Here is a 224,129-nt window from a genome sequence, read left to right as displayed (position 1 = left end):
GCGCCCCGCACCTATCATCGCATGGCCGAGCTGATCCCGGACGACCGGCTCGCGACGGCCCTGAATGATCTCAAGGGATCGATCGACCGCGCTGTCGCGGCCTTGCCTGCGCATCAGACCTTTGTGGAGAGCTACTGCCTCGAAGACGCCTGAACCGCCGCATCAGCCCTCGCCGGCTGCCGGACCAGAACCATCAGGACGCCCGCGAGGCCAGTGATGGCCGCAAGAACCAGCATCAGGGGGCGGAAGCCGCCGGCCGTCACAATGGCGAGCGTCAGCCCGGGTCCGAGAACGCTTGGCAACGTATTGGCCAGGTTGAGAAACCCCAGGTCACGCCCCCGATGGAGAGGCGACGGGAGGATTTGCATCGCATAGGCGGTTTGCAGGGCCAGGAACACGCCGCTCGAGCAGGAGAACAGAAGATATCCGGCTGCGGCGAGGCGCCATTGCGGGAAGGCCGCCATCATGGCAAGCCCGATGACCGCCACAAGCGCAGCCCCGAACAACACGGGCCGGCGCGACCCTGTCCGGTCTGACAGCCGGCCGAGGCCGAGGGCAAGCGGGACGGTGAGAACTGCGGCCAGCCCCGGAAGCCAGGCGATGCGACCGGCAAGAGCGCGAGACGTCATCGACGCGTCGTCATGCTGGATGCTCTGGAAGTAGAAGAAGAAGAAGGCGAACAGAATCAGGCTGGCCGTTTGCACCAGCAGGCGCGACATCGAGACCAGGACCAGGTTTCGCAACCTTCCGAGCGGCTGGCCGGGGTGGGCGACGACCGGCCGGTCGCCGGGAGGCCTCAGCAGCAGGAATGGGAGGAAGGCGAGCCCCCCGACGCCCCCGACCAGAGCCAGTTGTACGCCCTCGCTCAGGCCCCCCGGCGCCGTGACCGCGACCGCCGCCAGCGCTCCGAATGGATAGGCCGCGCCGATCAGGCCGCCCAGGAGGCCCTTCTGCGCGTCCGGCACCTCGTCTGCGGCGAGAGCGACCAGCGGGGCCAGCAGAATGTTGAGCACGATCTGGAAGGCGACCACCGCTCCGACCAGCTGGGCCGCAGACTGGCTCACCCAGACGCCGCCTAGGGCCAGGAGGGTCAGGGCGAGCCCTGCCCAGATCCAGGGACGACGGCTGCCGCCCCGTTGCAGGCTGCGGTCGCTGAGATGGCCCGCCACGATGTTGCTGATACTGGCCGCAACGGCGCCAGCGATGGTCGCCAGACCCAGAAGAGCCAGCTTGTCGGCCGGTTGCACCAACTCGGCCTTGAGCGGAAGCAGAAGGGTCAGCAGCGGCACATAGAGAACCGCACCGCCGGCATAGGCCAGGGCGTACCTGGCGAGATAGAGGGGCGATCTTCGCAAGGCCGTCATCGGCCGCGGGGCGGCATCGCCGGGCCTGACCGGCGCCCCCGTTCCGTCCTTCCCGCAAGCGACGGACCTCGCCCAGGCTCAGCCACAAGTTTGATCATCTTCAAAGCCCTCGGCCAACTGCAGCGCGACGGTCCGTCAAGGCGCAGCGCAGGTCAATCGGCGTTGCGAGCATCACGAGAGAATACTCAGACATTTTTAACCGAGACCGGCGTTCTTTGAGGCGTGACTGGCCTTGGGGGGAGAGGATGACTTCTGGAATTGTGGGCGACGTCACCCCTTCACTCTGCAGGTTCGCGTTTCTGGATGGGCACGAGGGCGGTCGACCGCTCTTCTCGGGCTATGATGAGCGTTCCGTCTGCGATTTCGCAACGCCGGTCGACGCCCTGGCCAGCTTCCTGTCCGCGTCCGGTCGTGCGCGGCCAGACTGGCTGAGTCTGGCCGTCGCAGCGCCCGTGGCGTCCGACACGGTCACGATCACCCAGTCGGGATGGCGATTCTCGGGGAGGGATTTCGAGACCGGTCTCGGGTTCAAGGGGGTGCGCCTGATCAATGATTCCGCCGCAGTGGCCCGCAGCGTCACGCGGCTGGACCGCAGCGACACCCTGTCGATCGGCTCTTTTCCCTCACCGGTCCAGGGTCTGCAGCCGGGCCGATATGCGATTGTCAGCCCGGACTTCGGGCTGGGCGTCTCGGCCATCGATATCGACGCGTCCGGCTCGTCCCACGTCATTGACACCGAAGGCGGCCACCTGGCGTTCGCCCCGTCGAATGAGTTCGAGATCGAGCTGCTGAGACGCCTGACGGCGATCTATGGGCGGGTCTCCTACGAACGTCTGGTGTCATGGCCGGGACTGGCCGCGCTGCACTCGTCGATGGTGGAGATTGAGGGCGGGGTCTGTGAGCCGCTCACGCCGCTGGAGGTTCTTCTGCATGCCCGGACGGGATCCGACGCCGCCTGTGCGCGGTCGGTGCATCAGTTCCTGGGGATTCTGGGGGACTTCGCCGGTCAGGCGGCGCTCTCGCTGGGCGTGACCCAGGGTGTGTTTCTGACCGGTCGGTTTGTCCTGGAAGCCCAGGCGATGTTCGAATCCAGCGCGTTCAGATCCCGCTTCGACGCCAAGGGCAGGTTAAGCCCGGTCGCCGCGGGCCTCTCGACCTGGGCCTTGATCAATCCGGCCTGTGCGCTGATTGGCGCGGCGGAACTGCTTGGCTTGTCTGCCGGCCGCGCGCGAGAGCCTGCCCGGCTTTCGACGGTCGCGTCCAGGACCTCGAACCTCCTGGACGCCGACCTCGCCCAAGCCGCGCTGATCGGCGCCGATGTGGGTCTGATGATCGTCGACGAGTCGCTCTGTCTGGTCGGGATGAACGATCGCTTCTGGACAGGACTGGGCCTGCCTTCGGCCTTGCGCCAACCCGGCCTTCCGCTCTCGAAGATCCTGCGTCGCCTTCAGGACCGGGGGTGCTGGGCGCCTGCGGCCCTGGCGGCCTTCGAGAAAGCGATGGCGGCCGGAGAGTCCGCCATCGGGGAATGGCGCACGACGGGGGGGCGAGTGCTGCATCCGGTCGCAACCCGGATTGCCGGGGGGTGGGTGGTGACGGCGCACGATGTTTCGATTGCCGCGCGACGGGCCCGGGAACTGGAAGTCATCGCCGATCGGCTTCGCGCCGCGAAGATCGAGGCCGATGCGGCCAGCAACGCCAAATCCTCATTCCTGGCGATGATGAGCCATGAGATCCGCACTCCCCTGAACGGCGTGCTCGGCATGGCCCAGGCGATGGAACTGGATACTCTGTCGGACGCCCAGCGACACCGTCTTGACGTCGTGCGCCAGTCAGGAGAGGCGCTGCTGGCGATCCTCAACGATATTCTGGACCTGGCCAAGATCGAGTCCGGAAAGCTGGTCCTTGAGGAGATCGAGTTCGATCTGGATGCATTGCTTCGCGGGGCCCATTCGGCCTTCACGGCGCTGGCGAACAGCAAGGGCCTTTCGTTCGCCCTGTTCACCGCGCCGCAGGCCCGGGGAATGTGGCGCGGCGATCCCACGCGTGTCCGGCAGATCGTCTACAACCTGATCTCAAACGCGCTCAAATTCACCGAGGCGGGCGAGGTGCGGGTCGAGGCCGATACGGAAGGCGATCTCCTGTGCCTGACCATTTCGGACACCGGCATCGGGATGACCAAGGACGACGTGACCTGCCTGTTCGAGAAGTTCACCCAGGCCGACGCCTCCACCACCCGGCGCTTTGGCGGCACCGGACTGGGTTTGTCTATCTGCGGGGACCTGGTGGCCCTGATGGGGGGAGAGGTCAGGGTCGAGACGAGGCCGGGACAGGGCAGCGTGTTCACTATCGTCCTGCCCCTCGCGCGGGGCCGTGAGCAGAAGCGCCTGGACCCGAGGGCGGCTTCGGTCGAGCTCCCGCGGCCAGAGGCGGCTTTGAAGGTGCTCGCGGCCGAGGACAATGCGGTCAACCAACTCGTTCTGAAAACCCTTCTGAATCAGCTAGGTGTTGATCTGACGGTCGTGGCCGACGGTCGGGCGGCGGTCGAGGCCTGGGAGGGGCAGGCCTGGGACGTTATCCTCATGGATGTCCAGATGCCGGTGATGGACGGCCCCGCCGCGACCCGCATGATCCGCGAACTGGAGGCCGGTGCGGACAGGCCCCGCACACCCATCATCGGCTTGACGGCCAATGTGATGAGCCACCAGACCGAGTCCTACCGGGCTGCGGGCATGGACGGGTGCGTCGCCAAGCCGCTGCAGATCGCTGTGCTCGTCGAGACTATCCACACCGTCCTCACTGCCGGTCCCGATGTAACGAAGACCGAGACATCCGCCGGCGAGGCGGCGTGATCTGACAACGCTGTCAATTTTGATGCAGTGAGCATTTTTTGGTGATAGCGCTAACGCGATTGGTCCGGCGCTTCAGTCGTCGGGCGGTTTAACAAGCGGCGTCGTGTCGGGCGAGATCCGGCCAAGGCGCCCGAGAAAAGGGACGACGTCATGCGGGCTTTCACCACATTCCTGATGCTGGGCTCGGCGCTCTGCGCCACGGGCGCCGCGTTCGCCGGGACGCCGGCCGGGCCAACTGTGCCGGCCGCCTCGACGGCCCACCCTGCGCTCTGGCCGAAAGCCGCCTCTCCCGATGCGATGAGCGATGCGCAGACCGAGGCGTTTGTCGCCGACCTGCTGGGGCGTATGACGATCGAGGAAAAGGTCGGACAGATGATCCAGGCCGATATCGCCTCGATCACGCCGGCGGACCTGGCCGCCTATCCCCTGGGCTCGATTCTCGCGGGCGGAAACTCCGCACCGGGCGGCGATGACAGGGCGAACGCCCAGGCCTGGGTCGATCTGGCCAGGGCCTTCCGCGAGGCCGCGGCTGCCCGGCCCGGGGCGCGAATTCCGCTGATCTACGGGATCGACGCCGTCCACGGCCATAACAATGTCGTCGGCGCCACGGTGTTTCCGCACAACATCGGCCTGGGCGCCGCGAGAGATCCCGAACTGATCCGGCGTATCGGCGAGGTGACCGCGCTTGAAGTCGCCGTTACCGGCGCCGACTGGACGTTCGGCCCGACGCTGGCGGTTCCCCGCGACGACCGCTGGGGCCGGACCTATGAAGGCTATGGGGAGACGCCCGAGATCCAGCGCGCCTACGCCGGTCCCATGACCCTGGGGCTGCAGGGCGAGCTGTCGGCGGACCATCCGATCGCACCGGGCCATATCGCAGGTTCCGCCAAACACTTCCTCGCCGACGGGGGGACGCTGGAGGGCAAGGACCAGGGCGACTACCAGGGGCCCGAACAGGGCTTGATCGATATCCATCTCGGCGGCTATCCGGCGGCCATTGATGCGGGCGTCCTGTCCGTCATGGCCAGTTTCTCGAGCTGGAACGGGGTCAAACACTCCGGCAATCCGACCCTGTTGCGCGATGTGCTGCACGGGCCGCTCGGCTTCGACGGCTTCGTGGTGTCGGACTGGAATGCGCATGGCCAGCTGCCGGGCTGTTCGAACGAGAGCTGCGCGCTCGCCGTGAATTCGGGCATCGACATGCTGATGGCGCCGGACAGCTGGAAGCCCCTCTATGCGAACACCCTGGCCCAGGCGCGATCGGGCGAAATTTCGATCCAGCGGATTGACGAGGCCGTGACCCGGATCCTGAGGGCCAAGGTCAAGGCGGGGGTCTTCCGGGAAGACCGTCCCGTGGAGGGGCGGCTCGAACTGCTCGGATCGCCCGGGCATCGGGCCCTGGCGCGGCAAGCCGTCCGTCAATCCCTGGTCCTGCTCAAGAATGAGGGATCGGTCCTGCCCATCCGGGCCGGCGCCCGGGTGCTCGTCGCCGGCTCGGCCGACGATATCGGTCAGGCGGCCGGCGGCTGGACCCTGAGCTGGCAGGGCACGGGCAACACCAGGGCCGATTTCCCGAACGGACAGTCGATCTGGGACGGCATCAACGAGGCCGTGACCGCTGCGGGAGGCTCCGCCCGGCTCAGCGTCGACGGCGCCTTCACCGAAAAGCCCGACGTGGCCATCGTGGTCTTCGGCGAGACGCCCTACGCCGAGTTCCAGGGCGACGTCGCCGACCTCGATTTCCACCCCGAGGGTCCGCTCGAGACCCTGAGGCGGCTCAAGGCGGCGGGCGTGCCGACCGTCTCGGTCTTCCTGTCCGGCCGGCCGCTGTGGACCAACCCCGAGATCAATCAATCGGACGCCTTCGTCGCCGCCTGGTTGCCCGGCTCCGAGGGCGGCGGCGTGGCGGATGTCCTGATCGGCGACGCCCGGGGGCGCCCCCGGCACGACTTCACCGGGACCTTGTCCTTCTCCTGGCCGAAGCGGGCGTCCGGCGAACCCCTCAATACGGGCGATCCGGTCTACGATCCCCAGTTCGCCTACGGCTATGGTCTGACCTACGCTGCGGGGCAGTCGGTCCCGCAGTTGTCGGAAATCTCCGGCGTGTCGGCCAGCGCATCCAGCGTGGATCGCTATTTCGTCGACGGCAAACTGGTCGCGCCCTGGTCCTTCGTCCTGACGGACACGGGGGGAAACACGCAGGTCTCCTCCGTCGGAACGGGCGAAAGCCCGAGGCGGCATGTGACCGTCCGCGCCGTGGACGACCTGGCCCAGGAAAGCGCGCGCCAGTTCGCGTTTGAGGGTTCGGGGCAGGGCGCCGTGTCGGTTCAAGGGCCGGCAGTTGATCTCAACCGCCAGACCAACGGGGATATGGCGCTGTCGTTCCGGTACCGCGTGGACGCCCGCCCCTCGGGGCCTGTCACCCTGGCCCTTGGCGAAGGCGGCGTCGATCTGGGTTCCATTCTGGGAACGGCTCCGCTGGGCGAATGGCGGACCATAAAGGTGGGGCTGTCGTGCTTCCGCGCGGCCGGCGCCCAGGTCGGGACTGTCTCGACGCCCTTCGCCCTGCGCGCCTCGGGCGCCGCCAGCCTCTCGATCGCCGAGATCCGCCTGGCGTCGAACGAGAACGACACCGTCTGCCCGACCGCAGTGGCAGGGGCGACACCCGCGACGCAGCCCTGATCGGCGGTCAGACCCGCACCACGGATCGTCCCGGCGTTTGACCGACGCCGGGACCCCGGTTCGCCGGGCGGCCGAGGGCGCGGATTCCGTGGTCAATCGGCCGCCCCGCCTGCCAATTCCGCGGGTGAAACGGCGCGCGAATTGACGTGCAATAGTCGGACAATTGATCGTATATGCCGAAGGGAAATCTGGGGAAAACCGACAGGATGGCTGGCCTGCCGCGACGGATCTGTGGCTTGTTTTCAGGGATCGCGCTCGTCGTCGGCCTGGGCATCGGCATGGCGACGGACGCAAGCGCCCAGCTGCCGGGCGCGACCCTGCCGTCGTATCAGGACGCCTCGAAACCCGCCGCGGATCGCGCTGCGGACCTGGTGGCGCGGATGACGCTTGAGGAGAAGGCGTCGCAGCTCGTCAACGACGCCCCGGCCATCCCCCGTCTCCAGATCCGGGAATACAACTGGTGGAACGAGGGGCTCCACGGCGTGGCGGCGGCGGGATACGCCACGGTCTTCCCCCAGGCGATCGGCCTGGCCGCCACCTTCGATACCCCCCATGTCGGGCGCGTCGCTGATCTGATCGGCGTGGAATTCCGGGCCAAGCATCTGGCCGAGCGGCACCGTTTCGGGGGCTCGGACTGGTTCGCGGGGCTGACGGTCTGGTCGCCCAATATCAACATCTTCCGGGACCCGCGCTGGGGCCGCGGTCAGGAAACCTATGGCGAGGACCCCTATCTGACGTCGCGACTGGGCGTCGCCTTCGTTCAGGGCCTTGAGGGCGACGACCCCCGCTACGACCTCACCGTTGCGACGCCCAAACATTTCGCGGTCCATTCGGGGCCGGAAGCCAGCCGTCACCGGGACGACATCCGCCCCGGGGCGCATGACCTCGAGGATACCTATCTGCCGGCGTTCCGGGCGGCCGTGACCGAGGGCGGGGCAGGCTCGGTGATGTGCGCCTACAACGCCGTCGACGGCGTCCCCGCCTGCGCCAGCCAGTTCCTGCTGACGGATCGTCTGCGGAAATCCTGGGGTTTCGACGGCTATGTGGTGTCCGACTGCGAGGCCGTCGCCGACATCTATCGGGCAGACCATCACGGCTACGCCGCGACGCCAGAAGCGGGGGTGGCGGCGGCGTTCGACGCGGGTATGGATCTCGTCTGCGGCGGGCCGGTCGAGAGCGAGCATATCGTCCGCGCCGTGCGGTCCGGCGCGCTTTCGGAAGCGGTGCTGGATCGCTCCCTGGTTCGGCTGTTCACGGCGCGGATGAGACTGGGTCAGTTCGACGACCCGGCCCGGGTCTTCCCCGCGATCACTTCGGCCGACTACGACACCGCGGCCGGCAGGGCGCTGGCCCAGGAGAGCGCCGAGAAGGCGATCGTCCTGCTCAAGAACGACGGCCTGCTTCCGCTTGATCCAGCCACGCGCCGGATCGCCGTGATCGGGCCGAACGCCGACAGTCTCGCCGCCCTGGTCGGCAACTACAATGGCGAACCCTCCCGGCCGGTCACCATCCTGGAGGGCGTCCGCCGCCGGTTTCCGACGGCAGAGATCACCTATGCCGAGGGCTCGGGTCTGATCGCCCGCGCGCTTGAGCCTGTGCCGGGATCGGCGATCTGCGTCGATCCGGACTGCAGCGCCGGCGGCGTGATGCTCGAGCGTTTCGCGGACCGCACCTATGCCGGCGCCCCGACGCAGACGTCCCGGATCGCCGCCCCTGAGTATCTGTGGTCCGGCGAAATGCAGGCCGGGGCCGTGCGTCTGTCCGGCTATCTCACGGCGCCCGAAGACGGAGACTATGTGTTTCGCTACGACGCGAACGGCGGCTACCGCATCCTTGTTGACGACACCACGGTGGTGGACGCCTGGGCCGTGGACTGGCGCCCGTCGATCGCCACAGGGACGATCCGGCTGACGCGCGGCCAGACCTATCGCATCCGCGTCGAGGCCTTTCAGCGGGCCGCCGAAGGGCGCGAGCGATTGCTGTGGAGCCTCCCGTCGGACCCCGGCGGCGCTGCGGCGGTCAGGGCCGCCCGCAATGCCGACGTCGTCCTGTTCGTCGCCGGCCTGACGTCCCAGCTCGAGGGCGAGGAGATGCTGATCGAGGTCCCCGGTTTCGCCGGCGGCGATCGCACGAGCCTGGATCTGCCCGCCCCGCAACAGACCCTGCTGGAAAAGGTCCAGGCGACGGGAACGCCGGTCGTCCTGGTGCTGGTCAACGGCAGCGCCCTGAGCGTGAACTGGGCGGACCAGCATGTCCCGGCCATCCTGGAAGCCTGGTATCCGGGCGGGCAGGGCGGCGATGCCGTGGCGCGGATCATCGCCGGCGATGTCAATCCGGCGGGGCGCCTGCCGGTCACCTTCTACCGGTCTGCGGACGACCTGCCCGCCTTCACCGACTATGCGATGCAGGGCCGGACCTACCGGTATTTCGACCGCCCGGTGCTCTATCCCTTCGGACACGGCCTGTCCTACACCCGGTTTGCCTATTCCGGGGCGGAGGTGTCGGTGCGCCGCGCGCGCGCGACGGACGCGGTGGAGGCCAGCGTCGTGGTGGCGAACACGGGGGCCCGGGCCGGCGACGAGGTGGTGCAGCTCTACCTGAGCCGGCCCGATGTGGAGGGCGCCCCCTTGCGAACGCTCGCGGGCTTTCAGCGCATCCACCTGGCGCCGGGCGAGCGGCGCCGCGTCTCCTTCATGATCGACAACCGCAGCCTGTCGACGGTGGACGCCTCCGGCGTCCGCCGCGTGCTGCCGGGCCAGACCGAGGTGTGGATGGGCGGCGGACAGCCCGGCCGGCCGGGCGTGCCGGGACAAAGCGCCGCCTTCGCCATCACGGGTTCGGCCACCCTGCCGGAGTGACCCCGTCCCATGTCCAGCGAATTTGAAAGGCCAGACAGATGAAGACCAGGATGACAATGGGGCGGCGCGTCCGCGTCGCTGCGGCGAGCCTCCTGATGGCGGCGGTCGCCTCACAGGCCGGCGCCCAGACCGCCAACAACCAGACCGCGGCGCCGCCCGTGACGGGCGAGGTCGATCTGACGCGGCCCGGCGCGACGATCAACCGGAACATCTTCGGCCAGTTCGCCGAGCATCTGGGCACTGGAATCTATGGCGGGGTCTGGGTCGGCGAGGACTCGCCCATTCCGAACGTCCGGGGCATCCGCACGGATGTCGTGCAGGCGCTGAGAGCCATCAAGGTTCCCAATGTGCGCTGGCCCGGCGGGTGCTTCGCCGACGAATACCACTGGCGCGACGGCGTCGGTCCGGCGTCGGAGCGTCGCCATCGGCTGAACGCCAGCTGGGGCAATGTGATCGAGCCCAACAGTTTCGGCACGCACGAGTTCATGGACTTCGCCGACCAGGTCGGGGCCGAGGTCTTCCTGTCGGTCAATGTCGGCTCGGGCACAGTCCAGGAAGCGGCCGACTGGCTGGAATACCTGACCGCTGATCAGCCCACCGCCCTGGCCCAGGAACGCGCGGCCAACGGCCACCCCGAGCCCTACCGGATCAAATATCTCGGCCTCGGCAACGAGAACTGGGGCTGCGGCGGCGCCATGTCGCCCGAGCACTACGTCGAGAAGATGAAGCAGTTCGCCATCTATTCCCGCAATCTGGATCGGGCGCAGACGGGCGAGAACGCCATGCAGCGCATCGCCGTGGGCTGGGACAGCGGCAATGAGGACTATACCGAAGCCGTGATGCAGGCCTGGAAGGACAAGGTCTGGAGCTGGAACATCGAGGGCGTGTCCCTGCACGGCTACACCATCCCCAACAGCTGGGAGGCCAAGGGCCCCAGCGTCGGCTTCGGCGAGGACGAATACGCCAAGGGGATCCGGGCGACCCTGAAGATGGAGGGCTGGATCACCGCCCAGACCGCCATCATGGACCGCTACGATCCCGAGAAGACACTGGCCCTGTTCGTCGATGAATGGGGGGTGTGGGCCGATCCCATGCCGGGCAGCAACCCCAGCTTCCTGCAGCAGCAGAACACGATGCGCGACGCCGTGATCGCGGCCCTGAACCTGAACATCTTCATGCGTCACGCCGACCGGGTACGCGGCACCAATATCGCCCAGATGGCCAATGTCCTGCAGGCCATGATCCTGACCGACGGCGCGAAGATGGTGCTGACGCCGACCTACCACGTCTACGAACTGTACGTGCCGTTCCAGGATGCGACCTTCGTTCCCCTGACCCTGGACGAAGGCGTCTATCGATATGGCGACATCGAACTGCCCCGCGCTGACGCGGTGGCGGCGCGGGACAAGGACGGCGCCCTGTGGCTGTCGCTGGTCAATGTCGACGCCGCAAGACCGCTGAGCCTCACCCTGCGGCTTCCGGGCGAGTATCAGACCGCCAGCGGCCGGCTGCTGACGGCGCCGGCGGTCGACAGCCACAACAGTTTCGAACGCCCCCACGACGTTGAACCGGTCGCCTATTCCGGGCGCATGGCCAATGGCCAGGTCTCGTTCGAGCTGCCGCCCCGATCGCTGGCGGTGGTCCGGGTCCAGTGAGGGGCCCCGCCGCCCAGGCCTGAGTTCAAAGCCCGTTGCGGCGCGTGTGCCACGCGCCCGCCCTGGAGATTCCGATGCCGCCGCACTCCCCGGGAACACGTCCGTCCCGTTTCCGACTGAAACTGCGCTGGTGGATCATCGGCCTGGTGATGCTCGGCGCGATCATCAACTATCTCTCGCGCAGCACCCTCGGTGTCGCGGCCCCGACCCTGAACACTGAACTGGGCATCACGACCCAGCAGTATTCCTACATCACCAGCGCCTTCCAGCTCGGCATCATGATGCAGCCCGTGTGCGGCTTCGTGCTGGACACCCTGGGTCTCAGGACGGGCTTCGCCCTCTTCGCCACGGCCTGGTCCCTGATCACCATCGCGCATGGACTGGCCAACGGCTGGACCATGCTCGCGGGGCTCCGGGGCCTGCTGGGCCTCGCCGAGGGTTCGGCCAATCCCGCCGGGATGAAGGCGGTCTCCGAGTGGTTTCCGGCGCGCGAACGGGGTCTGGCCGGCGGAGTCTTCAACATGGGCGCATCGGTCGGGTCGATGCTGGCGCCGCCGCTCGTGGCCTGGGCCATCCTGACCTACAACTGGCAGGCCGCCTTCGTTATCACGGGCGTTCTGGGCCTGGTCTGGGTGGTGCTGTGGCTCGGCTTCTATCGCGCGCCCGAGCATCATCCCCGCCTGTCCGATGACGAACGCGCCGAGATTGCGGGCGGGCGCGAACAGCACACCCTCAGCGACGGCCGCCGCCCCTCGATTTTCCGCCTGCTGCGCCAGCGCAATTTCTGGGGCATCGCCCTGCCGCGCTTTCTGGCGGACCCGACCTGGGGCACGCTGGCGTTCTGGGTGCCGCTGTACCTGACGACGGTGCGAGGGTTTGATCTCAAACAGATCGCCCTGTTCGCCTGGCTGCCCTTCGTCGCGGCCGACCTCGGCTGTCTGTTCGGGCCGACCGTGGTCCTGTTCCTCCAGAAGCGCGGCGTTCGCCTGATCGACGCACGACGGTGGGCCTTCACCCTGGGCGCCCTGCTGATGATCGGCGTGGCCTTCGTCGGCATGGTCGACAGCCCCTACCTCGCCATCCTGCTGCTGTGCCTGGGCGGATTCGCGCATCAGACCCTGTCGGTGACCGTGATCACCATGTCGTCCGACCTGTTCCGTCGCAATGAGGTCGCCACCGTCACCGGCATGGCGGGAACCATGGGCAATCTCGGCGTCCTGCTGTTCTCCCTGCTGATCGGCGGACTGGTCATGACGGTGGGATACACGCCCTTCTTCATCGCCCTGGCGGTCCTCGACCTGATCGGCGCCGCCGTTCTGTGGACCCTGGTGCGGGATCCGGGCCGGTCGACGCCGGGGGATCCGGCAAGCTCGAGCCCGGCCCTCGCGGACGCCCGGCCATGATCCGCAATCCGATCCTGCGGGGCTTCAATCCTGACCCGTCGATCGTCCGGGTCGGCGCCGACTACTATATCGCGACCTCGACTTTCGAGTGGTTCCCCGGGGTGCAGATCCACCACTCGACCGATCTGGCGAACTGGCGTCTGGTCGCTCGCCCCCTGCGTCGCCCGTCCCAGCTCAACATGATCGGGGCGCCGGATTCGTGCGGGGTCTGGGCCCCCTGCCTGACCCATGCCGACGGACTGTTCCATCTCGTCTACACGGATGTGAAGCGCTATGGCCGCACCTCCGTGGGCGGGGCATCCGGCGCGTCGCTGCGGGATTTTCACAACTATCTCGTCACCAGCCCGGCCATCGACGCCGACTGGTCCGACCCGGTTCATCTGAACTCGAGCGGCTTCGATCCTTCGCTCTTCCACGACGAGGACGGGCGCAAATATCTGGTCAATATGCTGTGGGATCACCGACCGGGCGCGAACCGTTTCGGCGGGATCCTGCTCCAGGAATACGACCCCCGGGTGAAGCGGCTGGTCGGCGAACGCCGGCTGATCTTCAAGGGAACCGGGCTCGGCCTGACCGAGGCGCCGCATCTCTATCGCCGCGACGGCTGGTACTACCTCCTGACAGCAGAGGGGGGGACGGGGTGGGGCCATGCCGCGACTCTGGCCCGCTCGCGCACCCTCGACGGTCCCTATGACGTTCACCCGGACGGACCGCTCCTGACGGCGCGGGACCGGCCCGACAGTCCGCTGCAGCGCGCCGGCCATGCCGATCTGGTCGAGGACCCGCACGGTCGGACCTGGGCCGTCTATCTATGCGGCCGGCCCCTGAGGAATCGCGGGCGGTGCGTGCTGGGCCGCGAGACGGCCATCCAGCCCATGGTCTGGGGCGAGGACGGCTGGCTGAGAACCGAGGCCGGAGACGCCCTGCCCTGTCTGACGGTGGAGGACGGGGGCGTCGGGGCGCCGGAGCCCGGGTATGTCTCCGAAACGTGTCGCTTCGACCGGGCCGGATTGCCCCTGGCGTTCCAGTGGCTGCGATCGCCCTGGCCGGAAGAGCTGTTCTCCCTGACGGCGCATCCGGGGGCGTTGCGTCTCTTCGGGCGCGAGAGCATCGGCAGCGCCTTCCGCCAGTCGCTGGTGGCCCGCCGGCAGCAGGCCTTCTGCTACACCGCCGCCGCCTCCATGACCTTCGCCCCGGCCCACTACCAGCAGGCTGCAGGCCTTGTCTGCTACTACGGCGCCGCCAAGTTCCACTATCTGCACGTCACCCATGATGAGACCCTGGGGCGCGTGCTCCAGGTCATGTCCTGCCTGCCCGACCAGACCCAGGCCGACGCCTTCACCCAACCGGTCCCGATCGGCGAGGGCAGGATCGAGCTTCGGGTCGATGTCGATGAGGAGCGGCTGCGCTTCGGCTGGCGGCTGGAGGGCGCCGACTGGTCGTGGCTGCCCGGGATATTCGACGCCAGCATCCTGTCGGACGAGGCCGCCCAACCGGGAACAGCCAATTTCACGGGCGCCTTCGTGGGCATGGCCTGCCAGGACACATCCGGCGCCGGCGCCCATGCCGACTTTCATCATTTTGAGTACCACGAACGGCCCTATCGCGCCTGAGCCCCGCCCCTGCGCGGCAAGCGCCGACGCCCCCATGGAGATAAGACGATGACCCTGACATCCAGTCGCCGCGATCTGCTGAAGTTCGGCGCCCTCGCTTCGGGGTTTGGGACGACGCCGGCCCTGGCGTCGCAAGCGACCGGGCGAAAACTGGGCTATGCGATCATGGGTCTAGGGATGTACGCCGACGTCATCCTGCCCCGTTTCGCCGAATGTCGGCATTCGCGGGTGACCGCCCTGGTCAGCGGGTCGATGGACAAGGCGCGTCGCTATGCGGCCCGGTACGGCGTGCCCGAGCGCAGCCTCTACACCTACGACACCTTCGACACGATCCGCGACAATCCGGACGTCGACATCGTCTATGTGATCCTGCCCAACGGGATGCACCATGAGTACACCCTGCGCGCGGCGGCTGCGGGCAAGCACGTCATGTGCGAGAAGCCCATGGCCAATACGGCCGCCCAGGCCGAGGCCATGATCGCCGCGTGTCGCGCCGCCGACCGCAAGCTGATGATCGGCTATCGCAGCCACTTCGAACCCAACAACCGGGAGGCCATGCGCATCGCCCGGTCGGGCGAGCTGGGCCGGTTGCACATCGTGGCGGCCGAGACCGGCTTCAACATCGGCGACCCCTCCCAGTGGCGTCTGAACCGGGCCTTGGCGGGCGGCGGATCGCTGATGGACATCGGCATCTACAGCCTTCAGGCCGCCCGCTATCTCACCGGCGAGGAACCGGTTGCGGTGTCCGCGATGGAATCCACCGATCGCACCGACATCCGGTTCAGGGAGGTCGAGGATACGATCAACTTCATGCTGAAATTTCCGTCGGGCGTCGTGGCTGACTGCGTCTCTTCGTATGGATCAAACCACAACCGTTACCGGGTGGTGGGCAAGGACGGCTGGCTCGACGCCGAGCCCGCGACGGCCTACGCCGGCAATCGCCTTCGCCTTCGCAAGGGCGGCGAGACCGTCGACCATCCGGCCCCGGCGCTGGCGACCAACCAGTTCTCGGGCATGCTCGACCATCTCTCGCAGTGCGTGATGACGAATGCGGAGCCGATCGTTTCCGGCGAAGAAGGCCTGCGCGACATGCGGATCATCGAGGCCATCTATGCATCGGCGCGCGAAGGCCGGACGATCACGCTCTGACGTCCCGGACGGGCGCGCGGGACAGTCGGGGCAGGACGACAAAGACCAGCCCCGCCGCGACGGTCAGGCAGGCCGCAGGAAACAGCATCGGCAGGAGGTCGCTGCCGGTCGCCTGTTTGATCGCCGGCACGACGGTCTGCGCCACGAAGCCGCCCAGGTTGCCGATGGAATTGATCGCCGCGATGCCGGCCGCCGCGCCCGCGCCGCGCAGGAAGGTCGGCGGCAGGCTCCAGAAGACGGGCTGGGCGGCGAAGATCGCCGGGGCGGCGATGCAGAGCAGGGCGAACTTGGCCACCGCTCCAGGCACGACGACGCTGAGCACCAGACAGGCGGCGCCGACAAGCGCCGGCCCGGCGATGTGCCAGGCGCTGTTGCCGACCCGCGCGGCATGACGCGGCAGGATCCACAGGGCGATCCCGACCAGGATCCAGGGAATGACGTTCAGCATGCCGTTGACGGTGTTGGAGACGCCGAACCCCTTTACCACCGTCGGCAGCCAGTAGCTGAGCCCATAGGCGGCCAGGGGAAAGCCGACGTACATCACAGCCAGCAGCAGGACCCGCCGGTCCAGCATGGCGCGCCAGGGCGAGGCGTGATCCGTCGCGGGCGAGGCCTCGGCCTCGGTCCGCAACTCGTCGGAGATCCAGGCCTTCTGCGCCGGCTCCAGCCATGGCGCGGTCTCCGGCCCGTTGGGCAGGCGCCACAGCACATAGGGGGCCAGCAGCACTGCCGGCAGGCCGGTGGCGATGAAGACCCATTGCCACCCCGCCAGCCCGCCCAGTCCGTCGAGGTCCAGCAGGGCGCCGCCGATCAGCGCGCCCACGGCATTGGCCGCCGCGCTGGCGATCATGAAGGCGCCGATCATCCGTCCCCGGTGGGACTGGGGATACCAGAGGGTCAGGACATAGAGGACGCCAGGAAAGAAGCCCGCTTCGGCGGCGCCGAGCAGAAAGCGCAGGAGGTAGAACATGGCCGGGCTGTTGGTGAAGCCCAGCGCCACGGTGATCACCCCCCAGGTGGCCATGATCCGTGTGAACCAGACGCGCGCGCCCACCCTGGCCAGCACGAGGTTGGCGGGCGCCTCGAACAGGAAATAGCCGATGAAGAACAGGGCCGCGCCCAGGCCATAGACCGCCTCGCTCATGCCCAGCGCCTCCGCCATCTGCAGCTTGGCGTAGGAGACGTTCTGACGATCGATATAGGCGATCAGGTACATCAGGCAGAACAGCGGCATCAGCCGGCCGGTGATCCGGCGCAGCGTCGATGCGCCCACCCGGTCGCGCTCTCGGACTTCGGTCATGTCATGCCCCCTGAACCGTTCCATCGTCGCACCGGCCCGTTCCCGGCTTTGCGTCGTCGAACCTTTGGTCTAGGGCTGTTTTGGTAGGATTGACAACGTTGTCTGAAGGGCGGGGCATGCCGGGACGGATCATCTTTGCACTGGCCTGCGCCTGCGCTGTCCTCGCAGGCTCTGCGACCGCGCAATCGTCGGACCAGCCGTCGGCGAGGGTTCGCGATCTGCTGGATCGCATGACGCTGGACGAGAAGATCGGCCAGCTGAACCAGGTGCCGGGCGGGCGCCAGCGCGCGCTGAACTCGCGCCTTGATGCGGCGGCCCTGGACCGGGTGCGGCGCGGCGAGATCGGCTCCTTCCTGCATGTGGCCGGCGCCGCCCAGATCCGTGACCTGCAGAGGGTGGCGGTCGAGGAGTCCCGCCTTGGCATACCGCTGCTGTTCGGCATGGATGTGGTGCATGGATACAGGACGCTGTTTCCTGTGCCCCTCGCCCTGGCGGCGAGCTGGGACCCGGGACTGGTCGAGCAGACCGCGCGCGTGGCGGCGGTCGAGGCGACGGCCGCGGGTCTGAACTGGACGTTTTCTCCCATGGTGGACATCGCCCGTGATGCGCGCTGGGGTCGGGTCGTCGAGGGGGCGGGGGAGGATCCCTACCTCGGCTCCGTTCTGGCTTCGGCCCAGGTGCGAGGCTATCAGGGCGCATCTCTGACCGATTCCGCCTCGATCCTGGCCACCGCCAAACATTTCGTCGGCTACGGCGCGGCCGAGGGCGGACGGGACTACGACAGCGCCGACATTTCCGAACGCACCCTGAACGAGGTCTATCTGCCGCCGTTTCATGCGGCGGCGAGAGCGGGCGCCGGGTCGATGATGACCGCGTTCAATGATATCGGCGGCGTGCCGCTGACGGCGCATCCAGCTCTGGTGCGGGGTCTGCTTCGCGGCGACTGGGGCTATGACGGCCTGATCGTCAGCGACTGGAACGCCATTCCCGAACTGCTCAATCACGGCGTCGCCGGCACGGCCCGGGAGGCCGGCGCCCTGGCCCTGCGCGGCGGGGTCGACATGGACATGGCGGGCAACCTCTACTCGGCCGAGCTGAAGGGGGCTGTCGAGGCGGACCCCGCGCTCCTGCCGATGCTGGACCAGGCCGTCGTAGCCGTGCTGACCGCCAAGGAGCGGCTCGGCCTGTTCGACAGTCCCTACGGCCGCGCCGATCCGGCGCGCGAGGCCGCCGCCATGCTGACGCCCGACCACCGCGCCCTCTCCCGCGAGGCCGCGCGCCGCTCGATCGTCCTGCTGAAGAACGAGGGCGATCTGCTTCCGATCGCAGCGTCGTCGCGCCGGATCGCCGTCATCGGCGCCCTGGCTGAGGACGCCAACTCCTCCCTCGGCAGCTGGCGCGCCCAGGGCAGGGTCGAGGATGTCCGGCCGCTGCTTCCGGCCCTGCGGGACGCCCTGCCGGATGCGGTGATCACCTATGCGCAGGGCTATCGTCCTGAGACGGCCCGGGCCATTGCCGTCACGGCCGCGGGCGAGGGGGCGCAAGGCGTGCTGGAGGTCTCGGACGCCGAGGCCCTGGCCCGGGCCGTCGAGGTCGCCAGGGCGGCGGATATGGTGCTTCTGGTCGTCGGGGAGCATTTCGACCGGTCGGGCGAGGCCCGCAGCTATACCGATATCGGCCTCAGCCCCGCCCAGGACGCCCTGGCCGCCGCTGTCCTTGATACCGGCAAGCCGGTGGTGGTGATCCTGATGAACGGCCGGCCGCTGGCGATCCCGCAAATCGCGGAACGCGCCCCGGCGATCCTCGAGACCTGGTTCCTCGGCGTCGAAAGCGGACCGGCCATCGCCGACATCCTGACCGGCCGGATGTCGCCCGGAGGGCGTCTTCCGATCAGCTTCCCCCGCGCGGACGGCGCCGCCCCGTTGACCTATGCCCACCTTCCGACCGGGCGTCCCGCCTCGGAGGAACTGACGCGCGACACCGCTCGCTATCGCGACCAGCCCGTCACGCCCCTGTTCGCGTTCGGCCATGGGCTGAGTTACGCTCGCTTCGACTACAGCGACCTGCAACTGAGCCGGACTAAGGTCGGCCCCGAGGGGCAGGTCGAGGTCCGTGTGACCGTTCGCAACACCTCGGCCGTCCCCGCCGACGAGGTGGTGCAACTGTATGTCCGTGACCCGGTCGCCGCCGTCTCACGCCCTGTGCAGGAGTTGCGGGGCTTTCGCCGGGTGGCCCTGGGCGCCGGTCAGGCCAAGCGTGTGCGGTTTACCCTGACTCCTGACCAGGTCGCTTTCTGGGACGCCGGGAAATGGCATGTCCAGGCCGGGGAGATCCAGGTCATGGTGGGCGCCTCGTCCGCCGACATCCGGGCCCGAACCGCCTTCACCATCACCTCGAACCGTGTGACCGATGTTCCGGCCGCCGCCATCTCCACCCCCTCCGCCGAGGAGCCTGTGCCTTGAGCCTGTCCCGCCGCCTTGTCATCGCCGGGGCTGCGGCCCTGTCCGCCACCGCCTGCCGGAGCGTCGCCATGCCGGAGGCGGAAGGCGCCTATCCAACCTTGGGACGGATTGTGCGCGACGACCCGGCGCTCGACCGTCTGATCGCGCCGGGCGCCGTGATCGAGAAACTGGCGGACGGCTTCACCTGGTCGGAGGGGCCGGTGTGGATCGCCGACGGCGGCTTTCTGCTGTTCAGCGACGTGCCCCGGAACAGGATCCACCGCTGGTCGCCGGCGGACGGGCTCTCGGTCTTCATGGAGCCGTCAGGGTTCGACGGGACCGATGCATCCGGCTTCCGCGAGCCCGGTTCGAACGGGCTGATCGCCGGGCCGGCGGGGTCGATCCTGATGGCTGACCACGGCAACCGGGCGATCGCCCAGGTCGATCTGGCCACCCGGCGCAAGACCCTGCTGGCCACGCACTACGACGGCAAACGCTTCAACTCGCCCAATGATCTGGTCCGGTCGAGGAACGGTGCGCTCTTCTTCACTGATCCGCCCTATGGCCTTGAGGGGATGAACGCCTCGCCGCTGAAGGAACAGCCTCACAACGGCGTGTACCGGCTCGATCCGGACGGCGCAGTCACCCTGCTGGAGTCCGGCCTGACGTTTCCGAACGGGGTCGCCCTGTCGCCGGATGAGCGCACCCTCTATGTGCCCGTTTCCGATCCCGAGCGTGCGGTGGTGATGGCCTATGATCTGAGCCCGGCCGGCGCCCTGTCCAGGGGCCGGGTGCTGAAGGACTTCACGCCCATGGTCGGCGACGCCCATCCCGGCCTGCCCGACGGTCTGGCCATCGACGCCGCAGGCCATCTGTTCGTGACCGGTCCGGGCGGCGTTCATGTGCTGACGCCCGAAGGCCGTTCCCTGGGTCGCATCGACACGGGGGGAGCGACCGCCAACTGCAAGTTCGGGGGCGACGGCCGGACGTTGTACATCACCGCCGGCGCCAATCTGGCGCGCGTCAGAACTCTGACCCGGGGCGCGCGGTGACCCTGGGAAGGCGTGTTCCGGACGTCGAACGCGCCGTCAGTTTGACCGGGGCGACGCCGCCGGCGCGGTCGTCGCGCCCCTGACAGGCGTCAGGGTGCAACCGCCGCCGATCGGCGCGGCGATGGCGCAGGGTATGACCCGGTCGGTGACCTCGTCCTTGACGTGGAAGATGTAACCGTCCGCCCCGGCGCACCGGGCTTCGTAGAAGGCGCCGTTGGCGTTGGCGCCCATGAAGCGGCCTCCGTCGACGTTACAGTCCGCCGCCGCCGTGCCCGCAAGCCGCGCCTTCATGGTGGCGAACTGTTCGTCCGGCGTCGTGCTGGCGCATCGCGACCCGGCGCTGACGATGATCCAGCATTCGGTCTTTTCCCAGCCGCCTTCGGTTCGCTTGAGCCGATAGCCGTCCTGGCCGGCGCAGCCGATCTCATAGACCGTCTGTCCGTTGGATGCGCCCACCGGTCCGGCGAAATCGACCGGACAGCGGATGCCCGCTTCACGGGCGTAGGCCGCCAGGACATCCGCGCCATTCTGGTTCGCGGGCATCTTGCAGACGAAGGTGGTCTCGGTGGCCGGCCTGGCGACGTCCTGCGCTGCGGAGCGGGCGGCGACAAGACAGTCGACGGCCTGGGGCGGGGTGGAGGCGATCAGAAGATAGCCGGGCCCGGTCTGGCAGGCGGCCTCGTAGATCCTCGCGTCGTCCGCCGTCTTGCCGAGCAGGCGGGCCTCCGAAACCTTGCAGTCTGCCCCCGCGCCGGTGACGGCCGCCTGGGCGTTGGCGAGGCTTTGCGCCGCTGTCTCGCGTTCGGCGCGCGCCGCGGCGTTCATCCGCTGCATGTTGCGAAGGCTCTCGCGCTCGGCCTCCATGATGTAGCCCGCGTTCAGCGCATTGGGCGGAATTCCCTCGACGATCTGGCCCATGACGGGCGCGGCCGACAGGAGGGTCAGCCCCGCCGAGGCGACGACGGCGAGAAATCGGAATCGGGTCATCGGCGTCATCCAGATGGGTGCGCGAAAAGTCAGACATAACCGTGAAACGCACGCCGCATGGAATCAAGCCCGGCGGCGGCGTTTGCGGATCACCTCGTGTATCGATCCGGGCGCCGCGCAGGACTTGAGACGCCGCGAGGCAAGGCGTTCAGAGTGTTCGAACCGGCGACGCTGCCTCTTCGCCCCGGTGCAGGGGATTTCTGAGAGGCAGGGAGAACGGCGCCGCCTCGATCTCGAAAATGTCGCCCACGCGGGTGGCGACGCCGTCGCTGAACGACAGGGTGGCGGCGCCGAAGAAATGCACATGAATGTCGCCGGGCCGACGGAACTGACCGTATTTGAAATGGTGGTGTTCGAGATTGGCCAGGCTGTGGGACATGTTGTCCTCGCCGGACAGGAAGGGCCGTTCCCAGAGCACGTCGCCGTCGCGCCGGATGCGGCTGGTCCCGCGCAGATCCCTCGGAGCCTCCCCGACCAGCAGCTCCGGTCCCAGGGCGGCGGGCCGCAGCTTGGAATGGGCGAGCCACAGATAGTTGTGCCGCTCGGTCACATGGTCGCTGAACTCGTTGGCGAGGCAAAAACCCAGCCTGCACGGCGCGCCGTCCGGTCCGATCAGATAGACGCCCGCCAGCTCTGGCTCCTCGCCGCCGTCCAGGGCGAAGGCGGGCATGGTCAGGGGCTGTTCCGGCCCCACAAGGTTTGCGCCGTCTCCCTTGTAGAACCATTCGGGTTGCTGTCCGACGGCGCCGTGAGCCGGTTTCCCGCCCTCGAGGCCTTCCAGAAACATCCGCATCGAGTCGGTCGGCTTTTCCCCCGCGGACGCCGCGCGATGCATCTGGTCGCGCCCCATGGCCGAGCCCAGATGGGTCAGGCCCGTTCCGGTCAGGGTCAGGTGGGCGGGGTCATGGTGATCGATGGGCGCGACTAGGCGGCCGGCGTCCAGCGCCTCGCCGAGGTCGACCGTCTCCTCGACGCCGAGGCGACCAACCACGTCGGCGAGGCCGGTTCCCGTCGTGATGGCGCGCCAGGCCAGGTCGCGGACCGTTTCGACGGCGCCGACAAACCTGGCCCCGGCGCCCTCGGCGACGATGACCCGCCGCCGGCCGTCGCTGTCCAGGTGCTGGAGAAGACGCATCGCCGCCGCTCAGTCGGCCGCGCCGAGGCGATACACCATCACATGCCGGTACGGCCGGTCCGGATCGACGCGGGCCGAGATGAAGGACGGCGTATTCGGCGCATTCGGGAATTTCTGCGGCTCCAGCGCAAGTCCGTCGCCCATCCGGTAGAGATGCCCGCCCTTGCCGACCAAAGTCCCGTCCAGGAAGTTGCCTGAATAGACCTGGACGCCGGGCTCTGTGGTCAGGACGTCAAGGACCCGGCCGCTGTCGGGGTCTTCCAGGCGGGCGGCGAACTGCGGCTGGTCCGTGAGCCCCTTGTCCAGGGCAAAGTTGTGGTCGTAGCCCCGGCCGAGTCGGATCTGTTCGTCTCGGGCGTCGCGAAGACCGTCGCCGATCACGCGCGGGCTGCGGAAGTCGAACACCGTGCCCTCGACCGCCCGCAGTTCTCCCGTGGGGATCAGGCCGGCGTCCACGGGGGTGTAGCTCGCCGCCGGGATCGTCAGCCGGTGCCGTTCGATCCCGCCGGCGGCGCCTTCGCCCGCCAGGTTGAAAATGGCGTGGTTGGTCATGTTGACGATGGTCGGCGCCGAGGTCGTGGCGGCGAAGGCGATGGTCAGCGCCCCGGCCTCGTCCAGGCTGTAGGTCACGGTCGTCGTCAGCCGGCCGGGATAGCCCGCGTCTCCGTCAGGGCTGACGTGGGACAGGACCACGCGCGCCTCCGGGCCGTTTTCGACGGAGGTGACCCGCCATACGACCTTGTCGAAGCCCTGGCCGCCGCCGTGGAGTGAGTTCAGGGTGTCGTTGAGCGGCAGGGAATAGCTGCGCCCGTCCAGGCTGAAGCGGCCCCCCGCGATGCGGTTCGCGTAACGCCCGACCGTCACGCCGAAAAAATTGGGGTGATCTTCGTAGTCGGCCACATTGTCATAGCCCAGGACGACGTCGGCGATCCGGCCGTCCCGATCGGGTCCGCTCATGGACTGCAGGGTCGCGCCATAGGTCAGGATCCGGGCCGAAACGCCGCGCTCGTTGCTCAGGACGATGGCCTCGACGGCGGTCCCGTCCTTCAGGGCGCCGGCCGCCTCGCGTCGCGCCTCGGCCGCGGATGCGCCGTTCGCTGCGGCCATTCCGAGCCATGCCGCCATGACCAATCCCGCTCGCCGCATCGACCATCCCCCCGCCTTGTTCGCCGCGCTTGACGCCCCGGCCAGACCCGCACAATAGTCGGACAAATGAGGTGAAACAAGCGACCGTGTTTCACCCGGCAGACCAGGGTCGCGGGGGAACAGATCATGGCGGGAACGGCTTCGGACGGCTCAGTGCCGTCTCCACCGGCGACTGCGGGGCCGGGCGCACGGGCTGTGCTCTCGCTGCTGGCGACCCTGTTCTTCATGTGGGGTTTCATCACGGTCATCAACAACACCCTGCTGCCCCATCTCCGCAGCGTGTTCGACCTCGACTACACCCGCACCACCCTGATCGAGTCCGTCTGGTTCATCGCCTACTTCCTGGCCTCGCTCCCCTCGGCCCGGTTGATCGAGCGGGTGGGATACAAGAAGGCGATCGTGATCGGTCTGGTGGTCATGGCCGTCGGCGCCCTGATGATGGTCCCGGCGGCGAGGATGGCCTCCTACGCCCTGGTTCTGACGGCGCTGTTCGTCATCGCCAGCGGCATCACCCTGCTGCAGGTCGCGGCCAACCCCTATGTGGCTGTGATCGGCACGCCGGAAACCGGCTCCTCGCGCCTTAACCTGGTGCAGGCGTTCAACTCGCTGGGCACGACGGTCGCCCCCCTGTTCGCCGGCTATCTGATCCTGGGGCGGTCGACCGGGGGAACCGCACAGGCGGACGTGGCCCTCACCGCCGCCGAACGCTACGCCGATGCCCAGTCGGTCATCCTGCCCTACATCATCGTGGCGGTGGTTCTGGTGGCGCTCGCCGTCGTCATCGCAAGGTTTCCCCTGCCGACGATCCACAGTTCCGGCCGTCGCGCCAGTGCGGCCGAGCGCAAGGGTCTGTCCCTGTGGCGGCACCGCAACCTGGTCTGGGGCGTGCCCGCCATCTTCATCTATCTGATCGCCGAGATCGGCGTGGCGAACCTGTTCATCAACTTCGTGTCCCAGCCCGACATCGCCGCCATCAGCCACGAGCAGGCCTCGCGCTACCTCGCCATCCTGTGGGGCGGGATGATGGTCGGCCGGTTCTTCGGAAGCTGGCTGACGCATCGTTTCCCGGCGGACAAGGTGCTGGCCGTCTTCGCCGTCGGCGCCTTTGCGGTGATGACGGTCGCCACCTTCGCCACCGGCCCCGTCGCGATGTGGGCCCTGATCTCGGTGGGCCTGTTCCACTCGATCATGTTCCCGACGATCTTCACTCTCGGGATCAAGGGACTGGGCCCGCTGACCGAGGAAGGGTCGGGCCTGCTGATCATGGCTATCGCGGGCGGCGCCCTGGTGGTCGTTCAGGGCTGGCTTGCAGACGCCTACGGGCTGCAGCTGTCCTTCCTGCTCACCATGGTTTGCGAGCTCTACATCCTCTTCTACGCCCTGTGGGGTTCCCGACCGACCCACGCCCTGCCGACGCAAGCGCCGTCGGCCTGATGATTGCCTGAGGCCTCAGACATGTTTCGCCCGCTCACCCTCGTCTCGATCATCCTGGCCGCCATGACGGCCGCCGCCCCCGTCTCGGCGCAGCAAGCCCCGATCACCCCGGCGGAGGCGCCTTCGGAGCCGACGGCCATTCCGCTCGGCACCGGGGGCGTCGAGGGATCGACCGCCCCCGAGACCTGGTTTCACCAATGGGGCGACACCTTCGTGCGCAATGTGGCCGTCGCCACCCTGACCCCGGTCCTGCCCGCTGCAGGCACGGGCAATGGCGCCGCCGTGATCGTCGCTCCCGGCGGCGGCTTCCGCTTCCTGTCGATGAGCAATGAGGGATGGGAGGTCGCCCAGGCCCTGGCCGACCGGGGCGTCGCCGCCTTCGTGCTCAAATACCGGACGCGCCCGACACCGGCCGACCTCGGCGAGTTCGAGCGCGGCGTCAACGCCATGTTTGGCGCGGCAGGGGCGCGCCCACCGCGCCCGGTTGCGGCGACCGCCCCTGGCCGCCCCGGCGGCGAGTTCGCCGATCCTGTCGAGGACGCTACGGCTGCCTTCGCCCTGATCCGATCGCGCGCCACCGAATGGGGGGTCGATCCGGACCGGATCGGCATGGTCGGTTTTTCCGCCGGCGCGATGACCACCATGGCGACGACGCTGGCGGCGCCGCAGACCCGTCCCGCCTTCATCGCGCCGATCTACGGCGCCATGGACGCCGTGGATGTGCCGACGGACGCCCCGCCGATGTTCGTGGTCCTGGCGGCCGATGATCCGCTTTTCGCCCATCGCGGCTTCGGGGTGGTCGAGGCCTGGCAGCGCGCCGGACGTCCGGTTGAATTCCATCTCTACCAGAACGGCGGCCATGGCTTTGGTCTGGGCAATCCCGGCAAGACGAGCCTGGGCTGGTTCGACGTCTTCATGCGGTGGATTGAACTGAACGGCTGGCTCCAGCCCGCCGCCTGAAGCCGGCGACAGCACGAAAGGGACGTTGGCCATGGGCGCATTGTATCCGGATCTGGCGGATCGGACCGTCCTTGTCACCGGCGGAGCTGCGGGAATCGGGGAGGCCATCGTCCGGGCGTTCGCGGGTCAGCGCGCTCGCGTGGCCTTCATCGATATCGACCAGATCAGGGGGCGTGCTCTGGAAGCCGATCTGGCCGACAGCGGGCAGGGCGAGGCGGCCTTCTTTCATGGCGACCTGACCGACATCCCGGCCCTGAAAGCGGCGGTGGACGCCGTGCGCGATCGCTTCGGACCGATCGAGGTCCTGATCAACAACGCGGCCCATGATGAGCGGCACGAGACCCTGACGGTCACCGAGGCCTACTGGGATGATCGCATCGCGGTCAATCTCAAGCACCAGTTCTTCGCCGCCCAGGCCGTCCTGCCCGACATGATCGCCAATGGCGGCGGTTCGATCCTTAACCTTGGCTCGACCTCATGGATCGTCGGCCAGGGCGGGATGGCGGCCTATACGGCGTCGAAATCGGCCGTCCTGGGGCTGACGCGATCCCTGGCCCGGGACTTCGGGTCGCACGGTGTGCGGGTTAACGCCCTGGCGCCCGGCTGGATCATGACGGAGCGACAGCTGGAGAAATGGGTGACGCCTGAATCCGAATGCGAAATCTATGAGCGCCAGTGTCTGAAGCGCAGGCTCGTGCCCGACGACATCGCCCGTGTCGCGGTCTTCCTCAGCTCGGTCGAGGCCTCGGCGATCACAAACCAGCAGTACGTTGTGGACGGCGGCTGGACCTGAACCCCGGCAAGCCGAACGACAGCGCATCAGGAAGGGGCTGGCGCCCGGCCAAGGCGACGCCGCTGGTCATCAGGATGGCGGTGGCGAAGCCGGTCGAGGCCCCGGCCGCCCGGGTGTGCCCGCCGGAAAGCAAAAGGGGTTAGCAGCGGAACTGCTAACCCCTTGAAAAATTGGTGGAGCTTAGCGGAGTCGAACCGCTGACCTCTTGCATGCCATGCAAGCGCTCTACCAGCTGAGCTAAAGCCCCGAACCCGGAACGTCTGTCCCTGGTCGGTATCTCCGGGGTTTTGGTGACCCCCGGCGAGGCGGCGGAACCTATGTCAGGGCATTTTCAGGATCAAGCCCGGTTCCGGATTTATTTTCAGGGCCCTGGAAAGTCTCCCGGCGGCCCATCGCGACGCCCCCTCGATTCGCGTAAAAAGCCATGCGGATCAAGGGAGCGCCGAAACACACTCAGTCGTCGTCCTTGCCGCCCTTGACCAGATCCTCGTCGAAGCCGCCGTCTTCCTCATCCTCGATGAAGGGCACGGAATCATCGTCGTCGTCATCGGCCAGGACGTCGTCGTCGCCGTCGGTCGTGCCCATGCCGGCCTCTTCGGACGGATCGGCCACTGTGTCGTCCTCGTCGTCGGGCGTCAGGATGGGTTCGTGGCCCTCCTGATCGATCTCGGGCGTGACGACCTCGTCTTCCTCTTCGTCGTCGGTCTCGACCTTCTTCTCCTCGACCTGATCCTCTGCGTCGTCAGCGGGATAGCCGCCGGGACGGCCGCGACGGCTGCGCAGCTTGATGGCCTCTTCGGGGTCGAATTCGGTATCGCATTTCGGGCAGTGGGCGGGGCGCCGCGTCAGGTCATAGAATTTGGCCTGGCAGTTCGGGCAGACCTGCTTGGCGCCAAGTTGGGGATCAGCCACGTGGGGAGAGCCTTTGAACGGTGGGGGGATTTCGGTCGCGTCCCTTGCCACTGTGGGGGCTCGCTGTCAAAAGCCGTCTTTCACGGCGCCCCCGCGCTGTCTGTTCCCGCACAGTCGAATGGAGCCGCAGCGGATGTCTTCCGCCCCCCAACTGACGGCGCGTCCGGCCAGTCGCCCCCTGACCGGAACGGTGCGGGCGCCCGGCGACAAGTCGATGTCGCACCGGTCCCTGATCCTCGGCGCCATGGCCAAGGGCGTCACCGAGATCGAGGGCCTGCTGGAGGGCGACGACATCCTGGCCACGGCCCGGGCGGTCGAGGCGTTCGGCGCGACAGTCGAAAGGCTCGGCGACGGTCGGTGGCGCGTAACGGGGCAGGGCGGGTTGAAGACGCCCGGGTCTGTGATCGACTGCGGCAATGCCGGGACGGGGGTGCGGCTGCTGATGGGCGCCGCCGCCGGCTATCCGGTTACGGCGACCTTCGACGGCGACGCCTCACTGCGGAAGCGGCCGATGAAGCGTGTCACGGGGCCGCTGACGGAGATGGGGGCGCGCTTCGACTGGCTCGCCGACGAGGACCGGGTGCCGGTGACCGTTCAAGGCGGGGAGCTGACGGGCGTCGACTATCTGCAGACCGTGGCCTCGGCCCAGATCAAGTCCGCCATCCTGCTGGCCGGGCTGAACGCCGAAGGTGATACCGTCGTCACCGAGCCGGAGAGGAGCCGCGACCATACCGAGCGGATGCTGCGGGCGTTTGGCGCGCTGGTCGGGGTGGAGCCGGTCGGCGAGGGCTGGCGCATCACCCTGAGCGGCGGCCAGGCCCTGACCGGAACCACCGTTTCGGTGCCGGGCGATCCGTCCTCTGCAGCCTTTCCGCTGGCGGCCGGGCTGATCGTCCCGGGGTCAGAGGTGACGGTCGAGGGGGTGATGCTGAACCCGCTGCGCACCGGCCTGTTCGACACCTGGATCGAGATGGGCGCTGACCTGACCATCGCCAATGAGCGCGAGAGCGGCGGCGAACGCATCGGCGACGTTACAGCCCGATACTCGGTGCTCAGGGGTATTGTCGTGCCGGAGCATCGAGCCGCCTCGATGATCGACGAATATCCGATCCTCGCCGCTGTCGCCGCCTTTGCGGGAGGCGTCACCGTCATGCGTGGCGTTGGCGAGATGCGGGTCAAGGAGAGCGACCGCATCAGTCTGATGGTCAACGGGCTGCGGGCCTGCGGCGTGGCGGTCGAGGAGGAGGCCGAGGGCTTCATCGTCGCCGGAGGGCCCGTCCCCGGCGGGGCGACCGTCGCCACCGCCCATGACCACCGCATCGCCATGAGTCATCTGGTTCTGGGACTGGCCGCGCAGCTGCCGGTCTCGGTGCTGGACCCCGAGATGATCGCCACCAGCTTCCCGGGCTTCGGGGAGATGATGCTGGGACTGGGCGCGGAGATATCCGGCGCATGACCCCGTCCCTCGTTATCGCCGTCGACGGCCCGGCCGCCTCGGGCAAGGGGACGATCGCCGCGCGGCTGGCGCAGACCTATGGCCTGCCGCATCTGGATACCGGCCTGCTGTACCGGGCTGTGGGCGTCGGAGTTCTGGCGGCGGGCGGGTCGCTGGACGACGAGGCTGCGGCCGAGACGGCGGCCCGCGCCCTGGACGTGGCGGGTCTGTCCGAGGATCTGCGGCTGACGACGGGCGAGGCGGGCGAGGCGGCCAGCCGGGTCGCCGGCTATCCGGGCGTCCGCGCGGCCTTGCTGGAACTGCAGCAGACCTTCGCCCGCCAGCCTGGCGGGGCAGTGCTGGACGGGCGCGACATCGGCACGGTGATTGCGCCGGACGCCTTGGCCAAACTCTATATCACCGCCACCGCCCCGACCCGCGCCGCCCGCCGCTGGAAACAGCTGGCTGCGCGCGGCGACGCCATCGCCTATGACGAGATGCTGGCCGACATCATGCGCCGCGACGAACGGGACGCCGGGCGGGGGGCCGCGCCGATGGTGCAGGCGGACGACGCGGTCTTGCTGGATACGACCGACCTGTCTATAGAGGCGGCCTTCGATGCGGCCCGCCGTATCGTCGAGGCGGCGCGTGTCCGGAACGGTCTCTAGACCCGGCGGACAAATCCAACGCTCCCATCCTCGGCTTCCGCGGGCGTCCGGGCTCCCTGAGCTCCGTGTCCGATGAACGACTTCCTGACTTCTGAACCTTCACCTCGCGCGAGGACCCTCCGGTCACGCGCCACAGCCCTATCGGATTTAATGACCGACACCCTTACCCCTACCCGCGACGATTTCGCGTCCCTGCTCGACGAAACCCTTGGCGGCCGCGACCTCGGCGAAGGCCAGGTCGTCCACGGCCGCGTTGTCGGCGTCGAGAAGGACATCATCATCATCGACGTCGGTCTGAAGACCGAAGGCCGTATCGCCGCCCGTGAGTTCGGCATCGGCGAAGGCGCCGTCATTCCCAAGGTGGGCGACGACGTCGAGGTCTATCTGGAGCGGATCGAAAACGCCCTGGGCGAGGCCGTCATCAGCCGCGACAAGGCGCGCCGCGAGGAAGCCTGGACCCGTCTGGAAGTCGTCTTCGCCGAAGGCGTGCCGGTCAACGGCGCCATTGTCGGTCGCGTCAAGGGCGGCTTCACCGTCGACCTGGGCGGCGCCTCGGCCTTCCTGCCCGGCTCGCAGGTCGACATCCGCCCGGTGCGCGACGTCGGTCCGCTGATGGGCAAGGAACAGCCGTTCGCCATTCTCAAGATGGACCGCCCGCGCGGCAATATCGTCGTCTCGCGTCGCGCCATCCTGGAAGAAGCCCGCGCCGAACAGCGCACCGAACTGGTCGGCCAGCTGCAAGAGGGTGAAGTCCGCGACGGCGTCGTGAAGAACATCACTGACTACGGCGCGTTCGTGGATCTGGGCGGCATCGACGGCCTGCTGCACGTCACCGACATGTCGTGGAAGCGCGTCTCGCACCCGTCGCAGGTTCTCGCCGTCGGCGACACCGTCAAGGTCCAGATCGTCAAGATCAACCCGGACACCCAGCGTATCTCGCTGGGCATGAAGCAGCTGCAGTCGGACCCCTGGGACGGCGTGGAAGCCAAATATCCGGTCGGCGCCAAATACACGGGCCGCATCACCAACATCACCGACTACGGCGCCTTCGTGGAGCTGGAAGCCGGCGTCGAGGGTCTGGTGCACGTCTCGGAAATGTCCTGGACCAAGAAGAACGTTCACCCCGGCAAGATCGTCTCGACCTCCCAGGAAGTCGACGTGGTCGTGCTGGACGTCGACTCGTCCAAGCGCCGCATCTCGCTGGGCCTGAAGCAGGCCCAGGACAATCCGTGGGATGCCTTCGTCGCCAACAACCCGATCGGTTCGACCGTCGAGGGCGAGGTCAAGAACGCCACCGAGTTCGGCCTGTTCATCGGCCTGGACAACGACATCGACGGCATGGTGCACCTGTCCGATCTGGACTGGAACGTGTCCGGTGAAGAAGCCATCCAGCGCTACCGCAAGGGCGAGATGGTCAAGGCCAAGGTTCTGGACGTCGACGTCGAGAAGGAACGCGTGTCGCTGGGCATCAAACAGCTGGGCGGCGATCCGATCGGCGAGGGCGACACCTACAAGAAGGGCCAGACCGTCACCGTGACCGTCACCTCGATCGAGACGGGCGGCATCGAGGTCAAGTTCGGCGAGGACGACGCTCCGGTCACCAGCTTTGTGCGCAAGTCTGACCTGAGCCGCGACCGCAACGAGCAGCGCCCCGAGCGTTATGCCGTCGGCGACCGCGTCGACGCCCAGATCACCTCGGTGGACAAGGCCACGCGCCGCATCTCGGTCTCGATCAAGGCGCTGGAAATGGCCGACGAGAAGGAAGCCATCGAGCAGTTCGGGTCTTCGGACTCGGGCGCCTCGCTGGGCGACATCCTCGGCGCGGCCCTGCGTGAAAAGGCGGGCAAGGAGTAGAGCCTGGCGCTCGACTCCCCCCCCCGGGTCCGATCCCTGATCAGCCCGGGGGAACATGCCAGGCCTCGCGGTTTGAAGCGAGGTTGGCGCCGCACAGACAAGGGGGCGGCCGGAGCGATCCGGCCGCCTTTTTGCCGTCCGACGCGCAGCCGGCCGACGGACGGACCAGCGCGGGCCGGTCTGCGTCGGGGCTGTTGATCCCGAAAACCCTCCGCACAGCCTCGTTTCCGGCTGGAATCCTCTGCCCACGGCGCCGGATTTGGCTTTGAGGGCTTTTTCGCGCGACGCGAGAGCGTTAGGGTGGTCAGGGTCAGGGCCCGCTATCGGAATTTCCGACGGATGGCGCCCATAACCGGGGCTCTGCATGATCAAGTCTGAACTGATCGAAAAGCTCGCTGCCGAAAACACCCACCTCACCCATATGGAGGTCGAGCGTGTGGTCAATATCGTGCTTGGGCGCATGACCGGGGCGCTCGGTGAGGGCGGCCGGGTCGAGTTGCGCGGTTTCGGCGCCTTTTCCGTGCGGTCCCGCCCGGCCCGGGCGGGTCGAAACCCGCGCACCGGAGAGGCGGTGGATGTCCCCGCCAAGTCCGTCCCGTTCTTCAAGAGCGGCAAGGAGCTGCGCGAGCGGCTGAACGCCTCCGGCGACGCCTGACGTCAGGTCTGCGCTACGGCCACATCGGTTTCAGGCCCGGAAACGGGGCCGGAATTGGGGTTGAGGTCGGCGCCTGACTTGATTCATATGCCCGTTGAACGGGAATCGGCGCCCTGCCGCGCCCCGGATCGCAGTCCATGGGGTTTCTGCATGAGCGTGTTTTCGGAATTCCGCGACTTTGCGGTCAAGGGCAATGTCATCGATCTGGCCGTCGGCGTCATTGTCGGCGCCGCTTTCGGCAAGATCGTCACCAGCCTGGTCGATCAGGTCGTCATGCCTCCGATCGGCCTGATCACGGGCGGTATCGACTTTTCGAAGCTGGAGTGGGTGCTCAAGCCGGAGAACCCGGCGACGGAAGCCGTCGAGAAGGTGGCGATCCAGTACGGCGCCTTCCTGAACGTCCTGGTCCAGTTTGTGATTGTGGCGTTTGTCATCTTCCTTGTCGTCAAGGCGATCAACAGCCTGCGCCGCAAGGAGGCCGAGACCCCGGCCGCGCCGCCGGCCCCGACCGCGACCGAGGCCCTGCTGGCTGAAATCCGCGACGCGCTGAAAGCGCGGTCCTGATCGCCTGACGGCTCAGCAGACGGTCGACGCCCCCGGGTCCGGTCTCCCGGTCCTGTTCGCGGACGCCGCGGCGCCGACCGGCCTGGCGAAGGGCGTGGGGCGCTGGCAGACGCCGTAGTCGCCGTCGAAGGGCGTCGGCTGCCAGGTCAGGCTGGAGGGGGCGTCGGGTCGGAAGGCGGCATGGCAATGACCCCAGCCGCCCTCGTGTCGGGCCCTCTCCGCCCATGGTCCGAGACGGCGCACCAGGTCCTCGCCCATGACCTGGAGCCTCAGCTTGGCGGCGCCCAGGCGGCGGGCGCGCCGTGCGAGGGCCTCCATCAGGGCGGGGATGGCGTGGGGCTCATCCTCGCGTGCGATCAGGTCGATAATTTCAAGGCTGGCCGGCTCGATGGGATTGCCCTTGGCCAGAATGGCCATGGCATAGCCCATGACGACGCCGTCGCGATGGAAGGCCAGAAGGACGGGAGGGTCGGTGCGGTCGGGATCGGCCAGCCGCCAGCGTAGTATCGCGGGGCTGCGGTCGGCGATCAGGCGACCTTCGGCCCGCAGCGCCTGCCAGAAGGCCGCATAGGCCGAACCGTCCGACAGGTCGGTCAAAGGCGTGACCGATGCTGATGACATTGGCGCGGAGAACGCCGATGCCGATGACGCGCGCGATTGCGATCCCGAATCGCCGACATCGGTGGTCGGTCTGCGGCGTCGCAACCGCCGGTTCATGAAATGCTCGCGATAGGGATCGGCCAGACGGGGCGCGCGATGGACGACCTCGCGCAGCAGCCGGCCCTGCAGACATTCCAGCGGGTCAATGATCCACGACAGCTTCAGCCCGTGGGTCCGCGGAGGCCAGGCCGCCAGGCCTTGCCGTGGATACAGACGCGCCGCCAGCGGATTGGCATTGAACGTATAGGCGGCGAAGACGTCAGGCTGCTGCATCACCGACCGGATCAGGTTTCGGCTACGGCCCCGCGCCCCGTGCGGCACGATGATCGAGAAGCCGGTCGCGCCGTGCAACTGGCGGTCTCCGTGCCAGAAGCGCTGAACCAGATTGCCGACGAAGGCGATCGGGCGGCCGGCCGCATCCTGGGCCACCCAGCCTGACGGCGCGCCGATCTCCTGTCGCGCCGGATTGGCGTCCAGCCAGGCCCAGCCGGCCTCGGAGCGCTCGGGCCACCAGACCTCGCGGTGCAACCGGTTGACGGCGTCGCGGTCGGCGGGGGTGAAGGGGCGGACGGACATCGGAGTCCCGTGGAGAGACAGGGGGGGCTTGTGGCTCCCGCCGATGCAGGGACCGGACCAATTGCCGCAGGCGGGGTAATTCGACCGTCCCCGGACATCGCGCGACCGCCTCTCTTTCCGTTACGGCTTGTAAACCACGACCGCCGGTGGTCCTATCACCCCTCGCAACAGGGGGCGCGGAAGGTCTCGAGGGGGATCTTACGCCTGCACCGGCCGGCTCGCGAGACACGGGCGGCCAGCATCAAAGGGTAAGCATGAATATCGTCATTCTTCTGGGGGTGATCATCACCCTCGCCACCGGCATTCCGGTGCTTCTGCAGATTCTCAAGACCCATCCGAAGGGCCTGCTGATCTGCTTCTTCGCCGAAATGTGGGAGCGGTTTTCCTTCTATGGCATGCGCGGCCTGCTGATCTTTTACCTGACGCAGCATTTCCTGTTCGATGACGGCTTCGCCTCGGGCCAGTACGGCACCTATGGTTCGCTGGTCTATCTGTTGCCGCTGATCGGCGGCATCGTCGCGGACCGCTACATCGGCACGCGCAAGGCGATCATGTTCGGGGCCGTCCTGCTGGTCATGGGCCACGGGCTGATGGCCTATGAGGGGATGCCGGCGCGGCAGACCCTGACCTATGCCGATCAGGAATATTCGATCCAGATCGAGGGGCGGGGCGATGCGCGCGAGACGCGCCTGATGGTCGATGGCCAACCCTATGCCTATACCTCGGGCGAAACGGGCCTGACCATCGAAGGTCTGGCGCCCGGCGGCGCCCTGCCGACCGTTCTGCCGACCGGCAGCTATGAGCTGACGGCCGAGCGCGACCAGACGGGCGTCAATGCCTTCTACCTGTCCCTGTCGCTGATCATCATGGGCGTGGGCTTCCTCAAGCCGAACATCTCGACCCTGGTCGGCCAGCTCTACCCCCAGGGCGATCCAAGGCGGGATTCCGGCTTCACCCTCTACTATTACGGCATCAACCTCGGGGCCTTCTGGGCGGCCGTGCTGTGCGGCTATCTGGGCCAGAATTTCGGCTGGAACTGGGGCTTCGGCCTCGCCGGCATAGGCATGGCCCTGGGTCTGCTCGTCTTCTGGCTGGGCAAACCCTTGCTGCAGGGCAAGGGCGAGAGCCCCTATCCCGAACTGATCCGGAAACCGATCGCCGGGCCGCTGAATCGCGAGACCCTGATCTATCTGCTCGGTTTCGTGGGGGTGGGCGCCCTGTTCTTCATCGTGCCCAACCACACGCTTGTGGGTCAGGGGCTGCTGCTGTCGACCATCGCCGCCCTCGGGTTCATCGCCTGGTTCATCATCTTCAAGCTCAAGGGCGACAAGGTCGCCCGCGAGCGGATGATGCTGGCCACGGTGCTGATCTTCGGCTCTGCGGTGTTCTTCACCCTGTTTGAACAGGCCGGTTCTTCGCTGAACCTGTTCGCCGACCGCAATGTGGACCTCTCATTGACCAATGCGGCAGGCTCCTTCCTCGGCATCCCTTACGGGACCCCGGCGCAGCTTCAGGCGGCGGGTCTGTCGACGGCGGGCTGGGGCTGGATCGACACCTCGATCACCGCCTCCCAGACCCAGTCGTTCAATGCCGGCTTCATCCTGATCTTCGCCCCGGTGTTTGCGGCGATGTGGGCCTTCCTCGCCTCGCGCAAGATGGACCCCAACCCGGTCATCAAGTTCGGACTGGGCATCATGCAGGTTGGTCTGGGCTTCCTGGTTGTGGTCTGGGGCGCCAACTCGGGCATGGTGGACGACACCTTCCGCACCCCCCTGGTGCTGCTGGGCCTGCTCTACATGCTGCACACGACGGGCGAGCTGTTCCTGTCGCCGGTGGGGCTGTCAGAGATCACCAAGCTTTCGGTCGCCTCGATCGTCAGCTTCATGATGGCGGTGTGGTTCATGGCCTCGGCCATCGCCCACTTCCTGGGCGGCGAGATCGCCAAACTGGCCGGGACCGAGACCGTGGGCGGTCAGGTCACCAACCCCGAGGCCGCGCTCCAGACCTCGCTGCAGACCTTCAACCTCATTGGTCTGTGGGGCGTGGGCATCGGCATCGGATTCATCGTGCTGAGCTTCTTCATCGCCAAATGGTCGAACGGCGTGAACGAGCCGGACAACCACCCCGGTCCGACGCTGACAGACGGCGGGCGTGAGGACGGCAATATCGCCAGACCCGACGCCCTGGTCTGATCGCAACCGGGCGGATATGACGAAGGGGCGGAGCCGTTCAGGCCCCGCCCCTTTTTCTTCGCCCGGCAGGAACCAGCTGCGGGCTCAGAAGGTCTTGCGCAGCCGGATCTGGAAGAAGGTGCGCGGGTCGATGTAGCGGTCCTCGACATAGGCCACCGGGCGGGTGGTGCGGTTGGCGTAGACGGTCCGGCGGGTGGTGAAGTCGTCCCACAGGTTCAGCTGCGCCCGGATCGACAGGGTCGGGGTCGGCTTGTATTCGGCGGCCAGTTCGAAATAGTCCGAGCCGCGCCAGATGAAGGTCTGGTCCGGATCGTAGTTGCCCTGGCCCAGACGCGGCAGCCAGGCGATGCTCCAGTTCAGCTTCAGGCTGGAGATGTCCTGCGACACGCCGACATTGGCCTGGCTGGCGCGAACGCCCGAGATGCGGCGCTCCTCCAGCGTGGTCGGATCGGTGACCCGGGCCACATTCCAGTCGTTGCGGAAGGTGAATTTGCCGCCCCTGAAGCCCACCTTGTCCATCGGCAGGACCAGGTTGACCGAAAGTTGATCCAGGGTCCCGTCGCCGATATTGCCCGTCGCCGACAGGCCGCCCGGCAGGGGCAGGCGGTCGATGACGTCGATGATCTCGTCGTGCCGGTAGCCCACCGACAGGATGCCGTCGCCGAGGAAGCGGCGCTCGTAGGTCAGTTCCGAGATCCAGCGCTGTTCGGGCTCCAGATCGACATTGCCGCCGAACACATTCTCTTCGCTGAGCTCGGCCGAGGCGGCGAAGTCGCCGAAATCCAGCTGGCCCAATTCTCGCTCGAAGCGGAAGCGCAGCTGGTTGGCGGGCATCGGCGTCCAGGTCGCCAGCAGGCGCGGCTTGGCGAAGAAGAAGCTCTTTTCCAGATCGGCGTCGCCCGACTGGCTGATGGTCGAGGCCTCCAGCCGCAGCCCCCCCTCCACCATCAGATTGGGGCGGGCCCGCCATGTGGCCTTGGTGAAGGCCTCGCCGCGCGTTTCCTCGACCTTGACCGAGGCGCTGGGCAGGGGAATGGCCGCACCGCCGACGCTGTAGGCCTGGGTCACGTCCAGCATGTTGTAGGCCATCTCCGCCCCGAACTCGAACGTCAGGGCCGGCGAGCGCTCGTTGCGCACCAGGGCGCGAATGATCGTTTCAGAGTTGTCGCCGCCGGACTCGAACTTCTGTTCCGGGTCGGTCACGCCATTGATGCGGGCGTTGGACAGGGAGACGCTGTCGAACGTGCCGAATTCATGCATCAACCGCGTCTCGAGCGTCCAGCGCGGGTTCAGCGGACGGGTCCAGGTCAGGCCGGCCTCGCCATAGAGGCCGTCCTCGGCATAGTCGCTGCGGCGCAGGGCTGTGGGTGATTCCAGGGTTTGCCAGTTCTGGTAGTCGTTGCTGCCCAGACGGGCGGTGGCGTCGATCTTTCCGCCGAACAGGGGGCCGGCGTAGTTGACGCGGCCGGCCTGGCCTCCGCCCCATCCGTCGTTCGCGAACCGCTCCTCCCGGGTGACGTTCCCGGCGGCGTCGCGGCGGATGTTGGGCCCTGTCCCGTTGGAGTCGCTCATGCCCATGCCGTCGGACAGGGTGACGCCCCAGCTTCTGTCGCCCTCCCGCGCGGTGAACCGGTAGCTGGCGCCCTGGATGTCGCGGCCGCCGTCGAAAAAGACGCCGTCCCATTGCAGGATGGACTGGCGGCTGGATGTCGATTTCAGGATGACGTTGGCGACGACCGCATAGCCCTGCATGTCGATGCCGGGCGCGCCGCCGCGCACCAGTTCGATACGCTCGACCTGACTGGCCGTGGTGCGCGACAGGACGTTCGACCCGGTATCGTTCTTGGACGCCGGCCGGGCCCCGTTGATCAGGATATTGCCGACCGCCCCCTCGAAGCCGCGAGCGCCCGAACCGTCCTCGATAGAGAAGCCGGGCAGGCGGTTGACCATGTCGAGGGCCGTCGCCGGTCGGTAGGTGGTGAAGAAGTCGAGCTGGAAGGCCAGAACGCCCTGCTGTCCGGCATCGCCCGTCGCGGCCGGCGCCGATGTCGGCGCGGTCGGCGTCTGGGCGGCTGCCTGGCTCCCGGCAAACAGCAAGGCCGTGGTGGCCAGAAGTATGGTCTTGGTCATCGCCCGGGAGCTCCCCTCGTTGGTGATGACGGTGTCGCCTCCCGCCGCATGTCAAACCAGTTACAAGCGGGACAGGTGGATTAAATCGACGACAGGATTACAAGAAATTCACGTGTATTTTCCGTAATATACAGGGCATCATTCGACCATGACACGCCATCCCGTGACCGCGATCCGCCTGGCCATGCTGGTGGTCGCCGCTGTCCTGCCGGCGACGGTCGTGCGGGCCGTTGAGGCGCCGGTGCAGGACGCGCCGGTCGATACGGTCGAGGAGGTCATCGTGACCGCCCGCCGCGCCGGGGCGCCGATGTGGACGGTGGAACAGGGCGGTTCGACCGTCATCCTCGTCGGAGCGATCAGCGGCGTGCCGCGCGACTATGGCTGGCGGCCCGAGGCCCTGGAAGCCGCCACGGCGCGGTCGCAGCGCATTCTCTATCCTATTCAGGCCCAGGCCTCGTTCAGCGACATCCTGCGCCTGCTCTGGCGCATGCGCACCATCGCCCGCCTGCCGCAGGGCCAGACCACCGCCGATGTCCTGCCGGTCGGGTTGCAGGCCCGGCTGGAGACGGTCATGGCCGGGGAACGCAGCGACGACTGGCGGACGCAGAGCCTTGTCGGCCTGGGATTCGACCTGCTGGAAAAGGCCGGGCTCGACCGACGAGGACGCGGGGCCAATGACGCCGTCCGTCGCGCCGCGCGGGCGGCCAAAGTTGAGGGAGGACCGGTCGGGTCGGTGCGCGGCGATGACCTGATCGAGAACCTGATCAGCGCCCCGCCCTCGACCTATCTTCCCTGTATCGCGGCGGCGGTGGAGGCGGCCGAGGCCGGGCCGGAGGGGGCGTCGGCCCGGCTCGACGCGTGGCGATCGCTGAAGGTGCCGGCGGTGCTCGCCAATCCACTGGATCGGGCTACCGACCTGTGCTGGCCCTCCGGCGACCCGGATATAGCGCCCCAGCTGCGCAGCCAGTGGGCGGAGGCGACGCGAACGGCCCTGTCACAGCCCGGCGTCACCCTGGCGGTCGCGCCGCTGCGCATTCTCGCTGAACCCGGAGGCGTGCTGGACCAGTTGCAGGCCGGCGGTCTGGATGTGGCGGGACCGGTCTGGAAGCCGGTTCAGTAGAAGGTCGAACCGGCGTCGCCCGTGGGCCGCGAGCGATCGGGGCGGGGTTTGACCGCGCCCCGACGCGCCTCCCGCTCGGCGCCGCTTTCGGGGCGGGGACCGTCGAACCCGAGGCCGAGCCGGTCGCCGCGGCCGTCGACCGTGCCCCAGTCGTCCGCGTCGGGGCGGTCGCGCGGAGCCACAGGCGCCGGGTGCGCAGGCTGTTCATACTCGTCGCCGGCATAGGCGGGTTGCTCGGCGTAATAGTCCCCGGTGTCCGCCACAGCGGCCGCATCGGCCGCTGACTGGAGCGCCGCACTGTCGAACCCGTCGACCAGGGCGCCGACCTCCATGCGCGATCCCGGCTGGATGTCCGGCTCCACCGGGGCGACCACCGCGATATCAAGCGCCGGCCCGGAACCGGCGGGCGGGTTCGCCGCTCCCCCGCCGAGAGAAAAGGCCCCCAGCGTCACCAGGGCGACCGCGCCGATCGCGGCGCCGACGATCAGGCGCGGTCGCTTGCGCCACGCCTCGATCAGTTCATCCCGCATCCTGCTCTCCCGCTTTCGCCCCACGCCCCCGGATTCCGGAACCCTGTGTCCTGATATCGGTTCCGGCCATCCTCCGGCGTCCGGATTCAGACTGCTGTACCGCCGACGGTCAGGCCGCCGATCTTGAGCGAGGGCTGGCCGATGCCGACCGGCACCCCCTGACCGCCCTTGCCACAGACCCCGACGCCCGGATCGAAGGCGAAGTCGTCGCCGACCATCGAGACGTTCAGCAGGGCCGTGGCGCCGTCGCCGATCAGGGTCGCGCCGCGCACGGGGGCGGTGATCTTGCCGTCCTCGATCAGATAGGCCTCGGTGCACTGGAAGACGAATTTGCCGTTGGTGATGTCGACCTGACCGCCCCCGAAGTTCGCCGCATAGAGCCCGCGTTTCGTCGAGGCGATCATGTCGGCCCGCGAATCCCTGCCGCCCTCCATGAAGGTGTTGGTCATGCGCGGCATGGGCATATGGGCGAAGGACTGGCGTCGGCCGTTGCCGGTCGCGGCCTGGCCCATCTGGCGCGCCGACAACCGGTCGTGCATCAGCCCGACCATGATTCCGTCCTCGATCAGGACGGTGCGGGAGGTGGGCGTGCCCTCGTCATCGATCGACAGGGAGCCGCGACGACCGGCGATGGAGCCGTCGTCCACGATCGTCACGCCGGGGGCGGCGACCCGCTTGCCCATCATGCCGGTGAAGACCGAGGATCCCTTGCGGTGGAAGTCGCCCTCGAAGCCGTGACCAATGGCCTCGTGCAGCAGGACGCCCGGCCAGCCGGCTCCGAGCACCACATCCATCTCGCCCGCAGGACAGTCGATGGCGTCGAGGTTGATCAGGGCCTGACGCAGGGCCTCGTCGATCTGGCCCTGCCAGTGATCGGGCGCGATCCAGGTCTCGAAGCCCGCCCGTCCGCCGGCGCCGGCCGAGGCGCTCTCGCGTTTGCCGTCCCGCTCGACCGTGACCGAGACATTGACCCGCACCAGCGGTCGCACGTCACGCAGGGTCCGGCCGTCGGCGCGCAGGATCTCGACCGTGCGGCGTTCGCCGATGATGGCGGCCGAGACCTGGACCACGCGCGGGTCGCGGGCGCGGGCGAAGGCGTCGATCTCGGCCAGCAGATCGATCTTGTCCGAGAAAGTCGGGGAGGCGAGGGGATCGATCTCGCCATAGAGCTGCTGGTTGGTGGCGCGCGGCGCCGCGGCGATCACGGCCGTATGGCCGTGCTTGGCCAGAGACGCCGTCTCGGCCGCGCGGCGAATGGCGGCGATGGAGATTTCGTTGGCATGGGCATAGCCGGCCGTCTCCCCGGCCACGACCCGCAGGCCGAATCCCTCGGTGGCGTCATAGGCGGCGGACTTCAGTCGCCCGTCGTCGAACACCAGACTCTCGCTCTCGGCCCGTTCGAGGAACAGTTCGCCGTCATCGGCGCCGGTCAGGGCGTCCCTCAGGATCGACAGGGCGTCATCGGCGTCGGCGCCGGCCTGATCGAGGATGGGGGGCGTGGCTACGGAAACGGTCATGGCCGATAGATAGGCGAGGCGGGCGCAAGCGGCTATAGGGCCGTGATGACGACTGTTCTTTATGGCCGGCCCCCGCTGGTGTTCGATCCTCCCTCGACGGGCGCCGGGGGCGGCGCAACCCAGACCTCGCCCCTGATCCCCGGTTCGACCGCACTGGAAAGCCTCGACCCCAACTCGGTGGAGGCGGCCATGATCTATGCCCCGCCCGGTGTGCTGGAGCGGCGCTATACCCTGGCCCTGACCCTGCGGGCGCTGAAGCCCGGCGGGCGGCTGACGACCATGGCGCTGAAGGACAAGGGCGGATCGCGGCTGAAGAAGGAGCTGCTGGCGTTTGGCGTGGAGATCGCCGAGGACGCCAAGGCGCATCACCGCCGCTGTGTCGTGATCAGGCCGGAGACGATGACGGGCATTGACGAGGCGATCGAGGCGGGGGCGGCGCGGGTCGTGCCGGGGCTGGAGGCCTGGTCGCAACCCGGTGTTTTCGCCTGGGACCGGATCGACGGCGGCTCTGCCCTGCTGGCCGAGGCCCTGCCGCCGCTGAAGGGCGTGGGCGCCGATCTGGGCTGCGGCTACGGAGCGCTGGCGACCGTGGTGCTGCGCTCGGCGGCCGTATCCGCGCTCAGGCTGGTCGATCTGGACCGGCGCGCGGTCGAGGCGGCGAAACGCAATGTCGAGGACCCGCGCGCCGGTTTCGAATGGGCCGACGCCCGGACGCTTGAGGATACGGCCGATCTGGACTTCGTGGTCATGAACCCGCCGTTCCACGACGGCGGCGCCGAGGACCGGCGGCTGGGTCAGGCCTTTGTGCGCAAGGCGGCCGGCCTGCTGAAAAAGGGCGGAACCCTGTGGCTCGTGGCCAACCGGCACCTGCCCTATGAGGCCGAGCTGAACGCCGCCTTCAAACGCGTCGCGCCGATGGGGGAGGGCGGTCCGTACAAGCTGTTCGAAGCCGTCAAATGAAGACCCCGACCGCCCGCGTCGATAAATTGCTGGGTTCCATGGGCTATGGCTCGCGGTCCGAGATCGCGCGGCTGGGCAAGGTCGGGGGGATTGTGCTGGACGGCGTCGATCTGACGGATGTGTCGAAACGCATCCCGGTGACGCCCGACCTGTCGTCACGCATGGAGATCGACGGCGAGCCGCTGGACCCTGTCGCGGGGATGGTCATGCTGCTGAACAAGCCGCTGGGCATGACCTGTTCGCGCAAGGAGGATGGAGCCCTGGTCTATGACCTGCTGCCCGACCGCTGGAAGCGACGCGACCCGGCCATCTCGACTGTGGGGCGGCTGGACAAACAGACGACGGGCCTGTTGCTGCTGACCGACGATGGCGACCTGCTGCACCGGATCATCAGCCCCAAACGCCACGTCGCCAAGGTCTATCGCGCCGCCCTGGCGCGGCCGCTGGACGGGTCAGAGGGGGCGGTGTTCGCAGCGGGCGGGCTGGTGCTGGAGGGGGAGGCCAAGCCGCTTTCGCCCGCCGTGCTGGAGGTGCTGTCGCCGACCGAGGCGCGACTGACGGTGACCGAAGGCCGCTATCATATGGTCCGCCGGATGTTCGCCGCTGTCGGCAACCACGTTGAGGCCCTGCACCGCGAACGGATGGGGGCTCTGTCTCTGCCCGACGACCTGGCGCCCGGCCAGTGGCGGCTGATGACCCCGGAAGAGATCGACCTGATCTTCGCTTGAAAACGCCCCACTGTGCAGGGGCGAGGAAAATTGCGCTCTCTTCCAAGCATAGGCTGGGGCGTGTCAGATGGACAATGGTCATACAGATGGCTATCTTTTCGAGGTGTCTCACTACTCCGTCGCAGAAGCCCGAAACAATCTGCCCAAGCTCCTCGACCGGATGCTGGCGGGTGAGGCTGTGACCATCACCCGGCGCGGAAAGCCGATCGCAAGGCTTGAGCCCATCGCCGAGACCCGGCCGGGGTCTGGTCAGATCGACGCGGAGTGGCTCCGCAGCGTCCGCGTAAAACCAACGGCGCCGATGAACGCCGTGGACCTCGTGCGCCAGATGCGCGACGAGGACTAGGTGGGCGTCTATCTGGACACCAGCATTCTGGTCTCGGCCTTTGTGGAAGACGACCATTCCGACCGGGTCGCGGTCTTTCTCGGCGGGCGCCGGGATTTTGTTATCAGTAGCTGGGCCGAGGCCGAGTTCAGTTCCGCCCTCGGTTTGCGGTTTCAGTCAGGCTCGCTCGACGCCGGGGCGAGGGCGGAAGCCGAAGAGGTATTCGATGACTGGCTGGCCCGGCAGACCGGCTGTCGTCTTGATGAGCTCGACATTATCCGGTCTCGCACCCTGATCCGCGACGGCGTCCGGTTGCGGACTCCTGACGCCCTGCACCTGGCCATCGTTCTTCGTCACGGCTATCGTCTCGCGACACTGGACCAGGAGCTCGGGCGAGCCGCCAGGACTGCCGGCGTAGAGGTCGCAAGCCTGTGACCCTCGTCAAGATCTGCGGCCTGTCCACGCCTGACGCCCTTGAGGCGGCCCTGACCGCCGGGGCCGACCTGGTCGGCTTCGTCATGGTCCCGGGCAGTTCGCGCTTCGTCGAGCCGGCGGCGGCCGGGCGGCTGGTCGATCAGGCGCGGGGACGGGCGAGGACGGTGTTGTTGTTCGCCGATGCGGCGCGCCAGGCGATGGACCCGCTGGTTCGCGACATCCGGCCCGATATGATCCAGCTGCACGGCCGCGAGACGATCGAGGACATACGGACCCTGAAACAGGACCACGGCCTGCCGGTGATTCGGGCGCTGGGCGTAGGCTCCGCCGATGATCTGACGGGGCTGGACGAGATTGAGGCCGCCGCCGACCATCTGTTGCTGGATGCCCGCCCCCCCAAAGGCGCGGAGGTGACGGGCGGGCACGGGCGGGCCTTTGACTGGTCGCTTCTGGCCGGGCGGACGTTCTCCAAGCCCTGGTTTCTGGCGGGCGGGCTTCATCCCGACAATGTCGCCGATGCGGTGCGCGCGACCGATGCGCCGGGGGTCGACGTCTCCTCTGGCGTCGAAAGCGCGCCGGGTGTTAAGGACGCCGACCGGATCGCGGTCTTCATCGAGGCCGTGCGCCGGACGTAATTCGGACGCCTGACGTCTGTTGACTGCGCCCTAGCCGAACTCCGCGTGAAAGCCCTGCCCGTGAACGCCATCCTCCCCAACGCCTACGCCCAGCCCGACGAGGCCGGCCGGTTCGGTCCCTATGGCGGCCGGTTCGTCGCCGAAACCCTGATGCCGCTGGTGCTGGAATTGAACCAGGCCTATGAGGCGGCCAAGGCCGATCCGTCCTATCAGGCGGAACTGGACGGCTTTCTGACCGACTATGTCGGCCGGCCCAGTCCGCTGTATCTGGCCGAGCGGCTGACCGAGCATTTCGGCCATGCGAATATCTGGTTCAAGCGCGACGAACTGAACCACACCGGCGCCCACAAGGTGAACAACTGCATGGGCCAGATCCTGCTGGCCATGCGGATGGGCAAGAAGCGGATCATCGCCGAGACCGGCGCCGGCCAGCACGGGGTAGCGACGGCCACCGTCTGCGCCCGCTTCGGCCTGCAGTGCGTCGTCTATATGGGCGCCACCGACGTGGAGCGTCAGTCGCCCAACGTCTTCCGCATGAAGCTGCTGGGCGCCGAGGTGGTGCCGGTGACGTCCGGTCGCGGCACGCTGAAGGATGCCATGAACGAGGCGATGCGCGACTGGGTGACCAATGTCGAGGACACCTACTATCTGATCGGCACGGCGGCAGGGCCGCATCCCTATCCGGCCATGGTGCGTGACTTCCAGAGCGTGATCGGCAAGGAAACCCGGGCCCAGATGCTGGCGAAGAAGGGCAAGCTGCCGGACGCCTGTGTCGCCGCCATCGGCGGAGGCTCCAACGCCATCGGCCTGTTCCATCCCTTCATCGATGACGCCGGTGTGCGGTTGATCGGGGTCGAGGCGGCCGGACGCGGGCTGGACGGGCCGGACCATGCGGCCTCGATCCAGGGCGGACGCCCGGGGGTCCTGCATGGCAACCGCACCTATCTGCTTCAGGACGATGACGGGCAGATCCTGGAGGGCCACTCGATCTCGGCCGGGCTCGACTATCCGGGCATCGGCCCCGAGCACGCCTGGCTGAACGACATCGGCCGGGCTGAATATCGCGCGGCGACCGACCGGGAGGCCCTTGAGGCCTTCCAGCTGTGCTCGAAACTGGAAGGGATCATTCCCGCCCTTGAGCCCAGCCACGCCCTGGCCCGCGTCGGGGAGATCGCCGCCGAGGTCGGCAAGGGCGGCGATGTCGTGCTGAACATGTGCGGCCGGGGCGACAAGGACATCTTCGCCGTGGCCAGGCATCTGGGCGTGGAGCTTTGAAGATGAAGATCGTGATGATCGTCGCTGCCGGGATGTTGGCCGCCGGTCCGGTCCTGGCCCAGACGACCCCTTCGCCTGTCCCCACGCCCGTCCTGCCGCCGATCACCACGCCGCCGGCGGATGTGACGGTGCTGGAAGGGGCGACGGTCGCGCCGGATTGCGGCGGGCTCTACAGCCTTCAGGGTCGGGCCTTCTGCGTCTCGACCCTGCTGACCGGGGTCGGCGCCTTGGCCGAGACCTATATCAACGACATCAAGGCGAAGGGCTGGCTGGTCGCGGCGGGCGACGAAAACCGGCTGGTTCTGATCCGTCGCCAGCCGGACGGCAGCTGTGACGGGCTTCAGATGCAGGCCTTCTACGACACCGCTGCGGCCGTGACGCCGACGACACCGGGGTATCTCGCCTTCGGCGTCGTGCCCGGCAATGTCTGCGCGGCCCGGCCGCCTGTCGACCCGGTCGCGCCCGATCCGGCGCCGCCTGCGCAATGATCGCCGTCCTTCCCGCCTCTACGAGCCTGCCCCGATGACCACCTCCCGTATCGATCGCCGTTTCGCCGCGCTCAAGGCCGAGGGCCGGGCCGGGTTCGTGGCCTATGTCATGGCCGGCGACCCCACGCGCGAACAGGCGCTGGAGATCCTGCGCGGCCTGCCTGCCGCCGGCGCCGACATCATCGAGCTGGGTTTTCCTTTCTCGGACCCCATGGCCGAGGGGCCGCCAATCCAGCGGGCGGCCCTGCGCGGCCTCAAGGCGGGGCTGACGCTGAAGGGGACGCTGGACCTGGCCCGCGCCTTCCGCGAGGGCGACGCGGATACGCCGCTGATCCTGATGGGCTATCTCAATCCGATCGAGACCCATGGCTATGAGGCCTTCGCCCGTGATGCGGCGGACGCCGGGGTTGACGGGGTCATCATCGTCGACTGTCCGCCGGAAGAGGCGGACCCCCTGACCGACGCCCTGGACGCGGCGCATGTGTCGCTGATCCGGCTGGCTACGCCGACCTCGGACGATGCGCGGCTGAAGATCGTGGCCCAACGCACATCGGGCTTTGTCTACTACGTCTCCGTCGCCGGGGTGACGGGGGTCAAGGAAGCCCAGGCCCTTTCGGTGGCGCCCGCCGTGGAGCGGGTGCGCGCCGCCTCCGGCCTGCCGGTCGCTGTGGGCTTCGGGGTCAAGACGCCCGAACGCGCCGCCGAGATCGCCCGCGTGGCCGATGCCGTGGTGGCCGGGTCGGTGTTTGTCGACGAAGTCGCCGTCGCCCTGGCCGGTGGAACCGATCCCGTGGCCGGGGTGCTCGACAAGGTGAGGGCCCTGGGCGATGCCGTTCGAGGTGCGCGACAGGTCGAAAAGGTCTAGGGAACGGCCATGCCTGACAAGAACACCCCCGACAAGAACACCTCTGACAGGAACGCCGGCGAAAAACGCGTCGGCTGGCTCAGCCGTATCGCCCCCGGCGTGCGCAAGATCGTCAGCCGCCGCAGCGATACGCCCGACAATCTGTGGGTCAAGGATCCGGATTCGGGTGAGATGCTGTACCGCCCCGATCTGGAGGCCGCCCTGTGGGTGACCCCGACCGGCCGGCATATGCGGATCAATGCCGAACAGCGGCTGAAGGCGACCTTCGACAAGGGGCGCTACATTCCGATCGACACGCCCGACGTGCCCGAGGACCCGCTGAAATTCTCCGACGGCAAGCCCTACAAGGAGCGGCTCAGCGCCGCGCGCAAGGCGGCGGGCCGCAAGGACACGATGGCCATCGGCTGCGGCGACATCCATGGCGTCCCTGCCGTGGTGATCGTCCAGGACTTCAGCTTCATGGGCGGGTCGCTGGGCACGGCGGCGGGCGAGGCCTTCATCTGCGCCGGCCGTGAGGCCGTGAAGCGCGGCGTGCCCCTGGTCTGTTTCACGGCCGCCGGCGGCGCCCGGATGCAGGAGGGCGCGCTCAGCCTGATGCAGATGGCCCGCTCGACCCTGGCCGTGCAGGAGCTCAAGGCGGCGCAACTGCCCTATGTCGTGGTCCTGACCGACCCGACGACAGGAGGCGTAACCGCCAGCTACGCCATGCTCGGCGACATCCATCTGGCCGAGCCGGGGGCCCTGATCGGCTTCGCCGGCGCCCGGGTGATCGAGAGCACCATCCGCGAGAAACTGCCCGAGGGCTTCCAGCGCGCCGAATATCTTCAGGCCAAGGGGATGGTGGACCGGGTCGTCAGTCGCGCCGATCTGCCGACCGTCCTCGGTCAGCTTCTGGGCATGCTGATGGGCGGCCGGCGAAACGCGGCCTGAACCGCATGCCGGTCCGCGTTCGGGTAGGGTGAGCATGGACCCGATTTCCGAGCGCCTGCGCGCCCGCCATCCGCAGAAGATCGACCTGTCGCTGGACCGGATGCGGACGCTGTGCGCCGTTCTGGGCGAGCCACAGCACCGACTGCCGCCGGTGGTCCATGTCGCCGGCACCAATGGCAAGGGATCGACCGCCGCCTTCATCCGGGCCATGGCCGAGGCGGCGGGCCTGCGGGTCCACGCCTATGCCTCGCCCCATCTGGTGCGGTTCAACGAGCGGATCCGGCTGGCGGGAGAATTGATTTCCGATGAGGCGCTGAACGTCGTCCTCGACCGGATCGAGGCGGTGCGGGGCGTCGAGGCGACGGTGTTCGAGAGCACCACGGCCGCCGCCTTCGTCGCCATGGCGGAAACGCCCGCCGATCTGGCCATCATTGAGGTCGGCCTGGGCGGAACTCTGGACGCCACCAATGTCATCGACCGGCCCCTGCTCAGCGTCATCACCCCGGTCGATCTGGACCATGCCGAGTTTCTGGGCACGGATCTGGCGACCATCGCCGGCGAGAAGGCGGGCATCCTCAAGGCCGGAGCGCGCGGCATCGTCGCCCGGCAATCCGAGGCCGCCATGGCCGCCATCGCGGCGTCGGCGGCGCGGGCGACGGCGCCCCTGACGGTCATGGGAACGGATTTCGACGCCTGGGCCGAGCGCGGCGGCATGGTGTTTCAGGATCTGGAGCGGTTTCTCGACCTGCCGGCGCCCGCCCTGTTCGGGCCGCACCAGATCGACAATGCCGGTCTGGCCGTCGCGGCGGCGCTGGAGCTGGACCTGCCGGAAGCGGCCATTGCCCGGGGTCTGACGACGGCGCGCTGGCCGGCGCGGATGCAGCGGCTGACGACCGGCCCCTATGGCGCGACAGCCCGGGCGGGGGAGGCGGAGCTCTGGCTGGACGGGGGACACAATCCCCACGCCGGACGGGCCCTGGCCCTGACCCTGTCGGACCGCCAGCGCGCGGCGCCGCGACCCCTGGCCCTGATCGTCGGCATGCTGGCCAACAAGGACGCGGGGGGCTTCTTCGAGGCGCTGAAGGACAGCGGCGCCCAGGTCTTCACCGTCGGCTTCGAGGGCGCAGCGGCCGAACCCGAAGCGCTGGCGGCGGTGGCGCGCGGACGCGGGCTTGGGGCGCTGGCCGCAGGCTCGGTGGCCGAGGCGCTGGGCCGCGCCCTGGCCTTCGGCGCGGGCCGGGTGGTGATCTGCGGCTCGCTGTATCTCGCCGGCGAGGTGCTCGGCGCGAGCGCCGACACCTGGCCGGACTGAGACGCGTCTAACGGCTGAGCGAAATCTGAGCCGACTTGGACTGCGTCCAAGTCAACCGATTTCGCTCTAGGCGGCGGCCGTGATGCCGGCCTCGGCCAGCCATTCGGCGATCTTGCCCTTGGGCATGGCGCCGACCTTCAGCGAGGCCAGCTGGCCGTCGCGGAACAGCATCATGGTCGGGATGCCCTTCACGCCCAGTTTCGACGGGGTCATGGGGCTGTCATCGATGTTCAGCTTGGCAATGGTCACCTGACCGGCCAGTTCATCCGACAACTGCTCCAGCGCCGGGCCGATCTGTTTGCACGGCCCGCACCATTCGGCCCAGAAATCGACCAGCACAGGCTTGCCCGACTTCAGGACATCGGCGTCGAAGCTTTCGTCGGTGATCTTCACGGTGGCCATTTGAAATCTCTCCTGAGGGCGGCGTCGGCGCGCCCGGCGTCATGTCGGTCGAGATGTGGGGCGATTCCCGGGGAAATCAACGGCGGGGTTTGGAGCAGTTCGGCAGGAAGGCCGACTGTGCGAGGCCGGTCGACGTTCGCTTTCGACTGTTGCAGACCTCAGTTGAGAAGAATCTGGGTCCGCCGTCCATCTGTCGGCAGGCAGAAGACACCGGATTGCGTGGATGATTCCCAATCATAGGCATACCCCCGATTCTTCCGAACCTGGCTGACATGGCAGCGGACCATGTTGCTCGTTCTCTGGGCTTTGCCGACCTTGGCGTCAGGGTATCCAGCGAGTGATAGTTCCCGACGGGCCTGTTCGAGCCGCTCCAGACCCGGTCGATTGAGGAGGGTTACGAGGAATGTCGCGACAACAAGCGCGACAGGGATCGCTATCCAGCGAGGTATTCGGGTCCGGTTCAACCGCCTCACCCCAACCCCGCCAACGCCTCATCCATCAATCCCTGCGGCACCGGCATCAGCCTGGGCCCGTCGGTCCAGACCAGCGCCGCCTCGACGGGCCGGTCCGGATACAGCCTCGCCAGCACCGCCACATAGGCCGCCATCTGGGCGATGTAGCCGGGGTCGGCGTCCTCGATGCGGTCGGGGGCGGGGCGGTTGGTCTTGTAGTCGACGACGAGCACCCGCTGGGGCGTCACCACCAGCCGGTCGATACGGCCGTTGATGACGACGCCGGGACGCAAGGCCCCCGCGCCGCCGGTTAGGGCGACCTCGGCGCGGGAGCCGGGGCCGAAGACAGCGGCGAACCGGTCGTCCTCCAGCACGCGGAAGGCGGCCTCGATCATCTCGGCGCGCTGGCCGTCTTCCAGATCCCGCTCGCGCGCCAGCAGGCGAAGCGCCGCATCGGGGCGTTCGGCCGGATGGATCTCCGGCAGCCGCTCCAGCAGCCGGTGGATCAGGTCGCCGCGCCGGAACCGGCCGAGGCCCCCGGTGGTGGCGAGAGGCGACGGAGCCGCAATCCTCAGGGTCTCGTCCATCCTGGACGGCGAGGCGAACCGGGCCGAGGCGTCGGGCGGGGGCGCGGTCCGGGCCCAGGCGGGGATGTCGGCGATGTCGATCGCGGCCGGGGCGACGCGCGCCTCCATGCCTGGATCGACGCCGAAGCGCAGGACGCCGTCCCCGATGTCGCGCACGGCGCCGGGGTTGCGCTCAGCCAGCCGCCCGACGGTCTCCGCGATGACGCTCCACCAGCTGCCTTCCTCGAAACCGCTTTCCGGCCGCTTCAGGGCCCGACCCATGACCACCAGCCGGTCGCGCGCCCGGGTCAGGGCGACATAGAGCAGGCGCAGGCCTTCGGCGTCGGTGCGGTCGATCCGGGCCTGACGCGCGGCGGCGGAGGCAAGGCAGTCGTCGCCCTTAGCGCCCGGGCACATCAGCCAGCCCTCGCCGTCCTCCGCCTCCTCGCCCAGCGCCACGGGCATCAGGGTCGGGCCCTGCGGTTTCGCCCGGGAGGTGGTGTCAGGCAGGATGACGACGGGCGCCTCCAGCCCCTTGGCGCCATGGACGGTCATGACGCGGACCTCGTTCCTCGCCCCCTCCATCTCGCGCTTGACCTCGACGTCGGCCGCCTCAAGCAGCGACAGACAGGTCTCCAGATCGACGCCGCCGCGCCCCTCGGCCGACAGCACCTGGGCCAGGGTCTCGTCGACCGCCTCCTCGGCCTCGCGGCCCAGCCGGATCAGGATACGGGCCCGGCCCGACAGGCCTGTATCGTCCACCCGGTTCAGCACGCCGGAGAAGAAGGCGAACGGATCGCGCGTCCGGCTGTCGAGCACCGCCTGAAGCCGGTCGCGGGCCCGCCGCCATTCCGGCTGTTCGTCCGCCCGCCGGGTGAGTTCGCTCCACAGCGACCTGCCCTTGCGTTCAGCGGCGTCGGCGAGCGGATACAGGCTGTGCGGATCGCCGAAATCGGTGACATCGCACAGCGGACTGCGCAGCACCTCGGCGAGGCTCAGGTCATCCTCGGGGTAGAGGGCGAAGCGGGCGACGGCGATCAGGTCGTCGAAGACGATATGGCTGGACAGCTTCAGACGGTCCGCGCCCGCCACCGGCACGCCCTCCGTCTTCAGGGCCCGGATAATCTCCTCGAAGGTCGCGTCCCGGCGACGCACGAGAACGAGGAAGTCGCCATAGCGCGCGGCCCTCAGGCACGGGCCGTCCGGGCCGCGATCATGCACGGCCACGCCGGTCTCGACCTGACGCCTGATCTCGCGCGCCAGGGCCGAGGCCAGACGTTTCCGCCCGCTGCGGACGCCTTCCTTGTCCACCGGCGCATTCCAGGCGGGGCGGTCTTCGGCCGAAGGGTCCTCGAACAGGGGCCACAGGTCGACACAGCCGTGCTGGCCGGCGCGGGCGGGGGAATGGACGGTGATGTCGCCGAGGTCGCCGACCAGGGCGCGGGTCCGGTCGGCCCCCTCGAAGGCGGCGTCGACGAAGGTCAGAACCTCTTCCGTCGAGCGGAAAGAGGTCTCCAGCGGAACCTGCCGGAAGGCCTCGGGGCCGAGGGCGTCGGTGACGGCGACGGCATAGGCCTGGGCCTCCTTCAGCAACCGCTCGGGGCGGGCGCCCTGGAAGGAGTAGATCGACTGTTTCTGGTCGCCGACGACGAAGACGCTGCGGTCCGGGGTGTCGGCCCGGACGAGCATGCGGCGTTCGGCCCCCGAGCCGACGAAGAACTCCTCCGTCAGGGCCTTGAAGATTTCCCACTGTTCCGGGGCCGTATCCTGGGCCTCGTCGATCAGGACGTGTTCGATGCCGCCGTCCAGCTTGAACAACACCCAGGCGGCGCTGGCCCGTTTCGTCAGCAGTTCGACCGTCTTCACCACCAGGTCGGAGAAGTCGAGCGCGCCCAGCCGGTGCTTGGCTGCTTCGTAGAGGGCGGCGTGGGTGCGGGCGAGGATCAGGGCCTTGATCGTGTCGCCGGCCACGCGGGCGGCGCGCAGGGCGTCGCGGACCGCCAGATATTTCAGCTGCAGGTCCGTCAGGAAGGCCACGGCGTGCGGCGGGGCGGATTTGGTGCCGAGACTCTTTCGCGGCTCGCCCGCATGGGTCAGGAAGACGGGGGCCATGGTCGCGACGGTCCATGCGCCGGGCGTGACCGCGTCCATGGCCTCGGCGATTTTCTGGTCATTGGCCGAGCCGGTGGCCATGGCCTCAGCGACACCCTCCCATTCGGCGCCGTCGATCCAGTCGAGGAAGTCGCTCTCGATGTCGTCGGGCGTCCGGTCCGGATCGGCGCCGGTCAGGGCGTGCGGACCCGGCGCGGTCCCGGCAGCGACCCGGTCGATATAGTCGCCCAGCTTGCCGCGCTCGGCCTCGATCTTGCCGAGCAGGTCGTGGAAGGCGCCCCAGTCCAGCTCGACGGCGAAATGGGCATAGGCCCGGCCGATGGGGCCGTCCGCGTCCTTCAACGCCTCCCGGGCCAGGTCCTCGCGCGCCTCGTGCGACAGGGCCAGGGCCGCCTCGTTCTCCAGCACGCGGAAGCCGGGCGACACCCCGGCCTCCAGCGGAAACCGTTTCAGCAGCTTCTCGCAGAAGGCGTGGATGGTCTGGATCTTCAGACCCCCCGGCGTCTCCAGCGCCTGGGCGAACAGGCGGCGGGCCTCGGACAGGTCGGCAGGCGTCAGGCGTCCCGGGTCGCGACCATCGAGGGCGGCCAGCTCACGACGCAATCGGGAATCGTCGGCCACGGCCCAGACGCCCAGCTTCTCGAACAGCCGCGCCTGCATCTCGGCGGCGGCGGCCTTGGTATAGGTGACGCACAGAATCTCGCCCGGCCGGACCTTTCGCAGCAGCAGCCGCGCCACCCGGTCGACCAGGGTGGTGGTCTTGCCCGAGCCCGCGTTGGCGGTGACGAAAACCGACAGGTCGGGATCGGCCGCCGTCACCTGATGGGCGCGGGCCTGATCGACAAGGGACAGTCTCATTCGGGCGCCTCGTCCTCGCCGCCGACGACATGCCATTCCCAGACCCGCGCCAGATGGTCGTAGTTGCCGCCGAACGTCCCCATGAACTGCGGCGCCAGCCATGAGGCGTAGGGCGTCGCCTCGTCATCGAAATGGGCCACCCACTGCCGGAAACTCTCGAACTGTTCGGCCGACAGGGCGGCGGCGTTCAGAGGCTGGGCCTTCGACAGTTTCGACGCCTCGACCACGGCGCCCGGGACCTTGCGGCCCGTGACCTTCACATACAGCAGCTCCGTCGCCTCGGTCGGCGGGACGCCGGCGAAGCCTCCGGCGGCCAGGATGGCGGCCGTCAGGGTCAACTGGGGCGAATAGCCCTGGGCCACCTGTTTGACGCTGGGGGTCTGGCCGGTCTTGAAGTCGATGACGGCGGCGCCGTCGGCGTCGAGTTCGATCCGGTCGGCCCGCGCCGTCAGGGTGAACAGGCCGAAGGGGGCGGCGAAGGTCGTCTGGCCGGACTGTTCGATCAACAGGGTCGCGCCCCGGGCCCGACGCTCGCGCTCCCACGCCGCCAGCCAGCGGGCGCAGTTTCGGGCCAGCGGCGCCTCGCGGGCCATGGCGTGGTCCTCGAAGCCCTGATCCTCCATCGCCTCGCGGATGAAATGCTCGATCTCATCCTCGCAGCCGTCGGGCAGAGCGTCGGGCCAGGTCATCACCACTCGTTCGATGGCGGTATGAATCGCATTGCCGCGCGCCATGGCCTCGGCGTCGGCGCCCGGACGGTCGAGCTTTTTCAGCCCCAGGATGCGCTGGGCGTAGACGGCGTAGGGGTCGCGCACCCAGCGCTCAACGCCGGTCACCGGCATCGCGCGCGGGCGACGATGAACCGGCGGCGTGGGCGCCGGGCGGCGGGCGTAGAGGGCCGGGCCGGGCGGGGGGGCGTCCAGCGCCCGGGCGGTCTCGACGAGACCGGCGGGGCGGGACAGGGCGACAGGCGTGTCCGGGGCGTCGGCCCCCCGCACCAGCATGTCCAGCCGCCACAGCCAGCGTGAGCGAACGGCGGGCTGGCCGCCGCGTCGCTCGACATGGACCAGGATCGCCTCTTCAGCGCAGGCGGCCTGGACGAAATCCTGGGCCGACTGGCCCGGTCGACGTTCGGGCGGCGGCAGGCCCAGAGCCTTGCGCATCGGGCGTGACAGGAAGGGATCGGTGGGAGCCGCCTGCGGCCAGACGCCTTCCTCCAGCCCGGCCAGGATCATCCGGTCGGCCCGCACCAGCCGGGCCTCAATGGCGCCGAGAATGCGCAGGCGGGGCTGGTTGGCCCCCCCGGTGCGAACCGTCTCGTCCTTCAGAAGGCCCTGGACCAGTTCGGTCAGATCGCTGCGGCTGACGCGGCCCAGCGACGGCCCGGCCTCGATCAGGCCGGTCAGCAGGGTCGCCGCCGCCTCGCCGTCCGGTCCGGCCCAGAGATCTGGCCCGCACAGGGCCTCGGCCAGCCGGACGAGGTCGGTGACGGCGGCGTCAAGAGGCGCGGTCTGGTCGGTGTCGAACGCGGCGCGGGCCGCGTCCGACAGGGCCTCCAGCCGCTCGAGAAGGAGGCGCGCCCCCGCCAGCCGTTCCAGCCGGGCCGGGGAGGGGGCGTCCTGACCCTCGCGGGGTTCGGCGGCGGCCAGCAGACGTTTGTAGAGATCGCTCCACAGGCGGCGGCGCGGCCCGCGCAAGGCGTAGCGTTCGAGGGTTTCGCCCGCGCGCGTCGTGTTTTCGGCCAGTAGGACCAGCGGATCTTTCAGCAGTCCCAGCAGGGTCTGGGGTTTCAGGGGATCGGCGACGAACCGGGCGCAGAGGTCGATCAGCACCCCCACCGGCATCCTCGACAGGGGGGCGCCGGACGAGCTGTCGGCGGTGATGCCCCAGCGCTCCAGCCGCGCCGCGACGCGACGGCCGAGATCGAGGTCCGGGGTGACGAGGGCGCAGGTCCGGTCCGGCGTTTCCAGCGTCTCGCGCATCATCAGGGCGATGGAGGCGGCGGCGTCCTCCTCGGTGCGCAGGGCGGCGACGGACAGACCCTGCAGCCCCGCCGCAACGGGGTCGACCCCGGTCGAGGGCGCCGCCTCGGCCCGCAGAATGCGGATGCGGTCGCGCCAGTCGGCGGTGGCGTCGGCCGGACGCAGGGCCTCGTTGAGCAGTCTCTGGCGCGCGATGCCGAGATGTTCCGTATACGGATCGAGCGCCGGCCGGAACCAGGGGCGCACGGTCTCGCGCGGCGTGTCGTGCCGGTCCAGCAGCCGCCACAGGGCGCTCTGCGGGTGTTGTTCGTCCTCCGCCACCATCGTCCAGGCGGTGAGGTCCAGATCGAGATCGAGCCCGGGCAGGACGACGCAGCCCTGGGGCGCATGGGCGACGGCCTTCAGCACATCGGCGGCGGCCGGGGCCGTGCCGGTCGAGCCGGCGGCGATCACCGGGCCGGTCGGCGGCCGCTCGCCCCACTGGTCGGCCAGCAGGCGAAGCAGGCGGGCGCGACGCCATGCGGGATCCACAAGCCCCATTTCCCCCAGCCGTCGGGGCCACTCCTCGACGGCGAGGCGCAGGAAACGGACGCTTTCCTGCCAGTGTTCGGACAGGTCGGCCTCCACCAGATCGCCGATCCGGTCGAAGTCGCTGATCTCCTCCAGGGCGCAGCTGTCGAGGAATCCGCCCAGGGCGTCGGCCAGCTCCAGAGCGCGCAGCGGTCGCAGACCGGAGTCAAAGGTCTCCACGATCATCCGCGCCAGCTCGAACCGCCGCGTCAGGGCGGGGATGGCCGGCGGCAGGTCGAGGCCGAGGGCGCCGGGCGAGAAGGGCGGCTCGTCCTCTTCCAGATCGCCCAGAGGCCGGACCTGGGGCAACAGAACCGGCCGGTCCCCGGCGTGCTTCGCCAAAGCCCCGGCGAAGGCGCGGGCGGCGCGGCGGTTGGGCAGGAGGATGACGGCGTCGGACAGGGTCTCGGGCGGCGCCTCGCCCAGCCAGGCCAAAACGCCTGCGGCCAGGTCGTCGAGAAACGGCCGGTGCGCCGCGATGGAGAACCAGCGCGGGCCGGAGCCGGAGAAGGGATCAAAGGCCCCGGTCACCCTGCTCCCGCCAGCCGGGCATCGGCCTCGTCGCGGGCCTGCGGATCGCCGACGTGCATCCAGTCGCCGTCCATGACGCAGCCGAACAGCCGCCCCGCCGCCGCTGATCTCCGCCACAGGCCGCTGAGCGAGAAGGGTCCGTCCGGCCCGCCGTCGGCATAGTCCGGCCGGGTGATATGGACGCCCATATAGGCATAGGGGGCGCTGGCGGCCTCGCCCCGGAAGGCCAGCCGTCCATCCCCGGCGAGGAAGAAATCCCCGTCGCCCTCGAATCCGATCGACCCTTCGCGCCGGGCCAGCAGCAGGGCGGCGTCCATCCGCCCGGGGTCCCACAGACGGATCAGATCATTCAAGGCGTCGCCCCGGTCGATCCAGACGCTGTCGATATTGGCCACGAAGACGGGTTCGTCGCCGAGCAGGGGGCGGGCCTTCTTCAGCCCGCCGCCGGTCTCGAGAAGCGCGGCGCGTTCGTCAGAAACAACGATCTCCGGCCCGCGCGCGCGCGCCGCCAGATGCCCCTCCAGCCGGTCGGCGAACCAGTGGACATTGACCACTGCGGTCCGGACGCCCGCGTCCGCCAGCCGGTCCAGCACATGGTCGATCAGGGCCTGCCCGCCGACTTCGACCAGGGCCTTGGGCCGGTCGTCGGTCAGGGGCCGCATCCGCGTGCCCAGCCCGGCGGCGAGGACCATGGCCGTTCCGGGGGCGGTGGTTGTGGCGGTCATCTCCGCGCCTCCATGGGCACATGGCGGTCGAACCAGTCCGCCACGCCTTCAAGCCCGGGGGTGGAGAGATTGCGGTTCAGATGGGCCCAGACGCGCGGCATGAACTGTCGGTAGCGCGGCTTGCCGTCCCGGGCGATCAACCGGGCGAAGATACCCAGGATGCGCGCCTCGTTGAGGGTCGCCAGCGCCGCATACTGACGCATGAAGCCGGCGCGGTCGTGTTCCGGCCGCAGGGCGAAATAGCGACGCAGGGCCAGGGCCTCCAGTTCAGGCGAGACGTCGCGGCGGGCGTCCTGCAACAGGGAATGCAGATCCCAGGACGGATGGGCGCGCACCGCATCCTGGAAGTCGATCAGGCCGACGCGGGCGGGACCCTCGCGCTCCGGAAGCCAGATCAGGTTCTCGGCGTGATAGTCGCGGTGGGCCATGACCGAGGCGCCCGCCGCGCCCGCCTCCACGACCGGCGCCCAGACCTCGCCCCATCCGGCGACGGCGTCATCGTCAAAGGTCAGACGATCGTCGAGTTTGGGCATCCATTCGACGAACAGGTCGGCCCCGCCCTGCAAAGCCGTCTCGTCATAGGTCAACAACGGCCAGTCGCCGGCCGGTCCGGACAACACGTCCGGCGCCGGCGCCGCGTGAAGTTCGGCCAGGGCCTCGACGGCGGCCAGATACAGCGGCGTCTCATCCTGACCCGCCTCGATCACGCGGGCGAACAGGTCGTCGCCGAAGTCCTCCAGCACCGCGAGCCCTTTTGGCGCATCGAGGGCCGGCAGGGCGGGGGCGGACAGGCCGACCGATCGCAGATGGGCGGCGACGGCGGCGAAGGCCTCGATCCGGCCGGCCGAGAGCCGCGCCGTGGCGTTCCAGCCGCTGGCCAGCCTTTGCTCCGGCGTCCAGGACGGATCGGCTGGCGGGCTCTCGGCCGAGGCGGCCTGATCCATCAGCATCAGGCTCGGGCCGGACGGCGGCGTCAGCCGCTCATACCGGCGCGTCGAGGCGTCGCCGGGCAGGGGATGGCGCACCGCGTCGGCGAGGCCAGCGGCGGCGAGAAAGTCGAGGCGTTCGGTTTCGCGGTCAGTCATTCAGGGTTCCGAGCTTCGCCTCCCACGTCCCTGCGCCGGAAACGGTCGCAAGCCGCGCGGCGCCGTCTTCGGCGAGCGTAATGGTCAGCCGGTCCGGCCCCAGCCAGCGGGCGGGATCGTCGCCCAGCCGCTCCGGCCATTCGATCAGGACGACGCCTTCGTCCAGCGCCTCGTCCAGACCGATCTCGAACGCCTCCTCGGGCCGGGTCAGGCGATAGAGGTCGAAATGGGCGACGGGCGGATCGCCCTCATAGAACTGGACCAGGGTGAAGGTGGGCGACGGCACATCCTCGTCGGGCGAGGTCAGGGCGCGGATCAGGCCCCGCGCCAGCGTTGACTTGCCCATGCCCAGCGGGCCGTACAGCAGCACCGCCTCGCCGGCCTCCAGCCGGGGGGCGATACGGGCGCCAAGGGCGGTCGTGGCCTCGGCGTCAGCCAGGGAGATGACCGGGTCCGTCATGCGATGCCGGCTCCCTGAAAGGCGGCGTCCGGATCAGCGGGAAGGGTGCGTTCGACGAAGATCTTGAGGGCGGCGGTCGCTGTCGCGGCGTCCGGGTCCAGCGCACCGGGCGGGATCGGCCGCCCCACGATCAGGTGGAACGCCTTGCCGCCCTTGTTGAGCAGTTCGTGGAACAGGGTGATGTCTCTCAGCTCGCGCGACACCCGGTCGAACAGGTGGAACAGGGTCGAGGTCGGACCGCTCATATGGATCGGGATGACAGGTGCGCCGAATTTGCGCGCCATGGAGGCGGCCGTCGTGGCCCATTCCGGATCGCTCAGCCGGCCCTGCTCGACCCGAGCCAGGCGCCCGGCCGGAAACATGACCAGACAGCGTTCAGCCTCGAAGGCGGCGCGGGCGGCGTCCAGGGTCCGCCGGGTCTTCTCGCGGGTCCGTTTTTCCGCCACCCATTCGACCGGGATGATGATCTCGTCCAGCCGGGCCGAGACCCGCAACGCATCGGCATTGGCGAAGAAGACGGCGTCGCTTCGTCGAGCATTGATTGCATCATACATGGCGACTCCGTCGGCGATTCCGGTCGGGTGATTGCAGATGACGACACATCTTCCGCGCTCCGGAATTCGCCCGGCATGGTCAACGGCGACGCGGAGCTTCAGCAGGTTCGACAGATGGTCGAAGGCGCCCCGGCCCGACAGGTCGCGCACCGCATCCGCCATGCGCCGCGCCGCGCCGTAGTTCAGAAGTCCATAGAGGGCGGGACGCACCACCGGCCAGACGAACGACCGTGTCAGCCGGGGTGCGCGCTCGGCGATCAGCACATCGCAGATGTGCGGACCGGGCGGTAGTGTCGACAGGGTTGCGGGCGCGGAAGTCATACCGTTCGCTTGTCGCCGGATCGGCGGCGAGGAGCAAGTTACCAGAGGCGGGAGACGCCGAAGGCGTCGAACACCGCCTCGTTGGAGACCAGCACGAGATCGTTGAGCCGCCCCTGGGCGATGAGCAGACGGTCGAAGGGGTCGCGGTGGCGAAGGTCCATGCGGCCAGCCTCCGAGGCTTCACTCGCGGTGATGGGCAGGACAGCAAAGCCCTCGAGCCGCATCTGTTCATCGAAGTCCTCCGCCAGCGGAGCCGCCAGGGGCAGGCGGCCCGTCCCGTGCTTGAGGGCGATTTCATAGGCGGAGACAGCGCTCGCAAAAACCTGGTTCTCGCGGTTGCGGATGGCGTCTTCGGCCGGCCGGCTAAGGCCCGGTCCACCCGCGCTCCACCAGATCAGGGCATGGGTGTCGAGCAGCAGTCTCAATCGCTGCGGCCTTCCCATCGCCGCAGCTCATCTTCCGGCAGGGGCTCGAAAAAGCGGGGATCCATGGCCACCACTCCCTTCAAACGACCCGGCGTTCGTTCAGGCTTTGGCGCGGCGACGTACGGCACGAGGCGCACCGCCGGCTTGTCGCCGCGGGCAATGACCACCTCCTCGCCGCGCTCGGCGGCGGCGATCAGCTTCGAAAGCTGGGTCTTGGCCTGATGCACCGTGACGACGGTCATGATCGACTCCTTAGCTAAGAAAGATAGCTAATCACGCCTCCCGGTGCAACTTTCGTCCACCGGCAACGGGTGCTAGGCCCATGGCGTAGAAATTCACGAGGACTGTTGAGATGCGTCACCGCTCCCTGCTTGCCGGCTGCGCCCTGATGGCGATGGTCGTGGGCCTGCCCGCCCTGGCTCAAAGCCCGACCCCGGCCGCCGCGTTCCCCGCCGGGCCGACGGCCAATGCGCCATGGGCCGGGACCCACGCCCCGGCGACGCCGAACGCCTTCACCTATACGGACATGATCTCGGCCAACCGGCTCGGCGATCCCCAGGTGTCGCCGGACGGCAAGCGGGTTGTCTATTCGGTGACGACGACCGACGTTGCCGCCAACGCGCGCACGTCGGCCCTGTTTGTGCGCGATCTGGACGGCGACGCCGCGCCGCAACGGCTGGCCATCTCCGACGACGGCGCAAACACCGCGCGCTGGGGGACGGACGGACGGCTCTATTATCTGTCCGGCAAGTCGGGGACGAGCCAGGTCTGGTCGGTCGGCCCCGACCTGAGCGCGCCGGTGCAGGTGACCCGCCTTGCCCTGGACGTGAACGCCTACAGGCTCAGCCCCGACGCCTCGAAGCTGGTCGTCTCCCTGTCCGTCTATCCGGATTGCGCCGACATCGCCTGTACCGTCGAGCGGACGAAGGCGCGGGGCGAGCAGAAGACCACGGCCCAGATCTACGACCGGATGTTCGTGCGCCACTGGGACACCTGGGCGGACGGAACCCAGAACCACCTGTTCGTCGTTCCGGTGGCTGGTGGTGAGCCGGTCTGGGTCACCAAGGGGTTCGACGGCGATACGCCCTCCAAACCCTTCGGCGACGAGAGCGAGTTCACCTTCACCCCCGACAACGCCGGCGTCGTCTTTGCCGCGCGGCAGGCGGGCCGCAGCGAGCCGTGGAGCACCAATTTCGACCTCTATCAGGTCTCTGTGGCTGAGCCGGGCAAGCTGACCAACCTGACCGAGGACAATGAGGCCTGGGACACGGGTGCGGTCTTCTCGCCGGACGGCAGGACGATGGCGTGGCGCGCCATGGCCCGGCCCGGGTTCGAGGCGGACAGGTTCGCGATTTTCCTGCGCGACACGTCCACCGGCCAGACGCGCCAGATCGCGGCCAACTGGGATCGGTCGGCCGATGGCCTGCAATGGTCGGCGGACGGTCGCAGCCTCTACACGACCGCGGGCGATGTGGGTCAGACCCGTCTGTTCCAGATCGATGTCACCTCGGGCGGCGTCGTGCCCCTGACCGGTCCCGGACATGTCTCGGCCTTTAGCCAGACCCCCTCGGGCTTCGTCTTCGCCGCAGACAGCCTGACCGCGCCGTCCGACCTGTGGTTCAAGACCTGGCGCGGCCGCGAGATGCCGCGCCGTCTGACCAATGTGAACCCGCAACTGGCCGACAAGGCCTTCGGCGAGGCCGAACAGTTCAGCTTTGCCGGCTGGAACGGCGAGGAGGTCCATGCCTATGTCATCAAGCCGGTCGGCTATGAGGAGGGGAAGAGATATCCCGTCGCCTTCCTGATCCATGGCGGGCCCCAGGGGTCATTCGGCAACAGCTGGTCCTATCGCTGGAACCCCGAGACCTATGCGGGCGCCGGCTATGCCGTGGTGATGGTCGATTTCCATGGCTCCACCGGCTATGGCCAGGCCTTTACCGACTCGATCTCGCAGCACTGGGGCGATCGTCCGCTGGAAGACCTGCAGAAGGGCTGGGCGGCGGCGCAGGAGAAGTACGCCTTCCTCGACGGATCCAACGCCTGTGCGCTGGGCGCCTCCTATGGCGGCTATATGATCAACTGGATCGCCGGCAACTGGCCCGATGCGTTCAAATGCATGGTCAACCACGATGGGGTCTTCGACACCTTCGGCATGGGCTATTCGACCGAGGAACTGTGGTTCACCGAGTGGGAATACGGCGGCACGCCGTGGGACAGGCCGGAGGGCTATCAGGCCTTCAACCCGGCCAACCATGTCCAGAACTGGAAGACGCCCATGCTGGTGGTCCAGGGCGACCGCGACTTCCGCATCCCGACCGCCCAGGGCCTGTCGACCTTCACCGCCCTGCAAAGGCGCGGCATCGACAGCCGGCTGGTGTTCTTCCCGAACGAGAACCACTGGGTGCTGAAGCCGGCCAACAGCGTCCAGTGGCACAACGAGGTGTTCGGCTGGCTCGACAAATACCTCGACGCCCCGAAGTAGGCGGGGGTCTCGCGCGACAGCAAAAAAGCCCCGGTCAGTTCGCCTGACCGGGGCTTTCCTGTTTTCCGGGGTGCAGACTTTAGCGCAGCATCTCGCTCAGCCGGGCGTGTTCGCGATCGGTCATGCAGCGCGGGGCCGACCAGGTCTCTCCGCGATCCCGGGCCTGAAGCGCCTCGTCGGCTGTGACGAAGACCGGAGCCTGGCCGAAACGACGCTCAAACGTGCGGCGCGCGACAGCGCCCGTCTCGCAAGGCATGACGATGCGCAGGGCGCCCGGGGGCGGAGCCTCGACCGACATGGCGCGGTAGACCCGGGCGTCAAATTGCGCGGCCGGGGCGGCGCGTTGCTGGGAAAGCGCGGGGCTGGCCAGGGCGGCCAGGGCGATGGCGACGGCGGCCGTCACACGCAACGAGGATGAAAGCGACATAGGCGAAACCTCCAAAAATCTCCCGAATTCACTCAGGGTTCGGAGGAATAATGCGCCAGAACTCGAGAATGTAAACCTTCTGCGACTGTCACAATACGAAAATGTGAAAATCACACAGCAAACGGATCATAAAGGGACGGTTCCCATGGTCTGCCCGGGGGGTGGGCAGGCTGGGGCCAACTCTTTCCAGCCTCGGGCGTTGATAGGGCTCACAGGAGCAAGCCCCTGACCGCCGCCGCCTCGAAATCTTCGGTCTGGCGCCGCATGCGTCGGCATACGCGTGATCTGGCCGGACGGCTGTTCGTCCATATCACCACGCGTGACCCTGTCTTCCTCGCCTTTCGTCATCCTGGCCCGGTCGAGGCGGGGGCGGGAGGGCTGGTCATGCTCATTGTCGCCGCTGTCTTCAGCGCCCTGCTGTTCCTCGACTGGAACATTTTCCGCGGCCCGATCGGGCGCTGGGCCTCGGCGGCCTACGACCGTGAGATCGTTCTGGGCGGCGATCTGGACGTGCAGATACTCAGCTGGACACCGTCCGTCACTGTGAGGAAACTCAGCATCGGCGGACCTCGCTGGTCGCGTGGGCGCAAAACCGCAGATGTCGACATCCTCCATGCGTCGTTCCGGCTGCGGACGCTGCTGGCCGGCCAGATCGAGGTGCCGCTGCTGGCCTTTACCCGACCCCGGGCCACCCTGATCACCGACCGCGAGGGCCGTCAGAGCTGGGCCCTGAACCCCGACAGAGCCTCGTCCAGCGGCGGGATGAAGCTGCCGGTCATCCAGCAACTGGTCATCGACAGCGGCCATCTCGTCTATGAAGATCAGAGACGCGACCTGACCCTGGACGCTGAGATCTCGGCGCGTGAAAGCGCCCGGGCGGGCGGCGACGCCGGATTCGTGCTCGACGGTCAGGGACGTCTGAACGGGTCGCCGCTGACCCTTCGGGTTGAGGGCGGGCGCTTCGTCGCCGTCCGCCGCAACCGGCCCTATCGTTTCAACGCCGTCCTGACGGGCGCGGGATCGCGACTGAGCGCTGACGGCGCCATCACCCGTCCATTCGACCTTGGACAGTTCGCAGCGACCATGACGCTTGAGGGACGCAGCCTGGCCGATCTGTATCTTCTGACCGGGGTCGCCCTGCCGACCACGCCCCCGTATCGGCTGTCAGGGGCCCTGAAAAGAGACCGGTCAGTCTGGACCTTCACGGATTTCAAGGGTCGGGTCGGGGCCTCGGACCTGTCGGGCGATGTGCGGATCGAGGCGCGCGAGAGGCTGCGTGTCGAGGCCGACCTGACCTCGCAACGTCTGGATCTCGACGACCTGATGGCCGTCGCCGGGGTCCGGACGCAAACGGCGGCGTCGGGCGGCAATACCACTGCGGTCGGTTCAGGCGTTCCCGGCAAGCTGTTGCCGGACGCTCCGCTGCAGACGGCCCGTCTTCGGACCATGGACGGAACGCTGACCTACAGGGCCGCCAGTGTGAGGGCCAACGCCCTGGATGTGCGCCGGGTCACCCTGGGCGCGGACCTGAAGGCGGGGGTGCTCAACCTCGACCCTGTGGCCTTTGTCTTCAATCGCGGCGAGCTGAATGGCGCGGCGCGCATCAACGCGGCGCGCCACGTCCCCTACAGCACGGTCGATTTCCGGTTGGGCGGATACCCTCTGGAGTCCCTCATTCCAGCGCGGGATGGAACATCGCCCCTGACCGGCCGGGTGCTGGGACGGGCCAGACTGGAAGGGGCCGGCGCCTCGATCCACGATTTCGCCGCCGGATCGAAGGGCACGCTCAGCCTTGTCCTGCCGCAAGGGCGGATGCGTGCGGCGTTCGCTGAGTTGCTGGGCGTCAACGCCTCGGCAGGCCTGCTGAAGCTGCTCAGCGGGGACACATCGACCAGTTCCATCCGCTGCGGCGTGGCCGATTTTACCGTGGCCGGCGGAACAGCCACAGCCCGGACCCTGGTGATCGATACCGATGTCGTGCTGGCGACAGGAAAGGGGACCATCGACCTTGGCGCCGAAACCCTCGACCTGCGGATCGACGGCGAGTCCAAGAAGCCGCGTCTGTTGCGGCTATGGACGCCGATCACGGTCAGCGGCCCGTTGACGGCGCCCCGGGTGGGCGTCGACATCGGACAGACGGCGGCCCAGGTCGGGCTGACCGGCGTGCTGTCGGCCCTGGTTGCGCCGGTCGCGGCCCTGTTCGCCTTTGTCGATCCGGGGCTGGCGGACGATGCCGACTGCGGCGCCCTGATCGCCGGCGTCCGCTGAACCAGGTCACCAGCCCCATCCGTCCCCTTGCAAAACGCGTATCGGCGGGGAACCTATCCCTATGACTTCAGGACATGGCATGACACGGAGAGGCATACTGGCGCCGATGGTCGGGGCTATGCTGGCGGGCTGCACCCCGCTCGGCCTGCTCAACCGGCTGGGGCCGCGCGACCGGGGTGCGACCCGGCTGGCGCGCGACATCGCCTATGGGGACGATCCGCGACAGAGGATGGATATCTACGGCCCGCCGCTCGACAGCGCCGATGTCGCGTCGGGCGGGCTGCCGGTGGTGGTCTTCTTCTATGGCGGCGGTTGGGATTCGGGCTCCAGAAGCGACTATGGATGGGCGGCCCAGGCCCTGGCCTCGCGTGGGTTCGTGGTCTTTCTGCCCGACTATCGGCTGGTGCCACAGGTGGTCTTCCCGGCCTTTGTCGAAGACGCTGCACAGGCGACGGCCGGGGCGGCCGGGCTCGCGGCCCAGTATGGCGGCGACCCCACGCGGTTGGCCGTCTCGGGGCATTCGGCGGGCGCCCATCTGGCCCTGATGATCGCACTGGACCGCCGCTATATGCAGGCGGCCGGACGGCCTGACCTGATCCGGGCGGCGGCGGGCCTGGCCGGCCCCTACGAGTTCCTGCCGCTCAATGTCGCGGCCTCGATCAACGCCTTCGGTCGCGTCCCGGACCCGACCCTGACGCAGCCGGTGACCTTCGTGCGCCCCGACGCCCCGCCGCTTTGGCTGGGTCACGGTTCGGCCGACACCGTGGTCCATGCCGAGGACTCCATCATTCTGGACCGGCAGACGCGCGCGGCCGGCGGCCGTTCAGAGCTGAAAATCTATCCGGGGCTGGATCATGCCGACCTGATCGCGACCTTCTCGCCGCTGTTCCGCAAGAAGGCCCCCGTGCTGAACGATGTGTCGGGCTTCCTGCACCGTCAGTTGGGATGAGGACTTCGTCAGGGACAGTCAGTGGCGCGCGGCATCTTCAAGGAACATGGTCGGCCTCTGTCTTGGGGGTGATGCCATGCGTATGACGATTGCGGCGATGATCGTGGCGACCCTCGCCGCCGGACCGGCGTGCAGCCAGGCCACGGGCACGGATCGGCCGGTCCCGACGACCATCCCCGCCGCCCAGGCGGAGGCCGCCCGCCTCAGCCCCCTGCCGCTGGATGTCGCGAGCGATCAGCGCGACTGGCAGGCCAGTCGCTCCGACAATGACGACCGCTGGTATCTGGAGCGTCTCCAGCGCCGCATCGTCCATGACCGTCGGGCGCGCGCGCTTCGGGTCCAGCCCGCCGATCTGGAAAAGGACTGTCTGGAAATCGAGCTGAAGGGCTGCGGCGTCGAGGGCGGCGGCTTCCTGCGCGGTGGCGACGACTTCACCCTCTACTGGCAGACCCAGGACGGCTTCACCGAGGAGGATGGCGTCGGCGGCGGGGTGGTGGTGCTGGAACGGCGGGGGGGAGCCGGCCCGCTGACGCCGCTGGTCTGGACGTCCGAAGGCGCGGCCTATGACGCGCCGCTCCTCACATTCGAGGGCGACGGACAATGGCTTCTGATCCTGCCCGGCGTCTCGCGCGGGACCGGCTCGGGCGACATGCTGCGGATGATGCTGTTCCGCAACGGGGCCTGGCGTCAGGTCGATACGGACTGGCAGTCCCGCGCCGGCGCCCTGCTGCAGGGCCGGGAGGTGCGACACCGGCCGAACTGGAGTTTCCACGACGGCATGCGGGCGATCACTCCCCTGTGGAACGCGTCCGACGCCCAGTGCTGCGGGGAGGCCGGTGTGGCCCTGCTGGAGTTCGGCATCGTCGACGAAAAACTGACGCTACAGGACCTCAACATGCTCGGCGGCGCGCGCTGACCCTCGCAAGCGTCGCCGTCTCGCCAAGGTCATGATCTTCCGCTAGAGGAGGCCATGACAGAACAGATGAACGCATCGGCGGCCCTGGACCGCCTCGAAACCCTCTACACCCAATCGGTCGCCAGTCTGCGCAGCGCAGTGCGAACCTTCATCGACACCGGCGAACGCGTCGACGTCGAGGCGCGTGCCCGGGGGATGTTCGCCTATCCCCAGCTCAAGGTCAGCTGGTTCGGCGACCGCCCCGCCAATCTCGAGGCCCGCGCCTACGCCCGGCTGTCGCGACAGGGCATCTATTCCACGACCATCACCCGGCCGGACCTGTTCCGCCCCTATCTGCTCGAACAGCTCGGCCTGCTGGAACAGGATTATGGGGCGACCTTCGAGGTCGGGCCATCGGAGCAGGAAATTCCCTTCCCCTATGTGCTGGACGGTTCTGATGTGGTGCTGGACCGGTCGATGACCGCCGCCATCGCCCGCTGGTTCCCGACGACGGATCTGGCCCATATCGGCGATGAAATCTCCGACGGCCTGTTCGATCTGGATCAGGATTTCCCCCTGTCCCAGTTCGACGGCCTCCGCACGGACTTCTCGCTTGCCCGGCTGCGGCATTACACGGGAACCCCGGTAGAGGACGTCCAGTCCTATGTGTTGTTCACCAACTACAACCGCTACGTCGACGAGTTCGTGCGCTGGGCGGTCGAACAGGTGCGTGATCCCTTGACGCCCTACCAGACCCTGTCCTGCGCCGGAGGGGTGGTGATCACGCCTGAGACCGCTGATCCCGAGGCCGCCGTCATGGACGCCGCCTGGAAAAAGCACCAGATGCCGGCCTATCACCTGACAGCGCCGGGCCACACGGGAATTACCCTGGTCAACATCGGGGTCGGGCCGTCCAACGCCAAGACCATCTGCGACCACCTGGCCGTCACCCGACCCCACGCCTGGATGATGATCGGTCACTGCGGCGGCCTGCGTCCCACCCAGACCATCGGCGACTATGTCCTGGCCCACGCCTATCTGCGCGATGACCATGTGCTGGACGCGGTTCTGCCGCCGGACATCCCCATCCCCTCGATCGCCGAGGTCCAGCGCGCCCTCTTTGACGCCGCCAAGATCGTTTCCGGCGCCCCGGGCGAGGAGGTCAAACGCCGCCTGCGCACCGGCACGGTGGTGACCACCGACGACCGCAACTGGGAATTGCGCTACTCGAAATCGGCGCTGCGCTTCAACCAGAGCCGCGCCGTCGCCATCGATATGGAAAGCGCCACTATCGCCGCCCAGGGCTATCGCTTCCGCGTGCCTTACGGCACCCTGTTGTGCGTGTCGGACAAGCCGCTGCATGGCGAGATCAAACTGCCGGGTCAGGCCAACCGCTTCTATGAGGGCTCGATCTCCGAACACCTGCAGATCGGCATCAAGGCGGTGGACCTGCTGCGCAGCGAAGGCGCGAAACTGCACTCCCGCAAGCTGCGCGCCTTCGACGAGCCGCCGTTCCGGTAACCAGAACCGGTGATCAGTCCCCGTCATCCTCGATAGCGTGGATCTGGTCGTCGTCGAGGCCGAAATGGTGACCGATCTCGTGGATGAGGACGTGGGCGATCAGTTCGTCCAGACCCACGTCGCCGCGCTCGCACCATTCATCGAGGATCGGCCGGCGATAGAGGAAGATCCGCGACGGCTCGGCGGCGGGGCCGAGCCCGTCGCGGCGGCCGATGTCGACGCCCTGATACAGGCCGGTCAGTTCGAACGGATCGTCCATGCCGAAATGGGTCAGGGTCTCCTCGTCCGGGAAGTCGTCAATGCGGAACACCACCTCGCCGGCCGCCCGACGGAAGACCTCGGGCAGGGCCTGAAAGGCCGCCTCGGCCAGGGCGGCGAAATCGTCGAGCGACGGGGCGGCGCGATCGGTCCAGTCTGAAGGGGCGGGCATTGGACCTCGTGACGAGCGGGGCGAGTGGTGAGAGGCGAGTGTGGGTATCGGGCCTCCCCGCCACAAGGCGGCGAGGCTGCGACTGCGACGATGCGGCCCGTTCTGGTCCGTCGCCCCTCGCCAGTCGCCACATCTCCGCTATGGTGAATCGACGAATCGGCAGGTGAAGGAATGGCGGAAGCCGAAATCGCCTTTGTAGCAGCAGCGGGCGCGGCGGGACTGGCCCTGTCTGTGAGCGCCTGGGCCTGGCGATTGCATCGCCGCGTCGCCGCGCACGAGGCGACGATGGAGCGGCGCGCCGCCGGCCAGGCCTCGGCCCTGTCCGAACAGAACGGCGCCCTTGCGGCCTTCGACGATCTCCGCATCGGACTGACGCCAGACCAGACCTCCGTCCTGGGCGCGCCCTCCGCCATGGCGGCGGCGAGAGCCGCCCTGGCGCCCGGCGAGAATGACGATGACGCCGGGGCTCTGGTCGGCGCCGTGCGTGCGGCTTTCCCGGAAGCGCTCGCGTCCCTGATCGAGACCGGCGCCCCGTTCGACGAGAAACTGGAGACGCCTTCGGGAGTCTGGGTCGTGGAGGGCCGGCCGGCGCCCGGGGCCGCCTGGCTGAGACTGGCGCCGGGGACTGACCGGGGACCTGACGTCGATGTCGGTCTGGGTCTTTTGACCGACGCCTCGCCAGCACCGACCTGGGTGGTGGATCGGGCCGGAGCGCTGGTCTGGGCCAATCGCGCCTGGCTGGCGGAGGTGGGCGGACCGGATCTGGACGAGGCCAGAAGCCGGACCCTGAGCTTCGACCGTGGCGCGGACTCCATCCTGAACGAGGCGCGACGTCTGGGCGTACGTCAGGAAGGGTTCCGCTGGACCACGGGCGGAGATCGCCGCCGCGCCTGGCGGATCGTCGCCGAGCCTCTGGCTGCGGCCGGGGTGGTGCTCGCCTTCGCCGTGGACATGACCGACGCAGAAGAAACGCGCGACACCCTGCGCCGTCACGTCGAGGCGCATGACGAGACCCTGAACCACCTTGCCGACGCGGTGGCCATCTTCGGTCCGTCGAAACGGCTGGCCTTCCACAACACCGCCTTCCAGCAGTTGTTCAACATCGACCCGGCCTGGCTGGACGAACGGCCGACCCACGCCGAACTGTTGGATCGTCTGCGTCAGAAGCGCCAGCTGCCCGAGGTCGTCGACTATGCCGGGTGGAAGGCCAATGAGCTCGACTTCTATGGCGCCGCCGAGGCCGCGCCGGATGACAGCTGGTCGCTGCCGGACGGCCGGACCCTGCGCGTCGTGCGCCAGCCCCATCCCCTGGGCGGCATTCTGCTGCTGTTCTCGGACATTACCGACGAGCTCCAGCTGCGCAGCCGGTACAATGCCCAGATTCAGGTCCAGACGGCGACGCTCGACAAGCTGAACGATGCGGTCGCCGTGTTCGGGTCGGACGGGCGACTGCGGCTGCACAACGACGCCTTTGAGACCTTCTGGGGCCTGTCGTCGGATCAACTGGTCGAGGCCGGCGATTTCGACTCTGTCGCCGCCCTAGCGCGGCGGACCATGCCGGACCCCGCCCTGTGGCTGGGGCTGAAGGCGCGGGTCGCCGATCCCGATCCGGAAAGCCGGGTGCCGATCTCGGGGGAGGGCCGCACCGCCGATGGTCGCGTCGCGGCCTGGCAGACCCGGCCCCTGCCTGACGGGGCCACCCTGGTCGCCTTCTCTGACGTCACCGCCCGCCGTGAGCTGGAACAGGCCCTGGCGGCCAAGGCGGCGGCGCTGGAAGAAAGTCAGGCCCTGAAGCGGGAATTCGTCGGCTCGGTCAGCTACGAACTGCGTACGCCCCTGACCACCATCGTCGGCTATTCGGAGCTGCTGGAGACGATGGGCGACCTGCCCGAGCGCAGCCGCCAGCACGCCGGCGCGATCCGCACCGCCGCCAGCCAGCTGGCCCGGTCCATCGACGACGTGCTGGACATGGCCCAGATCGACGCCGGTGAGATGGAGCTGTCGGTCGCCGAGGTCCGCATTTCTCAGCTTCTGGACGCGGCCGCCGAAACCGTGCGGGCGCGGATCGAGGGCAGGGGGGCGTCGCTGATCGTCGAACACGGCCTTGGGCCGGCGGCGATCCGTGCCGACGCCCGCCGGATCAGCCAGGCGCTGGATCATCTGCTCGACAACGCCGCCCGGGCGGTGTCCGAGGGCGGTCAGGTCCGGCTGTCCGCCGAATATGCAGCGACGGAGGTGCGGCTCCGCGTCGAGGACACCGGACGGGGCATTCCCTACCATCTCCAGGCCCATGTGTTCGACCGCTTCGTCAGGCGCGAGCGCGGCGGCCCCGGCGTCGGTCTGGCCCTGGTCAAGGCCCTGGTCGAGTTGCACGGCGGCTGGGCCGAGGTCGAGAGCGAGCCCGGCAAGGGCGCCGCCTTCATCCTGCACCTGCCGCTGGCGACAGCGTCGGAGCGGGCGTTGGGATGACCCGCTAGGCGCGCGCGCCGTGGCCGATCAGCCAGGCGGCGACCTCGGCGTGACGATTGCGGCGCGCCTGGCTGAGCGGGGAGCGAATTTCAGTGACGCCGGACGTCAGCGTGACCGGCACAGCCAGATTGACGTCAGCGCCGGCGGCGACGAGCCGCTGCACCACGGCCAGATGGCCCTCGCGCGAGGCGTTGATCAGGGGCGTCTCATCATCGGGGACGATCGCGTTCACGTCGGCGCCGAGACCGATGAGATCGTCCGCCATCTCGATACAGCCGTTGGCGGCGGCGGCGATCAGAGGATTGCCGTCGCCCCTCATAGGACGGTCGATCTCTGCGCCCTGGCCGATCAGGAAGCGCGCCATGGTCAGGTCGCCGTTGCGGGCGGCCGCGATCAGGGGCGTGCCGTCGCGAGCGCGGCCCTCGTCAACATCGGCGCCGTGAGCGAGGAAGGCCGTCGCCGCGCCGATGTCGCCGGTGCGGGGGCATCCACGACCCAGCCGCCAGAGGCCGGCGCAGCGGAGGACGTCTGGGCCGACGCCTGGATCGTCGCGCCGCCGAGCACGGTCGCGGTGAGGACGCCAGCGACAATCAGGCTCCGGGCGGAGGGGGACTTCGAGGTCATGGGCGGCTCCGTAGGATCGCCCAGCTATGGCAGAGGCAGGTTCGGTGGCTACTTAAGGATTGGTCATCTACGCATGCGCTGGCGCGCGGATCGGCGGGAGAATAAAGGAACGGGCATGACGAAGCTTCTCAAGACCGCCCTGATCTACGACTTCGACGGGACCTTGGCGCGTGGGAATATGCAGGAGGTCACCTTCATTCCCTCGGTCGGGATGGACATCGGCGACTTCTGGGGCGAGGCGGACCGGCTGACCAAGTCGGCCGATGGCGACAATATCCTTATGTATATGCAGCTTATGCTGCTGCGATCGCGCCAGAACGGACAGACGATCACCAAACAGCTGCTGGCCGGGCACGGCCAGGACGTGAAGCTTTTTGACGGACTGAGGTCCGACCTGACCGGAAAGGGCTGGTTCGAGCGGATCGACGCCATTGGCGCGAAATACGGACTGGAGATCGAGCACTACATCATCTCCGCGGGCCTTGAGGAGATGATCGACGGCTGTCCGATCCGCGATGCCTTCCACCACGTCTTCGCGTCCAAGTTCGCCTATGACGAACACGGGGTGGCGATCTGGCCGGCGGTGGGGGTCAACTACACCACCAAGACCCAGTATCTGTTTCGCATCAACAAGGGCGTCCTGAACCACTGGGACCACGAGCGGATCAACAAGTTCGTCCCCGACGACGACCGCGCCGTGCCGTTCGAGCGGATGATCTTCATCGGCGACGGCGACACCGACGTCCCGACCATGAAGATGATGCATACCAAGGGCGGCTATTCGATCGCCGTCTATGATCCGAGGAACTCCGACAAGGATCAGAAGAAGATCTACAGCCTGATCTCGGAGGACCGGGTCAACTTCGTCGCCGCCGCCGACTATCGCGAGGGCCAGCCGCTGGATCTGATCGTCAAGGGACTGATCGGCCGGATCGCCATCAATGCGGGCACAATGCCCGCCATCGACTGACCGTCACACCAGCCCGGTAACCGCCGGCGCCTCCGCGCCGCTGTCGGGGAAGACCTGGCGGTCCAGCGCGGCACGTTCCACCCCCAGATGGTCGCGCAGCACGCCCTTGAAGACGGCCCTCACGTCCAGCGTCGGAGCGAGGTCGCGGTTCTCGAACAGGGCGGCGTCAGAAAGTCCCGGCCAGTCGCCGATCGGCCCGCCGCGCTTGACCGCCCCGCCGGCCAGCATCAGGGTCGAGGCTGTGCCGTGGTCGGTGCCGAGGGTGCCGTTGATGCGCGCCGTCCGCCCGAACTCGGTGGCGACGACCACCACGGTCCGACCCCACTCGCCGCCCAGCCCCTGACGCAGGCCGATCACCAGCTGGTCCAGCTGGGTCAGTCGCGCCTGAAGCTGGGGTGACTGCCTCGCATGGGTGTCCCAGCCGTCCAGCGACAGGGCGACGACGTCGGCGCCGGTTTCACCCGTCATCAAGCGCGCCACGGCCGAACCGAGGCCGGCGGCGTCACCGCGGCGCGGCGCGCCGTCTGTTCCGCCCGCCATGCTTCGCGCCTGGGCCTCGGTCTCCAGACCGCGCGCCAGGTTGGTCGCCAGCAACCGGTCCTCGGCATAGAGGTCCTGCAACAGGGAGGCGAGGCGGTCATCGCCGCCAATCCGGCCGCCGGGCGCCCAGCTCGAGGTCTCCGCCGGCCCCCGCAGGATCAGCGGCGTCTGTGCGCCGATCGACAGGCCGCGTCCGTTGGTCGCGCCGAGCGCCCGGTTCAGCCAGCCGCTGTCGGACTGGTGCAGCCGTTCGCCGCCGCTTTCCAGCATGTCCTGGGCGTCGAAATGCGATCGGATGCGGGTCGGTATGGCCACGGCCGGCGCAAAGCGCAGCTGACCCTTGCCATAAAGACCATGCAGGTCGGCGAGGGCAGGATGCAGGGCGAATCCCTGCTCCAGCCCGAGCCCGCCATCCGCCCCGCCAGGCGGCTTCATCGCCAGCGGGCCGCGCAGCCGCTGGTAATCGGCATCAGCCCATGGCGCGGTGACGGACAGGCCGTCCATGGCGCCGCGGGCGATGACCACGACCAGTTTGGGCCGCCCGCCCGAGGTCTGGGCCCCCGCCTGTCCGGCAAAGGTGAGGCTGAGACCGCCGAGACCGAGACCGGCCAGCAGGCGGCGGCGGTCGAGGGCGAGGGCGAGGGAAAGCTCGGTGTTGAAAGCAGTATGGGTCATCGGCGCTGGAACTCCGGCGACATGAGAAACAGGGTCAGGGCTTCAGGCCGGCTCTCGGCGCGGGCCACGGCGGTGCGGGTGCGGTCGGACAGGCGCAGGCCGAGCGCCGCCTCGGCGATCACGGCGGGCTCTCTCTGGCCCCGGGCGGCATCCGCGACGACCGAGGCCCACTCCAGCCGTTTGACCAGGGCGTCCGGCCCGGCCCAGTCCGCCGCCGTGTCGGGCCATCCCTCAGGCGAGGGAGGCGAAAAGGCGGGCTGGCCCATCGCGATCAGCGGCTGTTGCAGGCCCTGCGGCCGTTGCGGCTGTGTGCCAAGCGCGCGGTGGGTGGAGACGATGAACTCATACGGCGTCTTTACCTTGGCCGGAGCGGGCGACCAGGCCTCCGGCGCCGCGATCAGGGCGCGGGCGACGACGTCCAGACGGCCGTTCGAGCCGAGCCAGGCCGCTTCCAGCGCCGCGACGAGGGCGGGCGGCGGGTCGTCGGCGACGAAATGAACGGCGATGCGACGCGCGAGACGTTTCGCGGTCTGCGGCCTCGTCGCAAGGTCGCGCAGGATCGTTTCGCCCTGCGATGCTCCGCCTTGGGCATAGCGGCGGCCCATGACGGTCCGCTCTCCGGGCTCATGCACGATCGGACGGAAAGCAAAGCCCCTGTCGCCGGCCTGTTCCGCCACCTGCGCTGTGCGTCGCGCGTTCGGTCGCCGGTTCCGGCCGTCCCTCCCGCCGGCCTGCCCCGCCAGCGACCAGCCGGTCAGGGCGCGGGCGAATTCTGTGACGTCGGTCTGGGTATAGCCGCCGTCGGCGCCCACGGTGTGGAGCTCAAGGATCTCGCGGGCCAGGTTCTCGTTCAGCCCGGCGGACCGGCGTTGGCCGGCGGGGCTGTTGGGCCCGATGGACTGGGCCTGATCGAGATACAGCAGCATGGCGGGGTGTTGTTCGGCCGAGACGAGCAGGTCGGCGAAAGGACCGAACACATACGGTCGGATCGCCTCGCGTTCATACTGGCCGATGAAGACCGCGCTGGTGAACTTCACCGCCGACACGGTCAGGGCGTTGATCCAGAACAGGGCCCATCGCTCCGCGAATCCGTCCGGCGTTGAGGCGCCCAGCCGCGCACGGGCCAGAAATTCCTGGGCCGTATCCTGCGCCAGATTGCGGCGTTCCAGCCGTCGGGCGTCGAACGCCGCCTCGGCTGCGGGATTGGCGGCGACGCCGTTCGCCGCCATGGCCGGCGCCATATCCGGCATCGGCGGGCCGGACGTCGGGGTTTCGCCACGCAGCTGACGCGCAGTCGCGGCGGCGTCCCTGTATTCGACGAATTGCCGGATGCGCTGGCCTGAATCCGGAAAGACCCCGGCGGGCTGCGGCGCGCCTGAGGTCCTGATCTGGTCGTCCAGCCAGGCTCGGGGATCCCGCGCCACAGTGGTGATCTCGCCGGGTCGGGCGCCCAGGCCGAAGCGGGTCAGGGCGATTGAGGCCGCGAGCGTGCTGTCGGGTCGAGCCATGGAAGCCTGCCTTTGTGCGGATCAGCGATAGCCGTCCAACGCACGGCGCCCGGGAATCCGGCGCGACCCGGGGTCAGGCCGTGCGGTGACGCATCCAGGCGTCGCGAGCGGCGGTCAGCCGCCCGGGCACCAGACCCGTCAGAAGCGTAGCCCGGAGCTCGCATTTCAGGCCCAGGTCCTGCCCCTTGACCCAGGCCACCCGGGCCTCGCAGGCCGTTCCCGCCGTCAGGTCCACGACCACGATCACGGGCGCCAGACCCATCGCCCGGTCCAGCCGGATGCGCAGGCCGTTTTCGGACTCGTCCACGATCAGACAGCGCGTCTCCTGACCGTCCGAGAGAATCAGGCCGCGCGAATCCACCAGACGCCGAGGTTCGGCCCGGCGCTCGTCGGATCGGGATGTCCGGTCGAACAGGCTCATCGACAAACCAACGCCCGAAACCGGTCGAGGGGTGCGGTCCGGGCGCTCAGTGCTGGCTTTCCGGCAGGCGCACGATCAACCCGTCCAGGGCGTCCGAGACCCGGATCTGGCAGGACAGGCGGCTGTTCGGCTGCACATTCTCGGCGAAGTCGAGCATCGACTCCTCCATGGCCGAGGGACGCCCCGTTTCTGCGGCAAAGGCCTCGTCGACATAGACGTGGCAGGTGGCGCAGGCGCAGGCGCCGCCGCAGTCGGCGTCGATGCCCGGCACATTGTTGCGGATCGCGCCTTCCATGACGGACAGGCCAGCCTTGACCTCGACCGGATGCTCTCGGCCGTCGTGTTCGATGTAGGTGATCTTCGCCATCAAGGCCTCTTAGCAAACGCGGCATGTCGGTCAAAGCGTGGTGTGAGGCCGTGGTCAGGCCGCGACATAGACCCAGGCCTCGACCCCGAATTCGGTGATCGTCAGGATGCGGCGATAGTCCTCGCCTTCGTAGAGGTCTGCTGCATGCAACTCGTCTTCAGTGATGCGGAACACCACGCCCGGGATCACGTCGTCGCCGGGATTCAGGACCGGATAGCGGGTCTCGCCACTCGTCGCGACGCCCTCCGGGCCCGCGATCTCGAACCAGGACAGGGCGAACCCCGCCAACCTGTCGGCGCGACCTTCCAGCAAACGGCCGAACGTCGCGGTCTGGACCGACGGGTCCTGCAGGGTTCCGTAGGAAAACAGCAGGACGTCGCTCATGGACGGGACGAACCCGCGGGATTCAGGCCGCAGCCTTCTTCCGGCTCGGCGACACCATAAGGGCCTTGGTCTTGGCGATGGCTGCGGCCGGGTTCAGCCCCTTGGGGCAGACCTGGGCGCAGTTCATGATGGTGTGGCAGCGATAAAGCTTGAAGGGATCCTCGAGATCGTCGAGCCGCTTGTCCGTCGCATCGTCGCGGCTGTCGGCGATCCAGCGGTAGGACTGCAGCAGGGCCGCCGGACCCAGGTACTCGGTCTGGTTCCACCAGTAGCTCGGGCAGGAGGTCGAGCAACAGGCGCAGAGGATGCACTCGTACAAACCGTCCAGCTTCAGCCGGTCTTCCGGCGTCTGCAGGCGCTCGGTCTCCGGATCCGGATCATCGGACTGGAGATAGGGCTGGATGGAGTCGTACTGGGCGTAGAACAGGGTCAGGTCCGTCACCAGATCCTTGACCACCGGCTGGTGGGGCAGGGGGGCGATGGCGATGGTCGAGGACGAGCACTCGTCCCAGCCCTTGGTGCAGGCCAAGGTGTTGCGACCGTCAATGTTCATCGAGCAGGAGCCGCAGATGCCCTCGCGGCACGACCGGCGGAAGGCCAGGGTCGGGTCGATCTCGTTCTTGATGTGGATCAGGGCGTCCAGCAGCATCGGGCCGTGATCGTCGGCCGAGACCTCATAGACGTCCCAGCGCGGATCGGCGTCGACCTCGGGGTCGTAGCGATAGACCTTATAGGTCTTGACGTTCCTTGCGCCGGCCGGAGCCTTGTGGACCTTGCCGGTCGTGGGCTTCGAGCCGCGGGGGAGGGTGAGCTGGACCATATCAGTAAACTCGCGCCTTGGGCTCGATGTAGGCCACGTCGTCGGACATCGTGTAGTTGTGCACCGGACGGTAGTCGATCTGGACCGCCTCGCCCGGGCGTTTCCACGACAGGGTGTGCTTCATCCAGTTGGCGTCATCCCTGTCGGGATAGTCCTCGCGGGCGTGGGCGCCGCGCGATTCCGTGCGGTTCAGGGCGCTCTCGATGGTGACGACGGCCTGTGCGATCAGATTGTCGTATTCCATCGTCTCGACCAGATCGGTGTTCCAGATCAGGCCGCGATCCGTGGTCTTGATGTCGGACCCCTGGGCGTCGATGGCGCGCAGCTTGTCGGTGCCCTGCTGCAGGGTCTCGCCCGTACGGAACACGGCGGCGTCGGCCTGCATGGCCTGTTGCATGGCCAGCCGCAGGTGCGAGGTCGGGGTCGAGCCGTTGGCGTGGCGGAACCGGTCCAGCCGGGCCAGATGGCCGTCAGTGGTCGCGGCGGGAGCGTCGGGCACGGCCGAGGCCTTGTCCACCACCTCGCCGACCCGCAGGCCGGCGGCGCGGCCGAACACCACCAGATCGGTCAGGGAGTTGGAGCCCAGACGGTTGGCCCCGTGCACCGAGACGCAGGCCGCCTCGCCCACGGCCATCAGGCCGGGCACCACGCTGTCGGCATTGCCGTCGCGCAGGGTCAGGACCTCGCCATGATAGTTGGTGGGGATGCCGCCCATATTGTAGTGGACGGTCGGGATGACGGGGATCGGCGCCTTGGTGACGTCGACGCCGGCGAAGATCTTGGCGCTTTCGGAAATGCCGGGCAGGCGCTGGTGCAGGATCTTCGGATCCAGATGATCCAGATGCAGGAAGATGTGGTCCTTCTTGGGACCGACGCCGCGGCCTTCGCGGATTTCGATGGTCATGGAACGGCTGACCATGTCGCGCGGGGCCAGGTCCTTCACGGTCGGGGCATAGCGCTCCATGAAGCGCTCGCCTTCCGAGTTGGTCAGGTAACCGCCCTCGCCGCGCGCGCCCTCGGTGATCAGGCAGCCGGCGCCGTAGATGCCGGTCGGGTGGAACTGGACGAACTCCATGTCCTGCAGCGGCAGGCCGGCGCGCAGCACCATGGCGTTGCCGTCGCCGGTGCAGGTGTGGGCCGAGGTCGCCGAGAAATAGGCGCGGCCGTATCCGCCGGTGGCCAGGATGACCATCTTGGCCCGGAAGCGGTGCAGTTGACCGTTGTCGAGTTGCAGCGCCGTCACCCCGGTGCAGACCCCGTCCTGCATGATCAGGTCGAGGCCGAAATACTCGACGAAGAACTTGACCTCGCGGCGGACCGACTGGCCGTACAGGGTGTGCAGGATGGCGTGGCCGGTGCGGTCGGCGGCGGCGCAGGTGCGCTGCACAGGGCCCTCGCCGAAGTTGCGGGTCATGCCGCCGAAGGCGCGCTGGTAGATCTTGCCTTCCTCGGTGCGGGAGAAGGGCACGCCCCAGTGCTCCAGCTCATAGACGGCCTTGGGCGCGTTGCGGACCAGGTATTCGATGGCGTCCTGGTCGCCCAGCCAGTCGGACCCCTTGACGGTGTCGTACATATGCCACTGCCAGCTGTCCTCGCCCATATTGCCCAGCGAGGCCGAGATACCGCCTTGCGCCGCCACGGTGTGGGAGCGGGTCGGGAAGACCTTGGTGACGCAGGCGACCTTCAGCCCCTGCTGGGCGGCGCCGAGGGCGGCGCGAAGGCCGGAGCCCCCGGCCCCGACGACAACGACGTCATAGGCGTGATCGACGAACTCATAGGCGGACATGCGGATCAGACTCCGGCCGGCAGCGGCGCGGAACCCAGCGCCAGCCGCACGATAAGGAAGACGCTGGCGGCGGCCAGCGCGAAGAAGACCAGGTTCAACAGCCAGACCAGCGCCGTCCGCGTTCCGATCTTGTGGATATAGTCCTCGAGGATGACCTTCCAGGCGAGGCTGGCGTATCCGCAGAAGACCAGGATCGTCAGGGCCGCGAGGGCGGCGTTCAGGGGGCTGGCGAACCAGGCCATGACATCCGGATGACCCGCGCCTGTCAGGGTGAAGACGGTCGAGGCGACCCACAGGCACAGAGGCAGAAGGACCAGCAGGGCAGCCTTTTCAGCAGCCCATTCCTTCGCGCCGTGACGCTCGGAAATCTTGACGTTATTGCGGAACTTGGCCCGATTGCTCACAGCGAGACCCTCCCGGTGGCGAACAGGGCGATCCAGATCAGGATCGCGACAACGACCGGCCCCCAGACGGCGACCTGGGACATAAGGTTGGCGGTCTTGACGTCCAGGCCGATGACGAGATCGTTCAGCATGTGACGACCGCCGTTCAGGATGAAGGACAGCAGCACCACGGTCAGGCCGAAGCCGATCAGCAGTCCCAAGGGCGAGGCCGCCACCGCCGCGAACCGGCCGTAGGCCTCGGGGCCAAAGGCCAGGGTCGCCAGCCAGCCGACGACGAAGATCAGGCCGACGCTGCCGGCGATGATCGTCGCGCGGAAGGTGATCGAGGCCAGCATGGTGATGTGCCAGCGCCAGATCTGCATGTGCGGCGACAGGGGCGGGGTGCGGCCGTTGGGTTGAGCGACATAGCGGCCGGTGTGAGCGCTTCCTCCGGCTGGAGTGGCGTCCTGGGGCTGAGTCATGCGAATGGTTCTCAAAAACCCTGATAAATCAGGTGTCCGGATCTCTGGGCTTGGCTTTAGTGACCGGGCGCCTGCGGTGTCAACGCAAGGCTCGCTGCACCGCGGCGTAAAAGTGTCTCACCCGCCGCCCCGATCACTGTTTCGAGTGTGGCGCTCCGGCACTAGCCAGACCTCCGTCCTGCGCGGCAGGGTGACGTCATGATGTTGTTCGCGCTGGCGATCCTCGGAAATGCGGAGCCTCAGGCGCTGCCGTCCGGGGCGACAGGCGTCATCGCGGAGGCCCCGCAGATTTTTCGGCGGCCCGCCGTCCCGCCCTATGAGCCGCCATCCGACTTTGGTCGACAGCGGGCCGAGGGGGACGCCGACGCCCGGCCGCACAGATCGGGCGGGAGAGCGGACGCCGTCATGGACTATCAGCGGGCGGTTGAGGAGCGGCGTCATGCGGCCCAGGCCCTGATGGGCGCGCTGGACGGCCTGTGGCGTGTGGCTGGGGCCAATGGCCGGACCATGCTGGAACTCGCCCTGGTCGATCCAGGCCCGGGAGAACCGATCGAGGGCGCATGGACCCGGAACGGGGCCCATGGCGCGGCCCGTTCGGGCGCAGTTCTATCGGCCTCAAGGGAGGGCGACGCCGTCCGGATCCGGCTGGACCGGGGCGCCCAGCTGAATCTCCGGATCGGACCCGACGGCTGGCGCGGGGTCCTGACCGGGGACGGGAAGCCGCGGGCCGTCCTCTTGATCCCCCGCTGAAGTCCGATCCGGACCTTGGATCCGCGGGCGGGGCGGCCGCCGCGCTTAAGCCGTCGTCAATCCCGGTGCGTTAAGGGTCGGGGCATGACCGTCGTATCGCCCGCCGCCTCGCGCCCAAGCCTCGCCCGTCTGCTGGACGGCGCCGAGCGCGTCATCATCCTGGCCCTCTACAGCCTGCTCGTCTGGCGCTTCGCCCAGGGGATCCAGGACTCGCCGGCCAACATCCTGTTTCTGGTGTCCGAGGGGCTGATCGCCGCCTTCGTCCTGTTCCGGCGTTCGACCGAGGCCATCACCCTGCGCCCCATCGACTGGGCGACCGGCGTGCTGGGCACCGCCCTGCCGATGCTGGTCCAGCCGACCGGCGGCGGCCTGCCCGGCGGGGCGATCATGCTGGTCGTCGGTCTCGCCATCGGCATGGGCGCCAAATTGTCGCTGCGCCGCAGCTTCGGCGTCGTCGCCGCCAACCGGGGCGTCAAGCGCAGCGGCCTCTATGCTGCCGTCCGCCACCCGATGTATCTCGGCTATCTGGTGGCCAACGCCGGGGTGCTGATGGTCAACCCGTCGCTGTGGAACGCCGCCCTTCTGACAGTCTGGTTCGGCTTCATCGTCGCCCGGATTCATGCCGAGGAGCGGGTTCTGGGTCAGGACCCGGCCTATCAGGCCTTCGCCGCCGACGTTCGGTACCGGTTGATTCCCAGGGTCTGGTAGTCAGGCGAGCGCCCGGGCGGCGACGCCGGCCAGTTGCGTCAGCGTCTCCGGGGGCAGGGGTGCGGCCCCCGGCCGACCCCAGACCGGATCGGGCCACAGCGGGTCGTCGCGACGCCGTCCGACCACATGAACATGCAACTGGGCCGTGACATTGCCGAGGGCGGCGGTGTTCAGCTTGTCGACCGGCCGGTCCAGCGCCCGGCCGAGGCGGCGCACGGCCTCGCCCGCCAGAACCATCTCCTGCATCAGTTGCGTCCGCTGTCCGGCGTCGAGGTCGTCCAGTTCGCTTGCGCCCGCCCGGCGCGGGATCAGGACCAGCCATGGAAAGCGGGCCTCATCCATCAGCCGCACGTCGCACAGCCCCAGCGAGGCGACAGGGACGCTGTTGGCCAGCAGGCGCGGATCGGTATCAAAGGCGTCGGTCATCGGGCCATCATGGCGAACCCGACGCCCGCCGTCGCGTCTTAAGCGGACATCAAGCCTGATGCGGCATGAAGGGGGTCATGACCTTGACCGATCTTTACTGGCTGCTGGGACTGGGCGCGGCCTTCATCGCGCTGGAACGGCTGGCGCCCCATGCAGAGGGCCAGAGGCTGCTGCGTGACGGCTGGCTCGCCGACCTGATGCATCTGGTGATCAACGGGCCGGTGATCCGCCTGGCCCTGATCGGTATCGCCGTGGCCGCCAGCGTGATGGGCGCCCATCTGGTTCCGTCCGCCTGGGCCGAGGCGATTCGCGCCCAGCCGGACTGGGTCGAGTATCTCGAGATCCTGCTGATCGCCGAACTGGGCATCTATGGCGCGCATCGGGCGGCCCATGCGGTTCCCGTGCTGTGGCGGCTGCACGCCGTCCATCATTCCAGCACCGAACTGGACTGGGCCGTGACCTATCGCGTCCATCCGCTGGAGCAGTTGCTGTTCGCGGGCCCGGCCCTGGCCGTGGTGATCGCCCTGGGCTTCTCGCCAGAGCCGTTGATCGCCTACGGCCTGATCTACCGGGTGCACGCCATCCTGCTGCACGCCAACGTCGGGTTCGACTTCGGGCCGTTGAAACATCTGATCGGCTCGCCGCGCTTCCATCACTGGCACCATGCCGACCAGCGCGAGGCCTATGACCGGAATTTCGCCGCCCAGCTGTCGCTGCTGGACCACCTCTTCGGCACATTCCGCCTGCCCAGGTCAGGCCATCCGGAGCGTTATGGCGTCAGCGACCCGGTGCCCGACGACTATGCCGGCCAGCTGCTGTATCCGTTCCGGGGCGTGGGCGGGGCCAGTGCGCAACCGGTCGCCCCGGCGTCCGCGCCCGTTCAGTCCAGGCCATAGACCACGCAGGCGCTGTCGGTCAGCACCTGTAGCGGCGGCTGGAGCGCCAGGCGCGCGGCCTCGATCTGGGCCTCTGACGGCGGCTCTCCGGGCGCGGGCGGCGGCGGGGGCGGGGCGGGCACGGCCGACGCCATCATCCCGGTTCTTACGACACGCGATCCGGTCACCACCATCTCGTCGACCGAGGTCTCCTGCCCACCAGGCGACTGGTACGACGGCCAGCCGGCCAGCACATCCGTCTCGCAGGCGCGGCCGGTGGGGTCGATCACCCGCACCCTGCCCAGCGTCGCCCCGGCATGGTTCGCCGCCGCCTCGGCGCGACGTCGCGCATCCTTCATCGCCTCGGCCGCGAGATTGGCCTTCCAACTGTTCTCGGCCTCCAGGCTGAAATACACCGGGCTTATCGTGGTCGGCTGGGTCGCCACCACAGTGGCATAGGCCCGCTCCAGCACCGCAACGTCACGGATGGTCAGCCGCACCGTGGCCTCGGTCTGATAGCGCTGGATCTTGTCGGGACGGACATTGTCCCGCAGGTTCCCGGCCTCGTCGCGATACTGTTCGTACAGCGGCCGGGTGGTCAGGGTCGTCTCGACCCGAACCTTGTCGGTTCCGTAGGCGGCCAGGGCCTGGCTCAGGGCCCGCACCTGATCGGCGGCCTTTCGCGAGGCCTCGGCGGCCGAGCGGTCGATGGACTGGAATGTGGCGTTGAACCCGGCGCGGTTGGCGGCGATCTCGACCCGGACCTGACCGATCGAGGCGATGACCGGATCGCGCATCCACCAGGGCGCAGGCACATACTGCTGGCCGATGGACGCCGGCGGGGTCTGGGCCGCAACGGGCGGCGCGACCGTCGCGGCAAGGGATGACAGGACGAGAGCGGCGGTCAGGATACGCATGCGAAGCCTCCGGTTGGAGCCCACCTTTGCAGCCCCGACCAAGGCCGTAAAGCCGCGCGCTTGCCCCGGTCGACAAGCAGGGCTAGACCGCCGCGCAACGATTTCTTCTCGCACCTGCAAACGGGCCTGATGTCGCGCGAAGGCGCGTCGGGCCAAATCAAGGAGACTTCTTCATGGCTCGCGCAAAAATCGCCCTCATCGGCGCCGGTATGATAGGCGGCACCCTGGCCCATGTGGCCGCGCGCGAAGCCCTGGGCGACGTGATCCTGTTCGACATCGCCGAGGGCACGCCCCAGGGCAAGGCGCTCGACATCGCTGAAGCCACCGCCGTGTTCGGCTCCTCGGTCTCGCTGAAGGGCGCCAACGACTACGCCGCCATCGCAGGCGCCGACGTCTGCATCGTCACCGCCGGCGTGCCCCGCAAGGACGGCATGAGCCGCGACGACCTGGTCTCCATCAACCTGAAGGTCATGAAGGCCGTCGGCGAGGGCATCAAGGCCCACGCCCCCAACGCCTTCGTCATCTGCATCACCAACCCGCTCGACGCCATGGTCTGGGCCCTGCAGAAATTCTCGGGTCTCCCGCACGAGAAGGTTGTCGGCATGGCCGGCGTGCTCGACTCGGCACGCTTCGCCTATTTCCTGTCGGAAAAAACCGGCGTCTCGGTGCAGGACATCCACGCCTGGACCCTCGGCGGCCACGGCGACGACATGGTGCCGATGGTGCGCCATTCGACCGTCGGCGGCCTGCCCCTGCCCGACGCGGTCGCGGCCGGCTTCCTGTCGCAGGCTGACCTTGACGGCATCGTCACGCGCACCCGCAAGGGCGGCGGCGAGATCGTGGCCCTGCTGAAGACCGGCTCGGCCTTCTACGCCCCGGCCGAAAGCGCCATCGCCATGGCGAAGAGCTATCTGCTGGACCAGAAGCGCGTCCTGCCCTGCGCCGTCTGGCTGTCGGGCGAATACGGCCTGTCGGACCTCTATGTCGGCGTGCCGGCCCTGATCGGCGCCGGCGGCGTCGAGAAGATCGTCGAGTTCACGACCAATGACGAGGAGAAGGCGATGTTCGAGAAGTCGGTCGCCTCGGTCCAGGGCCTGCTGCAGGCCTGCAAGGACATCGATTCCTCGCTGGCCTGAGCCCCGCTTGCTGAAACGACAAGAGGCCGCAGCGTCCGCTGCGGCCTTTTTCTATGGGAAGCTTCCGCTCCTCAGCCGCCGGGCGTCGCGACCGGAGCCGTGGTTCGGTCGGTCGTCATGACCCGCACGAACTCCGGCAGCAGGCTGCGCCAGATGGCCAGCTGGTCGGTCAGTTCCTCCGGCCCGCCGGCCGGCACCAGGACGTCGAACTGGGCCACGGCCGAGGCGGGCGCACCGGCTGCGGGGGCTTCGAACACGGCCTTTACGAAGCGACGGTCGCGGTTCCAGGCGTTGACCTTTTCCGCCGTGACCTGGGCATGGGCGAGCCCCGCCGAAAACTGAAGGTCAGAACAGACATCGCCGTCGCAGGACTGGAGGAACAGAATCCACGGCAGGCCGTCGGTGGTCACCCGAATGTAGCGCCGGTCGCCATCCATCTGGACCGGCTGGGTCGTGGCCCCCCGGGTCCCGAGCCAGGCGCCGATCGCTGTGGCGCTGTGGCCGGCGACAGGAACGGGCTGCGCGGCCGCCGCCGCCGGGGCGGCGGGCGCCGTCTGGGCCAGGGCGGATCCGGCGGTGGTGAGCAGAGCAAGGGCGGCGGTCGCGGCAATGTGTTTCATGGAGCTGACACTATCGGCGAATGCGGCGAAGTCGAGACGGGCTCAGGCGGCGGGCGCAGTCTCGAGCCAGGAGGCGCTCGACATTTCCTGAAGCCGCGACACGGTCCGCCCGAATTCGAAGGCCCCGTCACCGGTGGCGTACAGGGCGTCGGGCGACGCCCCGGCCAGCACCACCAGCCGGGTCTTCGCCTCATACAGGGCGTCGATCAGGGTCACGAACCGGCGCGCCTCCTGGCGCCGCTCGGGGCCAAGGGTCTTCACCCCCTCGATGAACAGGGTGTGGAACCGGCCGGCCAGGGCGAGATAGTCCTGCGGCCCCAGCGGCCGGGCGCAGAGGTCGTCGAAAGTCGCGCGGGCCAGTCCTCCGGCGGTCCGCTGCACCGCCACATCCCGGCCCAGCACCTCCAGATGGGTCGGGGCCTCATGCATGCCGCCGCGCAGGTCGGTCCATAGCGCCTCGAAGGCCGAGCGCTCGGCCGCCGTGTCGGTGAACCAGACGGGGGACCCCTTCAACCGGTCCAGCCTCCAGTCGCGCGCCCCGTCGATCTCCACGACCACGCAGCGCTGTTTGAGGTCCTCGATAAAGGGGACGAACAGCTGTCGGTTCAGACCGTTTTTGTAGAGGTCATCCGGCGCCCGGTTGGAGGTGACCGCCAGCACCACCTTGCGTTCGAACAGGGCCTCGAACAGCCGGCCCAGGATCATGGCGTCGGCAATGTCCGTGACCTGCAGCTCGTCGAAACACAGCAGCCGCGCCTCGGAGGCGATCAGCTCGGCCACGGGCTCGATCGGATCGTCGCCCTTGTGCGACCCGAACACGGCCTTGCGCGTCCTGCGATCCCCCTCGCGCCACTGTCGGATCAGATCATGAACCCGGGCCATGAAGGCGTGGAAATGGGCGCGTTCCTTGCGCGGTTCCGGCGTCGTGGCCACGAACAGGTCCATCAGCATGGACTTGCCCCGTCCCGGAGGGCCCCAGATGTAGAGACCCCTGACCTCCGGCTGGGCGCCGAAGAAGCCCTTCCTCGCCAGATCCTCCTCCAGCCGCTCCAGCGCCGCGATCAACGGCGCCTGGGCCGGATCGGGATTGAGTACGCCTTCGTCGACGCGGATGTCATAGGCGGAACGGATGCGGGAGGTCATGGGGAGGGATTAGCTCCCGACCGCGAAAGGGGGAAGCGGGCGGAGCGCCATAAGCACGGCCAATGCCGGTGTGGCGCGAACGTGAGTCGGACTATGCGTGAAAACCGTTGCTTCGCGGCTGCGAAGGGCTAAATCCCCTGCACCCCGCCGAAGACGGCGGCCAAAAGGAATATGATCATGGGCTATCGCGTCGCCATCGTAGGCGCCACCGGCAATGTCGGCCGGGAAATGCTGACCATCCTCGAGGAACTGAACTTCCCCGTCGATAAAATGCATGCGATCGCCTCGCGAAAATCCAAGGGGATGGATGTCGCCTGGGGCGACAAGACCATCAAATGCGAAGACATCGAGAGCTTCGACTTCTCGACCGTCGACATCGTGCTGATGTCGGCCGGCGGCGACGTGTCGCGCGCCTGGTCGGAAAAGATCGGCAAGCTGGGCCCGATCGTGATCGACAACTCCTCGGCCTTCCGCAAGGACCCCGACGTGCCGCTGATCGTGCCCGAGGTGAACCCGGACGCGGTCAAGGACGCCCACAAGAAGAACATCATCGCCAACCCGAACTGCTCCACCGCCCAGCTGGTCGTGGCGCTGAAGCCCCTGCATGACGCGGCGAAGATCAAGCGTGTCGTGGTCGCGACCTACCAGTCGGTCTCCGGCGCGGGCAAGGAGGGGATGGATGAGCTGTGGAACCAGACCAAGGCCATCTATGGTCTGGGCGACGCCCGTCCGAAGAAATTCCCCAAACAGATCGCCTTCAACGTCATCCCCTACATCGGGTCGTTCAACGAGGACGGCTACACCGATGAAGAGGCCAAGATGTGGAACGAGGTCCACAAGATGATGGACCCCGAGATCAAGCTGACGGTCACCTGCGTCCGTGTGCCGGTCTTCGTCGGCCACTCCGAGGCCGTGACGGTGGAGTTCGACCGCCCCATCAGCCCCGACGAGGCGCGCGCCATCCTGCGTGAAGCGCCGGGCGTTCTGGTGGTCGATAAGCACGAGCACGACGGCTACATCACCCCCGTCGACGCGGCGGGCGAACACGCCGTCTATGTCTCGCGGATCCGCAAGGATCACACGGTCGAGAACGGGCTGGTCTTCTGGGTGGTGTCGGACAACCTGCGCAAGGGCGCCGCCCTGAACGCGGTCCAGATCGCCCAGCTGCTGGACGAGACCGGCACGATCAAGTCCTCCACTGGTTATCGCACGATCACGGTCTAAGGTCCCCTCTCCCGGTGGGAGAGGGCTTGAGCGCACGGCGGCGTCAGCCGTCGTTCTGGTGCGAAAGGGTGAGGGTTCGGTGCTCACACTTTGAGACCCGACCCTCATCCGTCTCGCTCCGCGAGCCACCTTCTCCCAATGGGAGAAGGAAGGATGAATATGATGTCCTCCCCCGACGCCCCCGACGGCCGCGCCGTCCTGACGGCTGTGGCCTGCTATTCCCTGTGGGGGCTGATGCCCCTGCTGTTCATGGCCATGGCCCATGCCGGCTTCGGCGCGCCGGAGATACTGGCGCACCGGGCGGTTTGGTCGGTGTTCGCGGCCGGCGCCCTGGTGCTGTTGCTGGGCCAGCGGGGCGCGGCGCGGAAGGTGCTGGGGAACATCCGGACGCTGGGCTGGCTGGCCCTGTCGGCCCTGCTGATCGCCGTCAACTGGGGCGTCTATGTCTGGGCGACGACCCATCAGGCGACGCTGGAGGCCAGCCTCGGCTACTATATCAACCCCCTCTTCAATATCGCCGTGGGCGCCGTGCTGTTCCGCGAGCGGATGGACCGGTGGGGCGGAGCGGCCATCGCCCTGGCGGCGGTGGGGGTGGCGGTGCAGACGGTGGCCCTGGGTCATTTGCCGGTGCTGTCGTTGATCCTGGCGTTCAGCTTCTGCGCCTATGGGGTGATCCGGAAGCGGGTGGCGGCGGAGGCGGCGACGGGGCTGTTCGTGGAATGTCTGGTGCTGCTGCCGTTCGGTCTGGCGCTGCTGGTCTGGCTGGAGACGCACGGGCAGGGCGGGGTGGGTTTCGCCTCGACGACCGGGCTGATCTGGGCCCTGTCCAGCGGTCTGGCGACGGTTCTGCCGCTGGTGCTGTTCTCCTCGGCGGCGCGGCGGCTGCCGCTGTCGACCATCGGTTTCATCCAGTTTCTGGCGCCGACGCTGCAGTTCGGCGTGGGCGTCTGGGCCGGCGAGACCTTCACCGTGCTGAGGGGCGTCAGCTTCGCCTTCATCTGGGCCGGGGCCGGGGTCTTCGCCCTGGGCGCCTGGCGGCGGTCGCGGGTGATCCGCGAGGCGATCAGAGAGAGCGAGCCGGCCTGACTCACAGCGCCGGATACAGGGCGTCGATCAGCCGTTGCGCCCGGGGGTCGCCGATCAGGTGGGACGACTGGCGGGTCATGACATAGGCGGCGGAGACCCGCGCCCCGGCGTCGGCGAAGGCGCAGCTGCCGCCCCAGCCGCAGTGGCCGACGGCGTCCGGATTGGGGCCGAAAATCCCCAGTCCGGCGTTGCGCATCAGCCCCGCCGCCCAGCTGATGTCGAAGGGCAGGACCCGGTCCTGGCCCCGGATGCGTTCGACCGTCGCCTGATCCACCACGTCCGGCGACAGGACGGCCTGACCGTCCAGCACCCCGTCATTGGCGAAGACCCCCATGATCCGCGCCAGATCCAGGGCCGTGCCGTGCAGGTTGGCCGAGGGAATTTCCGCCTCGCGCCAGTCCTTTGACCCGCGTCCGCCCGGCGCCGAGCCCCGGTCGAGGAAGGCGGAGCGTTTGATGTCGTCGATGACGCCGAGGTCGGGGGCGGCCGAGGGCTTCTTCAGCACCGCGACCCGGTCGTGCTCGCTCTCGGGCAGGCCGACCCACAGGTCGAGGCCGAAGCGGTCGCGGAAGTCCTCCTTCAGCGCTGTGCCCAATGTCCGGCCGTCGGCGAGGCGGAACAGTTCGCCGGCCAGATAGCCGATGGTGATCGGGTGATAGCCGCTGGCCGCGCCCGGCGGCCACATCGGGGCCTGGGCCGCCAGCCGGTCCAGCACGCCCTGACGATCGAACCAGATGGAGGGTTCGACCCCCTCGGAAAAGCCGGGCAGGCCGTCCTGATGCGACATCATCTGCGCGACCGTGATGTCCGACTTGCCGGCGGCGCCATAGGCGGGCCAGAGGTCCGAAACGCGCTGGTCGTAGTCCAGCAGGCCGCGCTCGACGCAGCTGGCGATCAGCAGGGCCATCACCGCCTTGCCCGTCGAGAAGACGGGGGTCAGGGTGCGGGCGTCATAGGGGGTTCCGGCCCGCGGATCGGCCTGTCCGCCGATCAGGTCGATGACGGTCTCGCCGCCGATGACGACGGAGAACCGGGCGGCCTGTTCGTTCAGCCCCTCGGGCGCATCGGTGAAATTGGCCGCGAAGGCGTCCTTCACGGCGGCGAAGCGGTCGGGGCAGGGTCCATGAATCTCGGTCATACGCCCGTCCTATCCGAGGCCGCGCGCGCCAGCCAGTCCCGCACGCCGTCGGCCGCCGCGACGCCCGAGGCCAGGGTCGCCTGCAACAGATAGCCGCCCGTTGGCGCCTCCCAGTCCAGCATCTCGCCGGCGACGAAGACGCCGGGCCGGGCGGTCAGCATCAGCCGTTCGTCGACGGCCTCGAACCGCACGCCCCCCGCCGAGGAGATGGCGCGGTCCAGCCCCTGCATCCCGGTCAGGGTCAGGCGCACGGCCTTGATGCGGCGGGCCAGTTTGTCGGCGCCGGTCGGCAGGTCGCCGGGGATGTCGCGCAACACCCCGATGGCGGCGGGCGACAGGCCGGCGGCCTTGCGCAGCCAGTTGGTCGCGCTGTCCTTGCCGCGCGGTTTCGCCAGCCGTTCGGTCAGGGCCTCCAGCGACAGGTCGGGCCGCAGGTCCAGCGTCAGGACGGCGGACCCCTCGGCGGCGATGGCCTCGCGCAGGGGTCGGGACAGGGCATAGACGGCCCCGCCCTCGACGCCATAGCGGGTCAGCATCAACTCGCCCCGCACGGTGGTGTCGCCGAAGCTGAGGGCGACGGGTTTCAGCGGCTGGCCGGCGAACCGCTCGACCAGCACCGGCGACCAGTCGAGATTGAAACCGGCATTGGCGGGCTGGAAGGGGGCGACGGCAACGCCGGTCGCCTGAAGCCATCCGGTCCATTCGCCCTGCGACCCCAGCCGGGGCCAGCTGGCGCCGCCCAGGGCCAGGACGGTGGCGGCGGGGGTTTCCCGCCGTTCGCCGTCGGGCATGTCGAACACCAGCGCTCCGTCGCGCCAGCCGGTCCAGATCGAACGGGTGCGGATCTCGACGCCCAGTTCCGCCAGCCGCGCCAGCCAGGCCCGAACGAGGGGCGAGGCCTTCATCGCCTTGGGAAACACCCGGCCCGAGGAGCCGGTGAAGGTCGTCTGCCCCAGTCCCTCGACCCAGGCGGTCAGGTCGGCGGGGCTGAAGGCCTCCAGCCAGGGGGCGAGGGCAGGCGTCCGGTCGCCATAGCGGCCGAGGAAGGCCTCAGGCCCCTCCGAATGGGTCAGGTTCAACCCGCCCCGCCCGGCCATCAGCAGTTTGCGCGCTGCCGAGGGCATCCGCTCATGGACCACGACCCGATGGCCCGCCGCCGCCAGCCGCTCGGCCGCCATCAACCCGGCGGGGCCGGCGCCGATGATGTGGATGGCGGGGGCAGGGGAGGGGTCGGTCATGCGGGGACTTGTGGGGCAGGGGGCGGGAAGAGGGAAGACGATCTTCTTCTTTCGTCATCCTGCGGCCAGCCGCGCAGCGGCGCAGGCCGGGGGATGACGAAAGGCAGGGCGATCGACCCGGACGCCGAAAACACCGTCCCATCCGTCCCACCCGTCCCATGCGGTCGGACCGTCCCATGCGGTCGGACCGTCCGCCTGCGGAGCGCCCCTTCCGGCGCGCAGGTGCAGGGGCGGGAGAGAGGTCGGGTCGATTGCGCCATGGCGGCCTGTGCCTCCCTCCCGTGCGGCGGCCACGGGCATTATGGACGGTATTGCCGGGGGCGTGGGTTCAGGATGGGCAGATTAGGGAAAGGCGTTGGACATCAAGGGGTGGCAATGGCCTGCCATCTCAGAAACCGGGTGGATAGCCAGTGACCGATCCTCCCCCGTCGGGGGAGGGGGACCGCGAAGCGGTGGAGGGGGCCAGCCCCATGCACCGTGTCTGGATCAGGCCCCCTCCGTCACGGCGCAAGCGCGCCGCGCCACCTCCCCCAACGGGGGAGGATTGTTCGCCATGCTATTGGAGTAAAAAGGCACTACGGACTACTGGAACTTCCGCTTCTTGAACGCCTGAACTTCGAGCGACGACAGTTTGAACCATTCTCCATTTGCGCGCTTTTCCGCGAAACGACGATGCCAGTAGGCCTCAATGCCGACGGGATCATCTGTGCGAATCGAATGGACAAGGGTCGCCTTGTCGGGCAGCGCCACCGCAATCTGCCTCACGCGTCGTTCGAGATCTTCGCTTCGGCCGATCTTGTAGAACTCGCCGGATTTGATGAGGTAGACGAAGCCCTCATTGCTTCGAGAATGGCTTGGAGTGGCAACGGGACCGACTTTGGGCAACAGCGCTGCGATGTCTCCGCCATTCTCATCCCCCTCGACATGTTTGGCCAACGCGGCGATGAGGCCGTCTCTGGTTCCGAAATGGCTGGTGATTGCTTTCGTGCTGGGAAATCCAGCATTGCTGCGTCTGTATAGATTGAGTTCTGCAACAGTGGGAAAACGGCGGTAGTGCCGACAGGCTTGGGCAATTTTACCCAACATCTCATTGCTATCGAACCGATGCTGTATTCTGTTTGGCTCAAGGCCGGCCTCGATGAGAGCATCACTCCATCGTGCCCAAATGCGACCGCTCCATTGATGTTCGGCGATGCCGGTTTCGCGCAGGAAGGTTTTTTTGCCGGGCGGCTGGCCATCGTTTAGGTCGGCAAGCCGTCGAATCTCGCTGAGGATGTGTGCACGCATCAGCAATAGATACGCTTCGGTAACCGGAACGCAAAAGCCCGGGCGACGAGCGGATAGCCGAAGCCGCCCACGCCCAAGATGAACACTCACACGAAAAAGGCCCCGCTGTCGCCAGCGGGGCCTCGTTCATTCAGCAACAGCCCGAAACCCGTCGCAACGGGTGCGGCTGCGGTCGCCCCCTCCGTCACGGCGCGGAAGATCGCGCCGCGCCACCTCCCCATTCGCAAAGGGCGAACGGGGAGGACAGGCGTCGTTTCGTCCTCCCTGTGCGAAGCATGGGGAGGTGGATCCGGGCGGAGCGAGGAGACGGAGGGGGCGACGCCAGCGCCTGATCGAGACGCAAAAGACAAAGGCCCCGCTGTTTCCAGCGGGGCCTCGTTCATTTCAGCAAGGGGGCTGAAACCTAGTCGCGACGGGGGCGGCTGCGGCCGCGGTCGCCGCCGCGGTCACGGTCGCCGCCGCCTTCACGCTTGGGACGGCCGCCGGTGTCGTCGGACAGGGGGGCTTCGCCGCGTTCGGCGCGTTCGGCGTTGATCTTGTCCGTCAGGTCTTCACCCGTGGCCTGATCGACGACCTTCATCGACAGCTTGGTCTTGCCGCGATCGTCCATGCCGAGGAATTTGACGCGGACTTCCTGACCTTCGGAGACGACGTCGGCCGGGTTGGCGACGCGTTCCAGGGCCATCTGCGACACGTGCACGAGACCGTCCTTGGCGCCGAAGAAGTTCACGAAGGCGCCGAAGTCGACGACCTTGACGACCTTGCCGGTGTAGATGGTGCCGACCTCAGGCTCGGACACGATGGACAGGATCCAGGCCTTGGCGGCGTCGATCTTTTCCTGGTCCGAGGCGGCGATCTTGACGGTGCCGTCGTCCTCGATGTTGACCTTGGCGCCGGTCTTTTCGACGATCTCGCGGATCACCTTGCCGCCGGTGCCGATGACTTCGCGGATCTTGTCGACCGGGACCTTGATGGATTCGATCTTGGGCGCGAACTCACCGAGCTCGGTGCGGGCGCCGTCGATGGCCTTGTCCATCTCGTCGAGGATGTGCAGACGGCCGGCCGAGGCCTGGGCGATCGCCTTGCGCATGATCTCTTCGGTGATGCCCGCGACCTTGATGTCCATCTGCAAGGACGTGATGCCCTCGCGCGTGCCGGCCACCTTGAAGTCCATGTCGCCCAGGTGATCTTCATCGCCCAGGATGTCGGACAGGATGGCGAACTCGCCCGACGGCTCGAGGATCAGGCCCATGGCGATGCCCGAGACCGGACGAACCAGGGGCACGCCCGCGTCCATCAGCGCCAGGGACGAACCACAGACCGTGGCCATCGAGGACGAACCGTTGGACTCGGTGATCTCCGACACCAGACGGATGGTGTAGGGGAAGTCTTCCGACGACGGCAGCATGGGACGGATCGCCCGCCAGGCCAGCTTGCCGTGACCGATTTCCCGACGGCCTGCGCCGCCCATCCGGCCGGTTTCACCGACCGAATAGGGAGGGAAGTTGTAGTGGAGAAGGAACTTCTCCTTGTAGGTGCCCGACAGGGCGTCGACGTACTGTTCGTCCTCGCCGGTGCCGAGGGTGGCGACGACGATGGCCTGGGTCTCACCGCGGGTGAACAGGGCCGAGCCGTGGGTGCGCGGGAACAGGCCGACTTCCGAGACGATGTCGCGGACCTTGTCCAGGGCGCGGCCGTCGACGCGGTGGCCGTTGTCGATGATGTCGCGACGCAGGACGTGGGCCTCGCATTCCTTGAAGGCCGTGCCGAACTTGGCGCTGTCGACGCCGTCGGGGTTCTCGTCGGTCTTCACCAGGGCGGCGGCGGCCTTCTTCTTGGCGGCGCCAACGGCCTCATGACGGGCATGCTTGCCGACGTGGGTGTAGGCGGCCTTGATGTCCTCGCCGACCAGCGACTGGATCGAGGTGACGACGTCGGAATGGTCCTCGGCCTGGAAGTCGAAGGGCTCCCTGGCGGCGTGTTCGGCCAGTTCGATGATGGCGTCGATCACCGGCTGCATGCCGCGATGGGCGAACATCAGGGCGTTCAGCATGACCTCTTCCGACAGCTCCTTGGCTTCGGATTCGACCATCATCAGGGCGTCCTGGGTGCCGGCGACGACGAGGTCGAGCTGGCTGTCCGGCAGTTGGTCGAGGGTCGGGTTCAGGACGAACTCGCCATCGATATAGCCGACGCGGGCGGCGCCGATCGGGCCCATGAATGGCACGCCCGAGATGGTCAGGGCGGCCGAGGTGGCGACCATGCCGACGATGTCGGGGTCGTTCTCCATGTCGTGCTGCAGCACGGTGATGACGACCTGGGTCTCGTTCTTGAAGCCCTTGACGAACAGGGGGCGGATCGGACGGTCGATCAGGCGGGAGACGAGCGTCTCCTTCTCGGTCGGACGGCCTTCACGCTTGAAATAGCCGCCCGGAATCTTGCCGGCGGCGAAGGTCTTTTCCTGGTAGTTGACGGTCAGCGGGAAGAAATCCAGGCCCGGCTTGGGCGCGCGGCCGTAAACGACGGTGGCGAGGACGACGGTCTCGCCATAGGTGGCCAGAACGGCGCCGTCGGCCTGACGGGCGATGCGGCCCGTTTCCAGCGTCAGCGGCCGGCCGGCCCAGTCGATCGTCTTGCGTTTGATATCGAACATGTTTCGTCTTTCGTGTTCCGGGCGGCGTATTCCGCGCGGAGTCCCATCAGTGGGTGGAGCGTCGGGCGTTCAGTCCTTCGGTCCATGGACCGCCGCCCCATGGCGATCGGTCCGGGAAGTCATGAGGACCGGTATCAGCCCTCGCGTCAGTACAGGGGACCTGATTCACGCTCCCGGCCAGAGGCCTCGAACGATCAGGTCCTTGCGTCGGTTCGTACCGCGACGCGCGGCTGGTCTTTATCCTTTGAGACCATCCCGGGCGGCCAACCGGTGTCCACTTGGCCTGGACGGTCTCTGTATGCGGAAAGAGGCGCGGACAGGGCCCGCGCCTCGAAAATCTTCCGCGTCTTGTCCCGGCCCTAGCGGCGCAGGCCGAGTTTGGCGATCAGCGCCACATAGCGGGCGTTGTCGGTCTTGGTCAGGTGATCCAGAAGGCGACGACGCTGCGAGACCATCTTGAGCAGGCCGCGGCGCGAGTGGTTGTCCTTCTTGTGGGTCTTGAAGTGTTCGGTGAGGTTGGCGATGCGTTCCGACAGGATCGCGACCTGGACCTCGGCCGAGCCGGTGTCGCCGGCGGAGCGGGCGTTCTCGGCGATGATTTCAGTCTTGCGTTCAGCAGTAACCGACATCGAAGTACTCCTTGTTGCGCCGGCGTCCGGCCTTCGAGGCCTCGCGGTGAGCGCGGTTTGCGCTTCCCTCGGCCGTTTCAGGGGCCTCAGGAAAGATTGAAAACACGGTCGGGTTCGAAGCGACCGGCCCGCAACTGACCGAGAGCGACGAGGGTCTGTCCCTGGAAGGCTGAAACGGTTCTGGAGCCGTCGCGAAGGCGGCTCTTGAGCGTTTCGACCTGTCGGGGGAGCAGAACGATCGGTCGTCCCTGACGAAGCGAGAAGGCGTCCTGTTCCGTCACGGCCAGTTCCGGGATGTCGTCCAGAGCGGTCGCGACGGGAAGCAAGCCTTCCGAGGCGGCGTCCCTATGCACCAGATCGGTCAGGAAATCCAGTGTGACGGCGTTATCGATGGAAAACGGCCCCACCCTCTCGCGCCGCAGGGCCGAGACATGCCCCTCGGCGCCCAGCAGGGCCGCCAGATCGCGGGCCAGGGACCGGACATAGACCCCCTTGCCGGTGCGGATGGTGATTTCCGTATGGTCGGCGTCGGGCATGTCGGTGACAGCGGCCTCGTGGATCGTCACGCGGCGGCTGTCGAGTTCGAACTCCACCCCCTCGCGGGCCAGGTCATAGGCGCGCTGGCCGTCGACCTTGATGGCGCTGAAGCGGGGCGGGGTCTGGTCGATCTCGCCGACAAAGCCGGGCAGGGCGGCCTGAATCGCCTCGAGCGAGGGGCGGACGTCGGACCGGGCGATGATCTCGCCCTCGCGGTCGACGCTGTCGGTCGAGATTCCCCAGTGGACAGTGAAGCGATAGACCTTCTCCGCCTCCATCATGAAGGGGACGGTCTTGGTCGCCTCGCCCAGGGCGATCGGCAGGATGCCCGAGGCCAGGGGGTCCAGCGTGCCCGCATGGCCGGCCTTCTGGGCGTTGAACAGACGGCGGATCTTCGACACGGCGTCGGTCGAGCCCATCTCGAACGGCTTGTCGAGACAGACCCAGCCGTTGACGGGATCGCCCTTCTTGCGGCGGGCCATTACGCCGGGCCTGTGGCGCGTCGCGCTGCTTGAGGCCGAGCCATTACGCCTCGTCGTCCTCGACCGGCGGCGCCACGACATCCGCCCGGACGCGCGGGTCGTCCAGCAGGCGGTTCAGCCGTTCGGCCGCCTCGAAGCTCTCGTCGTGGCGGAAGCGCAGGTCGGGGGTGAAACGCATGTCGATATGCCGGCCCAGGGCGCCGCGCAGGAATTTGGCGTGGGCGTTGAGGGCCTTGACGATCTCGTCGATATGGCCGGCGGTGTCGGAGGTCTGGACCCCGGCGCCGAGGGGTTCGACGAAACAGGTGGCGTGCTTCAGGTCGGGCGACAGCCGCACCTCGGTCACCGTCACCGAGACCCCGATCAGGGCCTCGTCGCGGATCTCGTTCTCGCGCATCACCTCGACGAGGGCGTGGCGGATCATCTCCGACGCGCGCAACTGGCGCTGGCTGACGAGGCCGGCGGAGGATTTCGACTTGGGCTTGCTCATGAGGGGGTCCCTGACGCTCCCCGGGGTTCGGACCCGGCCCGAGGCCAAAACGGAAAGGGGGGCGGTCTAGTCGTCGCGGACGCCGATGTCCAGTTTGGCGCGGTCCCCGCCGGAACGATCCACCGTGGCGCCGACCTCGCCGGACAGGATCGCCCAAACCGGCCGGATGGACAGGCCGCCGGCGTTCAGCACCTCGGCCGCCCAGTGGTTGCACAGGTGCAGGATCGAGAAGGGCTCGACCGAGGCGAAGAAGCGGGCCGGGTCGCCCGGACGGCTGGCGGCGAGGCGCGGGGCGCCGCCCGAGACGTCCAGCGAGGTCTCGATCCGCCGACGCACCCCGTCAAAGGCGGCCGCCGACAGGTGAAGGCGACGCCGGCCCTCGGGGGCGAAGGCGACCTCGGGCGGCTGCGTCTCGGGCCGCAGCATCAGGACCGAGGGGTTGCCGGGGCCGAAGAAGGCGCGGGCGCCGTCGGGCAGGCGATCGGCGATCGGCCTCTGGTCGACATAGAATTTCGCATCGCCCCAGCCGACCAGCACCCAGTCGCCGGGGGCGAGCCCGTCAACAGCGTCCTTCAGCGGCCCTGGGCGGGCGGCGAGGGCCGACCTCGGCATGACGAAGTCGGTGTGGAAGCCGTTGTCGAGGACATGGAGGGCCACGTCCGGGCCGGTGACGCCCTGTGACGCCGGAACGCCGGGCCTGACCCAGGTCGCCAGCCCCAGCACCAGTCCGACCAGTCCGGCGATCAGGGAAAGGCGCATCGGTTGCTCGGCTCGGCAGGATCAGGGACGGCGCTGTTCAGGGACGGGTGGGGACCGGAGAGTCGCCGCCCGTGCGATCGGTGCGCGACGGCAGGGCCCACTCGCCGCGATAGGTATAGGACAGCTGGACGCAGTGGCGAAACCGGCCATCAGGCCAGCGACCCACCGCATGGATGGTCAGGGGGCGCACGGCCCGCACCCGGCCGAGCACGAGGAAGGTCTGGTCCGCCCCGGGGCAGAGGGCCCGCGCCAGCGGACGACCGTCGCCATCGACCGGAAGGGTGTAGATGGCGGTCTCCCCCGCCCCTTCGGGCAGAACCCGGCGCGCCTGATCCGGACCGCCGCGCTCGATCCGCGCCGAGCCGCGCGAGGTGGTGGAGATGATCCGCCTGACCGACACGGCCCCGAACAGTCCGCGTTCGACCTCCAGCGTCAGGCCGCGCGTCAGGGCCGTGGTGATCCGGTCGGTGGCGTCATAGGCCAGATAGCGGGTGTCGGCCGCCGCCGGGGTAGCGAGGGCGAGCAGGGCGAGGATGAGGATCGGACGGCGAAACATGAACCTTCATCCTGCGCCTATGCGGCGGAAGGGTGGCGTTCCCTCTGGCCGCAGTCGTCGGCCCTGCGGGACCTCCCGACCCGACGCGGCCTGGAGTCGTTCCAAATTGAAGCGGAGCCCCGCCGCGCTCAGGCGGCGAGGCTCCGCGAGCCGGGCGTCAGCGCGGGCGCGAAGCGCCCCTCGCCTAAAGCGTGCGCTTGACCTCTTCGACGGTGAAGCACTCGATGTAGTCGCCGACCTGGATGTCCTGGAAGCCTTGGAACTGCATGCCGCATTCCTGACCCGACGGGACCTCGTTGACCTCGTCCTTGAAGCGTTTGAGCGTGTTGAGCGTGCCCAGTTCCAGCACCACCACATCGTTGCGGATGATGCGGACCTTGGCGCCCTTGCGCACCACGCCCTCGGTGACCCGGCAACCGGCGATCCGGCCGATCTTGGAGATGTCGAAGGCCTGAAGCACCTGGGCGTTGCCGAGGAAGGTTTCGCGCTGGAGCGGCGCCAGCATGCCCGAGAGCACGCCTTTGATATCGTCCAGCAGGTCGTAGATGATCGCGTAGTAGCGGATCTCGACCCCTTCGCGCTCGGCCAGGTCGCGCGCCTGTTTGGAGGCGCGGACGTTGAAGCCGAGGATCGGCGCTCCGGCCGACTTGGCCAGGGTGACATCGCTTTCGGTGATGCCGCCGGCGCCGGACATGACGATGCGCGCGCGCACCTCGTCATTGCCCATCTGCTCCAGCGAGGAGGCGATGGCCTCGCCCGAGCCCTGGACGTCGGACTTGATGAGGACCGGCAGTTCCGAGACCTTTCTGGAGCCCAGCCTGGACATCATGTCGACCAGGGAGACCTGGTTGATGCCGCCGGTGGCCTTCTCGCGCTTCTGACGCGCGCGGAACTCGGTCAGTTCGCGGGCCCGGGCCTCGTTCTCCACCGTGGCGAAGACGTCGCCGGGCGAGGGGGTTTCGTCGAGGCCGAGGATCTCGACCGGAACCGACGGACCGGCCTCGGTCAGCTGGGCGTTGCGTTCGTCCAGCAGGGCGCGAACCTTGCCCCAGGACGAGCCGGCCACGACGATGTCGCCGCGCTTCAGGGTGCCGCGCTTGACCAGCACGGTGGCGACCGGGCCGCGGCCCTTGTCCAGCTTGGCCTCGATGACCACGCCTTCGGCCTCGCGCTCGGGGTCGGCCTTGAGGTCCATGACCTCGGCCTGGAGCAGGATGGCGTCCAGCAGTCCGTTCAGGTTGGTGCGGGCCTTGGCCGAGACCTCGATGATCTGGGTCTCGCCGCCGAGAGACTCGGCGATGACTTCGTACTGCAGCAGTTCATTGACCACCTTCAGCGAGTTCGCATCCGGCTTGTCGATCTTGTTGACCGCCACAATGATCGGGGCGCCGGCCGCACGGGCGTGCTGGATGGCCTCGATCGTCTGGGGCATGACGCCGTCGTCGGCGGCCACGACCAGAACCACGATGTCGGTGACATTGGCGCCGCGGGCGCGCATGGCGCTGAAGGCCGCGTGACCCGGGGTGTCGAGGAAGGTGACCTTGTTCCCGTCTTCCAGCCGCACCTGATAGGCGCCGATATGCTGGGTGATGCCGCCGGCCTCGCCTGCCGCCACATCGGTGGTGCGCAGGGCGTCCAGCAGGGAGGTCTTGCCGTGGTCGACGTGGCCCATGATGGCCACGACCGGGGCGCGGGGCGTGGTCGCGTCCTCATCGACGGCGTCGGACAGGAAGCCCGTCTCGACGTCGGACTCCGAGACGCGGCGCACGGTCATGCCGAATTCGTCGGCCACCAGTTCGGCGGTGTCGGTGTCGATGACGTCGTTGATCTTCATCATCAGGCCCTGTTTCATCAGGAATTTGATGATGTCGACGCCGCGGACGGCCATCCGGTTGGACAGCTCCTGCACGGTGATGACGTCAGGGATGACGACCTCGCGCGGACGGTTCGGCGCATCGGTGGAGCCGCCCTTGCGTTTTTCCTTCTCGCGTTCACGGGCGCGGCGGACCGAGGCCAGCGAGCGCATCCGCTCGGCGGTGTCGCCGTCCCCGGCCACGGACTGGATGGTCAGGCGGCCTTCGCGGCGCTTGGGCTCGCCGCGCGTGCGGCTGACGGCCTTGCCGGCGTCGGAGAAGCGCTTGTCGCGATCGTCCTCTGGCTTGGCGGGACGACCGAAGGCGGCGCCCGGCGCGCGGCTGGGCCGCAGGACGTCAGGCGTGGCCGGAGGGGCGTTCGGCGCCGGACGGCCGCCGGGGCCGGTGCGCGCGGCGCCCGGACGGGCCGCGCCCGGGGCGGGACGCGGATTCAGGGCAGAGTAGCGAACGGGTTCGGCCGGCCGGGCGGGCGCCGAGGGGCGCGGCGCGGTGGTCGGACGATCGGAATAGGATTTCTCCCCTCCGCCCATGGCCTCTTCACGGGCCGAGCGACCGCCGAAGGCCGGGCGATCAATCGGGGCGCGGGCCGGATTGGTCGGCTTGGGCACGCGCTGGCCGAAGTTGACGACCGGACGCGCCGGCGGGGCCGGGCGAGCGGGCGCCGGGGCGACAGGCGCAGGCGCCGGCGTCGGTTGCGGCGCGGGTTGCGGCGCGGCGGCGACCGGGGCCGGAGCGACGGGCCTGGGGGCCAGGGGCGCGCGGGCGGCGGGCTTTCCGGGCGGCATCGGCGCCGCAGCGGTCAGTTTGGCGGCCTCGGTACGGGCGGCCTCGGCGGCGGCGCGCGCAGCGGCGGCCTCGGCCTGGGCGGCGGCGGCGGCCTGTTCAGCGGCGGCGGCCTGTTCACGCGCAGCGGCGTCGCGGCGGGCCTGTTCAGCGGCGGCGGCGGCGGCGCGCTCGGCCTGCTGGCGGGTCGCCATCTCGATGGCGCGGCGACGGGCCTCCTGTTCCTCGCCGGACAGGCTTCCGCCGGCGGGTTGGGGGCGGTTCATACCGGCGGCAGGCGCGGCGGGACGCGGCGCGGGGGCCGGGGCCGGGGCGTCAGAACGCGGTCGGGCGACGTCAAAGCCCTGCGGACGCTGCGGTCCGCCCGGCGTCGCGCCGGGGCGACGCTTGGTCTCGACCACCACCGTCTTGGTGCGGCCATGGCTGAAGCTCTGGCGCACGGTGCCGGTCGGGACCGATCCCACGGCGCGGGGCTTCAGGCTGAGCGGCGCACGCGGTCCCGTCGTCGACGGCGTTCCCCCGGCGTTGCCCTGGCCTTCGTTGGTCTTGTCGTTCTCGTCGCTCATCCGGTCGCTTTACTCGTGGGCGGGGAAGTCCGCCGAAATCTCAAATCGTCACGCAAACACAAAAAGCCGTGCGCAGTCCGATCCCGTACAGGAACCAGACCCCGCCCGTCATTCAGCCCGTCAAGGCTCGTCTCCCGGGTCGTTGTCTGACCCGGCCTCGACCCCGCCCGTCGCCTCTTGCGAGGCGCGGACCCGGTCCCAGTCCACCGGCCGCAGCGGTCGAAAGCCCGCCAGCCGGTCCATCTCTGAGGTCCAGCGATCGGCCCGCCCGCCTGCGAGAAGGACGGCATGTATCACATTTTCCAGCCCGAGGGCCAAACTCAAATCATCCACGCCGAATGCGCCGCACACGCGGGCAGTCTGGTGACGGGCCAGGTTGAGGATTTTTCCGCGCCCGTCAGCCGAGCCGTCGTGCGCCTCGATCACCCAGGCGGCGGATCCTGAGCGGATCGCGGCGGCCGCCTTTTCGAAGCCCGAGACAAGCACGCCTTCGCGTCGGGCAAGACCCAGCTGGTCCAGGACGCGCCGCACCAGAAGCCGCTCGACCAGGTCGGGCAGGTCCGCCGCAGGCTTGAGCGGCGCGCGGGCGGACCGGGCGAACAGGTTCTTCTTCACCGCCGCCGCGACCGAGACGCGGTCGGCGGCGACCCACAGGCCGCGCCCGGGCAGTTTCCGGCCCAGGTCCGGGGCGACCGAGCCGTCCGGCCCCGCGACGAAACGGATCAGACGAGATTCATCCATGACCTGGCCGGTGACCAGGTCGCGGCGTTCCCTATCTGCTGCGTTCGCATCGCGGAGAGACATGGACGGTCGGGGCTCCCATCACGCGTCTTGGGGCTGGTCGAGGTCGTCGGCCGAGGCGTCGGCCCCGGCTTCCGGTCCGGCGTCAGCGACAGCGGGGGCCTCGCCGAAGACGGCGTCGGGGTCGTATTCGCCCTCGGCGTACTCGACCTCTTCCTCATACTCCGGCTCGGGCTGGGGCAGTTCGGAGGCGTCGATCCATCCGGCGGCGACACGGGCCTGAAGGATCAGCATTTCGGCGTCCTCCTGGCTCAGGTTGAAGCTTTCCAGCACCCCGGCCAGCTTGACCCGTTCGCCGTTCACGACCTCGTGGCCGCCGCGGATTTCATCCGTGGCCAGATCGGCCAGATCCTCGACGGTCTTGATCCCGCCTTCACCCAGGGCGACGGCGATGGCCAGGGTCACGCCGGGCACGGCCATAACCGCATCCTCGACGCCCAGTTCGGTGCGTTTCGCGTCCAGGACGGCGGCCTGTTTGTCGAGGAATTCACGGGCGCGGGCCTGAAGCTCCTCGGCCGTGTCCTCGTCGAAGCCCTCGATCTCGGCGACTTCATAGGATTCGACGAAGGCCAGATCCTCGACGGTGGCGAAGCCCTCGGTGACCAGCAGCTGGGCGATGACCTCGTCGACGTCCAGGGCTTCCTGGAACAGGAGGGTGCGCTCGCTGAATTCCTTCTGGCGGCGTTCGGAGTCCTGGCTCTCGGTGATGATGTCGATCTGCCAGCCGGTCAGCTGGGAGGCCAGGCGCACGTTCTGGCCGCGACGGCCGATGGCCAGGGACAGCTGTTCGTCGGGCACGACCACTTCCACGCGGCCGGCTTCTTCGTCGAGCACGACCTTGGAGACCTCGGCCGGGGCCAGGGCGTTGACGATGAAGGTCGGCTCGTCCGGGTTCCACTGGATGATGTCGATCTTCTCGCCCTGCAGTTCGGCGACGACCGCCTGAACGCGCGAGCCGCGCATGCCGACGCAGGCGCCGACGGGATCGATGGAGCTGTCGTTCGAAAGCACCGCCATCTTGGCGCGCGAGCCGCTGTCACGGGCCGCGGCGCGGATCTCGATCACGCCGTCGTAGACCTCAGGCACTTCCTGGGCGAACAGCTTGGCCATGAAGCCCGGGTGGGCGCGGCTGAGCATGATCTGCGGGCCCTTGGTCTCGGCCCGGACGTCATAGATGTAGGTGCGGATGCGGTCGCCGATGTTGAACACCTCGCGCGGGATCGACTGGTCGCGGCGCATGATCCCCTCGCCCCGGCCCAGATCGACGATGGTGTTGCCGTATTCGACGCGCTTGACCGTGCCGTTGACGATCTCGCCGACGCGATCCTTGAACTCCTCGAACTGGTTGGCCCGCTCGGCCTCGCGCACCTTTCCGGTGATGACCTGACGGGCCATCTGGGTCTGGACGCGGCCGAATTCGAACGGCGGCAGGTCCTCGACATACTCCTTGCCGACGACGGCCTCGGGATCGCGCTTCGAGGCGTCGGTCAGGCGGACCATGGCCGAGTCGTTGAACTCTTCCAGCTCGTCCTCCGGCATCCAGTCGTCCTCGACGATGGTGACGTGACGGGTCAGGGCCAGTTCGCCGGTCTTCGGATCGATCTTCGCCCGGATGTCGTGATGGGCGCCGTAACGCGACTTGGCGCCCTTCTGGATGGCTTCTTCCAGCGCCTCGATGACGATCTCGCGATCGATATTCTTCTCCTGGGCCACCGCATTGGCGATCTGGAGCAGTTCGAGACGGTTGGCGGAAATACCGGTGACGGCCATCAGGCTTTGTCCTCAGATTGGGTCTTGGTGTTGGTGTTGTTTCCGGGCGCGCCATCCTCGGGAGAATGGTCCGGAAGCTCGTCGTCTTCAGGTTCGCCGCGACGGGCGCGGATTTCGGCGCCGCGCTTCAGCAGGGCGTCGGTCATGACCAGTTTGGCGTCGACCAGCCAGTCGAAGGGGATCAGGGCGGTCTCGTCCTCGCCGTCCAGGTCCATACAGACGTTGTCGCCCTCGGTCCCGGCGACGAGGCCCTTGAATCGCTTGCGGCCCTCGATCATCCGGTCCGTCTCGAGCCGGGCCTCCAGCCCCTCGAACAGGTCGAAGTCCTTGAGCCGGGTCAGGGGGCGGTCGACGCCGGGCGACGACACCTCCAGCAGATATTCGCCGGCGATCGGGTCGGCGGCGTCGAACACCTCCGACACGGCGCGCGACAGACGGGCGCATTCCTCGACCGAGATGTCGTTGTCGGCCGGGCGTTCGGCCATGATCTGCAGCCGTTGACGCAGCGAGCCGCCCATCAGGCGCACGCGCACGATGTCCAGGCCGAGCGACTCCGCAATAGGGTCGATCAGCTCCAGCAGCTGGCGGTCAGGGGCGGTCTTGGCGCGCAACGGGTTCGGGTCTCTGTCTCGGCAACAAAAGCGGGCAACAAAAAAGCGGCTGGCCATCCCGGGCCGCCGCTTGGAACGACGCCGTTGGACGCCGGTCTAACGATGTGGGACGCCATATAGGCGGTTCACGATCGCTTGTCAGCCCTCTTCGTCGTCTTCGCCGTAGAAGCAGTCGTCGTCGCGGCCATGGCGGGGCTCCCGTAGCAGGATATTATCCTGCCACGGTCCGCCGCCGCCGGAAACCCGTCAGGCCGCGCCGAGGTAGTCGCGTTTGCCGATCTCGACCCCGGCTGCGCGGAGCAGGGCGTAGGCCATGGCGACGTGGAAGAAGACGTTGGGCAGGGCGAAGCCGGTCAGATAGGCGCCGCCCTTGAAATGCTGTTCGCCGCCGGGGAATTTCAGAACGACGTCGCGGTCTTCCCCGCCCTCATAGGCGGACCGGTCGACGGAGTTGATAAAGGCGATCGTGGCGTCGAGACGGGCCTTCAGCTCGGCGAAGCTGGCTTCGGTGTCGGCCATCGACGGATTCTCGGTCCCGGTCAGCCGGGCGACGGCCCCCTTGGCCGAGTCCGAGGCCAGCTGGATCTGGGCGGGGAAGGGCCGCATGTCGGGCGCCAGACGCGCCTGCATCAGGGTCGCCTCGTCGAAGCCCTGGGCGAGGGCCTTGTCCATCAGGGCCGACAGGCCGGTCAGGGCGCGTACGAGGACGGGGGCGGAGGCGTCGTAGAGGCCGAAGCTCATGGGGTGGTCCTTGTTGAAGACGGGCGAGGTGACGCCACGCCTTGCAGATGGGCGCCGCAGGCTTGTCGCGGAAGCGGCGCCGTGGTCAGCAGAGGCATGATTTCGCGTCGACATCCGGCCCTGACCGTCGGACTCATCCTGGCCTTCGCCGCCGTGATGGCCCTGGCGGCCCGGGCCAGCGTCCCCATGCTGCCCGTGCCGATGACGATGCAGAGCGCGGCGGTCCTGCTGGCGGGCGCCGTGCTGGGCGCACGCGGCGGCGTTGCGGCGGTTATGGTCTATCTGGCGGCCGCCGCCGCGGGCCTTCCGGTGCTGTCGGACGGTGCGGGCGGTCTGTCGCGTTTCGCGGGTCCGACAGCCGGGTATCTGTTCGCTTTTCCCGTCGCGGCGGGCCTGACCGGGCTGGCGGCGGGTCGAGGCCTGCTGGATCGGCCGGTTGCCGGACTGGCCGTCCTGTTGGCCGCCCATCTGGTCCTGCTGGGTCTCGGCGCGGCCTGGCTGGCGCGGTCCATGGGGCCGGAGGCGGCGCTGGCGGCGGGGTTCACGCCCTTCCTGATCGGGGCGGCGGTCAAGTCGGCGCTGGTGCTGGTGTTGCGCCGGGTCCTGTTCAGGCTCTGGCCCGCCCTCTGGCCCGCCCTCGAAATCAAACCCTGACGAAATCGAGGAAAATCGGGGCGATATCGCCCAGCTTCTTTTCCTCGTAGCGGGTGACGACGTGGTCGTCCGGGGCCGCATGCCGGTCGGACGGGCCGGTCCAGTCGAGGGACGGGTTGGCGTTGAACGTCTCCAGCGCCCAATCGGCGTAATTCTCCCAGTCGGTGACGAAGCGCAGCCGGCCGCCCGGCTTCAGCACCCGGACCAGGGCCGCAACAAACTCATCCTGAACCAGCCGGCGCTTGTTGTGCCGCGCCTTGTGCCAGGGATCGGGGAACAGGATCATGACCCGGTCCAGCGAGGCGGGCCTCAGGGCCTCGACGACCGCGCGGGCGTCGTCGGCGTGGATGCGGACGTTCTTCAGCCCGCCCTCGTCGACATGCCGCAACAGGGAGGCGACGCCGTTCAGGAAGGGCTCGCAGCCGAGGATGACCGTGTCCGGATGTCGCGCCGCCTGGGCCGCCAGATGTTCGCCGCCGCCGAAGCCGATCTCCAGCCAGGCCGAGGTCGCGCCGGGCATCAGGGCCAGCGGGTCGATCGGCCCTGTCGCCGGATCGGGTACGGCGATGGACGGCAGAAGGCTGTCGAACAGGGCCGCCTGTAGCGGCTTGATCGGCCGCGACTTGATGCGGCCGAAGGTGCGCAGGGGGCGGTGGGCGGCAGTTTTGGGGTCGGGATCGGATGTCATGATGTGAGGGGCGAGGTTTCAGGGTCGAGGTTCGAGACAAGGACCGATTGATCCAGGCTTCGGACCCCTACCCTGGAACCTCGAGCCTCGCCCCCTCGAACCTTCAGACCAGAGCCTTCAACTGATCGACCAGATCGGTCTTCTCCCACGAGAAGCCGCCCTCGGCGTCAGGCTCGCGGCCGAAATGGCCATAGGCGGCGGTGCGGGCGTAGATCGGCTTGTTGAGACCCAGATGCTCGCGGATCGCGCGGGGCGTGGCGCCGCCGATCAGGCCGAGGATCTTCTCTTCCAGAACCGATTCCGCGATCTTGCCGGTGCCGTGCAGGTCGACGTGGATCGACTGGGGCTCGGCCACGCCGATGGCATAGGAGATCTGGATGGTGCAGCGGTCGGCGAGACCCGCCGCCACGACGTTCTTGGCCAGGTAGCGGCAGGCATAGGCGGCCGACCGGTCGACCTTGGTCGGGTCCTTGCCCGAGAAGGCCCCGCCGCCGTGCGGGGCGGCCCCGCCGTAGGTATCCACGATGATCTTGCGCCCGGTCAGGCCCGTGTCGCCGTCCGGTCCGCCGATCTCGAAGATGCCGGTCGGATTGATATGCCAGACGGTCTCGTCGGTGATGAAGCCCGTCGGCAGGACGCTCTCGACCACGGGTCTCACGACCTCGGCCACCTCGGCCTGGGTCTTGCCGACGGCGTGCTGGGTCGAGACGACGATCGAGGTTGCGCGGACCGGCTTGCCGTCCTCATAGTGCAGGGTCACCTGGGATTTGGCGTCCGGCTCCAGCAGGCTGCCGCCCGCGTGGCGCAGTTCCGCCAGCTTTTTCAGAATACCGTGGCTGTAGGCCAGGGTTGCCGGCATCAGTTCCGGCGTCTCGTTCGAGGCATAGCCGAACATGATGCCCTGATCGCCCGCGCCCTCATCCTTGTTGTCGTCGGCGTCCACGCCCACGGCGATATCGGCGGACTGGCCGTGCAGGCGGTTGATGAACTCGAAGGTGTTCCAGTGGAACTCGTCCTGCTCATAGCCGATGTCGCGAACGGCGGCGCGGACGGCGGCCTCGATCTCGGCCTCGATGCCAGGCGCCCATTCTCCATCCTTGCCCATGATTCCCTGGCCGCGAATCTCGCCGGCCAGCACCACCAGATTGGTCGTGGTCAGGGTCTCGCAGGCCACGCGGGCATAGGGATCCCTGGACAGGAACAGATCGACCACGGTGTCCGAGATGCGATCCGCGACCTTGTCGGGGTGGCCTTCGGAAACGCTTTCAGAGGTGAAGTAGAACGAGGTGCGGGACAAGACGGGCTCCGGTTGCGCCAGTGTGATTAGGTCAAACGTATAAAGATATCCTTATATGTGCAAGCGTCACGTCGGTTCCACGTCATCTCCGGGAGCGAGGGCAGGCCGGGCGCCTGTCGCGGGAACTGCGGCGCGAAAACGCCCGCCTGAGCGGATCAGGCGGGCGTTGACGGTCCGGCGCTGTGAACCTCGATCAGTGGCGGAAGACGCGCACCCCGGTGAAGGCCATGGCGATGCCCTGTTCGTCGGCGGCGGCGATGACCTCGGCGTCGCGCATCGAGCCGCCGGGCTGGATCACCGCGGTGGCGCCGGCAGCGACCGCTTCCAGCAGGCCGTCGGCGAAGGGGAAGAAGGCTTCCGAGGCGCAGGCGGAGCCCTCGGCGAGGGAATGGGCCAGACCCTTGGCCTCTCCGGCCTCGCGCGCCCGGATGGCGGCGATGCGGGCGCTGTCGCGGCGGTTCATCTGGCCGGCGCCGATGCCGGCGGTCTGGCCGTCCTTCGCATAGACGATGGCGTTGGACTTGACGTGTTTGGCCACGGTGAAGGCGAACAGCATGTCCTGGATCTCGGTCGGGGTCGGCTGGCGCTTCGTCACAATCTTCAGATCCGAAGGCTTGATCTGCGACCGGTCGCGGCTCTGGACCAGGAAGCCGCCGGCGACCGAGCGGAACACCTCGCCCGGTCCGTGCGGATCGGGCAGGCCGTCGGTGATCAGCAGGCGCAGGTTCTTCTTCGAAGCAAAGACCTCCCGGGCCTCGTCGTCCGCGCCGGGGGCGATGACCACCTCGGTGAAGATCTCGGTGATGGCGCGGGCGTCGGCGCCGTTCAGCGGGCGGTTGACGGCGATCACGCCGCCGAAGGCCGAGACGGCGTCGCATTCCAGCGCACGGGCATAGGCTTCCGACAGGGTCGCGCCGACGGCCACGCCACAGGGGTTGGCGTGTTTGACGATGACGCAGGCCGGCGCCTCGAACTCGGCGACCAGCTCATAGGCGGCGTCGGCGTCGGCGATGTTGTTGTAGCCCAGCTCCTTGCCCTGGATCTGGGTCGCATGGGCGACGCCGGGACGGGCTTCTCCGGTGCGATAGAAGGCCCCCGTCTGGTGCGGGTTCTCGCCGTAGCGCAGGGTCTGGGCCAGTGTGCCCGCGATCGACCTGCGGGCCGGGGCGGCGTCCTCCAGCCGGCCGGCGAACCAGCCCGACACGGCGGCGTCATAGGCGGCGGTGCGGGCGAAGGCGCGGGCGGCCAGCTGTTTGCGCAGGGCCAGGGAGGTCGAGCCCGAGGCCTTCAGGGCCTCGACGATCAGGCCGATCGACTCGCCGTCGACGGCGACGGCGACATAGCCATGGTTCTTGGAGCCCGAGCGGATCATGGCCGGGCCGCCGATGTCGATGTTCTCGATCACCGCGTCGAAACCGGCGCCCGAGGCCACGGTCGACTCAAACGGATAGAGGTCGATCCAGACGATATCGATCGGGCCGATGCCGTGCTCGTCCATGGCCGCCCTGTGGTCGGCCGCATCGCGCACGCCCAGCAGGCCGCCGTGGACCACGGGGTGCAGGGTCTTGACCCGGCCGTCCATCATCTCGGGGAAGCCGGTCAGGTCGGCCACGTCCTTCACCGGCAGGCCGAAGCCGGCGATGGCGGCGCGGGTGCCGCCGGTGGAGACCAGCTCCACGCCCGCCTCGTGCATGGCGCGGGCCGCGTCCTCCAAGCCGGCCTTGTCCGACAGGGAGATCAGGGCGCGGACGGGCTTCACCGTGTCGGGAGCAGGCGGAAAGTCTGGGGCGGCGGGCATGGCGAGTCCTTGGGGGGCGAATCCGGGGCGGGGAAGGATGGGCGGGCGTCTAGCATGAGGCGCTGCCGCGTTCACCTCCCCATCGCCCTTCGGCGACAGGGGGTGAACGTCAGCCTTCCGGATCGCCCGCCGCCCCGGCGGGGCTCAGCTTCCAGCGGATCTTTGTTTCGGCATCCGTCCGGGCCGAGCCGCGGACGACGATCTGGAGCGAGCGGCGGGTCAGGCCGTCGTCGATGTGGACGCTGGGCTCGACGGCGACGTCCGGTCCGTCGGTCCGGAACCACCAGCCGCGCCCGGAATGGCCGCGCAGCAGGATGGATCGCTTGTCGCGGGCGAGGGAGGCCTGGACCCCCGGCTCCAGATGGAAGCGGACGGCATAGGGGGCGGCGATGGCGCGGACGATCTCCTCATGGCCGGGCGAGGGATGCAGCCGCTCCTCGGCCCGCAGTTCATCCAGCCTCTGGTCCAGATAGAGGCGGCGCTGGTGCATCAGGCCGAAGGGCACGGCCCAGCCGTCATGCTCGACCTCCAGCCAGACGGCGCCCTCGGCCTGGCGGTGTTCGGCGCCGATATGAACCGGGCGGCCGACCAGCCGCGACCCCAGAAGCTCGCCCTTCCATCCGCCCAGGGGTTCGCCCAGCGACTGTTCGCCCAGGGTCAGGGTCGAATGGCCGGGCGTCAGCCTGAGCCCGGCCCGGTCGGCCGTGCGCGGCGTCCAGCCCGATCCGGTGATCAGCCGGTCCTTGCCGCAGGCGATCTCGATGGCCATCGGCTGGGCGCAGGCCGTCTCGGACCAGGCGCCATGACCGGCGGGCGCCGTATCGACCACCACCGTCAGAAGGGCGCCGTGCAGGCGGCGGTAACCGCCGACCTCGCCCGCCACGGGCGGCCCGTCCTGACCCGCACTGTCGTCATGGGCGCGGGCGGCGGCGACCCGCTCGACATGCGACGGCCCTCCGCCCTGGAAGCTGATCAGCCGCCCGTCCGGCAGGGTCAGCAGACGCATCGCGGCGGTCAGCCGGGCGATGGCGGAGGTCAGGGCCTCGGGCGGCGGCTCGGACAACTGGCCCAGGGCATCGTCCAGCGTCAGCAGGTCGAGCAGCAGACACATGCCCGCCTCGGCGCTGCGTGAGGCATGGCCGCCGTCGGGGCCGACGGTCGTCTTCAGCACGCCGGGCAGGGCGCCCAGGGCGCGACGACGCAGGGCGGCGCCCGGGGCTCCGGCCAGGACGCATCCGGCCAGGGCGGCGGCGGCCAGACGCTCGGCCTTGCCGGCCAGACCGCCCGGCGGACGCAGCAGCTGGCGCGCCTGTCGACCCAGCAGATCGGTCAGTTTCAGCCGCTCGGCCTCGGTGGCGACGGCGCCCATGCGGCGGGCGGCGCAGGCGATGTTGAACACCCGTCGCGAGAGGATTTCAGGGGCCCAGGCGAAGGGCGACCAGCGGGCGAAATGATCGGGCCAGGCCAGGCTCAGACGCAGGGCCTCGCGCGCGCCGCGCTCGCCCTGCGTCATCAGGCCGGGCAGCCAGGCGAAGGCGTGAAGATCAACGGCGAAGGCGCGGCTGGGGCTGGGCCGATCCCACGGGATCTCGTCCGGCTCGATCTCCAGACTGACCCCCGCCAGGCTGAAGCGGCCGCCCAGGATCGCCTTGCCCTGGTTGGCGTCGGCGGGCCGCAGGTCGCGCGGACCGCAGGCCAGGGCGGTGACCTTGCCGCCCTTCAGCGTCAGGGCATAGCCGGGAATGCCGTACAGCTCGATCCACATCTGCCGCGTCAGCAGACGGCCGGCGATGGCGGGCCACAGGGAGGGACCGGTCATCGGACCGCCCGAACGGACCGGCGTCCGCACCGGCGCCCCACGCAGGCCGGGGATGGCTCCCGGCCCGACGCCGGCGGCGTCGGCCTCGGCGGCGCGCCGGGCGAACGGGCCGAGCGGGCTCAAACCGTCGGTCCGGGGGCGGCGCCCTTCAGGGCGGCGATATTGGCCGCATAGCGGTCGGGCCCGTCGCGGAACACGAACGATCCGGCGACCAGGGCGTCGGCGCCGGCGGCGACGCAGGCCCCGGCATTGGCGGCGACCACCCCGCCGTCGACCTGCAGATGCGCGGGCGAGCCGGCGGCGTCCAGAATGGCGCGGGCGCGGCCGATCTTGTTCAGGGCGCTGTCGATGAACTTTTGCCCGCCGAACCCCGGATTGACCGACATGATCAGGACCAGATCGACCAGATCGACGACCTCTTCCAGGATCGTCAGGGGCGTGCCGGGGTTGAACACCACCCCGGCCTTCGCCCCCAGTTCGCGAATACGGCCCAGGGTCCGGTGCAGGTGCGGCCCGCTTTCGGGATGGACGCTCAATATGTCGGCCCCGGCGGCGCGATAGGCCTCCAGCCAGGGATCGACCGGCGCCACCATCAGATGGACGTCGAAGGGCAGGGACGTGTGCGGCCGCAGGGCCTTCATCACATCGGGACCCAGGGTGATGTTGGGCACGAAATGGCCGTCCATCACATCGACATGGATCCAGTCGGCGCCCGCCGCCTCAAGCGCAGCGACCTCCTCGCCCAGACGGGCGAAATCGCTGGCGAGGATCGACGGACAGATCAGGGGCGCGGCCATGGCCGGTGGATAAGGCGGGTCGGCGGCGGGAGCAAGGCGGCTTGGAACCCGCACCGTGTCGTGTTCTACTAATGTTCCTGAATGGAGTCGTCGATGTCGATGGATGATCTCTCAGGCGGCGAGCCGGTGCATGTCTTTGAAGACGAGGGCACGGGGGACCGCTTCCTGATTTACGGCACTGCCAAGGGGGCGCGCGTGGAGCTTCGCTTCGACGGCGAAGCCCTGTGGATGACCCAACCCCAGATCGGTGCGCTCTTCGGCCGCGACGTTTCCGTGATCTCTCGCCACATCAGCAACATCCTCGAGGAAGGTGAACTTGGCGAAGTTCCTGAGTTGCATTTTTTGCAATTCAGAGGCGCGGCCAACCGCTCGGTGACGGCATACAGCCTCGATATGGTGATCTCGGTCGGATACCGGGTCAGTTCGGCTCAAGCGACGCTGTTCCGCCGATGGGCCACGGCGGTGCTTGTTCGATTCGCTTCTCGTGGCTTTGTCGTTGATGTCGAGCGGCTGAAGGCGGGTGGGGATCAGGACCGCATTCGCGAACTTCGTGAGATCGTTCGCGATATTCGCAGCGCGGAAGCTAATGTCTATGCGGAAATCCGCAGCATCTGCGCCCTGTGTCAGGACTACGATCCGAAATCGGAGGCTTGGCGTGAATTCTACCGCAACACTCAGGCCAAGCTTTGTCATGCCGTGACCAGTCTGACGCCGGCGCAGGTCATCGTTTCGCGGGTCGATCCTGCGCAAGACAATCTCGGACTTCAGGCATGGTCGGGCGAACGAGTGCGTTCGGCGGATGTGACGGTCGCCAAGAACTATCTTCGGGAGCCGGAAGTTCGCGAGTTGAATCGCCTGACGGATATCCTGCTCTCAATTTTCGAGGACCAGCTGGAAGTGGGCCGGCTTACGACCATGGCCCAGGCGACCGAGCTTCTGGATCGCCAGCTGCGAAGCCTCGGACGCATTCCGCTTCAGCACGGCGGCGAAGTCTCAAAGGACCATGCGGATCGCGAGGCGAAGCGTCACTACAAGGTGTTCGACGACAATCGCCGCGCCGACGAAAAAAAACGTGTGGACCGCGAGTACGCCGAACTGAGGCAGGCCGCTGAAAGTCTGCCCAAGGCGCGACGACCCACGCCGCGCAAACCTTAGCCCTCGATCCGCTCCAGCCGGGCGATGAAGAAGCCGTCGAGGCCGCCGTGTTCGGCCCACATGGAGGGCAGGATGCGCAGCCAGCCTTCGGGGGTCAGGGCCTCGGGCGGGGCGCCGAGGGCGGTCGGGTCGGCGGGGGTGGTGGCGAAGGCCGGGTTGCGGCGCAGGAAGGCGTTGACCTGGGCCTCGCCCTCCTCGCGTTCCAGCGAACAGACGCAATAGACCATCCGGCCGCCGGGCTTCACCCGGGCCGCGCCCGCGTCCAGCAGCCGGTGCTGGACATCGGCCAGGTTGGCGACGTCGGCGGGTTTGACCGCGCGCAGGGCCTCGGGATTGCGGCGGAAGGTGCCGGTGGCGGTGCAGGGGGCGTCCAGCAGGACGGCGTCGAAGGTGCGCGTGTCCTCCCACTCCTCGCCGGGCGTGACCACGATTTCCGCTTCGAGCGTCGTGCGGTCCAGATTCTGGCGCAGGCGGCGCAGGCGCGGTTCCGACCGGTCCAGAGCGGTGACCGAGGCGCCGGTCGCGGCGATCTGCAGCGTCTTGCCCCCGGGCGCAGCGCACAGGTCCAGCACCGTCTCTCCGGTCTTCGGGGCCAGCAGGCGGACGGGGACGGCGGCGGCGGCGTCCTGGACCCACCAGTCGCCGTCATCGAAACCGGGCCAGCCGGCGATGTCGCCGCGACGGCCGGTGCGGACCGTGCCGCCTGTCAGGACTTCGCCCTCGACGGCGGCGGCCACGGCGGCGGGATCGACGCCCGGCTTGAGACTGAGATCGGTCGCCGGTTCCTCGCGCGCGGCCAGGGCCAGCCCGGTCAGGGCGGCCTCGCCCCACGTTTGTTTCCAGCGGGCGGCGATCCAGTCGGGCAGATTGGCCTCGGCGGTGGTCAGGCCCGGGCCTTCGCGTTCGACGCCGCGCAGCACCGCATTGACCAGGGCCTTGTAGGGACGGGCCTTGGGATCGCGCTCGGCCAGTTTCACGGCGGTCGAGACGGCGGCGAAGGCGGGCGTCTCCAGCACCAGGGTCTGGGCCAGGGAGATCCGCATCAGGGTGCGCACCACCTCGGGCGGGGATTTCTTGAGCCTCTGGTCGAGGATCTGGTCGATCTCGCCGAGCCGCCGCAGGGCCGCCATGGCCACGGCGCGGGCGAAGGCGCGGTCGGGGCCGGGCAGGGCGGCGACGGCCGGCAGGGCCAGGGCCTCGTCCAGACCGCCGCGTCGGGTCAGGGCCGCGTTCAGCAGGACGCCGGCCGCCACACGCGCCTCGACGCCGATGTCGGGGCTGTCGTCGGCGGGATGGACCTCACGGGGTTTGGGCTCGCGTCGGGGGCCGCGCGCCTTGTCGGCCAGACGGCGGCCGCGCGCGCCGGAGTCCCGGCCTTTCGGCGTTCCCCCGCTCAAACCGAAACCGTCATACTGAAACCTGCGCGCCCAGCTCGACCACGCGTCCCGGCGGGATGTGGAAGAAGTCGGTCGGGTTGGCCGCATTGCGCATCAGGAAGATATACAGCTTGTCCTGCCACAGGGGCATGCCCTGGCTGGCCGAGGGCACGACCGAGCGGCGGCCGAGGAAGAAGCTGGTCGACATGATGTCGAACTTCACCCCCTGTTTGCGGCACAGGCTGAGGGCGCGCGGCACGACCGGGCTTTCCATGAAGCCATAGCTGAGCGTGATCTTCTTGAAGTCGTCGTTGATCGGCTCGATCAGGATGCGCTCGCTGTCCGGCACACGCGGCCGGTCTGTGGTGCGCACGGTCAGGATGACGTTCTTCTCGTGCAGCACCTTGTTGTGCTTGAGATTGTGCATCAGGGCGACCGGCGCCACATCCGGATCCGAGGTCAGGAAGATGGCTGTTCCCGGCGCGCGGTGCGGCGGGCGGGCCCGCAGCATCTCGATCAGGTCGGTCAGGGGCAGGCTGTCCTTCTTGGCCTTGACCGCCAGGATCTGGCTGCCCCGCGTCCAGGTCCACATGATCAGCACCAGGCCTGCGCCCAGCACCAGAGGCATCCAGGCCCCGTCCGGAATCTTGAGCAGGTTGGAGGTCAGGAAGACGCTGTCGATGAAGCCGAACGGGATGAGGGTTCCCAGCACGGCCCACATCGGCCATTTCCACTTCTTGGTGATGACCGAATAGGCCATCAGGGTGTTGACCAGCATGGTCCCCGTCACCGCGACGCCATAGGCGGCCGTCAGATTGTGCGAGCTCTGGAACACGAACAGCAGCACCAGCACGCCGATCAGCAGCAGGCTGTTCACCGCCGGCACGAAGATCTGTCCGGCCTGGGTCTCGGAGGTGAAGCGGATGTCGATGCGCGGCAGGAGGCCAAGCTGGACGGCCTGCTGGGTGACCGAGAAGGCGCCGGTGATCACCGCCTGGGAGGCGATGATGGTCGCCAGGGTGGCCAGCAGCAACATGGGCCAGTAGGCGATCTGGGGCACCATGTTCCAGAACGGGTTTTCGGACGCGGCGGGGTTGTCGAGGATCAGGGCGCCCTGACCCAGATAGTTCAGGGTCAGGCAGGGCAGGACGAAGGCCAGCCAGCCCATCCGGATCGGCGCCTTTCCGAAATGGCCCATGTCGGCATACAGGGCCTCGGCTCCGGTCACCGCCAGGAAGACGCTGCCCAGGATGATGAAGCCCAGGAAGCCGTCATTGACCAGCAGCATCACGCCATAGTGGGGCGACAGGGCCCGCAGGATCGAGATGTCGTCGAAGATGTGGAACAGGCCCAGGGCCCCGAGGCTCAGGAACCACAGGGCCGTGATAGGCCCGAAGAATTTCGCCAGACCCTCGGTGCCCTTGGACTGGACCATGAACAGGCCGATCAGGATGGCGGCGCAGATCGGCACGATGAACGGGTCCAGCGCCCCGTTGATGCCGGGCGCGTCCTTGACGCCCTCGACGGCGGACAGGACCGAGATGGCCGGGGTGATGATCCCGTCGCCATAGAAGAGGGCCGCCCCGCAGACGCCCAGAACGAAGATCCAGGCGCTGCGCCGGCCGATGGCGTGCTGGGCCAGGGCCATCAGGGCCAGGGTGCCGCCCTCGCCCTTGTTGTCCGCACGCATCAGGAAGAAGACGTATTTGAACGTCACCACGATCATCAGGGCCCAGAAGGCCAGCGAGACCACGCCGATAACGGCCAGGTCGCCGCCGACCCCGCCGCGCGCATGGTCGATCGCCTCACGCAGGGCGTACAGGGGGCTGGTGCCGATATCGCCGAACACGACGCCGATGGCGCCGATGGTCAGGGCCCAGAATCCGGCCTTGTGCGCGGTCCCGTGTACGGGAGCCGGCGGTCGGGCGTCGTCGTTGGTCGAGGGAGGCGGAGCGGGGGGAGCGCCGTCGCCTCGGGGATTATCCCCGGTCATGAACATCCTCCGGGCGAGGCCGAGCGCGCGCCCATCAAAGCGGAGCGCCAATAGGCGCTTTCCGATCCGGGTTCAATCGCGGGCCGCTGCAATCCGTTTCACGGTGTTCGTCCGGCCACAGGTCAGGCGGGGGGCGATTTGTGAATCCGCCCGGGAAGGCCTACTTTCGGCGCCCGCCCCTGGTGAACCCATGTCCGACAGCCAACGCTTTCCCGTCGCCGCCCATGCCCTGGCCTATATGGCCCACAGGGGCGCGACCGAGGCTGCGCACGCCATACCCAGCGCCATTCTGGCGGCCTCGATCCCCACAAATCCGGTGGTGGTGCGTCGGGTCACCGCCCTGCTGGCCAAGGCGGGATTGATCGCCACCCGTCCCGGCGCCTCCGGCGGGTCATGGCTGCTGCGCGCGCCGGAGGCGGTGACGCTGGATCAGGTGCTGCGGGCCGTGAACGGTTGCGCCCATCTGGGATCGCCGCCCCAGGGCGCCAAGGGCTGTCCGATCAGCGAACACATCCCGCGGCAGGTCGCCCGCGCCCTGACCGCCGCCGACGAGGCCGCCGGCGCCGCCCTGTCGAAGATCACCATCGCCGATCTGCTGGCGGAAAACCCGCCGTCCCTGGCGGCCTTCGCGCCCCATGCCGCCTGTCCGGTCGCGGCCTGACGATCATGAGCGAGGGTCGGCGCACCGCCCTGATCACGGGGGCTTCAGCCGGGATCGGCGCCGCCCTTGCCCGGGAATACGCCCGCAACGGCTGGACCCTGATCCTGACGGCGCGGCGCGAGCCGGCCCTGACCGCGCTGGCGGCGGAACTGACCGCAGCCCATGGCGTGGAGGCCTGGGTCGTTCCTGCGGACCTCGCCGATCCGGCTGCACCGGGCGCTCTTGTCGACGACATCAACCGACGCGGCCTGACGGTCGACGCCCTGGTCAACAATGCGGGTTTTTCCCGCACGACCGGTTTCGTCGACACAGATCCGGCCGATCAGGCGGCCATGCTGCGGGTCATGCTGCTGGCGCCCGTCGAACTGGCCCGCCTGCTGGCGCCCGGGATGGTGGGGCGCGGCTTCGGCCGGATCCTGAACGTGGCCTCTCTGGCCGGACTGATGCCGGCGACCGGGGGGGACACCCTGTACGGGCCGATCAAGAGTTTTCTGATCAAGGCCTCGGCCGGTCTGTGGCTGGAGATGCAGGGGACGGGCGTCCACGTCACCGCCCTGTGCCCCGGCTACACCTACTCCGAGTTCCACGACGTCAACGGCTCGCGCGCCGAGGTTTCGGGCGCCTACCCCGCATGGATGTGGCAGACGGCGGATCATGTGGCCCGGGTCGGTTATGCGGCGGTCGAGGCCAACCGCCCGCGCGTCGTGCCGGGCTGGCGCAACAATGTTCTGGCCGCCATTCCGAAACTGCTGCCGGACGGTCTGGCTCTCAAGGTCATCGGCGGCCATGCGAGGCGGTTGAAGCGGATTTAGGGACTAGGGATCAGGGATTAGGGATTAGGGTCTGGAACCAGATTTAAGGGACTCGAACTCTTGTCGTCATCCGCCCGATGGCCCGCGCACGGGTTCCCTAATCCCTAATCCCCATCCCCTGCTTCCTCACTGCCCGCCCGCCGGATAGGGCGTCGTCACCGAGCCGGCGAACATGCCGGGCAGGGCTTCGGACAGGCCCATCAGGATGAACTGGATGGCGAGGGCGCACAGGATCAGGCCCAGCACCCGCACGATGATCGACAGGCCGACCTCGCCCAGTATCCGGCTGATCGGGCCGGTCAGGGCGAAGGTGACGAAGGAGACCACACAGGCCGCCGCGATGGCGACCAGAGACGCGACCGTCCCCGCCGCCCCGATCTTCTCGGCCTCGCCCGCCTGGATGATGATGGCCGAGATGGCGCCGGGGCCGATCATCAGGGGGATGGCGAAGGGGACCACCAGCCTCTGGAACCGGCGGCGCGCATAGCCGCGCACATCCTTCAGATCCAGGGCGGCATCCTTGTCAGCGAAGCTGGCCAGAAAATCCTCGCGGGCCATGTCGAGGCCGAGCAGCAGCAACAGGATGCCCCCCGCGATGCGGAAGGCCGCCAGCGAAATGCCGAAAAACTGCAACAGCCCCAGGCCGGTGAAGAAGAAGAAGCCGAGAAAGACCGCCGCGAACAGGCAGATCATGGCCGAGACGGAGATGCGCTGGCGCAGGCTGGCGCCGGCGGTCGCCGCCGCGAAGATCGGCACATTGCCGATCGGATCCAGCAAGGCGAACAGGGTCACGAACAGGTTGACCCCCAGATCGAGCGCGTCCATGCCTGCCCCTCAGCCGCAATTGATCCCACAGGCCTGTCGGCCGACGCGCCTCCGGGCGCGCGCGTTCGCCATAGCCGCTTGAGCCGTCACCGTCGATGACCCCTGAACCCTCTGATCCCGTCGCCGTCCCCGCCCAATGGCCGAACCGGGCGCCCGATCCGCGCCTGATCTGCGCCCTGGACACGCCCACGGTGGACGAGGCGCGGCGACTGGTCGACCGGACCCGGGACGCCGTCGGCTTCTACAAGATCGGGCTGCAGCTGTTCGCCACGGACGGCATGGGGCTGGCGCGAGCGCTGAAAGCCGAAAATCTAAGCGTCTTCCTCGACTGGAAACTGCACGACATCGGGGCGACGGTGGAGAAGGCGGCGGCGGCCCTGGCCGGGGCCGGTTGCGACCTGCTGACCGTCCATGCCCGTCCGCAGGTGATGGCGGCCGCCCGGCGCGGGGTCGAGGGTTCGGGCCTGAAGGTGCTGGGCGTCACCGTCCTGACCAGTCTGTCGGCCGGGGACGTCGCGGCTGACGATCACAGCCTGTCGCCGGCCGAACTGGTGGAGCACCGGGTGCGTCAGGCGCTGGACGCTGGGATCGACGGGGTGGTGGCCAGCCCTCAGGAGGCGCAGCGCGTCCGCGCGATCGCCGACGCCGCCGGCCGGACCGACTTCCTGATCGTCACCCCCGGGGTGCGTCCGGTCGGCGCGGCGCTGGACGACCAGAGCCGGGCCGCGACCCCGGAACAGGCCCTGCGCGACGGGGCGACCCATCTGGTGGTCGGTCGTCCGATCACGGCGGCGGCCGATCCGGGCGCGGCCGCCCGGGCCATCGCCGACTCCATCGCCCTGATCTGACCGTCCTGATCTGACCGGCCCGGGCGGGGTTCATGCCATCCCGCCGTCGCCCCGGGACGCAAAAAGGCGGCCGTCGCGAGGACGGCCGCCTTGATGGCGTTCAGTGACCTGACGGTCGGCTGGATCAGCCGCGCTCGCCGGGCTCCTGCGAGTAGCCCGAACCGGCCGGTGCGACGACCGTCGGCGCCGGATAGGACGGGGCCGGATAGGCCGACGTCGAAGCCGGGTAGGAGGCGACCGGCGCGGGGGCCGGCAGCGGGCGGCCGGCGGGCGGCGCGAGGTTCATCGTGGCCGAGGGCGGCGACGCGACATCGCAGCAATGCTCGTCCGGATGATCCGGGCCAGCCGGGGTGAAGTGGATTTCCGGCGGCGCGACGGAGACGTCGGACGGACGGACGTGGACGTCGGGCGCTTCCAGATAGACCTGGGCGGGCGCGACCTGCACCGGCGGGGCGTCGACATAGATCGGCGGGCCCTGGATGTAGATGGCGGGCGACGGCGCGAACACCGGAGCCGACGAGATGCGCATGCCCGGCGCACGAACCCGGATCGGCGGAGCCGGCGGACGCACGGTGTAGAAGGGCACGTTCACGGTCGGGACGTCGCATTCGCAGTCACGGCCGCCCGGACCCCGACCGGACCAGCGGGACGTCTCGAGCGAGACGGCGGTCGCCTGTGCCGGGCCGCTGGCCAGGATGTTGACAGGAGCCGAGGAACCGGCCCCGCTTTCTGCCGCTGCGGCGGAACCCGCGGCGGCCAGTGTGGCGCCCAGCGCCAGGATCAGAACTGATTTCATGTTGATGGTCTCCCCAGTCATCGAAACCTTACTCAAGCATGAACGGTGGCGGTTTGGCTTGCACCCGGGGAGAGGAAAACCAACGATATTTTTCGCGTTGCGGGAGAGTGACACGACGACGCGGGCGAATTCCTTGAGTTTCCACCCCATCGAGACCATCTGAGCCGCCTCGATATAAACCCGAACCCTTCCCGTTCAGGACGTTCAATGACCTTCGCCGACCCGAAAGCCACACCCGAACCGCGCCATCACGAAAACGTGATCGTTGAGGGATCGGATGCCGGATTCATGACCGATGTGATCGAGGCCTCGCGCATCGGTCCGGTTATCGTCGACTTCTGGGCGACATGGTGCGGTCCCTGTCGCCAGCTGACCCCGGCCCTGGAAAAGGCCGTGCGGGCCGCCGGCGGCGCGGTGAAACTGGTCAAGATCGACGTCGACAAGAACCCCGCCTACGCCGGCCAGCTGAGGGTCCAGTCGATCCCGACAGTCTATGCCTTCGTCGACGGCCAGCCAGTGGATGGTTTTCAGGGCGCGGTGCCGGAAAGCCAGATCAAGGCCTTCATCGAGAAACTGACCGGCGGAGAGGGCGTCAACAGCGATGTCGAGCAACTGCTGTCGCTGGGCGAGGAATCCCTGTCTCTGGGCGATCTGGGCGGCGCGGCCCAGGCCTATGCCCACGTCCTGTCGATCGAGCCCGAGAATCTGAAGGCGATCGCCGGCATGGCCGGCGTCTATCTGGCCGAAGGCGATGAGGAGCAGGCGCGCCAGACCCTGGCCATGGCGCCCGCCGACGCCAGCGACCCGGCGATCCAGGCTGTGCGCGCCCGTCTGGCTCTCGCTGAAAACGCCCCCACCGGCGAACTGGCTGCGCTTCAGGCCGCCGTGGCCGCCGCGCCCGACGACCATCAGGCGCGCTACGATCTGTCGCTGGCCCAGGCCTCGGCCGGTGAGCTGAAGGCCGCCGTCGACAGCCTGTTGCACATCGTCGCGGCCGATCGCGAGTGGAACGAACAGGCCGCCCGAAAGCAGCTGCTGGTGGTGTTTGACGCCGCCGGGGTCGGGTCCGAAATCGCCCGCGACGGCCGCCGCCGCCTGTCCTCCCTCCTGTTCGCCTGATCCCCCGATGGCACAGGGCTATGTCCGGGCGTCCGACCTGCCGCAGGTCATTCCGATCTTCCCGCTGGGCGGGGCGATCCTGCTGCCGCGCGGCCAGCTGCCGCTCAATATCTTCGAGCCGCGCTACCTCAATATGGTCGACGACGCCATGGCCGGCGACCGGATCATCGGCCTGATCCAGCCGGCGGGAGGACCGGCGCATCAGCCGGCCCTGACCGGCGTCGGCTGCGCGGGGCGGATCACCAGTTTCGCGGAGACCTCGGACGGGCGCTATCTGGTCACCCTGACCGGCGTTGCGCGGTTCAGGGTCGCGGCGGAACTGTCCAGCCCGACCCCGTATCGCCAGATCCGCGCCGCCTTCGCCGATTTCGAGGCGGACCTGTCGGCGCCCGACGACGGCCCGTTCGACCGGGTCGGCTTCCTTGAGGCGCTGAGACTTTATCTGGAGCGTCGCCAGCTGGAGATCGACTGGGAGACGGCGGGCGCCGCCCCGCGCGAGGCCCTGGTCAACAGCCTGTCGATGGCCCTGCCGTTCGAGCCCGCCGAGAAACAGGCCCTGCTCGAGGCCCACAGCATCGTCGACCGCGCCGAGAGCCTGAAAGCCCTGCTGCGCATCGACGCCGCCGAGCCCGGCGACGGAGACACGCCCGTTTCGATGCAGTGATCGAAGGGATTAGGGATTAGGGATTAGGGATTAGGGATTAGGGGCATGGTGAAGGCCGGAGTGGTCATTGCAGTTCGTCCCGCCCTTACTGATCTCCCCGTCCCCAATCCCTAGTCCCCAATCCCTAGTCCCCAATCCCTAGTCCCCAATCCCTAGTCCCCAATCCCTAGTCCCCAATCCCTAGTCCCCAATCCCTAGTCCCCAATCCCTAGTCCCCAATCCCTAGTCCCCAATCCCTAGTCCCCAATCCCTAGTCCCCAATCCCTAGTCCCCAATCCCTAGTCCCCAATCCCTAGTCCCCAATCCCTAGTCCCCAATCCCTAGTCCCCAATCCCTAGTCCCCAATCCCTAGTCCCCAATCCCTAGTCCCCAATCCCTAGTCCCCAATCCCTAGTCCCCAATCCCTAGTCCCCAATCCCTAGTCCCCAATCCCTAGTCCCCAATCCCTAGTCCCCAATCCCTAGTCCCCAATCCCTAGTCCCTAATCCCTAGTCCCTAGTCCCTAGTCCCTAATCCCTGAACCGCCATGTCCGACGCCTTCCACACCCCCAACACCGTCGATCCGCGCCTTTTGGAGGTGCTGGTCTGTCCCGTCACGCGCGGACCGCTGACCTGGGACCGCGAGGCCAATGAACTGGTCTCGAAGGGGGCGAAGCTGGCCTATCCGATCCGTGAGGGCGTGCCGATCATGCTGGCGGAAGAGGCGCGACAGCTGGACTGACATCTCCACCTTCGCCTGACAGCCTCAAGTCCTGTTCACCGTCATTCCGGGGCCGCGGAGCGGAACCCGGAACCCAGGAGGGCGTGGGCCAGACGCCGGGTTCTGTGGCGGTGAAGCGGTCCTGGGTTCCGGGTTCTTCGCTCCGCTCAGCCCCGGAATGACGGACAAGGAGCAAGCGCGGGTTGGTTATGATCGAGCAGCGACGCCCGGCCGCCTCAAACCGCCTCGCCCCGCAGCAGTCGCGGCAGGTCGCCCGTCGCGCCGCCGGCCTCGCGCATGAAGGTCTGACGCAGGGCCGGGATGCGGTTGACCGCCGCCATGCCCAGATCGCGGGCCAGACGGATCGGGGCGATGTCATTGGAAAACAGCCGCACGAAGGCGTCGAAGCCGGCGGCCAGCACCGTATTGTCGAAACGGCGCCAGCGGACATAGCGGTCCAGCACGATCTCCGAGCCGATGTCCTCGCCCAGCCGCATGGCCTCGATCAGGACCTCGGCCAGGGCGGCGGCGTCCTTCAGCCCCATGTTCAGCCCCTGACCGGCGACCGGGTGTACGCCATGGGCGGCGTCGCCGATCAGGGCGATGCGCGGCGCCGTCAGCCGCTCGGCCAGTTCCAGCGACAGGGGGTAGACGAAGCGCGGCCCCTCGGGCGCAGCGCCGTCGAGGAAGTCGCCGAACCGCCGCATCAGGTGCGACCGGAAGGCTGGGTCCGACGCATCGCGAAGCGCCTCGGCCCGTTTCGTCGGCTCGGTCCAGACCAGGCTGGCGCGCTGGTCGGTCAGGGGCAGGATGGCGAACGGTCCGCCGGGCAGGAAATATTCGTGGGCGACATTGCCGTGGTCGCGGCCGAGGCGGACCGTGGCGACCACGCCGGACTGGTCGTATTTCCAGCCGATGGCGCCGATGCCGGCCGCCCGACGCACGACCGATCCCCGGCCCTCGGCGCCGACGACCAGGGGGGCGGACAGGATCGCCCCGTCGTCCAGACTGACCTGCGCCGCGCCCGCGTCCGCCGCGACGGACGCGACCCGGGCGGGGGCCAGAACCTCGATATCGGACCGGCCGACCGCCTCGGCCAGGGCCACGCGAATGCGGCGGTTCTCGACCATATAGCCGAGGGGTTCGCCGCCGTTGCCGTCGCCGATCTCGTCGGCGTCAAATCGCAGGTATGCGGGGGACGCGGATTTCGACGCCGCGCCCGGTCGCCGTCCGTCGGTCACCAGAATATGGTCCATACGACAGGCGTGGGGTCTCAGGCTCTCGCCCAGGCCCAGCGTATCCAGCATGCGGAAGGTCGACCAGGCGATGGCCGTGGACCGTCCGTCATAGGTCGGGGCCAGCTGGGCCGCGAAGGGCTGGGGGTCGATCATGGCGACCTTCAGCTGTCCCTGGGCCGCAGCGAGGGCGAAACTGGCGCCCGCCAGTCCTCCGCCGGCGATGATGACGTCGTGGGTGTGCACCTGGCTCATGAAGCGGGTCTAGCGCCGCAATGGACCGCGCGCCATGCGGCAGGGCGATGTTACCGGTGTCATAGGCCGCGCCCGACCGTCGCATGGTTGTCGCGGCGGAAGGCGGGCTCTAGGAGATGGTCACCCGCGCCTGTGACGCACCCCGTGGATCCCCGATGCCCGACCTGACCGACAAACAGACCTTTTCCGATCAGGACGCGCTGGATTTTCACCGCATTCCTACGCCCGGCAAGATCTCGATGGCGCCGACCAAGCCCATGGCCACCCAGCGCGACCTGTCGCTGGCCTATTCGCCCGGCGTGGCGATCCCGGTCCTGGCCATCGCGGCCGATGCGGACAAGGCCTATGACTATACGGCCAAGGGCAATCTGGTCGCGGTGATCTCGAACGGCACCGCCATCCTCGGCCTCGGCAACCTCGGCCACATGGCCTCCAAACCGGTGATGGAGGGCAAGTCCGTCCTGTTCAAACGGTTCGCCGACGTCGACAGCTTCGACGTCGAGGTCAAGACCACCGATCCGGACGAGTTCATCACCGTCGTCAAGAACATCGGCGACACCTGGGGCGGGATCAATCTGGAGGACATCAAGTCCCCGGAATGTTTCGTCATCGAAAGCGAGCTTCAGGACCTTCTGGACATCCCCGTCTTCCATGACGACCAGCACGGCACGGCCATCATCTCCACCGCCGGCCTGATCAATGCCTGCCACGTCACGGGCAAGCGGCTGGAGGACATCAAGGTGGTGCTGGCCGGCGCCGGGGCGGCGGGGCTGTCGTCCATCGCCCTGATGAAAGCCGCAGGCGTCAGGGCCGAGAACACCGTCATCTGCGACCGCGACGGCGTGGTCTATCAGGGCCGGCCCGAGGGCATGGACCAGTGGAAGGCCGCCCACGCCACCGACACCCCCTTGCGCACCCTGGCCGAGGCCATGGTCGGGGCCGACGTCGTGCTGGGCCTGTCGGCCAAGGGGGCGATCACCAAGGAGATGGTGGCCTCGATGGCCCCCAATCCGATCATCTTCGCCATGGCCAATCCGGACCCGGAGATCACGCCGGAAGACGTGCTGTCGGTCCGGTCCGACGCCATCATCGCCACCGGCCGGTCGGACTATGTGAACCAGGTCAACAACGTCCTGGCCTTCCCCTATCTGTTCCGGGGCGCGCTGGACGTCCGCGCCCGCCGGGTGAACCACGAGATGAAGGTCGCGTGCGCCCAGGCCCTGGCGGCCCTGGCCCGCGAGGATGTGCCCGATGAGGTGGCCGCCGCCTATTCGGGCCGCAAGCTGAAGTTCGGGCCGGACTACATCATTCCCACGCCGTTCGATCCCCGGCTGATCTGGTTCATCCCGCCCTTCGTCGCCCAGGCGGCGATGGACTCGGGCGTGGCCAGAAAGCCCATTCCCGACATGGAGGCCTATCGCAGCTCCCTGCGCGGCCGGATCGACCCGACCGCCGCCCTGATGCAGAAAATATCGTCGGCGGTGCGGGCCGCCCCTGACAAGCGGGTGGTCTTCGCCGAAGGCGAGGAGACCGCCGTCATCCGCGCCGCCTGGGCCTTCAAACAGGACGACCTCGGCACGCCGATCCTGCTGGGCCGCGAGGAGCTGATCCGCCAGAACGCCACCGAGGCGGGGCTGAATTTCGACGAGCTGGGCATCGAGATCGTCAACGCCCGGGTCTCGGACAAGAATGTCGAATACACCGACTGGCTGTATGAAAAGCTGCAGCGCCGGGGCTATCTGAAGCGCGACGTCCAGCGGATGATCAATCAGGACCGCAACTATTTCGCCGCCACCATGGTGGCGCGCGGCGATGCGGACGCGGTGGTGACCGGGGTGACCCGCAATTTCAACATGGTGCTCAAGGAGATCCGCCGCGTCCTCGACGTCAAGGAGCGGATGATCGGCCTGTCGATCCTGCTGTCGAAGGGCCGTACCCTGTTCGTCGCCGACACCTCGATCCACGAACTGCCGGACGCCGAGGAACTGGCCGAGATCGCCATCCAGGCCGCCGCCACCGTGCGCAAGCTGGGGCGCACCCCGCGCGTGGCCTTCCTGTCCTATTCGACCTTCGGCAACCCTCCGGGCGAGCGGGGCGAGAAGGTGCGCGAGGCCATCCGCATTCTGGACCAGCGCGGCGTTGACTTTGAATATGAAGGCGAAATGCCCCCCGAACTGGCGCTGGAGCCGGAACAGCGCGACGCCTATCCCTTCATGCGCCTGACCGGCCACGCCAACGTCCTGGTCATGCCGGCCATCCATTCGGCGGCCATCTCGACCCGCCTGGTCCAGTCGCTGGGCGGCGCCACCGTCATCGGCCCCCTGCTGGTCGGACTGGAGAAGCCGGTCCAGATCGTCAGCCTCGGCGCCTCGGTGTCAGAGATCATCACCGCCGCCACCTTCGCCGCCTATGACGGGGTGGGCGAGGGCTGATCGGCTGCGGTCAGGCCGCCGGCCTGGCGGCAGGCGGCGTGCGGTCAGGCGGGCCGAACCGGCGGGGCGGTTCTGTGTCGGCGCAGCAGCAGCCAGCATAGCAGCACGGCCGGGAGGCCGACCGCGGCCGTGCCGGCGAAGAACAGCCCATAGGCCTCCATCAGCGGCCGGCCCTGTTCCAGCTGCTCCACGGCCACGCCGGAGAAGCCTTTCAGGAACTTGCCCAGCAGGGCGTAGAACGAGCTCAGCAGGGCGTACTGGGTGGCCGTGTATCCGATACTGGTGAGGCTGGCCATATAGGCGACCAGGGCCGCGCCCGCGAAGCCTTCCGAGAAGTTCTCGACAAACAGAACGCCGCCGAACACCGGCGTCGACAGGCCGACCACCGCCATGAAGGTGTAGCCGAGATTGGACAGGGGCCCGATCAGCGCGCCCATCAGCAGGGTCTTTCCAAAGCCGAAGCGCACCGCGAACAGGCCGCCGGCGGCGATGCCGGCGAAGGCCGCGATCAGGCCGACGCTCAGCCGCATCGCCCCGATGGTCGGTTTGTCGAGCCCGAGGTCGGTATAGAAAGGCCCGACCATAGGCCCCATGACGAAGTCCGGAAGCCGGTACAGGCTGATCGCCGCCAGCATCAGGATCGCGGCGCCGCCATGGGTCTTCAGGAAGGTCAGGAACGGCCCCACAACGGCGTCAAACAGGCCGCGCGGGCTCAGCAGCGAGACCTGACCCGTGACCTCGGCCAGGGTCCGACGATCGACCGGCTCTTTCGCGAACAGGGTGGCGATGATGACGAGGCTCATGGCCGCGCCCCAGACGGCATAGGCCCCGCCCCAGCCCAGCCAGGCGGCGAAAAACAGGATCAGGGCATTGCCCGCAAGAATGGCGGAGCGGTAGCCGAGCTGGAAGGCGGAGGTCAGCAGGGCCTGATCCTCGTCGCCGTCGGCGCTCTCGATCCGCCAGGCGTCCACGACGATGTCCTGGGTGGCCGAGGCGAAGGCGGTGACCAGGGCCGCGACGCCCAGGGCCGTCAATCCGCCCTCGGGGCCGACGACCGCCATGGCGATCAGGGACAGTCCGACGACGGCCTGGGACAGCAGCATCCAGCCCCGGCGTCTTCCCAGACGCCCGAGCAGCGGCACGTCGAACCGGTCGACGACCGGCGCCCAGAGGAACTTCAGCGAATAGGCCAGTCCGACCCATGAGATGAAGCCGATCGCGGCCAGTTCGGTCCCGCCCTCACGCAGCCACAGGCTCAGGGTCGCGCCTGTCAGCAGGAATGGCAGACCCGAGCCGAAGCCGATCACCAGGGTGATCAGGACCCGTCCGCGGCCCAGCGCCTTCAGGACTTCGGTCGTCGTCGGGGCCTTGCGGGGCATGGCGGCGGCGGTCTCGACGGGACCGTCGGGCGGGGTCGGGCTGGTCATGGCGTCGATATGTCTCCGGGACGCCCCCCGGCGTCCTCCTGTCAGGCGACCTTGGCGCGGCTCGAGCGGTTCGTCCAGCGGGTCAGGGCGGCGCGCAGGGCGTCGGGTTCAAGAGGTTTGACCAGATGGTCGTTCATACCCGCCTGCAGACAGGTCCGGCGATCCTCGGCGAAGGCATTGGCGGTCAGGGCGACGATGGGCGTCTCGTCGCCCCCGGCGCGGATGGCGCGGGTGGCCGACGGTCCGTCCATGCCGGGCATCCGCATGTCCATGAAGACCAGGTCGAACCGGGCCCGTTTCAGGGCCTGGAGGGCCTCCTGGCCGGTGGCGGCCGTCTCCACGACACAGCCTTCGCGGCGCAGCAGGGTTCGGGCCAGGAGGGCGCCGACCGGATTGTCCTCGACCAGCAGCACCCGCGTCCCGGCGAACAGGGCGGGGGCCAGACGATCGTCGTCGGCGGGGATGGCGGGCGCCGCGCCCGCGTCGCTGAACCGTCCAGCCGCGGCCAGGACCCGTTCGACCACGGAGGCGCGTCGCAGGGGCTTGATCAGATAGCCATGGAAGCCGGCGGCCCGGTACCGGCCGACCAGATCCCGTTCCGTCGGTTTCAGCAGGATGATCCCGCGTCCCGCTTCGGGCGGCTGGGCGAGGAAACCCGCCACCGCGCAGGCGTGGTCGACCAGGGTCACCGGGGCGGGATCATAGACGCCGCCGCCGCTGCCGGCGATCTGGGCCACCGCCGCCTGGATGACGAACAGGTCGGGCGACCGGATGGCGACCTCCAGTCCTTCCAGCGGATAGTCCCGGGGCATCTGATCGGGCGCGGCGTCGAACGCCGCCTCGAAGCGGAAACGCGATCCGGGCGGGCCCGGCCTGCGCGCGCGCCGCCCGAAGGTCGCCGCCTCCACGACCCGGTCCTCAACCGTCACCGTGCCGCCCATGGCCTCGGCCAGGCGCCGTACGACAGCCAGCCCCAGACCCGCCCCGCCGAAACGGGTGGCGTCCGAAGCGTCGACATGGCCGAATTCCTCAAAGATCCGTTCGCGCGCCTCGGCGGGGACGCCTGGCCCGGTGTCCTCGACGATGAAGGCCAGACGCGGCCGGGCCTCGTCACGGCTCTCGATCAGGTCGGCCCTCTCGACCGAGATCGACACTCCCCCGGTTTCGGTGAATTTCACGGCATTGCCGGCCAGGTTGAACAGCACCTGCCGCAGGCGGCCATCGTCGGCCATGATCTCCGGCACGTCGTGGGCCACGGACCAGACGATCTCCAGCCCCTTGTCATGGGCCCGGGGGCTGAGCAGTTCGGCCACGCCCCGCGTCAGGGCCTCGACATTCAGCGGCGCCGGATCGAACTCCAGCCGGCCGGCCTCCAGCCGCGCATAGTCCAGCAGGTCATTGACCAGACCCAGCAGATGTTCGGCCGAGTCCCGCGCCGCCTCGGCATAGGCCCTCTGGGCGCCGTTCAGATCGGTGCGGGCCAGAAGGCCCAGCATGCCGATCACCCCGTTCAGGGGGGTGCGCATCTCATGGCTCATCAGCCGCAGGAACTGTTCGGCGCCGTCTGTCGGCGTACCGGCGGATGTTCCGTCCTTCACGCCGGTCTGGCCCGTCTCGCCGCTCTTTCGCCTGCTCATGGCGTCTGGTCTCCCTGTCGCGACAGGGTTGAAGGAAAACGGTTAACGGGGACTCAAGACGTGACGGCTGCGGCCGTCCGTACAGGTCGGATTTCACCAGGCGGAGGTCGGCATGGAGGCCGCGCCGCGCCCGGACGTCTGGCGGTCGAAATCGCCGCCGGCCTCGGCTGTGGTGCGGCGATAGATGAGGGCCTCGGCGATGTGACGACGCAGGACCCCGGTCGCCCCCTCCAGATCGGCGATGGTGCGGGCCAGCCGCAGGGTGCGGGTCCAGCCGCGCGCGGTCAGTCCCCCGGCCTCGCCCGCCCGCATCAGCAGGGCCTTGCCCGGGGCGTCGGGGGCGGCGAACCGGTCAAGCGTCTCGCCCGAGGCGCGGGCATTCAACCCCTCGAAGGGGGCGAGGCCCGCCTCCCGCACCCGTTCGATCTGGATTTCGCGCGCCATGGCCACCCGGGCGGCGGCCTCGGCCGTGCCCTCGGCGGGGGAGGGCAGGGCCATGTCGGCGGCGGTGACCGGCGGGGTCTCGACGGTCAGGTCGATACGGTCGAACATCGGGCCCGAGATGCGGTTCTGATAGTCCCGCTGGCATCGGGGGGCCTTGCCGCAGGCGCCCTTGCCCGGCCCGCCCACGCCGCAGCGGCAGGGGTTCATGGCCGCGACCAGCTGGAACCGGGCCGGATATTTCACATGGTGGTTGGCGCGGGCGACGACGATCTCGCCGGTTTCCAGCGGCTGACGCAGGCTGTCCAGGGCCTGGGCCGAATATTCGGGCAGTTCATCCAGAAACAGGACGCCATTGTGGGCGAGTGAGGCCTCGCCGGGTTTGGCCCTGTGCCCGCCGCCGGTCAGGGCGGCCATGGAGGCCGAATGGTGGGGGGCGCGGAACGGCCGGTCGCGGGTCAGGGCGCCGCGTTCGATCAGCCCCGCCACCGACCAGACCATGGAGGTCTCCAGCAACTCCTGCGGCGTCAACGGCGGCAGGAGGCCGGGCAGGCGGGCGGCCATCATCGACTTTCCGGATCCCGGCGGGCCGACGAACAACAGGTTGTGGCCGCCAGCCGCCGCCACCTCCAGCGCCCGTTTGGCGCTCTCCTGCCCCTTGACCTCGCGCAGATCCGGGCCGGCCGCGCCGACGGCCACCGGACCGGGGGCCGGCGGTCGAAGCACCTGCTGCCCCTTGAAATGGTTGATCACGGCGATCAGGGATCGCGGCGCCAGCAACCGCACGTCCCCCGCCCAGGCGGCCTCCGGCCCGTTGGCCTCGGGACAGATCAACCCCAGCCCCATGGCCGACAGGGCGACCGCTGCGGGCAATGTGCCGCCCACGGCCGCGATCCGTCCGTCCAGCCCCAGTTCGCCCAGGGCCGCCCAGCCCTCGAGAGCGTCTGGCGCGATCACCCCCATGGAAGCCAGCAGGGCCAGGGCGATCGGCAGGTCGAAATGACTGCCCTCCTTGGGCAGGTCGGCGGGCGCCAGATTGGCGATGATCCGTTTGGCCGGCAGGGCCAGGCCGATGCCGGCGAAGGCGCCGCGCACCCGTTCGCGGCTCTCGGCCACCGCCTTGTCCGGCAGGCCGACGATGTTGAAATGGCCGTGTTCGCTGGAGAGCTGCTGGACCTGCACGTCCACCCGCCGCGCCTCGACCCCCTCGAACGCCACCGTCGCGATGCTGGCCAGCATATCTTCGTTCTCCGACGATGAGAACAAACCATGAACCGTCAGGGATTGCAAGACGGTTTGTCGTCCCGGACGGACGGCGGGAAACCGCGCCCGGCGGGATGCGTTGGTTCCAGATGGAGAGTCTTCAACACATCCTGGTCGGGGCGGGCGTCTTCGTCGCCGTCTGCATCCTGTTCGTCATGGCCTTCCGTCCCGGCGTGCGGGTCGACCGGTTCACAGACGCGGACGCCGATGGCGCACCGGATGAAACCCCGGAAGAGAAGCGGCGAGCGCTCGAAGAGAATCTCTAGGCTGCCGAGCCCCGGGCCCGCTTCGCTTCAATCACGTCCCACATGGCCGCCGTGGCGTCGACGCCGGTGAAGGCCTTGAGCTGCTGGGCGCCGGTGGGGGAGGTGACGTTGATCTCGGTCATCCAGTCGCCGATCACGTCGATGCCGACGAAGATCAGGCCGCGGTCTTTCAGCGTCGGGCCGATCGCGGCGCAAATTTCCAGATCGCGCGGCGTCAGCTCGACCGGCGCCGCCGTACCGCCGACGCGCAGGTTGGAGCGCACCTGATCCCTGGCCGGGATGCGGTTGATGGCCCCGACCGGCTCGCCGTCGACCAGGATGATGCGCTTGTCGCCCTTTGACACCGCCGGGATGAATTTCTGGATCACCAAAGGATCGCGCGACCCCATGGCGTGGATCTCGATCAGGGCCTCCAGATTGGGGTCGCCGGCCTTCAGCCGCACCACGCCCGACCCGGCCGCCCCGTGCAGGGGTTTCAGCACGACATCGCCGTGCCGCTGATGGAAGTCGACCAGGGCCACCGGGTCGGAACTGATCAGGGTCGGCGGGGTCAGGGCCGGGAACTGCGTGACCAGCAGTTTCTCGGGCGCCGACCGCACCTCGGCCGGGTCATTGACCACCAGGGTCCGGGGGTGAACCGTCTCCAGCAGATAGGTGGCCGTGACATAGGCCATGTCGAACGGCGGGTCCTGACGCATCAGGATCACATCGACGTCGGCGCCCAGGTCCAGCTTCACCTCGTCGCCCAGATCGACATGGTCGCCCCTGACCTGTTTCAGGGTCGCCGGTCGGGCGCGGCAGTACAGACGGCCGTCCTCCAGCGCCAGGGTGCGGAAATCATAGATCCACAGCGCGTGGCCCCGGTCCTGGGCCGTGGTCATCATGAGCCAGGTGGTGTCACTGTCGATATTGACCGCCTCGACGGGGTCCATCTGGATGGCGACCTTGAGCATGGGGCGTTCCTGGCGTTTGGAGTGCTTGGGTAATGGGCGGCCGGCGGCGGCGGCGCAAGGGATTAGGGACCAGGGATCAGGGAGGCAGGCCTTGCCCCTTCCGGCAGCGAGACGGCAGCACACCTGATCCCTAGTCCCTGATCCCTCAGTTCAGCCGCATCCTCAGCCGTTCCATGGCCGGCGGGGGGATTTCCGAGGTCTCGCCGCTGACGACGCGGGATTTCGCCAGGGCCTCGATCGCGCCCGCCAGCCGCCCCTGTTTCTCGCGGGCCGAGGCCACATCCAGCCATGGTCGGTGGTCGAGGGGGTCGAGCAGGGCCCGCCTGAGGGCCGAGCGTTCCGCGGTCTGGAAGTCGCCATTGCGAATGGCGCGATTGAACAGCAGGTTCTGCAGACGGATCAGGGCCTGGCGGTCAGTGACCGGGGCCATCAGCAGGTCCAGCCGGTGGGCCACATGCGGCGTCAGACCCGCCAGCAGGGCCCGCCGGCTGAGCTCGGACGGCAGGACGATCCGGCCCTGGCTGAAGGGATCCAGCGCCACCGGCCCGGCCGGGGTCTCGACCCGCAGCAGGAAGTGGTTGGGAAAATCCACGCCGTCGGCCTTCACCCCGGCCCGACGCGCCGCGTCCAGATAGAAGACGGCCAGGGCCGCCGACAGGCCGCGGCGGCGCGACGCCACAGCGATGATGTCGGTATTGGTCGCATCATCGACGTCCAGCAGGTCGCCGTTCAGGCCGAAATCGGCGCCCATGGTCTCGGTCAGGGCGTCGTCGTGCGATTCGGAGTTGATCCGTTCGGCCAGACGGGCGCCGGCGCGGGACGCCAGAATCCGCACCGGGCCGGCGTCGCGGAACGGATAGTCGTGCAGGGCGCAGGCGATCGCCGCCTCCAGCAGGGGGAAGGCGCTGTCGTCGGTGCGACCGGCCTCCGACAGGGCCTCTTCCGCCTCCTCGCGCGTCACGTGCGGCCCGCTCCGGGTGGTTGTACGGCGCGAAGATGACGCGGAAATCGTCCGGGAGCCAGCGCCACCATATCGATCCGCAACTCATGGCCCGCCAGACCGGGGCGTCCGCGCAGGACAGCCCGCCCCGCCGCCAGCAACCGGGCGTGCTGGTCGGCGCCGATGGCGGCCATGGCGGCCTCGATCGTGGCGCGCCGCTTGACCTCCACGACCGCCAGAACCCGCCCCCTCCGCGCCAGAATGTCGATCTCACCGGCGCGGGATTTCAGCCGGAAGCCGAGGATCTGCCAGCCTTGCAGCATCAACCAGGCCGCCGCGATCCATTCCGCCCGGCGTCCCGCCCCGCGCGACGCTCCGCCGGCCGTCCGGCGCCACATCGCCTTGGGCGGTCGGGGCGAGGGCGGCGGGCGGAGGGACTTCATCCCCGGCCCTGCATTTCCAGGGCGCGGCGATAGAGGGTCTTCCTCGGCAGGTCGAGGGCGCGGGACACCTCGGAGGCCGCCTCCCCGGGGGGCAGCCGCGTCAGGGCCTCGGCCAGGGCGGCGTCGGCGTCCTCGGCGCTGGCGACCTCGGCCTCTCCGGGGCCGATGACCACCACGATCTCGCCCTTCGGTCCGTCCAGCCGGGGATCGGCGGCCAGTATCGACAGGGACCCGCGCACGCATTCCTCATGCAGTTTGGTCAGTTCGCGGGCCACGGCGGCGGGCCGGTCGCCCAGCACCTCGGCCATGTCGGCCAGGGACGCGGCCAGCCGGGGACCGCTTTCGAAGAAGACCAAAGTCTGCCGGGCCGACTTCAGTTCGGTCAGGGTGGTTTTGCGGGCGGCGGACTTCGGCGGCAGGAAGCCGGCGAACAGCACCCGGTCTGCGGGCAGGCCGGCGATGCACAGGGCGGCCAGCAGGCTGGACGCCCCGGGAATCGGATGCACAGCCAGTCCCGCCTCGATCACCGCCCGGGCGACCACGAAGCCGGGGTCCGACACCAGCGGCGTCCCGGCGTCAGAGATCAGGGCCACCACCTGACCCTCGCGAATGCGCTCGATGGCGATTTCGGCGGCGCGGGCCGAGGCGTGATCGTCGCACCGCTCCATCCTCGCCTTCAGCCCATAGGCGGTCAGCAATTTGGCCGAGACGCGGGTGTCCTCCGCCAGCACCAGATCGGCCGCCGCCAGCACGTCCAGCGCCCGCAGCGTCATGTCCCTGAGGTTCCCGATCGGCGTCGCCACCAGATAGAGCCCTGCCGACACCGGGCGGGGAGGAGGGGCGTGCGGGGGAAAGGGAGAGGGTTCGGTCATCGCGGCGGACCCTGCCAGCCGGACGCGCGCTTTCCAAGCGGCGACCGGCGAACGGATCTGTGCGGGATTGTCGTCAAGCCGTCGCACAGGCGACACGAAGCCGAGCCGATCGGGCATCACGATGGGATTCAGCAGCGCGAGCGCCGGACTGCCCGGCGCCCGGCGCCTTTCCCGAAGCAAGGTGCGAACCGAGATGAAAACCCTGGCTCGTCTGATCGCCCTGGCGATGTCCGCCGCCCTGACGATGTCCGCCGCCTGCGCCTCGGCGGTCGAACCGGCGCGGCAGGGCGTTGCGCCGAGCGCCGAAACGACAGCCGTCGCCCCCGCGAGGGCGCGAAACGTCATCCTGTTTCTCGCGGATGCCGGCGGGGTGTCGGTGCTGTCGGCCGCCAGTCTGATGGCCTATGGCGAGCCTCTGGGGCTGCACGTGCAGCGCTGGCCGCATCTGGGATTGAGCGAAACCTCGCCGGTGGACGACTTCGTCTCCGATTCGGCCAATGGCATGTCCGCCATCGTCACGGGCGTGAAGACCCGCAACGGCGTCATCAGCCAGGGCCCGGATGTCGTGCGGGGCCAGACCGACGGCGCCCTGACCCGGACCCTGCTCGAATATGCCGAGGAACGCGGTCTGCAGACGGGCGTCATCACCAATATGGCGGTCACCGACGCCACGCCGGCGGCCAACTATGCGCACGCCAACGATCGCGGCAAATGGGGCGAGATCTTTCCCCAGGCCTTCGCCCCCCGGTTCGGCGATGGCGTCGACGTCCTGATCGGGGCCGGCCGCCAGAGGGTCGGGGAACTGCTGGCCGCCCGGGGGACCGGCTTCGAGGCCCTGAGCGACGCGCACGATCGACCGATCTACGCCGCCCTGGCCGATGCGCCGGCGACGAACCTGCGGCCGGTCGTCGTTTCTGACGCCGTGGACGTCCGCGCGGCGACCCTGAGGGCGCTGGACATCCTGCAGCGCGCCCCGGCCGGCTATTTCCTCGTCGTCGAATGGGACGCCCATACGGACGACCCGCAGAAGGGCCTGCAGAATGTCGTGGCCTTCGACCGGCTGGTCGCCGAGGTGCAGGGCCGGGTGGATCTCAGCGACACGCTTCTGCTGTTCACCGCCGACCACTCCTTCGGCCTGCAGGTCGATGGCGGTCGTCGGGGCGAGCCGCTGCTCGAGGGCTATGAGGCGTGGAAGAGCGCCGGCGGCGAGGAGGGGATGGTCCGCCTCAAGAACGTGCTGGTCAACGACACCCACACCGCCGAGGAGGTGCCCGTCCTGGCCATCGGGGCGGGGGCGGAAGGGGTGCGCGGCTATTTCCCCAACACCCATCTGTTTGACGTGATGATGGACGCCTGGGGCTGGACGCCGGACGCCGCGCCGTCGCGCTAAGCGACCGGCGGCCCCTGGCCTCTCAGGTCAGAAGGGCCTTCAACACCGCATCCAGAACGGGGCGGCCGGCGGGCGTGGCGGCGATCCGGCCGCCGGTGACGGTAAGGAACCCGTCCTCGATCAGGGACGGGGTCCGCGCGGTCCGTCCCAGCGTCTCCAGATCCCGGATCCGGGCGCCCTCGACGGTGCGCAGGCCCAGCAGGATCCGCTCCTCGGCGGCCTCGACCGGGGTTTGTCGTTCCGCCTCGCTCCAGGGCGTTCCATCCGCCACGCCCTCGACATAGGCGCCGATGGCGCGGTGGGCGACCGTCGCGGTCCGGACCCCGTCCAGCGTCAGCCGGCCATGGGCCCCGGGGCCGAGGCCGAGATAGTCGCCGCCGCGCCAGACATGCAGGTTGTGCGCCGACCGCGCCGGGGCGCCGCGCGCATGGTTGGACACCTCATAGGCCTCGAACCCGGCCCGCCCCAGCACCACCTGCGTCGCCTCATAGAGGTCGGCGGCCAGATCCTCGTCGGGCGGAACCAGGGTCCCGCGCGCGAAGGCCCGCCCGAAGGCGGTCGTCGGCTCGATGGTCAGCTGATAGGGCGAGACGTGTTCGAACCCCAGATCGACGGCCGTCTCCAGCTCCCGGGCCCAGTCGGCGACCGTCTGGCCGGGCCGGGCGTAGATCAGGTCGATCGACAGGCGATCGAAGGCGGCCAGGGCCAGGGCGATGGCCCGCCGGGCCTCCGCCGCCGAATGGTTGCGGCCGAGGAAGGCCAGGGCCGCGTCGTCCAGTGACTGGACGCCCAGCGACAGCCGGTTGATCCCGGCCTCGGCCAGGGCGGCGAACCGGCCGGCCTCGGCGTCCGTCGGATTGGCCTCCAGCGTCACCTCAATGGGGCCGCGCGGCCTGAAGAGCGTCTGCGCCCGGTCGATCACCGCCGCCACGGCCCCGGGCGCCATCAGCGACGGCGTGCCCCCGCCGAAGAAGATCGAGGCCAGCCGCCGGGGGCCCGTCTGCACCGCCTGGGCCTCCAGATCGGCCAGAATGGCCGAGACGAGGCCGGCCTGTTCCTGATCCCGGCCCCGGTCCCTGACGACGTTGAAATCGCAATAGGGACAGATGCGGGCGCAATAGGGCCAGTGCACATAGAGGGCGACATCCGATCCGGGGCCGGTGGATGGCGTCTCAGTCAATCAGGGCCGCCTTCAGCCGGGCGAAGGCGCGGGTGCGGTGGCTGTCGGCCTCCTTCGCGGCCCGGTCCATCTCGCCATAGGTCAGGTCGGCGCCCCCGGGCATGAAGATGGGGTCATAGCCGAAGCCGCTGTCGCCGCGCGGGGGAAAGACCAGGGTCCCGTCCACCCGCCCTTCCACCACGACGCAGGGTCCGTCGGGCCAGGCCACGGCGAGGGCCGAGGTGAACCAGGCCCGGCGGTCCGGCGAACCGGTCTCCTCCAGCCGTTCCTCCACCTTGCGGATGGCGACGGCGAAATCCTTGCCCGGACCGGCCCAGCGGGCGGAAAAAATACCCGGCGCCCCGTCCAGCGCCATGATCGACAGGCCCGAGTCATCGGCCAGGGCGACCTCGCCCGACAGTTCGGCCGCGTGGCGGGCTTTCAGCATGGCGTTGCCGACAAAACTGGACTCGGTTTCGGCCGGTTCTGGCAAATTCAGCTGCCCCGCCGTGACGATTTCGTAATTTCCGTCCAGCAGGGCGGCGATTTCGGGCGCCTTGCCGGCGTTGTGCGTGGCCAGAACCAGACGCATCCCCTTGATAAGCTTCATTTTCCGGTCCTGATCACGGGGCGGTAACAATCCATTGCCAAACTTTAATATCGTTAAACGATAAGTAACGTGATTTCTTTCATCGCACGTCTTATCTCTGTTCTCACGAACGGGGGCCGCACCGTTCCAAGGATCAAGGGAAACCGGCAATCCTTAACCGGCGGCAATCACATAAACGGGCATAAACGTCCCGTACTCAGGAGAACTACGATGAACACGATGAACGCCTCGCTCTTCATGGACAAAATCGGCGCTGTGCTGATCAACGCCGCCCTGCTGGCCGCCCTGCCGACCGCCATGGTCGCCATCCTGGTCCAGGCCTTCTAGGACCCCTCCGATACTGACGCCATCACTCCCCGCAGGCCGGTCCCCCCAAGGCGGATCTTTGGCCGGGGGAGGCGGAATACGATATCGGAGCTTTGACGAATGTCATGAAGACCGCAAAGAATGAAGCCGTGACGGGGTTCGCCGGATCTCGCGCGGCTTTTCTTTTTCCAGCCTGTCTGTTGCGGTTCCCGTTTTTCTGATCCGAGTGTCCCGAGTTCGCCATGCGGCTGCCTTCCCTGCCACTCCCGAGACTGCCGCGGCCGCCCCTTGCCGGCGCCGTGCGCGCCCTCGGCCACGGCTCGGTCTCCAGTGTGCTGAAGATCGCCCTGGATGTCGCCTATGTGCTGCTCGCCCTGATCACCCTGGGGCTGCTGATCCTGCTTCTGATCGCCCTGTTCATTCCCATCGACCGGCTGAATCTGACCGTCTCCAATGATGAGGGCGGGGTGCAGCAGGCGCTGACCCGCCCGCTGGTGCTGTTTGGGCTTGGCGTCCTGTGCGCCTGGTTCGGGGGATTTCTTTTGATCCTGCGCCAGCTGCGCCAGATCTTTCGCACCCTGACCCTCGGCGACCCGTTCCAGCCCGACAACGTGCGCCGCCTGCGCCAGATCGGCCTGACCCTGGCCACGGTCACCGCCGGCGTCTGGATCGCCCAGGCCGTGGTCGCCGCCCGGCTGGCCCCCGGGGTGTTCGACCGTCAGGGCGTCGGCGCCCTGCTGACCCCGGTTTTTTCCGTCCTGGTGGTGTTCGTCCTCGCCGAGGTGTTCCGCGAGGGCGCCCGTCTGAGACGCGAATCTGAACTCACGATATGACGCCTTGTCCGTTTCCCGGTAACCGCGCTCAAGCCCCGAAGCGCCGGGCGTCAAGCGCTGGCGCGCAAAGAGACTCATAATGGCCATTCGCATCCAGCTTGACCGCGTGCTGCTTGAGCGGCGCATGTCCCTGACCGAATTGGCGGACCGGGTCGGGGTGACCCTGGCCAATCTGTCGATCCTCAAGACGGGCAAGGCGCGCGCCATCCGGTTTTCGACCCTGGACGCCCTGTGCCGGGAGCTGAACTGCCAGCCCGGCGACCTGCTGGTCCACGCCCCGGGACCGCAGGCCTCCGCCCCGGACGACGATGACGACGCCTGATCCGGGCGCGGCCCGGACATGAAGAAGAAGACCGGCCCTGACGGGACCTCGAGCCCGATGACGCCGGATGACCGCCGTATCTGGGCGCGGGTGTCCGGGTCGGTCACCCCGGCCCGGCCGCGCAAGGCGCCTCGCATCGCGGTCGCCGGCCCGCCCCTGGCGGAGGGTCCGCCCCCGGTCCCGCCCGTGACCCGGGTGGTCGGGCCGAGGCTTCCGATGCCGTCCTCCGGGACTCTGGCCGGCAAGCCGCGGGGGTCGTCACCGTCCGCCGCTCCGGCCCCGCACACCGCGCACCGCGTGCACGGCCGTTCGCCGCCGGAAGAGCTGGAGCCGCGTCGTCAGCGCCGTCTGTCGCGCGAACGGGATCCCATCGAGGGACGGATCGACCTGCACGGCTTTGGCCGTTTCGAGGCGGAGGACCAGTTGCGCGCCTTCCTGGTCGGCGCACAGGCGCGCGGCTGGGGCGCGGTCCTGGTCATCACCGGACAGGGCCGGCGCGGCGGAACCGGGGTGATCCGCGCCTCGGTGCACGAATGGCTGCAGTCGCCGGCGTTGCGCGGGGTGGTGTCGGGATTCGCGTCCGCCGCCCGGCATCATGGCGGGGACGGGGCGCTGTATGTCACGATCCGGCGGGGATGAGGGGGGCTTGGTGAGTAGTGATCAGTGACTAGTGACTGGGTGGCAAGCGGGATCAGGCGCCGCGCCTGCTGACGACACGCCGGTGCAGTCACTAATCACCAATCACCAATCACTCAGCCCAGCGCCAGCCCCGCCTCTTTCGCCAACCCTTCCAGCGACGTCATCGGCCTTGGTCCCCAGTGGGCGATGACCTCGCTGGCGGCCAGCGAGCCCAGCTTGCCGGCGTCCTCCAGCGGCAGGCCGCGCGCCACGCCCAGCAGGAAGCCGGCGGCGTACTGGTCGCCGGCCCCGGTGGTGTCGACGACCTTGTCGACGGGATAGACCGCGACCGGGACCCGCTCATCGCCGCGGATGATGACCGAGCCGTGCTCGCCGCGCGTCACGGCGGCCAGTTCGACGATCGCGGCGAGTTTCGCGGCGGCGGCGTCGAAATCATCCGTCTCGAACAGGGCGGCCAGTTCCCCCTCATTGGCCAGGACGATGTCGGCCGAGGTCTCGATGAAGCCCAGCAGTTCGGCGCGCCAGCGGGCGACGACGAAGGTGTCGGACAGGGTGATGGCGACCTTGCGGCCGGCGGCATGGGCGGCGGCGGCGGCGGCCTCGAAGGCGGCGCGGGCCGGGGCCGGGTCGAACAGATAGCCTTCCAGATAGACGATGGCGCTGTCGCCGATCAGGGTCGTGTTGATGTCCTCGACGCCCAGCTGGTTGGCGGCGCCGAGGAAGGTGCACATGGTGCGTTGGCCGTCGGGGGTGACATTGATCAGGCAACGGCCGGTGCCGGCGCCGTCAACCAGCGGGGCGGTGTCGAAATGCACCCCGGCGGCGCGGATGTCGTGGCTGAACACCTCGCCCAGCATATCGGGCGCGACCTTGCCGATATAGGCGGCGCGACCGCCGAACGAGCCGACGCCCGCCACCGTGTTCCCGGCCGACCCGCCCGAGGCCTCCACGCCCGCCGCCATGGCGTCGTACAGGGCCGCGCTCTGGGCCTCGTCCACCAGCTGCATCGAGCCGGGGGTCAGCGACTGGCCGGTCAGGAAGGCGTCGTCGCAGGGCGACAGCACGTCGACGATGGCGTTGCCGACGGCGCAAACATCGTATTTGGCGGAGGAGGCGTTCTGGGTCATCCCCGCCCCATAAAGGACGTGGGCGGCCCTGTCACCAAGTGCATAAGGATGTCCTTATGCGATCATTGGCGCGGAGCGGCCGGGTTCGCTAAAGGTCGGTCATGACCCGGATCGCCCTGCTGACCCCCGACCCCGCCGACCCGTCCTATGCCGGCCAGTGGCCGGGCGTGCTGGAGCGATTGCAGACGGCCCTGGCCGGCGCCGGGGTCACGGCGGTCGCCACGCCCTGGGTCGATCATATCGAGGACGCCTCGGGCTTGCGGGACTATCCGCTGATCCTGCCCCTGATCGTCTGGGGCTATCACCGGGATCACGGCCGGTGGATGCAGGCGACGCGGACCTGGACCGAGGCCGGCCTGCCGCTGGCCAATCCGGCGACGGTGTTGGGCTGGAACTCGGACAAGACCTATCTGCGCCGGCTGGGCGCACGCGGCGTGGCCATTCCGCGAACGATCTGGAGCGATGGCGTCACCGCGGATCAGGTCGCTGCGGCCTTTGATGCGCTTGAGACCGACACAGTGGTGGTCAAGCCGACCGTGTCGGGCGGCGCGTGGAAGACGCTGCGTCTGGGGCGCGGCGAGCCGCTGATCGACCCCCCGATCGGCCCGGCGATGATCCAGCCCTATCTGTCGTCAATGGAGACCGGGGGCGAGACCAGCCTGCTGTTCTTCGGCGGCCGGTTCAGCCACGCGGTCAACAAGACCCCTGTTCCCGGCGATTTTCGCATCCAGGTCCAGTTCGGCGGGACCTATCGGACCGTCGCCCCGCCCGAGGCGGCCATGGGCCTGGCCGAACAGGTTCTGGCCGCCGTGGACGAGCCGTTGCTCTACGCCCGTATCGACATGGCGCGGGGCGCCGAGGGCGAATGGCTGCTGATGGAGGCCGAACTGATCGAGCCGGACTTCTATCTGAAGAACGACCCCCGGGCCGGCGCAGGCTTCGCCGAGGCGGTGGGGGCGCGGCTGGCCGCGGGCTGAATCTGGCTCGCACGTCCCCTCGCCACAGGGCCGGGGGGTCGGGGGCCGGGTCAGGCCGGCGCCATCAGCCCCGCGCGCGACGGACACAGGTCGGAGATCACGCAGCCGGGGCAGTTCGGCTTGCGCGCCGTGCAGGTATAGCGGCCATGCAGGATCAGCCAGTGATGGGCCTTGGGCAGAAACGCCTCGGGCACGATCCGGTGCAGTTGCGCCTCCACCTTGTCCGGCGTGGCGGCATTGGCCAGACCCAGCCGGTGCGAGACGCGGAACACATGGGTGTCCACGGCGATGGCCGGCTCGATGCCCAGTTCGTTCAGCACCACGCTGGCGGTTTTTCGGCCCACGCCCGGCAGGGCCTGCAGAGCCTCGCGCGTCAGGGGCACGACCCCGCCGTGCTGGTCCTGCACGATCCGGCTCAGGGCGATGACATTTCTGGCCTTGTTCCGGTAGAGGCCGATCGAGGCGATGAAGGGGACCAGTCCCGCCTCGCCCAGGTCCAGCATCTTCGCCGGGGTGTCGGCCACGGCGAACAGCCGGTCCGTGGCCTTGTTGACCGAGACGTCGGTGGCCTGGGCCGACAGGGCGACGGCGACGACCAGCGTATAGGGATCGGCGAAATTCAACTCGGTCTTCGGTTCGGGCATGACCCGGGCCAGCCGTTCGAAAATCTGTTCGACCCGGTCCTCGTCCGGCGGCCAGCGCAGCGTCGGGATGGCGGCGCCCGTCATCACGGCGGGGCGTCTGGCGGCGGGCTTCACCGTCTTTCGTGCGGGGCGGGCCATCAGGCCTCCTCCGGTCGGGGCTCGGAGGCCCAGCGGTCGACGCCGAGGGCCGCCATCGCCTCCAGCGCCGCCCGTTCGCCCTCCATCCAGGCGCCGTGGGCCGTGCCGTAGAAGGCGGGGGCGGTGGCCTCTCCGGCGACGAACAGCCGGTTCTCGATCGGCGCCGCCATCCGGGCCCGGTCGCCCGCATGGCCGGGCAGACAGTGGGACCAGGCCCCGCGCGACCAGGGCTCCCGGCCCCACATCGACACCGCCAGCGGCTCCAGACGGCGCCGCATGTTCGATCCCAGCAGGGCGACCAGTTCGCCGACGGCGAAATCGACCAGGGCCGCCTCGCCCTCGGCCTCCAGTCCCCGTGCCAGATCGCCGCCGAACCAGGCCTCGATCATCGGCCGGCCGAACGGACGCAGGTGATAGCCGCCGGTCTCGGCCGTATCTGTCCGGCCGCGGATCTGGCCGTCGGCGGGAAAGTCTCCCGGCCTGTCCAGCGCCAGATGGACCTTGGACGCCAGCCCCAGGGGGACGCCCGCCGCCGCCTCGACGAGATCGGGCAGGGGCGGATCGAACCGGATCGTCTCACCCGCGATCAGCGGGGTGGGGACCGTCAGGATGACCGCCTTCGCCTCGACGCGGCCCCGGCTTGTCTCGATCCCCAGGCGGGGACCCGTGCGGTCGATCCGGCGGACCGCGCAACCGGCGACGACAGGCAGGTCGGCGCCCAGCCGCTCGACCAGCCGGCCGTAGCCCTCGACCACCCGGTGGTTGACCCCGGTGTCACGGTAGCGATCGTAGTCGAGGCTCGAGACCTCGGCGAACCGCGCGCCGTTCAGGGCGCCCGAGATGGCGTCCATCCGGGCGTTCCAGCGCGAACCCGGCTCGAACAGGTCCGAGGCCGGCCGGTCCTCGCCTTTCGCGGCCGATTCCGCGATCCGGTCGTCGAAAGCGGCGAAGGCGTCGCGGAACTCCGCCTGTTCGGCGGGCGTCAGCCCGAGGCCAAAGGCCGGGGGCTGACCCCAGGGCGGCGGGGTCTCGTCAATGGTGAAGCCGGCCTCGCGGCCCAGGGTCGCCAGCACATTCTCATCGGCCGAATGCAGCCAGCCGCAGCCCAGATCCAGCGCATGACCCTGGGTCCAGACCGAATGGGCCCGGCCGCCGATCCGGTCGCGCGCCTCCAGCACGACCGACGCCACCCCGGCGCGGGTCAGTCGTCGGGCGGCGGCGACGCCTGCGGCGCCTGCGCCGATGACGGCGACATCGATGGAGGAGGGAAGGGAGGTCATCCGGCCTGTTCTACACATCGAAACACGACGTGTAGCCCGCGTCGCACAAACCGGTTGATTTCTGGACGGCGATGTCCATTTTAAGCCCGCCCAACCCGGGGCTCTACATTTGGTCGCACATGTCCGTCTCGTCTGCCTTGAAGAAGCGTCTGCCGCTGATCGCCGCCGGCGTCGTCGCCCTGATCCTGATCGTGGGGGGCGTGATGTGGTGGCAGGGCAAGCAGCGGTGGGAGGCGACGGACAACGCCTTCGTCCAGGCCGACACCACCCTCGTCAGCCCGCAACTGGCCGGATATGTGTCCGAGGTGCTGGTGGTCGACAACCAGCAGGTGCAGTCTGGCCAGATCCTCGTCCGCCTCGATGACGCCGACCAGAGGGCCCGGCTGGCCCAGGCCGAGGCCGCCCTCGCCGCCGCCGTCGCCGCCGTCGGCAATGTCGACGCCCGCGCCGCCCAGGACCAGGCCACGGTCGCCGCCCGCGCCGCCGCCGTGACCCAGGCCGAGGCCCAGGCGGGTCTGGCCCGGGCCCAGGTCGATCGCTACGGCAAGCTGGCCGAACAGGGCTGGGTGTCGCAGCAGCGCATCCAGACCGAACAGGCCGGCGCCGCCTCCGCCCAGGCCAGTGTGGCCGAGGCCCGCGCCGCCCTGACGGCCGAACAGCGCACCGCCGCCGTGCTGGGCTCGACCCGGGACCAGAGCGTCGCCGCCGTCGAACAGGCCCGCGCCGCTGTGGATGAGGCCCGCACGGCCCTGGAACGGACGGTCATCCGCGCCCCGGCCGCCGGGGTCGTCGGCGCCCGGAGCGTTCGGGCCGGCCAGTATGTGACGCCGGGCCGCCAGCTGCTGTCGATCGTGCCCCTGGCCGAGACCTATGTCGTCGCCAACTTCAAGGAGACCCAGCTGGACCGGCTGCGTCTGGGCCAGACGGTCGAGATCAAGGCCGACGCCTTCAAGGGCCAGCCCCTGCATGGCCGGATCGACAGCTTCGCCCCGGCGACCGGTTCGGAATTCGCCCTGATCCCGGTCGAGAACGCCACCGGCAACTTCACCAAGATCACCCAGCGCGTGCCGGTTCGTATCGTCGTCGAACGCCGCGCCGGCGAGCCCGCCCTGCGTCCCGGACTGTCGGTCGAGGTCAAGGTCGATCTGAAGAGCCCCGGCGGTCCGAGCTTCGCCGAGACCGCCGGCCAGATCCGGCTGGCGGGCGCGGGTCAGTGACAGGGGGTGAAGCCCCGGGCGCCGTCGCACCGGGCGCGGCGGCCGGCGCCCCGCCGGCGGGCGAAACCCCGGCGATCAACTGGACCTTCCTGTTGCTCGGCTTCGCCGGCATGGTCATCGGCCAGTTCATGGCGATTCTGGACATCCAGATCGTCGCCGCCTCCCTGCCCCAGATCCAGGCCGGCATCGGCGCCTCGGCCGACGAAATCAGCTGGATCCAGACCGCCTATCTGATCCCCGAGGTCGTGATGATCCCGCTGTCGGGCTATCTGTCGCGGCTGTGGGGCACGCAGAAGGTGTTTCTGGTGTCCTGTTCCGGCTTCCTGCTGATGAGCGTGGCGACCGGTCTGTCGACCTCCATCGACACCATGATCTTTTTCCGCGCGCTTCAGGGCTTTGTGGGCGGGGCCATGATCCCCACCGTCTTCGCCGTGGCCTTCACCGCCTTTCCGCCGGACAAGCGGATCACCGCCTCCATCGTCATGGGGCTGATCGTGACCCTGGCGCCCACCGTCGGCCCGACCCTGGGCGGTCACCTGACCGAATGGCTGAGCTGGCGCTGGCTGTTCTTCATCAATGTCGCGCCGGGCATTCTGGTTCTGTTTCTGGTCGGCCGCTATGCGAACTTCGACAAGGGCGATCCGTCGCTGTCAAAGGGGTTCGACTGGCTGGGCCTGGGCCTGATGGCGACCTTCCTGATGAGTCTGCAGTTCGTGCTCGAGGAAGGCGCGAAGAATGACTGGTTCGCCGATGATCTGATCCTGTTGCTGGCGACCGTGGCGGCGGTGACCGGACCGGCCTTCGTCTGGCGCTCGCTCAGCTACAGCAACCCGATCGTCGAGTTGCGCGCCTTCGCCAACCGCAACTTCATGGTCGGGGTGGTGATGACCTTCACTGTCGGTGCGGCCCTGTTCGGCGGCACCTTCCTGCTGCCGTTGTTCCTCGGCCGGGTGCGCGACTATTCGCCGGCGGAGGTCGGAACGACCATGGTGATCTCGGGCCTCGCGATGTTCCTGACCGCGCCCTTCGCCGGCCGGCTGGTGCGGCTGGTCGATGCGCGCCTGCTGATGTTCGGCGGCTTCATGCTGTGCGCCTGGGGCATGTGGGACGCCCATGTGGTGACGCCTGAGTGGGGCTTCTGGCAGTTCGCGGGGGTGCAGGCGCTGCGCGGCGTGGGGGTGATGATCGCCATGATCGCCTCGCAACAGGTGACCATGTCGACCCTGCCGCCGCATATGATCAAGAACGCCTCCGGTCTGGTCAATCTCAGCCGCAATGTCGGCGGCGCCTTCGGCCTGGCCATACTCAATACCGCCCTGACGACCAATACCGCCCTGCATATGGCGGAGCTGACCGGGGCGATCAGCCAGACCAGCAACGGAATGCAGGATCTGATCGCCGGCATCGCCGTGCGGATGGCCGACTCGATCGACCCGCAGGCGGCGGCGATGAAGGCGGTTCACGGCATGCTCCTGCGACAGGCCACCACCCTGTCGTTCGGGGACGCCTTCGCCATGCTGGCCATCGGCTGCGCCTTCGCCGGTTTTGTCACCCTGCTGGCCCAGCCGGTGAAGGCTGCGCCCGGTGCGCCGCCGATGGACGTTCACTAGACGCCATGTCCAGAGCCATCGGCCAGATCGATCCCCGCAAGAGCGAAGCCATTCTCGAGGCGGCGCAGGCCCTGTTCATCGAGCGCGGCCTCAGCGTCTCCATGGCCGAGATCGCACGGCGCGCCGGGGTGTCCAAACAGACGCTTTACAACCGGTTTCCGGCCAAGATGGACATAGCCCGGGCCCTGGCGCGCCAGAGGTCGGACGCCATTACCGCACCGCTTCGGGGCGCCGGCGAGCCGCTGGAGGTGCTGACCGCCTTGGCCCGATCCATGATCGAGCGCATCTGGAACGCGGACAAGGGCGCCTCGATGCGCGGCGTCGCCCTGATGGCCTCTCATGCGCCGGACATGGCGTCAGCCGTCTATGACGGCGGGCCGGGCGAGTCCCTGCGTCGACTGTCCGTCTGGCTGGGAGAGCAGGACGCGGCCGGGCGACTGAAGATCGCCGACCCTGACGCGGCCGCCGAGATATTCTCCGGCATGGTGCTGGGCTATGCCCATCTGAGGCATTTCATGGGCGTCGCCCAGCCGTCCATCCTGGCCGAGACCAAGGCGCGCGACGCCGCCGTCCGCTTCATCCGCGCCTTTTCCGCCTGAGCGAACCGGCCTAGACCGGCGTGGTCGTATCGAGGAGCGCCCGCCATGCTGATCCACCTGTCGTCCTGGCCCGAGATCGACGCGCGTGTGAAGACGACAAAAACCATCGTCGTCCCCATCGGCTCCAACGAGCAGCACGGCCCGACCGGGCTGCTGGGCACCGACTGGCTGTGCCCCGAGATCATCGCCCATGCGGCGGAGCGGGCCGACGACAGCCTGATCGTGGCCCCGACCTTCAACATCGGCATGGCCCAGCATCACCTGGCCTTTGCCGGCACGATTTCCCTGCGCCCCTCGACCTTCATGGCCGCCATCACCGACTGGGTCTCGTCGCTGAGCCGTCACGGCTTCGAGCGGATCTATTTCCTCAATGGCCACGGCGGCAATGTCGCCACCATCGAGGCGACCTTCAGCGAGATCTATGCGGAATGGTCCTTTGTCGAAGAGCAGCCGCCGATGGTGCTGAAGCTGCGGAACTGGTGGGACCTGCCGGGCGTGCACAGCCTGTGCAACCGCCTGTTCCCGACCGGACACGGCATGCACGCCACCCCCTCCGAGATCGCCGTGACCCAGGCGGCCTATCCCGACCATATCAAGTCGGCGCCGTACAGCCCGCAGATCGCGCCCAGCGGCCCGATCCGCGACGCGCTCGACTACCGCGCCCGCTTCCCCGACGGGCGGATCGGCTCCGACCCGGCCCAGGCCAGCCCGGAGAAGGGCCAGACGATCATCGACGCCGCCGTGCCGGCCCTGCTGCGCGATGTGGCCGATTTCGCGGACGAGGTCTTGCCGTAGGGACCTGCCGGGTCCATCGCTGTCGCATGGCCTCTCCGTATCATCAGGGTATGACCCTGCTCGACACCTTCCTGACCGACAGTCGCACGGTGGCGCGCAACGCGCGAACGGCCACCGACACGGCCGTCGCCGGCGGGGCCATGATGCAGGCGGCTAGCGACGTCATCGCCGCCCGCATGGACATCCTGACCGCCGGCCTCGTCGATCCGGGCAAGGCCGACCTGACCGAAATCTCGCTGATGAGCGCCGAGAAGATGCAGGCCGCCTCGGCCTCGGCCGCCGCCATGACCCGTAGCCTGGGGGAGATCGGCGAACGCCTGTCCCGTTCGGCCGCCGACGAACTGCAACAGGCGGGGCGCGCCGCCTCGGCCATGACCACGGCCGCTACCCCCGCCGCCTTCGCCGCCGCCCAGTCCGCATGGGCGTTGGGCTGGTGGGGCCGCGCGACAGCCCAGGCCCTGGCCCTGAACACCGAGATTCTCAAGGCCCAGGCCGAGGCCATGAAGCCGATCCACGACACGGCTGTCGCTAATGCCAAGCGGTTGAAGAAGTAGGCGTCAGGCCGTCCGGACGATCCCGTTCTCGACCTTGACCGGCCAGGGCGTCAGTTTCCCCCCCGCACACGGCCCGCCGACGCAGGCGCCGGTGATCGGTTCGAACACCGCGCCGTGCCAGCCGCACAGGATCAGCGATCCGTCCGGCGTCAGATAGCGGTCCAGCTCCATGGCGATGGGAAAGCCTGCGTGGGGACAGCGATCGACCCAGCCCGCCGTCTCGCCGTTCTTGCGCACCACGAAGCCGTGGAAGAAGGCCTCGCCGATCTGCAACACAAAACCGCGCGACCCCGGCTCGGCGATGTCGTCATGGGCGCACAGGGCCACGTTCGGCGGCGTGATCCAGACGCGTTTACGCTCTGTGGGGGCAGGGGCGTCAGACATGCACAATTCCGCTCATCCCCGCGAAAGCGGGGACCCAGATCTTTGGGCGACGCATCGAATCCCGTCTGTCGTTGCTGTTGATCTCATGCCCAGCGCCCCACGAAAGCACTGGGTCCCCGCTTTCGCGGGGATGAGCGGAAACCTGAAACACTAGTCCCGCTCGACCTTCAGCGGGCGGGACAGCAGGCGCTCGATGACCTGATCGACCGTGGTCTCGCCGGCCAGAACCGCCGCTACGGCTTCGCAGATGGGGGTCTCGACGTTCAGGCGGCGCGCCAGTTCGCGCACGGCGGGGGCGCTCTCATAGCCCTCTGCGACCGAGCGTTTGCCGGCCAGGGCCTGTTCGACGCTCTGTCCCTGACCGAGGGCGAGGCCCAGGCTCATATTGCGCGACATCGGGCTGGAGCAGGTCAGGACCAGATCGCCCAGACCGCACAGACCCGACACGGTTTCGGCCTTCCCGCCCAGGGCCACGGCCAGCCGGGTCATTTCGGCAAAGCCCCGCGTGATCAGGGCGGCGTGGGCGCTGCGGCCCAGTTCACGGCCCTCGACGATGCCGCAGGCGATGGCCAGGACGTTCTTCAACGCCCCGCCCGCCTCGGCCCCGATCAGGTCGGTCGCCAGATAGGGCCGGAAGCCCGGCGCCGACAGGGCCTGCATCAGGCCTTCGCCCAGATCGGCGTCCTCGCAGGCCAGGGTCACCGCCGTCGGCAGGCCGCGCGCCACGTCCGAGGCGAAGCTGGGCCCGGACAGGACCGCGACCGTGGCGCCGGGGATCTCTTCCGCCAGCACCTGGGTCATCAGTTTCAGCGAGCCGCGCTCGATCCCCTTGGCGCACAGCACAATGGGCGTGCCCGGCCGGTAGTGGGGGGCGAAGGCCCGCATCACCCCCCTCAGATGCTGGGCCGGGGGCACGGCCAGAACCATGTCGCATCCGGCCAGATCGGCCAGGTCCGGCGTCACCTTCACATGATCGTCCAACGTCACCGCCGGCAGGAAGGCCTCATTGATCCGGTGGGCGCGGATGCTCTCGACCACCTCGGGCTCACGCGCCTGCAACAGGGTGTCCAGACCGGCCCAGCCGGTCACCTGGGCCAGGGCCGTGCCCCAGGCGCCGGCGCCGATCACCCCTGCGGAGCGGAAATTCATGCCGTCGTTCCTCTTTATTGCCCAACGTTTCGTTCGCCGAGCGGGTGTGCGTGAGGCTAGGCCTTGGCGCCCTTGCGGCCCGCCTTCGCATGGACAGGATCGGCCAGGGCGCGCGCTTCGTCCAGCGGCCATCGCGGCCGCGCCGCCATATCGATGTCCGAGGTCAGGCCCAGGGCCAGCCGCTCGGCGCCCGCCAGGGCGATCATCGCCGCATTGTCGGTGCACCAGGCCATGGGCGGGGCGAGGAAGTCGAACCCGTGGTCGGCCGCTGTCTTTTCCAGCACGGCGCGCACGGTCCTGTTGGCGGCCACGCCTCCGGCGACGACAAAAAGAGGGCGCCCTGACGCCTCACGCCCATGTTTGAGCGAGTCCGCGCCCGGCTGCTTGAGGGCGATGTCGGTCTTGAAAGGGTCCATGGCCCGCGCTGACCGCTCCGACAGCTGGCGGGCGATGGCGGTCTGCACCGCATCGGCCAGATCGGCCCGGTCCTGATCCGTCCTGCAGGTCTGGGCCAGACGGGAGGCGGCGGTCTTCAGACCCGAGAAGGAGAAGTCGCAGTCCTTGCGGCCCAGCAGGGCGCGCGGCAGGTCGAAGCGCGATCCGTCGCCCGTCATCGCCAGCTTTTCCAGCGCCGGCCCGCCCGGATAGCCCAGCCCCATGGCCTTGGCGATCTTGTCGAAGGCCTCGCCCGCCGCATCGTCGATGGTGGTGCCCAGCCGGCTCATGTCGCCGATGCCGCGCACCTCCAGCAACTGGCAATGGCCGCCCGAGACCAGCAGCAGCAGGAAGGGATAGGCCACCGGCCGGCCAAGTCGCGCCGAGACGGCATGACCCTCCAGATGATTGACCCCCACGAACGGCAGGCCCCGCGCCAGGGCGGCGGCCTTGCCGAAGCTGAGGCCGACCATCACGCCGCCCACCAGACCCGGACCGGCGGTCGCCGCCACCCCGTCCAGAGCGGCATAGTCCAGCCCGGCCTCCGCCATGGCCCGGGCGGCGACATCGGCGATCATCTCCACATGGCTGCGGGCTGCGATCTCGGGCACCACCCCGCCGAAGGCCGCATGGTCGTCGATCTGGCTGTGGACGATCGAGGACAGGACGGTGGCGACGCCGTCCGCCGACAGCCGCACCACAGAGGCGGCGGTCTCGTCGCAGCTGGTCTCCAGACCCAGCACGGTCAGACCGGACGCCCGCGACGGGACGGTTTGACCTGCGTCAGTTGCCGCGTCCGTCCCGCTGCTATAGTCCGCGCCCATCGTCATCGGGTCGAGGTAGCGACCCCCAACCGGCTGTGCAACGCCTGATGTCCTCCTCCGTCTCCCCCGTCCTGCGCATCGGCACCCGCCGCTCGAAACTGGCGCTGGCCCAGTCGGGCATGATGCAGCGCGCGATCGCCGCCGCCATGGACCTGCCGCTCGAGGCCGTGCCACTGGTCGAGATCGTCACCACGGGCGACCGGGTGCAGGACCGCCGTCTGCTGGAGATCGGCGGCAAGGCCCTGTTCACCAGGGAGATCGAGGAGGCCCTGCTGGACGGCCGCATCGACCTGGCGGTCCATTCGATGAAGGACGTCCCGGCCGAACAGCCGCCGGGACTGACCCTCGCCGCCATCCCCGAGCGCGAGGATGCCTCGGACGCCTTCATCTCCACCCACCATGCGACCTTCGCCGACCTGCCTCACGGCGCTCGCCTCGGCACCGCCAGTCTCAGGCGCCAGGCCCAGGCCCTGGCCCTGCGGCCCGATCTGAAGATCGAGATGCTGCGCGGCAATGTCGACACCCGGTTGAAACGTCAGGCCGAGGGGGATTTCGACGCCATCCTGCTGGCGACGGCGGGGCTCAACCGGCTGGGTCTGTCAGAGGTCATTCGCGAACGACTGTCGCTGGACGACTTTCTCCCGGCCCCGGGACAGGGGGCCCTGGCGCTCCAGACGCGCGAAGGCGAGACCGGCGCGGACTGGGTGGCGGCCCTCAACCATCCCATGACCGCCCTGGCCGTGGCCGCCGAACGCGGGGCCATGGTGGCGCTGGAGGGGTCATGCCGCACCGCGGTCGGCGCCCACGCCCGTCTCGACGACGGCGTCCTGACCCTGACCACCGAGATGCTGGCGCCCGACGGCTCGACCCGCTGGCGCCGGTCGGGAACCCTGGTCGCGGCCGGGTCGAGCGACGCCGAAGCCGCCGCCCGGATCCTCGGCGAACGTCTGGGCCAGGCGGTTCACGCCGCCGCCGGCGACCAGCAGGTCGAGGCCTGACCCCGGGCCTGAAAGTCTGGGTCACCCGCGCCCGGCCCGGCGCCGCGCGCACCGCCGCCCGCATGGCCGAACTGGGCCTCCAGCCTGTCATCGCTCCCCTGATCGTCCTCCGGTCGCTCAGGCCTGATCTGCCGCGCCTCGCCGGGTTCGACGGTCTGGTCTTCACCAGCGCCAACGGGGTCAAGGCCTTCATGGACCTGGTTTCCCCCTCGCGCGGCGGATCAGCGCTGTCCGCCCTGTCTGTCTTCACCGTGGGTCGCGCTACAGCGCACGCCGCCTCCGGAGCCGGGTTCGCCACGATCCATTCGGCCGACGGCGACGTGGCGGCTCTGGCGGCCCTGATCCGCCGGACAGCGAAAGGCGCGCGCCTGTTGCATCCGGGGGCGCTGCAGCCCGCCGGAGACCTGGCCGGCGGCCTGGAGGGCGTGGCGGCGATCCACCCCCTGCCGGTCTATGAGGCCGTGGCCAGCGATGTCGCGCCGCCCGCCGCGTTTGACATGGTCCTGATCCATTCGCCCCGCGCCGCCCGCGAACTGGCCGCACGCCTGCCCGGGGGACAGGCGGCGGGCCGCACCGCCCTGGCCCTGTCGCCGGCCTGCGCCGAACCCCTGGCGGGGCTCGGGTTCGACTCTGTCCATGTGGCCCGGACGCCCGACGAGGCCGGCCTGTTCACCGCCCTCAAGGCGGCGCTTGGCAAGCCGCCCGCCGCCGTATAAAGAGCCGACCTCGCGCGGGATCGACCGGTCACGCGCCGAAGGCCGCTTTAGCTCAGCTGGTAGAGCATCGCATTCGTAATGCGGGGGTCAGGTGTTCGAGTCACCTAAGCGGCACCACCTTTCCAGAGGATTTTTGACAAGGAAATAGCTGGCCTCTGGGCCAAGCGGTCTTTTCCATTGGCAGTCCCATGGGTCCGGCGTGGGTGTAGCTTCCGGCAGGACTGGACGCTGTGTAAGCCTGAGGGGCAGTCGCGGCCCGCGATCGGGAAGCTATCCCAACGCTGGATAGCGCGACCCCCGTTTCGCATCCAGCCATACCAAGAGTCGTTGGTTGATCGGAGCCGGGGTTGGCGGGGTTGGCAAGAAGGCCGGATTGCGCAGCTTTCAACTCGCGCAGCCGGCGTCTAGGCGGCGATCACGGTGAGCGCGCCATCCGGAAGCGGCCGCTGTAGGGCTCGGGCTTCGTCCCAAGGCGCGCGCATCCAGACGTCGCGCTCCTCCCCTGTCGTCAGGATCACCGGCATGGCCTTGGCGTGCCAGGTCTTCACCGGCTCGGCCGACTCTGTCGTCAGGAAGCCGAAGGCGTCGAACGCCTCCCAGCCCGTCTTGATCTTCCGGACGCAGGCGTGAGGCGTCCAGATGCCGGCGAAGAAGGTCAGGGGCTGGTCCCCGGCCATGGCGAACCAGATCTTCTTCTTGCTGCCTGTGTGGTCCTGGTCGGGCTCGCTGAAGGTATTGAAGGGGACGAGGCAGCGGTTCGGCGCCTCCAGCCACGGTCGCCAGTGGGCGTTGGGCTTCCCGGCCGCGTTCATGGTGTTGCGAATGTTGGTGACGCCGCTGTCCGGTTCCATGCGCAGCAACTCGTTGAAATCGAACTCTGTGCCCCTGGCCCGCAGCCTGTCGGCCCGCTTCGTCGCCGCCTGGAAGATCACCTGTTTCGACATCGGCATGCCCCAGCGCGCCATGGCCAGCTCCCGTTCGCCGCCGGCGTTCATGCGCACGATCGGAGCGGAGTAGTCGGGATAGACGTCGTCGGGACCGCCGTTGCCGATATCACCGGCCAGGGCGTCGGCCAGCTGACGGATCGCCAGTTCGTGGCTGGTGATGCGGTAGTTGTTGCACATGCCTGGACGGTCGCATGGCGGTTAGGGTTTGTGGAGTCGGCGAAGAGCTCTGTTTGCCGGTATAGCGCAGGCTGGCTTCCAGGGCGTTCCCACATCTGGGCGCCTTTACGTGGAAGCGTCCAGATCACCGTTCTAGCCGGGACCGGGAAGGGGTTGGGTCCGCAGTCTGTTGGGGGCATTGGACCTTCCAAACCCATGCGGTCGCAGAGTTCCCGCCATTGAGGGACAGAATTTCGTAGTGCGGGGGTCAGGTGTTCGAGTCACCCAAGCGGCGCCATTATCTTTTCCCGTTCGCATTCATCCGTGCGTCCCGGCGGCGACCGGTCTAGTCTGGCCGGATGCAGACCGTCGCCGAACGCTGGACCTGGCTTGAGCCGCATGTGGTCGTGACGGGGCCGGACGACGACCGGCCGCGTCCGGCGGTGATCATCCTGCACGGCTGCGGCGGGCTGAGAGCGCATCTGCCGCGCTATGCAGAGGCGGCCAGGGCGGCGGGGTGGCGGGCCTTCGTCATCGATTCCTATGCCCCGCGCGGCTGGAGCCGGGCCTTCACCCTGACCACGGTCTGCACCGGCCTCGCCCTGCGCGGCTATGAACGGGCCGGCGACGTGCTGGCGGCGATCCAGGGGATTTCAGCCCGGCCCGATGTCGACTCCTCGATGATCGCCCTGGCGGGCTGGAGCCATGGCGGCTGGGCCATCATGGAGATGATGAGCGGCGATCCGCGCCCCGGCGCCTTTGGAGTCATGGATCCGGCCTCGGTCGATCTGTCGGGGGTGAAGGCGGCCTGGCTGGCCTATCCCTATATCGGCCCCTTCGCCTTCAACCGGATGAAGCCGTGGCGGCACTGTCCCCGGGTTCTGGCCCTGACCGCGCGCAAGGATCATCTGACCACGGTCAGGAATGCCGAGGTCGTCAACGCCATGCTCCGCAACTGCGGCGTCGAGGTCGAGAGCTGGATCGCCGACGGCACCCACGCCTTTGACGAGCCGACCGGCAACGGCCCCATGCGCCATGATCCGGCCCTGACCGGGGAATCGCTGCGACGGTTCGAGGCCTTTCTGACCGACGTGGGGCCGAACACGCCGAAGGGTTAGCCCAGTGAAGCCAGGACGCTGATTTCGGTCTTCACCGAATTGGCCATGTCGCAGTGTTCGTGCGCCTGGTGATGCAGGTGGTCCAGCTCAGCCTGATCCGGCTGACGGCCGGAGAAGGTGGTGACGGGCCTCAGGGTCACATGGGCCAGCCAGCTGTGGCCGGCGGCGGTCCTGCCCATCTCGCCGTCCGCGGCGTCGACATAGCGGTCGACCACCAGACCGGCGCCGGCGGCGAAGGCCAGGAACCACAGCATGTGGCAGCTGGACAGGCTGGCGATCATCGCCTCTTCCGGATCGACCGCCGACAGGTCTGACAAGGGCGGGCGTACGTTCAGGGGCGAGGACGATCCCGGCACGACGGCGCCCCCGTCAAACGTCCAGACATGGGCCCGACTGTATTTGCGGTCGGTGAAGGGCTGGTCGCCCCGGGTCCATTCGATGATCGCGCCGTGTCCGCTCATGATCCGGATCCTCTCGGGGTGGGGGTTCGGGGCCCCCTGTTCGCTCAGCTCTTCAACAGCGTATAGCGCATCGGCGCCCGCACCTCGAAGCCCAGGCTGCGATAGAAGGCGATGGTGGCGTCATGTCCGGCAAAGGCGTGCAGGAAGGCGGCCTCGCCCGCCGCGAGGATGTCGCTGACGATCGCGCGTGACAGTCCCGCCGCCAGGCCGCGACCCCGGTGATCGGGATGGGTGCAGACGCCGCTCAGCTCGGTGAAGCCGTCCAGCCGAAGGCGGCGGCCGGCCATGGCGATCAGCTGGCCGTCCCGCTTCACCCCGATGAAGGGGCCGAGTCGGTGTGTCGCCGACCGGAACGGGCCGGGACGGGTCAGGGTCGCCAGGGTCAGCATGGCCTCGGCGTCCGCCTCGGAAAGGACCTCAAAGGCGAGGTCTGGACCGCCCGGCGTGAGGTCCGTGGCCATCATCTGGACCAGAGGGATGTGCTGGTCGACGGCCAGTCCGGCAGGCAGGACCTCGGCCGCCGGGGCGCCGTCGCGTTCGATCAGGCCTGCCCCGGGATAGCGTCGGGCCAGGTCGGTGAGGGCGGCGACGCTGGCCGGAGAGCCATCGCGGGCGGCCAGGAAGACCCCGACCTCCGGGTCGATGCGAACGGCGCCAGAGCCCGGGTCCGGGGTGGCGAACGCCGACAGACGTGTGGTCAGGGCGTTCCAGACGGCGCGGTCGAGAGGATGGCTCATGCCGGGATTCTAGCCGGGCGCGACGGCGGACGAAACGGCCGGCCGAACGCGGGGTCCGAAGACCGCGAGCGGATCAGCTGCGCCAGAAGCCCACGATCTTCTTCACCTCGTCCACGACCGGGTCGGCGACGGCGGCCGCGCGCTCGGCGCCATCCTTCAGCACCCGGTCGATCTCTGCCGGATCGTCCATCAGGCGGCGCATCTCGGCGGTGACGGGGGCCAGCGAAGAGACCGCCAGATCGGCCAGGGCCGGCTTGAAGGCGCCGAAGCCCTGGCCGGCGAACTCGGCCGTGACCTCGTCGCGCGTCCTGTCGGACAGGGCCGCATAGATGGCGATCAGGTTGCGGACCTCGGGCCGGTCGTCGAGGTTCTCGCCGGGCGCGGGCATGACGCCCATGTCGGTCTTTGACTTGCGGATCTTGGCGGCGATGGCGTCGGCGTCGTCGGTCAGGTTGATGCGCGACTGGTCCGAGGGATCGGACTTGGACATCTTGGCCGTTCCGTCGCGCAGGCTCATCACCCGCGTCGCCGGCCCCTGGATCAGGGGTTCGGGCAGGGGGAAATAGCCGGGCGCAGCGAAGTCGGTGTTGAACTTGGCGGCGATGTCGCGGGTCAACTCCAGATGCTGTTTCTGGTCCTCGCCGACCGGCACCTCGGTGGCCTTGTACAGCAGGATATCGGCCGCCTGGAGCACCGGATAGGTATAGAGGCCGACGGACGAGCGCTCCTTGTGCTTGCCCGACTTCTCCTTGAACTGGGTCATCCGGTCCAGCCAGCCGAGGCGGGCGACGCAGTTGAAGATCCAGGCCAGTTCGGCATGGGCGCGTACGGCCGACTGCGGGAAGATGACCGACTTCGCCGGATCCAGGCCCGAGGCCAGATAGGCGGCGGCGATCTCGCGGGTCTGGGCCGTCAGCAGGGCCGGGTCCTGCCAGACGGTGATGGCGTGCATGTCGGCGACGAAGACGAAGGTGGGCGCACCTCCGTCCTGGAGTTCGGTGAACCGCTTCAGCGCCCCCAGATAGTTGCCCAGATGCAGGGCGCCGGAGGCCTGGATGCCGGAAAGGATGCGGCGCGGGCCGGAATAGACGGGGGTATCGGTCTCGGACATGGCCAGCGCAATGCCCCAGTCAGCCCATCAGGGCAAGGCGCGGCATGCGCATTGAGCGCGCCGGAACCATCAATCCAATCCCGTGGACGACGGGGCCGCTCCCGGTTCGCGTTTCAGCGCCGCCTTCAGCTCGGACGGGCTGACGGCGCGGAAGGCGAAAAGGCAGACGCCATAGACGACGGCGCCCAGAGCGCAGACCGCCAGGACGGCGATCTCCTTGGTCAACAGCCACCGGGCCAGCGGGGGATAGTGGACGCTGGCGGCGAACAGCCCCGCCGCCATGACCCCGCTGGCCGCCAGCACACGGGCCAGCCGGGACAGGAAGCGCGGCGACGGACGCCAGGTCCGTTCGCGCATCAGCGTCCCGCCCAGAAGGGCGACGTTCAGCCAGGCCGAGAGGCTGGTGGCGATGGCCAGACCCAGCACGCCGTCGATACCGCGCGCGCGGAACAGGTAGAACAGGCCGGCCCCGGCGATGACGGTGAACACCACCGCGCTGACGGCGAAGATCATCGGTCGCCGCGTGTCCTGACGGGCGAAGAAGGGCGGGGTCAGAACCTTGGCCAGGACAAAGGCCGGCACGCCCCAGGCGAACTGTCTCAGGGCGTCGGCGGTCCGGGCCGCATCCGCCGAGGTGAAGGCGCCGCGCGTCACCGTGGCGTCGATGATGAAGAAGGGCATGACGAACAGGGCCACGGCGGCCGGCAGGGTGAAGGCCATGGCCAGGGTGAAGCCGTCGTCCAGCGTCTTCTGCCCGCCCTCATGATCGCCCACGACGAAGGCCCGCGTCAGCCGCGGCACCAGGGCCAGACCGATGGCCACCCCGACCAGCCCCAGCGGCAGCTGGTAAAGCCTGTCGGCATTGTAGAGCACCGAACGGGCGCCCTCGTCCGACCCGGTCAGGACCTGTGAGACGACGGAATTGACCTGCATCGCCCCGCCCGCCAGCGCGCCGGGGATGGCGAGGGCGAGGGTGTGTTTCACCGCAGGCGTGAGGCGCGGCAGGCCCAGCCGGATGCGGACGCCCAGGCGCTGCACCCCCCACCACAACAGACCCGCCTGAACCACGCCCGAGACGGTCACCGCCGCGCTGGTCGCCAGCAGGATGGTCGCCGGCCCGGCGTCCAGGAACCTCCCGCCGATCAGGGGCGCGAGGGTGCACAGGTTCAGGAACACCGGGACCGCCGCCGACAGGGCGAACCGGCCGCCGGTGTTCAGCACCCCTGACAACAGGGAGGCGATGGTCATACAGGCCAGGTAGGGCATGGCCAGCTGGGTCGCGATCACGGCGACGCGCATCACCTCTGCATCCTGACGCCAGGCCGACAGCAGCCAGGGCATGATCCACGGCATGGCGACCTGCATCAGGATGCAGAAGGCGGCGACAACGGCGAAGATGAAGCTGACGGCCTCGGACGCCGTAACGGCGGCGGCCTCTTCCCCCTCGCGGGCCCGGGCGGCGCCATAGATGGGCACGAAGGCCTGGGCGAAGGCGCCCTCGGCGAACAGACGGCGGAACAGATTGGGCAGCATCAGGGCCGTGGCCCAGACGTCCATCAGGGCGCCCTGACCGAAGTTGGCGGACAGGGCCAGGTCGCGCGCAAACCCCAGAACACGGCTTCCCAGCGTCAGACCCGACTGGACCAAGGTGTTGCGCGCCAGACTCATGACAGGGAGCTCATCGGGTCGATCTCGTTCCGGACGACGGCGACAGGGCGTCGGTCGCCGGCATGGGTCCTCGCTCTAGAATCAAAACCCCGGGCGACGAAGCGGATTTATCGGCCGGCGGGCCGGGCCTTCCGCGCGGCACGGCCCAGTTCGGAGACGTCGCGGGCGCTGGCGCGGGCGGCGGTCAGGCGGCGACCCGACGGGGCGGGGGCCGGCGTCCGGTTCAGCACGACCTCAAGCGCGGCGTGAACCTCGTCGATCAGGATGTCGGACAGGTCTTTGCGGCCGCGGTCGTCGGTGACGTAGAAACTGTCCACGGCCCGCTCGCCGAAGTTCGCGACATGGGCCGAGCGGATCGACAGGCCGTGATCCGACAGCGTCAGGGCCAGTTCGGCCAGCAGCCCCGGCCGGTCGGCGCCCGAGACCTCGATGATCACGGCGTCGGCGCTGGCGGCGGAGTCGATCATGACCACGGGCCGCACGTCGAAGACGGCGCGGCGGGCATTGGCGGCGACGGGCTCGGGCGCGACCCGCCGGCCGTCGCCGCGCGCCGCCCGTTCCAGCGCCTCGATCAGGGCGGTCAACCGCCGGGGCTCGGCCCGGCCGTAGGGCTGGCCCGCGCCGTCCTGGACCTGGAAGACGTCCAGCGCCATGCCGTCGGCGGTCGTGGCGACCCGCGCCCCGGTGACGTCGGCCCCGGCCACGGCCAGAGCCGCGGCGAGGTCGGCGAACAGCATCGGTCGGTCGGGCGCCGCCAGGGCGATGGCCGTCACCGCCTCGCCCTCGCCGGAGATGGTCCGGGCCTCCGCCGCCGCGCCGCTGGTCTGGGCCCGGGCCACCAGTTCGGCATGGTCGGCCAGCGGATCCACCGCCTGCATGTCCTCGCCCCGGAACACCCCCTCGACGCGGGCATACAGGCTGCGCATCAACTGACCCTTCCAGCTGTTCCACACCCCCGGCCCCACGGCGCGGATATCGGCCACGGTCAGGACCAGCAGGGCCCTCAGCCGCTCGGGATCGCCGACCAATTCGGCGAAGTCGCGCACCGTGCCGGGGTCGGAGACGTCGCGCTTCTGGGCATAGTCCGACAGGGCCAGATGGTTTCGCACCAGCCAGACCACCAGTTCGATCCGTCGCGGGTCGACGCCCAGCCGTTCGCAGGCCCGACGCGCGGCGATGGCCCCGTCCTCCAGCTGGCCGCGCTCGCCCCCCTTGCCCACGTCATGCAGCAGCATGGCCAGCATCAGGGCGTCGGGATCGGCGATCAGATGGATCACCTCGGTGGCCAGAGGATGGTCCTCCTCCAGCTTGCCGCGGGCGATGTCGTTGATGATGCCGATGGCGACCAGACTGTGCTCGTCGACCGTATAGGCGTGGTACATGTTGAACTGGGTCTGGCCGACGATCCGCCCCCATTCGGGCAGGAAACGGCCCAGCAGCCCGGTCTCGTTCATGATGGTCAGGACGCGATAGGGCCTCTGGCCGTGGGCCAGGACATTGAGGAAGGCCGCCGCGGCGCGGGGATCACGGCGGAACTTCGTGGTCACCAGCCCCAGTGACCGCATCACTGCCGAAAACGCGTCCGGGTGCAGGTCCAGATCGTGCCGGTCTGCGACGACGAACAGGGTCAAGAGCCGCACCGGGTCTTCCTCGAACACCTCCGGTCCGGTCACCGACAGCCGTCCGCCATCCTCGATGAAGGCGTCGTCGCCCAGGTCACGGCGGCGGTTGGGGCGGAACAGGCGCGACAGGCCCTGGGGCTTCTTCTGCTGGCGCGCCTCCAGCGTCGTGCTGACCGCCCGGGTCAGGGCGCCGACGTCGCGGGCGACGAGGAAATAGCGTCGCATGAACCGTTCAACCGCCGGCTCGTCGCCGCGGCCGCGCCAGCCCATCCGCCGTGCGACCTCCGGCTGCAGGTCGAAGGTCAGCTTTTCCTCGGCCCGGCCGGCCGTCAGATGCAGATGCGCCCGGACGCGCCACAGGAAGTCGAAGGCGACCTCAAAGCTGCGCCGCTCCCGGGCGGTCAGGATGTCGTCCAGCACCCGGGCCCCCAGGGGACTGTCCGGCGCCAGCGATCGGGCGATCCAGAACAGGGTGTTCAGGTCGCGCAGGCCGCCCTTGCCGTCCTTGATATTGGGCTCGACCCGGTAGCGGCTGGCGCCGGCCTTCTGGTGTCGGGCCTCGCGCTCCTCCAGCTTGGCGGTGATGAAGGGACGGGGATCGGCATTGGTCACCATGCCGCGGAACCGCCAGAGGAAGTCCTCGGCCATCGGGGCGTCGCCGGCCAGCAGACGCGCTTCCAGCAGGGTCGTGCGCACCATCATGTCGCTGCGGGCCAGGGCGAGGCATTCCTCGACCGAACGGGCCGACGACCCGACCTTCAGTCCCAGATCCCACAGCACATACAGGACGAACTCGGCCACGGTCTCGGTCCGGGCGGTGGTCTTCCACGGCCGCAGAAACAGCAGGTCCAGATCGGAAAACGGCGCCAGAACGCCCCGGCCGTAGCCGCCGACGGCGATCAGGGCCAGTTTCTCGGCCTCGGTCGGATTGTGCGAGGGATACAGGGTCGTGGTGGTGAAACGCCACAGGGCGATCAGCATCTCGTCAGCCGCCGCCGAATACAGCCGCGCCACCTCGACCCCGCCCAGACCGCCGGCCAGTTTCGCGGCGATCTTCTCGCGGGTGGCGTCGAAATGAGCTTTCAGCAGGCCGGCGACCCCGGCGCGGACATCCCGGGCCGCCACGAGGGCGTCCAGCGCCTCGTCGAGCGGCGAGAGGCGAGGCGTGTCTGTCGCATCGAAGAGGGGGGCGGACGTCATCGGCCCCGGACCATAGCCGGATCGCGACGATCCGTCGCCGGTCTTGCGTGGCCCCTCGACGACCTTTGCATTCCGGTCTGCGGTCCGCCTGGCCACACCGGGCGAAACGGCGTTCGCCATGCGGGCGAGCCGACTGGCGCGGGGCGTCGGCATTTGGCAGTCTGCCCGGGCACCTGAGGGGGAGTGGGGCCGGGTGAAGCCTGGACGCATCAAAATCTGCGCCTGGATCGCTGTCGTCGCGTCGCTGACGCTGGCCGGCGGCGCCGTCGCGCGCGAGACCCCCTATCGTCCCGCCATGCCCACCGCCAACGGGGTGCCGCGCGTCATGACCGGCCCGGGGCCCATCGGGGGAGACGGGCAGCTGTCGCGCGAGGTTCTGGACGAGATGAACCGGATGCGCGCCGACCCCCACAGCTATATCGCCGTGCTGGAGGACTATCGCCGCCAGTTCCAGGGCGACATCGTCATCCGGCCGGGCCGCATCAATATCCAGACCCGCGAGGGCGTGGCCGCCGTGGATGAGGCCATCCAGTTCCTGCGCCGCCAGAAGCCCTTGCCGCCGTTACGTCCCGACCGGCTGCTGGACCTGACCGCCCTCGATCACGTCGCCGATCAGGGGCCGACCGGCTTCATCGGCCACTACGGCTCGGACGGCTGGGACTTCTCCACGCGCGCCGTCCGACGCGGCGGCGACCCCTATGGCGGAGAGAACATCTCCTATGGCTACGACACGGCGCGCGAGGTCATCATCCAGCTGCTGGTCGACGACAACATCCGCGACCGGGGCCACCGGGTGAATCTGTTCCGCACCGGCTATGTCCGCGCCGGCGTCGGCTGCGGCCCCCACGCCCTGTTCTACTATATGTGCGTCATCGACTACGGCTACGAGCCGGTGGCGCGGAACTGAGGGACCGGGAGCCGGTCGAGGGCCGCGACGCCTTGACCGGGGCCGTCAGCCGATGACGGCATTCGACCCTAGGCGGACATCTCGATTATGCGGGCTGGATAGAGACAATCCTCGCCGGGATCATCCCATGGCCGACTGACAGCCCCCACTGAACCTTTCCGCGAGTTAACTCGACATCACGAGCGGCTCCTCCATACACACTACTATGTATTGCCGTGTATCGGGCTATAGAGAGGACCTTCGAATGTCTCGCCGCCAAACCATTCCCCTCCTTGTTTCCGCCAGTCTGATGATCGCCGCCACAGCGGGGCAGGCTTCGGCAGACCCGGTCCCCGGTCTCGCCGATGACGCGCGGGTCGGTCGCTTCTCGGGCGTTGTGGCCGCGGCCGACTACGGAGCTGTCCGTATGGTGAACGCCCGCGGCTTGGCCTCGGCCGATGGCGACATCGCCAATGGCACACAAGTCGCATACCCGCTGGCTTCGGTGACGAAGGTACTGACCGCAACGGCGGTCATGCGACTGGTCGAGGCCGGACGTATCGATCTGGCGACCCCCGTCCAGGCCTACCTTCCGGAGTACGCGGACCGGCCCTTCGCCCGGGTCACCGTCGCCCAGCTTCTCAGCCACACCGGTGGCGTCCCCAGCCTACTCAAGGACGATCAGGGGCTGGGCGACGGGCCGCCCGACTTCGATGCCCTGTCCCTGACGACCGGCACCGGAGCCCTGATCGACCAGTTTTCCGCGGCACCCCTGCTGTTCGAACCCGGCGCCCGCTACAGCTATTCGAACTCAGGCTACATTCTGCTGGGCCGCATCATCGAGGTCGTAGCCGGCAAAGCCTTTCCGGTCGCGCTGGACGATCTGGTGCTGGCCCCGGCAGGGGTGTCGGATGAGTTTTGCCTCTGCCGCGACCTGCCGGGACACCCCGATGCCACGGCCTTCGAACGGCAAGACGACAGCTTCACTCCCGCCCCCGTCATCGATCCCACCCAGATGTTCAGCGCCGGGGGCATCCGGGCGACGCCAGACGGCCTGTTGAAGTGGAGTGAAGCGCTGATGTCCGGCCGCATCCTCAGGCCGGAGACGCTCGAACGGATGTGGACCCCGGTGGCCGCAACCCGCAAGCCGGGGGAATCCTTCGCCCTCGGCTGGCTGGTCAGGGAGGTCGACGGTGTGCGCCAGGCCGCCCACGACGGGGCCATGCCCGGCTCAGTCAGCTATCTGGTCCTGACTCCCTCGGATCATCGCGCGACCTTCGGGACGCTCAACCGCACCCTCGATCTGGACAACCTCTCCGACAGCGAAGCCTATGTGCGCCAGGTGGTTTCTTCCGTGGACGCGGGCCGGGAGCCGGCGACGGTTCCCGCCCTCGCGGCCCTCACGGACACTCGGCCCCTCGCCGGTACCTACCGCCTGCCTGAAGGCCGCACCTTCTCGCTCGGGACCGATGCACAGGGACAGCTCTGGCTGGAAACCGACGGAGGGTGGTCGGCCCTGCAACTGCCCAAACTGGTCGAGGCCGAGGGGCCAGAAGCCGTCCGGGCCGAGGCAGCCATGACCGCGTGGGCGACGAATGGGCAGGCCGGTGTCGCCCCGTACTTCAGTCCGGACATGCTCGCCAACGTGCCAGCGGGGGTCCTGGATGAGACCTGGAGCCAATTCGTCGGGCAGTTCGGTGCCTACCGAAGCCTCCACGCCTATTCTGTCACCACCGACTTCGCGGAGGTTCGCATCGACTTTGAGCGGGGCTCCATGGACATTGGCATTGTTTACGACGCCGGGGGCCGTATCAACGGACTGCAGCCCATGGGACAGGAGACCGTTATGCCGGCGACACGCGTGCGGGCCTGGATGACCGCCGACGGCGGCCTCTGGATCGATGGCTTCGCCCACGCCGGTCCGGACGTGGCCGCCACAGTCGATGGCGAGGGCGGGCTGGACTTTGCGTCGGGCCAGCACGCCGTCCGCCAACCTGCCCGGTAGTCGCCGCATGCCCTTCGATCTTGGCAACTGGGAGTCCCAGGTCCGCAAGGGTCTGCTGGAACTGGTCCTGCTGACCCTCCTGCAAGCGGGGGAACGCTACGGCTATGAACTGGTGCGCGCCACGCGGGACGCCCTGGGATCCGCCATTATCGAGGGCACAGTCTATCCCATCCTGACCCGGCTGGCCCGTGACGGCCTGATCACCCACCGGTGGTCGACCGACGACACGGCGCAACCGCGAAAATACTATCGCCTGACCGCCGACGGCCAGACGGTTCTGAAGGAGATGTCGCACCGATGGGTGAAACAGGACGAGTCCATTCGCCGGCTGCTGACGGAGAGTGCCCGATGAACGATGCCACACCAACTGACCTGAACGCGTATCTCGGGCAGCTGGATCGCGTCCTGACGCCGCTGGGCGAGAACCAACGCCGGGAAATCCTCCAGGAAATCCGGGCCCATCTGACCGACAGTGCCGCTGCGGAGGCGGGCGATGATGCGCAACGCGCGGCCAGCGCCATCCGCAAACTGGGCTCCGCCCGGGTCGTGGGACAGGCCTATCTCAGCGAAGCTCTGCTGGAACGCGCCAGCCACGGCCTGAGGCCAGGCCTGACCGCCGTGGGGTTGGTCTCTACCCTGGGCGGAGGACTGGGGATGACGGCCCTCGGCCTGGTGTTCGCCTTCGGCTATCTGGCCCTGACGATCGTCGCCATCGCAACGGTGGGCAAGCTGTTCGTCCCGGCGTCCGGGCTCTGGTTCCATAACACCGGAGGCTGGTCACTGTCGTTCCAGACGATGCCAAACTCGCGCGAGATTCTGGGGTGGTGGATCGTTCCGATCGGCACCGGTCTGGTGGTTGGCGGCTGGCTCGCCCTCAACCGCCTGCTTCGATTGATGCTCAGGTTCGCCCTGCCGCGACCGAAGGTCTGAAACGCAGGTCATCCGGAAGCAGCCTCGGACCTGACCTGCCCCCTCCCGGACCGTCAGGTGTTGCTGTGGTACAGACAGAATACGCACCGGGGGGGGGATGACGCATGCGGTTCATTTGGGCCTTACTCGCAATCGGTCTGGCAACCGCAGCACAGGCGCGCATTGCCACCGACCCGATAGACGCTTTCATCGCGACAGAACTGCCGCTGTCGGGCGCGCCGGGCATCGCCTGGGCCGTGGTTGAGGACGGCGAGATTGCATCGGGCGCGCGGGGCGAGATCCTGATCGGCAGCGACAGGCCTGTGACGCCCGATACGCCGTTCCTGATCGGCTCTGTCTCAAAGAGCTTTACCGCCATGGCGGTGATGCAGCTGGTCGAGGCCGGGACCGTCGATCTGGACGCACCGGTCTCACAATATCTCGCTGTCTTTCGGGGCCGCCCGTCCAGGGCCATCACGATCCGGCAATTGCTCAGCCACACCAGCGGCTTCTCAACGCGGCAGGGCAACGACATCGACTTTGACAGGACCCCGACAGGCGATGAGCTCCAGCGTCAGGTCGCGCGCATCGCCCGATGGACTCCGGCGCACGCCCCCGATGCGCGCTGGCAATATTCAAACGCGAACTACCAGATACTGGGGGCCGTCATCGAAGCGGTGAGCGGACAGGATTATGCCCGCTACGTCGAAGCCCGGATTCTGGAACCGATCGGCATGGACGACAGCTTCGTCTCCGACGGGGCGCGTCATGACTCCCTGGCGGTCGGACATCTGCCCTGGTTCGGGTCCAAACGCCCGATCCGGGACAGCCGCACGAATCGCGCCAACGCATCGGCCGGAGGCGTCGTCTCCTCGGCGTCGGACATGGCGCTCTATCTGTCGACCATGATGAACGGGCAGGACGACGTCATCAGCGCCGAGGGCAAAGCCGTCATGCTGCGCCCGGCCAGCCCCGCGTCTCCCTTTTATGGCCTTGGATGGTCCATCGACGCCGAAAACGGCGGTGCCTATCATTCCGGCCTCACGCCCGGGGTCGAGACCCTGGCGGTCCTGTCGCCGGCACAGAAGCGCGGCGTCATCATCCTCGTCAATGCGAACAGCGGCATGGGATTCGGCGAAAACGCGGCACTCTTCAGCGGCGTCAGTGCGAGAGCCCTCGGCCGCGAGGCCGACGACGGCGGGGGCAGCGGGGGTCGAAAGTCCCTGTTCCTGACCTTTGCCCTCCTGCCCGTTCTGTTCGTGACCGGTGCCGGTCTGGCATGGTTTCGCCGAACCGGCCTGCGCGCCAAGTCCGGCGTGTTCGGCGCCTTCAGCCTGTGGTTTCCCCTGCTGATGACCCTCGCCCTGGCCTGGGTCTCGGTATGGCTCATCCCGCAGCTGTTCGGCGTCTCGATCGGCACCCTCGCCCTCTACAGCCCCGACCTTGCCCTGCTGCTGGCTGCGACGGCCGTGACGGGCATACTGTGGGCGGTGTTCAGGCTTGGCGTGTTCTACAGCGGCAAGGTATCACCCCGTCGTCCGACGGCAGCCTCATAGCGACGCCATAGCCCGAGCCTGCCGGCGGGTGACGGCCGGAAGCCTTGTCCGCTTCCCACCCATAGCCGACGTTCCCGCCGTCCGCTTTCACGACGGGGTGAAACCCGGGACCGGCCTCAGGCCTTCAGCGCCTTGAGCCGGTAGAGGGCTTCCAGCGCCTCGCGCGGGCTGAGCGCATCCGGGTCTATGTCCGCGACGGCCCGATCGAGGGGCGAGGGTCCGGCCGGCGCGGCGGGCGGGTCGGCCACGGCGAACAGGGGCAGGTCGTCGAGTCGTCCGTGAGCGGACTTTTCGGCCTCCAGCCGCTCCAGCACCGAGGCGGCGCGGGCCACCACAGCGCCGGGCACCCCGGCCAGACGCGCCACCTGCACGCCATAGGAGCGGTCGGCCGCGCCGGGGGTCGCCTCATGCAGGAAGACCAGATCGCCGTTCCACTCCCGCGCCTTCATCGACAGGTTGCAGACGTGGGCCAGCCGCTCCTCCAGCCGCGCCAGCTCGTGATAGTGGGTGGCGAACAGGGTGCGGGCCCGGTTGGTCTCGTGCAGGGCCTCGGCCACGGCCCAGGCGATGGCCAGGCCGTCATAGGTGGCCGTGCCGCGGCCGATCTCGTCCAGCACCACAAAGCTGCGGTCGGTGGCCTGGGTCAGGATGGCGGCGGTCTCGACCATCTCCATCATGAAGGTGGAGCGGCCGCGCGCCAGATCGTCCCCGGCTCCCACGCGGCTGAACAGCCGGTCGACGACGCCCAGCCGCATGGCGGCGGCGGGCACGAAACAACCGGCCTGGGCCAGCACCACCAGAAGCGCGTTCTGGCGCAGGAAGGTGGACTTACCCGCCATGTTCGGTCCGGTGACGATCGACAGGCGGGCGCAGTCCGAACCCGCGCCGTCCAGCCGGCAGTCGTTGGGGGTGAAGGGATCGCCCGCCGCCTTGACCGCCGCCTCGACCACCGGATGGCGCCCGGCGCGCACCTCGAAGACGCGGCTGTCATCGACCACAGGCCGCACCGCCCCGACCTGTTCGGCCCATTCGGCCAGGGCCGCCGCAGCGTCCAGTTCGGCCAGGGCCTCGGCCAGACCCTGCAACGGGCCGGCCAGCCGCTGGACCTCGGCGCGCCAGCCCTCGAAGGTCTCGCCCTCCATGGCCAGGGCGCGGTGGCCCGCCTGGCTGATCTTGGCGTCCAGCTCGGACAGTTCGACGGTGGTGAACCGGACCTGACTGGCCAGGGTCTGACGATGGATGAAGGGCGTTTCCGGCCCGGCCCGCAGCAGAGGCTCGGCGTGTTTGGCCGTAGTCTCGAGGAAATAGCCGAGCACGGCGTTGTGGCGCACCTTGAACGGCACGCCGCTGTCGGCCACGGCCCGGGCCTCCAGCTCGGCCACGACGCGGCGGCTGTCGTCGCGCAGCCGCAGGGCCTCGTCCAGTTCGGGGCGGAAGCCGGGGCGGACAAGACCGCCGTCGCGGGCCAGATGCGGCGGCTCGTCGACCAGACCGGCGATCAGATCGGCCAGCAGACGTCCCACCCCGGCGCCCGTCTCCAGCCGATCCAGACAGGCGGTCAGCCGCGCCGGCGGCGGGTTCAGCGGATCGCCGACCGGATGTCCGGCCGACAGGAACAACCCGCCGATAACCTCGGCCGTGGTCAGGCCCGACCGGATCGCCGCCAGATCGCGCGGCCCGCCCCGGCCCAGGGCCAGCCGCGACACGGCCCGGGCCACATCGGCCGAGGTGCGCAGGGCGTCCCGCAGATCCCGCCTCAGATCGCGCCGTTCCAGCAGCCATTCGACGGCGTCGAGCCCGGCGTTGATCGCCGCCGGATCGCGCAGGGGCCGCGACACCCGCTCGGCCAGGGCCCGGGCCCCGCCCGAGGTGACGGTGCGGTCGAGGGCGTGCAGCAGACTGCCCTCGCGCTCGCCCCTCTGGCTGCGGTCGATCTCCAGGCTGGCGCGGGTCGCCGGGTCGATGGCGAGGAAGCCGCTCTCGCCTGACCGGCGCGGCGGCGACAGGGCCGGAATGCGTCCGGCCTGGGTGGTTTCCAGATAGGCGGCGATCAGGCCGAGCGCGGAGACCTCGGCCTCCTCGAAGGCGCCGAAACCATCCAGCGAGGCCACGCCGTACAGCCGCTCGACCCGGGTCCGCGCCGCGCCGGGCTCCGCCACCGCCGAGGCCAGGGCCTGGACCAGTCCGCCCGAGCCGTCGAGCGCGGGGCGCACCTCCGCGTCGGAATAGAGTTTGTCGGTGACCAGCACCTCCGACGGCCGGAACGCCGCCAGGGCCGCGCCGAGGTCGCGCAGGTCGCAGGCGACGCTGTCCACCGCTCCGGCCGACAGCTCGACCACCGCCACCGCCGCCCGCCCGCGCCGGACCGCCACCGCCGCCAGCCGGTTGGCCCCGCGCGCGTCCAGCAGGGTGTCCTCGGTCAGGGTGCCGGGCGTCACCACCCGCACGATGTCGCGCGCCACGATGGATTTGGAGCCGCGTTTCTTCGCCTCGGCGGGAGTCTCGATCTGTTCGCAGATCGCCACCCGGTGGCCCAGCCGGATCAGCCGCGCCAGATAGCCGTCGAGGGCATGGACCGGCACCCCGGCCATGGGGATGTCCTCGCCCTGGTGCTTGCCCCGTTTGGTCAGGGCGATGCCCAGGGCGGCCGAGGCGACCTCCGCATCCTTGAAGAAGAGTTCGTAGAAGTCGCCCATGCGGAAGAAGACGACGGCATCCGGCTGCGCCGCCTTGGCCGCCAGATACTGGCCCATGACGGGGGTCACGCCTCCCGCGAGGGGGGTCACGCCTTCAAGGGCCGGGGGATGGACGACGGGGGCGTTCATGAAGCGCGCAAGGTGACGGATCGGGCCGGGCGGCTCAAGCGATTCGTCCGGTCGGCCGCCGGGCCTTGCCGTCCCGCTTCGCATCTGCGAAATCGGCGATCAGGCGGTTAAGGGAACGCGGTCAGACGCCGCGGCTGTGCCCGCAACTGTAGACGGCGAGGTCCGTCGTCCGGTCCGGGAGCGATCCCGGCGCCACTGCGAAAGCGGGAAGGCGAGGGCGGCGGGCTGATGAAGGTCCCGGCCTTCGCGAACCGCAAGCCAGGAGACCTGGCCGCCCCCGTCGCTCGTCCGCTGTCCGGGACCAGACAGAGGCGTGGGGCCTGCCCCCTGCTGACCGCAGGGATGTTCCGTCGAAGCGACCCGATCTCTGCGCCGTCCTGACCCCCGTCAGGGCGGATTGGTCGCTTTCACGTCCCGGCGCGCGCTGTCGCCCGGACCGACAAGGAACACGCTCCATGAAGCGTTATCTCTGCACGTCCACGGCCTGTCTGGCCGTGTTCACCGCCTCTGCGGCCCACGCCCGACAGGCTGAGGACCCGGTCGAGGTTGACGACGTCATCGTCACCGCCGCCCGCCTGCCCGCCATCGTCGCGGAAACCCCCGGCGCCCGCGTCATCGACGCGGCGACCCTCGAACAGCGCGGCGCCGTCTTCGCCGCCGACATCCTGGCCGATGTGCCCGGCCTGTCGGTGGTGCGTACAGGGGCTTTCGGAGGGGTCGCCCAGGTCCGGATACGGGGCGCCACGCCGGGCAAGACCCTGGTCCTGGTCGACGGCGTGCCGGTCAACGATCCGGCCGAGATCAACGGCGCCTTTGACTTCTCCGGCTTCGAACTGGGCGATATCGAGCGGATCGAGGTCCTGTCGGGGCCGCAGTCGTCGCTGTGGGGGTCGGACGCCATCGGCGGGGTGATCGCCTTCACCACCCGCGAGGTCGACGGCCTGCGGGCCGAGGCCGAGGCGGGCAGTTTCAGCACCCTGCGCGGCCGTCTGGCGGTCGGGACCGCCCATGAAACCTACGCCTTCGGCGCCTGGGTCTCGCGTTTCAACACGGACGGGATATCGGCCGCAGACGAGGCCGATGGGGCTGCCGAGGCCGACGGTTTCCAGAACACCACCCTGGGCGCCAGGGGCCGCTACGCCTTCACCGGCGGCCTGACCCTGGACGGCGCCGCGCGCTGGTCGAGGAGCGAGGCCGACATCGACGGCTTCCCGGCCCCGACCTGGGCCCTGGCCGACACCCCCGACACGACCGAAAGCAACCAGTGGTCCGGCTTCGCCCGGGCGCGCTTCAACGTCCTGTCGCTGAACCACCAGATCAGTGTCTCGGCCTCGGATATCCGCCGGGAGACCGTATCCGACTATCCGTCGCAGTTCGAAGCCGATCGTCAGGTCTGGCGCTGGCAGGCAGACGGGGCGGCCCTGTCCGATCGCCTGGCCTATGCCTTCGGCGTCGAGCGTGAGGATACCGCCGGCAGCCTGTCGTCAGGCCTGTCGGAGGCGCTGGGCGCGACCTCGGTGTTCGGCGTCGCCAACTGGGACGCCACGGAGCGTCTGCACCTGTCCGGCGCCCTGCGTTGGGACGACACGGACGATTTCGGGGCCGAGACGACCGGACGTATCTCGGCGGCTTATGAGCTGGGGCGCGGCTTCATCCTGTCGGGCGCTTACGGCACGGGTTTCAAGGCGCCGTCGATCAGCCAGGCGGTGTGCGACTTCTGCTATTCGTCGACCCCCTTTCCGGTGCTGCGGCCCGAGACGGCCGACAGCGTCGAGGCGGCGATCGGCTGGGCCTCGACCGATGGCCGGCTGACGGGCCGGGCGACCCTCTATCGCCTGAATGTCGGGGAACAGATCACCTATGTGTCTGTCTCGACGACCTTCGACAGCTATTACGTCAACATCGCCGAGACCGGCACGGACGGGGTGGAGCTGGAAGCGCGGGCGCGTCTGGGTGGCGGTTTCGACCTGACCCTCGCCTACGCCTGGACCGACGCCCGGGACGAGAGCAACGACCGGCCGCTGGCGCGGGTGTCGGAGCATTCCGGGTCGGCGACCCTGGGCTGGAGCGGAGACCGCCTGTCGGGGGCCCTGACGATCCGGGCGGAAGGCGATCAGCCGGACAGCAACTCGGCTGCCTCGCGGATGCGCGAGGGCTTTGTCACGGCCAATCTGAACGGCGCCTTCCGGCTGACGGACGAGGTGGCCCTGACCGCCCGGATCGAGAACCTGGCGGACGAGCGGTATCAGCAGGTGCTTGGCTACGGTGAGCCCGGCCGCTCTGGCTATATCGGAATCAGGCTGCGCTACTGATCCGGTAGACGTCGTCGTGCGCCGATGCGCCTGATCCGTGCATCGCCCGTGACAGGGCCGCAGGTTGCGGCAGGGCCAGCGCCTCCCAGTCCAGAACGGGCCGGGGGGCGTTGGCCGCCGCCAGCATGGCCCGCAGTTCGGCGGCCGAGGCGACGCTGGCGACCACGGCCGTCGCCGGCGGCAGCCCCAGGGCGAAGGCGAGCGCCGCCTGCATCGGGTCCACCCGCGCCTCGGCCAGGCGACGTCGCGTGCGCGACAGATCTCCGGCGTATTCGGACAGGTGCGACGGCAGGCTGTCGCCGCTCATGAACAACAGGCCGCCGGCGAACGGCGAACCGATGTGAATCTGGACGCCCAGTCCGGCCAGGTCGGACAGAACGCCTTCCGTCACCGGTCGCTGGTCCAGCAGGTTGCAGGGCATCTGGATGACGTCCGGCTGGAAACGACGCGCGAGCAGCAGCGGCCCGTCCTCCATCGTCACGCAGAACCCGATCTTGCGGAACAGCCCCCGGTCCTTCAATGCCCGCATCCGGTCCCAGAGGGCCCTGCCCTCGGCGCCCGCAAGGTCGGCGGCGCTGGATACCAGCAGGGCTTCGCCGCGCGGCAGTCCCATTCGTTCCAGCGAGCGGCGTGCGCGCGCCTCGACGCGGTCCACCCCTTCTGACAGGGGGATGGTGCGCACCGTCACGGCGAAGGGGCTCGGAAAGGGCCAGGCCTGACCCAGCAGACGTTCGACATCGCCATCAGGCCGCGTCGCCACCAGGACCGCACTCGCATCGGCGGCGGTCTGGAGCAGAGCCCGAAGCGACTCCTCGCGGGCGCCGGAAGGGGCGGCGAGGACCGATCCCTGGACGCGCTCGGGCGAGGTCACCACGGCAATGGCGAGCTTTCCGGAGACGGTAAGAGGGGGCGGCGGGAACACGCCACTATCCTGCACGGGAAAGCTTAAGGGAGGCTGACCCGGAAGCTTACAGAACCTTACTTGGCGACCGGTGTGCGCTGAAATCCGGGGTGCGGCGATGTTGCAATGCCGAAGACTTTGCGGAACCGGCGGCGCCATGTGGCGTTGACAGCCACAGAGGCCTATTTACGGTCAAGCTGACCACTCAGGAGTACGCAACCATGGCGACGACCAAAGCGCGCGAAGACATCAAGAACGACCTCAAGACCCTGAAGGAAGATCTTAAGGTGGGCGCTCGCGAGGAAACCGCGCGCCTGAAGGAAAAGGCGGCCGAGGCCGAAGCCCGCGTCCGCGCCAAGGCCGTTGAGGCCGAAAGCGCCCTGCGCGAAAAATCCGAGGAACTCCGCGAGCGGGCCCGGGAGTATTACGGTCAGGCGCGTGAGCGCGGCCGTGGCTACTATGATGACGCATCCGAGCGTCTGGACGAGGCCCAGCGCTACATCACCGAACGGGTGCAGGAGCGTCCGGTCCAGTCCACGGCCATTGCTCTGGGCGTCGGCGTGGTGCTCGGCCTGCTGCTGGCCGGTCGTCGCCGCTGATGATCGGCAAGAGCCTGATCCGCAAGCTGGTTGCGGGCTTCGCCGCCGCCGGCGCCGCCTTTGTGGCGGTTGTCGCCTTCGGCGCCTCGGTCTTTTATGCCTTGGCCCTGGTGCTCCCGCCCCTGGGCGCCGCCGGCGTAACCTTCGCTCTTTTCGCCCTTGTCGCGGCGGTGATCGCTCTGGTCTTCCTCAAGGACGGCGGCCTCGTTGATGAGGACGATGAGGAGGACGGCGAGTCCGCCAGCCTCGTGAGCCGCGCCGTCCACCTGCTGCGAGACCGGCCGGTGATCGGCGCCGGCCTGGGACTGGGCGCGCTGTTCTTTCTGGTGCGCAACCCGGCCCTGGCGGCCATCGTCGCCAGTATGGTGACAGAAAAGCGGATGGAAAGTCGGGGCTACGGCCGTCGCCGGCGCTGAGGCGTCCCGCCCTTCTACCCCTCTGCGGCCCGGATGACCCCGTCATCCGGGCCGTTTTCGTTCTGATCGTCCGGCGATCCGCCTCCTGCTGGAACGGAGCTCACGACACGGCGTTTGTCAGACAAGGCGTTCCCTCACCGGGCGCAGATTCAGATTTCGGAATTTCATCACCTTTTCGGGAGTTATCCAATGCTGCGCTGGGCCATCATCTTCTTCGTCATCGCCCTGGTCGCGGCGGTTCTAGGCTTCGGCAACATCGCCGGAATGTCGATGGAAATCGCCAAGTTCGTGGCCATTATCGCCCTGATCCTGTTCGTGGTTTCCCTCGTCATGGGCGGACTGCGCGGGCGCGGAACCCGTATCTAGCCACACGTCCGACATTGTGGATCCGGGCCGCGCTTCTTTCAGGGGCGCGGCCTTTTCGCGCCGGGCCCCATGGGACCTGCCGTCGGCGAATGGCCCGCGCCGGGTCCGTCAGACGGCGGCTTTTTCCATCGCGCCGGGAGCGGCGGGATCGGGGGCTGTGGCGGCGTTGAGGGTGTCCTGGCGGCGGGGCAGCCGCCAGGTCCGTGACGGCTCGAACGTCGACCCGGTCCAGGCCATGGCCGTCACCGTGACCTCGTGATCGTCCCAGTCCAGCTGGTTGAAACCTGGGGGGGCTCCGCGCTCGCGATGCGACAGGGTTCCGCAGCCAACGGCATAGGAACAGCGATCCGACAGGTCGATCGGCAGGGCGAACGGAATATGGGTGTGGCCGGTCATGATCAGGTCCACCCCGGCCTCGGCGAAGATCGCCGCCGCCGCCTCGCCCCGCCGCACATCGCCGGTCATCGGAGCGCCGATCATCTCGATCAACGGATGGTGGCAGGCGAGGATGCGCAGGGCCCCGATCGGCGCCTGTCTCAGGGCCGTCGCCGCGCGGCGCGTCTGGTCCAGATCGATAACGCCCTTGGACCAGTTCATCCGCGCCTGCCAGCCGCGCGCCGTGGTCACGCCGCGCACCATCAGATTGTCGCGCACGAATTCGCCGTCATGGGCCGGATGACCGGTCGCAGCCTCGAAGGCTTTCCACGGCGCGAACAGGCGCGCGCCGAGGCTGTAATAGGGCACGTCGTGATTGCCGACGATAACAAAGCGAGGTTCGGGCATGGCGCGGATCCAGGCCCCGGCTGCCGCAAATTCGGCGGGCAGCCCCTTTTGCGTCACATCGCCCGTGATCAGGATCAGGTCGTTCGGGGTGGCGTGCGCATAATCGAGCGCGGCCGCGCAGGCCGGACCGTGCTCGACACCGAAATGCACGTCGGAAAACTGGAGCAGCCGACCTGAACTCACGCGCGAGGGCTCCTGAATTGCATCACACCGAGTCTTCGGCTGCGGGCGGCAAGGGCGCAAGGGCGCGGAAGGCCTTGGGCACGAAGACGACCTGTGTTCCGGTCGGCAGCTGCATCGGCTCCCCGTCGATCACGGCGGGTATCCTCGACCGTGCCCGGACATCGATCCTGCGCGCAGGTCGGGTGGTCACCGAGGCGTCGGTGCGCCAGTCACTGAAAAGAGCCGTGGCCGCCAGCCGGAACGCCTGGCTGGCGTCGTGCGGATCCATGGCCGCCGCTTCAAGTCCGATGGGCTCGTCCAGCGCGCGCGAAATCATCGGGCTGATGAGGACCAGGGCCTCGGTCTTGGACGCCTTGCCCCCGTCCAGCGCATACCGCAGCCGTCCGGTGAAGGCGCGCTTCAGGGCGCGCTGGCCAAAGGTCCAGGCCTTGGAGAATTTGCCGGTGCGGATCGCTTCGCGGGCCGGCGCCCAGAGGGCCGGGGCGCCCAGGATGGCGGCGCAATAGAAGGCCTCGCCCTCGACCCGGCCGCCAGACACGAACTGCGGCGCGCCGTGTTCCAGCGCGTTGCGCAGGGCCAGTTTCCAGTCGGCCGTCCCGTAAAGCGCCTTGGGCAGCATGTTCATCGTGCCGCCGGGAAGGGGAGCGATCAGCGGCCCCTTGGGCCCGGCCTTCGACGCCGCCGCCCGGGCTGTGCCGTCGCCGGCCAGAACGAACAGCACGTCGGGCTTCGAGGCGAGGGCCGCGTCCATCTGTTCGTCGAACCGCCCGCCTTCCAGCGAAACGATTTCCGACTCGCAGGGATAGTCGGCGAGAATGCGCTCCAGATCAGCGACCGCCCGCGGCCCCACGGATCCGGAAAGGGCGTTGACCAGCACCACGATGCGATGGATGACCACGTGAGGGGTGAGCGTATGCGCACCGGTTTCGGCCGCGCCGTCGCCTCCCTCGGGGGAGGCGGGTCCCGAAGGGTCAAGGAGTGTCGTTTCGCTCATGCGGGTCGAACGCCGCGCAACCCGCTGCGTTCCCGGTCAGGCTTGACTATTGCGCCTTCAGCCCGTCAGCGGCCTTTTCGGCCCCGGCCGTGAGAGCCGCGCCGGTCGTCCCGGCCGCCGCCTCGGCCTTGTTCCCGGCCGATTCTGCGGCGGGTTCGACCTTCGCCGGCGCCTGGCCGGCGCTTTCGCGGACCAGGGCGACGCCCTGGGCGATCCAGCCATCGATGACCGCCCCGCCCTGGCCGATCGAGCGTTCCTTGACCGCCATGACCGCCGTCAGGGCGCCGAACAGGGCCAGAAGCGTCACCAGAAAGCCGATCAGGGGGCCGGCGTTCGCCCGCCGGCGCCGCCGGCTGCGCGCCCAGCTGGGCCCCTGCGTGTCTTCCGCCATCCGTACCGGTTGTAAAAAGCGCATCGAACACCCCTGTCGTTTTCGCCATGTCGACGCCGGCGAATCCCGATTTCGTCGTTATCCCGGAGCATAGGACGGGAACCTGCACTATAATCCAGCGTTCTCGCCAACGGGGCGAACTCACTGGTCCGCCGCACGGACCTTTCCGGGATGAAGGACAACACAATGAACAAGGCAATTCTGGCTATCGGCGCCGCCGGCCTCCTCGCTTCGGCCTGCGCCACAGACCCCTATGGCAACACCGGCCCGAACCAGGCGGTACGCCAGGGCGCGATCGGCGCCGGCATCGGCGCTGTGGCCGGCGCCATCATCGGCAATAACGTCGGCGACGGAAACGCCGGCACGGGCGCCGCCATCGGCGCTGTCGTGGGCGGCGCTGCGGGCGCGATCCGCGGGTCGAACCAGGACCGCAACAACCAGCAGCGCTATCGCGACTCCGCCGGCCGCTACTACTATTGCTATGATGGTCGCCAGAGCGAGTGCTACTGGGAGAACGGCCAGCGTCGCTATTGATCGGTGACGGCCGTCCGGTCGTTGTGACTTCCGGGGCGGCTCGTCGTGGTGGCGGGCCGCCCCTGGTTTGTGGCGCGGTCAGGTAATCGGGTTGGAGGGTTGGATCATCATGACGCTGGGTATTCGGAAGACGGCGGGGGCCGGTGTTGCGCTGGTCGCGACAGCGCTGGGGCTGGCCGGGTGCGGCGGCATGGCGGGCAACGACGCTCCTCTGGTCGCCGCGCCGTCAAGTTGCACGACCCAGAGGTTCGACATCTATTTCGCTGACAGCCAGGCCGGTCTGACGCCCTCGGCGCGGCAGGCGATCGCCCTGACGGCATCGGCCCTGCAGTCCTGCGCCATTACCTCGGTCAAGGTGACGGGTCTGGCCGATGCGCGCGGCGGGTCGGCGGCCAATCTCAGCCTGTCGCAACGCCGGGCCCAGTCCGTCGCCGAGGCCCTGGCCGCAAACGGGTGGCCGGCGCCGGTGTTTGACGTCGAGGCCGAGGGCGACCAGGGCGCCACCGGCGCCGGCGGGATCGCCGAACCCCTGCGCCGCCGGACCGAGGTCGTGGTCGAGGCCGCGCCGAGATAGGCTGCGTCAAAATACGCCCTGCCTGAAATGGCCCAGGAGGGCTTTGGCCGGTATAGGACGGGGGTGTCCAGCCTTTCCCACCGCCTCCTGGTCCTCACGCTCTGCCTCTTCGGGCTGGCCTCCGGTCTGACCCCCGGCCCGGCGTCCGCCCAGACGCGATCCACCGCCGCCCCGGCACAGGCGGCGCCGTCCCCCGGCGACGAGACGCGGATCGAGGCGGAACTGGTCCCGATGTCCCAATGGGCCGCGGCCGGGTCGACGGCCATTGTCGCCGTTCGCCAGAAGATCGCGCCGGGCTGGCACACCTACTGGCGCAACCCCGGCGATTCCGGCGGCGCCACCACCCTCGACTGGACCCTGCCGCAGGGCGTGCGGGCCGAGGCCATCGTCTGGCCCCTGCCGACGTGGCAGCGGCTGATGAGCCTGATGAACTACGGATATTCGGGCGAGGTCTATCTGCCCGTGCCGATCGAGGTCCCCGCCTCGGCGCCGCCCGGTCGCAGCCTGCCGCTTGTGGTCCAGGCCCTGTTTCTGGTGTGCAGCGACCGGATGTGCGTGCCCGAAACCCGGACCCTGAGGCTGGACCTGCCGATCCGGACGGGCGCCGCGCCGCTGGCCCCCCGTCACGGCGCCGCCATCAGGGGAATCATCGAGACCGCGCCCCGTCCGGCGGCGATCGAGGCGCGGCTGACCGCCCGCGACGGTCGTCTGGTCCTGACCGCGAGGGGCGGGCCGCTGACGGACGTGGACCTGACCTCCGCCTTTCTGTTTCCATTCGAGGGCGGGCGGATCGACCATGCGGCCCCCCAGACCGGCCGGGCCGGGCCGGGCGGGATCAGCCTGGTCCTGACCCCCGGGCGGGGCGGGATTCCGGCCGACCTTGAGCCCCTGTCGGGCGTTCTGGCCACCGATCAGGGCGCCTGGGAGATTGCGGCGGCGCCGGGCCCGCCTCTGGACGGCGTGCCCCTGACGGCGGCGGACGGCGGCCGGGCCCTGGTCGAGGATGAGAACTCGACAGGAACGGCCGGGACGTTTGATGCGGTCGGTCTGCTGCGGACGGCCCTTTTCGCCCTGATCGGCGGCCTGATCCTGAACCTGATGCCCTGCGTCTTTCCGATTCTGGCCATGAAGGCGGCGTCGCTGGCGCGCACGGCCCATGATCCGCGCGCGGCCCGGCGGGACGGTCTGGCCTTTCTGGCGGGGGTGCTGATCGCCTTCCTCGGGCTGGCGGCGGTTCTGCTGGCGCTCAAGGCGGCGGGGCAGGCCGTCGGCTGGGGCTTCCAGCTCCAGTCCCCGGCCGTGGTCGTCAGCCTCGGGCTGATTCTTCTGGCCTCGGCCCTGAACCTGTCGGGCGTCTTCCATGTCGGCGCCGGGTTGCAGGGGGCTGGCGCCGGCCCCCTGTCGCGTCTGTCCGGAGGCGCCGGCGCCTTCTTCACCGGGGTGCTGGCGGTGGTGGTGGCGGCGCCCTGTACCGCCCCCTTTATGGCGGCGGCGCTCGGGGCGGCCCTGATCATGCCCTGGCCCGCCGCCCTGTCGGTCTTCCTGATGCTGGGTCTGGGTCTGGCCCTGCCGTATGTGGCCCTCAGCCTGTCGCCCCGGCTGATGGCGCGACTGCCCCGTCCCGGACCGTGGATGGCCCGGCTGAAGGTCCTTCTGTCCTTGCCGATGTACGGGGCCGCCCTTTGGCTGGCCTGGGTGTTCGAGCGCCAGACCGGCCGCGCCCCTTTGATCCTTCTGGCGGCGGCCGGGCTGATGCTGGCCCTGGGCCTGTGGTTCTACGGCCGCTTCCAGTCGGCGCGGGCCGCCGGGCGCGGCGCGACGGTCGTCGGCCTTGCCGCCCTGGCTGTCACGGGGCTGGCCCTGGGGGCCGGGGTTATCGCCGCCCGGGCCCCGGTCGCGGTCGAGCCGCCGCCGGCCGCAGGCGCCCTTCCCTCAATCCCCTGGTCGGCGGAGGCTGTGCAGATCGCCCGGGCCGGGGGGCGGCCGGTGCTGGTCAATTTCACCGCCGACTGGTGCGTGACCTGCAAGATCAATGAGGGGGCGGCCCTGTCCTCCCCGCGCACGGCCGAGGCGTTGAAGGCGGCCGATGCCGTCTATCTGAAGGCCGACTGGACCCGCCCCGACCCGGCCATCGCCGCCGAACTGGCCCGTCACGGCCGCTCGGGCGTCCCCCTGTATCTGCTCTACAGCCCGGGCGAGCCTGAGCCCCGCATCCTGCCCCAGCTGCTGACCGAGGGGCTGGTCATCGAGGCGCTGGACCGCGCCGCCGGTCGTCGGGCGCCCGGATAGGAACGGGAAAGGGGGGCCTCCCGCGCCTTACACCTCGGGTTGCGGCGGAGCGGTGATGACCTCGACGTTGTCGTTCAGCAGGTAGGACAGCTCGGCCATGGCCGTGGCGCGCAGGGCGGGGGTGGCGGCGGCCTCGACGGCGGCGATCTTTTTCGGAATGTCCTCGGAGATGCCGCGCAGGATGCACTTCAGATCGCCGTCCGTGCCGCGTTCCTTGAGGATCAGGTGTCCCTGCATGTCCAGTTCGGCGAGGGACGTCGCGCCACGTCGGAGCAGGGCAAACTGTTCACTGGTGGCATAATCGGACCGTTCAGCCAGTCCCGTACGGATCTGCAGATCAACAATACCCCGGAGCGCAGTCGACTGGCTGACGATATCCGCGAAGAGGGGCTCCCGCGCCACCGACACCGGCGCTCCGGCTACGGCGGGCGGGATGGCGGCGGCCTCGGCCACAGCGGGGTTGCTCATCATCAGGGCGATGGCCAGTGCGGCGCCGCAGGACATGACAGACCTCATTCTCGATCATTTCGGGCGACAGGGCCCGATACCGGATTGAACCTGCATAGGCCTGACCCGTAAACGATGCGTTGACCGTGTTTCGGAGCCTGTTCCGGAACCTCGCTCCCAACTGCCCCGGAGATGCCGATGACCGCCGACTGGACCGCCTTTGACGCCGCCGCCGGGACGGACGCGGAGGCCCGGATCGTCGATCAGTTCGCCGCCGACCCCGACCGGCTGGCGCGAATGAGCGTCGAGGCGGCGGGCCTGTTCCTCGACCTGTCGAAACAGAGCTGGACCCGCGCCGGGTTCGAGGCCTGTCTGGAGCTCGCGCGGACGGCCGGGGTGGAGGCGGCGCGGGGCCGGCTGTTCGGCGGCGAGGCGATCAATTCGACCGAGGGTCGGGCGGTGCTGCATCCGGCGCTGAGGGCGGCCAAGGGCGCGGCTTTTGAGGCCCTGGGTGAGCCGGTCTCGGCCGAGGTCGATGCGGTGCGCGCCGATATGGCCGCCTATGCCATGGCGGTGCGGTCGGGCGCCGAGACGGGGGCGACGGGCAAGGCCTTCTCCGCCATCGTCCATATCGGCATCGGCGGATCGGATCTGGGGCCGCGCGTGGTCTGGGATGCGCTGCGGCCGCTGGATCCCGCCATCGACCTGAGGTTCGTGGCCAATATCGACCCGCGCGACATGGCCGAGGCCCTGACCGGGCTGGACCCGGAAACGACCCTGGTGATCGTCGTGTCCAAGACCTTCACCACACAGGAGACCCTCGCCAATGCCGAGGCGGCCAGGGCCTGGCTGGCGGCGGGCCTGCCCGAGGCCGGGCGGGACAGGCATTTCATCGGGGTGACGGCGGCGCCGGAGAAGGCTGTCGCGTTTGGATGCGCGCGGACCTTCGCCTTCCGGGACTGGGTCGGCGGCCGCTATTCGCTGTGGTCGGCGGTCAGCCTCAGCTGCGTCATCGCCCTGGGCCCTGACGTCTTCGAGGCCCTGCTGGCCGGGGCGGCGGCGATGGACGACCATTTCGTCGCGGCGCCGCTGGAGCGGAACGCCCCGGTGCTGATGGCCCTGGCCCAGATCTGGAACGTCGACGGTCTGGGTCGGCCGGCGCGGACTGTGGCGCCCTATGCCCATGCCCTGCGTCGCCTGCCGGCCTTCCTGCAACAGCTGGAGATGGAGTCGAACGGCAAGCGGGTGCACCGCGACGGTTCGTCCGTGACCCGCCAGACCTGTCCGGTGGTGTTCGGCGAGCCCGGCACCAATGGCCAGCATGCCTTCTTCCAGCAGATCCACCAGGGGCCGCAGGTGGTTCCCGCCGAGTTCGTGGTGGTGAAGGCCACGCATGAGGCGGCGCCGGAATCGCCCCTGTGGGCCAATGCCCTGGCCCAGGGACAGGCCCTGATGGTCGGCAAGACGACGGAACAGGCGCGGACGGAACTGCTGGCCTCGGGCGCCGATGCGGCCGAGGCGGAGCGGCTGGCGCCGCACAAGACCTTCCCCGGCAACCGGCCCTCGACCACCATCGTGATGGACCGGGTCACGCCGCAGACCGTCGGGGCGCTGCTGGCCCTGTATGAGCACAAGACCTTCGTCGAGGGCGTGATCCAGGACATCAACAGCTTCGACCAGTGGGGCGTGGAGCTGGGCAAGGTGCTGGCGAGGGCCATCCTCGCGGATGTGGCGGCGGGGGCGCCGTCGGCCGGGCTGGACCCCTCGACGGCAGGACTGCTGACCCGGTTGACGGGCTCAGATTCCGTCAGGTGACCCGGCCGGTCCCCCGGCCCTAGGCTCGCGCCATGGCGCAGACGTTCGACAGGGGGGGAAGACACGCGACGGGTCGACGCATCGTGCTGATCGCCGCCGCCCCGATCGTCGCCGCCCTGTTGTCGGCGACGGGCGCCCAGGCCGGGGCGGCGTCGGGCGCACTACAGGCCGCCGCCCCGGCGATGCGGCCGCAGAATGCGACGAACCGGGGCGTGGCCGCCTTTCAGGCCGGAGACTGGGCGCGGGCGGAGCGGGAATTCATCGCCGCGCTGAAACAGCAGCGGGCCCGGAACCCGGTGCAACCGGATTTCCTGCTGGTCGCGCTCGAGAATCTGGCGGCGGCCCGGGAACAGCTTCAGAACCGCGCCGGTGCGGACCCGTTGCGGGCCGAGGCCCTGACGATCCGGCGAAACCGGGACGGTGACGACCATCCCGACACCCTGACCGCCATGATGGCGCTCGGCCATCTGCGGCAGGCCGGGCGGGCCGATCCCGCGCCCCTGTTCCTGACGGTCCTCAGGCGGCGTCAGGCCTCGGGCGACCGTGTCGGGGCCGCCGCCGCAGCCGGAGCCCTGGCCTATGCCCGCGCCCGGGCCGGCCGGTTCGCCGAGGCGGATCATGCAGCCAATACGGCGCTGGAACTGGCGGCGGCCAGCGGCGACGCGGCGGTTGAACGATTGAGCCTTTTGGGACGCGGCGAGATCCTGTCGATGGCCGGCCGGTACGCTGAGGCCGAAGCCGGGGCCCAGCAGGCGCTGGACCGCCTGCCGCCCGACGCAGGCGCCCTGGAACGAGCACGCATCTTCAACATCATCGGCACGGCGCGCCATCAGCAGGGCGACTATGCCGGGGCCGCCCTGGCCCAGACCGAGGCGGTGCGCCTGCTCGAAGCCTTGGGCGACGCGGCGCGTCAGGATCTGGCCGGAACCCTCAATGATCTGGCCATTGTGCGCGATCTTCAGGGGCGGCTGGAGGACGCTGAATTCCTGTACCGCCGAGCCCTGGCCATGAACCCCGAGCCCGCGCGGTCGGCGGCCTATGTCAGCAATCTGGGCTGGAATCTGCACCAGCAGGACCGGCACGAAGAGGCCGAGCGGCTGCTGCGGCAGGCGGCCGAAACCTATGACCGGCTATGGGGAAAGAACGACCCGGACGGCGCCTCGGCCTGGACTAATCTGGCGGGGGAACTCCAATCCCAGGGACGCGACGCCGAGGCCGTGTCGATCTTCCGCGATGCCCTGGCCCGGTATGAAAGGACGCTGGGACGCAGCCATGCGACCGTGAGCTGGGCCCTGAACGCCATGGCCCGTTCTATTGCGGCCACCGGCTCGGCCGCCGAGGCGGAGGCCCTGTTCCGCGAGGCCCTGTCCCTCAGCGAGGCGCGGCGTCCGCCGGGCCATCCCGAGATCACGCGACAGGCCGGGGATCTGGCCAAGCTGCTGTTGGAGACCGATCGGGCGGGCGAGGCCCTGCCCCTGCTGCGGCGGGTCGGCGGCGACGTTCTGGACCGGACCGGCGCCCGACCGGACAGGGGTCTGGGCGGGGATGCGCGCCGCGAACTGGACCGCGACCGGCGTCTGTTCCGGCTTCAGGTCGCGGCGGCCTGGCGGGCGTCCTGGCCGGCGGCCGGGGGATAGGGCTTCACAGCAGGCGTAGAAAAGACGGGCGTCCGTGTCCGGACGCCCGCCTCAGGGTTCAGTGCGCTGATCCGCCTGTCCGTGCGCTGACTACCAGCGACGCTCGTGACGATAGTCGCGGCGGTCATCCCGGTAGTCCCGGCGGTCGTCGCGGCGCTCATAGCGGCCGGACGTGTAGCGGGGATCATAGCCGCGGTTGTCGTAGCTGTAGCTGTAGCTCGACTGGCGGCTGTTGATGCCGTGGTCGCGTTCCCAGTGGCCCTGATTGCGATAGCAGCGACCGCCGCGATAGTATTCGCAACCCGAACCGCGATTGGAGGCCGAGGCGCCCAGGGCCGCGCCAGCGAGGGCGCCGCCCGCGACATAGGAGCCGTCGCCATTGCCCAGCAGGGCGCCGGCGAGGCCGCCGACCACGGCGCCGAGGATGGCGTTCTGGGCCGTATCGTCGCGACGATCGTTGTCGCGGTAGCGGCTCTGGGCATCGGCGGGGCTGGCGGCCATCAGGCCGAGGGCCAGGGCCGGAACGACAGCAGCAGCGGCTGCGGTTTTCGAGAATGTCTTCATGGCTGTCTCCTTTGGCGACAGGGTGACGGCGATGCGCCGGTCCGATGGGTAGAGGTGTAGCTATCCCCGGCTGAACGGGCTGCGAGGGCCGTGTTCATCGCCCGTTCATCGCGCGGGGCTTGGCCGAGTTCGCAGCCGAGTGTCGCACTTGCCGCCGCGACGCCCCGCTCCTACGGTCGGAACGGGAGAAACGGCATGATGGCGGCAGGCGTGCGCAAGGGGAAGCAGGGGGCGGTGGTCCTGGCCGGCCTGGCCATGGCGGCCCTGCCCCTGACGCCCGCCATCGCCATGCCGCTCTCGACCCTCCCGACGCCGCCCGCAATCCAGACGGAGCCTGCCGCGTCTGTAGAGGCGGAAATCGCGTCGATTGCCGTCGCAAATGCCGATCCGGCGGCGGCGGCCGACGCCCTGATCGCGGCAGCGCGACGACGGTTCGCGGAGGAAGACCTGCCGGGCGCGCGCCGCACGCTGGATGCGGCCGTCGCCCTGGCCGAACAGGATGGCGCGACACCGCAACTGGCCCTGTCCCGGGCTCTGGGCGTCCGCTCGCGGCTGAATTTCGAGGCGGGCGATTATCCGGCCGCCCATGCCGATGTCGACCGGGCGCTGGCGATCCGGCGGTCGGGACCAGACCCGGATCCGGTTGAAATGGCCAGCCTGATCTACGACCAGGCCCGAGCCTTCGACGCCCAGGGGCGGAACGAACAGGCCGAAGCGGCGGCCCGCGAAAGCTATCTTCTGCGGCGCGCCCATCTGGGTCAGGTGAATGAGAAGACGGCGGATTCCCTCAACCTCTATGCCAACGCCCTGACCGCCCAGGGACGGCACGCCGAGGCCGATCCCGCCTACCGGCAGGTGCTGGGCATGTACGAGGTGCTCTATGGCCCCAAACATTCCCGCGTCGCGATCGTGCTGTCCAATCTGGGCAACAGTCTGCGGCGGACCGGGCGCGGCCGGCAGGCCAACGCCCTGTACCGGCGTTCCGTGGCTATCGCCGAGGTGGCGGGCGACAAGGTGCTGCTGGCGCAGTGCCTGAACAACTATGGCTGGTACCTGCATACCCAGGGCGACGGGCGAAAGTCCGAGACCCAGTTCCGGCGAGCGCTGCCGCTGGTCCTGCAGATCGTCGGACCTGAGCACGCCTTCGTGGGGGTGTTGCACGCCAACATCGGCTTCGCCCTGATGGACCAGAACCGGTTGGCCGAGGCGGAGCCGGCCTTCGCCCGGGGGCTGGACCTGCTGGAAAAGGGCAAGGGGAGCAACAGTCCCGACCTGGTGGAGACCCTGAGCGGCTATGCCCTGACGCTGGCGGCGCTGCGGCGGCCTGACGAGGCGGAGGCCAACTACCGGCGGGTCCGGGCGATCACCGCCGACCGGCTGGCGCCCGCCCACCCCGAGGCCCTGAAAGGCGCCGACGTCTATGCCGCCTTCCTGTTGCAACGAGACCGGCCCGGCGAGGCCCTGGGAGAGCTTCGCACCGCCCTGGGCCAGTTAATCGCGCGGTCGGCGGACGGCCGGGACTGGCGCACGACCGTCCGGGGCGCCGGGCCGCTGTTCGAGCGCCGGGTCGAGGCCAGCTGGCGGCTGGCGGCGCTCGAACCGTCTCCGGCTCCGGCGGCTATTGCGCCGGATAAAGCATTGACGCCCTGAGGCTGACGGCGCCCGTGGCGGGTACGGCGAAGCTCACCTGGTCGAACAGGGGGGCGGCGCGAAGGGTTTCAGCCTTCAGCATCGTCCGGCCTTCGGCGGGCATGCCGCCCTGGATTTTCATGACGCTGTCGTTGTCGACGTCATGCAGGACGGACACCGAATATTCCCCTGGCGCGACATTGCGGAAGGTCACAGTGCGGGTTCCGGCCGCCGGATCGGCGATGACCTCGCCATAGGCTCCCTCGTTCTTCAGAAACTGGTCGCGGGATTGCAGGCCGATCAGCAGGCGGCCGCCACGCGCCTGAATGCCGTCCAACGTCAGGGTGACGTCGGTCGCCATGGCCGGGGCGGCGGCGGCGAGTGACAGGGCGGCGAGAGCGGCGGAAAGGGAAAGGCGGGTCATATCGGTCTCCGATGATGCAGCGGGGTTGCTGCCTGCAGTGAACTTTGCAACATAAAGCACACTGCGTCAATGCAGCTTCAGTGGGGTGCCCACCCGAGCGTTGTCGCCGAAAATTCACACGCGCGGATCGACGGGCCGAGCTTGACGCCTGTCGCCCCGGTCCCTACTTCCACGGCGCGTTAGCACTCGCAGGCGTTGGCTGCCAAAATGCCAACCCCGGGCGCGAGCGAGGAAACTTTTGAAGTCTCAATCGGAGAATACACAGATGGCGTTTCGTCCCCTCGGCGATCGCGTGCTGGTCAAGCGCGTTGAAGAAGAATCGAAGACCAAGGGCGGGATCATCATCCCCGACACGGCCAAGGAAAAGCCCCAGGAAGGCGAAGTGATTGCGGTCGGCCCCGGCGTCCGTGACGACAAGGGCGTCGTCAATGCCCTGGAACTGAAAGCCGGCGATCGCATCCTGTTCGGCAAATGGTCGGGCACCGAGGTCAAGCTGGAAGGCGAAGACCTGATCATCATGAAGGAATCCGACGTTCTGGGCGTGCTGTAAGCCCCCTCACGTTTCGACCTTCCTCAACGAAATCAATATTTAGGAGCTGCCCTCAATGGCTGCCAAGATCGTACAGTTCAACACCGATGCGCGCGACAAGATGCTGCGCGGCGTCAACGTCCTCGCCAATGCCGTCAAGGTGACCCTGGGTCCCAAGGGCCGCAACGTCGTGATCCAGAAGTCCTTCGGCGCCCCGCGCTCGACCAAGGACGGCGTGTCCGTGGCGAAGGAAATCGAGCTCGAGGACGCCTTCGAGAACATGGGCGCCCAGATGATCCGCGAAGTCGCTTCGAAGACGAATGACAAGGCGGGCGACGGCACCACCACCGCCACCGTCCTGGCGCAATCCATCGTGCAGGAAGGCCTCAAGGCCGTGGCCGCCGGCATGAACCCGATGGATCTGAAGCGCGGCATCGACAAGGCCGTCACGGCCGTCCTCGCCGACATCAAGGCCTCGGCCAAGAAGGTCGAGAACAACTCCGAGATCGCCCAGGTCGGCACCATCTCGGCCAATGGCGACGCCGAAGTCGGCGAGATGATCGCCAAGGCCATGGACAAGGTCGGCAACGAGGGCGTCATCACGGTTGAAGAGGCCAAGACCGCCGAGACCGAGCTGGACGTCGTCGAGGGCATGCAGTTCGACCGCGGCTATCTGTCGCCCTACTTCATCACCAACGCCGACAAGATGGAGGTTCAGCTCGAGGAACCCCTCATCCTGCTGTTCGAGAAGAAGCTGACCTCGCTGCAGGCCATGCTGCCGATCCTGGAAGCCGTGGTCCAGTCGGGTCGTCCCCTGCTGATCATCGCCGAGGACATCGAGGGCGAGGCCCTGGCCACGCTCGTCGTCAACAAGCTGCGGGGCGGCCTGCGCGTCGCCGCCGTCAAGGCCCCGGGCTTCGGCGACCGCCGCAAGGCCATGCTGGAAGACATCGCCGTCCTGACCGGCGGCCAGGTCATCAGTGAAGACCTGGGCATCAAGCTCGAGAACGTCACCCTCGACATGCTGGGCAAGGCCAAGAAGGTCACCATCACCAAGGACGACACCACCATCGTGGACGGCGTCGGCGGCAAGGACGAGATCGAGGCCCGCATCGGCCAGATCAAGCGCCAGATCGAGGACACCACCTCGGACTATGACAAGGAAAAGCTGCAGGAACGTCTGGCCAAACTGGCCGGCGGCGTGGCCGTCATCCGCGTCGGCGGCTCGACCGAGGTCGAGGTCAAGGAGAAGAAGGACCGCGTCGACGACGCCCTGAACGCCACCCGCGCCGCGGTTGAAGAAGGCATCGTCCCCGGCGGCGGCATCGCCCTGCTGAAGGCGACCAAGGCGCTGGAAGGCCTGCAAGGCGATAACGCCGACCAGACCGCCGGCATCGCCATCATCCGTCGCGCCATCCAGGCCCCGATCCGTCAGATCGTCGAGAACGCCGGCGTCGAAGGCTCGATCGTGGTCGGCAAGGTGCTGGAAAACAGCTCGCCCACCTTCGGCTTCAACGCCCAGACGGAAGAGTACGGCGACCTGGTCGCCATGGGCGTGATCGACCCGGCCAAGGTGGTCCGCACCGCCCTGACCGACGCCGCCTCGGTGGCCTCGATCCTGATCACGACCGAAGCGGCCGTGGCCGACGCCCCCAAGAAGGGCAACGGCGGCGGCGCCCCCGACATGGGCGGCGGCATGGGCGGCATGGGCGGCATGGACTTCTGATCCATACCGTCCCGTCATCCCCGGCCAGGGCGCGGCGCAAGTCGCAAGTCCGGGCCGGGGACAGGCTGAACGAACGGAAGGGCGGGGCCGCAAGGCTCCGCCCTTTTTCGCATACGACGGCCGTGATATAGTCTGACCAGAATTCTGCGCAGGACTTCGCCGGCCATGACCGCCACCCTGGGCGTCCTCGACGCCAGAAGCCGCTTCTCCGAACTGATCGACCGCGCCGAACGGGGCGAGGAGACCATCGTCACCCGCCATGGCCGCATCGTCGCGCGCATCGCCCCGCCGGAACCGGCGACCCCGCCGGGGCGGACGCCAGAGGAGGTGGATGCCATCGTCGAGCGGTTCCGCGCGCTGCGCGAGGACATCCGCGCCACCGGAGGTCCGATCACCCAGGCCGAGATCAAGGCCTGGAAGCAGGAAGGCCAGCGTTGAGCCTCTTTGTGGTCGACGCTTCGGTGGTCGGCTGCTGGTCGCTGCCGGACGAAGAAGACCCCGAGGGCGAGCGCCTGCTGGTCGCGGGATCGCAGGGGTCGATGGCGGCGCCATTTCATTTCCCGGCCGAGATCGCCAATGTCGTGCTGACATCCGAGCGCCGTCGTCGCATCACCCCGGAACAGGCCCGCGAAGCCCGGCAGTCCATCGCGGTCCTGTCGTTCGACATCGACGCCACCGGGTTCGACACCGTCTGGCGCGCCGCCTATCCCCTGGCCGTTCGCCACGGCCTGACCCTCTATGACGCCCTCTATCTGGAGCTGGCGCTGAGGCTGAACCTGCCGCTGGCGACCTTCGACCGCGACCTGCGCCGGGCGGCGGAGGCCGAAGGGGTCAGGATGGCGTGAGGGGGATCCACCCGGGCGGGTCCGCACCGCCCTGACCGACGCCGCCTCGGCAGCCTCGATCCTGACTGCGACCGAAGCGGCCGTGGCCGCCGCCCCCAGGAAGGGCGGCGGCGGCGGGGCCGGCGGCGGCGGGATGGGCGGCGGCATGGGCGGCATGGGCGGGATGGACTTCTAAGCGGAAGGGCGGCGCTCGCGCCGCCCGGACGCCCCGGCGCAGACCGGGGTCCAGAGCTCAGCCACTGGCTGACATGAAGAGGGCGGGTCCGGAAACGGGCCCGCCTTTTTTTCTATTTGAGCGACACGACATCAGCGACGCGTTTTCGTATCGGCCATTGTAGCGCCTATCAAATGACCCGGCGCGAGGCTTTCTGTGGCGGCGAAGGCGGTCCCTTCACCCATGTGCGGACTATCAGCTCTTCTGTTTGCACCCGATGTTCAGCACTTCCGGAAAGAACACTAGCGCGTTCAAATACCTCTTGAGTACCAACGCCCTCATAGATTTCTCGGATAGATTGATGATTAGCGTTGGTCACTAAAACCATTGCACCGCGTGCGGCCGCGCGGATGACAGAATCACGAAGCCGTAGCTGATCAGCCCAAGTGAATATTTTATCGTTATACTTCAGAAATCCATTGAGATTGTGTTTCACTGTGTAGGGCGGATCTACGAATACAAAATCACCAGAACCAGCGGCATCTAGGGTCGCTTCGAAGTCCTGATTCAGAATTTCGGCAGGCCGGAGCATTCGACTCATTGATGAAAAATCATCGGTTGGAAGAGTCACCATGGTTTTGGTTCCAATGGGGACATTGAACTCGTTCTTTCGATTTACGCGGTAGAGTCCGTTCCAGCAGGTTCGATTCAAATAGATTAGCCATGCTGCCCGTTCTATTGGGTCAGTTGGCTTTTCGGCCCTCGTGCGATAATAATGTTCTTCGCAATGTTGCTCTTGGTGGACCGCGAGCAGGGCCACAATTGCCTCAGGAAACAAGCGAATGGCCTGATAGCAAGCGATCAGATCCGAGTTGAGGTCCGAGAGGATCGCTCTCTGCGGCCGCAACGCAAAATACATCGCGCCGCTGCCAAGGAAGGGTTCGACGTACCTCTCGAACTCTCGCGGGACCATGTGAAGGCAGCGGTTCACGAACCAGCGCTTGCCGCCGGCCCACTTCAAAAAAGGCGCGAGCCGCTTATCCGTGGTCGAGCCATCTTCGGAAAGGTCGATATCGCTCATCAAGGGCATAGCCCCCACAATCCTACCCGCTCGTGACTCGAAAGTACGCTCAAGCGTAGCTCAGTTCCGAAGGTCATGCGATTGACCGACTCGAACGCGCCAGGGTCACCTGCCTCGACCGCAGAAAGGTCGTTCAGCGATTCCTCGATGTCAGCCCACAAATCAGTCAGGGTCGTAGGTGGAGAGCCCGGTTCCCAAAGCCCGCGAGACTCTCCAAGTTTTTGCCACCAGAAGGAAAGGGCGGTCGTTCCTATCCCGACGCCTTGGAGAAGGTCATGGGCTGATCCGGTCGCGACCCTTAGCAACAACACCGCACGCGAGAGGACTGCGAAGGTGTCCGTCGCGGGAGTTCCTGGCGGCATTGTCGAGTACGTAAAAATCAACGGATCAGTTGGCGCAGTCTGGCGAAGGAGAAAACCCTTTAGCCTAGCAGATGTAGCGTCCGCGAGGCTTTGAGCATCGACCGACGAGTCTATTAACGCAACGAACGCGGGATCTGCTGCGGACGCGGCCCTACCCGTCAAACCAAGAAAATGCCGCTCCAAGGCCAGACGCAAGATGTGCCTGTCGATCTGCTCAAAACTCGACGTGGAACTTGGCTCAAGGGCGCTCCAAGTATCCCTCACAAACTCTAGGCAATCCTTTGAAGACGAACCCCATGTTGCCGGAATGCCGTCAGGCCGATAGCTGGACTCGTTGCGCGCATCTCGATCTTTAGACGCCAACCCTAGATCCATGCCCCATTGCATGAACCAAGTTCGGGCTTGAGGGGCCAAAGTGGCGGCTCCTCCTTGCGGTTGGAACCAATCTTCTAGAGGTCGTCCTTCCGGCCGAACTAGGCTCGTGAATAGCGCGCCAGACGTCGGCTGTTGCGCCCATTGTTCGAGTGCAAGCCACGCCGCGACGTGAGTGCCAAAGCCGGTATTGAGTTTTGTGACGTTATTTGCCGCCGGAACGACGAAATGGCGCGTGTTGAAAATTCCAATGCCGGTACTCGCCAGCAAGGACATGCCGGCTCGAAGTTCCGCATAATAAGCTAGGTGCAAGGCGCGGTGGGTGTCGCCGGTGAGGACGCAAGCGAAAGCGCGTCCCAAATAGCTCCAGTGACGTGACCCCCGTTTCTCATCCAGCCATAACGAGAGTCCTTGGTTGATCTGAGCCGGGGTTGGTGGGGTTGGCAAGAGGCCGGTCTGCGCAGCTTTCAACTCGCGCAGCAGGCCGGCCGATCTGTCCGGTGAGCGCATCGGCGTAGGCCTGCGGCGTCAGCCACCCCAGCTTCGAGTGAGGCCGGGTTTCGTTGTAGTCGCGCCGCCAGGCTTCCAGCACGACCCGGGCATGCGGCAGGGAGCGGAACAGCGTCTCGTTCAACAGCTCGTCGCGTAGGCGGCCGTTGAAGCTCTCGTTGAAGCCGTTCTGCTGGGGCTTGCCCGGCGCGATGTAATGCCAGCCGACCGCCGCATCGTCAGCCCAGGCCAGTATGGCGTTCGAGGTTAACTCCGTGCCGTTGTCGCTGACGATGGTCTCCGGACGCCCGCGCTGCTGGATGATGATGTCTAGCTCACGCGCGACCCGTGCGCCCGACAGCGAGGTATCGGCCACCAGCGCCAGGCACTCGCGGGTGCAGTTGTCGATCACCGTCAGGATGCGGAAGCGCCTGCCGTCGGTGAGCTGGTCGGACACGAAGTCTAGCGACCAGCGTTGGTTGGCAACCAACGGCGTTTCCAGCGGACGTCGCGTGCCCATGGCCCGCTTTCGGCCGCCGCGCCTGCGCACCGTCAACCTCTCCTCCCGATAGATCCTCTGGACCCGCTTGCGGTTCACCGCATGGCCCTCGCGTCGAAGCATCACGTGCAGACGTCGATAGCCGAACCTCCGGCGCTCCTGCGCCAAGGCCTTCAATCGATCCCGCAGGACGCCGTCATCCGGCCGCGTGGCCTGATACCGCACGCTTGCCCGATCGGTGCCCAGCACCCGGCACGCCCGCCGCTCGCTCATCTCGTAGAACGACTGCAGATGCGCCGCCGCTTCTCGATGCGCAGCGGGCGTCACCACTTTTTTCCAAGCAGGTCCTTCAGCGCGACGTTGTCGAGCATCGCGTCCGCCAGCATCCGCTTCAGCTTGGTGTTCTCGTCCTCCAGCGCCTTCAGACGCCGGGCCTCCGACACGTCCATGCCGCCGAACTTGGCCTTCCACTTGTAGAAGGTCGCCGAGCTGACACCGTGACGCCGGCAGACCTCTGCCGTCGCAACGCCCGCCTCCTGCTCACGCAGGATCCCGATGATCTGCTCTTCCGTGAACCGTGATCGCTTCATCTGTCCGTCCTTTCGAGGGGCGGACTCTAGCTATTCCTGGAGGAGTTTCAGGGGGTCACGTCAACGGCAATCTCCCCCGGCCCTGAACCGCAAACACCGCAAAAATGATGGGGATCGGGCGGCTGTTCGCGCAATGTCCGCACCTCGACCTGCGCCTTTTCAAGGACTTGCGGGAAAATGAGGGGCGCGAACCCGCCTTGGCCTGCGGGGCCCTGATAATGGGGGGATGGAAAACACAGCACAGACGGGCGGGCGTCTCAGGCGCTCTGTGGTCGCCTCTCACCGGAGCGAGGATCCGGGGCCGGAGGGGCAGAGGCGGCATCGGACCGGGTATTTCGTGGCCGGGGAACGGGTCTGGAAACGGATCGAGATCGAGTTCTCGGCCGGGGCGACGGCGGAATGGCTGTCGGTCAAATACGGGCCGGCGGTGCGGACCATCGGCGCGCGGGCCAGGGCCGGCGGCTGGCGCAAAAAGGACATCGCCCTGAAGGCGGACGCGGCCTGGGACGAGGTGGAGGACGAAGCGCGCCTGGCGGAGGAGACGCGGGCGGCGATGCGGGCGGGGGCGGACAGGACTGCGGCGGGGCGGGACGCGGTGCAGGCGGCGATCCGGGAGGCGGGCGAGGGGGACCTGGCGGAGGCGGTCGATCTGGGGCGGGCGGCGCCGGCGGCCCGGGCCGGGGCTGTGGCGGCGATGGAGAGGGGCGACCCGCGTCTGGCGCAGGAATTCCTGAAGCTGGCGCGGATGCTGGAGGGCGAGGGGGACGGGGAGGACGGGGCGCGGGCGCCCTCGCCGCAGGATGCGGCGGCGCTGGCCTTTGTGCTGGAGCGGCTGGAGGCGGGGGAGGAGGGGTGAAGATGTCGGCCGATGCGCGTGCGGCAAGAACCCCTCCGTCACGGCGCCAAGGGGCGCCGCGCCCCTCCTCCGATCGCCTCCGGCGCTCGTTCGTCGACCCCATCGCCAGCCGGCGATGGGGAGGAGAGGTTTGTGCGCGCCTTCGTCGCGCGGGGGGCGTGGCGGATGGCGGCGCATCCGGCGCAGAGGGCGCCCAGAACCTGTCCGGGGGGCGGGGACTGGACCACCTGGCTGTTTCTGGGCGGGCGCGGGGCGGGCAAGACGCGGGCGGGGGCGGAGTGGGTGTGGGAGGTCGCCGAGGATTTGGGCGCCGGGGGGCGGATCGCCCTGGTCGGGGCGACGCTGCATGACGTGCGGTCGGTGATGGTGGAGGGGCCGAGCGGGGTGATGAACCTGCCGTTTCGCTCCGGCCTGCGGTTCGAGCCGTCGTTGCGGCGGGTGGTGTTTCCGGGCGGGGCGATCGGGATGCTGTTCTCGGCCGAGGAGCCGGAACGGCTGCGGGGGCCGCAGTTCCATGCGGCCTGGGGGGATGAATTATGCGCGTGGGGGCGGGGGGCGGAGACGCTGGCCATGCTCAGGCTCGGCTTGCGCCTCGCCGGGGGCGCTAACGCTCGCGACGCGGTCGCTCGCTGCTTGAGCGCGGAAGAACCCCTCCGTCACGGCGCGAAGGCGCGCCGCGCCACCTCCCCATCCCAAGCGGATGGGGAGGAGAGGTGCGCGTGGACGCCGAGGCTGTGTCTTACCTCCACGCCGAAGCCGACGCGGGTCTTGCGGGATCTGCTGGGGGAGGCGGGGCTGGTCAGGACCCATGCGCCGACGGGGGCGAATGCGGCGAATCTGGCGCCCGGGTTTCTGGCGACGATGCAGGCCCTGTACGGCGGGACCCGGCGGGCGGCGCAGGAGCTGGAGGGGCGGGTGCTGGAGGCCGAGGGCGCGCTGTTCCGGGCGGAGGATATCGAGCGGGCGCGGGGGCTGGGCCGGGAGTGGCGCGGGGATTGCGGGCGGGTGGTCGTGGCGGTCGATCCGCCGGCCGGGACCCTGTCGGGGCGGCCGAGGGATGCGTGCGGGATCGTGGTGGCGGGGGTCAGTGGAACGGGGGCCAGTGGAACGGGGGTGTGCGGGTCCGGGATGGGGCGGCGGGCCCTGGTCATCGACGACCGGACGGTGCGGGGCCTGTCGCCCGAGGGCTGGGCCGCGCGGGTGCGGGCCACGGCGGAGGCGCACGGGGCGGGGCTGGTGGTGGTCGAGGCCAACCAGGGCGGGGCCATGGCCGAGGCGGTGCTGAGGGCCTCGGGGCTGGAGACGCCGGTGAAACGGGTCCACGCCGTGCTGGGCAAGGCGGCGCGGGCCGAGCCGGTGGCGGCCCTGTACGAACAGGGGCGGGTGGCGCATGCGGGCGGGCTGACGGCGCTGGAGGAGGAGTTGATGGGGCTGGGGGCGGAAGACGGGAGCGGGGGCAGTCCCGACCGGGCGGACGCCCTGGTCTGGGCGATCAGCGAACTGATGCTGGGGCGCGGCGGCGGGCCCCGGATCCGGGCGGTCTAGTCCCCCAGAAACCGCGCCACGGCGGCCATGAAGGGGGCGGGGCGGTCGATCATGACCATGTGTTCGGCGCCCTCGATGCGTTCGAACCGGGCGGGGGCGCGCAGGCCGGCGAAGCTCTGGCGGAACAGGCCGTCGACATGGGCGCGGGGCGAGGCGTCGTCGGCGCTCCAGCCATAGACCACGGTGACCGGGGCGGTGACGGCGGGCAGGCGCGGGCGCAGGTCCAGGGTCATGACCTCGTACAGGGACTGGGCCAGGGTGGCGCGGTCGCCGCCCTGCCAGCCGATGGCGTCGAACAGGGTGTCGCCGGCCCCGCCCAGCCGCAGGCCGAGCGCCGCCCCGCCGTCGCGCAGGGCCTGGTCGCCCAGCAGCATCAGGGCCTGGTAGCCGACCCGGGCGACGGGCTCGACATCGGCGACCCGGGCGCGGGGGCTGATCAGGGCGGGGAAGAAGGGGGCGCCGTCCACCACCATGACCCGGCCGATCCGGTCGCCGGCGTCGGCGGCGGCCTTCAGGGCGATCAGGCCGCCCATCGAATGGCCGATCAGGGCGGGGCGGGTCAGGCGGGTCTCGGCGATATAGCGGCGGATCTCGGCGGCGACCGGGTCGATCACCCGGCCCGAGCCATTGGCCCCGGCGGGAAGGGCGCCGAAGCCGCGCACGCTGACGACATGCACCCGGCGGCGGTCGTCCAGCCGCCCGGCGGCGCCGCGCCAGATCTCGCCCGTCGAGGCGATGCCGGGGATCAGGATGACGTCGCCGGCGCCGGGTCGGGCGGGGCCGGGCCGGGCGGGACCGCGAGCCTCGACCACGATCCGGTCGGAGCGGAAGGGGCCTGACGGCGGCGGGGCGACGGCGGCGGCGGCGACCGGGGGCAGGATCGGCAGGCCGAGGGCGGCGGCGAGAAGGCGACGGCGGTGCATGGTCCATTCCTGACCGGGGATCATGGCGGAAGTTCAGCCTGTCGTGGCCGTCGGGCGCGCGGCGGCGACAAGCCGCTTGTCAGCCGCCCCTGCACGCGCAAATGTTACAACCCTGTCATCTGTTCCTGGGGAGGATCGATATGAGAGATATACGTCTGACGGCGGGAGCGAGCGGCCTGTTCGCCCTGACCCTGACCCTGGCCCTCGCCCTGTCGGGCGGGGCGGCGACGGCGCAGGACGCCCCGGCGCCCGCGACGCCGGTTGAGACGCCGGTTGAGACGCCGGCCGGCGCCCAGGACTGGCACCCGTTCTCGCGCAGCACGGTCCGCATCTATATGGCCGATGTGAACAGCCTGACGGTCGAGGGCGACATCACCCGCGTGACCATCGCCAAGCCGCCGCTGCAGGGCGCCCCCGGCGACTATTCCCATGCCCGGGAGGTGGTGGAGTTCCGATGCGCGGACAAACAGTCGCGCTCGACGATCGAAACCGAATACGGCCCGGACGGCGCTCCGGGCGACCGCTATGAAGATCCCTCGCCCTGGGACGCCTATGGCGACAGTTCCCGCGACGGCTTCCTGGCCGGGATCGTCTGTGACGGCGAACGGGCCCCCGCCCCGACCTGGCCCACCATCATGGCCTGGGTGGACGGCGGCCGTAAGTAGGGCAGACGCGTCAGAGGGGCGCTGTGGCCGGCGCCCCGATGGTCAGGAGGCGACGGCCCTGACGCGCGGGGCCGGGGCCGGGGTCGCGGCCGGGGTTGGGGCCGGGGTCGGGATTGCGGCCCTCGCCGGCTCCGGGTCCTGAAGAGCCTCGATTTTTTTCTGAACGAGGCAGCCGTACCAGCCCAGGCCGCCATAGGTCTCATAGCCGGGCGTCCTGGCGTAGCCTATCGTCTGGTCGCCGTCGGAATAGGAGCCGAGAGGCCCCTGCCCGGTTTTCAGGGGGAAGGTGGTGTCCAGCGCGCCCACCTCATCGGACGACGCCAGGATCCGGTGATTCTGATCGAGGATCATGATGCGGGAGCGTTGCCGCTCCTCCTCCGTCAGCCGGACACCGGCCAGGACAGCGGCCGCCTGAGGCTGCCAGTCGAAATGGATGCCGAGCACCCCGAGGGGGGCTCCGTCCGTCTGGCCCTTTTCCCTGATGGCCGTCGCAAAGGTGGCCACGGGGGCATGGTTCAGAAGCGGCAGGGTTGTCACATCGCAGACCGAGAACGCATCGCCGGACGCGGTTCGCATGGCCTGCTGGAACCAGGGCTTGTCAGCGACAGAGGCCCCGGCGACGGACCGGTAGCGCTGAGGTCGTCCGTTGGCGACGATCCGTCCGGACGCATCGCAGATCCAGAGGTCCAGATAGACGGTATAGGCGTCCAGAATGACACCCAGTCGCCGCGAAGCGAAGCTTGAGGCCGCGTCAGTCGGTGTTGTGACACAGTCGACAATGGCGGAGTCTGTCGCCCACCAGCGGACATCACAGGTCCTCTCATAGAGGTTGCGATCGATGATATCGATGGCGTTGAGCGCCAGGTCCATAAGTCTGTGACCACGAAGCTGGGCCAGGATAGCCTCACCGACCGCCGCCAGTTCATTGAGGTCGCCCCTCACCTCGGTTTCCAGGGCCGCCGCGACGGTGTCGATCTCTGTCGAGATCTTCTTGAACTCCTCGGCGACGATGGCAAACCCCCGGCCCGCCTCGCCCGCCCGGGCGGCAACGATCAGGGCATTGATCGACAGCATCTTGGCGGTGCGGTTGACCGAGGCGATTTCACCGATCTTCTGACCGGCGACGAGGCTGAGGCGCTCCGACAGCTCGATGATCCGTTCGGGACGCAGGGTGATCTGTGCCTGATGCATGGTCCCGGTGTCCCCGCCAGCCGGATGCGCAACAGGCGAATCGGCCGCTATTGCAGTGCAGCACGAAGCTTGACCGCACCGCAACGCAGGGCCGTCATCGTTAGTGCCTCAGTTTGAAATGTATGGCCCGAACGGCGTGTTCGCGCTCTGACCACCGTTCGCGTATGATGGCTGCATGGAGTGGATCACATTCAAACCCTGCGTGACAGGCGGCCAGTTTTTCGCTGTTCAAGGCGACGGACACTTAAGCAGCGAATGCGCCACCGACGCTGAAATATCGGCCGCCGCGAACGAGTTGCGGCGTCAGATTGACGTTGCAGAGCGTCGGATGAAAATCTCCCTTCAACGAGACCATCCGATCTTTGGAGAGACCGATGCCTAAAGGCCCCCAAGGACAGAAGCGCCCCGCCGACGCCATCGGCCTCGCCGTCATGATCGGGAAGATCGCGACTGGGGAGATTGAAGACGACGCCGACGCGTCCAAGGCTCACCACCGCGAGGGCGGCAAAAAGGGCGGCGCTGCTAGAGCCGCCGCCGCTCTTTCACCAGAATAACGCTCTGAGATCGCTAGAAAGGCGGCGGCGAAGCGTTGGGAACGATCTTTGCGAGCCGCAAGTTGGCGATCCGCGACATCCTCGCCGCCATCGCCATCTTCACGAACGGCGCGAAGGGTTACAGCGCCCTTCAACTGAGCCGCGATCTGGACGTCCAGTACAAGACCGCCTTTGTCATGGTCCACAAAATCCGTGAGGCCATCGCCCTGTCGCGCGAAGCCGAAAAGCTGGCCGGTGTGGTCGAGGTCGATGGTGCGTACTTCGGCGGCTACGTGAAGCCCGCCAATGAGAAGACGAACCGCCGCGACCGTCGCCTGTCAGAAAACCAATCGGGCAAGCGTCAGGTCGTCATCGCAATGCGCGAGCGCGACGGCGAGACCCGCGCCTTCGTCACCCGCACCGAAGCCCAGGGCGTCGCTCTGGTCGCCGCCAACGTCGAAACCGGCACAACCGTCCATGCCGACGAAGCCTCCCATTGGGACCCCCTGCACGCCCGCTATGCGACCCACCGCATCAACCACTCAGAAGCCTACTCTCTGGCCGGGGCCTGCACGAACATGGCGGAAAGCTTCTTCTCCCGCCTGCGCCGCGCCGAGACCGGCATTCACCACCACATCGCCGGGAAGTATCTGGCCGCCTATGCGACCGAAATGGCGTGGCGCAAGGATTACCGCCGTACGTCGAATGGCGGCCAGTTCAGCCTGATCGTGGCCGCAGCGATGGCGGCTCCGGTGTCGCGTCAGTGGAAAGGCTACTGGCAGCGGAAGGCTTGACCACGACATTGTGATCCTAGCTTGCCCCTACAGGCGAACATGTAGGGAACATGTGGTGTGAGAAGATTTGCTTTGTGGGGTGGGAGGCGCCATCATACGTCTCTCTACAGGATTCTCACATGTCAGATTTTGCCGCCACAATCCGGGCCGAAATCGCCGCCCTCCGCGAAAAGCAGGAGCGGCTAGAAGGCGTACTCGCGCTATATGAAAGTGGGTCATCCACGGTCGCTCAAGCACCGGTAACGGTCCTTCAGGCGCGCGTTGATCCGGTTTCCCCCGCAACGCCGACCAGGTTTGCCCCTGCCGCCCCAGCGAAGCGTATTCACCGTTCTACCAATCCCGACCGGGACCACGCCCTGAAACTGGCGGAAGCGGCCATCAAGGGTCGATACTCCCCTACAAAGACTTCCTACATCTATGAGGTCATCGTCGCGCAAGGGGCGCAAATCGGCGGCAAGGAGCCGAAAGGGAACCTGAGCGCGATGCTCTTCCACTCGCCCCTTTTCACCTCTCACGGTCGTCTGGGCTGGACGCTCAGCGAGTATGATGACGAAGAGATCGACTTGCTGGCGAAACCCCCAACGGAAAATCCGCAAGAGGATGCTCAATCATGGGAGGACGACAACTCGCACGGCCTTTAGGCCAACCAGCGCATCGCTGACGCGTCCAGCACAGACGAAAACGGCCCAACATCCCTTGCCGGGGACGCGGGCCGCTCGTGCATCTACCCGCCCGTGAGACGAATTAATGCCCTCAGAAGAGCCAAAATTCTCTCACGGTCGGTCCCCTTTTGCAACCCATGCCGGGAGAAATACCCATGGGCACGACCGACTTCACCGTTCAAGTCCGCGATTACCGCCGCCTCCGCGAGGGGATGGAAGAGCATGTGCGCCGCCACAAGCGCCGCCCCCGCCGCTGGTACCGCCGCCCGCGTGAATAAGTGAGACCGGGGCCGTCAGGAGACTGGCGGCCCCAATGTCCAGTCCCTAACAGCCTGACCTTCACTGGCAATCACACCGCCCCGCTGCAACGTCGTCAGGCAGGCCCAGACCCGCTTACGGATCATAACTAGCGTCCCGTCGGCGGCTCTAAGCCCGCGCTCTTCCACCCACGCCTCTGCAATGTCCCGCGACGTGATCGGCCCCGCGCCTCTTTGAGCCGGTCCAAAGCCGGCAAGCTCGCCCCGGCGAAGCGTGGCCTTACAAGAAGCGCGAAGCCTGATACCGTCGATCCTTCAATGGGGGATCGACAGGGGCGCGTTCAGCCTCGGGCATTGGCTTTTCTTCATCGTCTGGTTCATCGTTCCGATGTTCCCGATTGGCGGCATTCTGAAAAAGGCCGGATTTAGCCCGTGGTGGGCGCTCCTCTATCTTGTGCCCATTGGAAACCTGATCGGGCTCTTCATCTTCGCGAACGCAAAGTGGCCCCCCAGGATTTCAAATTGAGACACTACCCTTTTGTCTCACCATGATCCCTCCGTGTGGCGAGGGGTTTCAGGCTGTGACCTCGGACGGCGGCCTGGGGCAAGCCTGGTGCGCTAGGGTCCGTACCCAATAGGCTGAAACTAATTCCGTCATCCTCGCCCTTGTGGCGAGGATCCAGACTCCCGGTGCGGCCGATTTCGCAATTCTATCGCAAGCGGATCGGCATCGGGGCAAACGACAGTTGTCGGAGTTTCTGGATCCTCGCCACAAGTGCGAGGATGACGGTGAAGGTAAAGTTCATATTTTCAAGCCATTATGCAAAACGACGAACCGTTTCCTATTGGGTACGGAGCCTAGACGTCCACCGCCGCGTCGAGGGCGTTTTCCTGGATGAACTCGCGGCGCGGCTCGACGACGTCGCCCATCAGCTTGGCGAACAGGTCGTCGGCGTCGTCGGCGTGGTCGACCTTGACCTGCAACAGGGTGCGGGCATTGACGTCGAGGGTCGTCTCCCACAGCTGTTCCGGGTTCATCTCGCCCAGACCCTTGTAGCGCTGGATGGCCAGACCCTTCTTGCCCGCGTCGAGGACGGCGGTCAGCAGGTCGAGCGGGCCGCGAATGGTCGTCGACCTGTCCTTGCGGCGATAGACGGCGGGGGTGTCGAACAGGCCGTCGAACACCGCGATCCGTTCAGCCAGACGGCGCGCGTCCAGCGAGCGGATCAGGGCCTCTTCCAGCACGATGGCCTCATTGACCGCCCGGCGGGTGCGGTTGAACACCACGGCGCCCTGGAGGCCCGGAGCGCCCGACCAGTCCCCGTCGCCTTCCTCGGCATAGAGGTTGAGACGGGCCGCGGCGGCTGACGGGTCGCCGCCCGCCTCTGCGAACAGACCGGCAAGCGCCGACTGTTCGACAGCGAAGGCCGGGGCGCGCTGGGACAGGCGATCGACCAGACCCTTCACGGCCTTGGCCTCACGGACCAGCGATTGCAGATCCATGCCGGTGCGGCGCTCGCCGTTGGCCAGATCCAGTTCGGCCTCGGACGAGCCTTCCTCGATGAGGTAGGCGTCCATCTCGGCCTGGTCCTTGAGGTAGCGGCTCTGCTTGCCCTTGGAGACCTTATAGAGAGGCGGCTGGGCGATATAGACGTGGCCGCGCTCGATCAGCTCGGGCATCTGGCGATAGAAGAAGGTCAGCAGCAGGGTCCGGATGTGGGCGCCGTCGACGTCGGCGTCGGCCATCAGGATGATCTTGTGATAGCGCAGCTTGTCGGCGTTGAAGTCGTCGCGGCCGATGCCGGTGCCCAGCGCCAGAATGAGCGTCCCGATCAGTTCCGACGACAGCATCCGGTCGAAGCGGGCGCGCTCGACGTTCAGAATCTTGCCGCGCAGGGGCAGGACGGCCTGGTTCTCGCGGTTGCGGGCCTGTTTGGCCGAGCCGCCGGCGGAATCGCCCTCGACGATGAACAGTTCGGACTTGGCCGGGTCGCGTTCCTGGCAGTCGGCCAGCTTGCCGGGCAGGGAGGAGATATCCAGCGCCGACTTGCGCCGGGTCAGGTCGCGGGCCTTGCGCGCGGCCTCACGGGCGGAGGCGGCCTCGATGATCTTGGCGACGATCTGTTTGGCCTCGACCGGATGTTCCTCGAACCACTGGGACAGGCCCTCGGTGCACAGGCCCTCGACCGCCGGACGGACCTCGGAGGAGACCAGCTTGTCCTTGGTCTGTGAGCTGAATTTGGGATCCGGCACCTTGACCGACAGCACGCAGGTCAGGCCCTCGCGCGCGTCCTCGCCGGACGGGGCGACCTTTTCCTTTTTCAGGGCGCCCGAGCTTTCCATATAGGCGCCCATGACCCGGGTCAGGCTGGTGCGGAAGGCCGACAGGTGGGTGCCGCCGTCGCGCTGGGGGATGTTGTTGGTGAAGCACAACATCGTCTCGTGATAGCTGTCGTTCCACCACAGGGCGAGGTCGAGTTCGATCCCCTCCTTCCTGCCGCGGATGACGATGACGTCCTTGAGGATCGGCGTCTTGGACTTGTCCAGGTGACGCACGAAGGCCTCTACCCCGCCCTCATAGTGGAGCAGGATCTCGACCGGCTCGGCGCCGCGATGGTCGGCCAGTTTGATGACCACGCCCGAGTTCAGGAAGGCCAGTTCCCGCAGCCGGTGTTCCAGCGTCTTCAGGTCGAAGTCGATGTGGCTGAAGGTGGTGACCGACGGATAGAAGGTGACCTCGGTGCCGCTCAGCAGCTTGCCGGTGTCCTCACGCACGGGGGCGTCGCCGGTGATCTCCAGCGCCTTGACCGTATCGCCGCGCTCGAACCGCATCTGGTGGCTCTTGCCGTCGCGATAGATTTTCAGCTCCAGCCAGTCGGACAGGGCGTTGACCACCGACACGCCCACGCCGTGCAGGCCGCCGGAGACCTTGTAGGAGTTCTGGTCGAACTTACCGCCGGCGTGCAGCTGGGTCATGATGACCTCGGCCGCCGAGACGCCCTCGCCTTCGTGGATGCCGGTGGGGATGCCGCGGCCGTTGTCGGTGACGGTGACCGAGCCGTCGGCGTTCAGGATGACCTGGACCAGGTCGGCGTGGCCAGCCAGGGCCTCGTCGATGGCGTTGTCGACCACCTCATAGACCATGTGGTGCAGGCCGGAGCCGTCGTCGGTGTCGCCGATATACATGCCCGGGCGTTTTCGGACGGCGTCCAGGCCCTTGAGAACCTTGATGGAATCAGCGCCGTATTCGGGCATCTCGGCAATGTCGTCGGTCATGAATTCTTCGGCTCTGGGTCCCCTTGGGGACGGTCGAGGGGCGGGGGTCAGGCCTGCACGAATCAAGGGCCCGGGGACCTGCGCCCACGTGCGACAATATATAGGAATTTACGGGGCAATTGCGAGCATTTCAGGCCGGTTCGCGCGGAGGGGCGTGGTGGTCTATGGTGGGCCGATGTCCGTCGCCTTTACCCGCGAGGAGGATCTGGAGGCCACGGCCGCCGATCTTCCCGATCGCCCGATTTCCGCACATCCCAACTGGGTCACCGCCGCCGGCCTGGCCGCCATCGAGGCCGAGCTGGCCGCCGCTCGCGCGGCTTATGCGGGGGCGCAGGCCCAGGGGTCGATCGAGGCCGATCGCACCGCCATGGCGCGGGCGACACGCGATCTGCGCTACTGGTCCTCGCGTCGGGCCACCGCCCATCTGGTCGAGACCGACGCCGACGGGACGGTGCGGTTCGGCGGTTCGGTGACCATCGAACGCGAGGACGGCCGCACCCAGACCTGGCGCATCACCGGCGAGGACGAGGCCGACCCGGCGGCAGGCTCCGTCAGCCATGCGTCGCCGCTGGCCAGGGCCCTGATCGGCAAGCGGGTGGGGGATGAGGCTGTGGTGGCGGGGCAGGCGGTCGAGGTGGTGGCGGTGGATTGAGGGGGGCGCCTTTAGCGGACTCCGTCACCCTCGGGTCAAGCCCGAGGGTGACGAGGTTGTGGGGGAGGGCCTACTTCCCCAGCAGATAAAGCCCGAAGCTCATGAAGCCCCGGCCGAAGTCGAACATCATCTGCACCTGACGGGCGCGGGCGGTCAGGGCGGGCGCAGCGGGGTGGTCGGGGCGGGCGGCGGTCCAGGCGGCGACGGCGTCCAGCATGGTGCGGCCGTAGGCGTCCCAGACCTCGGGGGCGGAAACCTCGGCCGACAGGACGGTCAGGCCGGCGGCCCCGGCGGCGGCGCGCCAGCCGGCATCATCCGTGTACAGATTCTGCAACTCGACGATCTGGCGCAGGGGGGCGGGCGGTTCGGCGGTCCAGACCAGGTCGCCCCACAACAGATGGCCGCCGGGCGCCAGATGGCCGGCAAGGCCCGCCAGCATGCCCTGGGGGTCGCGGACGCCGCCGCCGACCGGCTCGGTGGTTCCCAGGGCCGCGATCAGTTCGAAGGGCGGATGGGCCGCCAGCACCGCATCGGACCGCCTGTTGTGCAGGAGGATGCGGTCGCGGGCGGGGGAGGCGGCGATCCGTTCAGCGGCCAGTTCGGCCATGGCCGGGTCCAGTTCGACGGCGTCGACCCTCAGCCCGAACCGCCCGGCCAGACGGAGGGCGACCGAGGCGTTGCCGCAGCCGATGTCCAGGGCGCGGGCGTCGGGCGGGGGCCCGGCCAGCGCCACGGCCGCGTCGATCCGGTCCATGCCCACCGCATTGCAGACCTCGAGCGCCTCATAGGCGATGCGGTGGAAGTTGACGGTCATGGATCCGGTCATGGAGCAGCCATAGATCGGACGGTCGTCCTCCGTGCCAACAAATGACTTTACAAGACAAAGTGAATGCGTTAGAGACGGCTTACCAGAGAGGGAGAGTTTCCATGAACGCCAAGCCCGCCACCGACGACATCGCCTATATCCGCGCCCTGGCCCAGGAAGGCCGTCACGCCCCGCCGCTGAACGGCCCGGTGCTGATCGCCGCCGCCGTCATCTTCGGCGCGGCCAGTGTGGCGCAGTGGGCCATCCAGAGCGGCGTGCTCAACGTCAGCCCCTGGGCCCAGCTGTGGGTCTGGATCGGGGCCGGCGTCCTGTTCGCCGTCGCCCTGACGGTGCTGATCGGACGGATGAAGTCCAAACCCGGCTACGGCCATATCCGCAATGAGGCGGTCGGGGTGGCCTGGACGGGCGTCGGCTTCGTCATTTTTTCGGTCTGGCTGGGTCTTGTGGCCATGGGCCTGACCACCGGCCAGTGGGAGGCGATGCGGATCATGCCCTCGCTGGTCTTCGCCGCCTATGGCGCGGCCTGGCTGGTGGCGGCGGCCATGAGCGGGCGGAAATGGATGAACGGGGTGGCCCTGGCCTCCTATGCCGGGGCGGCGGTGCTGGGCGGGGTGTCGCATCAACCCCTGGGCTATCTGGTGTTCGCCGTGCTGCTGGTCTGCGTGGCCCTGATCCCCGGCATCGTGCTGACGCGCGAGGAACCCGCGGAGATCGTCTGACCATGGCCGACGATTTCGACATCAACCGGCTGGACGAGGTCATTCACGGACGGATCCGGCTGGGCGTCATGGCCTATCTGTCCGGCGCCGATGCGGCCGACTTCAACGAGCTGAAACAGAAGCTCCAGACCACGGACGGCAATCTGTCGGTGCATCTGAGGAAGCTGGAGGACGCCGGCTTCGTGGCCATCGACAAGAGCTTCCAGGGCCGCAAGCCCCTGACGCGGGCGCGGATGACCGAGACGGGGCGGACCGCCTTCATCGCCTATCTGGATGCGATGCAGGGGCTGGTGTCGGGGACTGGTTCCGCCTGAGCCGGCGGGGCTCTATAGGGGAGGCATGAACCCTCGCCTGCACCGCTTCGACGCGATCGAGAATTTCCGCGACTTCGGAGATTACGCCACCGCCGCAGGGCGTCGGGTCCGACCCGGCGCCCTGTATCGTTCGGGCCATCACGCCAAACCCAGCGACAGCGATCTGGAGCGGCTGGCGGGCCTCGGCATCGGGACCGTGGTCGACCTGCGCCGCCCGATCGAACGCACCAAACAGCCGTCGAAACGTCCCGCCGGTTTCGACGGCCGGGTGCTGGTCAGCGATCTGGATGCGGTCGGCGAGGCGCCGCACATCACCTTCCTGAAGTCGGCCGACCTGACGCCGGACTCCGGGCGGGCCTTCATGACCGGCCTCTATGGCGAGATGGCCTATGCGCCGTCGCATGTGGAGCTGTTCGGGGCCTATTTCAGGGCCCTCGCCGACAGCGAGCGGCCGGTGCTGATCCACTGTGCGGCGGGCAAGGACCGGACGGGCATGCTGGCGGCCCTGACCCATCATCTGCTGGGCGTCGGCCATGACGACCTGATGGAGGACTATCTGCTGACCAATACGGCGGTTCAGCTGGAGGCCCGGGCGCCCGAGATCGCGATCCAGCTGGAACGCTCGACCGGGCGCAAGGCCTCCCATGACGCGGTGGTCGCCTTCCTCGGCGTCGAGCCCGCCTATATGGCGGCGGCGATCCGCAGCATGGAGGCGCGGTCCGGATCCGTCGACGGCTATCTCGAGACGGTGCTGGGCGTGGACGCGGCGATGCGCGACCGGATCGGCGAACGGCTGTCGGCGTGACCGTCGAGGCCTTGCCCGTCGAGGCGCGCCGGACCCTGGCGTGGCGCGAGCCGCTGGACGTGGCGGCGGGGCTGGCGATGCGGGACGGCGCCCTGTGCCTGTTGTCGGACCCGGGCCTGTCGGGGGGTCGGTCGTTCGTGGCGGTCGAGCCGGACGTCGTGCGGGTTCTGGACCGGGTGGACGGCCCCCTGTTCGAGAGTCTGAAGGCCAACGGACTGGCGCGCGGCGTCGTCGGGCTGGCCGCCTATGACGCCGGGGCGCGGGCGGCGACGGGCGAGCGGCCCCCGCTCTGGCCCGACCTGATCCTGGCCCGCTATCCGGCGATGCTGGTCTTCGACCACGAGGCGATGACGGTCGAGGCCGTGGGCCGGGGCGTCGACGGGGTCTCGGCCGGGGCGGCCTGTGCGCGGGCGGCCGGCTGGCTGGAGACGGCGATCGAACCGCCCACGCCGGCCGCGCCTTCGGACACCCTGCAGCCCGAGGCCGCGCCTGAGGCCTATGGCGCCGCCGTGGCCGGGGTGGTCGCGCGGATCGCCGCCGGTGAGCTGTTCCAGGCCAATATCGCGCGCGGCTGGACCGGGCGCCTGAAGCCGGAGGCGGATCCGTTCGACGTGTTCGTGCGGCTGACGGCCGGGGGCGGGGCGGCCTTCGGGGCCTTCTGGCGGATCGGCGACCGGGCGCTGGTGTCCAACTCTCCGGAACTGTTCCTGACCTGGACCCCCGGGGACGGGCGGGTCGAGACGCGGCCGATCAAGGGGACGCGGCCGCGCCGGGCTGATCCCGTCGCCGACGCCGCCGAGGCCGAGGCCCTGTCGGCCAGCGCCAAGGACCGGGCCGAAAACCTGATGATCGTCGACCTGATGCGCAACGACCTGTCGCGGGTCTGCGTCCCCGGCTCGGTCGCGGTCGAGCGGCTGTTCGAGGTCGAGCGGCTGCCGACAGTGCACCATCTGGTCTCGACCGTGACGGGACAGTTGCGGCCCGGGGGGGACGCGGCGGATCTGTTGCAGGCGACCTTTCCGCCCGGCTCGATCACGGGCGCCCCCAAACATCAGGCCATGAAGGTCATCGCCGGTCTGGAGCCGCCGCGCGGCGCCTGGTGCGGCTCGCTGTTCCTGCTGGACGACAAGGGGGCGCTGACCGCCTCGGTGCTGATCCGCACGGCGGCTTTCGAACGGGGGGAGGGGGGCTGGACCTGGCGGGCCCGGGCCGGGGCCGGCATCGTCGCCGACAGCGATCCAGAGGCGGAACTGGACGAGACAGAGGTGAAGTTCAGCGCCCTGCGCCGGGCGTTGCACGCTTAGGCGCTGTCGCGCCGCGCTAACGCTCGGCTCGCGGAGCTTCACGGCCTGAGCGCATTTGTTCCCGGGCGCTGTCGCGCCGCGCTACGTTCGGCTCGCGGAGCCTCACGGCTTGAGCGCAATTATTCCTGGGCGCTCCGCGCCGCGCTAACGCTCGGCTCGCTGAGCCTCACTGCCTGAGCGCAAGGCAGACCGTGCCAGATGGGGATATTGCCGGAGGGCGCCAGGCCGCGTCGGGTCGGGAGGTCCCGAAGGGCCGACGACCGCGGTCGAAATCAGGTGGTCGGGCAGTTGCTGCAGCCGACCTTTTCCACCTTGCGGGGGCGGGAATAGAATTTGCTCGTGAAAGTCGTCACCCCGGGCATCAGATATTTGACGGGCGACGAATAGGCATAGGCCGTCTCGGCCATGATGACGCTTTCCCCGTTGGCGATCATGTCGGTGGGTACCGTGACCGTGGCATTGGAGCCGAGGGCGGTCATGCCGCCGCCCCGGCTCCAGTCGACCTTGGCCACGCCGTTGGCGTCGCGGGTGACGCTGGAAACGCGGGCGGTGAGGGCGTCCCCCGGGAAGGGCTTCATGATCAGGGCCCCGATGGCCAGGATGTCGTCCAGCTCGTCGCTGGTCACGACATCGGTCTGGGCCACCAGATCGGCCACGGCGGAGGCGCTGTGACCCATCCGCTTCTGGGCCATATAGCCCTGACAGAACTCCGCCAGACCGAAATAGAAGGCGATCATCAGGGGGGCGATGAGGGCGAACTCGACGGCCGACACACCGCGCCGGTCGCGCAACAGACGTCCCGCCAGGCCGGGAGCGCGGCGGCGGGCGGGGCCGGCCGGGCCGGGGCCTGAAACACGCGGGCTCATACGGTGGGCGCGTAGGGTTCGTTGCGGAAAGCCGTTGTGGCCAGCAGCATGGCGTCGCCATCATCCAGCCGCGACAGGGCCTGGGCCAGAAAAGGGGTGACCAGCGGGTGGGTATACCAGACCCGCACCAGCATCAGGTCGCCGGGCTGGCCGGAGATATAGGTCAGGCCGCTGTCGTCGAAGGTCTCGCCATTGGCCAGGGGGTCGGGCGGCGCCGCATTGCGGAACTGGGGCAGGGCGCGGACGTCGATGGTCGCCCGGCCGGCGCAGTCGCCGCTGAAGATGCTCATGCGGTTGCAAAGCTCGGTCTTGAACTGGGCGCCGGTCATGCTGGAGCCGGCGGCCTGGCCCGTCCGGACCAGCCGGCCGGTCTCGATCGTGGCGTTGTCGAGCACCGAATCCGTCACGAAGACCAGGCCGATCTCCATGATGGCGAACAGCATGATGAAAAAGGGCAGGCCGACGAAGGCGAATTCGACCGCCGAGGAGCCGTCCCGCGCGCGGCGGCGAGACGAGCGTTTCAGGCGCGCGGCCCGGGTCACGGCGTCGGCGTGGCGGCCGCGTCGCCGCCGGTCGGGGCGACGGTGCGGATACTGGGCGAACAACTGGCCGCACAGGCCATTTCGGTCGCCTGGGCGCCGCGCCACAGCCGCACCGAGCCGCTCTGGCCGCCGGTGACGACGACCCGGTTCTGGAACAGGGTCCGGCCGATGGAGTCGACGGCGGCGATCTCGGTCACGCCATAGCCCTTGCCGGTGATGAACAGGGTGTTGGCGTCGACGACGGTGACATCGGCGATCTGGGGGTTGGCGACAATGACCGAGGCGGCGGCGCCGCGAAGGGCGATCCGCTGGGTGCTGTCGACGCCGAGACTGATCGGGGCGGACTGGGCGAGCGCCGGGGCGGCGGCCGCCAGCAGGGTCGACGCGAGGGCGAGGACGGCGACGGGGCGGGAGAGGGTCCCCGGAACGGGGCTGCGGATGGGCATGCGGTCACCTCTGTTCGACGCGATGTCTGCGACGGGCGGACACGCTCGGGCGTCCGCCGGCGAATACTGGGGGAGAAACCTCAACAAAGACTGAAACCCGGGGGCGGGGCTAAACGCGGCGTTCAACGAAGTAAATTTCGCAGCAACCATAGCTGTAGACCTTGAATTTACAGGTCCCCGCTAGGGTCTCCTCATCACCACGGGGCCAGCCGGTCGATCTTCAGTTCGCCGTCTTCAACCGATCGCCTGAAAGGAAATGCCATGACCAAGTTCATCACCAAGTTCGTCCAGGACGAGTCCGGCGCGACCGCGATCGAGTACGGCCTCATCGCCGCTCTGATCGCCGTCGTCATCATCTCGGCCGTCACCGCCCTGGGCACCACCATCTCGGCCAAGTTCGAAGCCGTCACCGCCGGCATGAACGGCACCGCCGCCTGATCGCGACGGACCAGAAATCCTGAAACGGCAGGGGGCCGGAGCGGAAACGCTCCGGCCCCTTTGCTTTGCAGCACTGTCGATCTGAATAAAGCGCCGTCCAAAGTATAGTAAAAAATGAAGTAACCAAACCTGACGACGCAGCCTTAACGGATAAGGTGCATGATGATCAGGTGTTCGGGGGTCAAGCGGGCGACCGGCGTCCCCCCAGCCAGAAGGCTCGCTTAACTCTGTTGTCCATTCACGTCATCCAGCAAGGAAACCGCACATGACCAAGTTCATCACCAAGTTCGTCAAGGACGAGTCCGGCGCGACCGCGATCGAGTACGGCCTGATCGCCGCCCTGATCGCCGTTGTCATCATCTCGGCCGTCACCGCCCTGGGCACCACCATCTCGGCCAAGTTCGAAGCCGTCACCGCCGGCATGAACGGCACCGCCGCCTGATCGCGACGGACCAGAGGTCTTGAAACGGCGGGGGCCGGAGCGGAAACGCTCCGGCCCCTTTCGCTTGCGTCACCCGTAAGGAGGCCGGGAAACCCGGCCTTAACGCGATCCGTGCAGGATAGGGATATGACCCTGATACATCTCGCCCTGATCAGCCTGCTGCCCTGCCTCGTGATCGTCGCCGGGCTGAAGGACCTGACGTCCATGACCATCCCGAACTGGATTTCGGGCCTGCTGGTTCTCGGCTTCTTTCCCGCCGCCTGGGTCGCCGGACTGTCCCCGGTCGCGATGGCCGGGCATCTGGCGGTCGCGGTCGCCGCACTGCTGATCGGCATGGGCCTGTTTGCGGGCCGGATCATCGGCGGAGGCGACGCCAAGCTGATGGCGGCCTCCAGCCTGTGGCTGGGCCTGACCGGCGCCGGCGTCTTCGCCCTGTGGACCGGGGTGGCCGGCGGCCTGTTCTGCCTGGCCCTGATCCTGGCGCGCGGACACCTGCGCGGCCTCGTCCCCACGACGGGCGGCTGGGTCGGTCAGTTGCTGGAGCCGAAGGGCGACATTCCCTATGGCGTCGCGATCGCTGTGGGCGTTCTGATGGCCTTTCCGGCCAGTCCGGTGGCGGCCGGTCTGGCGGCCCTGGGCTGACGGGATTGCAGGAACACGGCGATGACGGCTTAGGGGCGCGTTAACCTCGAGCCTTCATTCTTGTTAACGGCAGGGGACCGGAGATCGATTCCGGCGCAGTTGCGGCCCTGTCGGAGACCGTTGATGAAGCCCGCCCGTATTGCCGTCATCTGTGTCGCCGCCGTCGCCGCCATTGCGCTGGCGTTCGTGGTGCGCGCCATGGGATCTTCCGGAAAGCCGGTCGCTGTTGCGGCCGCCGGTCCCGCCGTCCCGGCCGAGCCCATGGCCCGGGTGCTGGTCGCCGCCAAGGATCTGAAGCCCGGCCAGCGACTGGCCGAGGGCGACATGGCCTGGAAGGACTGGCCGGTGGACGAGGTCAATCCGGCCTTCATCACCGACGGTTCCGTCCCGCTTCCCAAACCCCCGACCGCCGCCGAGGCCGAGGCTGCGGCCAAGCCGGAGGGCGCCGTGGCCGCCGTGACCCGCGCCGCTACGGACCTGACGACCGGCGGGGCCAAGGCCGACTATGTCGGCTCGGTCGTGCGCGAACCCATTCTGGCCGGCGAGCCCATCGTCCCGCGCAAGATCGTGCGCGCCGGGGCCAGCGGCTATCTGGCCGCCTATCTGGAGCCCGGAATGCGGGCCATGGCCATCCGCGTCACGGTGGAGACCGCCGCCGGCGGCTTCATCCTGCCCGGGGACCGGGTGGATGTCCTGCTGACGCGCCAGACGACCCTGGGCAATCTGGCCGGGGCCGCCCAGGAGTCCAAATTCGCCTCCTCGACCGTCATGCGCAACGTCAAGGTCCTGGCCATCGACCAGACGACCCGGGCGGCAGACGACGAACAGTCCGTCGTCGGGGCTACAGCCACGCTGGAGCTTCAGCCCGCTGACGCCGAAGCCCTCGCCCTCGCCAAGTCGGAGGGGGAGCTGTCGCTGGTGCTGCGCTCCTATGCCGATACCGACGGCCCCTCGGGCCGCGTGGCGCCTCCGCCGCGCCAGAACGCCGCTGTCCGCATCTATCGCGGCGGCGATCCCGAAACCGTGGTGGTCCAATGATGTCGCCCCAGCCCTCGTTCGCCGGCCGTCTGATGCAGCGCCTGGGCGCTGCGGCGGCCGTCGGCGCGCTCGCCCTCGCCGCCGCCGCCCCCGTGGGGGTGTCCGCCCAGGTGTCGTCCGCCTGGCCGGGCCCGGCCGCGCCCTTGCCCGCCGCCCAGGCCGCCGGCCTGCAGTCCGCCGTGGCCATGGGCGGAGCGCCCCGTCTGGTGAATGTGGCGCGCGGCGCCTCGTTCGCGGTCGACCTGCCGACCGATGCGCGTGACGTCATCATCGCCGATCCGCGCGTGGCCGAGGCCATGCTGCACAACTCGCGCCGCATCACGATCATCGGCGTGGGGGCCGGTCAGACGGACGCCGTCTTCCTGGACGCCGCCGGACGGCCGATCCTGTCGCTCAAGGTGCGGGTGGACGCCGGGGTGTCGGCGCTGCAGGACACGATCAATCGCGTCGCCCCGGGCGCCCAGGTCACGGCCGAGGCCATCAATGACAGCATCGTTCTGACCGGTCTGGCGACCAGCCCGGCCGAGGCGGACCGGATCGCCCGCGTGGCCGGGGCCTTTGTCTCTGCGCCCGAGAAGGTGCTGAACATGATCTCGGTCGCCGGGTCAGACCAGGTGACGCTGAAGGTTCGCGTCATCGAGGTGCAGCGCAACGCCATCAAACAGCTGGGTTTCGACACCTCGGCGGTGATCGGCCAGCTGGGCGACACCCAGTATCTGATCGGCCAGGCCGCGACCTGGGGCGTCAATGGCGGTTTGCTGGGCGGCCTGACCGGCGGCGCCTCGATCGATACGACGAAGAACTACCAGATGGAGCGGCCCTGCCTCGGCACGGGCTGGCCTGACGGGGCCCTGTGCCCGGTGACGGTGAACGGGCCCGAGGACGCCGATAACTGGGACACCGCCCAGCCCGGGACCGGTCCCGGATCGGACAATCTCAACAAGGGCGAGGCGACCATCAAGGCGTTCGAGCGGGTCGGGTTGATCCGCACCCTGGCCGAGCCCAACCTGACCTCCGTCAATGGCGAGAGCGCCAGCTTCCTGGCCGGCGGCGAGTTCCCGGTCCCGACCGGCCGCGACCGGGATGGCAATATCAGCGTCGAATACAAGCCCTATGGCGTCAGCCTGGCCTTCCGTCCGGTGGTGCTGACCGGCGGCCGGATCTCGCTGCAGATCAAGGTCGAGGTGTCCGAACTGACCAGCCAGGGCGGATTCACCCTGGGCGCCGGCACGGCCTCGGCCCTGACGCTGCAGGGCCTTCAGGTGCGCCGCTCGGAGAACACCGTCGAACTGCCGTCGGGCGGGGCGATGATGATCGCGGGTCTGTTGCAGGAATCCACCCGTCAGGCGATCGACTCCCTGCCGGGCATGGCGACCATGCCGGTGCTGGGGTCGCTGTTCCGGTCGCGCGACTATCTGAGCGGCGAGACGGAGCTGGTGGTGATCGTCGAGCCCTATCTGGTGACCGCGACCTCGCCGGGCCGGATGCAGACGCCGGCCGACGGCCTGCGCATCGCCACGGACATCCAGACGACCCTGTTCGGTCAGTTGAACCAGACCTACGGCACCCCGTCCCCCACGGCGGTCGCCGGGGCCGGCTGGCAGGGCCCGGTCGGCTATGTGATTGATTGAGAGGCCAGAGGATGCGTGTCGTGAACTCCCTGACGTCGCCCCGCACCGCCCGCGCGGGTCTGGTGCTGGCCCTGATCGCCTCGGCCGGTCTGGCGGCCTGTATGGGCGCGCCCGCCGGGGGCTATGGTCCGCCGCCCCTGACCCCCACATCGCGGTTCACCCTCCAGGTCGAGACCGGCACGGATCGCATCGCCCTGAACGTGCATGACACCGGCCTGTCGGCGACCCAGCACGCCGCCCTCGGCGCCCTTGTCGGGCGCTATGTGGCGGCCGGCGCCCCCCTGATCCGGATCGAGGCGCCGGGGGGCGAGGATCCGGTGTCCAACCGGTTCGCCTGGGACGCCAAGGCGGCGCTGGAAGCGCTCGGCGCCCCCGGCCAGATCCAGGTGGTCGCCTATGCCGCGCCGGATCCGCGGGCCCCGGTCCTGGTCGGGTTCGAGACCCTGAGAGCGGCCGTGCCCCAGTGCGGGACCCACTGGGACAACCTGTCCCGGACGGCGAACAACGCCACCTCCAGCAATTTCGGATGCGCCGTCACCGCCAACCTGGCGGCCCAGATCGCCAATCCGCGCGACATCGTCCAGCCCCGGACCATCACCCCGACCGACGCCGGCCGCCGCGCCGTGGTCTTTGACCACTACCGCAAGGGTGAGAATACGGCCGCGCCGCAGGAGATCCTGATCGCCCAGGGCCGGGTCTCGCAGGCGGTGAACTGACGTCATGACCAACGCCTTCGCCCCCAGCGCCCTCGACGCCTTTGACGACGACCTCGACCTTGATGCCGGGTTCGGCGCCGGGCTGGCGCCCTTTCCGGGTCAGCCGGCGGCCCTGTCTGCGGCCCTGTCTGCGGCATCCGCGCGCCCGGTGCAGCCCCAGGGTCCCGCGATGACGCCGGCGCAGGTCGCCCCGGCCCCGATGATGGCGTCGCCGATCGCCCCGGGAGGCGCCGCCCATGCCGCCCCGCCGCCCGCCGCCAATGCCTTCGCCCCGGCCTGGTCGCCCGATGCCGCGGCCGTCCAGGCGTCGGCGCCGGTCGACGAGGGCCTGGCCGCCCGGGCGGATGTCTCCATTCCGCGTATCGCCATCCATGTCTTCGCGGAACGCCAGGACACCCTGGCCTCGGCCGAGCGGGCCGGGCAGGACCGCCGACTGAGCCGCACCACAACGCAGATCCGGGGCGGCGGGGTGCCGGCGGCCGTCCAGGCCTATCAGAACGAGCCCACCCCGCCGTTGATCGTGGTGGAGTGCCTGGCGGACCCGGCCACCCTGCTGAACCATGTCGACGCCCTGGCCGAGGTCTGCGACGCGGGCACCAAGGTCATCGTCATCGGGGCCACAAACGACATCCTGCTGTTCCGCGAACTGATGCGGCGCGGCGTCAGCGAATATCTGGTCGCCCCGATCCAGCCTCTGCAGCTGATCGCCGCCATCGGCGGGCTGTTTTCCGACCCGAGCCAGCCCTTCGTCGGCCGCACCGTCGCCTTCGTCGGCGCGCGGGGCGGCTGCGGCGCCAGCGCCGTGGCTCACAACACCGCCTACGCCATTTCGGAACGGATCGGCGCCAATACGGTGATCGTCGACTACGACCTGCCGTTCGGCACGGCGGGGCTGGATTTCAACCAGGATCCGCTGAACGGCGTGGCCGACGCCCTGGGTCAGCCGGATCGTCTGGACGCCACCCTGCTGGACCGGATGATGGTGCGCTGCACCGACAAGCTGTCGCTGTTCGCGGCGCCGGCCACGCTCGACACCGACTGGGACATCGGGCCCGAGGCCTTTGAGGAGGTCACCCGCCGCATCCGGGGCACCGCCCCCTTCGTCATCCTGGATCTGCCCCACCTGTGGTCCGGCTGGATGCGCCGCACCCTGATTTCGGCGGACGAGGTGGTGGTGGTCGCGACGCCCGACCTCGCCTCCCTGCGCAACGCCAAGAACATGATGGACCTGGTCCGTCAGGGGCGGCCGAACGACGCCCCGCCGCGTCTGGTGCTGAACCAGGTCGGCCTGCCCGGGCGTCCGGAAATCCCGACCAAGGACTTCGGCGCGGCGCTGGGCGTCCACCCCAGCCTGGTCATCCCCTTTGATGCGAAGCTGTTCGGGGCGGCGGCCAACAACGGTCAGATGATCATCGACTCGGCCGCAAAGTCCAGGGCGGCCGAGGCCTTCCAGACCCTGGCCCAGATCGTGTCGCGGCGGGAACTGCCCCAGGCCCAGGGCAAGGCGGCCAGACCGTCGAAGGCGACGGCCTCCGCATCGAAGGGCGAGAGCAAGTCCCTGTTCGCCGGCCTGTTCAGAAAGGGCTGATCCGCGAGTGTTCGGCAAACGCACAGGTCCGTCGGGCGGCCCGCCCGCCACACCCGCCCCCGCTGCGGCGGGCGCCCCCGCGCAGCCGCAGCAGGGCGTCCAGACCCAGGCCTTCTCGATGTCGGACGACATCGACGAGGATGCCGAATTCGTCTCTTCCGGCCCGTCTCCGGCCCGGGCGGCGCCGCGCGCCAAAGGTCCGGCTGACCGGCTGGACGCCCTTGCGGCGCGTCCCCGGGCAGAGCCCCAATCGGTCGCCCCGCCTTCCACCGGAAGCGGCCCGCGCGCCACCGCCGGGCTGGAACAGCTGAAGCGCGCCCAGCCCGTCGCCGAGATCGTGCGGGAGCAGTCGGACTACTATCACGCCACGAAGACGACGATCTTCAACGCCCTGATGAACACCATCGACCTGTCGCAACTGGCCCAGCTGGACCAGAAGGCGGCGTCGGAGGAGATCCGCGACATCGTCGCCGAACTGGTGGCGATCAAGAACGTCTCCATGTCGGTGGCCGAGCAGGAGCATCTGGTCCAGGACATCGTCAACGACATTCTGGGCTATGGGCCGCTGGAGCCCCTGCTGGCCCGCGACGACATCGCCGACATCATGGTCAACGGCGCCGGCCGGGTGTTCATCGAGGTCGGCGGCAAGGTCCAGCTGACCAATGTCCGGTTCCGTGACAACACCCAGCTGATGAACATCTGCCAGCGGATCGTGTCCCAGGTCGGACGCCGCGTGGACGAGAGCTCCCCGATCTGCGACGCCCGTCTGCCGGACGGAAGCCGGGTCAACGTCATCGCCCCGCCGCTGGCGATCGACGGCCCGACCCTGACGATCCGGAAGTTCAAGAAGGACAAGCTGACGATGCGCAATCTGGTGGAGTACGCCTCCATCAGTCCGGAAGGGGCGAGGGTCCTGGGCGTCATCGGGGCCTGCCGCTGCAACATCGTCATCTCGGGCGGTACGGGTTCGGGCAAGACGACCCTGCTCAACACCATGACGGCCTTCATCGACCCGACCGAACGGGTCATCACCTGCGAGGACGCGGCCGAACTGCAGTTGCAGCAGCCGCATGTGGTGCGACTGGAGACGCGGCCGCCGAACCTTGAGGGCCAGGGCATGATCACCATGCGCGACCTGGTGAAGAACTGCCTGCGGATGCGTCCCGAACGGATCATCGTCGGCGAGGTGCGCGGCCCGGAAGCGTTCGACCTGCTGCAGGCCATGAACACGGGCCACGACGGCTCGATGGGGACCCTGCACGCCAACTCCCCGCGCGAGGCCATCAGCCGGATGGAGTCGATGATCACCATGGGCGGCTACGGCCTGCCGTCCAGGACCATCCGCGAGATGATCACCGGCTCGGTCGACATCATCATCCAGGCGGCGCGTCTGCGCGACGGCTCGCGCCGCATCACCCACATCACCGAGGTGGTCGGGCTGGAAGGCGACGTCATCGTCACCCAGGACCTGTTCGTCTACGAAATCACCGGCGAGGATGAGCACGGCAAGGTCGTCGGGCGTCACCGGTCGACCGGCATCGCCCGGCCGCGCTTCTGGGACCGCGCGCGCTACTACGGCCTGGAGCGCGAACTGGCCGAAGCCCTGGACGCGGCGGAGTAGGGACATGCTGCCGATCCTCGCCGCCGTCCTGGCCTTCATCACCATCGGCGGCCTGGGCTGGGTCTTCGTCGGCGGCGATGCGCCCGCCGATCAGGGGGTCAAACGCGCCCGCGCCCTGGTCGCGGCGCCCAATACCAAGGCCGCCCGCAAGGTCGCAGCGGCCCAGGCCAACACGCCGGAAGCACGGCGCAAACAGATCCTGCTGCAGCTCAAGGACGCCGAGCGCAAGGAGCGCAAGGCCCGGCTGACCATGGCGGCCAAGCTGACCCAGGCCGGACTGTCCGTAAAGATCCAGACCTTCTGGATCGTCAGCGGGGTGCTGGCGCTCCTGGCCTTCCTGCTGCCCCTGCTGTTCGGCGCCAATATCCTGGTGTGTCTGGGGCTGGCGGCCGTCTTCGGCCTCGGCCTGCCGCGCTGGATCGTGGGTTTCATCGGCAAGCGCCGGATGAAGAAATTCTCCGGCGAATTCGCCAACGCCGTCGATGTGATCGTCCGCGGCATCAAGTCCGGCCTGCCGATCCACGAGTGTTTCAAGATCATCGCCCGCGAGAGCCCGGCGCCGCTGGGACCCGAGTTCCGGCGACTGGTCGAGGCCCTTGGCGTCGGCCAGACCCTGTCCCAGGCCCTGGACCGGATGTACGAGCGGATGCCGACCAGCGAGCTGAAATTCTTCTCCATCGTGCTGGCCATCCAGCAGAAGACCGGCGGCAACCTGGCCGAGGCCCTGTCGAACCTGACCACGGTGCTGCGGGCGCGCCGGATGATGGGCGAGAAGATCAAGGCCCTGTCGTCGGAGGCCATGGCCTCGGCGGGCATCATCGGCTCCCTGCCGATCATCGTCATGGGCCTGGTCTTCATCACCACCCCTGCCTACATCCTGCTGCTGTTCACCGATCCGCGCGGCCAGGTGATGCTGCTGGGGGCCGGCATCTGGATGGCCTGCGGCGTCTTCGTGATGAAGCGCATGATCGCGTTCAAGTTCTAGGGCGACGGCATGATCAACTTTCTCGTCCAGCCCCAGAACCTGCTCAGCATCATCGTCGGCCTGCTGGTGTTCGCGACCCTGATCACGGTTCTCGCCCCCATGAGCGGCGGGGCCCGGCTGGAGGGCCGGATGAAGGCCGTCGGCCAGAGGCGCGAGGAGCTGAAGCGGCGGTCGCGCCAGGCCCTGGCCTCCGGCGGCGGCCTGCGTCATACGGACGAGGGGTTCCAGAAGGACATCGTCGAACGGCTGAACCTGACCAAGCTGCTGGAAGACCCCAAGGTCGCCGAGAAGATGGCCCAGGCCGGCTTCCGCGGGCCCAAGCCCCTGACGACCTTCTACTTCTTCCGCTTCACCATGCCGTTCGTCTTCTTCGCGATCGCGGCCTTCTACCTGTTCGTCTTCAACGATTTCGGCCAGCCGGTGATGGTCCGGGTGACCGGGGTCATGGTGGCGGCGGTGATCGGCTTCTATGCGCCCAACATCTATCTCTCGAACCGGATCTCGAAGCGCCAGCAGTCGATCATGCAGGCCTTCCCCGACGCCCTGGACCTGTTGCTGATCTGCGTGGAGGCCGGGATGTCGATCGAGCAGGCCATCGTCAAGGTGAGCCAGGAGATCGGCCCGTCGTCCATCGATCTGGCCGAGGAGCTGAGCCTGCTCTCGGCCGAGCTGTCCTATCTGCCCGAACGCCGCATGGCCTATGAGGGCCTGGCCAAACGGACCAACCACGCGGGGGTCAAGTCGGTGTCGACCGCAATGGTCCAGGCCGAACAGTACGGCACGCCGCTGGGCTCGGCCCTGCGCACCATGGCCAAGGAAAACCGCGACCTGCGGATGTCGGCGGCCGAGAAGAAGGCGGCGGCCCTGCCGGCCAAACTGACCGTGCCGATGATCCTGTTCTTCCTGCCGGTGCTGTTCGTGGTCATCCTCGGGCCCGCGATCATCAATATCCAGGACACGATGAAGGGCGCGGGCGGAGGCTGACGACGGCCGGACGCGCGGGTCCGACGCGCCGGTTCAGGCGTTTTCCGCCGTCTGTTTGATCGCCTCGCTGACCCGGATGAAGGCGTCGCGGTAGCGGCGTCTGTGCTTGTCGTGGAAGCTCTCGCCGCGCAGGCCCGACAGGATCAGCCCATTGGCGACGATACAGCTGCCGCGCTCAAGTTCATCAATCTCGAAATAGCGGACGGCGTTGAACTGCCAGCCGCGTTTCTCGGTCAGCACCAGCTGGGCCAGAGGCTGCCATTCCGCGACGCGGGACCGGACCAGCCGCTCGGGCAGGCCCTCGATCCGCTCGGTCAGGCTGATCTGGCCGCCGAAGGCGATGGTTCCGGAAACCTCCGTCTCGATGGGATTCCACCGGTTCCATGCCGACAGGTCCTCGATCAGGGACCAGATGCGGTCGGAGGTGGCCTGGACGCCGATACGGCTCTCGATACG

General features: G+C 68.6%; 206 protein-coding genes, 2 tRNA genes, 2 pseudogenes and 1 riboswitch (2 of these 211 cut by a window edge). Of the genes and pseudogenes, 110 read left to right on the top strand and 100 right to left on the bottom strand.

Features of this window, described 5'->3' with window-relative positions:
* Window positions 1–153 carry the 3' end of a tryptophan halogenase family protein gene (locus ACW17W_RS15620; protein ID WP_492077957.1) on the top strand. It extends 1,329 nt beyond the left edge of the window, so only the last 153 of its 1,482 coding nucleotides appear in the window; its start codon lies beyond the left edge, outside the window; the stop codon is at window positions 151–153.
* Here the strand turns inward: ACW17W_RS15620 and ACW17W_RS15615 are convergent.
* Window positions 132–1,355, bottom strand: a complete 1,224-nt coding sequence (locus tag ACW17W_RS15615; protein WP_492077955.1) for an MFS transporter — start codon at window positions 1,353–1,355, stop codon at window positions 132–134. The genes ACW17W_RS15620 and ACW17W_RS15615 overlap by 22 nt on opposite strands.
* A gap of 254 nt (window positions 1,356–1,609) precedes the next feature.
* On the opposite strand from ACW17W_RS15615, the gene ACW17W_RS15610 reads away from it, so the two are divergent.
* The 7 genes from ACW17W_RS15610 (at window position 1,610) to ACW17W_RS15580 (ending at window position 15,576) form a co-directional block, all read left to right on the top strand.
* On the top strand, window positions 1,610–4,216 hold the full coding sequence (locus ACW17W_RS15610) for a glucokinase (RefSeq protein WP_492077953.1): 2,607 nt from the start codon (window positions 1,610–1,612) through the stop codon (window positions 4,214–4,216).
* A gap of 150 nt (window positions 4,217–4,366) precedes the next feature.
* Entirely contained in the window at window positions 4,367–6,898 is a 2,532-nt protein-coding gene (locus ACW17W_RS15605; protein ID WP_492077952.1) for a glycoside hydrolase family 3 protein, read from the top strand.
* Between the two features lie 236 nt (window positions 6,899–7,134).
* Window positions 7,135–9,756, top strand: a complete 2,622-nt coding sequence (locus ACW17W_RS15600; RefSeq protein WP_492077950.1) for a glycoside hydrolase family 3 C-terminal domain-containing protein — start codon at window positions 7,135–7,137, stop codon at window positions 9,754–9,756.
* 38 nt (window positions 9,757–9,794) lie between these two features.
* Window positions 9,795–11,411 carry an alpha-N-arabinofuranosidase gene (locus tag ACW17W_RS15595; RefSeq protein WP_492077948.1) on the top strand — a complete coding sequence of 539 codons (1,617 nt, stop codon included), beginning with the start codon at window positions 9,795–9,797 and terminating at the stop codon, window positions 11,409–11,411.
* 74 nt (window positions 11,412–11,485) lie between these two features.
* Window positions 11,486–12,814 (top strand): MFS transporter, encoded by a 1,329-nt coding sequence (locus ACW17W_RS15590; protein ID WP_492077946.1) that lies wholly within the window; start codon window positions 11,486–11,488, stop codon window positions 12,812–12,814.
* Window positions 12,811–14,427: a glycoside hydrolase family 43 protein gene (locus ACW17W_RS15585; protein WP_492077944.1), complete on the top strand. Its 1,617-nt coding sequence runs from the start codon at window positions 12,811–12,813 to the stop codon at window positions 14,425–14,427. The genes ACW17W_RS15590 and ACW17W_RS15585 overlap by 4 nt, the downstream gene beginning before the upstream one ends.
* A gap of 48 nt (window positions 14,428–14,475) precedes the next feature.
* Window positions 14,476–15,576 carry a Gfo/Idh/MocA family protein gene (locus ACW17W_RS15580; RefSeq protein ID WP_492077942.1) on the top strand — a complete coding sequence of 367 codons (1,101 nt, stop codon included), beginning with the start codon at window positions 14,476–14,478 and terminating at the stop codon, window positions 15,574–15,576.
* Here ACW17W_RS15580 and ACW17W_RS15575 read toward each other — a convergent pair.
* Complete coding sequence (locus tag ACW17W_RS15575) at window positions 15,566–16,876, bottom strand: MFS transporter (RefSeq protein ID WP_492077940.1); 1,311 nt, start codon at window positions 16,874–16,876, stop codon at window positions 15,566–15,568. The genes ACW17W_RS15580 and ACW17W_RS15575 overlap by 11 nt on opposite strands.
* Before the next feature lie 116 nt (window positions 16,877–16,992).
* On the opposite strand from ACW17W_RS15575, the gene bglX reads away from it, so the two are divergent.
* Window positions 16,993–19,338, top strand: a complete 2,346-nt coding sequence (gene bglX / locus ACW17W_RS15570) for a beta-glucosidase BglX (RefSeq protein WP_492077938.1) — start codon at window positions 16,993–16,995, stop codon at window positions 19,336–19,338.
* Window positions 19,335–20,369, top strand: coding sequence for an SMP-30/gluconolactonase/LRE family protein (locus ACW17W_RS15565; protein ID WP_492077936.1), 1,035 nt, complete (start codon window positions 19,335–19,337; stop codon window positions 20,367–20,369). The genes bglX and ACW17W_RS15565 overlap by 4 nt, the downstream gene beginning before the upstream one ends.
* A 36-nt stretch (window positions 20,370–20,405) precedes the next feature.
* Here the strand turns inward: ACW17W_RS15565 and ACW17W_RS15560 are convergent, their stop codons facing one another.
* The 3 genes from ACW17W_RS15560 to ACW17W_RS15550 all read right to left on the bottom strand — a co-directional run bounded on the left by ACW17W_RS15560 (window position 20,406) and on the right by ACW17W_RS15550 (window position 23,616).
* The gene (locus tag ACW17W_RS15560) at window positions 20,406–21,356 is read right to left on the bottom strand and encodes a hypothetical protein (RefSeq protein ID WP_492077934.1); all 951 of its coding nucleotides are present in this window, start codon (window positions 21,354–21,356) and stop codon (window positions 20,406–20,408) included.
* Window positions 21,357–21,504: 148 nt separating this feature from the next.
* The gene (araD1, locus tag ACW17W_RS15555; RefSeq protein ID WP_492077932.1) at window positions 21,505–22,491 is read right to left on the bottom strand and encodes an AraD1 family protein; all 987 of its coding nucleotides are present in this window, start codon (window positions 22,489–22,491) and stop codon (window positions 21,505–21,507) included.
* Between the two features lie 9 nt (window positions 22,492–22,500).
* On the bottom strand, window positions 22,501–23,616 hold the full coding sequence (locus ACW17W_RS15550; RefSeq protein WP_492077930.1) for an aldose epimerase family protein: 1,116 nt from the start codon (window positions 23,614–23,616) through the stop codon (window positions 22,501–22,503).
* Window positions 23,617–23,763: 147 nt separating this feature from the next.
* On the opposite strand from ACW17W_RS15550, the gene ACW17W_RS15545 reads away from it, so the two are divergent.
* The 3 genes from ACW17W_RS15545 to ACW17W_RS15535 are packed head-to-tail and all read left to right on the top strand — an operon-like array spanning window position 23,764 to window position 26,824.
* Entirely contained in the window at window positions 23,764–25,071 is a 1,308-nt protein-coding gene (locus ACW17W_RS15545; protein ID WP_492077928.1) for a sugar MFS transporter, read from the top strand.
* A 21-nt stretch (window positions 25,072–25,092) separates the two neighbouring features.
* On the top strand, window positions 25,093–26,031 hold the full coding sequence (locus ACW17W_RS15540) for an alpha/beta hydrolase (protein WP_492077926.1): 939 nt from the start codon (window positions 25,093–25,095) through the stop codon (window positions 26,029–26,031).
* A gap of 31 nt (window positions 26,032–26,062) precedes the next feature.
* Window positions 26,063–26,824, top strand: a complete 762-nt coding sequence (locus tag ACW17W_RS15535; protein ID WP_492077924.1) for an SDR family NAD(P)-dependent oxidoreductase — start codon at window positions 26,063–26,065, stop codon at window positions 26,822–26,824.
* Between the two features lie 171 nt (window positions 26,825–26,995).
* On the opposite strand, the gene ACW17W_RS15530 is transcribed toward ACW17W_RS15535, so the two are convergent.
* Window positions 26,996–27,071: transfer RNA gene (locus ACW17W_RS15530), tRNA-Ala, on the bottom strand.
* A gap of 206 nt (window positions 27,072–27,277) precedes the next feature.
* On the bottom strand, window positions 27,278–27,736 hold the full coding sequence (locus ACW17W_RS15525) for a TIGR02300 family protein (RefSeq protein ID WP_492077922.1): 459 nt from the start codon (window positions 27,734–27,736) through the stop codon (window positions 27,278–27,280).
* 133 nt (window positions 27,737–27,869) lie between these two features.
* Between ACW17W_RS15525 and aroA the strand changes: the two genes are divergently transcribed.
* The 5 genes from aroA to mscL all read left to right on the top strand — a co-directional run bounded on the left by aroA (window position 27,870) and on the right by mscL (window position 32,912).
* Window positions 27,870–29,192 carry a 3-phosphoshikimate 1-carboxyvinyltransferase gene (aroA, locus tag ACW17W_RS15520; RefSeq protein WP_492077920.1) on the top strand — a complete coding sequence of 441 codons (1,323 nt, stop codon included), beginning with the start codon at window positions 27,870–27,872 and terminating at the stop codon, window positions 29,190–29,192.
* Complete coding sequence (gene cmk, locus ACW17W_RS15515; protein ID WP_492077918.1) at window positions 29,189–29,839, top strand: (d)CMP kinase; 651 nt, start codon at window positions 29,189–29,191, stop codon at window positions 29,837–29,839. Before aroA ends, cmk begins: the two co-directional genes overlap by 4 nt.
* A gap of 150 nt (window positions 29,840–29,989) precedes the next feature.
* Window positions 29,990–31,693, top strand: coding sequence for a 30S ribosomal protein S1 (gene rpsA, locus ACW17W_RS15510; RefSeq protein ID WP_492077916.1), 1,704 nt, complete (start codon window positions 29,990–29,992; stop codon window positions 31,691–31,693).
* Between the two features lie 364 nt (window positions 31,694–32,057).
* Window positions 32,058–32,348 (top strand): integration host factor subunit beta, encoded by a 291-nt coding sequence (locus ACW17W_RS15505; RefSeq protein WP_492077914.1) that lies wholly within the window; start codon window positions 32,058–32,060, stop codon window positions 32,346–32,348.
* Window positions 32,349–32,498: 150 nt separating this feature from the next.
* A complete protein-coding gene (mscL, locus tag ACW17W_RS15500) occupies window positions 32,499–32,912 on the top strand; it encodes a large-conductance mechanosensitive channel protein MscL (protein ID WP_492077912.1) in 414 nt (137 codons plus the stop codon).
* 12 nt (window positions 32,913–32,924) lie between these two features.
* Here the strand turns inward: mscL and ACW17W_RS15495 are convergent, their stop codons facing one another.
* Complete coding sequence (locus ACW17W_RS15495; protein ID WP_492077910.1) at window positions 32,925–34,148, bottom strand: N-acetyltransferase; 1,224 nt, start codon at window positions 34,146–34,148, stop codon at window positions 32,925–32,927.
* Between the two features lie 254 nt (window positions 34,149–34,402).
* On the opposite strand from ACW17W_RS15495, the gene ACW17W_RS15490 reads away from it, so the two are divergent.
* On the top strand, window positions 34,403–36,340 hold the full coding sequence (locus ACW17W_RS15490; RefSeq protein ID WP_492077908.1) for a peptide MFS transporter: 1,938 nt from the start codon (window positions 34,403–34,405) through the stop codon (window positions 36,338–36,340).
* Window positions 36,341–36,424: 84 nt separating this feature from the next.
* Here ACW17W_RS15490 and ACW17W_RS15485 read toward each other — a convergent pair whose 3' ends face one another.
* Window positions 36,425–38,470, bottom strand: coding sequence for a TonB-dependent receptor plug domain-containing protein (locus ACW17W_RS15485; RefSeq protein ID WP_492077906.1), 2,046 nt, complete (start codon window positions 38,468–38,470; stop codon window positions 36,425–36,427).
* A gap of 148 nt (window positions 38,471–38,618) precedes the next feature.
* Here ACW17W_RS15485 and ACW17W_RS15480 point away from each other — a divergent pair, with 148 nt between their 5' ends.
* A complete protein-coding gene (locus tag ACW17W_RS15480; RefSeq protein ID WP_492077905.1) occupies window positions 38,619–39,590 on the top strand; it encodes a TraB/GumN family protein in 972 nt (323 codons plus the stop codon).
* Here ACW17W_RS15480 and ACW17W_RS15475 read toward each other — a convergent pair.
* On the bottom strand, window positions 39,584–40,120 hold the full coding sequence (locus ACW17W_RS15475) for a hypothetical protein (RefSeq protein WP_492077903.1): 537 nt from the start codon (window positions 40,118–40,120) through the stop codon (window positions 39,584–39,586). The two genes, ACW17W_RS15480 and ACW17W_RS15475, sit on opposite strands and share 7 nt — an antisense overlap.
* An 86-nt stretch (window positions 40,121–40,206) precedes the next feature.
* Complete coding sequence (tldD, locus tag ACW17W_RS15470) at window positions 40,207–41,637, bottom strand: metalloprotease TldD (RefSeq protein WP_492077901.1); 1,431 nt, start codon at window positions 41,635–41,637, stop codon at window positions 40,207–40,209.
* 45 nt (window positions 41,638–41,682) lie between these two features.
* Between tldD and ACW17W_RS15465 the strand changes: the two genes are divergently transcribed.
* From ACW17W_RS15465 to ACW17W_RS15420, 10 genes are all read left to right on the top strand, one after another.
* A complete protein-coding gene (locus ACW17W_RS15465) occupies window positions 41,683–42,597 on the top strand; it encodes a class I SAM-dependent methyltransferase (RefSeq protein WP_492077899.1) in 915 nt (304 codons plus the stop codon).
* On the top strand, window positions 42,594–43,325 hold the full coding sequence (locus ACW17W_RS15460; RefSeq protein WP_492077897.1) for a pseudouridine synthase: 732 nt from the start codon (window positions 42,594–42,596) through the stop codon (window positions 43,323–43,325). Before ACW17W_RS15465 ends, ACW17W_RS15460 begins: the two co-directional genes overlap by 4 nt.
* 67 nt (window positions 43,326–43,392) lie before the next feature.
* Complete coding sequence (locus ACW17W_RS15455; RefSeq protein ID WP_492077895.1) at window positions 43,393–43,671, top strand: type II toxin-antitoxin system Phd/YefM family antitoxin; 279 nt, start codon at window positions 43,393–43,395, stop codon at window positions 43,669–43,671.
* Complete coding sequence (locus tag ACW17W_RS15450) at window positions 43,672–44,085, top strand: type II toxin-antitoxin system VapC family toxin (protein WP_492077893.1); 414 nt, start codon at window positions 43,672–43,674, stop codon at window positions 44,083–44,085.
* Window positions 44,082–44,720, top strand: coding sequence for a phosphoribosylanthranilate isomerase (locus tag ACW17W_RS15445; protein ID WP_492077891.1), 639 nt, complete (start codon window positions 44,082–44,084; stop codon window positions 44,718–44,720). Before ACW17W_RS15450 ends, ACW17W_RS15445 begins: the two co-directional genes overlap by 4 nt.
* Before the next feature lie 60 nt (window positions 44,721–44,780).
* Window positions 44,781–45,995: a tryptophan synthase subunit beta gene (trpB, locus tag ACW17W_RS15440; RefSeq protein WP_492080330.1), complete on the top strand. Its 1,215-nt coding sequence runs from the start codon at window positions 44,781–44,783 to the stop codon at window positions 45,993–45,995.
* A 2-nt stretch (window positions 45,996–45,997) separates the two neighbouring features.
* Window positions 45,998–46,483, top strand: a complete 486-nt coding sequence (locus ACW17W_RS15435) for a hypothetical protein (RefSeq protein ID WP_492077890.1) — start codon at window positions 45,998–46,000, stop codon at window positions 46,481–46,483.
* Window positions 46,484–46,517: 34 nt separating this feature from the next.
* The gene (gene trpA / locus ACW17W_RS15430; RefSeq protein WP_492077888.1) at window positions 46,518–47,348 is read left to right on the top strand and encodes a tryptophan synthase subunit alpha; all 831 of its coding nucleotides are present in this window, start codon (window positions 46,518–46,520) and stop codon (window positions 47,346–47,348) included.
* Between the two features lie 9 nt (window positions 47,349–47,357).
* A complete protein-coding gene (locus ACW17W_RS15425; protein ID WP_492077886.1) occupies window positions 47,358–48,278 on the top strand; it encodes an acetyl-CoA carboxylase carboxyltransferase subunit beta in 921 nt (306 codons plus the stop codon).
* Window positions 48,279–48,312: 34 nt separating this feature from the next.
* Entirely contained in the window at window positions 48,313–49,590 is a 1,278-nt protein-coding gene (locus ACW17W_RS15420) for a bifunctional folylpolyglutamate synthase/dihydrofolate synthase (RefSeq protein ID WP_492077884.1), read from the top strand.
* 66 nt (window positions 49,591–49,656) lie between these two features.
* Here ACW17W_RS15420 and trxA read toward each other — a convergent pair whose 3' ends face one another.
* The 9 genes from trxA to ACW17W_RS15375 all read right to left on the bottom strand — a co-directional run bounded on the left by trxA (window position 49,657) and on the right by ACW17W_RS15375 (window position 60,875).
* Entirely contained in the window at window positions 49,657–49,992 is a 336-nt protein-coding gene (gene trxA / locus ACW17W_RS15415; protein WP_492077882.1) for a thioredoxin, read from the bottom strand.
* A gap of 469 nt (window positions 49,993–50,461) precedes the next feature.
* Window positions 50,462–53,980: a double-strand break repair helicase AddA gene (gene addA, locus ACW17W_RS15410; protein WP_492077880.1), complete on the bottom strand. Its 3,519-nt coding sequence runs from the start codon at window positions 53,978–53,980 to the stop codon at window positions 50,462–50,464.
* Entirely contained in the window at window positions 53,977–57,063 is a 3,087-nt protein-coding gene (gene addB, locus ACW17W_RS15405) for a double-strand break repair protein AddB (protein WP_492077878.1), read from the bottom strand. The genes addA and addB overlap by 4 nt, the downstream gene beginning before the upstream one ends.
* Window positions 57,060–57,755 carry an N-acetylmuramate alpha-1-phosphate uridylyltransferase MurU gene (murU, locus tag ACW17W_RS15400; protein ID WP_492080329.1) on the bottom strand — a complete coding sequence of 232 codons (696 nt, stop codon included), beginning with the start codon at window positions 57,753–57,755 and terminating at the stop codon, window positions 57,060–57,062. The genes addB and murU overlap by 4 nt, the downstream gene beginning before the upstream one ends.
* A gap of 29 nt (window positions 57,756–57,784) precedes the next feature.
* Complete coding sequence (gene amgK / locus ACW17W_RS15395; protein WP_492077876.1) at window positions 57,785–58,873, bottom strand: N-acetylmuramate/N-acetylglucosamine kinase AmgK; 1,089 nt, start codon at window positions 58,871–58,873, stop codon at window positions 57,785–57,787.
* Window positions 58,866–59,333, bottom strand: a complete 468-nt coding sequence (gene tsaE, locus ACW17W_RS15390; protein ID WP_492077874.1) for a tRNA (adenosine(37)-N6)-threonylcarbamoyltransferase complex ATPase subunit type 1 TsaE — start codon at window positions 59,331–59,333, stop codon at window positions 58,866–58,868. Before tsaE ends, amgK begins: the two co-directional genes overlap by 8 nt.
* Window positions 59,330–60,208 (bottom strand): 1-acyl-sn-glycerol-3-phosphate acyltransferase, encoded by an 879-nt coding sequence (locus tag ACW17W_RS15385; RefSeq protein ID WP_492077872.1) that lies wholly within the window; start codon window positions 60,206–60,208, stop codon window positions 59,330–59,332. The genes tsaE and ACW17W_RS15385 overlap by 4 nt, the downstream gene beginning before the upstream one ends.
* Before the next feature lie 38 nt (window positions 60,209–60,246).
* The gene (locus ACW17W_RS15380) at window positions 60,247–60,633 is read right to left on the bottom strand and encodes a type II toxin-antitoxin system VapC family toxin (RefSeq protein WP_492077870.1); all 387 of its coding nucleotides are present in this window, start codon (window positions 60,631–60,633) and stop codon (window positions 60,247–60,249) included.
* Entirely contained in the window at window positions 60,630–60,875 is a 246-nt protein-coding gene (locus tag ACW17W_RS15375; RefSeq protein WP_492077868.1) for a type II toxin-antitoxin system Phd/YefM family antitoxin, read from the bottom strand. Before ACW17W_RS15375 ends, ACW17W_RS15380 begins: the two co-directional genes overlap by 4 nt.
* Window positions 60,876–60,985: 110 nt before the next feature.
* Here ACW17W_RS15375 and ACW17W_RS15370 point away from each other — a divergent pair, with 110 nt between their 5' ends.
* Complete coding sequence (locus ACW17W_RS15370; RefSeq protein WP_492077866.1) at window positions 60,986–63,115, top strand: dipeptidyl-peptidase 5; 2,130 nt, start codon at window positions 60,986–60,988, stop codon at window positions 63,113–63,115.
* A gap of 79 nt (window positions 63,116–63,194) precedes the next feature.
* Here ACW17W_RS15370 and ACW17W_RS15365 read toward each other — a convergent pair whose 3' ends face one another.
* A complete protein-coding gene (locus tag ACW17W_RS15365) occupies window positions 63,195–63,542 on the bottom strand; it encodes a hypothetical protein (RefSeq protein ID WP_492077865.1) in 348 nt (115 codons plus the stop codon).
* Window positions 63,543–63,806: 264 nt separating this feature from the next.
* On the opposite strand from ACW17W_RS15365, the gene ACW17W_RS15360 reads away from it, so the two are divergent.
* The 4 genes from ACW17W_RS15360 to ACW17W_RS15345 all read left to right on the top strand — a co-directional run bounded on the left by ACW17W_RS15360 (window position 63,807) and on the right by ACW17W_RS15345 (window position 69,175).
* Window positions 63,807–65,810, top strand: coding sequence for an AsmA family protein (locus ACW17W_RS15360; RefSeq protein WP_492077863.1), 2,004 nt, complete (start codon window positions 63,807–63,809; stop codon window positions 65,808–65,810).
* 79 nt (window positions 65,811–65,889) lie between these two features.
* Entirely contained in the window at window positions 65,890–66,759 is an 870-nt protein-coding gene (locus ACW17W_RS15355; RefSeq protein WP_492077861.1) for an alpha/beta hydrolase, read from the top strand.
* A 76-nt stretch (window positions 66,760–66,835) separates the two neighbouring features.
* Window positions 66,836–67,675, top strand: coding sequence for a hypothetical protein (locus ACW17W_RS15350; protein ID WP_492077859.1), 840 nt, complete (start codon window positions 66,836–66,838; stop codon window positions 67,673–67,675).
* A gap of 54 nt (window positions 67,676–67,729) precedes the next feature.
* Window positions 67,730–69,175: an AMP nucleosidase gene (locus ACW17W_RS15345; RefSeq protein WP_492077857.1), complete on the top strand. Its 1,446-nt coding sequence runs from the start codon at window positions 67,730–67,732 to the stop codon at window positions 69,173–69,175.
* Between the two features lie 13 nt (window positions 69,176–69,188).
* On the opposite strand, the gene ACW17W_RS15340 is transcribed toward ACW17W_RS15345, so the two are convergent.
* Entirely contained in the window at window positions 69,189–69,605 is a 417-nt protein-coding gene (locus ACW17W_RS15340; protein ID WP_492077855.1) for a metallopeptidase family protein, read from the bottom strand.
* A 171-nt stretch (window positions 69,606–69,776) separates the two neighbouring features.
* On the opposite strand from ACW17W_RS15340, the gene ACW17W_RS15335 reads away from it, so the two are divergent.
* Complete coding sequence (locus ACW17W_RS15335; RefSeq protein WP_492077853.1) at window positions 69,777–72,074, top strand: sensor histidine kinase; 2,298 nt, start codon at window positions 69,777–69,779, stop codon at window positions 72,072–72,074.
* 4 nt (window positions 72,075–72,078) lie between these two features.
* Here ACW17W_RS15335 and ACW17W_RS15330 read toward each other — a convergent pair whose 3' ends face one another.
* On the bottom strand, window positions 72,079–72,543 hold the full coding sequence (locus ACW17W_RS15330) for an ankyrin repeat domain-containing protein (RefSeq protein WP_492080328.1): 465 nt from the start codon (window positions 72,541–72,543) through the stop codon (window positions 72,079–72,081).
* 270 nt (window positions 72,544–72,813) lie between these two features.
* Between ACW17W_RS15330 and ACW17W_RS15325 the strand changes: the two genes are divergently transcribed.
* A complete protein-coding gene (locus ACW17W_RS15325; protein WP_492077851.1) occupies window positions 72,814–73,668 on the top strand; it encodes an HAD family hydrolase in 855 nt (284 codons plus the stop codon).
* A gap of 3 nt (window positions 73,669–73,671) precedes the next feature.
* On the opposite strand, the gene ACW17W_RS15320 is transcribed toward ACW17W_RS15325, so the two are convergent.
* From ACW17W_RS15320 to sdhC, 9 genes are all read right to left on the bottom strand, one after another.
* Window positions 73,672–74,883 (bottom strand): DUF1501 domain-containing protein, encoded by a 1,212-nt coding sequence (locus ACW17W_RS15320; RefSeq protein ID WP_492077849.1) that lies wholly within the window; start codon window positions 74,881–74,883, stop codon window positions 73,672–73,674.
* The gene (locus ACW17W_RS15315; RefSeq protein ID WP_492077847.1) at window positions 74,880–76,391 is read right to left on the bottom strand and encodes a DUF1800 domain-containing protein; all 1,512 of its coding nucleotides are present in this window, start codon (window positions 76,389–76,391) and stop codon (window positions 74,880–74,882) included. Before ACW17W_RS15315 ends, ACW17W_RS15320 begins: the two co-directional genes overlap by 4 nt.
* A gap of 73 nt (window positions 76,392–76,464) precedes the next feature.
* On the bottom strand, window positions 76,465–76,812 hold the full coding sequence (locus tag ACW17W_RS15310; RefSeq protein WP_492077845.1) for a PilZ domain-containing protein: 348 nt from the start codon (window positions 76,810–76,812) through the stop codon (window positions 76,465–76,467).
* A gap of 46 nt (window positions 76,813–76,858) precedes the next feature.
* Complete coding sequence (locus ACW17W_RS15305) at window positions 76,859–77,179, bottom strand: 2Fe-2S iron-sulfur cluster-binding protein (RefSeq protein WP_492077844.1); 321 nt, start codon at window positions 77,177–77,179, stop codon at window positions 76,859–76,861.
* Window positions 77,180–77,233: 54 nt separating this feature from the next.
* Complete coding sequence (locus tag ACW17W_RS15300; RefSeq protein ID WP_492077842.1) at window positions 77,234–77,563, bottom strand: gamma-glutamylcyclotransferase family protein; 330 nt, start codon at window positions 77,561–77,563, stop codon at window positions 77,234–77,236.
* Between the two features lie 22 nt (window positions 77,564–77,585).
* Complete coding sequence (locus ACW17W_RS15295; RefSeq protein ID WP_492077840.1) at window positions 77,586–78,383, bottom strand: succinate dehydrogenase iron-sulfur subunit; 798 nt, start codon at window positions 78,381–78,383, stop codon at window positions 77,586–77,588.
* 1 nt (window position 78,384) lies between these two features.
* Entirely contained in the window at window positions 78,385–80,169 is a 1,785-nt protein-coding gene (sdhA, locus tag ACW17W_RS15290; RefSeq protein ID WP_492077838.1) for a succinate dehydrogenase flavoprotein subunit, read from the bottom strand.
* Between the two features lie 5 nt (window positions 80,170–80,174).
* The gene (gene sdhD, locus ACW17W_RS15285) at window positions 80,175–80,573 is read right to left on the bottom strand and encodes a succinate dehydrogenase, hydrophobic membrane anchor protein (RefSeq protein ID WP_492077836.1); all 399 of its coding nucleotides are present in this window, start codon (window positions 80,571–80,573) and stop codon (window positions 80,175–80,177) included.
* Window positions 80,570–81,034 carry a succinate dehydrogenase, cytochrome b556 subunit gene (gene sdhC / locus ACW17W_RS15280; RefSeq protein WP_492077835.1) on the bottom strand — a complete coding sequence of 155 codons (465 nt, stop codon included), beginning with the start codon at window positions 81,032–81,034 and terminating at the stop codon, window positions 80,570–80,572. Before sdhC ends, sdhD begins: the two co-directional genes overlap by 4 nt.
* A gap of 198 nt (window positions 81,035–81,232) precedes the next feature.
* Between sdhC and ACW17W_RS15275 the strand changes: the two genes are divergently transcribed.
* Complete coding sequence (locus ACW17W_RS15275) at window positions 81,233–81,784, top strand: hypothetical protein (protein WP_492077834.1); 552 nt, start codon at window positions 81,233–81,235, stop codon at window positions 81,782–81,784.
* Between the two features lie 84 nt (window positions 81,785–81,868).
* Window positions 81,869–82,492, top strand: a complete 624-nt coding sequence (locus ACW17W_RS15270; RefSeq protein WP_492077832.1) for a methyltransferase family protein — start codon at window positions 81,869–81,871, stop codon at window positions 82,490–82,492.
* Here the strand turns inward: ACW17W_RS15270 and ACW17W_RS15265 are convergent, their stop codons facing one another.
* Entirely contained in the window at window positions 82,493–82,918 is a 426-nt protein-coding gene (locus ACW17W_RS15265) for an HIT domain-containing protein (protein WP_492077830.1), read from the bottom strand. It abuts the gene before it with no gap.
* A gap of 77 nt (window positions 82,919–82,995) precedes the next feature.
* On the opposite strand from ACW17W_RS15265, the gene ACW17W_RS15260 reads away from it, so the two are divergent.
* Window positions 82,996–83,814: a sterol desaturase family protein gene (locus ACW17W_RS15260; protein ID WP_492077829.1), complete on the top strand. Its 819-nt coding sequence runs from the start codon at window positions 82,996–82,998 to the stop codon at window positions 83,812–83,814.
* Here ACW17W_RS15260 and ACW17W_RS15255 read toward each other — a convergent pair.
* Window positions 83,799–84,710: an SIMPL domain-containing protein gene (locus tag ACW17W_RS15255; RefSeq protein ID WP_492077828.1), complete on the bottom strand. Its 912-nt coding sequence runs from the start codon at window positions 84,708–84,710 to the stop codon at window positions 83,799–83,801. The two genes, ACW17W_RS15260 and ACW17W_RS15255, sit on opposite strands and share 16 nt — an antisense overlap.
* A 173-nt stretch (window positions 84,711–84,883) precedes the next feature.
* Here ACW17W_RS15255 and mdh point away from each other — a divergent pair, with 173 nt between their 5' ends.
* Window positions 84,884–85,846 (top strand): malate dehydrogenase, encoded by a 963-nt coding sequence (mdh, locus tag ACW17W_RS15250; protein ID WP_492077827.1) that lies wholly within the window; start codon window positions 84,884–84,886, stop codon window positions 85,844–85,846.
* A 71-nt stretch (window positions 85,847–85,917) separates the two neighbouring features.
* Here mdh and ACW17W_RS15245 read toward each other — a convergent pair whose 3' ends face one another.
* Together ACW17W_RS15245 and zapE are read right to left on the bottom strand one after the other, a co-directional pair.
* Window positions 85,918–86,466: a YbjN domain-containing protein gene (locus ACW17W_RS15245; RefSeq protein ID WP_492077825.1), complete on the bottom strand. Its 549-nt coding sequence runs from the start codon at window positions 86,464–86,466 to the stop codon at window positions 85,918–85,920.
* 42 nt (window positions 86,467–86,508) lie between these two features.
* Entirely contained in the window at window positions 86,509–87,609 is a 1,101-nt protein-coding gene (gene zapE / locus ACW17W_RS15240) for a cell division protein ZapE (RefSeq protein WP_492077823.1), read from the bottom strand.
* Window positions 87,610–87,786: 177 nt separating this feature from the next.
* Between zapE and ACW17W_RS15235 the strand changes: the two genes are divergently transcribed.
* Together ACW17W_RS15235 and rarD are read left to right on the top strand one after the other, a co-directional pair.
* A complete protein-coding gene (locus ACW17W_RS15235; protein ID WP_492077821.1) occupies window positions 87,787–88,833 on the top strand; it encodes an aspartate-semialdehyde dehydrogenase in 1,047 nt (348 codons plus the stop codon).
* Between the two features lie 162 nt (window positions 88,834–88,995).
* Entirely contained in the window at window positions 88,996–89,919 is a 924-nt protein-coding gene (gene rarD / locus ACW17W_RS15230; protein ID WP_492077819.1) for an EamA family transporter RarD, read from the top strand.
* Between the two features lies 1 nt (window position 89,920).
* Here rarD and ACW17W_RS15225 read toward each other — a convergent pair whose 3' ends face one another.
* The 14 genes from ACW17W_RS15225 to ACW17W_RS15160 form a co-directional block, all read right to left on the bottom strand.
* Entirely contained in the window at window positions 89,921–91,057 is a 1,137-nt protein-coding gene (locus ACW17W_RS15225) for a serine hydrolase domain-containing protein (protein WP_492077817.1), read from the bottom strand.
* Window positions 91,054–92,295 (bottom strand): TIGR03862 family flavoprotein, encoded by a 1,242-nt coding sequence (locus ACW17W_RS15220; protein ID WP_492077815.1) that lies wholly within the window; start codon window positions 92,293–92,295, stop codon window positions 91,054–91,056. The genes ACW17W_RS15225 and ACW17W_RS15220 overlap by 4 nt, the downstream gene beginning before the upstream one ends.
* 582 nt (window positions 92,296–92,877) lie before the next feature.
* On the bottom strand, window positions 92,878–93,582 hold the full coding sequence (locus ACW17W_RS15215; protein ID WP_492077813.1) for a GIY-YIG nuclease family protein: 705 nt from the start codon (window positions 93,580–93,582) through the stop codon (window positions 92,878–92,880).
* A 403-nt stretch (window positions 93,583–93,985) separates the two neighbouring features.
* Window positions 93,986–96,235 (bottom strand): polyribonucleotide nucleotidyltransferase, encoded by a 2,250-nt coding sequence (pnp, locus tag ACW17W_RS15210; protein ID WP_492077811.1) that lies wholly within the window; start codon window positions 96,233–96,235, stop codon window positions 93,986–93,988.
* Between the two features lie 359 nt (window positions 96,236–96,594).
* Window positions 96,595–96,864 carry a 30S ribosomal protein S15 gene (gene rpsO / locus ACW17W_RS15205; protein WP_492077809.1) on the bottom strand — a complete coding sequence of 90 codons (270 nt, stop codon included), beginning with the start codon at window positions 96,862–96,864 and terminating at the stop codon, window positions 96,595–96,597.
* An 86-nt stretch (window positions 96,865–96,950) separates the two neighbouring features.
* Entirely contained in the window at window positions 96,951–97,883 is a 933-nt protein-coding gene (gene truB / locus ACW17W_RS15200) for a tRNA pseudouridine(55) synthase TruB (RefSeq protein ID WP_492077808.1), read from the bottom strand.
* A gap of 43 nt (window positions 97,884–97,926) precedes the next feature.
* On the bottom strand, window positions 97,927–98,373 hold the full coding sequence (gene rbfA, locus ACW17W_RS15195) for a 30S ribosome-binding factor RbfA (protein ID WP_492077806.1): 447 nt from the start codon (window positions 98,371–98,373) through the stop codon (window positions 97,927–97,929).
* Window positions 98,374–98,439: 66 nt separating this feature from the next.
* On the bottom strand, window positions 98,440–99,132 hold the full coding sequence (locus ACW17W_RS15190) for a DUF2459 domain-containing protein (RefSeq protein WP_492077804.1): 693 nt from the start codon (window positions 99,130–99,132) through the stop codon (window positions 98,440–98,442).
* A 37-nt stretch (window positions 99,133–99,169) separates the two neighbouring features.
* Window positions 99,170–99,688, bottom strand: a complete 519-nt coding sequence (locus ACW17W_RS15185; RefSeq protein ID WP_492077802.1) for a hypothetical protein — start codon at window positions 99,686–99,688, stop codon at window positions 99,170–99,172.
* Window positions 99,689–99,872: 184 nt separating this feature from the next.
* Window positions 99,873–102,911 (bottom strand): translation initiation factor IF-2, encoded by a 3,039-nt coding sequence (infB, locus tag ACW17W_RS15180; RefSeq protein ID WP_492077800.1) that lies wholly within the window; start codon window positions 102,909–102,911, stop codon window positions 99,873–99,875.
* A gap of 120 nt (window positions 102,912–103,031) precedes the next feature.
* The gene (locus tag ACW17W_RS15175; protein ID WP_492077799.1) at window positions 103,032–103,715 is read right to left on the bottom strand and encodes an RNA-binding protein; all 684 of its coding nucleotides are present in this window, start codon (window positions 103,713–103,715) and stop codon (window positions 103,032–103,034) included.
* A gap of 18 nt (window positions 103,716–103,733) precedes the next feature.
* Window positions 103,734–105,482, bottom strand: coding sequence for a transcription termination factor NusA (gene nusA, locus ACW17W_RS15170; RefSeq protein ID WP_492077798.1), 1,749 nt, complete (start codon window positions 105,480–105,482; stop codon window positions 103,734–103,736).
* The gene (gene rimP / locus ACW17W_RS15165) at window positions 105,482–106,093 is read right to left on the bottom strand and encodes a ribosome maturation factor RimP (RefSeq protein ID WP_492077797.1); all 612 of its coding nucleotides are present in this window, start codon (window positions 106,091–106,093) and stop codon (window positions 105,482–105,484) included. Before rimP ends, nusA begins: the two co-directional genes overlap by 1 nt.
* A gap of 246 nt (window positions 106,094–106,339) precedes the next feature.
* Window positions 106,340–106,834 (bottom strand): DUF1993 domain-containing protein, encoded by a 495-nt coding sequence (locus tag ACW17W_RS15160; protein WP_492077795.1) that lies wholly within the window; start codon window positions 106,832–106,834, stop codon window positions 106,340–106,342.
* Between the two features lie 96 nt (window positions 106,835–106,930).
* On the opposite strand from ACW17W_RS15160, the gene ACW17W_RS15155 reads away from it, so the two are divergent.
* Window positions 106,931–107,488, top strand: a complete 558-nt coding sequence (locus ACW17W_RS15155; protein WP_492077793.1) for a biotin transporter BioY — start codon at window positions 106,931–106,933, stop codon at window positions 107,486–107,488.
* Here ACW17W_RS15155 and trmB read toward each other — a convergent pair.
* The 5 genes from trmB to rpe all read right to left on the bottom strand — a co-directional run bounded on the left by trmB (window position 107,478) and on the right by rpe (window position 113,887).
* A complete protein-coding gene (gene trmB, locus ACW17W_RS15150) occupies window positions 107,478–108,176 on the bottom strand; it encodes a tRNA (guanosine(46)-N7)-methyltransferase TrmB (protein ID WP_492077791.1) in 699 nt (232 codons plus the stop codon). The genes ACW17W_RS15155 and trmB overlap by 11 nt on opposite strands.
* A gap of 103 nt (window positions 108,177–108,279) precedes the next feature.
* A complete protein-coding gene (gene metK / locus ACW17W_RS15145) occupies window positions 108,280–109,473 on the bottom strand; it encodes a methionine adenosyltransferase (RefSeq protein ID WP_492077789.1) in 1,194 nt (397 codons plus the stop codon).
* Window positions 109,474–109,666: 193 nt separating this feature from the next.
* Window positions 109,667–111,271, bottom strand: a complete 1,605-nt coding sequence (purH, locus tag ACW17W_RS15140; protein WP_492077787.1) for a bifunctional phosphoribosylaminoimidazolecarboxamide formyltransferase/IMP cyclohydrolase — start codon at window positions 111,269–111,271, stop codon at window positions 109,667–109,669.
* Between the two features lie 109 nt (window positions 111,272–111,380).
* On the bottom strand, window positions 111,381–113,213 hold the full coding sequence (locus tag ACW17W_RS15135) for a heparinase II/III family protein (RefSeq protein WP_492077785.1): 1,833 nt from the start codon (window positions 113,211–113,213) through the stop codon (window positions 111,381–111,383).
* On the bottom strand, window positions 113,210–113,887 hold the full coding sequence (rpe, locus tag ACW17W_RS15130; RefSeq protein ID WP_492077784.1) for a ribulose-phosphate 3-epimerase: 678 nt from the start codon (window positions 113,885–113,887) through the stop codon (window positions 113,210–113,212). Before rpe ends, ACW17W_RS15135 begins: the two co-directional genes overlap by 4 nt.
* Before the next feature lie 93 nt (window positions 113,888–113,980).
* On the opposite strand from rpe, the gene rhuM reads away from it, so the two are divergent.
* A complete protein-coding gene (gene rhuM, locus ACW17W_RS15125) occupies window positions 113,981–115,042 on the top strand; it encodes a RhuM family protein (protein WP_492077782.1) in 1,062 nt (353 codons plus the stop codon).
* Here rhuM and ACW17W_RS15120 read toward each other — a convergent pair.
* Together ACW17W_RS15120 and ACW17W_RS15115 are read right to left on the bottom strand one after the other, a co-directional pair.
* Entirely contained in the window at window positions 115,039–116,439 is a 1,401-nt protein-coding gene (locus tag ACW17W_RS15120; protein ID WP_492077780.1) for an RsmB/NOP family class I SAM-dependent RNA methyltransferase, read from the bottom strand. The two genes, rhuM and ACW17W_RS15120, sit on opposite strands and share 4 nt — an antisense overlap.
* 10 nt (window positions 116,440–116,449) lie before the next feature.
* Window positions 116,450–118,411, bottom strand: coding sequence for a potassium transporter Kup (locus ACW17W_RS15115; protein WP_492077779.1), 1,962 nt, complete (start codon window positions 118,409–118,411; stop codon window positions 116,450–116,452).
* Between the two features lie 190 nt (window positions 118,412–118,601).
* Here ACW17W_RS15115 and ACW17W_RS15110 point away from each other — a divergent pair, with 190 nt between their 5' ends.
* Both ACW17W_RS15110 and ACW17W_RS15105 read left to right on the top strand, forming a co-directional pair.
* The gene (locus ACW17W_RS15110; RefSeq protein ID WP_492077777.1) at window positions 118,602–119,072 is read left to right on the top strand and encodes an Rrf2 family transcriptional regulator; all 471 of its coding nucleotides are present in this window, start codon (window positions 118,602–118,604) and stop codon (window positions 119,070–119,072) included.
* A gap of 5 nt (window positions 119,073–119,077) precedes the next feature.
* Window positions 119,078–119,884: an SDR family NAD(P)-dependent oxidoreductase gene (locus tag ACW17W_RS15105; RefSeq protein WP_492077776.1), complete on the top strand. Its 807-nt coding sequence runs from the start codon at window positions 119,078–119,080 to the stop codon at window positions 119,882–119,884.
* Window positions 119,885–120,010: 126 nt separating this feature from the next.
* Here the strand turns inward: ACW17W_RS15105 and ACW17W_RS15100 are convergent, their stop codons facing one another.
* Complete coding sequence (locus ACW17W_RS15100; RefSeq protein ID WP_492077774.1) at window positions 120,011–120,709, bottom strand: MarC family protein; 699 nt, start codon at window positions 120,707–120,709, stop codon at window positions 120,011–120,013.
* Window positions 120,710–120,804: 95 nt separating this feature from the next.
* Between ACW17W_RS15100 and pyrF the strand changes: the two genes are divergently transcribed.
* Complete coding sequence (pyrF, locus tag ACW17W_RS15095) at window positions 120,805–121,557, top strand: orotidine-5'-phosphate decarboxylase (RefSeq protein WP_492077772.1); 753 nt, start codon at window positions 120,805–120,807, stop codon at window positions 121,555–121,557.
* Window positions 121,558–121,681: 124 nt separating this feature from the next.
* On the opposite strand, the gene ACW17W_RS15090 is transcribed toward pyrF, so the two are convergent.
* Window positions 121,682–122,353 (bottom strand): hypothetical protein, encoded by a 672-nt coding sequence (locus ACW17W_RS15090; protein ID WP_492077770.1) that lies wholly within the window; start codon window positions 122,351–122,353, stop codon window positions 121,682–121,684.
* A 207-nt stretch (window positions 122,354–122,560) separates the two neighbouring features.
* On the opposite strand from ACW17W_RS15090, the gene ACW17W_RS15085 reads away from it, so the two are divergent.
* From ACW17W_RS15085 to ACW17W_RS15075, 3 genes are all read left to right on the top strand, one after another.
* Window positions 122,561–123,472 carry a tetratricopeptide repeat protein gene (locus ACW17W_RS15085; protein WP_492077768.1) on the top strand — a complete coding sequence of 304 codons (912 nt, stop codon included), beginning with the start codon at window positions 122,561–122,563 and terminating at the stop codon, window positions 123,470–123,472.
* A gap of 7 nt (window positions 123,473–123,479) precedes the next feature.
* Window positions 123,480–124,136 (top strand): LON peptidase substrate-binding domain-containing protein, encoded by a 657-nt coding sequence (locus tag ACW17W_RS15080; RefSeq protein ID WP_492077766.1) that lies wholly within the window; start codon window positions 123,480–123,482, stop codon window positions 124,134–124,136.
* Window positions 124,137–124,662: 526 nt separating this feature from the next.
* Window positions 124,663–124,857 carry a Trm112 family protein gene (locus ACW17W_RS15075; protein ID WP_492077764.1) on the top strand — a complete coding sequence of 65 codons (195 nt, stop codon included), beginning with the start codon at window positions 124,663–124,665 and terminating at the stop codon, window positions 124,855–124,857.
* 215 nt (window positions 124,858–125,072) lie between these two features.
* On the opposite strand, the gene ACW17W_RS15070 is transcribed toward ACW17W_RS15075, so the two are convergent.
* Window positions 125,073–126,326, bottom strand: a complete 1,254-nt coding sequence (locus tag ACW17W_RS15070; RefSeq protein ID WP_492077762.1) for a UbiH/UbiF/VisC/COQ6 family ubiquinone biosynthesis hydroxylase — start codon at window positions 126,324–126,326, stop codon at window positions 125,073–125,075.
* A 155-nt stretch (window positions 126,327–126,481) separates the two neighbouring features.
* On the opposite strand from ACW17W_RS15070, the gene ACW17W_RS15065 reads away from it, so the two are divergent.
* Window positions 126,482–128,758 carry an NADP-dependent malic enzyme gene (locus tag ACW17W_RS15065; RefSeq protein WP_492077760.1) on the top strand — a complete coding sequence of 759 codons (2,277 nt, stop codon included), beginning with the start codon at window positions 126,482–126,484 and terminating at the stop codon, window positions 128,756–128,758.
* Window positions 128,759–128,802: 44 nt separating this feature from the next.
* On the opposite strand, the gene ACW17W_RS15060 is transcribed toward ACW17W_RS15065, so the two are convergent.
* From ACW17W_RS15060 to ACW17W_RS15050, 3 genes are all read right to left on the bottom strand, one after another.
* Entirely contained in the window at window positions 128,803–130,185 is a 1,383-nt protein-coding gene (locus ACW17W_RS15060; RefSeq protein WP_492077759.1) for an AmpG family muropeptide MFS transporter, read from the bottom strand.
* A gap of 41 nt (window positions 130,186–130,226) precedes the next feature.
* Window positions 130,227–131,822 carry a response regulator gene (locus tag ACW17W_RS15055; protein ID WP_492077757.1) on the bottom strand — a complete coding sequence of 532 codons (1,596 nt, stop codon included), beginning with the start codon at window positions 131,820–131,822 and terminating at the stop codon, window positions 130,227–130,229.
* Window positions 131,823–131,915: 93 nt separating this feature from the next.
* On the bottom strand, window positions 131,916–133,502 hold the full coding sequence (locus ACW17W_RS15050) for a YifB family Mg chelatase-like AAA ATPase (RefSeq protein WP_492077755.1): 1,587 nt from the start codon (window positions 133,500–133,502) through the stop codon (window positions 131,916–131,918).
* A 113-nt stretch (window positions 133,503–133,615) separates the two neighbouring features.
* On the opposite strand from ACW17W_RS15050, the gene ACW17W_RS15045 reads away from it, so the two are divergent.
* Window positions 133,616–133,792: a hypothetical protein gene (locus ACW17W_RS15045; protein WP_492077753.1), complete on the top strand. Its 177-nt coding sequence runs from the start codon at window positions 133,616–133,618 to the stop codon at window positions 133,790–133,792.
* Here ACW17W_RS15045 and gshB read toward each other — a convergent pair.
* The 4 genes from gshB to rsmI form a co-directional block, all read right to left on the bottom strand.
* Entirely contained in the window at window positions 133,789–134,745 is a 957-nt protein-coding gene (gene gshB, locus ACW17W_RS15040; RefSeq protein WP_492077751.1) for a glutathione synthase, read from the bottom strand. The two genes, ACW17W_RS15045 and gshB, sit on opposite strands and share 4 nt — an antisense overlap.
* Window positions 134,746–134,890: 145 nt before the next feature.
* The gene (locus tag ACW17W_RS15035) at window positions 134,891–135,706 is read right to left on the bottom strand and encodes a SirB1 family protein (RefSeq protein WP_492077750.1); all 816 of its coding nucleotides are present in this window, start codon (window positions 135,704–135,706) and stop codon (window positions 134,891–134,893) included.
* Window positions 135,703–136,128, bottom strand: coding sequence for a YraN family protein (locus ACW17W_RS15030; protein ID WP_492077748.1), 426 nt, complete (start codon window positions 136,126–136,128; stop codon window positions 135,703–135,705). Before ACW17W_RS15030 ends, ACW17W_RS15035 begins: the two co-directional genes overlap by 4 nt.
* Window positions 136,125–137,000 carry a 16S rRNA (cytidine(1402)-2'-O)-methyltransferase gene (gene rsmI / locus ACW17W_RS15025; protein ID WP_492077746.1) on the bottom strand — a complete coding sequence of 292 codons (876 nt, stop codon included), beginning with the start codon at window positions 136,998–137,000 and terminating at the stop codon, window positions 136,125–136,127. The genes ACW17W_RS15030 and rsmI overlap by 4 nt, the downstream gene beginning before the upstream one ends.
* 193 nt (window positions 137,001–137,193) lie before the next feature.
* Between rsmI and ACW17W_RS15020 the strand changes: the two genes are divergently transcribed.
* Window positions 137,194–138,390 carry an alkaline phosphatase gene (locus ACW17W_RS15020; RefSeq protein WP_492077744.1) on the top strand — a complete coding sequence of 399 codons (1,197 nt, stop codon included), beginning with the start codon at window positions 137,194–137,196 and terminating at the stop codon, window positions 138,388–138,390.
* Window positions 138,391–138,412: 22 nt separating this feature from the next.
* Here ACW17W_RS15020 and hemW read toward each other — a convergent pair whose 3' ends face one another.
* Complete coding sequence (gene hemW / locus ACW17W_RS15015) at window positions 138,413–139,570, bottom strand: radical SAM family heme chaperone HemW (RefSeq protein WP_492077742.1); 1,158 nt, start codon at window positions 139,568–139,570, stop codon at window positions 138,413–138,415.
* A complete protein-coding gene (rdgB, locus tag ACW17W_RS15010) occupies window positions 139,563–140,159 on the bottom strand; it encodes an RdgB/HAM1 family non-canonical purine NTP pyrophosphatase (RefSeq protein WP_492077740.1) in 597 nt (198 codons plus the stop codon). The genes hemW and rdgB overlap by 8 nt, the downstream gene beginning before the upstream one ends.
* Before the next feature lie 548 nt (window positions 140,160–140,707).
* Between rdgB and ACW17W_RS15005 the strand changes: the two genes are divergently transcribed.
* From ACW17W_RS15005 to ACW17W_RS14995, 3 genes are all read left to right on the top strand, one after another.
* Window positions 140,708–141,298, top strand: coding sequence for a DUF2975 domain-containing protein (locus ACW17W_RS15005; RefSeq protein ID WP_492077739.1), 591 nt, complete (start codon window positions 140,708–140,710; stop codon window positions 141,296–141,298).
* 79 nt (window positions 141,299–141,377) lie between these two features.
* Window positions 141,378–141,620 (top strand): helix-turn-helix domain-containing protein, encoded by a 243-nt coding sequence (locus ACW17W_RS15000; RefSeq protein ID WP_492077737.1) that lies wholly within the window; start codon window positions 141,378–141,380, stop codon window positions 141,618–141,620.
* A gap of 18 nt (window positions 141,621–141,638) precedes the next feature.
* Window positions 141,639–142,259 carry a Smr/MutS family protein gene (locus tag ACW17W_RS14995; RefSeq protein ID WP_492077735.1) on the top strand — a complete coding sequence of 207 codons (621 nt, stop codon included), beginning with the start codon at window positions 141,639–141,641 and terminating at the stop codon, window positions 142,257–142,259.
* A gap of 113 nt (window positions 142,260–142,372) precedes the next feature.
* Here the strand turns inward: ACW17W_RS14995 and ACW17W_RS14990 are convergent, their stop codons facing one another.
* A complete protein-coding gene (locus ACW17W_RS14990) occupies window positions 142,373–143,386 on the bottom strand; it encodes an adenosine kinase (protein ID WP_492077733.1) in 1,014 nt (337 codons plus the stop codon).
* A 101-nt stretch (window positions 143,387–143,487) separates the two neighbouring features.
* Between ACW17W_RS14990 and ACW17W_RS14985 the strand changes: the two genes are divergently transcribed.
* On the top strand, window positions 143,488–144,363 hold the full coding sequence (locus ACW17W_RS14985; protein WP_492077732.1) for an ATP-grasp domain-containing protein: 876 nt from the start codon (window positions 143,488–143,490) through the stop codon (window positions 144,361–144,363).
* A 50-nt stretch (window positions 144,364–144,413) separates the two neighbouring features.
* On the opposite strand, the gene nth is transcribed toward ACW17W_RS14985, so the two are convergent.
* The gene (gene nth / locus ACW17W_RS14980) at window positions 144,414–145,145 is read right to left on the bottom strand and encodes an endonuclease III (RefSeq protein WP_492077730.1); all 732 of its coding nucleotides are present in this window, start codon (window positions 145,143–145,145) and stop codon (window positions 144,414–144,416) included.
* The gene (locus ACW17W_RS14975) at window positions 145,145–146,425 is read right to left on the bottom strand and encodes a flavin monoamine oxidase family protein (protein ID WP_492077728.1); all 1,281 of its coding nucleotides are present in this window, start codon (window positions 146,423–146,425) and stop codon (window positions 145,145–145,147) included. The genes nth and ACW17W_RS14975 overlap by 1 nt, the downstream gene beginning before the upstream one ends.
* Before the next feature lie 119 nt (window positions 146,426–146,544).
* Between ACW17W_RS14975 and ACW17W_RS14970 the strand changes: the two genes are divergently transcribed.
* Genes ACW17W_RS14970 through ACW17W_RS14950 form a run of 5 tightly spaced genes read left to right on the top strand, consistent with a single transcriptional unit; the run spans window position 146,545 to window position 151,200 of the window.
* A complete protein-coding gene (locus tag ACW17W_RS14970; RefSeq protein ID WP_492077726.1) occupies window positions 146,545–147,642 on the top strand; it encodes an HlyD family secretion protein in 1,098 nt (365 codons plus the stop codon).
* Window positions 147,639–149,252: a DHA2 family efflux MFS transporter permease subunit gene (locus tag ACW17W_RS14965; RefSeq protein ID WP_492077724.1), complete on the top strand. Its 1,614-nt coding sequence runs from the start codon at window positions 147,639–147,641 to the stop codon at window positions 149,250–149,252. Before ACW17W_RS14970 ends, ACW17W_RS14965 begins: the two co-directional genes overlap by 4 nt.
* Before the next feature lie 5 nt (window positions 149,253–149,257).
* Entirely contained in the window at window positions 149,258–149,851 is a 594-nt protein-coding gene (locus tag ACW17W_RS14960) for a TetR/AcrR family transcriptional regulator (RefSeq protein WP_492077722.1), read from the top strand.
* 45 nt (window positions 149,852–149,896) lie between these two features.
* Complete coding sequence (locus ACW17W_RS14955) at window positions 149,897–150,646, top strand: creatininase family protein (RefSeq protein ID WP_492077720.1); 750 nt, start codon at window positions 149,897–149,899, stop codon at window positions 150,644–150,646.
* A 50-nt stretch (window positions 150,647–150,696) separates the two neighbouring features.
* A complete protein-coding gene (locus ACW17W_RS14950; RefSeq protein WP_492077718.1) occupies window positions 150,697–151,200 on the top strand; it encodes a phasin in 504 nt (167 codons plus the stop codon).
* A 3-nt stretch (window positions 151,201–151,203) separates the two neighbouring features.
* Here ACW17W_RS14950 and ACW17W_RS14945 read toward each other — a convergent pair whose 3' ends face one another.
* The 3 genes from ACW17W_RS14945 to tsaD form a co-directional block, all read right to left on the bottom strand.
* Window positions 151,204–151,584, bottom strand: a complete 381-nt coding sequence (locus ACW17W_RS14945; protein WP_492077716.1) for a Rieske (2Fe-2S) protein — start codon at window positions 151,582–151,584, stop codon at window positions 151,204–151,206.
* A gap of 150 nt (window positions 151,585–151,734) precedes the next feature.
* On the bottom strand, window positions 151,735–152,733 hold the full coding sequence (locus tag ACW17W_RS14940) for an NAD(P)H-dependent glycerol-3-phosphate dehydrogenase (RefSeq protein ID WP_492077715.1): 999 nt from the start codon (window positions 152,731–152,733) through the stop codon (window positions 151,735–151,737).
* Window positions 152,734–152,789: 56 nt separating this feature from the next.
* Window positions 152,790–153,992, bottom strand: a complete 1,203-nt coding sequence (gene tsaD / locus ACW17W_RS14935; RefSeq protein ID WP_492077713.1) for a tRNA (adenosine(37)-N6)-threonylcarbamoyltransferase complex transferase subunit TsaD — start codon at window positions 153,990–153,992, stop codon at window positions 152,790–152,792.
* A 47-nt stretch (window positions 153,993–154,039) separates the two neighbouring features.
* On the opposite strand from tsaD, the gene hemC reads away from it, so the two are divergent.
* From hemC to ACW17W_RS14920, 3 genes are all read left to right on the top strand, one after another.
* Entirely contained in the window at window positions 154,040–154,990 is a 951-nt protein-coding gene (hemC, locus tag ACW17W_RS14930; protein WP_492077711.1) for a hydroxymethylbilane synthase, read from the top strand.
* A gap of 62 nt (window positions 154,991–155,052) precedes the next feature.
* Complete coding sequence (locus ACW17W_RS14925; protein WP_492077709.1) at window positions 155,053–155,706, top strand: uroporphyrinogen-III synthase; 654 nt, start codon at window positions 155,053–155,055, stop codon at window positions 155,704–155,706.
* 41 nt (window positions 155,707–155,747) lie between these two features.
* Window positions 155,748–155,823 (top strand) — tRNA-Thr (locus ACW17W_RS14920).
* Window positions 155,824–156,110: 287 nt separating this feature from the next.
* Here ACW17W_RS14920 and ACW17W_RS14915 read toward each other — a convergent pair.
* Window positions 156,111–156,830, bottom strand: a complete 720-nt coding sequence (locus ACW17W_RS14915) for an SOS response-associated peptidase family protein (RefSeq protein WP_492077707.1) — start codon at window positions 156,828–156,830, stop codon at window positions 156,111–156,113.
* Window positions 156,831–157,168: 338 nt separating this feature from the next.
* Here ACW17W_RS14915 and ACW17W_RS14910 point away from each other — a divergent pair, with 338 nt between their 5' ends.
* Complete coding sequence (locus ACW17W_RS14910) at window positions 157,169–157,927, top strand: dienelactone hydrolase family protein (protein WP_492077705.1); 759 nt, start codon at window positions 157,169–157,171, stop codon at window positions 157,925–157,927.
* Here ACW17W_RS14910 and ACW17W_RS14905 read toward each other — a convergent pair.
* From ACW17W_RS14905 to glnD, 5 genes are all read right to left on the bottom strand, one after another.
* Window positions 157,924–158,388, bottom strand: a complete 465-nt coding sequence (locus ACW17W_RS14905) for an OsmC family protein (protein WP_492077703.1) — start codon at window positions 158,386–158,388, stop codon at window positions 157,924–157,926. The genes ACW17W_RS14910 and ACW17W_RS14905 overlap by 4 nt on opposite strands.
* A gap of 44 nt (window positions 158,389–158,432) precedes the next feature.
* Window positions 158,433–159,125 (bottom strand): GNAT family N-acetyltransferase, encoded by a 693-nt coding sequence (locus ACW17W_RS14900; protein ID WP_492077701.1) that lies wholly within the window; start codon window positions 159,123–159,125, stop codon window positions 158,433–158,435.
* Window positions 159,126–159,198: 73 nt separating this feature from the next.
* A complete protein-coding gene (gene trpS, locus ACW17W_RS14895; protein ID WP_492077699.1) occupies window positions 159,199–160,236 on the bottom strand; it encodes a tryptophan--tRNA ligase in 1,038 nt (345 codons plus the stop codon).
* Between the two features lie 69 nt (window positions 160,237–160,305).
* Window positions 160,306–161,904, bottom strand: a complete 1,599-nt coding sequence (murJ, locus tag ACW17W_RS14890) for a murein biosynthesis integral membrane protein MurJ (protein ID WP_492077697.1) — start codon at window positions 161,902–161,904, stop codon at window positions 160,306–160,308.
* Window positions 161,905–162,011: 107 nt separating this feature from the next.
* Window positions 162,012–164,846 carry a [protein-PII] uridylyltransferase gene (gene glnD / locus ACW17W_RS14885; RefSeq protein WP_492077696.1) on the bottom strand — a complete coding sequence of 945 codons (2,835 nt, stop codon included), beginning with the start codon at window positions 164,844–164,846 and terminating at the stop codon, window positions 162,012–162,014.
* A 73-nt stretch (window positions 164,847–164,919) separates the two neighbouring features.
* Here glnD and ACW17W_RS14880 point away from each other — a divergent pair, with 73 nt between their 5' ends.
* The 5 genes from ACW17W_RS14880 to ACW17W_RS14860 all read left to right on the top strand — a co-directional run bounded on the left by ACW17W_RS14880 (window position 164,920) and on the right by ACW17W_RS14860 (window position 170,082).
* Window positions 164,920–165,633, top strand: a complete 714-nt coding sequence (locus ACW17W_RS14880; RefSeq protein WP_492077695.1) for a CAP domain-containing protein — start codon at window positions 164,920–164,922, stop codon at window positions 165,631–165,633.
* Window positions 165,634–165,877: 244 nt separating this feature from the next.
* Window positions 165,878–167,617 (top strand): serine hydrolase, encoded by a 1,740-nt coding sequence (locus tag ACW17W_RS14875; protein ID WP_492077693.1) that lies wholly within the window; start codon window positions 165,878–165,880, stop codon window positions 167,615–167,617.
* A 7-nt stretch (window positions 167,618–167,624) separates the two neighbouring features.
* Window positions 167,625–167,969 (top strand): PadR family transcriptional regulator, encoded by a 345-nt coding sequence (locus ACW17W_RS14870; RefSeq protein ID WP_492077691.1) that lies wholly within the window; start codon window positions 167,625–167,627, stop codon window positions 167,967–167,969.
* Window positions 167,966–168,547 carry an HAAS signaling domain-containing protein gene (locus tag ACW17W_RS14865; protein ID WP_492077689.1) on the top strand — a complete coding sequence of 194 codons (582 nt, stop codon included), beginning with the start codon at window positions 167,966–167,968 and terminating at the stop codon, window positions 168,545–168,547. Before ACW17W_RS14870 ends, ACW17W_RS14865 begins: the two co-directional genes overlap by 4 nt.
* Window positions 168,548–168,651: 104 nt before the next feature.
* Window positions 168,652–170,082, top strand: coding sequence for a serine hydrolase domain-containing protein (locus tag ACW17W_RS14860; RefSeq protein WP_492077687.1), 1,431 nt, complete (start codon window positions 168,652–168,654; stop codon window positions 170,080–170,082).
* Between the two features lie 116 nt (window positions 170,083–170,198).
* On the opposite strand, the gene mutS is transcribed toward ACW17W_RS14860, so the two are convergent.
* Window positions 170,199–172,907, bottom strand: a complete 2,709-nt coding sequence (gene mutS / locus ACW17W_RS14855) for a DNA mismatch repair protein MutS (RefSeq protein WP_492077685.1) — start codon at window positions 172,905–172,907, stop codon at window positions 170,199–170,201.
* Window positions 172,908–173,017: 110 nt separating this feature from the next.
* Window positions 173,018–173,176: riboswitch (cobalamin riboswitch) on the top strand.
* Between the two features lie 186 nt (window positions 173,177–173,362).
* On the opposite strand from mutS, the gene ACW17W_RS14850 reads away from it, so the two are divergent.
* Window positions 173,363–175,219, top strand: coding sequence for a TonB-dependent receptor plug domain-containing protein (locus tag ACW17W_RS14850; protein WP_492077683.1), 1,857 nt, complete (start codon window positions 173,363–173,365; stop codon window positions 175,217–175,219).
* On the opposite strand, the gene ACW17W_RS14845 is transcribed toward ACW17W_RS14850, so the two are convergent.
* Complete coding sequence (locus tag ACW17W_RS14845) at window positions 175,203–176,141, bottom strand: aldo/keto reductase (RefSeq protein WP_492077681.1); 939 nt, start codon at window positions 176,139–176,141, stop codon at window positions 175,203–175,205. The genes ACW17W_RS14850 and ACW17W_RS14845 overlap by 17 nt on opposite strands.
* A 200-nt stretch (window positions 176,142–176,341) precedes the next feature.
* Between ACW17W_RS14845 and ACW17W_RS14840 the strand changes: the two genes are divergently transcribed.
* The 3 genes from ACW17W_RS14840 to ACW17W_RS14830 all read left to right on the top strand — a co-directional run bounded on the left by ACW17W_RS14840 (window position 176,342) and on the right by ACW17W_RS14830 (window position 177,501).
* Window positions 176,342–176,719 (top strand): glycine zipper domain-containing protein, encoded by a 378-nt coding sequence (locus tag ACW17W_RS14840; RefSeq protein WP_492077679.1) that lies wholly within the window; start codon window positions 176,342–176,344, stop codon window positions 176,717–176,719.
* Complete coding sequence (locus ACW17W_RS14835) at window positions 176,719–177,135, top strand: hypothetical protein (protein ID WP_492077677.1); 417 nt, start codon at window positions 176,719–176,721, stop codon at window positions 177,133–177,135. Before ACW17W_RS14840 ends, ACW17W_RS14835 begins: the two co-directional genes overlap by 1 nt.
* Before the next feature lie 189 nt (window positions 177,136–177,324).
* On the top strand, window positions 177,325–177,501 hold the full coding sequence (locus ACW17W_RS14830) for a DUF1328 domain-containing protein (RefSeq protein WP_492077675.1): 177 nt from the start codon (window positions 177,325–177,327) through the stop codon (window positions 177,499–177,501).
* A gap of 108 nt (window positions 177,502–177,609) precedes the next feature.
* Here ACW17W_RS14830 and ACW17W_RS14825 read toward each other — a convergent pair whose 3' ends face one another.
* Genes ACW17W_RS14825 through ACW17W_RS14815 form a run of 3 tightly spaced genes read right to left on the bottom strand, consistent with a single transcriptional unit; the run spans window position 177,610 to window position 179,876 of the window.
* Window positions 177,610–178,467 carry a metallophosphoesterase family protein gene (locus ACW17W_RS14825; protein WP_492077673.1) on the bottom strand — a complete coding sequence of 286 codons (858 nt, stop codon included), beginning with the start codon at window positions 178,465–178,467 and terminating at the stop codon, window positions 177,610–177,612.
* A gap of 22 nt (window positions 178,468–178,489) precedes the next feature.
* The gene (locus ACW17W_RS14820) at window positions 178,490–179,461 is read right to left on the bottom strand and encodes a diacylglycerol/lipid kinase family protein (RefSeq protein WP_492077671.1); all 972 of its coding nucleotides are present in this window, start codon (window positions 179,459–179,461) and stop codon (window positions 178,490–178,492) included.
* Window positions 179,462–179,507: 46 nt separating this feature from the next.
* Window positions 179,508–179,876 (bottom strand): hypothetical protein, encoded by a 369-nt coding sequence (locus tag ACW17W_RS14815; RefSeq protein WP_492077670.1) that lies wholly within the window; start codon window positions 179,874–179,876, stop codon window positions 179,508–179,510.
* Between the two features lie 162 nt (window positions 179,877–180,038).
* Between ACW17W_RS14815 and ACW17W_RS14810 the strand changes: the two genes are divergently transcribed.
* From ACW17W_RS14810 to ACW17W_RS14800, 3 genes are all read left to right on the top strand, one after another.
* A complete protein-coding gene (locus tag ACW17W_RS14810) occupies window positions 180,039–180,386 on the top strand; it encodes a YMGG-like glycine zipper-containing protein (RefSeq protein WP_492077668.1) in 348 nt (115 codons plus the stop codon).
* Between the two features lie 109 nt (window positions 180,387–180,495).
* Window positions 180,496–180,960 (top strand): OmpA family protein, encoded by a 465-nt coding sequence (locus ACW17W_RS14805; protein ID WP_492077666.1) that lies wholly within the window; start codon window positions 180,496–180,498, stop codon window positions 180,958–180,960.
* Window positions 180,961–181,023: 63 nt separating this feature from the next.
* Complete coding sequence (locus tag ACW17W_RS14800; RefSeq protein WP_492077665.1) at window positions 181,024–183,249, top strand: protein-disulfide reductase DsbD family protein; 2,226 nt, start codon at window positions 181,024–181,026, stop codon at window positions 183,247–183,249.
* Window positions 183,250–183,276: 27 nt separating this feature from the next.
* Here ACW17W_RS14800 and ACW17W_RS14795 read toward each other — a convergent pair whose 3' ends face one another.
* Window positions 183,277–183,765, bottom strand: coding sequence for a hypothetical protein (locus ACW17W_RS14795; RefSeq protein ID WP_492077663.1), 489 nt, complete (start codon window positions 183,763–183,765; stop codon window positions 183,277–183,279).
* Between the two features lie 123 nt (window positions 183,766–183,888).
* Between ACW17W_RS14795 and pgi the strand changes: the two genes are divergently transcribed.
* Window positions 183,889–185,511: a glucose-6-phosphate isomerase gene (pgi, locus tag ACW17W_RS14790; protein WP_492077661.1), complete on the top strand. Its 1,623-nt coding sequence runs from the start codon at window positions 183,889–183,891 to the stop codon at window positions 185,509–185,511.
* A gap of 32 nt (window positions 185,512–185,543) precedes the next feature.
* Complete coding sequence (locus ACW17W_RS14785) at window positions 185,544–187,148, top strand: tetratricopeptide repeat protein (protein ID WP_492077660.1); 1,605 nt, start codon at window positions 185,544–185,546, stop codon at window positions 187,146–187,148.
* Between the two features lie 90 nt (window positions 187,149–187,238).
* Here the strand turns inward: ACW17W_RS14785 and ACW17W_RS14780 are convergent, their stop codons facing one another.
* A complete protein-coding gene (locus tag ACW17W_RS14780) occupies window positions 187,239–187,712 on the bottom strand; it encodes a hypothetical protein (RefSeq protein WP_492077659.1) in 474 nt (157 codons plus the stop codon).
* 195 nt (window positions 187,713–187,907) lie between these two features.
* Between ACW17W_RS14780 and ACW17W_RS14775 the strand changes: the two genes are divergently transcribed.
* Window positions 187,908–189,362 carry a tetratricopeptide repeat protein gene (locus tag ACW17W_RS14775; RefSeq protein WP_492077658.1) on the top strand — a complete coding sequence of 485 codons (1,455 nt, stop codon included), beginning with the start codon at window positions 187,908–187,910 and terminating at the stop codon, window positions 189,360–189,362.
* Here the strand turns inward: ACW17W_RS14775 and ACW17W_RS14770 are convergent.
* On the bottom strand, window positions 189,331–189,765 hold the full coding sequence (locus ACW17W_RS14770; protein ID WP_492077657.1) for a DUF2141 domain-containing protein: 435 nt from the start codon (window positions 189,763–189,765) through the stop codon (window positions 189,331–189,333). The two genes, ACW17W_RS14775 and ACW17W_RS14770, sit on opposite strands and share 32 nt — an antisense overlap.
* A 265-nt stretch (window positions 189,766–190,030) precedes the next feature.
* Between ACW17W_RS14770 and groES the strand changes: the two genes are divergently transcribed.
* The 5 genes and pseudogenes from groES to groEL all read left to right on the top strand — a co-directional run.
* Window positions 190,031–190,315: a co-chaperone GroES gene (groES, locus tag ACW17W_RS14765; protein WP_271146281.1), complete on the top strand. Its 285-nt coding sequence runs from the start codon at window positions 190,031–190,033 to the stop codon at window positions 190,313–190,315.
* 55 nt (window positions 190,316–190,370) lie between these two features.
* Window positions 190,371–192,020 (top strand): chaperonin GroEL, encoded by a 1,650-nt coding sequence (groL, locus tag ACW17W_RS14760; RefSeq protein ID WP_492077656.1) that lies wholly within the window; start codon window positions 190,371–190,373, stop codon window positions 192,018–192,020.
* A 165-nt stretch (window positions 192,021–192,185) separates the two neighbouring features.
* Window positions 192,186–192,458 carry a type II toxin-antitoxin system Phd/YefM family antitoxin gene (locus ACW17W_RS14755; RefSeq protein ID WP_492077655.1) on the top strand — a complete coding sequence of 91 codons (273 nt, stop codon included), beginning with the start codon at window positions 192,186–192,188 and terminating at the stop codon, window positions 192,456–192,458.
* Complete coding sequence (locus tag ACW17W_RS14750; protein WP_492077654.1) at window positions 192,455–192,865, top strand: type II toxin-antitoxin system VapC family toxin; 411 nt, start codon at window positions 192,455–192,457, stop codon at window positions 192,863–192,865. The genes ACW17W_RS14755 and ACW17W_RS14750 overlap by 4 nt, the downstream gene beginning before the upstream one ends.
* Before the next feature lie 4 nt (window positions 192,866–192,869).
* Window positions 192,870–193,040, top strand: a pseudogene (gene groEL, locus ACW17W_RS14745) (chaperonin GroEL); the annotation flags it as partial.
* Window positions 193,041–193,209: 169 nt separating this feature from the next.
* Here the strand turns inward: groEL and ACW17W_RS14740 are convergent.
* The 3 genes from ACW17W_RS14740 to ACW17W_RS14730 form a co-directional block, all read right to left on the bottom strand.
* A complete protein-coding gene (locus ACW17W_RS14740) occupies window positions 193,210–194,100 on the bottom strand; it encodes a DNA adenine methylase (protein WP_492077653.1) in 891 nt (296 codons plus the stop codon).
* A complete protein-coding gene (locus ACW17W_RS14735; RefSeq protein WP_492077652.1) occupies window positions 194,100–195,110 on the bottom strand; it encodes a hypothetical protein in 1,011 nt (336 codons plus the stop codon). Before ACW17W_RS14735 ends, ACW17W_RS14740 begins: the two co-directional genes overlap by 1 nt.
* Before the next feature lie 112 nt (window positions 195,111–195,222).
* Window positions 195,223–196,412 (bottom strand): IS3 family transposase gene (locus ACW17W_RS14730; RefSeq protein ID WP_492076467.1). Its coding sequence is split into 2 segments (ribosomal slippage): window positions 195,223–196,154 and window positions 196,154–196,412, totalling 1,191 coding nucleotides; the frame shifts between segments, so codons are not numbered across the junction.
* Window positions 196,413–196,638: 226 nt separating this feature from the next.
* On the opposite strand from ACW17W_RS14730, the gene ACW17W_RS14725 reads away from it, so the two are divergent.
* On the top strand, window positions 196,639–197,268 hold the full coding sequence (locus ACW17W_RS14725) for a hypothetical protein (protein WP_492077651.1): 630 nt from the start codon (window positions 196,639–196,641) through the stop codon (window positions 197,266–197,268).
* A gap of 132 nt (window positions 197,269–197,400) precedes the next feature.
* The gene (locus tag ACW17W_RS14720; RefSeq protein ID WP_492077650.1) at window positions 197,401–198,813 is read left to right on the top strand and encodes a terminase large subunit domain-containing protein; all 1,413 of its coding nucleotides are present in this window, start codon (window positions 197,401–197,403) and stop codon (window positions 198,811–198,813) included.
* Here the strand turns inward: ACW17W_RS14720 and ACW17W_RS14715 are convergent.
* Window positions 198,810–199,736, bottom strand: coding sequence for an alpha/beta fold hydrolase (locus tag ACW17W_RS14715; protein ID WP_492077649.1), 927 nt, complete (start codon window positions 199,734–199,736; stop codon window positions 198,810–198,812). The two genes, ACW17W_RS14720 and ACW17W_RS14715, sit on opposite strands and share 4 nt — an antisense overlap.
* A 140-nt stretch (window positions 199,737–199,876) precedes the next feature.
* Between ACW17W_RS14715 and ACW17W_RS14710 the strand changes: the two genes are divergently transcribed.
* Complete coding sequence (locus ACW17W_RS14710) at window positions 199,877–200,401, top strand: hypothetical protein (protein WP_492077648.1); 525 nt, start codon at window positions 199,877–199,879, stop codon at window positions 200,399–200,401.
* 42 nt (window positions 200,402–200,443) lie between these two features.
* On the opposite strand, the gene ACW17W_RS14705 is transcribed toward ACW17W_RS14710, so the two are convergent.
* Window positions 200,444–201,592: a methyl-accepting chemotaxis protein gene (locus ACW17W_RS14705; RefSeq protein ID WP_492077647.1), complete on the bottom strand. Its 1,149-nt coding sequence runs from the start codon at window positions 201,590–201,592 to the stop codon at window positions 200,444–200,446.
* 175 nt (window positions 201,593–201,767) lie between these two features.
* Here ACW17W_RS14705 and ACW17W_RS14700 point away from each other — a divergent pair, with 175 nt between their 5' ends.
* The 5 genes and pseudogenes from ACW17W_RS14700 (at window position 201,768) to ACW17W_RS14680 (ending at window position 204,364) form a co-directional block, all read left to right on the top strand.
* Window positions 201,768–201,974, top strand: a complete 207-nt coding sequence (locus tag ACW17W_RS14700) for a hypothetical protein (RefSeq protein WP_492077646.1) — start codon at window positions 201,768–201,770, stop codon at window positions 201,972–201,974.
* Window positions 201,967–202,146 (top strand): hypothetical protein, encoded by a 180-nt coding sequence (locus ACW17W_RS14695; RefSeq protein WP_492077645.1) that lies wholly within the window; start codon window positions 201,967–201,969, stop codon window positions 202,144–202,146. Before ACW17W_RS14700 ends, ACW17W_RS14695 begins: the two co-directional genes overlap by 8 nt.
* A gap of 38 nt (window positions 202,147–202,184) precedes the next feature.
* A pseudogene (locus tag ACW17W_RS14690) lies at window positions 202,185–202,919 on the top strand (IS1595 family transposase); the annotation flags it as partial.
* Window positions 202,920–203,038: 119 nt separating this feature from the next.
* A complete protein-coding gene (locus tag ACW17W_RS14685; RefSeq protein WP_492077644.1) occupies window positions 203,039–203,560 on the top strand; it encodes a hypothetical protein in 522 nt (173 codons plus the stop codon).
* Between the two features lie 552 nt (window positions 203,561–204,112).
* On the top strand, window positions 204,113–204,364 hold the full coding sequence (locus ACW17W_RS14680; RefSeq protein WP_492077643.1) for a hypothetical protein: 252 nt from the start codon (window positions 204,113–204,115) through the stop codon (window positions 204,362–204,364).
* A gap of 332 nt (window positions 204,365–204,696) precedes the next feature.
* Here the strand turns inward: ACW17W_RS14680 and gyrB are convergent, their stop codons facing one another.
* A complete protein-coding gene (gene gyrB, locus ACW17W_RS14675) occupies window positions 204,697–207,114 on the bottom strand; it encodes a DNA topoisomerase (ATP-hydrolyzing) subunit B (RefSeq protein ID WP_492077642.1) in 2,418 nt (805 codons plus the stop codon).
* 175 nt (window positions 207,115–207,289) lie between these two features.
* Here gyrB and greA point away from each other — a divergent pair, with 175 nt between their 5' ends.
* Window positions 207,290–207,766 (top strand): transcription elongation factor GreA, encoded by a 477-nt coding sequence (gene greA, locus ACW17W_RS14670; RefSeq protein ID WP_492077641.1) that lies wholly within the window; start codon window positions 207,290–207,292, stop codon window positions 207,764–207,766.
* Window positions 207,767–207,836: 70 nt separating this feature from the next.
* On the opposite strand, the gene ACW17W_RS14665 is transcribed toward greA, so the two are convergent.
* Window positions 207,837–208,592, bottom strand: coding sequence for an SAM-dependent methyltransferase (locus ACW17W_RS14665; protein WP_492077640.1), 756 nt, complete (start codon window positions 208,590–208,592; stop codon window positions 207,837–207,839).
* 101 nt (window positions 208,593–208,693) lie between these two features.
* Here ACW17W_RS14665 and ACW17W_RS14660 point away from each other — a divergent pair, with 101 nt between their 5' ends.
* The 4 genes from ACW17W_RS14660 to ACW17W_RS14645 are packed head-to-tail and all read left to right on the top strand — an operon-like array spanning window position 208,694 to window position 211,734.
* Window positions 208,694–209,311, top strand: coding sequence for a hypothetical protein (locus ACW17W_RS14660; RefSeq protein WP_492077639.1), 618 nt, complete (start codon window positions 208,694–208,696; stop codon window positions 209,309–209,311).
* Between the two features lie 2 nt (window positions 209,312–209,313).
* The gene (locus tag ACW17W_RS14655; protein WP_492077638.1) at window positions 209,314–209,625 is read left to right on the top strand and encodes a winged helix-turn-helix domain-containing protein; all 312 of its coding nucleotides are present in this window, start codon (window positions 209,314–209,316) and stop codon (window positions 209,623–209,625) included.
* Between the two features lie 25 nt (window positions 209,626–209,650).
* Window positions 209,651–210,430, top strand: a complete 780-nt coding sequence (locus ACW17W_RS14650; protein ID WP_492077637.1) for a tyrosine-protein phosphatase — start codon at window positions 209,651–209,653, stop codon at window positions 210,428–210,430.
* A complete protein-coding gene (locus ACW17W_RS14645; RefSeq protein ID WP_492077636.1) occupies window positions 210,427–211,734 on the top strand; it encodes an anthranilate synthase component I family protein in 1,308 nt (435 codons plus the stop codon). The genes ACW17W_RS14650 and ACW17W_RS14645 overlap by 4 nt, the downstream gene beginning before the upstream one ends.
* A 272-nt stretch (window positions 211,735–212,006) precedes the next feature.
* Here ACW17W_RS14645 and ACW17W_RS14640 read toward each other — a convergent pair whose 3' ends face one another.
* From ACW17W_RS14640 to ACW17W_RS14630, 3 genes are read right to left on the bottom strand one after another with little or no spacing between them, the layout of a single operon-like run.
* Complete coding sequence (locus tag ACW17W_RS14640; RefSeq protein WP_492077635.1) at window positions 212,007–212,600, bottom strand: TadE/TadG family type IV pilus assembly protein; 594 nt, start codon at window positions 212,598–212,600, stop codon at window positions 212,007–212,009.
* On the bottom strand, window positions 212,597–213,142 hold the full coding sequence (locus ACW17W_RS14635; RefSeq protein ID WP_492077634.1) for a TadE/TadG family type IV pilus assembly protein: 546 nt from the start codon (window positions 213,140–213,142) through the stop codon (window positions 212,597–212,599). Before ACW17W_RS14635 ends, ACW17W_RS14640 begins: the two co-directional genes overlap by 4 nt.
* Window positions 213,139–213,588, bottom strand: a complete 450-nt coding sequence (locus ACW17W_RS14630; RefSeq protein WP_492077633.1) for a pilus assembly protein N-terminal domain-containing protein — start codon at window positions 213,586–213,588, stop codon at window positions 213,139–213,141. The genes ACW17W_RS14635 and ACW17W_RS14630 overlap by 4 nt, the downstream gene beginning before the upstream one ends.
* Before the next feature lie 261 nt (window positions 213,589–213,849).
* Here ACW17W_RS14630 and ACW17W_RS14625 point away from each other — a divergent pair, with 261 nt between their 5' ends.
* The 10 genes from ACW17W_RS14625 to ACW17W_RS14580 all read left to right on the top strand — a co-directional run bounded on the left by ACW17W_RS14625 (window position 213,850) and on the right by ACW17W_RS14580 (window position 223,673).
* On the top strand, window positions 213,850–214,026 hold the full coding sequence (locus tag ACW17W_RS14625) for a Flp family type IVb pilin (RefSeq protein WP_492077632.1): 177 nt from the start codon (window positions 213,850–213,852) through the stop codon (window positions 214,024–214,026).
* A 265-nt stretch (window positions 214,027–214,291) separates the two neighbouring features.
* On the top strand, window positions 214,292–214,468 hold the full coding sequence (locus tag ACW17W_RS14620; protein ID WP_492077631.1) for a Flp family type IVb pilin: 177 nt from the start codon (window positions 214,292–214,294) through the stop codon (window positions 214,466–214,468).
* A gap of 126 nt (window positions 214,469–214,594) precedes the next feature.
* Window positions 214,595–215,110: an A24 family peptidase gene (locus ACW17W_RS14615; protein ID WP_492077630.1), complete on the top strand. Its 516-nt coding sequence runs from the start codon at window positions 214,595–214,597 to the stop codon at window positions 215,108–215,110.
* A gap of 123 nt (window positions 215,111–215,233) precedes the next feature.
* The gene (gene cpaB / locus ACW17W_RS14610; protein WP_492077629.1) at window positions 215,234–216,148 is read left to right on the top strand and encodes a Flp pilus assembly protein CpaB; all 915 of its coding nucleotides are present in this window, start codon (window positions 215,234–215,236) and stop codon (window positions 216,146–216,148) included.
* On the top strand, window positions 216,145–217,779 hold the full coding sequence (locus ACW17W_RS14605) for a type II and III secretion system protein family protein (protein WP_492077628.1): 1,635 nt from the start codon (window positions 216,145–216,147) through the stop codon (window positions 217,777–217,779). Before cpaB ends, ACW17W_RS14605 begins: the two co-directional genes overlap by 4 nt.
* A 20-nt stretch (window positions 217,780–217,799) precedes the next feature.
* Window positions 217,800–218,495 (top strand): CpaD family pilus assembly protein, encoded by a 696-nt coding sequence (locus tag ACW17W_RS14600; protein WP_492077627.1) that lies wholly within the window; start codon window positions 217,800–217,802, stop codon window positions 218,493–218,495.
* A 4-nt stretch (window positions 218,496–218,499) separates the two neighbouring features.
* The gene (locus ACW17W_RS14595) at window positions 218,500–220,083 is read left to right on the top strand and encodes a CpaE/TadZ family protein (RefSeq protein ID WP_492077626.1); all 1,584 of its coding nucleotides are present in this window, start codon (window positions 218,500–218,502) and stop codon (window positions 220,081–220,083) included.
* A gap of 7 nt (window positions 220,084–220,090) precedes the next feature.
* Window positions 220,091–221,704, top strand: a complete 1,614-nt coding sequence (locus ACW17W_RS14590) for a TadA family conjugal transfer-associated ATPase (RefSeq protein ID WP_492077625.1) — start codon at window positions 220,091–220,093, stop codon at window positions 221,702–221,704.
* A gap of 4 nt (window positions 221,705–221,708) precedes the next feature.
* Window positions 221,709–222,689: a type II secretion system F family protein gene (locus ACW17W_RS14585; RefSeq protein WP_492077624.1), complete on the top strand. Its 981-nt coding sequence runs from the start codon at window positions 221,709–221,711 to the stop codon at window positions 222,687–222,689.
* A 9-nt stretch (window positions 222,690–222,698) separates the two neighbouring features.
* A complete protein-coding gene (locus ACW17W_RS14580) occupies window positions 222,699–223,673 on the top strand; it encodes a type II secretion system F family protein (RefSeq protein WP_492077623.1) in 975 nt (324 codons plus the stop codon).
* Between the two features lie 33 nt (window positions 223,674–223,706).
* Here ACW17W_RS14580 and ACW17W_RS14575 read toward each other — a convergent pair whose 3' ends face one another.
* Window positions 223,707–224,129 carry the 3' portion of an SRPBCC domain-containing protein gene (locus ACW17W_RS14575; RefSeq protein ID WP_492077622.1) on the bottom strand. 9 nt of this gene lie beyond the right edge of the window, so the window shows 423 of its 432 coding nt (coding positions 10–432); the start codon falls outside the window, past its right edge; it ends in the stop codon at window positions 223,707–223,709.

This window comes from Brevundimonas sp. FV1ye29L, from assembly GCF_058681095.1.
This window is presented reverse-complemented; position numbering and strand designations above follow the sequence as displayed.

What these genes read in the sequence shown, in the direction of transcription:
- ACW17W_RS15465 (WP_492077899.1), top strand. Translation starts at nt 41,683, where the DNA reads ATGACGACTGTTCTTTATGGCCGGCCCCCGCTGGTGTTCGATCCTCCC.
- ACW17W_RS15485 (WP_492077906.1), bottom strand. Translation starts at nt 38,470, where the DNA reads ATGACCAAGACCATACTTCTGGCCACCACGGCCTTGCTGTTTGCCGGG.
- ACW17W_RS15110 (WP_492077777.1), top strand. Translation starts at nt 118,602, where the DNA reads ATGTCCGACAGCCAACGCTTTCCCGTCGCCGCCCATGCCCTGGCCTAT.
- murU (WP_492080329.1), bottom strand. Translation starts at nt 57,755, where the DNA reads ATGGTCCTCGCCGCCGGGCTGGGCACGCGGATGCGGCCCCTGACCGAC.
- ACW17W_RS14665 (WP_492077640.1), bottom strand. Translation starts at nt 208,592, where the DNA reads ATGACCGGATCCATGACCGTCAACTTCCACCGCATCGCCTATGAGGCG.
- ACW17W_RS15610 (WP_492077953.1), top strand. Translation starts at nt 1,610, where the DNA reads ATGACTTCTGGAATTGTGGGCGACGTCACCCCTTCACTCTGCAGGTTC.
- ACW17W_RS15070 (WP_492077762.1), bottom strand. Translation starts at nt 126,326, where the DNA reads ATGAGCCAGGTGCACACCCACGACGTCATCATCGCCGGCGGAGGACTG.
- ACW17W_RS14740 (WP_492077653.1), bottom strand. Translation starts at nt 194,100, where the DNA reads ATGAGCGATATCGACCTTTCCGAAGATGGCTCGACCACGGATAAGCGG.
- greA (WP_492077641.1), top strand. Translation starts at nt 207,290, where the DNA reads ATGTCCGTCGCCTTTACCCGCGAGGAGGATCTGGAGGCCACGGCCGCC.
- ACW17W_RS15385 (WP_492077872.1), bottom strand. Translation starts at nt 60,208, where the DNA reads ATGACTTCCGCGCCCGCAACCCTGTCGACACTACCGCCCGGTCCGCAC.
- ACW17W_RS15575 (WP_492077940.1), bottom strand. Translation starts at nt 16,876, where the DNA reads ATGACCGAAGTCCGAGAGCGCGACCGGGTGGGCGCATCGACGCTGCGC.
- rpsA (WP_492077916.1), top strand. Translation starts at nt 29,990, where the DNA reads ATGACCGACACCCTTACCCCTACCCGCGACGATTTCGCGTCCCTGCTC.
- ACW17W_RS15480 (WP_492077905.1), top strand. Translation starts at nt 38,619, where the DNA reads ATGACACGCCATCCCGTGACCGCGATCCGCCTGGCCATGCTGGTGGTC.
- tsaD (WP_492077713.1), bottom strand. Translation starts at nt 153,992, where the DNA reads ATGGGCGCGGACTATAGCAGCGGGACGGACGCGGCAACTGACGCAGGT.
- gshB (WP_492077751.1), bottom strand. Translation starts at nt 134,745, where the DNA reads ATGCTCAAGGTCGCCATCCAGATGGACCCCGTCGAGGCGGTCAATATC.
- ACW17W_RS14805 (WP_492077666.1), top strand. Translation starts at nt 180,496, where the DNA reads ATGACGCTGGGTATTCGGAAGACGGCGGGGGCCGGTGTTGCGCTGGTC.
- ACW17W_RS14685 (WP_492077644.1), top strand. Translation starts at nt 203,039, where the DNA reads ATGTCAGATTTTGCCGCCACAATCCGGGCCGAAATCGCCGCCCTCCGC.
- ACW17W_RS15045 (WP_492077753.1), top strand. Translation starts at nt 133,616, where the DNA reads ATGGAGAGTCTTCAACACATCCTGGTCGGGGCGGGCGTCTTCGTCGCC.
- ACW17W_RS15370 (WP_492077866.1), top strand. Translation starts at nt 60,986, where the DNA reads ATGCGTCACCGCTCCCTGCTTGCCGGCTGCGCCCTGATGGCGATGGTC.
- ACW17W_RS15590 (WP_492077946.1), top strand. Translation starts at nt 11,486, where the DNA reads ATGCCGCCGCACTCCCCGGGAACACGTCCGTCCCGTTTCCGACTGAAA.
- ACW17W_RS14605 (WP_492077628.1), top strand. Translation starts at nt 216,145, where the DNA reads ATGATGTCGCCCCAGCCCTCGTTCGCCGGCCGTCTGATGCAGCGCCTG.
- ACW17W_RS14710 (WP_492077648.1), top strand. Translation starts at nt 199,877, where the DNA reads ATGAGAGATATACGTCTGACGGCGGGAGCGAGCGGCCTGTTCGCCCTG.
- ACW17W_RS14700 (WP_492077646.1), top strand. Translation starts at nt 201,768, where the DNA reads ATGGAGTGGATCACATTCAAACCCTGCGTGACAGGCGGCCAGTTTTTC.
- trpA (WP_492077888.1), top strand. Translation starts at nt 46,518, where the DNA reads ATGACCACCTCCCGTATCGATCGCCGTTTCGCCGCGCTCAAGGCCGAG.
- ACW17W_RS15360 (WP_492077863.1), top strand. Translation starts at nt 63,807, where the DNA reads ATGCGTCGGCATACGCGTGATCTGGCCGGACGGCTGTTCGTCCATATC.
- ACW17W_RS15420 (WP_492077884.1), top strand. Translation starts at nt 48,313, where the DNA reads ATGGACCCGATTTCCGAGCGCCTGCGCGCCCGCCATCCGCAGAAGATC.
- ACW17W_RS14905 (WP_492077703.1), bottom strand. Translation starts at nt 158,388, where the DNA reads ATGAGCGGACACGGCGCGATCATCGAATGGACCCGGGGCGACCAGCCC.
- infB (WP_492077800.1), bottom strand. Translation starts at nt 102,911, where the DNA reads ATGAGCGACGAGAACGACAAGACCAACGAAGGCCAGGGCAACGCCGGG.
- sdhA (WP_492077838.1), bottom strand. Translation starts at nt 80,169, where the DNA reads ATGTCCGCCTATGAGTTCGTCGATCACGCCTATGACGTCGTTGTCGTC.
- tsaE (WP_492077874.1), bottom strand. Translation starts at nt 59,333, where the DNA reads ATGACGGACCCGGTCATCTCCCTGGCTGACGCCGAGGCCACGACCGCC.
- ACW17W_RS15160 (WP_492077795.1), bottom strand. Translation starts at nt 106,834, where the DNA reads ATGAGCTTCGGCCTCTACGACGCCTCCGCCCCCGTCCTCGTACGCGCC.
- ACW17W_RS15350 (WP_492077859.1), top strand. Translation starts at nt 66,836, where the DNA reads ATGCGTATGACGATTGCGGCGATGATCGTGGCGACCCTCGCCGCCGGA.
- ACW17W_RS15505 (WP_492077914.1), top strand. Translation starts at nt 32,058, where the DNA reads ATGATCAAGTCTGAACTGATCGAAAAGCTCGCTGCCGAAAACACCCAC.
- ACW17W_RS15495 (WP_492077910.1), bottom strand. Translation starts at nt 34,148, where the DNA reads ATGTCCGTCCGCCCCTTCACCCCCGCCGACCGCGACGCCGTCAACCGG.
- mutS (WP_492077685.1), bottom strand. Translation starts at nt 172,907, where the DNA reads ATGAACGCCCCCGTCGTCCATCCCCCGGCCCTTGAAGGCGTGACCCCC.
- ACW17W_RS15310 (WP_492077845.1), bottom strand. Translation starts at nt 76,812, where the DNA reads ATGAGCCTGTTCGACCGGACATCCCGATCCGACGAGCGCCGGGCCGAA.
- ACW17W_RS15225 (WP_492077817.1), bottom strand. Translation starts at nt 91,057, where the DNA reads ATGACCGAGATTCATGGACCCTGCCCCGACCGCTTCGCCGCCGTGAAG.
- nusA (WP_492077798.1), bottom strand. Translation starts at nt 105,482, where the DNA reads ATGGCCGTCACCGGTATTTCCGCCAACCGTCTCGAACTGCTCCAGATC.
- ACW17W_RS15580 (WP_492077942.1), top strand. Translation starts at nt 14,476, where the DNA reads ATGACCCTGACATCCAGTCGCCGCGATCTGCTGAAGTTCGGCGCCCTC.
- ACW17W_RS14860 (WP_492077687.1), top strand. Translation starts at nt 168,652, where the DNA reads ATGCGGTTCATTTGGGCCTTACTCGCAATCGGTCTGGCAACCGCAGCA.
- ACW17W_RS15375 (WP_492077868.1), bottom strand. Translation starts at nt 60,875, where the DNA reads ATGACCGTCGTCACGGTGCATCAGGCCAAGACCCAGCTTTCGAAGCTG.
- ACW17W_RS14585 (WP_492077624.1), top strand. Translation starts at nt 221,709, where the DNA reads ATGCTGCCGATCCTCGCCGCCGTCCTGGCCTTCATCACCATCGGCGGC.
- ACW17W_RS15300 (WP_492077842.1), bottom strand. Translation starts at nt 77,563, where the DNA reads ATGAGCGACGTCCTGCTGTTTTCCTACGGAACCCTGCAGGACCCGTCG.
- trpS (WP_492077699.1), bottom strand. Translation starts at nt 160,236, where the DNA reads ATGTCCGAGACCGATACCCCCGTCTATTCCGGCCCGCGCCGCATCCTT.
- sdhC (WP_492077835.1), bottom strand. Translation starts at nt 81,034, where the DNA reads ATGACTCAGCCCCAGGACGCCACTCCAGCCGGAGGAAGCGCTCACACC.
- ACW17W_RS15260 (WP_492077829.1), top strand. Translation starts at nt 82,996, where the DNA reads ATGACCTTGACCGATCTTTACTGGCTGCTGGGACTGGGCGCGGCCTTC.
- ACW17W_RS15075 (WP_492077764.1), top strand. Translation starts at nt 124,663, where the DNA reads ATGTCCGACGCCTTCCACACCCCCAACACCGTCGATCCGCGCCTTTTG.
- ACW17W_RS14870 (WP_492077691.1), top strand. Translation starts at nt 167,625, where the DNA reads ATGCCCTTCGATCTTGGCAACTGGGAGTCCCAGGTCCGCAAGGGTCTG.
- ACW17W_RS15080 (WP_492077766.1), top strand. Translation starts at nt 123,480, where the DNA reads ATGGCACAGGGCTATGTCCGGGCGTCCGACCTGCCGCAGGTCATTCCG.
- cpaB (WP_492077629.1), top strand. Translation starts at nt 215,234, where the DNA reads ATGAAGCCCGCCCGTATTGCCGTCATCTGTGTCGCCGCCGTCGCCGCC.
- bglX (WP_492077938.1), top strand. Translation starts at nt 16,993, where the DNA reads ATGCCGGGACGGATCATCTTTGCACTGGCCTGCGCCTGCGCTGTCCTC.
- zapE (WP_492077823.1), bottom strand. Translation starts at nt 87,609, where the DNA reads ATGACCTCCCGCATCCGTTCCGCCTATGACATCCGCGTCGACGAAGGC.
- trmB (WP_492077791.1), bottom strand. Translation starts at nt 108,176, where the DNA reads ATGACATCCGATCCCGACCCCAAAACTGCCGCCCACCGCCCCCTGCGC.
- ACW17W_RS15000 (WP_492077737.1), top strand. Translation starts at nt 141,378, where the DNA reads ATGGCCATTCGCATCCAGCTTGACCGCGTGCTGCTTGAGCGGCGCATG.
- ACW17W_RS14695 (WP_492077645.1), top strand. Translation starts at nt 201,967, where the DNA reads ATGCCTAAAGGCCCCCAAGGACAGAAGCGCCCCGCCGACGCCATCGGC.
- tldD (WP_492077901.1), bottom strand. Translation starts at nt 41,637, where the DNA reads ATGACCGTTTCCGTAGCCACGCCCCCCATCCTCGATCAGGCCGGCGCC.
- ACW17W_RS14595 (WP_492077626.1), top strand. Translation starts at nt 218,500, where the DNA reads ATGACCAACGCCTTCGCCCCCAGCGCCCTCGACGCCTTTGACGACGAC.
- rbfA (WP_492077806.1), bottom strand. Translation starts at nt 98,373, where the DNA reads ATGAGCAAGCCCAAGTCGAAATCCTCCGCCGGCCTCGTCAGCCAGCGC.
- ACW17W_RS14755 (WP_492077655.1), top strand. Translation starts at nt 192,186, where the DNA reads ATGACCGCCACCCTGGGCGTCCTCGACGCCAGAAGCCGCTTCTCCGAA.
- ACW17W_RS14820 (WP_492077671.1), bottom strand. Translation starts at nt 179,461, where the DNA reads ATGAGCGAAACGACACTCCTTGACCCTTCGGGACCCGCCTCCCCCGAG.
- ACW17W_RS15475 (WP_492077903.1), bottom strand. Translation starts at nt 40,120, where the DNA reads ATGCGGGATGAACTGATCGAGGCGTGGCGCAAGCGACCGCGCCTGATC.
- aroA (WP_492077920.1), top strand. Translation starts at nt 27,870, where the DNA reads ATGTCTTCCGCCCCCCAACTGACGGCGCGTCCGGCCAGTCGCCCCCTG.
- ACW17W_RS15105 (WP_492077776.1), top strand. Translation starts at nt 119,078, where the DNA reads ATGAGCGAGGGTCGGCGCACCGCCCTGATCACGGGGGCTTCAGCCGGG.
- ACW17W_RS15345 (WP_492077857.1), top strand. Translation starts at nt 67,730, where the DNA reads ATGACAGAACAGATGAACGCATCGGCGGCCCTGGACCGCCTCGAAACC.
- ACW17W_RS14815 (WP_492077670.1), bottom strand. Translation starts at nt 179,876, where the DNA reads ATGCGCTTTTTACAACCGGTACGGATGGCGGAAGACACGCAGGGGCCC.
- mdh (WP_492077827.1), top strand. Translation starts at nt 84,884, where the DNA reads ATGGCTCGCGCAAAAATCGCCCTCATCGGCGCCGGTATGATAGGCGGC.
- ACW17W_RS14775 (WP_492077658.1), top strand. Translation starts at nt 187,908, where the DNA reads ATGATGGCGGCAGGCGTGCGCAAGGGGAAGCAGGGGGCGGTGGTCCTG.
- ACW17W_RS14975 (WP_492077728.1), bottom strand. Translation starts at nt 146,425, where the DNA reads ATGACCTCCCTTCCCTCCTCCATCGATGTCGCCGTCATCGGCGCAGGC.
- ACW17W_RS14780 (WP_492077659.1), bottom strand. Translation starts at nt 187,712, where the DNA reads ATGAAGACATTCTCGAAAACCGCAGCCGCTGCTGCTGTCGTTCCGGCC.
- ACW17W_RS14950 (WP_492077718.1), top strand. Translation starts at nt 150,697, where the DNA reads ATGACCCTGCTCGACACCTTCCTGACCGACAGTCGCACGGTGGCGCGC.
- ACW17W_RS14915 (WP_492077707.1), bottom strand. Translation starts at nt 156,830, where the DNA reads ATGTGCAACAACTACCGCATCACCAGCCACGAACTGGCGATCCGTCAG.
- murJ (WP_492077697.1), bottom strand. Translation starts at nt 161,904, where the DNA reads ATGAGTCTGGCGCGCAACACCTTGGTCCAGTCGGGTCTGACGCTGGGA.
- ACW17W_RS15090 (WP_492077770.1), bottom strand. Translation starts at nt 122,353, where the DNA reads ATGAAATCAGTTCTGATCCTGGCGCTGGGCGCCACACTGGCCGCCGCG.
- groL (WP_492077656.1), top strand. Translation starts at nt 190,371, where the DNA reads ATGGCTGCCAAGATCGTACAGTTCAACACCGATGCGCGCGACAAGATG.
- ACW17W_RS15185 (WP_492077802.1), bottom strand. Translation starts at nt 99,688, where the DNA reads ATGTTTCGCCGTCCGATCCTCATCCTCGCCCTGCTCGCCCTCGCTACC.
- ACW17W_RS14955 (WP_492077720.1), top strand. Translation starts at nt 149,897, where the DNA reads ATGCTGATCCACCTGTCGTCCTGGCCCGAGATCGACGCGCGTGTGAAG.
- ACW17W_RS15115 (WP_492077779.1), bottom strand. Translation starts at nt 118,411, where the DNA reads ATGACCGGGGATAATCCCCGAGGCGACGGCGCTCCCCCCGCTCCGCCT.
- ACW17W_RS14705 (WP_492077647.1), bottom strand. Translation starts at nt 201,592, where the DNA reads ATGCATCAGGCACAGATCACCCTGCGTCCCGAACGGATCATCGAGCTG.
- ACW17W_RS14835 (WP_492077677.1), top strand. Translation starts at nt 176,719, where the DNA reads ATGATCGGCAAGAGCCTGATCCGCAAGCTGGTTGCGGGCTTCGCCGCC.
- ACW17W_RS15005 (WP_492077739.1), top strand. Translation starts at nt 140,708, where the DNA reads ATGCGGCTGCCTTCCCTGCCACTCCCGAGACTGCCGCGGCCGCCCCTT.
- ACW17W_RS15455 (WP_492077895.1), top strand. Translation starts at nt 43,393, where the DNA reads ATGGACAATGGTCATACAGATGGCTATCTTTTCGAGGTGTCTCACTAC.
- ACW17W_RS14900 (WP_492077701.1), bottom strand. Translation starts at nt 159,125, where the DNA reads ATGAGCCATCCTCTCGACCGCGCCGTCTGGAACGCCCTGACCACACGT.
- ACW17W_RS14625 (WP_492077632.1), top strand. Translation starts at nt 213,850, where the DNA reads ATGACCAAGTTCATCACCAAGTTCGTCCAGGACGAGTCCGGCGCGACC.
- ACW17W_RS15535 (WP_492077924.1), top strand. Translation starts at nt 26,063, where the DNA reads ATGGGCGCATTGTATCCGGATCTGGCGGATCGGACCGTCCTTGTCACC.
- ACW17W_RS15545 (WP_492077928.1), top strand. Translation starts at nt 23,764, where the DNA reads ATGGCGGGAACGGCTTCGGACGGCTCAGTGCCGTCTCCACCGGCGACT.
- ACW17W_RS14910 (WP_492077705.1), top strand. Translation starts at nt 157,169, where the DNA reads ATGCAGACCGTCGCCGAACGCTGGACCTGGCTTGAGCCGCATGTGGTC.
- ACW17W_RS14650 (WP_492077637.1), top strand. Translation starts at nt 209,651, where the DNA reads ATGAACCCTCGCCTGCACCGCTTCGACGCGATCGAGAATTTCCGCGAC.
- pnp (WP_492077811.1), bottom strand. Translation starts at nt 96,235, where the DNA reads ATGTTCGATATCAAACGCAAGACGATCGACTGGGCCGGCCGGCCGCTG.
- ACW17W_RS15490 (WP_492077908.1), top strand. Translation starts at nt 34,403, where the DNA reads ATGAATATCGTCATTCTTCTGGGGGTGATCATCACCCTCGCCACCGGC.
- ACW17W_RS15255 (WP_492077828.1), bottom strand. Translation starts at nt 84,710, where the DNA reads ATGCGTATCCTGACCGCCGCTCTCGTCCTGTCATCCCTTGCCGCGACG.
- ACW17W_RS14660 (WP_492077639.1), top strand. Translation starts at nt 208,694, where the DNA reads ATGAACGCCAAGCCCGCCACCGACGACATCGCCTATATCCGCGCCCTG.
- ACW17W_RS15235 (WP_492077821.1), top strand. Translation starts at nt 87,787, where the DNA reads ATGGGCTATCGCGTCGCCATCGTAGGCGCCACCGGCAATGTCGGCCGG.
- rdgB (WP_492077740.1), bottom strand. Translation starts at nt 140,159, where the DNA reads ATGAAGCTTATCAAGGGGATGCGTCTGGTTCTGGCCACGCACAACGCC.
- ACW17W_RS14640 (WP_492077635.1), bottom strand. Translation starts at nt 212,600, where the DNA reads ATGAGCCCGCGTGTTTCAGGCCCCGGCCCGGCCGGCCCCGCCCGCCGC.
- ACW17W_RS14995 (WP_492077735.1), top strand. Translation starts at nt 141,639, where the DNA reads ATGAAGAAGAAGACCGGCCCTGACGGGACCTCGAGCCCGATGACGCCG.
- ACW17W_RS15065 (WP_492077760.1), top strand. Translation starts at nt 126,482, where the DNA reads ATGCCCGACCTGACCGACAAACAGACCTTTTCCGATCAGGACGCGCTG.
- ACW17W_RS15175 (WP_492077799.1), bottom strand. Translation starts at nt 103,715, where the DNA reads ATGTCTCTCCGCGATGCGAACGCAGCAGATAGGGAACGCCGCGACCTG.
- ACW17W_RS15365 (WP_492077865.1), bottom strand. Translation starts at nt 63,542, where the DNA reads ATGTCGCTTTCATCCTCGTTGCGTGTGACGGCCGCCGTCGCCATCGCC.
- ACW17W_RS15355 (WP_492077861.1), top strand. Translation starts at nt 65,890, where the DNA reads ATGACACGGAGAGGCATACTGGCGCCGATGGTCGGGGCTATGCTGGCG.
- ACW17W_RS14865 (WP_492077689.1), top strand. Translation starts at nt 167,966, where the DNA reads ATGAACGATGCCACACCAACTGACCTGAACGCGTATCTCGGGCAGCTG.
- ACW17W_RS15100 (WP_492077774.1), bottom strand. Translation starts at nt 120,709, where the DNA reads ATGGACGCGCTCGATCTGGGGGTCAACCTGTTCGTGACCCTGTTCGCC.
- ACW17W_RS15265 (WP_492077830.1), bottom strand. Translation starts at nt 82,918, where the DNA reads ATGACCGACGCCTTTGATACCGATCCGCGCCTGCTGGCCAACAGCGTC.
- ACW17W_RS14940 (WP_492077715.1), bottom strand. Translation starts at nt 152,733, where the DNA reads ATGAATTTCCGCTCCGCAGGGGTGATCGGCGCCGGCGCCTGGGGCACG.
- trxA (WP_492077882.1), bottom strand. Translation starts at nt 49,992, where the DNA reads ATGGCCACCGTGAAGATCACCGACGAAAGCTTCGACGCCGATGTCCTG.
- ACW17W_RS14655 (WP_492077638.1), top strand. Translation starts at nt 209,314, where the DNA reads ATGGCCGACGATTTCGACATCAACCGGCTGGACGAGGTCATTCACGGA.
- ACW17W_RS14990 (WP_492077733.1), bottom strand. Translation starts at nt 143,386, where the DNA reads ATGACCCAGAACGCCTCCTCCGCCAAATACGATGTTTGCGCCGTCGGC.
- ACW17W_RS14615 (WP_492077630.1), top strand. Translation starts at nt 214,595, where the DNA reads ATGACCCTGATACATCTCGCCCTGATCAGCCTGCTGCCCTGCCTCGTG.
- araD1 (WP_492077932.1), bottom strand. Translation starts at nt 22,491, where the DNA reads ATGCGTCTTCTCCAGCACCTGGACAGCGACGGCCGGCGGCGGGTCATC.
- ACW17W_RS14735 (WP_492077652.1), bottom strand. Translation starts at nt 195,110, where the DNA reads ATGTCCTTGCTGGCGAGTACCGGCATTGGAATTTTCAACACGCGCCAT.
- ACW17W_RS14770 (WP_492077657.1), bottom strand. Translation starts at nt 189,765, where the DNA reads ATGACCCGCCTTTCCCTTTCCGCCGCTCTCGCCGCCCTGTCACTCGCC.
- ACW17W_RS14830 (WP_492077675.1), top strand. Translation starts at nt 177,325, where the DNA reads ATGCTGCGCTGGGCCATCATCTTCTTCGTCATCGCCCTGGTCGCGGCG.
- ACW17W_RS15335 (WP_492077853.1), top strand. Translation starts at nt 69,777, where the DNA reads ATGGCGGAAGCCGAAATCGCCTTTGTAGCAGCAGCGGGCGCGGCGGGA.
- ACW17W_RS15325 (WP_492077851.1), top strand. Translation starts at nt 72,814, where the DNA reads ATGACGAAGCTTCTCAAGACCGCCCTGATCTACGACTTCGACGGGACC.
- ACW17W_RS15305 (WP_492077844.1), bottom strand. Translation starts at nt 77,179, where the DNA reads ATGGCGAAGATCACCTACATCGAACACGACGGCCGAGAGCATCCGGTC.
- amgK (WP_492077876.1), bottom strand. Translation starts at nt 58,873, where the DNA reads ATGACTGACCGCGAAACCGAACGCCTCGACTTTCTCGCCGCCGCTGGC.
- ACW17W_RS15605 (WP_492077952.1), top strand. Translation starts at nt 4,367, where the DNA reads ATGCGGGCTTTCACCACATTCCTGATGCTGGGCTCGGCGCTCTGCGCC.
- ACW17W_RS14970 (WP_492077726.1), top strand. Translation starts at nt 146,545, where the DNA reads ATGTCCGTCTCGTCTGCCTTGAAGAAGCGTCTGCCGCTGATCGCCGCC.
- gyrB (WP_492077642.1), bottom strand. Translation starts at nt 207,114, where the DNA reads ATGACCGACGACATTGCCGAGATGCCCGAATACGGCGCTGATTCCATC.
- ACW17W_RS15460 (WP_492077897.1), top strand. Translation starts at nt 42,594, where the DNA reads ATGAAGACCCCGACCGCCCGCGTCGATAAATTGCTGGGTTCCATGGGC.
- addA (WP_492077880.1), bottom strand. Translation starts at nt 53,980, where the DNA reads ATGAGACTGTCCCTTGTCGATCAGGCCCGCGCCCATCAGGTGACGGCG.
- ACW17W_RS15315 (WP_492077847.1), bottom strand. Translation starts at nt 76,391, where the DNA reads ATGGCTCGACCCGACAGCACGCTCGCGGCCTCAATCGCCCTGACCCGC.
- ACW17W_RS15245 (WP_492077825.1), bottom strand. Translation starts at nt 86,466, where the DNA reads ATGAAACACATTGCCGCGACCGCCGCCCTTGCTCTGCTCACCACCGCC.
- ACW17W_RS15275 (WP_492077834.1), top strand. Translation starts at nt 81,233, where the DNA reads ATGATGTTGTTCGCGCTGGCGATCCTCGGAAATGCGGAGCCTCAGGCG.
- ACW17W_RS15550 (WP_492077930.1), bottom strand. Translation starts at nt 23,616, where the DNA reads ATGGCGGCATGGCTCGGAATGGCCGCAGCGAACGGCGCATCCGCGGCC.
- pgi (WP_492077661.1), top strand. Translation starts at nt 183,889, where the DNA reads ATGCCGATGACCGCCGACTGGACCGCCTTTGACGCCGCCGCCGGGACG.
- rarD (WP_492077819.1), top strand. Translation starts at nt 88,996, where the DNA reads ATGTCCTCCCCCGACGCCCCCGACGGCCGCGCCGTCCTGACGGCTGTG.
- ACW17W_RS15585 (WP_492077944.1), top strand. Translation starts at nt 12,811, where the DNA reads ATGATCCGCAATCCGATCCTGCGGGGCTTCAATCCTGACCCGTCGATC.
- ACW17W_RS14795 (WP_492077663.1), bottom strand. Translation starts at nt 183,765, where the DNA reads ATGAGGTCTGTCATGTCCTGCGGCGCCGCACTGGCCATCGCCCTGATG.
- ACW17W_RS15595 (WP_492077948.1), top strand. Translation starts at nt 9,795, where the DNA reads ATGAAGACCAGGATGACAATGGGGCGGCGCGTCCGCGTCGCTGCGGCG.
- ACW17W_RS15060 (WP_492077759.1), bottom strand. Translation starts at nt 130,185, where the DNA reads ATGACCAGCCCGACCCCGCCCGACGGTCCCGTCGAGACCGCCGCCGCC.
- ACW17W_RS14725 (WP_492077651.1), top strand. Translation starts at nt 196,639, where the DNA reads ATGGAAAACACAGCACAGACGGGCGGGCGTCTCAGGCGCTCTGTGGTC.
- ACW17W_RS15155 (WP_492077793.1), top strand. Translation starts at nt 106,931, where the DNA reads ATGATTTCGCGTCGACATCCGGCCCTGACCGTCGGACTCATCCTGGCC.
- ACW17W_RS15425 (WP_492077886.1), top strand. Translation starts at nt 47,358, where the DNA reads ATGCCTGACAAGAACACCCCCGACAAGAACACCTCTGACAGGAACGCC.
- ACW17W_RS14715 (WP_492077649.1), bottom strand. Translation starts at nt 199,736, where the DNA reads ATGCACCGCCGTCGCCTTCTCGCCGCCGCCCTCGGCCTGCCGATCCTG.
- rhuM (WP_492077782.1), top strand. Translation starts at nt 113,981, where the DNA reads ATGTCGATGGATGATCTCTCAGGCGGCGAGCCGGTGCATGTCTTTGAA.
- purH (WP_492077787.1), bottom strand. Translation starts at nt 111,271, where the DNA reads ATGCCCGCCGCCCCAGACTTTCCGCCTGCTCCCGACACGGTGAAGCCC.
- mscL (WP_492077912.1), top strand. Translation starts at nt 32,499, where the DNA reads ATGAGCGTGTTTTCGGAATTCCGCGACTTTGCGGTCAAGGGCAATGTC.
- ACW17W_RS14945 (WP_492077716.1), bottom strand. Translation starts at nt 151,584, where the DNA reads ATGTCTGACGCCCCTGCCCCCACAGAGCGTAAACGCGTCTGGATCACG.
- truB (WP_492077808.1), bottom strand. Translation starts at nt 97,883, where the DNA reads ATGGCCCGCCGCAAGAAGGGCGATCCCGTCAACGGCTGGGTCTGTCTC.
- ACW17W_RS14630 (WP_492077633.1), bottom strand. Translation starts at nt 213,588, where the DNA reads ATGCCCATCCGCAGCCCCGTTCCGGGGACCCTCTCCCGCCCCGTCGCC.
- groES (WP_271146281.1), top strand. Translation starts at nt 190,031, where the DNA reads ATGGCGTTTCGTCCCCTCGGCGATCGCGTGCTGGTCAAGCGCGTTGAA.
- ACW17W_RS15540 (WP_492077926.1), top strand. Translation starts at nt 25,093, where the DNA reads ATGTTTCGCCCGCTCACCCTCGTCTCGATCATCCTGGCCGCCATGACG.
- cmk (WP_492077918.1), top strand. Translation starts at nt 29,189, where the DNA reads ATGACCCCGTCCCTCGTTATCGCCGTCGACGGCCCGGCCGCCTCGGGC.
- ACW17W_RS14620 (WP_492077631.1), top strand. Translation starts at nt 214,292, where the DNA reads ATGACCAAGTTCATCACCAAGTTCGTCAAGGACGAGTCCGGCGCGACC.
- ACW17W_RS15020 (WP_492077744.1), top strand. Translation starts at nt 137,194, where the DNA reads ATGAAAACCCTGGCTCGTCTGATCGCCCTGGCGATGTCCGCCGCCCTG.
- ACW17W_RS15220 (WP_492077815.1), bottom strand. Translation starts at nt 92,295, where the DNA reads ATGACCGACCCCTCCCCTGCCCCCGCCATCCACATCATCGGCGCCGGC.
- hemC (WP_492077711.1), top strand. Translation starts at nt 154,040, where the DNA reads ATGTCCTCCTCCGTCTCCCCCGTCCTGCGCATCGGCACCCGCCGCTCG.
- ACW17W_RS15190 (WP_492077804.1), bottom strand. Translation starts at nt 99,132, where the DNA reads ATGCGCCTTTCCCTGATCGCCGGACTGGTCGGACTGGTGCTGGGGCTG.
- ACW17W_RS14785 (WP_492077660.1), top strand. Translation starts at nt 185,544, where the DNA reads ATGGCGCAGACGTTCGACAGGGGGGGAAGACACGCGACGGGTCGACGC.
- ACW17W_RS14925 (WP_492077709.1), top strand. Translation starts at nt 155,053, where the DNA reads ATGGCCGAACTGGGCCTCCAGCCTGTCATCGCTCCCCTGATCGTCCTC.
- ACW17W_RS15435 (WP_492077890.1), top strand. Translation starts at nt 45,998, where the DNA reads ATGAAGATCGTGATGATCGTCGCTGCCGGGATGTTGGCCGCCGGTCCG.
- ACW17W_RS15270 (WP_492077832.1), top strand. Translation starts at nt 81,869, where the DNA reads ATGACCGTCGTATCGCCCGCCGCCTCGCGCCCAAGCCTCGCCCGTCTG.
- ACW17W_RS14810 (WP_492077668.1), top strand. Translation starts at nt 180,039, where the DNA reads ATGAACAAGGCAATTCTGGCTATCGGCGCCGCCGGCCTCCTCGCTTCG.
- ACW17W_RS15050 (WP_492077755.1), bottom strand. Translation starts at nt 133,502, where the DNA reads ATGCTGGCCAGCATCGCGACGGTGGCGTTCGAGGGGGTCGAGGCGCGG.
- rpe (WP_492077784.1), bottom strand. Translation starts at nt 113,887, where the DNA reads ATGGCCGCGCCCCTGATCTGTCCGTCGATCCTCGCCAGCGATTTCGCC.
- ACW17W_RS14840 (WP_492077679.1), top strand. Translation starts at nt 176,342, where the DNA reads ATGGCGACGACCAAAGCGCGCGAAGACATCAAGAACGACCTCAAGACC.
- ACW17W_RS15320 (WP_492077849.1), bottom strand. Translation starts at nt 74,883, where the DNA reads ATGACCCATACTGCTTTCAACACCGAGCTTTCCCTCGCCCTCGCCCTC.
- ACW17W_RS14985 (WP_492077732.1), top strand. Translation starts at nt 143,488, where the DNA reads ATGACCCGGATCGCCCTGCTGACCCCCGACCCCGCCGACCCGTCCTAT.
- ACW17W_RS14580 (WP_492077623.1), top strand. Translation starts at nt 222,699, where the DNA reads ATGATCAACTTTCTCGTCCAGCCCCAGAACCTGCTCAGCATCATCGTC.
- ACW17W_RS15215 (WP_492077813.1), bottom strand. Translation starts at nt 93,582, where the DNA reads ATGCGTGCACACATCCTCAGCGAGATTCGACGGCTTGCCGACCTAAAC.
- ACW17W_RS15295 (WP_492077840.1), bottom strand. Translation starts at nt 78,383, where the DNA reads ATGGTCCAGCTCACCCTCCCCCGCGGCTCGAAGCCCACGACCGGCAAG.
- ACW17W_RS14875 (WP_492077693.1), top strand. Translation starts at nt 165,878, where the DNA reads ATGTCTCGCCGCCAAACCATTCCCCTCCTTGTTTCCGCCAGTCTGATG.
- ACW17W_RS15085 (WP_492077768.1), top strand. Translation starts at nt 122,561, where the DNA reads ATGACCTTCGCCGACCCGAAAGCCACACCCGAACCGCGCCATCACGAA.
- rpsO (WP_492077809.1), bottom strand. Translation starts at nt 96,864, where the DNA reads ATGTCGGTTACTGCTGAACGCAAGACTGAAATCATCGCCGAGAACGCC.
- glnD (WP_492077696.1), bottom strand. Translation starts at nt 164,846, where the DNA reads ATGGCGAACGCCGTTTCGCCCGGTGTGGCCAGGCGGACCGCAGACCGG.
- ACW17W_RS15560 (WP_492077934.1), bottom strand. Translation starts at nt 21,356, where the DNA reads ATGACCCGATTCCGATTTCTCGCCGTCGTCGCCTCGGCGGGGCTGACC.
- ACW17W_RS14960 (WP_492077722.1), top strand. Translation starts at nt 149,258, where the DNA reads ATGTCCAGAGCCATCGGCCAGATCGATCCCCGCAAGAGCGAAGCCATT.
- ACW17W_RS15340 (WP_492077855.1), bottom strand. Translation starts at nt 69,605, where the DNA reads ATGCCCGCCCCTTCAGACTGGACCGATCGCGCCGCCCCGTCGCTCGAC.
- ACW17W_RS15055 (WP_492077757.1), bottom strand. Translation starts at nt 131,822, where the DNA reads ATGAGCAGGCGAAAGAGCGGCGAGACGGGCCAGACCGGCGTGAAGGAC.
- ACW17W_RS15030 (WP_492077748.1), bottom strand. Translation starts at nt 136,128, where the DNA reads ATGAAGTCCCTCCGCCCGCCGCCCTCGCCCCGACCGCCCAAGGCGATG.
- nth (WP_492077730.1), bottom strand. Translation starts at nt 145,145, where the DNA reads ATGGCCCGCCCCGCACGAAAGACGGTGAAGCCCGCCGCCAGACGCCCC.
- ACW17W_RS14850 (WP_492077683.1), top strand. Translation starts at nt 173,363, where the DNA reads ATGAAGCGTTATCTCTGCACGTCCACGGCCTGTCTGGCCGTGTTCACC.
- rsmI (WP_492077746.1), bottom strand. Translation starts at nt 137,000, where the DNA reads ATGACCGAACCCTCTCCCTTTCCCCCGCACGCCCCTCCTCCCCGCCCG.
- pyrF (WP_492077772.1), top strand. Translation starts at nt 120,805, where the DNA reads ATGACCCCTGAACCCTCTGATCCCGTCGCCGTCCCCGCCCAATGGCCG.